200 protein-coding genes and 1 riboswitch (1 of these 201 cut by a window edge) are annotated in these 230,686 nt (G+C 65.1%); of the genes, 102 read left to right on the forward strand and 98 right to left on the reverse strand.

What is annotated here, in order from left to right:
• Positions 1–30: 30 nt before the first annotated feature.
• From HQ312_RS14400 to HQ312_RS14415, 4 genes are read left to right on the forward strand one after another with little or no spacing between them, the layout of a single operon-like run.
• A complete protein-coding gene (locus tag HQ312_RS14400; protein ID WP_222639184.1) occupies positions 31–2,841 on the forward strand; it encodes an FAD-binding and (Fe-S)-binding domain-containing protein in 2,811 nt (936 codons plus the stop codon).
• Between the two features lie 60 nt (positions 2,842–2,901).
• Positions 2,902–4,287, forward strand: a complete 1,386-nt coding sequence (locus HQ312_RS14405) for an acyl-CoA dehydrogenase family protein (RefSeq protein ID WP_222639001.1) — start codon at positions 2,902–2,904, stop codon at positions 4,285–4,287.
• Positions 4,288–4,329: 42 nt separating this feature from the next.
• Positions 4,330–4,848, forward strand: a complete 519-nt coding sequence (locus HQ312_RS14410) for a DUF2243 domain-containing protein (RefSeq protein ID WP_222639002.1) — start codon at positions 4,330–4,332, stop codon at positions 4,846–4,848.
• Positions 4,845–5,633, forward strand: a complete 789-nt coding sequence (locus tag HQ312_RS14415; protein ID WP_222639003.1) for a cytochrome c oxidase assembly protein — start codon at positions 4,845–4,847, stop codon at positions 5,631–5,633. Before HQ312_RS14410 ends, HQ312_RS14415 begins: the two co-directional genes overlap by 4 nt.
• On the opposite strand, the gene HQ312_RS14420 is transcribed toward HQ312_RS14415, so the two are convergent.
• Positions 5,581–6,495 carry an alpha/beta hydrolase gene (locus tag HQ312_RS14420; RefSeq protein WP_222639004.1) on the reverse strand — a complete coding sequence of 305 codons (915 nt, stop codon included), beginning with the start codon at positions 6,493–6,495 and terminating at the stop codon, positions 5,581–5,583. The two genes, HQ312_RS14415 and HQ312_RS14420, sit on opposite strands and share 53 nt — an antisense overlap.
• A gap of 72 nt (positions 6,496–6,567) precedes the next feature.
• Between HQ312_RS14420 and HQ312_RS14425 the strand changes: the two genes are divergently transcribed.
• Positions 6,568–7,098, forward strand: a complete 531-nt coding sequence (locus HQ312_RS14425) for a TetR/AcrR family transcriptional regulator (RefSeq protein ID WP_222639005.1) — start codon at positions 6,568–6,570, stop codon at positions 7,096–7,098.
• Positions 7,099–7,200: 102 nt separating this feature from the next.
• Complete coding sequence (locus HQ312_RS14430; RefSeq protein WP_222630602.1) at positions 7,201–7,602, forward strand: cupin domain-containing protein; 402 nt, start codon at positions 7,201–7,203, stop codon at positions 7,600–7,602.
• A 3-nt stretch (positions 7,603–7,605) separates the two neighbouring features.
• On the opposite strand, the gene HQ312_RS14435 is transcribed toward HQ312_RS14430, so the two are convergent.
• Entirely contained in the window at positions 7,606–8,613 is a 1,008-nt protein-coding gene (locus HQ312_RS14435; protein ID WP_222639006.1) for an alpha/beta hydrolase, read from the reverse strand.
• 48 nt (positions 8,614–8,661) lie between these two features.
• Between HQ312_RS14435 and HQ312_RS14440 the strand changes: the two genes are divergently transcribed.
• From HQ312_RS14440 to HQ312_RS14465, 6 genes are all read left to right on the forward strand, one after another.
• On the forward strand, positions 8,662–9,507 hold the full coding sequence (locus HQ312_RS14440) for a tryptophan 2,3-dioxygenase (protein ID WP_222639007.1): 846 nt from the start codon (positions 8,662–8,664) through the stop codon (positions 9,505–9,507).
• Entirely contained in the window at positions 9,504–10,709 is a 1,206-nt protein-coding gene (gene kynU, locus HQ312_RS14445; RefSeq protein WP_222639008.1) for a kynureninase, read from the forward strand. Before HQ312_RS14440 ends, kynU begins: the two co-directional genes overlap by 4 nt.
• Before the next feature lie 94 nt (positions 10,710–10,803).
• Entirely contained in the window at positions 10,804–11,436 is a 633-nt protein-coding gene (locus tag HQ312_RS14450; RefSeq protein ID WP_222639009.1) for a response regulator transcription factor, read from the forward strand.
• Positions 11,433–12,611, forward strand: a complete 1,179-nt coding sequence (locus HQ312_RS22225) for an ATP-binding protein (protein WP_222639010.1) — start codon at positions 11,433–11,435, stop codon at positions 12,609–12,611. The genes HQ312_RS14450 and HQ312_RS22225 overlap by 4 nt, the downstream gene beginning before the upstream one ends.
• On the forward strand, positions 12,608–13,624 hold the full coding sequence (locus tag HQ312_RS14460; RefSeq protein WP_222639011.1) for a hypothetical protein: 1,017 nt from the start codon (positions 12,608–12,610) through the stop codon (positions 13,622–13,624). Before HQ312_RS22225 ends, HQ312_RS14460 begins: the two co-directional genes overlap by 4 nt.
• Positions 13,625–13,665: 41 nt before the next feature.
• The gene (locus tag HQ312_RS14465) at positions 13,666–15,186 is read left to right on the forward strand and encodes an alkaline phosphatase (protein WP_222639012.1); all 1,521 of its coding nucleotides are present in this window, start codon (positions 13,666–13,668) and stop codon (positions 15,184–15,186) included.
• Between the two features lie 4 nt (positions 15,187–15,190).
• Here HQ312_RS14465 and HQ312_RS14470 read toward each other — a convergent pair whose 3' ends face one another.
• Positions 15,191–15,883, reverse strand: coding sequence for a Tellurium resistance (locus HQ312_RS14470; protein WP_056442948.1), 693 nt, complete (start codon positions 15,881–15,883; stop codon positions 15,191–15,193).
• A 241-nt stretch (positions 15,884–16,124) separates the two neighbouring features.
• On the opposite strand from HQ312_RS14470, the gene HQ312_RS14475 reads away from it, so the two are divergent.
• Positions 16,125–16,574 (forward strand): Hsp20/alpha crystallin family protein, encoded by a 450-nt coding sequence (locus HQ312_RS14475; protein WP_027504782.1) that lies wholly within the window; start codon positions 16,125–16,127, stop codon positions 16,572–16,574.
• 101 nt (positions 16,575–16,675) lie between these two features.
• Positions 16,676–17,551, forward strand: coding sequence for a hypothetical protein (locus tag HQ312_RS14480; protein ID WP_222639013.1), 876 nt, complete (start codon positions 16,676–16,678; stop codon positions 17,549–17,551).
• Position 17,552: 1 nt separating this feature from the next.
• On the opposite strand, the gene HQ312_RS14485 is transcribed toward HQ312_RS14480, so the two are convergent.
• The gene (locus tag HQ312_RS14485) at positions 17,553–18,545 is read right to left on the reverse strand and encodes a sugar-binding transcriptional regulator (RefSeq protein ID WP_051613126.1); all 993 of its coding nucleotides are present in this window, start codon (positions 18,543–18,545) and stop codon (positions 17,553–17,555) included.
• Between the two features lie 191 nt (positions 18,546–18,736).
• On the opposite strand from HQ312_RS14485, the gene HQ312_RS14490 reads away from it, so the two are divergent.
• From HQ312_RS14490 to HQ312_RS14510, 5 genes are all read left to right on the forward strand, one after another.
• Entirely contained in the window at positions 18,737–19,537 is an 801-nt protein-coding gene (locus HQ312_RS14490; RefSeq protein ID WP_051613174.1) for an MIP/aquaporin family protein, read from the forward strand.
• Between the two features lie 31 nt (positions 19,538–19,568).
• Positions 19,569–21,080, forward strand: a complete 1,512-nt coding sequence (glpK, locus tag HQ312_RS14495) for a glycerol kinase GlpK (RefSeq protein ID WP_222639014.1) — start codon at positions 19,569–19,571, stop codon at positions 21,078–21,080.
• A complete protein-coding gene (locus tag HQ312_RS14500; protein WP_027504787.1) occupies positions 21,077–22,786 on the forward strand; it encodes a glycerol-3-phosphate dehydrogenase/oxidase in 1,710 nt (569 codons plus the stop codon). The genes glpK and HQ312_RS14500 overlap by 4 nt, the downstream gene beginning before the upstream one ends.
• Before the next feature lie 72 nt (positions 22,787–22,858).
• On the forward strand, positions 22,859–24,217 hold the full coding sequence (locus HQ312_RS14505; protein WP_222639185.1) for a TrkH family potassium uptake protein: 1,359 nt from the start codon (positions 22,859–22,861) through the stop codon (positions 24,215–24,217).
• Positions 24,210–24,875 (forward strand): TrkA family potassium uptake protein, encoded by a 666-nt coding sequence (locus tag HQ312_RS14510; protein ID WP_222639015.1) that lies wholly within the window; start codon positions 24,210–24,212, stop codon positions 24,873–24,875. Before HQ312_RS14505 ends, HQ312_RS14510 begins: the two co-directional genes overlap by 8 nt.
• 4 nt (positions 24,876–24,879) lie before the next feature.
• Here the strand turns inward: HQ312_RS14510 and HQ312_RS14515 are convergent, their stop codons facing one another.
• Both HQ312_RS14515 and HQ312_RS14520 read right to left on the reverse strand, forming a co-directional pair.
• On the reverse strand, positions 24,880–25,683 hold the full coding sequence (locus HQ312_RS14515) for a formate/nitrite transporter family protein (protein WP_222639016.1): 804 nt from the start codon (positions 25,681–25,683) through the stop codon (positions 24,880–24,882).
• A 39-nt stretch (positions 25,684–25,722) separates the two neighbouring features.
• Complete coding sequence (locus tag HQ312_RS14520) at positions 25,723–25,866, reverse strand: hypothetical protein (protein ID WP_197027742.1); 144 nt, start codon at positions 25,864–25,866, stop codon at positions 25,723–25,725.
• Between the two features lie 142 nt (positions 25,867–26,008).
• Between HQ312_RS14520 and HQ312_RS14525 the strand changes: the two genes are divergently transcribed.
• From HQ312_RS14525 to HQ312_RS14540, 4 genes are all read left to right on the forward strand, one after another.
• Positions 26,009–26,293, forward strand: a complete 285-nt coding sequence (locus HQ312_RS14525; RefSeq protein ID WP_222639017.1) for a hypothetical protein — start codon at positions 26,009–26,011, stop codon at positions 26,291–26,293.
• Positions 26,280–27,233: a hypothetical protein gene (locus tag HQ312_RS14530; protein ID WP_222639018.1), complete on the forward strand. Its 954-nt coding sequence runs from the start codon at positions 26,280–26,282 to the stop codon at positions 27,231–27,233. Before HQ312_RS14525 ends, HQ312_RS14530 begins: the two co-directional genes overlap by 14 nt.
• Positions 27,230–27,634, forward strand: a complete 405-nt coding sequence (locus HQ312_RS14535; RefSeq protein ID WP_042573780.1) for a hypothetical protein — start codon at positions 27,230–27,232, stop codon at positions 27,632–27,634. Before HQ312_RS14530 ends, HQ312_RS14535 begins: the two co-directional genes overlap by 4 nt.
• A gap of 144 nt (positions 27,635–27,778) precedes the next feature.
• Positions 27,779–28,108, forward strand: coding sequence for a TfoX/Sxy family protein (locus HQ312_RS14540; protein ID WP_222639019.1), 330 nt, complete (start codon positions 27,779–27,781; stop codon positions 28,106–28,108).
• A gap of 108 nt (positions 28,109–28,216) precedes the next feature.
• Here the strand turns inward: HQ312_RS14540 and HQ312_RS14545 are convergent, their stop codons facing one another.
• From HQ312_RS14545 to HQ312_RS14585, 9 genes are read right to left on the reverse strand one after another with little or no spacing between them, the layout of a single operon-like run.
• Entirely contained in the window at positions 28,217–29,602 is a 1,386-nt protein-coding gene (locus HQ312_RS14545; protein ID WP_222639020.1) for a rhamnulokinase family protein, read from the reverse strand.
• Positions 29,602–31,632 carry a bifunctional aldolase/short-chain dehydrogenase gene (locus HQ312_RS14550; RefSeq protein WP_308123893.1) on the reverse strand — a complete coding sequence of 677 codons (2,031 nt, stop codon included), beginning with the start codon at positions 31,630–31,632 and terminating at the stop codon, positions 29,602–29,604. The genes HQ312_RS14545 and HQ312_RS14550 overlap by 1 nt, the downstream gene beginning before the upstream one ends.
• Positions 31,633–31,652: 20 nt before the next feature.
• Positions 31,653–33,068 (reverse strand): L-fucose/L-arabinose isomerase family protein, encoded by a 1,416-nt coding sequence (locus tag HQ312_RS14555; protein ID WP_222639022.1) that lies wholly within the window; start codon positions 33,066–33,068, stop codon positions 31,653–31,655.
• The gene (rhaI, locus tag HQ312_RS14560; RefSeq protein WP_042573776.1) at positions 33,068–34,237 is read right to left on the reverse strand and encodes an L-rhamnose isomerase; all 1,170 of its coding nucleotides are present in this window, start codon (positions 34,235–34,237) and stop codon (positions 33,068–33,070) included. Before rhaI ends, HQ312_RS14555 begins: the two co-directional genes overlap by 1 nt.
• Complete coding sequence (locus HQ312_RS14565; protein WP_222630632.1) at positions 34,234–34,581, reverse strand: L-rhamnose mutarotase; 348 nt, start codon at positions 34,579–34,581, stop codon at positions 34,234–34,236. The genes rhaI and HQ312_RS14565 overlap by 4 nt, the downstream gene beginning before the upstream one ends.
• Before the next feature lies 1 nt (position 34,582).
• Positions 34,583–35,668 carry a rhamnose ABC transporter substrate-binding protein gene (gene rhaS / locus HQ312_RS14570; protein WP_222639023.1) on the reverse strand — a complete coding sequence of 362 codons (1,086 nt, stop codon included), beginning with the start codon at positions 35,666–35,668 and terminating at the stop codon, positions 34,583–34,585.
• Positions 35,669–35,694: 26 nt separating this feature from the next.
• Positions 35,695–36,732, reverse strand: a complete 1,038-nt coding sequence (locus tag HQ312_RS14575) for an ABC transporter permease (protein ID WP_222639024.1) — start codon at positions 36,730–36,732, stop codon at positions 35,695–35,697.
• Positions 36,722–37,768 (reverse strand): ABC transporter permease, encoded by a 1,047-nt coding sequence (locus HQ312_RS14580; RefSeq protein WP_042573772.1) that lies wholly within the window; start codon positions 37,766–37,768, stop codon positions 36,722–36,724. Before HQ312_RS14580 ends, HQ312_RS14575 begins: the two co-directional genes overlap by 11 nt.
• Positions 37,765–39,291 (reverse strand): sugar ABC transporter ATP-binding protein, encoded by a 1,527-nt coding sequence (locus HQ312_RS14585; RefSeq protein ID WP_222639025.1) that lies wholly within the window; start codon positions 39,289–39,291, stop codon positions 37,765–37,767. Before HQ312_RS14585 ends, HQ312_RS14580 begins: the two co-directional genes overlap by 4 nt.
• Before the next feature lie 277 nt (positions 39,292–39,568).
• Between HQ312_RS14585 and HQ312_RS14590 the strand changes: the two genes are divergently transcribed.
• Both HQ312_RS14590 and HQ312_RS14595 read left to right on the forward strand, forming a co-directional pair.
• Entirely contained in the window at positions 39,569–40,585 is a 1,017-nt protein-coding gene (locus HQ312_RS14590; protein WP_222639026.1) for a LacI family DNA-binding transcriptional regulator, read from the forward strand.
• A 39-nt stretch (positions 40,586–40,624) separates the two neighbouring features.
• The gene (locus HQ312_RS14595; RefSeq protein WP_261782332.1) at positions 40,625–41,668 is read left to right on the forward strand and encodes a glycerophosphodiester phosphodiesterase family protein; all 1,044 of its coding nucleotides are present in this window, start codon (positions 40,625–40,627) and stop codon (positions 41,666–41,668) included.
• Between the two features lie 10 nt (positions 41,669–41,678).
• On the opposite strand, the gene HQ312_RS14600 is transcribed toward HQ312_RS14595, so the two are convergent.
• Positions 41,679–42,599, reverse strand: coding sequence for a hypothetical protein (locus HQ312_RS14600; RefSeq protein WP_222639027.1), 921 nt, complete (start codon positions 42,597–42,599; stop codon positions 41,679–41,681).
• Positions 42,600–42,686: 87 nt separating this feature from the next.
• Positions 42,687–43,370 carry a FadR/GntR family transcriptional regulator gene (locus HQ312_RS14605; RefSeq protein WP_222639028.1) on the reverse strand — a complete coding sequence of 228 codons (684 nt, stop codon included), beginning with the start codon at positions 43,368–43,370 and terminating at the stop codon, positions 42,687–42,689.
• Between the two features lie 70 nt (positions 43,371–43,440).
• Here HQ312_RS14605 and HQ312_RS14610 point away from each other — a divergent pair, with 70 nt between their 5' ends.
• From HQ312_RS14610 to HQ312_RS14620, 3 genes are read left to right on the forward strand one after another with little or no spacing between them, the layout of a single operon-like run.
• Positions 43,441–44,181, forward strand: a complete 741-nt coding sequence (locus HQ312_RS14610; protein ID WP_222639029.1) for a (Fe-S)-binding protein — start codon at positions 43,441–43,443, stop codon at positions 44,179–44,181.
• Entirely contained in the window at positions 44,178–45,644 is a 1,467-nt protein-coding gene (locus HQ312_RS14615; RefSeq protein WP_222639030.1) for a LutB/LldF family L-lactate oxidation iron-sulfur protein, read from the forward strand. The genes HQ312_RS14610 and HQ312_RS14615 overlap by 4 nt, the downstream gene beginning before the upstream one ends.
• The gene (locus tag HQ312_RS14620) at positions 45,641–46,240 is read left to right on the forward strand and encodes a lactate utilization protein C (protein WP_222639031.1); all 600 of its coding nucleotides are present in this window, start codon (positions 45,641–45,643) and stop codon (positions 46,238–46,240) included. The genes HQ312_RS14615 and HQ312_RS14620 overlap by 4 nt, the downstream gene beginning before the upstream one ends.
• 160 nt (positions 46,241–46,400) lie before the next feature.
• Here HQ312_RS14620 and HQ312_RS14625 read toward each other — a convergent pair whose 3' ends face one another.
• The 9 genes from HQ312_RS14625 to HQ312_RS14665 all read right to left on the reverse strand — a co-directional run bounded on the left by HQ312_RS14625 (position 46,401) and on the right by HQ312_RS14665 (position 54,224).
• Complete coding sequence (locus tag HQ312_RS14625) at positions 46,401–46,721, reverse strand: hypothetical protein (RefSeq protein ID WP_222639032.1); 321 nt, start codon at positions 46,719–46,721, stop codon at positions 46,401–46,403.
• Positions 46,722–47,102: 381 nt separating this feature from the next.
• Positions 47,103–47,519: a DUF1801 domain-containing protein gene (locus HQ312_RS14630; protein WP_222639033.1), complete on the reverse strand. Its 417-nt coding sequence runs from the start codon at positions 47,517–47,519 to the stop codon at positions 47,103–47,105.
• Positions 47,520–47,541: 22 nt separating this feature from the next.
• Complete coding sequence (locus HQ312_RS14635) at positions 47,542–48,765, reverse strand: type II toxin-antitoxin system HipA family toxin (protein WP_222639034.1); 1,224 nt, start codon at positions 48,763–48,765, stop codon at positions 47,542–47,544.
• On the reverse strand, positions 48,762–49,019 hold the full coding sequence (locus tag HQ312_RS14640) for a helix-turn-helix domain-containing protein (RefSeq protein WP_204868800.1): 258 nt from the start codon (positions 49,017–49,019) through the stop codon (positions 48,762–48,764). Before HQ312_RS14640 ends, HQ312_RS14635 begins: the two co-directional genes overlap by 4 nt.
• Before the next feature lie 159 nt (positions 49,020–49,178).
• Positions 49,179–50,441: a hypothetical protein gene (locus HQ312_RS14645; RefSeq protein ID WP_222639035.1), complete on the reverse strand. Its 1,263-nt coding sequence runs from the start codon at positions 50,439–50,441 to the stop codon at positions 49,179–49,181.
• Positions 50,442–50,465: 24 nt separating this feature from the next.
• Positions 50,466–50,861: a hypothetical protein gene (locus HQ312_RS14650; protein WP_222639036.1), complete on the reverse strand. Its 396-nt coding sequence runs from the start codon at positions 50,859–50,861 to the stop codon at positions 50,466–50,468.
• Positions 50,858–51,952, reverse strand: coding sequence for a MerR family transcriptional regulator (locus tag HQ312_RS14655; RefSeq protein WP_308123894.1), 1,095 nt, complete (start codon positions 51,950–51,952; stop codon positions 50,858–50,860). Before HQ312_RS14655 ends, HQ312_RS14650 begins: the two co-directional genes overlap by 4 nt.
• Before the next feature lie 92 nt (positions 51,953–52,044).
• Positions 52,045–53,394 (reverse strand): MFS transporter, encoded by a 1,350-nt coding sequence (locus HQ312_RS14660; RefSeq protein WP_222639037.1) that lies wholly within the window; start codon positions 53,392–53,394, stop codon positions 52,045–52,047.
• Positions 53,395–53,522: 128 nt separating this feature from the next.
• Positions 53,523–54,224: a FadR/GntR family transcriptional regulator gene (locus HQ312_RS14665; RefSeq protein ID WP_261782334.1), complete on the reverse strand. Its 702-nt coding sequence runs from the start codon at positions 54,222–54,224 to the stop codon at positions 53,523–53,525.
• Between the two features lie 202 nt (positions 54,225–54,426).
• Here HQ312_RS14665 and HQ312_RS14670 point away from each other — a divergent pair, with 202 nt between their 5' ends.
• Genes HQ312_RS14670 through HQ312_RS14685 form a run of 4 tightly spaced genes read left to right on the forward strand, consistent with a single transcriptional unit; the run spans position 54,427 to position 59,096 of the window.
• On the forward strand, positions 54,427–56,058 hold the full coding sequence (locus tag HQ312_RS14670; RefSeq protein WP_222639039.1) for an AMP-binding protein: 1,632 nt from the start codon (positions 54,427–54,429) through the stop codon (positions 56,056–56,058).
• On the forward strand, positions 56,055–56,819 hold the full coding sequence (locus HQ312_RS14675) for an enoyl-CoA hydratase-related protein (protein WP_222639040.1): 765 nt from the start codon (positions 56,055–56,057) through the stop codon (positions 56,817–56,819). Before HQ312_RS14670 ends, HQ312_RS14675 begins: the two co-directional genes overlap by 4 nt.
• Complete coding sequence (locus HQ312_RS22230) at positions 56,816–58,027, forward strand: acyl-CoA dehydrogenase family protein (protein ID WP_222639041.1); 1,212 nt, start codon at positions 56,816–56,818, stop codon at positions 58,025–58,027. Before HQ312_RS14675 ends, HQ312_RS22230 begins: the two co-directional genes overlap by 4 nt.
• A 7-nt stretch (positions 58,028–58,034) precedes the next feature.
• The gene (locus tag HQ312_RS14685) at positions 58,035–59,096 is read left to right on the forward strand and encodes an acyl-CoA dehydrogenase family protein (RefSeq protein ID WP_222639042.1); all 1,062 of its coding nucleotides are present in this window, start codon (positions 58,035–58,037) and stop codon (positions 59,094–59,096) included.
• A gap of 39 nt (positions 59,097–59,135) precedes the next feature.
• Here the strand turns inward: HQ312_RS14685 and HQ312_RS14690 are convergent, their stop codons facing one another.
• On the reverse strand, positions 59,136–59,783 hold the full coding sequence (locus HQ312_RS14690) for a response regulator transcription factor (RefSeq protein WP_222639043.1): 648 nt from the start codon (positions 59,781–59,783) through the stop codon (positions 59,136–59,138).
• A gap of 56 nt (positions 59,784–59,839) precedes the next feature.
• A riboswitch (TPP riboswitch) is annotated at positions 59,840–59,934 on the forward strand.
• On the opposite strand from HQ312_RS14690, the gene HQ312_RS14695 reads away from it, so the two are divergent.
• Positions 59,925–60,698, forward strand: a complete 774-nt coding sequence (locus HQ312_RS14695) for a 3-oxoacyl-ACP reductase (protein ID WP_222639044.1) — start codon at positions 59,925–59,927, stop codon at positions 60,696–60,698. (Overlaps the previous riboswitch by 10 nt.)
• Positions 60,699–60,702: 4 nt before the next feature.
• On the opposite strand, the gene HQ312_RS14700 is transcribed toward HQ312_RS14695, so the two are convergent.
• Positions 60,703–61,854 carry a histidine kinase gene (locus tag HQ312_RS14700; protein WP_308123895.1) on the reverse strand — a complete coding sequence of 384 codons (1,152 nt, stop codon included), beginning with the start codon at positions 61,852–61,854 and terminating at the stop codon, positions 60,703–60,705.
• Between the two features lie 220 nt (positions 61,855–62,074).
• Between HQ312_RS14700 and HQ312_RS14705 the strand changes: the two genes are divergently transcribed.
• From HQ312_RS14705 to HQ312_RS14720, 4 genes are all read left to right on the forward strand, one after another.
• Positions 62,075–62,686, forward strand: coding sequence for a DUF4352 domain-containing protein (locus HQ312_RS14705; RefSeq protein WP_222639046.1), 612 nt, complete (start codon positions 62,075–62,077; stop codon positions 62,684–62,686).
• 39 nt (positions 62,687–62,725) lie between these two features.
• Positions 62,726–63,361, forward strand: a complete 636-nt coding sequence (locus tag HQ312_RS14710) for a VWA domain-containing protein (protein ID WP_222639047.1) — start codon at positions 62,726–62,728, stop codon at positions 63,359–63,361.
• Between the two features lie 72 nt (positions 63,362–63,433).
• On the forward strand, positions 63,434–63,877 hold the full coding sequence (locus tag HQ312_RS14715) for a hypothetical protein (protein WP_222639048.1): 444 nt from the start codon (positions 63,434–63,436) through the stop codon (positions 63,875–63,877).
• A gap of 234 nt (positions 63,878–64,111) precedes the next feature.
• A complete protein-coding gene (locus HQ312_RS14720; RefSeq protein WP_222639049.1) occupies positions 64,112–64,903 on the forward strand; it encodes a hypothetical protein in 792 nt (263 codons plus the stop codon).
• A 59-nt stretch (positions 64,904–64,962) separates the two neighbouring features.
• Here the strand turns inward: HQ312_RS14720 and HQ312_RS14725 are convergent, their stop codons facing one another.
• Positions 64,963–65,655, reverse strand: a complete 693-nt coding sequence (locus HQ312_RS14725) for a hypothetical protein (protein ID WP_222639050.1) — start codon at positions 65,653–65,655, stop codon at positions 64,963–64,965.
• Positions 65,656–66,446: 791 nt separating this feature from the next.
• Here HQ312_RS14725 and HQ312_RS14730 point away from each other — a divergent pair.
• From HQ312_RS14730 to HQ312_RS14770, 9 genes are all read left to right on the forward strand, one after another.
• Positions 66,447–67,667, forward strand: a complete 1,221-nt coding sequence (locus HQ312_RS14730; protein WP_222639051.1) for an McrB family protein — start codon at positions 66,447–66,449, stop codon at positions 67,665–67,667.
• Between the two features lie 3 nt (positions 67,668–67,670).
• On the forward strand, positions 67,671–68,918 hold the full coding sequence (locus HQ312_RS14735; RefSeq protein WP_222639052.1) for an McrC family protein: 1,248 nt from the start codon (positions 67,671–67,673) through the stop codon (positions 68,916–68,918).
• 1,186 nt (positions 68,919–70,104) lie between these two features.
• Entirely contained in the window at positions 70,105–71,751 is a 1,647-nt protein-coding gene (locus HQ312_RS14740) for an ATP-binding domain-containing protein (protein WP_222639053.1), read from the forward strand.
• Positions 71,752–72,539: 788 nt separating this feature from the next.
• Positions 72,540–75,926, forward strand: a complete 3,387-nt coding sequence (locus tag HQ312_RS14745) for a hypothetical protein (RefSeq protein ID WP_222639054.1) — start codon at positions 72,540–72,542, stop codon at positions 75,924–75,926.
• Positions 75,923–80,554, forward strand: a complete 4,632-nt coding sequence (locus HQ312_RS14750) for a DEAD/DEAH box helicase (protein WP_222639055.1) — start codon at positions 75,923–75,925, stop codon at positions 80,552–80,554. The genes HQ312_RS14745 and HQ312_RS14750 overlap by 4 nt, the downstream gene beginning before the upstream one ends.
• Before the next feature lie 1,473 nt (positions 80,555–82,027).
• On the forward strand, positions 82,028–83,158 hold the full coding sequence (locus tag HQ312_RS14755) for a DNA cytosine methyltransferase (protein WP_261782355.1): 1,131 nt from the start codon (positions 82,028–82,030) through the stop codon (positions 83,156–83,158).
• Positions 83,155–85,029 (forward strand): ATP-binding protein, encoded by a 1,875-nt coding sequence (locus HQ312_RS14760; RefSeq protein WP_222639057.1) that lies wholly within the window; start codon positions 83,155–83,157, stop codon positions 85,027–85,029. The genes HQ312_RS14755 and HQ312_RS14760 overlap by 4 nt, the downstream gene beginning before the upstream one ends.
• Positions 85,029–86,585 carry a hypothetical protein gene (locus HQ312_RS14765; protein WP_222639058.1) on the forward strand — a complete coding sequence of 519 codons (1,557 nt, stop codon included), beginning with the start codon at positions 85,029–85,031 and terminating at the stop codon, positions 86,583–86,585. The genes HQ312_RS14760 and HQ312_RS14765 overlap by 1 nt, the downstream gene beginning before the upstream one ends.
• Positions 86,582–91,474 (forward strand): ATP-binding protein, encoded by a 4,893-nt coding sequence (locus HQ312_RS14770; RefSeq protein WP_261782336.1) that lies wholly within the window; start codon positions 86,582–86,584, stop codon positions 91,472–91,474. Before HQ312_RS14765 ends, HQ312_RS14770 begins: the two co-directional genes overlap by 4 nt.
• A 327-nt stretch (positions 91,475–91,801) precedes the next feature.
• Here the strand turns inward: HQ312_RS14770 and HQ312_RS14775 are convergent, their stop codons facing one another.
• Together HQ312_RS14775 and HQ312_RS14780 are read right to left on the reverse strand one after the other, a co-directional pair.
• On the reverse strand, positions 91,802–92,254 hold the full coding sequence (locus HQ312_RS14775) for an ABC transporter substrate-binding protein (RefSeq protein ID WP_261782337.1): 453 nt from the start codon (positions 92,252–92,254) through the stop codon (positions 91,802–91,804).
• 367 nt (positions 92,255–92,621) lie between these two features.
• Positions 92,622–93,701 (reverse strand): phosphatidylserine/phosphatidylglycerophosphate/cardiolipin synthase family protein, encoded by a 1,080-nt coding sequence (locus HQ312_RS14780; RefSeq protein ID WP_222639059.1) that lies wholly within the window; start codon positions 93,699–93,701, stop codon positions 92,622–92,624.
• Positions 93,702–93,897: 196 nt separating this feature from the next.
• Between HQ312_RS14780 and HQ312_RS22235 the strand changes: the two genes are divergently transcribed.
• From HQ312_RS22235 to HQ312_RS14795, 3 genes are all read left to right on the forward strand, one after another.
• Positions 93,898–96,183: an AAA family ATPase gene (locus tag HQ312_RS22235; RefSeq protein ID WP_222639060.1), complete on the forward strand. Its 2,286-nt coding sequence runs from the start codon at positions 93,898–93,900 to the stop codon at positions 96,181–96,183.
• Positions 96,183–98,447: a DUF2357 domain-containing protein gene (locus HQ312_RS14790; protein ID WP_222639061.1), complete on the forward strand. Its 2,265-nt coding sequence runs from the start codon at positions 96,183–96,185 to the stop codon at positions 98,445–98,447. The genes HQ312_RS22235 and HQ312_RS14790 overlap by 1 nt, the downstream gene beginning before the upstream one ends.
• Before the next feature lie 536 nt (positions 98,448–98,983).
• The gene (locus tag HQ312_RS14795) at positions 98,984–102,850 is read left to right on the forward strand and encodes an SIR2 family protein (protein ID WP_222639062.1); all 3,867 of its coding nucleotides are present in this window, start codon (positions 98,984–98,986) and stop codon (positions 102,848–102,850) included.
• A 113-nt stretch (positions 102,851–102,963) separates the two neighbouring features.
• On the opposite strand, the gene HQ312_RS14800 is transcribed toward HQ312_RS14795, so the two are convergent.
• The 5 genes from HQ312_RS14800 to HQ312_RS14820 all read right to left on the reverse strand — a co-directional run bounded on the left by HQ312_RS14800 (position 102,964) and on the right by HQ312_RS14820 (position 108,136).
• Positions 102,964–103,425, reverse strand: coding sequence for a transposase (locus HQ312_RS14800; protein WP_222639063.1), 462 nt, complete (start codon positions 103,423–103,425; stop codon positions 102,964–102,966).
• Between the two features lie 809 nt (positions 103,426–104,234).
• Positions 104,235–105,044 (reverse strand): ABC transporter ATP-binding protein, encoded by an 810-nt coding sequence (locus HQ312_RS14805; RefSeq protein ID WP_222639064.1) that lies wholly within the window; start codon positions 105,042–105,044, stop codon positions 104,235–104,237.
• An 8-nt stretch (positions 105,045–105,052) separates the two neighbouring features.
• The gene (locus tag HQ312_RS14810; RefSeq protein ID WP_027504834.1) at positions 105,053–106,078 is read right to left on the reverse strand and encodes an ABC transporter substrate-binding protein; all 1,026 of its coding nucleotides are present in this window, start codon (positions 106,076–106,078) and stop codon (positions 105,053–105,055) included.
• 40 nt (positions 106,079–106,118) lie between these two features.
• Entirely contained in the window at positions 106,119–106,988 is an 870-nt protein-coding gene (locus HQ312_RS14815) for an ABC transporter permease (RefSeq protein ID WP_222639065.1), read from the reverse strand.
• A 116-nt stretch (positions 106,989–107,104) separates the two neighbouring features.
• Positions 107,105–108,136, reverse strand: a complete 1,032-nt coding sequence (locus tag HQ312_RS14820) for a LacI family DNA-binding transcriptional regulator (protein ID WP_222639066.1) — start codon at positions 108,134–108,136, stop codon at positions 107,105–107,107.
• Between the two features lie 215 nt (positions 108,137–108,351).
• Here HQ312_RS14820 and HQ312_RS14825 point away from each other — a divergent pair, with 215 nt between their 5' ends.
• The 3 genes from HQ312_RS14825 to HQ312_RS14835 are packed head-to-tail and all read left to right on the forward strand — an operon-like array spanning position 108,352 to position 111,505.
• Positions 108,352–109,509, forward strand: a complete 1,158-nt coding sequence (locus HQ312_RS14825; protein ID WP_222639067.1) for a Gfo/Idh/MocA family protein — start codon at positions 108,352–108,354, stop codon at positions 109,507–109,509.
• Entirely contained in the window at positions 109,506–110,687 is a 1,182-nt protein-coding gene (locus HQ312_RS14830; RefSeq protein WP_222639068.1) for a dihydrodipicolinate synthase family protein, read from the forward strand. The genes HQ312_RS14825 and HQ312_RS14830 overlap by 4 nt, the downstream gene beginning before the upstream one ends.
• Positions 110,684–111,505, forward strand: a complete 822-nt coding sequence (locus tag HQ312_RS14835) for a sugar phosphate isomerase/epimerase (RefSeq protein ID WP_222639069.1) — start codon at positions 110,684–110,686, stop codon at positions 111,503–111,505. The genes HQ312_RS14830 and HQ312_RS14835 overlap by 4 nt, the downstream gene beginning before the upstream one ends.
• Positions 111,506–112,190: 685 nt before the next feature.
• On the opposite strand, the gene HQ312_RS22240 is transcribed toward HQ312_RS14835, so the two are convergent.
• The 7 genes from HQ312_RS22240 to HQ312_RS14870 form a co-directional block, all read right to left on the reverse strand.
• The gene (locus tag HQ312_RS22240; RefSeq protein ID WP_308123896.1) at positions 112,191–112,886 is read right to left on the reverse strand and encodes a hypothetical protein; all 696 of its coding nucleotides are present in this window, start codon (positions 112,884–112,886) and stop codon (positions 112,191–112,193) included.
• A gap of 9 nt (positions 112,887–112,895) precedes the next feature.
• Positions 112,896–114,176: a competence/damage-inducible protein A gene (locus HQ312_RS14845; RefSeq protein WP_222639070.1), complete on the reverse strand. Its 1,281-nt coding sequence runs from the start codon at positions 114,174–114,176 to the stop codon at positions 112,896–112,898.
• 24 nt (positions 114,177–114,200) lie between these two features.
• On the reverse strand, positions 114,201–115,436 hold the full coding sequence (locus HQ312_RS14850; RefSeq protein WP_222639193.1) for an MFS transporter: 1,236 nt from the start codon (positions 115,434–115,436) through the stop codon (positions 114,201–114,203).
• Between the two features lie 112 nt (positions 115,437–115,548).
• The gene (gene hydA / locus HQ312_RS14855) at positions 115,549–116,943 is read right to left on the reverse strand and encodes a dihydropyrimidinase (RefSeq protein WP_222639071.1); all 1,395 of its coding nucleotides are present in this window, start codon (positions 116,941–116,943) and stop codon (positions 115,549–115,551) included.
• Entirely contained in the window at positions 116,940–117,326 is a 387-nt protein-coding gene (locus tag HQ312_RS14860) for a gamma-glutamylcyclotransferase (RefSeq protein WP_222639072.1), read from the reverse strand. Before HQ312_RS14860 ends, hydA begins: the two co-directional genes overlap by 4 nt.
• A gap of 6 nt (positions 117,327–117,332) precedes the next feature.
• Positions 117,333–118,487: an FAD-binding oxidoreductase gene (locus HQ312_RS14865; RefSeq protein WP_308123897.1), complete on the reverse strand. Its 1,155-nt coding sequence runs from the start codon at positions 118,485–118,487 to the stop codon at positions 117,333–117,335.
• On the reverse strand, positions 118,477–119,439 hold the full coding sequence (locus tag HQ312_RS14870) for a dihydrodipicolinate synthase family protein (RefSeq protein WP_222639073.1): 963 nt from the start codon (positions 119,437–119,439) through the stop codon (positions 118,477–118,479). Before HQ312_RS14870 ends, HQ312_RS14865 begins: the two co-directional genes overlap by 11 nt.
• A 169-nt stretch (positions 119,440–119,608) precedes the next feature.
• Between HQ312_RS14870 and HQ312_RS14875 the strand changes: the two genes are divergently transcribed.
• The 9 genes from HQ312_RS14875 (at position 119,609) to HQ312_RS14915 (ending at position 130,563) form a co-directional block, all read left to right on the forward strand.
• Positions 119,609–120,622, forward strand: a complete 1,014-nt coding sequence (locus tag HQ312_RS14875; RefSeq protein WP_222639074.1) for a LacI family DNA-binding transcriptional regulator — start codon at positions 119,609–119,611, stop codon at positions 120,620–120,622.
• A gap of 169 nt (positions 120,623–120,791) precedes the next feature.
• Positions 120,792–121,652: an ABC transporter substrate-binding protein gene (locus HQ312_RS14880; protein WP_222639075.1), complete on the forward strand. Its 861-nt coding sequence runs from the start codon at positions 120,792–120,794 to the stop codon at positions 121,650–121,652.
• Between the two features lie 11 nt (positions 121,653–121,663).
• Entirely contained in the window at positions 121,664–122,404 is a 741-nt protein-coding gene (locus HQ312_RS14885) for an amino acid ABC transporter permease (RefSeq protein ID WP_027504852.1), read from the forward strand.
• 26 nt (positions 122,405–122,430) lie between these two features.
• A complete protein-coding gene (locus tag HQ312_RS14890; RefSeq protein ID WP_222639197.1) occupies positions 122,431–123,180 on the forward strand; it encodes an amino acid ABC transporter ATP-binding protein in 750 nt (249 codons plus the stop codon).
• 222 nt (positions 123,181–123,402) lie between these two features.
• Positions 123,403–125,637: an NADP-dependent isocitrate dehydrogenase gene (locus HQ312_RS14895; RefSeq protein ID WP_222632835.1), complete on the forward strand. Its 2,235-nt coding sequence runs from the start codon at positions 123,403–123,405 to the stop codon at positions 125,635–125,637.
• Between the two features lie 276 nt (positions 125,638–125,913).
• The gene (locus tag HQ312_RS14900; protein ID WP_222639076.1) at positions 125,914–127,302 is read left to right on the forward strand and encodes an AAA family ATPase; all 1,389 of its coding nucleotides are present in this window, start codon (positions 125,914–125,916) and stop codon (positions 127,300–127,302) included.
• A 1-nt stretch (position 127,303) separates the two neighbouring features.
• Positions 127,304–128,158 carry a DUF4435 domain-containing protein gene (locus HQ312_RS14905; protein ID WP_222639077.1) on the forward strand — a complete coding sequence of 285 codons (855 nt, stop codon included), beginning with the start codon at positions 127,304–127,306 and terminating at the stop codon, positions 128,156–128,158.
• A 407-nt stretch (positions 128,159–128,565) separates the two neighbouring features.
• The gene (locus HQ312_RS14910) at positions 128,566–129,081 is read left to right on the forward strand and encodes a hypothetical protein (protein ID WP_261782338.1); all 516 of its coding nucleotides are present in this window, start codon (positions 128,566–128,568) and stop codon (positions 129,079–129,081) included.
• Between the two features lie 294 nt (positions 129,082–129,375).
• On the forward strand, positions 129,376–130,563 hold the full coding sequence (locus HQ312_RS14915; protein ID WP_222639078.1) for a cytochrome P450: 1,188 nt from the start codon (positions 129,376–129,378) through the stop codon (positions 130,561–130,563).
• Between the two features lie 4 nt (positions 130,564–130,567).
• Here HQ312_RS14915 and HQ312_RS14920 read toward each other — a convergent pair whose 3' ends face one another.
• The 5 genes from HQ312_RS14920 to HQ312_RS14940 form a co-directional block, all read right to left on the reverse strand.
• On the reverse strand, positions 130,568–131,143 hold the full coding sequence (locus HQ312_RS14920) for a zeta toxin family protein (RefSeq protein WP_222639079.1): 576 nt from the start codon (positions 131,141–131,143) through the stop codon (positions 130,568–130,570).
• 4 nt (positions 131,144–131,147) lie between these two features.
• On the reverse strand, positions 131,148–131,498 hold the full coding sequence (locus tag HQ312_RS14925) for a ParD-like family protein (protein ID WP_222639080.1): 351 nt from the start codon (positions 131,496–131,498) through the stop codon (positions 131,148–131,150).
• Positions 131,499–131,567: 69 nt separating this feature from the next.
• Positions 131,568–133,454 carry a DEAD/DEAH box helicase gene (locus tag HQ312_RS14930; protein ID WP_261782339.1) on the reverse strand — a complete coding sequence of 629 codons (1,887 nt, stop codon included), beginning with the start codon at positions 133,452–133,454 and terminating at the stop codon, positions 131,568–131,570.
• 197 nt (positions 133,455–133,651) lie between these two features.
• Positions 133,652–135,025 (reverse strand): PQQ-binding-like beta-propeller repeat protein, encoded by a 1,374-nt coding sequence (locus HQ312_RS14935; RefSeq protein ID WP_222639081.1) that lies wholly within the window; start codon positions 135,023–135,025, stop codon positions 133,652–133,654.
• Complete coding sequence (locus HQ312_RS14940; RefSeq protein WP_222639082.1) at positions 135,022–136,230, reverse strand: hypothetical protein; 1,209 nt, start codon at positions 136,228–136,230, stop codon at positions 135,022–135,024. Before HQ312_RS14940 ends, HQ312_RS14935 begins: the two co-directional genes overlap by 4 nt.
• A 256-nt stretch (positions 136,231–136,486) precedes the next feature.
• On the opposite strand from HQ312_RS14940, the gene HQ312_RS14945 reads away from it, so the two are divergent.
• A complete protein-coding gene (locus HQ312_RS14945) occupies positions 136,487–136,957 on the forward strand; it encodes a hypothetical protein (protein ID WP_222639083.1) in 471 nt (156 codons plus the stop codon).
• A 35-nt stretch (positions 136,958–136,992) separates the two neighbouring features.
• Here HQ312_RS14945 and HQ312_RS14950 read toward each other — a convergent pair whose 3' ends face one another.
• Complete coding sequence (locus HQ312_RS14950; RefSeq protein WP_222639084.1) at positions 136,993–138,456, reverse strand: SIR2 family protein; 1,464 nt, start codon at positions 138,454–138,456, stop codon at positions 136,993–136,995.
• 259 nt (positions 138,457–138,715) lie between these two features.
• Between HQ312_RS14950 and HQ312_RS14955 the strand changes: the two genes are divergently transcribed.
• Complete coding sequence (locus tag HQ312_RS14955; protein WP_222639085.1) at positions 138,716–139,459, forward strand: hypothetical protein; 744 nt, start codon at positions 138,716–138,718, stop codon at positions 139,457–139,459.
• Positions 139,460–139,467: 8 nt separating this feature from the next.
• On the opposite strand, the gene HQ312_RS14960 is transcribed toward HQ312_RS14955, so the two are convergent.
• Both HQ312_RS14960 and HQ312_RS14965 read right to left on the reverse strand, forming a co-directional pair.
• Complete coding sequence (locus HQ312_RS14960; protein ID WP_222639086.1) at positions 139,468–141,093, reverse strand: long-chain fatty acid--CoA ligase; 1,626 nt, start codon at positions 141,091–141,093, stop codon at positions 139,468–139,470.
• Positions 141,094–141,180: 87 nt separating this feature from the next.
• Positions 141,181–141,987, reverse strand: coding sequence for an acyl-CoA thioesterase II (locus tag HQ312_RS14965; RefSeq protein WP_222639087.1), 807 nt, complete (start codon positions 141,985–141,987; stop codon positions 141,181–141,183).
• A gap of 258 nt (positions 141,988–142,245) precedes the next feature.
• On the opposite strand from HQ312_RS14965, the gene chvE reads away from it, so the two are divergent.
• From chvE to HQ312_RS14995, 6 genes are all read left to right on the forward strand, one after another.
• Positions 142,246–143,382 (forward strand): multiple monosaccharide ABC transporter substrate-binding protein, encoded by a 1,137-nt coding sequence (chvE, locus tag HQ312_RS14970; protein WP_027504865.1) that lies wholly within the window; start codon positions 142,246–142,248, stop codon positions 143,380–143,382.
• Positions 143,383–143,390: 8 nt separating this feature from the next.
• Positions 143,391–144,929, forward strand: coding sequence for a multiple monosaccharide ABC transporter ATP-binding protein (gene mmsA, locus HQ312_RS14975; protein ID WP_222639088.1), 1,539 nt, complete (start codon positions 143,391–143,393; stop codon positions 144,927–144,929).
• Entirely contained in the window at positions 144,926–146,260 is a 1,335-nt protein-coding gene (mmsB, locus tag HQ312_RS14980; RefSeq protein ID WP_222639089.1) for a multiple monosaccharide ABC transporter permease, read from the forward strand. Before mmsA ends, mmsB begins: the two co-directional genes overlap by 4 nt.
• An 84-nt stretch (positions 146,261–146,344) precedes the next feature.
• Entirely contained in the window at positions 146,345–147,331 is a 987-nt protein-coding gene (locus HQ312_RS14985; protein WP_261775752.1) for a LacI family DNA-binding transcriptional regulator, read from the forward strand.
• A 132-nt stretch (positions 147,332–147,463) separates the two neighbouring features.
• Entirely contained in the window at positions 147,464–149,893 is a 2,430-nt protein-coding gene (locus HQ312_RS14990; protein ID WP_162246785.1) for an ATP-binding protein, read from the forward strand.
• A complete protein-coding gene (locus HQ312_RS14995) occupies positions 149,890–150,237 on the forward strand; it encodes a hypothetical protein (RefSeq protein WP_308123898.1) in 348 nt (115 codons plus the stop codon). Before HQ312_RS14990 ends, HQ312_RS14995 begins: the two co-directional genes overlap by 4 nt.
• A 3-nt stretch (positions 150,238–150,240) precedes the next feature.
• On the opposite strand, the gene HQ312_RS15000 is transcribed toward HQ312_RS14995, so the two are convergent.
• The 8 genes from HQ312_RS15000 to HQ312_RS15035 form a co-directional block, all read right to left on the reverse strand.
• The gene (locus HQ312_RS15000; protein ID WP_222639091.1) at positions 150,241–150,948 is read right to left on the reverse strand and encodes an HD domain-containing protein; all 708 of its coding nucleotides are present in this window, start codon (positions 150,946–150,948) and stop codon (positions 150,241–150,243) included.
• A 20-nt stretch (positions 150,949–150,968) separates the two neighbouring features.
• Complete coding sequence (locus tag HQ312_RS21990) at positions 150,969–152,309, reverse strand: hypothetical protein (protein WP_261782340.1); 1,341 nt, start codon at positions 152,307–152,309, stop codon at positions 150,969–150,971.
• A 133-nt stretch (positions 152,310–152,442) separates the two neighbouring features.
• Complete coding sequence (locus HQ312_RS15010) at positions 152,443–153,258, reverse strand: CoA ester lyase (protein ID WP_222639092.1); 816 nt, start codon at positions 153,256–153,258, stop codon at positions 152,443–152,445.
• Positions 153,255–154,418 (reverse strand): acyl-CoA dehydrogenase family protein, encoded by a 1,164-nt coding sequence (locus HQ312_RS15015; protein ID WP_027504872.1) that lies wholly within the window; start codon positions 154,416–154,418, stop codon positions 153,255–153,257. The genes HQ312_RS15010 and HQ312_RS15015 overlap by 4 nt, the downstream gene beginning before the upstream one ends.
• Before the next feature lie 26 nt (positions 154,419–154,444).
• Complete coding sequence (locus tag HQ312_RS15020) at positions 154,445–155,815, reverse strand: MmgE/PrpD family protein (protein ID WP_222639093.1); 1,371 nt, start codon at positions 155,813–155,815, stop codon at positions 154,445–154,447.
• Positions 155,812–157,026 carry a CaiB/BaiF CoA-transferase family protein gene (locus tag HQ312_RS15025; RefSeq protein ID WP_204868763.1) on the reverse strand — a complete coding sequence of 405 codons (1,215 nt, stop codon included), beginning with the start codon at positions 157,024–157,026 and terminating at the stop codon, positions 155,812–155,814. The genes HQ312_RS15020 and HQ312_RS15025 overlap by 4 nt, the downstream gene beginning before the upstream one ends.
• Complete coding sequence (locus tag HQ312_RS15030; protein ID WP_027504875.1) at positions 157,023–157,574, reverse strand: MaoC family dehydratase; 552 nt, start codon at positions 157,572–157,574, stop codon at positions 157,023–157,025. Before HQ312_RS15030 ends, HQ312_RS15025 begins: the two co-directional genes overlap by 4 nt.
• Before the next feature lie 136 nt (positions 157,575–157,710).
• Entirely contained in the window at positions 157,711–158,445 is a 735-nt protein-coding gene (locus tag HQ312_RS15035) for a FadR/GntR family transcriptional regulator (protein ID WP_027504876.1), read from the reverse strand.
• A gap of 370 nt (positions 158,446–158,815) precedes the next feature.
• On the opposite strand from HQ312_RS15035, the gene HQ312_RS15040 reads away from it, so the two are divergent.
• The 7 genes from HQ312_RS15040 to HQ312_RS15070 all read left to right on the forward strand — a co-directional run bounded on the left by HQ312_RS15040 (position 158,816) and on the right by HQ312_RS15070 (position 167,624).
• On the forward strand, positions 158,816–160,897 hold the full coding sequence (locus tag HQ312_RS15040; RefSeq protein ID WP_222639094.1) for a hydantoinase/oxoprolinase family protein: 2,082 nt from the start codon (positions 158,816–158,818) through the stop codon (positions 160,895–160,897).
• Positions 160,894–162,711, forward strand: coding sequence for a hydantoinase B/oxoprolinase family protein (locus HQ312_RS15045; protein ID WP_222639095.1), 1,818 nt, complete (start codon positions 160,894–160,896; stop codon positions 162,709–162,711). Before HQ312_RS15040 ends, HQ312_RS15045 begins: the two co-directional genes overlap by 4 nt.
• The gene (locus HQ312_RS15050) at positions 162,657–163,970 is read left to right on the forward strand and encodes an amidase (protein ID WP_308123899.1); all 1,314 of its coding nucleotides are present in this window, start codon (positions 162,657–162,659) and stop codon (positions 163,968–163,970) included. Before HQ312_RS15045 ends, HQ312_RS15050 begins: the two co-directional genes overlap by 55 nt.
• A 173-nt stretch (positions 163,971–164,143) precedes the next feature.
• The gene (locus HQ312_RS15055) at positions 164,144–165,160 is read left to right on the forward strand and encodes an ABC transporter substrate-binding protein (protein ID WP_027504879.1); all 1,017 of its coding nucleotides are present in this window, start codon (positions 164,144–164,146) and stop codon (positions 165,158–165,160) included.
• Positions 165,161–165,187: 27 nt separating this feature from the next.
• Positions 165,188–165,997 (forward strand): ABC transporter ATP-binding protein, encoded by an 810-nt coding sequence (locus tag HQ312_RS15060; RefSeq protein WP_037184864.1) that lies wholly within the window; start codon positions 165,188–165,190, stop codon positions 165,995–165,997.
• Positions 165,994–166,806, forward strand: coding sequence for an ABC transporter permease (locus tag HQ312_RS15065; RefSeq protein ID WP_222639096.1), 813 nt, complete (start codon positions 165,994–165,996; stop codon positions 166,804–166,806). Before HQ312_RS15060 ends, HQ312_RS15065 begins: the two co-directional genes overlap by 4 nt.
• Positions 166,807–166,817: 11 nt before the next feature.
• Positions 166,818–167,624, forward strand: coding sequence for an ABC transporter permease subunit (locus tag HQ312_RS15070; RefSeq protein ID WP_308123900.1), 807 nt, complete (start codon positions 166,818–166,820; stop codon positions 167,622–167,624).
• A gap of 16 nt (positions 167,625–167,640) precedes the next feature.
• Here HQ312_RS15070 and HQ312_RS15075 read toward each other — a convergent pair whose 3' ends face one another.
• From HQ312_RS15075 to HQ312_RS15085, 3 genes are all read right to left on the reverse strand, one after another.
• Positions 167,641–168,024 (reverse strand): DUF1801 domain-containing protein, encoded by a 384-nt coding sequence (locus HQ312_RS15075; protein WP_222639098.1) that lies wholly within the window; start codon positions 168,022–168,024, stop codon positions 167,641–167,643.
• 73 nt (positions 168,025–168,097) lie between these two features.
• The gene (locus HQ312_RS15080; RefSeq protein ID WP_027504884.1) at positions 168,098–168,562 is read right to left on the reverse strand and encodes a hypothetical protein; all 465 of its coding nucleotides are present in this window, start codon (positions 168,560–168,562) and stop codon (positions 168,098–168,100) included.
• 195 nt (positions 168,563–168,757) lie between these two features.
• Positions 168,758–169,183: a DUF4262 domain-containing protein gene (locus HQ312_RS15085; protein WP_056695792.1), complete on the reverse strand. Its 426-nt coding sequence runs from the start codon at positions 169,181–169,183 to the stop codon at positions 168,758–168,760.
• 140 nt (positions 169,184–169,323) lie between these two features.
• On the opposite strand from HQ312_RS15085, the gene HQ312_RS15090 reads away from it, so the two are divergent.
• The gene (locus tag HQ312_RS15090) at positions 169,324–170,229 is read left to right on the forward strand and encodes a hypothetical protein (RefSeq protein ID WP_222639099.1); all 906 of its coding nucleotides are present in this window, start codon (positions 169,324–169,326) and stop codon (positions 170,227–170,229) included.
• A gap of 188 nt (positions 170,230–170,417) precedes the next feature.
• Here HQ312_RS15090 and HQ312_RS15095 read toward each other — a convergent pair whose 3' ends face one another.
• The 6 genes from HQ312_RS15095 to HQ312_RS15120 are packed head-to-tail and all read right to left on the reverse strand — an operon-like array spanning position 170,418 to position 175,757.
• Entirely contained in the window at positions 170,418–171,179 is a 762-nt protein-coding gene (locus tag HQ312_RS15095) for an HpcH/HpaI aldolase/citrate lyase family protein (RefSeq protein WP_222639100.1), read from the reverse strand.
• 10 nt (positions 171,180–171,189) lie between these two features.
• Positions 171,190–172,152: an aldo/keto reductase gene (locus HQ312_RS15100; protein ID WP_261782341.1), complete on the reverse strand. Its 963-nt coding sequence runs from the start codon at positions 172,150–172,152 to the stop codon at positions 171,190–171,192.
• Positions 172,149–172,982, reverse strand: coding sequence for an ATP-binding cassette domain-containing protein (locus HQ312_RS15105; protein WP_222639101.1), 834 nt, complete (start codon positions 172,980–172,982; stop codon positions 172,149–172,151). Before HQ312_RS15105 ends, HQ312_RS15100 begins: the two co-directional genes overlap by 4 nt.
• The gene (locus HQ312_RS15110) at positions 172,979–173,806 is read right to left on the reverse strand and encodes an ABC transporter ATP-binding protein (protein WP_222639102.1); all 828 of its coding nucleotides are present in this window, start codon (positions 173,804–173,806) and stop codon (positions 172,979–172,981) included. Before HQ312_RS15110 ends, HQ312_RS15105 begins: the two co-directional genes overlap by 4 nt.
• 1 nt (position 173,807) lies before the next feature.
• Positions 173,808–174,749: an ABC transporter permease gene (locus HQ312_RS15115; protein ID WP_042575606.1), complete on the reverse strand. Its 942-nt coding sequence runs from the start codon at positions 174,747–174,749 to the stop codon at positions 173,808–173,810.
• Positions 174,750–175,757, reverse strand: a complete 1,008-nt coding sequence (locus HQ312_RS15120) for an ABC transporter permease (RefSeq protein ID WP_308123901.1) — start codon at positions 175,755–175,757, stop codon at positions 174,750–174,752.
• 269 nt (positions 175,758–176,026) lie between these two features.
• On the opposite strand from HQ312_RS15120, the gene HQ312_RS15125 reads away from it, so the two are divergent.
• From HQ312_RS15125 to HQ312_RS15145, 5 genes are all read left to right on the forward strand, one after another.
• Positions 176,027–177,604 (forward strand): ABC transporter substrate-binding protein, encoded by a 1,578-nt coding sequence (locus tag HQ312_RS15125; RefSeq protein WP_222639103.1) that lies wholly within the window; start codon positions 176,027–176,029, stop codon positions 177,602–177,604.
• Positions 177,605–177,618: 14 nt separating this feature from the next.
• Positions 177,619–178,800 carry an exo-alpha-sialidase gene (locus HQ312_RS15130; protein WP_027504890.1) on the forward strand — a complete coding sequence of 394 codons (1,182 nt, stop codon included), beginning with the start codon at positions 177,619–177,621 and terminating at the stop codon, positions 178,798–178,800.
• The gene (locus HQ312_RS15135; RefSeq protein ID WP_222639104.1) at positions 178,788–179,471 is read left to right on the forward strand and encodes an SDR family NAD(P)-dependent oxidoreductase; all 684 of its coding nucleotides are present in this window, start codon (positions 178,788–178,790) and stop codon (positions 179,469–179,471) included. The genes HQ312_RS15130 and HQ312_RS15135 overlap by 13 nt, the downstream gene beginning before the upstream one ends.
• A gap of 76 nt (positions 179,472–179,547) precedes the next feature.
• Entirely contained in the window at positions 179,548–181,713 is a 2,166-nt protein-coding gene (pdxA, locus tag HQ312_RS15140) for a 4-hydroxythreonine-4-phosphate dehydrogenase PdxA (protein WP_222639105.1), read from the forward strand.
• A 9-nt stretch (positions 181,714–181,722) separates the two neighbouring features.
• Positions 181,723–182,490, forward strand: a complete 768-nt coding sequence (locus HQ312_RS15145; protein WP_056448224.1) for a DeoR/GlpR family DNA-binding transcription regulator — start codon at positions 181,723–181,725, stop codon at positions 182,488–182,490.
• An 86-nt stretch (positions 182,491–182,576) separates the two neighbouring features.
• Here HQ312_RS15145 and HQ312_RS21995 read toward each other — a convergent pair whose 3' ends face one another.
• The 7 genes from HQ312_RS21995 to HQ312_RS15180 all read right to left on the reverse strand — a co-directional run bounded on the left by HQ312_RS21995 (position 182,577) and on the right by HQ312_RS15180 (position 190,151).
• A complete protein-coding gene (locus HQ312_RS21995; RefSeq protein WP_027504894.1) occupies positions 182,577–182,825 on the reverse strand; it encodes a LuxR C-terminal-related transcriptional regulator in 249 nt (82 codons plus the stop codon).
• 214 nt (positions 182,826–183,039) lie between these two features.
• Positions 183,040–183,849 carry an alpha/beta fold hydrolase gene (locus tag HQ312_RS15155; RefSeq protein WP_222639106.1) on the reverse strand — a complete coding sequence of 270 codons (810 nt, stop codon included), beginning with the start codon at positions 183,847–183,849 and terminating at the stop codon, positions 183,040–183,042.
• Between the two features lie 31 nt (positions 183,850–183,880).
• Positions 183,881–184,978 carry an ABC transporter ATP-binding protein gene (locus tag HQ312_RS15160; protein ID WP_222639107.1) on the reverse strand — a complete coding sequence of 366 codons (1,098 nt, stop codon included), beginning with the start codon at positions 184,976–184,978 and terminating at the stop codon, positions 183,881–183,883.
• A gap of 1 nt (position 184,979) precedes the next feature.
• The gene (locus tag HQ312_RS15165) at positions 184,980–186,971 is read right to left on the reverse strand and encodes a beta-L-arabinofuranosidase domain-containing protein (protein WP_222639108.1); all 1,992 of its coding nucleotides are present in this window, start codon (positions 186,969–186,971) and stop codon (positions 184,980–184,982) included.
• A gap of 2 nt (positions 186,972–186,973) precedes the next feature.
• Positions 186,974–187,870 carry a carbohydrate ABC transporter permease gene (locus HQ312_RS15170; RefSeq protein WP_222639109.1) on the reverse strand — a complete coding sequence of 299 codons (897 nt, stop codon included), beginning with the start codon at positions 187,868–187,870 and terminating at the stop codon, positions 186,974–186,976.
• Position 187,871: 1 nt separating this feature from the next.
• Positions 187,872–188,816 (reverse strand): carbohydrate ABC transporter permease, encoded by a 945-nt coding sequence (locus tag HQ312_RS15175; RefSeq protein ID WP_222639110.1) that lies wholly within the window; start codon positions 188,814–188,816, stop codon positions 187,872–187,874.
• A gap of 33 nt (positions 188,817–188,849) precedes the next feature.
• Positions 188,850–190,151, reverse strand: coding sequence for an ABC transporter substrate-binding protein (locus HQ312_RS15180; RefSeq protein WP_222639111.1), 1,302 nt, complete (start codon positions 190,149–190,151; stop codon positions 188,850–188,852).
• Positions 190,152–190,396: 245 nt separating this feature from the next.
• Between HQ312_RS15180 and HQ312_RS15185 the strand changes: the two genes are divergently transcribed.
• Positions 190,397–191,434, forward strand: coding sequence for a LacI family DNA-binding transcriptional regulator (locus tag HQ312_RS15185; RefSeq protein ID WP_222639112.1), 1,038 nt, complete (start codon positions 190,397–190,399; stop codon positions 191,432–191,434).
• Positions 191,435–191,456: 22 nt separating this feature from the next.
• Here the strand turns inward: HQ312_RS15185 and HQ312_RS15190 are convergent, their stop codons facing one another.
• From HQ312_RS15190 to HQ312_RS15205, 4 genes are read right to left on the reverse strand one after another with little or no spacing between them, the layout of a single operon-like run.
• The gene (locus HQ312_RS15190) at positions 191,457–192,896 is read right to left on the reverse strand and encodes a GntP family permease (RefSeq protein WP_042575601.1); all 1,440 of its coding nucleotides are present in this window, start codon (positions 192,894–192,896) and stop codon (positions 191,457–191,459) included.
• A 28-nt stretch (positions 192,897–192,924) separates the two neighbouring features.
• Positions 192,925–193,557, reverse strand: coding sequence for a bifunctional 4-hydroxy-2-oxoglutarate aldolase/2-dehydro-3-deoxy-phosphogluconate aldolase (locus HQ312_RS15195; RefSeq protein ID WP_222639113.1), 633 nt, complete (start codon positions 193,555–193,557; stop codon positions 192,925–192,927).
• On the reverse strand, positions 193,554–195,164 hold the full coding sequence (locus tag HQ312_RS15200; RefSeq protein WP_222639114.1) for an amidohydrolase family protein: 1,611 nt from the start codon (positions 195,162–195,164) through the stop codon (positions 193,554–193,556). Before HQ312_RS15200 ends, HQ312_RS15195 begins: the two co-directional genes overlap by 4 nt.
• Before the next feature lie 2 nt (positions 195,165–195,166).
• Positions 195,167–196,438 carry an amino acid deaminase gene (locus HQ312_RS15205; protein WP_222639115.1) on the reverse strand — a complete coding sequence of 424 codons (1,272 nt, stop codon included), beginning with the start codon at positions 196,436–196,438 and terminating at the stop codon, positions 195,167–195,169.
• A 127-nt stretch (positions 196,439–196,565) separates the two neighbouring features.
• On the opposite strand from HQ312_RS15205, the gene HQ312_RS15210 reads away from it, so the two are divergent.
• The 5 genes from HQ312_RS15210 to HQ312_RS15230 are packed head-to-tail and all read left to right on the forward strand — an operon-like array spanning position 196,566 to position 200,820.
• On the forward strand, positions 196,566–197,582 hold the full coding sequence (locus HQ312_RS15210; RefSeq protein ID WP_308123902.1) for a sugar kinase: 1,017 nt from the start codon (positions 196,566–196,568) through the stop codon (positions 197,580–197,582).
• The gene (locus tag HQ312_RS15215) at positions 197,579–198,343 is read left to right on the forward strand and encodes an IclR family transcriptional regulator (protein WP_222632793.1); all 765 of its coding nucleotides are present in this window, start codon (positions 197,579–197,581) and stop codon (positions 198,341–198,343) included. Before HQ312_RS15210 ends, HQ312_RS15215 begins: the two co-directional genes overlap by 4 nt.
• Positions 198,340–198,741: a RidA family protein gene (locus HQ312_RS15220; RefSeq protein WP_027504901.1), complete on the forward strand. Its 402-nt coding sequence runs from the start codon at positions 198,340–198,342 to the stop codon at positions 198,739–198,741. Before HQ312_RS15215 ends, HQ312_RS15220 begins: the two co-directional genes overlap by 4 nt.
• Before the next feature lie 33 nt (positions 198,742–198,774).
• Positions 198,775–200,118, forward strand: coding sequence for a DUF2254 domain-containing protein (locus tag HQ312_RS15225; protein ID WP_222639116.1), 1,344 nt, complete (start codon positions 198,775–198,777; stop codon positions 200,116–200,118).
• A gap of 21 nt (positions 200,119–200,139) precedes the next feature.
• A complete protein-coding gene (locus tag HQ312_RS15230) occupies positions 200,140–200,820 on the forward strand; it encodes a DUF998 domain-containing protein (RefSeq protein WP_222639117.1) in 681 nt (226 codons plus the stop codon).
• Here the strand turns inward: HQ312_RS15230 and HQ312_RS15235 are convergent.
• The 3 genes from HQ312_RS15235 to HQ312_RS15245 all read right to left on the reverse strand — a co-directional run bounded on the left by HQ312_RS15235 (position 200,782) and on the right by HQ312_RS15245 (position 204,011).
• A complete protein-coding gene (locus HQ312_RS15235; protein ID WP_222639210.1) occupies positions 200,782–202,362 on the reverse strand; it encodes an alpha/beta hydrolase in 1,581 nt (526 codons plus the stop codon). The two genes, HQ312_RS15230 and HQ312_RS15235, sit on opposite strands and share 39 nt — an antisense overlap.
• A gap of 117 nt (positions 202,363–202,479) precedes the next feature.
• Positions 202,480–202,929, reverse strand: coding sequence for an SRPBCC family protein (locus tag HQ312_RS15240; RefSeq protein ID WP_222639118.1), 450 nt, complete (start codon positions 202,927–202,929; stop codon positions 202,480–202,482).
• Positions 202,930–202,970: 41 nt separating this feature from the next.
• The gene (locus tag HQ312_RS15245) at positions 202,971–204,011 is read right to left on the reverse strand and encodes a ferredoxin--NADP reductase (RefSeq protein WP_308123904.1); all 1,041 of its coding nucleotides are present in this window, start codon (positions 204,009–204,011) and stop codon (positions 202,971–202,973) included.
• Between the two features lie 113 nt (positions 204,012–204,124).
• Here HQ312_RS15245 and HQ312_RS15250 point away from each other — a divergent pair, with 113 nt between their 5' ends.
• Genes HQ312_RS15250 through HQ312_RS15275 form a run of 6 tightly spaced genes read left to right on the forward strand, consistent with a single transcriptional unit; the run spans position 204,125 to position 210,389 of the window.
• Positions 204,125–205,222 (forward strand): alpha/beta hydrolase fold domain-containing protein, encoded by a 1,098-nt coding sequence (locus tag HQ312_RS15250; RefSeq protein ID WP_261782343.1) that lies wholly within the window; start codon positions 204,125–204,127, stop codon positions 205,220–205,222.
• Positions 205,222–206,091, forward strand: coding sequence for an SDR family NAD(P)-dependent oxidoreductase (locus tag HQ312_RS15255; RefSeq protein ID WP_222639119.1), 870 nt, complete (start codon positions 205,222–205,224; stop codon positions 206,089–206,091). Before HQ312_RS15250 ends, HQ312_RS15255 begins: the two co-directional genes overlap by 1 nt.
• A 2-nt stretch (positions 206,092–206,093) precedes the next feature.
• Positions 206,094–207,014, forward strand: coding sequence for a hypothetical protein (locus HQ312_RS15260; RefSeq protein ID WP_027504905.1), 921 nt, complete (start codon positions 206,094–206,096; stop codon positions 207,012–207,014).
• Positions 207,011–208,504: an NAD(P)/FAD-dependent oxidoreductase gene (locus HQ312_RS15265; protein ID WP_222639120.1), complete on the forward strand. Its 1,494-nt coding sequence runs from the start codon at positions 207,011–207,013 to the stop codon at positions 208,502–208,504. Before HQ312_RS15260 ends, HQ312_RS15265 begins: the two co-directional genes overlap by 4 nt.
• 44 nt (positions 208,505–208,548) lie before the next feature.
• Complete coding sequence (locus HQ312_RS15270) at positions 208,549–209,307, forward strand: MerR family transcriptional regulator (protein ID WP_222639121.1); 759 nt, start codon at positions 208,549–208,551, stop codon at positions 209,305–209,307.
• A 35-nt stretch (positions 209,308–209,342) separates the two neighbouring features.
• Entirely contained in the window at positions 209,343–210,389 is a 1,047-nt protein-coding gene (locus HQ312_RS15275; RefSeq protein WP_222639122.1) for an SMP-30/gluconolactonase/LRE family protein, read from the forward strand.
• A 417-nt stretch (positions 210,390–210,806) separates the two neighbouring features.
• Here HQ312_RS15275 and HQ312_RS15280 read toward each other — a convergent pair whose 3' ends face one another.
• Together HQ312_RS15280 and HQ312_RS15285 are read right to left on the reverse strand one after the other, a co-directional pair.
• The gene (locus HQ312_RS15280) at positions 210,807–211,133 is read right to left on the reverse strand and encodes a hypothetical protein (RefSeq protein ID WP_222639123.1); all 327 of its coding nucleotides are present in this window, start codon (positions 211,131–211,133) and stop codon (positions 210,807–210,809) included.
• Between the two features lie 12 nt (positions 211,134–211,145).
• Complete coding sequence (locus tag HQ312_RS15285; protein WP_222639124.1) at positions 211,146–211,586, reverse strand: DUF3558 family protein; 441 nt, start codon at positions 211,584–211,586, stop codon at positions 211,146–211,148.
• Between the two features lie 251 nt (positions 211,587–211,837).
• Between HQ312_RS15285 and HQ312_RS15290 the strand changes: the two genes are divergently transcribed.
• Complete coding sequence (locus HQ312_RS15290; RefSeq protein ID WP_222639125.1) at positions 211,838–212,272, forward strand: hypothetical protein; 435 nt, start codon at positions 211,838–211,840, stop codon at positions 212,270–212,272.
• A 1-nt stretch (position 212,273) separates the two neighbouring features.
• Here the strand turns inward: HQ312_RS15290 and HQ312_RS15295 are convergent, their stop codons facing one another.
• A complete protein-coding gene (locus HQ312_RS15295) occupies positions 212,274–212,927 on the reverse strand; it encodes an NUDIX domain-containing protein (protein WP_222639126.1) in 654 nt (217 codons plus the stop codon).
• A gap of 61 nt (positions 212,928–212,988) precedes the next feature.
• Between HQ312_RS15295 and HQ312_RS15300 the strand changes: the two genes are divergently transcribed.
• Positions 212,989–213,912, forward strand: coding sequence for an ADP-ribosylglycohydrolase family protein (locus HQ312_RS15300; protein WP_222639127.1), 924 nt, complete (start codon positions 212,989–212,991; stop codon positions 213,910–213,912).
• Positions 213,909–214,418, forward strand: a complete 510-nt coding sequence (locus HQ312_RS15305; RefSeq protein WP_222639128.1) for an O-acetyl-ADP-ribose deacetylase — start codon at positions 213,909–213,911, stop codon at positions 214,416–214,418. Before HQ312_RS15300 ends, HQ312_RS15305 begins: the two co-directional genes overlap by 4 nt.
• Before the next feature lie 4 nt (positions 214,419–214,422).
• On the opposite strand, the gene HQ312_RS15310 is transcribed toward HQ312_RS15305, so the two are convergent.
• From HQ312_RS15310 to HQ312_RS15325, 4 genes are read right to left on the reverse strand one after another with little or no spacing between them, the layout of a single operon-like run.
• Entirely contained in the window at positions 214,423–214,848 is a 426-nt protein-coding gene (locus HQ312_RS15310; protein ID WP_222639129.1) for a DoxX family membrane protein, read from the reverse strand.
• A 10-nt stretch (positions 214,849–214,858) separates the two neighbouring features.
• Positions 214,859–215,104, reverse strand: coding sequence for a hypothetical protein (locus HQ312_RS15315; RefSeq protein ID WP_222639130.1), 246 nt, complete (start codon positions 215,102–215,104; stop codon positions 214,859–214,861).
• Between the two features lie 30 nt (positions 215,105–215,134).
• The gene (locus HQ312_RS15320; RefSeq protein WP_222639131.1) at positions 215,135–216,151 is read right to left on the reverse strand and encodes an agmatine/peptidylarginine deiminase; all 1,017 of its coding nucleotides are present in this window, start codon (positions 216,149–216,151) and stop codon (positions 215,135–215,137) included.
• Complete coding sequence (locus HQ312_RS15325) at positions 216,148–217,089, reverse strand: nitrilase-related carbon-nitrogen hydrolase (protein ID WP_222639132.1); 942 nt, start codon at positions 217,087–217,089, stop codon at positions 216,148–216,150. The genes HQ312_RS15320 and HQ312_RS15325 overlap by 4 nt, the downstream gene beginning before the upstream one ends.
• Positions 217,090–217,171: 82 nt before the next feature.
• On the opposite strand from HQ312_RS15325, the gene HQ312_RS15330 reads away from it, so the two are divergent.
• The gene (locus HQ312_RS15330) at positions 217,172–217,774 is read left to right on the forward strand and encodes a TetR/AcrR family transcriptional regulator C-terminal domain-containing protein (protein WP_222639133.1); all 603 of its coding nucleotides are present in this window, start codon (positions 217,172–217,174) and stop codon (positions 217,772–217,774) included.
• Between the two features lie 24 nt (positions 217,775–217,798).
• On the opposite strand, the gene HQ312_RS15335 is transcribed toward HQ312_RS15330, so the two are convergent.
• Genes HQ312_RS15335 through HQ312_RS15355 form a run of 5 tightly spaced genes read right to left on the reverse strand, consistent with a single transcriptional unit; the run spans position 217,799 to position 224,514 of the window.
• Positions 217,799–219,322: an APC family permease gene (locus tag HQ312_RS15335; protein ID WP_056448305.1), complete on the reverse strand. Its 1,524-nt coding sequence runs from the start codon at positions 219,320–219,322 to the stop codon at positions 217,799–217,801.
• Positions 219,319–220,224 carry a universal stress protein gene (locus tag HQ312_RS15340; RefSeq protein WP_222639134.1) on the reverse strand — a complete coding sequence of 302 codons (906 nt, stop codon included), beginning with the start codon at positions 220,222–220,224 and terminating at the stop codon, positions 219,319–219,321. Before HQ312_RS15340 ends, HQ312_RS15335 begins: the two co-directional genes overlap by 4 nt.
• 36 nt (positions 220,225–220,260) lie before the next feature.
• A complete protein-coding gene (locus HQ312_RS15345; protein WP_027504921.1) occupies positions 220,261–221,715 on the reverse strand; it encodes an NAD-dependent succinate-semialdehyde dehydrogenase in 1,455 nt (484 codons plus the stop codon).
• Positions 221,712–223,055 carry a 4-aminobutyrate--2-oxoglutarate transaminase gene (gene gabT / locus HQ312_RS15350; RefSeq protein WP_222639135.1) on the reverse strand — a complete coding sequence of 448 codons (1,344 nt, stop codon included), beginning with the start codon at positions 223,053–223,055 and terminating at the stop codon, positions 221,712–221,714. The genes HQ312_RS15345 and gabT overlap by 4 nt, the downstream gene beginning before the upstream one ends.
• Before the next feature lie 28 nt (positions 223,056–223,083).
• Entirely contained in the window at positions 223,084–224,514 is a 1,431-nt protein-coding gene (locus HQ312_RS15355; RefSeq protein ID WP_222639136.1) for a gamma-aminobutyraldehyde dehydrogenase, read from the reverse strand.
• 173 nt (positions 224,515–224,687) lie between these two features.
• Here HQ312_RS15355 and HQ312_RS15360 point away from each other — a divergent pair, with 173 nt between their 5' ends.
• Positions 224,688–226,208, forward strand: coding sequence for a PucR family transcriptional regulator (locus HQ312_RS15360; protein ID WP_222639137.1), 1,521 nt, complete (start codon positions 224,688–224,690; stop codon positions 226,206–226,208).
• 3 nt (positions 226,209–226,211) lie between these two features.
• On the opposite strand, the gene HQ312_RS15365 is transcribed toward HQ312_RS15360, so the two are convergent.
• Positions 226,212–227,573 carry an NAD(P)/FAD-dependent oxidoreductase gene (locus HQ312_RS15365; protein WP_222639138.1) on the reverse strand — a complete coding sequence of 454 codons (1,362 nt, stop codon included), beginning with the start codon at positions 227,571–227,573 and terminating at the stop codon, positions 226,212–226,214.
• A 195-nt stretch (positions 227,574–227,768) separates the two neighbouring features.
• Between HQ312_RS15365 and HQ312_RS15370 the strand changes: the two genes are divergently transcribed.
• Both HQ312_RS15370 and HQ312_RS15375 read left to right on the forward strand, forming a co-directional pair.
• On the forward strand, positions 227,769–228,242 hold the full coding sequence (locus HQ312_RS15370) for an OsmC family protein (protein ID WP_027504926.1): 474 nt from the start codon (positions 227,769–227,771) through the stop codon (positions 228,240–228,242).
• 136 nt (positions 228,243–228,378) lie between these two features.
• Positions 228,379–228,789, forward strand: coding sequence for an SRPBCC family protein (locus HQ312_RS15375; RefSeq protein WP_222639139.1), 411 nt, complete (start codon positions 228,379–228,381; stop codon positions 228,787–228,789).
• Here HQ312_RS15375 and HQ312_RS15380 read toward each other — a convergent pair.
• Positions 228,782–229,492, reverse strand: a complete 711-nt coding sequence (locus tag HQ312_RS15380) for an alpha/beta fold hydrolase (protein ID WP_222639140.1) — start codon at positions 229,490–229,492, stop codon at positions 228,782–228,784. The two genes, HQ312_RS15375 and HQ312_RS15380, sit on opposite strands and share 8 nt — an antisense overlap.
• 161 nt (positions 229,493–229,653) lie before the next feature.
• On the opposite strand from HQ312_RS15380, the gene HQ312_RS15385 reads away from it, so the two are divergent.
• A complete protein-coding gene (locus HQ312_RS15385; protein WP_027504928.1) occupies positions 229,654–229,860 on the forward strand; it encodes a hypothetical protein in 207 nt (68 codons plus the stop codon).
• Between the two features lie 122 nt (positions 229,861–229,982).
• Here the strand turns inward: HQ312_RS15385 and HQ312_RS15390 are convergent, their stop codons facing one another.
• Both HQ312_RS15390 and HQ312_RS15395 read right to left on the reverse strand, forming a co-directional pair.
• Positions 229,983–230,633: a DedA family protein gene (locus HQ312_RS15390; protein WP_222639141.1), complete on the reverse strand. Its 651-nt coding sequence runs from the start codon at positions 230,631–230,633 to the stop codon at positions 229,983–229,985.
• A 20-nt stretch (positions 230,634–230,653) separates the two neighbouring features.
• On the reverse strand, positions 230,654–230,686 hold the end of the coding sequence (locus tag HQ312_RS15395) for an excinuclease ABC subunit UvrA (protein WP_222639142.1). It continues 2,241 nt past the right edge of the window; the window shows 33 of its 2,274 coding nt (coding positions 2,242–2,274); the start codon falls outside the window, past its right edge; it ends in the stop codon at positions 230,654–230,656.

Genomic DNA, 230,686 nt, shown 5'->3' on the forward strand with positions numbered 1-230,686 from the left:
CCGCCCACCCGGCCCGGTAGCGTCGACACGGTGATCTCCGCCGAGGACTGCGCCCGCGCACTGCGCCGCGCGGGCCTCGACGACGTGCTCACCGACGGCACGACCCGCGCCGCCTATTCGTCCGACGCGTCGCTCTACCGCGTGCACCCGCTCGTCGTCGCGCGGCCCCGTCGCACCGAGGACATCGCGGCGGCCGTCGCGATGTGCCGCGAGACCGGGGTTCCGCTGACCATGCGCGGCGGCGGCACGTCCGTGGCCGGCAACGCGGTGGGTACCGGGGTGGTGCTCGACGTCAGTCGGCACCTGAACCGGGTGCTACACGTCGACCCCGAGGCGCGCACCGCGACTGTCGAACCCGGCGCTGTGCAGTCGGTGGTGCAGAAGGCGGCGGCGCAGCACGGGCTCCGGTTCGGTCCTGACCCGTCCACCTTCACGCGCTGCACCGTCGGCGGCATGATCGGGAACAACGCGTGCGGCTCGCGCACTCTCGGCTACGGCCGGACCTCCGACAACATCTCCGCGCTCGACGTGGTGACGGGCAGCGGGGAGCAGCTGCACCTGCCGAGGGACACCACGTCTCCGACTCTCGATGCGCTGCGGCAGATCGTCGCCGGCGGACTCGGAACCGTCCGAACGGAATTCGGCATGTTCGGCCGCCAGGTCTCCGGCTACGCGTTGGAGAACCTGTTGCCGGAGAACCGTTTCGACGTCTGCCGGATGCTGGTGGGCAGCGAGGGCACGCTCGCGGTCACCACGCGCGCCACCGTCGACCTGGTGACGGAGCCTGCGTTCCGCATCCTCGTCGTTCTCGGGTACCCGGACATCGCCACCGCCGGTGACGCCGCGCCCACCGTCCTGACGTTCACGCCCACCGCATGCGAGGGCATCGATTCGCGCATCGTCGACGTCGTCCGCGAACGCCGCGGACCCCATGCGGTTCCGCCGCTTCCCGGCGGCGCCGCGTGGTTGTTCGTCGAGGTCGTCGGCGATACCCGCGAGCAGGCCACGGACCGAGCCGACGCGGTCGCACGCGGCTGCGGAGCGGTCGACTCCCTGGTGGTCACCGACGCGGAACGCGCCGCTCGGCTGTGGCAGATCCGAGCAGACGGAGCCGGACTCGCGGGGCGCAGTCCCGCGGGGTTGCCGGCACACGCCGGGTGGGAGGACGCGGCGGTACCGCCGGCATCGCTCGGCCGATACCTGCGCGACTTCGACGACCTCATGACGCAGTACGGGGTGACCGGGCTGCCGTACGGGCACTTCGGTGACGGGTGCCTGCACGTGCGCATCGACCTGCCGCTCGACAAGCCCGGTGGGACAGGGGTGTTCCGCCGGTTCCTCGTCGACGCCGCCACGCTGGTGGCGCGGTACGGCGGGTCGTTGTCCGGTGAGCACGGCGACGGCCGTGCGCGCAGTGAGCTCTTGCCGCTGATGTACTCGGCGGACGCACTCGCGTTGTTCGGTGCCGTCAAGCATGCGTTCGATCCCGACGGCATCCTCAATCCCGGTGTGCTCGTGGATCCTCGACCGCTCGATGCGGATCTCCGCGTCCCGGCCGCGAAGCCTCGGACGCTGCTCGCGATGGCCTACGCCGAGGACGGCGGCGACTTCAGTCAGGCCGTGCACCGGTGCACGGGCGTCGGTAAGTGTCGCGCGGACACCACCGGCACCAGCGGGGTGATGTGCCCGTCGTACCTGGCGACTCGGGAGGAGAAGGACTCCACCCGCGGTCGCGCCCGGGTACTGCAGGAGATGATCAACGGCACCGACGTCACCGGCGGGTGGCGCTCGCCCGAGGTGCACGATGCCCTGGATCTGTGCCTGTCCTGCAAGGGATGTGCCTCGGACTGTCCGACCGGTGTCGACATGGCGTCGTACAAGGCGGAGGTGCTGCACCAGAGCTACCGACGTCGGCTACGCCCTGTGGCGCACTACTCGCTCGGGTGGCTCCCGCGCTGGGCTGCTGTCGCCGCTCGGGCGCCGCGCGCCGTCAACGCCGCGGCACGGCTTCCGGGTGTGGGTCCGCTGGCACTGCGGGCGGCGGGCATCGATCCGCGTCGCTCGATACCCGAATTCGCCCCGACGACGTTCCGGCAGTGGTTCCACGAATCGCACCGGCCCACGACCGGTGATCCCGTCGTGCTCTTCGTCGACTCCTTCACCAATCACTTCACGCCCGAGGTGGGCCGGGCGACGGTGCGTGTGCTCGAGGCGGCGGGCTACCGGCCCAGGCTGACCGAGAAGCAGCAGTGTTGCGGTCTCACGTGGATCTCGACCGGTCAACTGGACGCCGCGAAGCGCATCCTGGGACACACCGTGGACGCCTTGACCGAGGCGTCGGACGGCGGTGTTCCCATCGTGGGTATCGAACCGTCGTGCACCGGTGTACTACGAAGCGACGCAACCGAACTGCTCGGCAATGAGCGCGCCGCGCCGGTCGCCGAGGCCACCCGCACGCTGGCCGAACTGCTCACCGAGCGCGGGTGGGAACCGCCGTCCCTGAACGGCCGAGAGGTGGTGGCGCAGCCGCACTGTCACCACCACGCCGTGATGGGCTGGGGCGCAGACGCGGCTCTGCTCGAGAGAGCGGGCGCCGATGTGCAGCGCCTGGGTGGTTGCTGCGGGCTCGCCGGGAATTTCGGCGTCGAGAAGGGGCATTACGACGTCTCGGTCACCATCGCCGGTCAGCAACTTCTGCCGGCGGTGCAGTCGGCGGCGGACACCGCGTCGATTCTGGCCGACGGCTACTCCTGCCGTACCCAGCTGTCCGATCTCACGGATCGCCGCGGTGAGCACCTCGCGCAAGTGTTGGCGAGCGCGTTGCCTGATGAGACGGAGTGACGTGTAACACTCGTCGAGGTGGGGTATGCCCTGCCGAAACAACCGTCCTGGGGGGACATCATGGCTTTCGATCTGACGCTCACACCGGCCCAACACGAGTTGGTCGGTCGTGCTCACGACTTCGCCGCGAACGTGGTGCGACCCGTCGCGCAGCACTACGACAAGGAACAGGAGTTCCCGTGGCCGGTGCTGCAGGAGGCGACGCGGGCGGGCTTCTACTCGCCGTTGTTCTACCGCGACCTCATCGGTGACCCGACCGGGCTCTCGCTGCCGGTGTTCATGGAGGAACTGTTCTGGGGTTGTGCGGGAATCGGTCTCGCGGTGGTGATGCCGGCGCTCGCGCTGTCGGCCATCGGTCAGGCGGCGACGCCCGAGCAGATGCTCGAATGGGCACCGCAGTGCTTCGGCACCCCGGACGATCTGAAGTTGGCAGCGCTCGCCATCTCCGAGCCCGAGGGCGGCAGCGACGTTCGCAACCTGCGGACCACCGCGCGGCAGGACGGCGACGACTGGATCATCGACGGCCACAAGATGTGGATCGGCAACGGTGGCATCGCGGACGTGCATGTGGTCAACGCCAATGTGGACCCGGAACTCGGTCACAAGGGCCAGGCGCTCTTCATCGTCCCCGGCGGAACCCCCGGTCTGGAACTCGTGCGCAAGCTCGACAAGCTGGGGTGCCGCGCTTCTCACACCGCGGAGCTGAAGTTCGACAGTGTCCGCATTCCCGGTGCGAACCTCCTGGGCGGTCTCGACAAGCTCGAGCACAAGCTTGCCAAGGCCCGTGAAGCGGAGAAGACCGGGATCAGAGGTCGCTCCGCCACTCTCGGAGCGCTCGAGCAGACGCGACCGATGGTGGCCGCTCAGGCCCTCGGAATCGCCCGTGCCTCCTTGGAGTACGCGACGAAGTACGCCAACGAGCGTGAGGCGTTCGGGTCGCCGATCATCGACAACCAGGGCATCGCCTTCCCGCTGGCGGATCTCGCGATGCGTATCGACGCTGCACGACTGCTGACGTGGCGCGCGAGCTGGATGGCGGCCACGGGTGTCGCTTTCGAGCGTGGCGAGGGCTCGATGGCCAAGCTTGCCGCCACGGAAGTCGCGGTGGCGTCCACCGAGCGGGCGATCCAGACGATGGGCGGGTGGGGTTACATCACCGATCACCCCGTCGAGAAGTGGTATCGAGACGCGAAGCTCTACACCATCTTCGAGGGCACCAGCGAGATTCAACGCGTCGTCATCAGCAACGCGATCGCGCAGCAGGACGGTGCGCCGCCGCTGCACGTACAGATGGATGCCGAAGGGTCGGCGCTCAACAAGGCGTTCGGCCGCGGAACCGAGACGCGCACCAAGGTGATGGACAAGGCGATGGCGGCGAAGGACAAGGTTCCCGAGCCGGTCCTGCGCGGCGCCATGAAGTTCCTGCAGCCGCCCAGCCGCAAGTAGCCGCGTCGTTTCGAGGCCCTGCCGCCGGGTACCGCCCTGCGCATGGTCACCTCGAAACGTCCGCGACGCGTCGCACCCGATCGCGGCATCACCCTGCCCGGCATCGTCCTCGGTGTCGGGCTGGGCGGTTTCGTGGACGGCATCCTGCTGCACCAGATCCTTCAGTGGCACCACCTGCTGAGCAGTACGGGTCAGGACAACATCGGGCTGCAGCCCTACCCTGTCGACACCGTGCACGGCCTCCAGATCAACACGCTCTGGGACGGCATCTTCCACACCGTCACCTGGCTCGCCGTGCTGCTCGGACTCGGGTTGCTGTACTCGCGCGTCACCGGGTCGCGCGGGCGGGTATGGGCGTCCCGCGTGCTGTGGGGGTGGGTCCTGGTCGGGTGGGGCCTGTTCAACCTGGTCGAGGGCATCGTCGACCACCACGTCCTCGGCATCCACCACGTTCGCAGCGGTCCGAACCAACTGTGGTGGGACCTCGGCTTCCTCGCCCTCGGTGTCCTCCTGATCGCCGGCGGCTGGCTCATAGAGCGCGGCGCACGTCGATCGCGATGATGCTCGCGCACGACACCCATCACGGCAGCGGTGGTCTCGGACCGGTCGTGATCCTCGTCGTGGTGGCAGCTGCGTATGTCGTTGCGGCGGAGCGCTGCAGGCGTGAGCCGCGGGGATGGAACCCGTGGCGCACGGTGAGCTTCCTCGTCGGCATCGGGCTCCTCGTGCTCGCCGTGGTCCCCGCACTGTTGCCCTACCCGGACGGCGACTTCCGCGGCCACATGCACCAGCACCTGCTTCTCGGCATGTACGCGCCATTGGCGCTGGTACTCGGTGCCCCGATGACGTTGGTGCTGCGCTCGGTGTCGCCGCCGAACGGCCGTGCCATCGGCCATGTCCTGCGCTCGCGGCCGGTGCACGTGATAGCGAACCCGATCGTCGCGCTGGCCCTGAATCTCGGCGGTCTCGCGCTGCTGTACTTCACCCCGCTGTACGAGGCGACGACACACAGCGCGACGCTGCACCTCCTGGTGCACCTGCACTTCTTCCTCGCGGGGTGTCTGTTCGCGTGGGTCATCGCCGGCCTCGACCCAGCACCGCATCGGCCTTCGGTACCCACCCGACTCTGGATACTCGGGGCAGCGATTCTCGGCCATGCCGTCCTGTCGCAACTCATCTACGCGGGACTCCTCGTCCAGATCCCGGTTCCCGCCGATCAGCGCCAGGGCGCCGGTGAGCTGATGTACTACGGCGGCGACATCGCCGAACTGCTTCTGGCGCTGGCGCTTCTGCTCACCTGGCGACCGGCACGACGTCGCGAAGAAACGCCAGCTGGTCGGCGCTGATCCGGGGGAAGAGCGGCTCGACGTACGGGTCGAAGTGACCACCCTCGTAGGTCACCACGGTGGCGCGCGGGATCTTTCGTGCGGTGCGCAGCGCGACGTCCGTGGGAGTGATGGCGTCCTCGGTGGCGATCTGGACGAGGGCGGGGCACTGAATGTTCGCGGCGGTCTTCCCCGGTGAGTACAGGCCGATGTGGAGCAGGATGCGGGCGGCGACCGTCTCGGGGTAGTCACCGGTCTGCAGTCCCGACGCCTCGAGAAGGCGGTCACGTCCCACCGCGGCATCGGGCGACACCATGGCGGCGACGGCACCCGGTTCGCCGATCGAGTCGATGTAGCGGGGCTCGCGACCGAGCAGAGCCCGGATCTGGTCCGAGAGGGCTGCCGGTGCGAGACGCAGGGTCTGGCGCAGGCCGGCGGAGCGCACGGCGGCGATGCCGTCCACGTGCGGGACCTGCGCGATGATCGCGGCCAGTCGTTCGCCCGTGCCCGCCAGGGTGAGGACATGGCCCCCGCCGAACGAGGTGCCCCATGCGACGACGCGGTCGGGGTCGACGCCGTCGAGTCGCCGGGCGAAGGCCAGCGCGTTGCGCCAGTCTTCGAGCTGCCTGCGCACGTCCAGGAGCTGCCGTGGGGTTCCTTCGCTATCGCCGAAGTGCCGGTAGTCGAACAGCGCGACGACGTAGCCCGCCTGAACGAACTGGTCAGCGTATGCGGGGAGGCGCAACGCGCGCACCGATCCGAAGCCGTGGGCCATGACGATGATCGGCGCGGAACCGTCGAGCCCGGCAGGTCGAAGGACCGAGATCGCGCAGCGATCGGAACCGGAGTCGAACCACAGGTCGTCACGAACGGTGTCAGGCATGCGGGCTCCTCTTGATTGACGTTCAAGAGAACGTAGCAGCGTCTTGATCGAGCATCAAGATAGGGTGACCGCATGCCTCGGAACAGACGTCCGCAGGATCGGGAAGAGAAACGGGCCGAGATCATCGACGCCGCGACGACCCTGTTCGTCGAGGCCGGATTCGACGGCACCCCGCTGAGCCGGATAGCGCAGAGCGCCGGCGTCACGCCCAACACCATCTACTGGTACTTCTCCGACAAGGACGAACTGCTCGTCGCCGCCCTCACCGAGATCACGGCGACGGCGTTGACGCGCTTCGCGGAGCTGGAGGTGACGTCACCGCAGGAACGGCTGACATGGGTGGTGACCGAACTCGAGCGCTATCACCGGTTGGTGGACACCGTGCATGCCCGCGCTGCGGTGTCCGCACCGATCAGCGAGTGGCACAATGGGTTTCATGCCATGGCCGATACGCTGGTCGCGGAGGAACTGCGCCACGTCGGCGTCGCCGAGGAGCGGATCGCCGCGCGGACCAAGGTCGTGGTGTTCGCGGTCGAGGGCATGCTGACGCACCCGCAGAGCGCTGCCGACAAGGCTGCGATCGTGGACGCCCTGTTCACCTAGACGACCGAGGTGCCCTGTCGGGGCGCACCTCGGCAGGGACTTCCCCCGTGGACCGGCACCGCGAATGCTGGACACCAGCACCACCGACGAGAGGAACCGCGCATGCAGATCACCCGAAGCTCGATCGCGACCACCAAGGGTCCGGCCGACTGGTTCACCGGCGACGTCTACATCGACGCCGTTGCCGCAGCTCCGACCCCGTCGCGGGTCTCCGCCAACCTGGTCCACTTCATGCCGGGGGCGCGTACGCACTGGCACCGCCACTCGCTGAGCCAGACGGTGTTCGTCACCGAGGGCGTCGGTCTGTGCCAGCGGCAGGGTGGGCCGGTCGAGGTCATCCGTCCCGGCGACCGCGTGCTGTTCGAGGCCGACGAGGTGCACTGGCACGGCGCCGCACCGGATCGTCTGATGGTGCATCTCGCCATCAACGAGGGCGACGACGAGCACGACGTCGTCGTGTGGATGGACCCCGTCACCGACGCGGAGTACACCGCGCACGAGTGACGATCAGCGGGGGAGACGTCCCTCGATCCGCTCCACGATGGCAGGCCAGATCTCCGACCGTGGATCGACGACGTCGAAGTGCCCGCCCGGCCCCTCCACGAGATCGATGTCGTCACCCGCGCGGCGCGCAGCGTCCGCGTACTCGCGGCCGATGTCGTTCAGATTCGGATCGTCCGATGCCGCGACCACGACGATCTGCGGAACCCCGAGTGGCAGTCGCGCTCGGGGGGACGACTCCGCGTGAGCATCCGTGTACCGCGAGCCCAGGGCGGCACGCACCGCGCCGTCACCCAGGCCGCGGTCGTCGGCGATCTTCAGGTCGAGGACTCCGGCGAGACTCACGGCCAGTGCGGGACGGGCATCCGCGGCCCAGCGCATCGCGAGCTGTCCTCCTGCCGAATGGCCGAGGACGGCCTGCGCACCAGCGTGCTTCAGGGCCGCGGCGACATCCGCCGTCGTCGTCTCCCACCCGTGCTCGTCGGGGCTGCGGTACTCGACGTTCCACGTGACGTAGCCGCGGTCGGCCAGATCGATGGCCGCGGCGTCGAGCGAGTCGAGTCGCCACGGTGCCCGCCAATAGCCGCCGTGGATCAGGGCGACGACGGGTCCGCCGGTGCCTCGCACCTCGGCGAACTGTTCGGGGTGCGCCCCATACGACTCGACGGTCGCCGGGTGCAGTCGGTGATGGTGAATCCTGTCGACGGCGTAGCGCAGCCCGCCGAGTCCCCGTCCGCGAATGTGGGCGTGCAGGCCCGCCGAGAGGTCCGCGGCCACGTAGCCGTAGTCGACACGCACCACACACCGGTCGCTCGCCTGCGTGCCGACGCGTCCGCCCGCGGCCGGGACCACGATGACGTCGCCCGATGCGACCGACGGATCGTCGGACACGTGCACTTCCCCGGTGGCGCCGCGCGCAGCGAGCGCGGACTGCACCAGGTCGGTCACCGTGCCGAGGTCTCGAACCGTGTCCGGATGCAGGACGACGTCGATTCGTTCCGAGGACTCGCTCATCCCTCGAATCTACGTCCTAGGCTCGGGGGAATCGACGGAAGAGGAGCAATGGACGAGCGCGCCATCGAGAAGGACATCGTCACCGATTTCCGCGAGCGGATGAGTTACGGGGCGTACCTCGATCTCGACACTCTGCTCAGCGCGCAGAAGCCGGTGAGTGTCCCGGAGCATCACGACGAGTTGCTGTTCATCATCCAGCACCAGACCACCGAGCTGTGGTTCAAGCTCGTGCTGCACGAACTGCTCGCCGCACGCGACGCGTTCGACGCAGACGACCTCGGGTTCGCGCTGAAGTGTGTCGCTCGGGTCAAACACATCCAGAAGACGCTGACCGAGCAGTGGTCGGTGCTCGCGACACTCACGCCCACCGAGTACGCGCAGTTCCGCGGGTTCCTGGGGAATTCGTCGGGGTTCCAGTCCGCGCAGTACCGCGCGGTGGAGTTCGTGCTGGGCAACAAGAACGCGGCGATGCTGACGGTGTTCGAATCCGACTCGGTGGCAACCGAACTGCTGACGCGGGTGCACGGCGAGCCGAGTGTGTACGACGCCCTGTGGCGGTGCCTGGCCCGCGCAGGACTCGACGTTCCGGAGAGTGCGCTGCGGCGCGACGTCACCGCGCCGTACGCGCGCAACGACGATCTGATGCCACTGATCACGCACGTCTACGAGAACCCGACCGAGAACTGGGCCGCGTACGAGGCGTTCGAGGAATTCGTCGACCTGGAGGAGAACTTTCAGCTCTGGCGGTTCCGACACATGCGCACAGTGCTCCGTACGATCGGGCACAAGAGCGGCACCGGTGGCTCCAGTGGTGTCGGCTTCCTCCAGCGCGCCCTCGAGTTGACGTTCTTCCCCGAGTTGTTCGCCGCCCGCACCGAGATCGGACAGCCATGACCGCAGCAGACCTCGACGCACGGGACCCGCTGCGCGAGTACCGCTCTCGCTTCCACACCGACGACGCCGATCCCGTCGTGTCCTATCTCGACGGCAATTCGCTCGGTCGGCCCACGACGGCGAGCATCGAGCGTGTCTCGACGTTCATGACGCAGGCCTGGGGTGGCCGGCTGATCCGCGGGTGGGACGAGGAATGGTTCGAGCTGCCCATCACGTTGGGCGACACGCTCGGTCGAGTGGCCCTGGGTGCAGCACCCGGGCAGACCGTCATCGGTGACTCCACCACCGTCCTGCTCTACAAGATCGCGCGCGGGGCGGCGGCGCTGAGGCCGTGCCGGACCGAGATCGTGCTCGATCGCGACAACTTTCCGACCGATCGCTACGTCCTCGAGTCCATCGCGTCCGAGCTCGGCCTGACGCTGGTGTGGATCGACTCGGACCGCCGGTCGGGCGTACGGACTGCGGACATCGCCGATGTCGTCACCGAGCGAACAGCTTTCGTGCTTCTCAGTCATGTCGCCTACCGCTCGGGCTTTCTCGCGGACGCGTCCGCGGCGGCCCGTGTCGCGCACGACGTCGGCGCCCTGGTGGTGCTCGACCTGTCGCACTCGGTGGGATCCGTGCCGCTCCGTCTCGACGAGTGGGGTGTCGATCTCGCCGTCGGCTGCACCTACAAGTACCTGAACGGTGGTCCCGGCTCGCCCGCGTTCGCATACGTCCGCGCGGAGCATCTGCCCGAGTTTCGGCAGCCCGTATGGGGATGGATGGGGCGTGCCGACGCCTTCGCCATGGAGCAGGGATACGTCCCGGCCGAGGGCGTGCGACGCGTCATCAGCGGCACCCCGCCGGTGCTCGGCATGATCGCGATGCAGGACACGCTCGCCATGATCGGCGAGGTCGGCATGGACGCGATCCGCGCGAAGTCGGTCGCTCTCACCGAGTACGCGCTCGAGCTGGTGCGCTCGGACCTGGTGCCACTGGGCGTGGAGATCGCCTCGCCGGAGAACGCGGACGAGCGCGGGGGACACGTCACGCTCGATCACCCCGATTTCCGCGAGGTCACGGCGCGGCTGTGGAAGCGCGGTGTCATCCCCGACTTCCGTGCCCCGAGCGGCATCAGGCTCGGCCTGAGCCCGCTCAGCACCAGCTTCGAAGAGGTGCGCATCGGCGTTCTCGCGATCGCCGAGGAGCTCCGGCGCTGACACCTGGCACCACAACACGACCGGTCAGATGGTTATGCTCTGACGACTTTGTGGCTGAGGGGGTCCGGTGGGGGTCGAACGTGCGCGTATCGGAATGGTCGATGATCACGAGCTGACCATCCGGGGGTTGCGGGACTCCCTCGCCGATCATCCCGACCTCGACTTCGTCGCGAGCGCCCCCACGGTCGCCGAGCTGTTCGACGCGACCACCGACCTCGATCTGGTGATCCTCGATCTTCGACTGCGTGACGGATCGTCGCCGGTGTCCAACGTCGAGGCCATCCGCGCCCGCGGTCTCGAAGCGCTGGTCCTCACCTCGGGCGAGGATCCGTTCCTGGTCCGCTCGGCCGCCCGCGCCGGTGTGCTCGGCGTCGTGCGCAAGTCCCAGCCGATCGACGCGGTGGTGGACGCCGTGCGGAGTGCAGCCCGGGGCGAGATGGTGCCCACCATCGACTGGGCGGCAGCCATCGACGGGGATCCCGAGCTCGCCGCGGTGGATCTGAGCCCGCAGCATCGACGACTGCTCACGCTCTACGCGGCCGGGGAGACCGCCACGCGGGTCGCGTCGACCATGGGTATCTCACCCGAGACGGTGAACGACTATCTCGGCCGCATCCGGCTCAAGTACGCCGACGCCGGCAGGCCTGCCCCGACCAAGACCGATCTGTACAAACGGGCACTGGAGGACGGGTGGTTGCCGTTTCCTCGTCGACGCAGGAAGTCGTGACGACGGCGGAGCGCAGCGCGGCCGATCAGATCCTCACGATGTTCGGCCGCTTCATCGGCGTGGGCTACGTCTTCTACCTGCTCGTGTCGATTCCGCTCATCCGCGATCTGGAGGGGGTGTCGGCGTCCTGGTGGACTCCGGTCGGGCTCGTCCTGTTCTTCGGACCCGGACTGGCGTTGGGCGCCGCGTCGTTCGGCCGGCGGGGTCAGCGTGCGCTCCGGCCACTGGCGGCGGCGTGCGCCGTGGTCTTCCTGCTCGGGTTGCTCACCTGGCCGTTCGGATGGACGGGCGAGACCCTGCCCGACGGGAAGGCTGCCTGGTTCTCCCTCTTCCCTGCCCTGGCCTCTCTGGGGGCTGCGGTGTCGATGAGGCCGCGCTGGGCGTTCCTCCATCTCGCGGTGGCCGTCACGGGTGTCCAACTGGTCAACCACTATCTGCGTGACGCCGGTGACCGGAGTCCGTTGGTGGCAGACATCGTCTACAGCTTCGGCTTCAGCCTCATCTTCGTCGCCGCGTCGATCACGGCGTCGCGCACGGGCTTCCTTCTCGATCGCACCCGCGAGTCCACCTACGCGCAGGCCGCCAGTTCTGCCGCGGTGCAGGCGCGGACGGTCGAACGTCGACGGTTCGACGGGTTGATCCACGACAACGTCATGTCCACGCTCCTCGCCGCGTCGCGCGGTCCGATGGATCAGCGTCTCGTCGACCAGGCGAGCGTCGCGTTGGCGGAGCTAGACACGTTGCGACGGGACGCGCTGCCGGTCTCGGACTTCGAGGTGCAGGACGTGGTCGCGCACCTTCGTGCCGCGGCCGCGGCAGTGGACGCATCGGCGACACTGAGCTTCCGGTTCGAGGCCGATGCGGCGGAACGGACGGTGCCGGCCGAGACCGTCCGCACCGTGGGCGCCGCCATGGCCGAGGCGATGCGGAACAGCCTGCGGCACGCGGGCCCCGATGCCCACCGGTCGGTCGTGGCTGCGCTCTCCCCACTCGGACTCCGGGTGACGGTGACGGACGACGGCCCCGGCTTCGATCTGTCGTCGATACCGGCACATCGCCTGGGCGTCCGGGTCAGCATTCTCGACCGCATGCACCGGCTTCCGGGCGGCTCCGCCGCGCTCCACACCGCGGTGGGTCGGGGCACCGTCGTCGAACTGCGGTGGGAGGCACAGTGAGCAGAACGAACGATGTCACGACTCTGCTGGGCATGCACACGCGTGCAGCCTTCGTGGTGGTCGCCTTCAACGTCGCCGGTGTCGTTCTGGCCGCCGCCTCGACACTCGAGGGCGTCACCGAGCCGGCGCTCGTCGCGGTGGCGGTCGTCCTGCATGCCGTGTCCGTAGCGGCACTCCTCCGCGTCCCGGGCGATCCGATCCCCTTCGGCGCGACGGCAGCCGTCACGCTCACCGGCCCGCTGTCGTGTGCGATCGTCCTCGCCGCGCTTCCGGTGCCGATCGGGAACCCTCTGCAGATGTGGCCGATCGGGACGGCGGCCGGAATCTACACCTTCCTCTGTGTCCGTGGGCGCACGTGGTGGGCGTGGGCCGGGTTCCTCGGCATCTTCGTCGTCACGCTCGTCTGGTGCCTGCTGACCGAGCAGAGCGCGGTCGACGCCGTGCTGTACGTGCTGCCCAGCGGCGCGCTGGTGTTGATGGGCACGTTCTTCGCATTCGCGCTGCGCTCGCCCGTCACGGACATCTTCCGGCTACGGGAGGAGTCCACGAGACAGGCAGCGGAGGAAGCCGCGGCCGCTGCGGCACTGCACGAGCGGGACCTGCAGCTGACCCGGCTCGACGAGCTGGCCCGCCCTCTCCTCACCAGGATCGCCTCGGGTGAGCCGCTGTCCGACGACGAGCGACTGAGCTGCCGTCTTCTCGAGTTCCATCTGCGGGACACCCTGCGTGCCGCGGGACTGGCCGACTCCGAGGTGAGCAGTGCGGCGCGGGCCGCGCGGAGTCGGGGAGTCGACGTGGTCCTGCTCGACGACCGCGGCGCGGACGCGACCGGCGTGGTCGATCGCGACATCGTGACTTCGGTGATCACCGCCCTCGAGAGCGACTCCACCAGCGCGGTGACGGTGCGTCTTCTCCCGCAGGACCGGGACTCGGCGGCGTCCATCCTGGTCACGGGAGCGGACGGAACGCACCGGTCCGAGTTCGACCGATCGGGCACCCGGCTGTCCCCCTGAGAGTCACGCCCCGTTCAAGTCCGTGCGGCACGGTGCGGAGCATGCAGCTCTCGCGACGCTCCCTGTTCCGCTACGCCGCGCTCGGTGCCGCGGCCACGCCGTTGCTCGCCTGCAGCACCGGGCCCACCCTGGTGCGGGCGCGCCCGTCGCTGACCCACGGCGTCGCCAGCGGCGACGTCCGTGCCGATGGTGCGCTCGTCTGGGCACGGTCGGACACGCCCGCGACGATGATCGTCGACACGTCGGCCACCGACGCGTTCTCCTCCGTCACGACGACGCGAGGGCCTCTCCTCACACCGCAGTCCGACGGCACCGGCGTGCTGCGCCTCACGGGTCTGCCGGCGGGACAGCGAGTGCACTACCGCGTGACGCTGGAAGGCGAGGACGGCGCCACGTCGGAGCCCGTCACCGGGGTGTTCTCCACGGCTCCCGACAGGCCGTCGAACATTCGCCTCCTGTGGGGCGGCGACACGGCGGGCCAGGGTTACGGGATCAACCCCGACATCGGCGGCATGACCATCTTCGGAGCGATGGCCGATCGGGAACCGGACCTGTTCCTGCACAGCGGCGACGTCATCTATGCCGACGGGCCGCTCGAGGAGAGCGTCACGTTGCCCGACGGCCGGGTGTGGCGGAACACGATGTCCGAGGCCAAGTCCAAGGTCGCGGAGACCCTCGACGAGTATCGCGGGCAGTACGCGTACAACCTCACCGACGACAACTACCGGCGCTTCAATTCCTCGGTCGCGCAGGTGGTGCAGTGGGACGATCACGAGACCGTCAACAACTGGTATCCCGGTGAGATTCTCGACCTCGAGCAGTACACCGTGAAAGATGTGAACCTGTTGTCGCAGCGGGCTTTGCAGGCCTTTCACGAGTGGCTCCCGGTCGCTCCCGCCGAGGCCGTCGACGGGCGGGTGTACCGGAAGATCGCCTACGGTCCGCTGCTCGACGTCTTCGTCCTGGGCATGCGGAGCTACAAGGACGCGAACAGTGCCAACACCGCCCCGACCGGGGAGGTTCTCGGAGATGCACAGCGGCGGTGGCTGATCGACGAGCTGTCGCGCTCGACCGCCACGTGGAAGATCATCGCCAACGACCTCCCCCTGGGGCTCGTGGTGCCGGACGGCAAGACCGCGCAGGAGGGCGTCGGCAACGGTGACCCCGGTGCCCCGCTCGGTCGGGAGACCGACATCGCGCAGGTACTCACCGCGATCGATCGGAACGACGTCACCGGCACCGTGTGGCTCACCGCCGACGTGCATTACACGGCGGCGCATCGGTATTCACCCGAGCGCGCCGCCTACCAGGAGTTCCGCGAATTCTGGGAGTTCGTCAGCGGGCCTCTCAACGCGGGTGCGTTCGGGCCGAACGACCTCGATCCCACCTTCGGCCCGGAGGCTGTGTTCGTGCACGCACCGCCGGAGCCGAACGCCTCACCACTCGATACCTTCCAGCACTTCGGGGAGGTGCTGATCGACGAGGACTCGCGGTCGCTGACGGTGAACCTGTGCGACGGTACCGGGGCGGTTCTCTTCACACAGGTGCTGCCGGCGCCCTGACCGGCTACTTGCGCCCGGCCGCCCAGCGCATGCCCCAGCCGTACTTCTTGTCCAGGTCCGCCTGGCTGCCCTGGATGTACTCGACCTCGCGCGTGACCGTGATGCCCTGGCCGGTGTTCTGGATCAGCGCGATGGAGCAGATACGGGCGGAGTTGTTGTCGGAGTCCAGCCGTACCTCCACCTGCGGGCCGCTGGTGGGGAACAGCGTGACGACGCCGTCGACCGCGGCCCAGTTCGGGGCGCCGTCGTAGATCATCGCGAAGATGAGGATGCGCTTGAAGGCGTCGGGCCGCGCGAGGTTGATGTGCATGTTCTCGCCGCCCGTGACGGATCCGGAGCGGTCGTCGCCGTCGAGCTGGATGAACGGTGCGCTCTCCAGCGCGCCAAAGCTCTTGCCCAGTGCCTGGATGACTCCCTTCGACCCGTCGGCCAGCTCGTACAGGCAGCCGAGGTCGAGGTCGACGCCGCCGGTGCCGTACGACGCGGCGGCGAGCTTCGCGAGGAAGCCCTTCTTCTTCGGCTCGGGTGCGGCCGCGCCCTGCGACCAGTTGAGGTTGACGCGCATCGCGCCCTGGCTCTCGCCTTTCTTGGCCAGATTCACCGTCGGCGCGGCCTTCGACAGCGTCACCTTGCTCAGATTGACACCGCCCGCTGCCGGGGCGGGGGTGGACGGCCTTTTGGTGTAGTCGATCGCCATGGATGGGAGGCCTTTCTTCCGGAAACGGCGGTGTCCGTTTCGCGCACTTCCCTCAGCGTAGTCGCCGTGAGCGGGCCGCACCTACCCTCGACCAGTCCTGCACTGCGAGAGCAACTTCGGCCAGAAAATTTTCTGGAGGGTACTTGGCACTCTCGGGTGGAGAGTGCTAAATTCGGTGTCACGCACAGAGGAGCCGAGCATGACGGGCTCGGTGTCCACGAGATACAGGAGGTGTGTTGCTGTGCTTCGCTTCGATCCTTTCCGTGACCTCGACGCCGTGACCTCGAGCTTGCTGGGAGCCGGGTCGGGCACCGACCGTTCGCCGCGGTTCATGCCGATGGATCTGTACAAGGTCGACGACCATTACGTCCTCGACGCGGACCTCCCCGGTGTGGATCCGGGCTCGATCGACCTCGACGTCGACCGTGGAACCCTCACGGTGACGGCCCACCGTTCGGCACCGAGCGGCGACTCCCGGCAGTGGCTCACCTCGGAGCGCTTCACCGGTACCTACCGTCGCCAGCTCGCGCTGGGTGACGGCATCGACACCGAGCGCATCACCGCGTCGTACGACAACGGTGTTCTCTCCGTGCACATCCCGCTGTCCGAGCGCGCCGCGCCGCGCAAGATCAACATCGCGCAGGCCGAGAACACCGGTGAGCAGACCTCGCTCGAGGCTTCGGCGTCCTGACACCGCATTCCGGACAGCGCTGGGCCCTCTCACCAGGGAGTGTCCAGCGCTGTCGTCGATTCGGGGGTCCCGCGGTACACCGCGCCCAGTAGGTTCGACCCATGACCGACTCCACGGCAGCCGCCCATGCCCGCGCCGCGTACCGCACGTTCGAGCCCTTCCACATCTCGGCGTACTTCAATCCCGAACTCGGAGCGGCGGGCCGGGACACCGGTCTCGACGGACACGCCTGGTACGTGGGCTCGCGCGCCGAGCCGATGGGGCCGTGTGCCGCCGGGGTGGTCGCCGCCGCGTTCTACAGCTTCAACACCACGCTGATCGAGCGCTCCTGGCCCGCGGCGATCGCCGCCGGCCTCGACACCGTGGCTCGGCGCCGATGGGACGCGCTGGACACCGTCCTCGGAGGTGCGCTGGGTGAGTCGGTGTCCGACCCGGGCCTCACGTCGCTGGCCGACCGCCTGCACGGCATCGGCGACACGCTCACCTTCGCCGGCCGCCCACTGTCCGCAGCGTGGCATCAGTCGTCGGCGCCCGACGTCCCGCACCTGCAGTTGTGGCACGCCATCGCGGTTCTGCGGGAATGGCGCGGCGACGGCCACCTCGCGGCTCTCCTCGACGCAGACCTCGATCCGACGGAGGCCGGCGTCTTCCACGAGGCCCAGCACCCCGAGCCCGGTGCTCGTCGGGTGCTCGGGCGTCGCATCACCCAGCTGACGCGCGAGTGGTCGGACGAGCAGTGGGACTCGGCGGCCGAGCGTCTCGCCGCGCGCGGTCTCGTCACGACAGCCGACGGCGTCGAGACTCTGACGGACGACGGTGTCGCACTCGACCGCCACATCGAGGACCGCACCGATGCGATGGCAGCCGCCGCGTGGCGCGGTGTCGACGACGCGGAGGAGCTCATCTCCTCCGCGCGCCCCTACGTCAAGGCAGTCATCTCCGCGGGCATCCTGCCGGGAACGAAGAAGAAGGGCTGACCTACGCCTGCAGCAGGGTCGCCGCGCTGAGGTCGTCGATCACGAGATCGGTGACGATCTTTCCCGCGAGGGCCGCTCGCAGCGCGGTGAGCTTGTACTCGCCGGCGACGATGCACACGCGTCGCGGCACGGCTTTGAGTCGGTCCAGGCGTGGGCCGCTTGCACGTTCGTTCAGCGCGATGCGGTCGTAGCTGCCGTCGGAGCGGAGGAAGACGGTGGCGATGTCGCCGACGACGCCGTCCCGGTCGAGTTCCTCGAGATCCGACTTCTCCAGGTAACCCGCGCTGTAGACGTGGCTCGGTACAGCGCCGCCGTGCACGCCGATGCTGAACACGGCGAGGTCCATCCGGTCCTGCAGGTCGAGCACGCGTTTAATGCTGCGTTCGCGCCACAGCATCTGCCGAGTCTCCGGGTAGTCGAAGAACGCGGGAACCGGAAAGCCCTGGGGGAGAGCGCCGTACGCGTCGGCGACAGTGCGGACGATGTCCGTCGCGTAGGACACTCCGGTGGTGCGCGTGTTGGCTGCGCCGTTGAGTTGAACCACGTGCGAGTTGTGGGTGCGCTTCGGGGCGAGGTGTCGACTGACCGCGCTCACCGTCGTGCCCCACGCGACGCCCATGACCATGTCGGAGGCGAAGAACGTCGTCAGCAGGCGGCCCGCGAACATGGCGACCCGGTCCAGGCGATCGACGTCGCTGACGGTCTCCGGAACAGGCACGACGTGGGCACGGACGCCGTACCGATCGGCGAAGGCACGCTCGAGCCCGGGTGCCTGGCCGAGAGCGGTGCTGATCTTGATCTCCACGAGTCCCGACGTGCGGGCGAAGGTGATCAGCCGCGACACCGTGCTGCGGGAGACGCCCATCTCGCGGCCGATCGCGGCCATCGTCAAGTCCTGGAAGTAGTAGAGCCGCGCCGCCTGCACGGCGTCGATCGTGCGCGGATCCGTCGCGTCGGGGAGCAGGTGTTCCCCGTAGATCTGCAGCTCCGACATGAGCCCACGCTAAACCACATCGGGACCGCCGCGGTATCGCGATCCGGTCCGAGTTGCACATATGTGCACGCGGTTTGCGACAACGTGCATGTCACCTAGCATGGCTTCCAGTTGCTCTTTATGGCCTGGATCACAAACACGAGGGAGATGGCGTGACGGACAAACGCGCGAAGTGGGGGCTGCCCGCAGAGATGGCAGCCGAGTTCGCGGGAACGATGATTCTGATTCTGTTCGGTGCCGGCGTCGTGGCGCAGGTGGTCTCCGGCGGTGAGTCCGGGAGCCTCGGGGACCACGACTCGATCGCCTGGGCCTGGGGCCTGGGCGTCATGTTCGGCATCTACGTCGCCGGCCGCGCCACCGGTGCGCACCTCAATCCGGCTGTGACGCTGTCGTTCGCGTTGTTCCGGGGCTTCGCGTGGTCGAAGGTCGCGCCGTACGCGCTCGCGCAGACTCTCGGTGCCTTCGTCGCCGCGCTGCTGGTGCGGTGGAACTACAACGACATGCTGAACGCGATCGATCCCGAGCACACCACCGCGACGCAGACGATCTTCTCGACGCTGCCCGGCAACGGCACGCTGCCCGTCAGCCTCGGCTCCGCGCTGATCGACCAGATCATCGGTACCGCGATCCTGCTCTTCCTCATCGTCGCCGTGTCCGACTCGCGCAACAGCCCGCCGCTGTCCAACATGGCCCCGTTGATCGTCGGACTCATCGTCGTGGCCATCGGCTTCGCATGGGGCACCAACGCCGGCTACGCGATCAACCCGGCTCGTGACTTCGGACCCCGCCTGGCGTCGTTCATCACGGGATACGGTGGGGCATGGCGAGATCAGTACGGCAGCCTCTACTTCTGGGTGCCGATCCTCGGGCCCATCATCGGCGGCCCCATCGGCGTCCTGCTGTACGACAACCTGGTGGGTCGGTTCCTGCCGGCCGATCCCGACGGCGACGACGAGCAAGAGCCCAGCCGTCTGCCCGAGAAGTCCGCATGATCGTCCACTCCACTACCCAGGGGAACCACTCATGACCGAAACCCGTTACGTCGCAGCGATCGATCAGGGCACCACCTCGACTCGGTGCATGATCTTCGATCACAAGGGCACCGTCGTCGCCGCCGATCAGCGCGAGCACAAGCAGATCTTCCCTCAGGCCGGCTGGGTCGAACACGACGCCGTCGAGATCTGGAACAACGTCCGTAGCGTCTCTGCGGGCGCACTCGCCGCAGCCGACCTCACACCCAAGGACATCGCGGCCGTGGGCATCACCAACCAGCGCGAGACCGCGCTGGTGTGGGAACGCTCCACCGGCAAGCCCGTCTACAACGCCATCGTCTGGCAGGACACCCGCACCGACCGCATCGTCACCAAGCTCGGCGGCGGTGACGCGAGCAAGTACACCGCGAAGACCGGTCTGCCGCTCGCGACGTACTTCTCGGGGCCCAAGGTCAAGTGGATCCTCGACAACGTCGAGGGTGCGCAGGAGAAGGCCGACGCCGGCGAGCTGTGCTTCGGCAACATGGACACCTGGGTCCTGTGGAACATGACCGGCGGTACCGACGGGGGTCTGCACTACACCGACCCCACCAACGCCTCGCGCACGCTGCTGATGGATCTCGACACCCTGTCCTGGGACGAGGGCATCTGTGCGGACATGGGCATCCCGATGTCCATGCTCCCGGAGATCCGCAGCTCCTCCGAGGTGTACGGCAATGTCCGCGAGCGCGGTTCGCTCAGCGGTGTTCCCATCGCCGGCATCCTGGGCGACCAGCAGGCCGCCACGTTCGGTCAGGCGTGCCTGTCGCCCGGTGAGGCGAAGAACACCTATGGCACAGGCAACTTCGTGCTGTTGAACACAGGCACCGACAAGGTGATGAGCAAGAACGGACTGCTCACCACGGTTTGCTACAAGATCGGCGACCAGCCGACGGTGTACGCCCTCGAGGGTTCCATCGCCGTCACCGGATCGCTCGTGCAGTGGCTGCGTGACAACCTCGGAATGATCTCCACTGCAGCAGATATCGAGACCGACGCTCGCTCCGTCGACGACAACGGCGGCGCCTACTTCGTGCCCGCGTTCTCCGGTCTGTTCGCCCCGCACTGGCGCTCCGACGCCCGCGGCGCCATCGTCGGACTCACCCGTTTCGTCAACAAGGGCCACCTGGCGCGGGCCGTGCTCGAGGCCACCGCCTACCAGACCCGCGAGGTCATCGAGGCCATGAACGCCGATTCGGGCGTCGACCTCGAGGTGCTCAAGGTCGACGGCGGTATGGTGGTGAACGAGCTGCTGATGCAGTTCCAGTCCGACATTCTGAACGTGGATGTCGTCCGGCCGGTGGTCGCCGAGACCACCGCACTGGGCGCGGCGTACGCAGCGGGCCTGGCCGTCGGTTTCTGGGCGAGCGAGGACGAGATCCGCGAGAACTGGGCAGAGGACAAGACATGGACACCGTCCATGGATGACGCGGAGCGAGACAAGCTCTACGCCGGTTGGAAGAAAGCCGTCACACGAACACTCGATTGGGTCGATGCCGAATGAATTCCACCACAACAGCTCTCAGCCCCGAAGCACGCAAGGAAGCACTCCGACGTCTCGCCACGGAGGAGATGGACGTTCTGGTCATCGGCGGGGGTGTCGTCGGTACCGGAGCGGCCCTCGACGCGGTCACCCGCGGACTGAAGGTCGGTCTCGTCGAGGCGCGTGACTACGCCGCCGGGACGTCCAGCAGGTCCAGCAAGCTGTTCCACGGTGGCCTGCGCTACCTCGAGCAGTTCAACTTCGCGCTGGTCTTCGAGGCGCTCAAGGAGCGGTCGCTGGTCCTCAACGACCTGTGCCCGCACCTCGCCCGCCCCGTGCCGTTCATCTACCCGCTCGAGAAGCTGATCGACCGGCCGTACGTCGGCCTCGGTATCGGCGTCTACGACGTGATGGGTGCCGGCCGCGGTGTGCCCTCGCACCACAAGCACCTGGGCAAGAAGAAGACGCTGGAATCCTTCCCGTCGGGCAAGCGCTCCGCCATCCGCGGTGCCGTGCGCTTCTACGAGGGCCAGGTCGACGACGCCCGCCACACCATGATGATCGCCCGCACCGCCGCGGCCTACGGAGCGTTGTGCGCCAACAGCACTCGCGTCACCGGCTTCCTGCGTGAGGACGACCGCGTGATCGGCGTCGTCGCGACGGACCTCGAGTCGGGGGAGTCGTTCGAGATCCACGCCAAGCAGGTCATCAACGCTGCCGGTGTGTGGACCGACGAGATCCAGGAGATGGTCGGCGGTCGCGGGCAGTTCCAGGTTCGCGCGTCCAAGGGCGTGCACCTGGTGGTGCCCCGTAACCGCATCAACAGTTCGACGGGCATCATCACCCGCACCGAGAAGTCGCTGCTGTTCGTGATCCCCTGGGGGAGCCACTGGATCATCGGCACCACCGACACCGACTGGAAGCTCGACCTGGCTCATCCCGCGGCCAGCAAGAGCGACATCGACTACATCCTCGGGCACGTCAACAAGCTGCTCCAGGATCCGCTGGACCACAAGGACGTCGTCGGTGTCTACGCCGGTCTGCGTCCGTTGCTGTACGGCGAATCCGACTCCACCAGCACGCTGTCCCGCGAGCATGCCGTCTCCAGCCCCGTACGTGGCCTCACCGTCATCGCCGGCGGCAAGTACACGACGTACCGGGTCATGGCGAAGGACGCGGTCGACTCCGCGGTGCACAACATGGAGCGCAAGGTTCCGGAGTGCGTCACGGAGAAGATTCCGCTCGTGGGTGCCGACGGGTACTACGGCGCCTGGAACGCGCGCCAGCTCGCAGCCGACCGCGCAGGGATGCGCGTCGGACGCATGGAGCACCTGCTCGGTCGCTACGGCACCCTGGTCGGTGAGGTCCTCGACCTGATCGATCAGAACCCGGAGCTCGGCAAGCCGCTGGAGAACGCACCCGACTACCTCAAGGCCGAGGCCGTCTACGCCGCGAGCCACGAGGGGGCGCAGCACCTCGACGACATCCTGACGCGGCGCATCCGCGTGTCGATCGAGTTGGCCGACCGCGGCGAGGCTGCCGCAGCCGAGGTCGCCGGACTGGTCGCACCCATCCTCGGGTGGGACGAGCAGCACGTGTCCGACGAGATCGAGCACTACCGCAAGCGCGTTGCGGCAGAGCGCGAATCGCAGGCGCAGCCGGACGACGAGACCGCCGATGCCGCACGGCTCGGGGCTCCCGACGTCCGCGTGGGCGTCGGCGGCTGAGAGGCGAGGTGCGCACCCGCTGCAGTCTGCAGCGGGTGCGCGCAGCGCTGCAGTAACGTGCCTCCGGTGACGATGAGCTCGAGCCCGGCACCTCGTCGGGCCGCGAAGGCCGTGCTGACCCCGCTGCGACTGGTGGCGTTGGGTTTCGCCGCCGCCATCGCAGTGGGCACTGTTCTCTTGCTGCTGCCCGCGGCGACGCAGATCGGCAAGAGCACGGATCTGCTGGGCGCCCTGTTCACCGCTACGTCGGCGATGTGTCTGACCGGGTTGATCGTGGTGGACACTCCCACACACTGGTCCGGCGCCGGTCAAGGCGTCATTCTCGCGCTCATCCAGATCGGCGGCTTCGGCATCATGACGATGGCGTCGCTGGTGGGTCTCGTCCTTGCCGACCGCATCGGTCTTCGCGGACGTCTCAATGCGGCGGCCGAACTCCGCACGTCCGGACTCGGCGACGTGCGGAGCGTCGTGGTGGGTGTCGTGAGGACCAGCCTTCTCATCGAGACGGCGGTCGCGGCGTGTCTGGCGGGCCGTTTCGCCGTCGGCTACGACGAGCCGCTCGGACGGGCCGTGTGGCTCGGCATCTTCCACTCCGTGTCCGCGTTCAACAACGCCGGCTTCGCGTTGTTCAGCGACAACATGATCAGCTTCGCCACCGATCCATGGATCTGCGTGCCGCTCCTCGTCGCCGTGGTCCTGGGCGGCATCGGCTTCCCCGTCCTCTTCGAGGTGGCCCGACATGTTCGGGGACGCACTCGTCGACGATGGACGCTGCACACGCGGCTGACGGTCACGGTCACAGCGGTCCTGCTCGTGCTCGGCCCCGCATTGGTACTCGTACTGGAATGGTCGAACACTTTGTCCGAGCGCGGAGTCGGCGGCAAGCTGCTGGTGGCCGCGTTCCAGGGAATCATGCCGCGAACCGCCGGGTTCAACAGCATCGACTACGCCGACGCCGACAACGCGACGTTGCTCGTCACCGACGTGCTGATGTTCATCGGCGGCGGTAGTGGCGGTACCGCGGGCGGAATCAAGGTCACCACCTTCGCCATTCTGCTGTTCGTCATCATCGCCGAGGTACGCGGCGATCGCTCGGTCACGGTCTTCGACCGACGCATCGACTCGCGGGTGCAGCGTCAGTCCTTGACCGTCGCCCTGGTCGGCGTGGCGCTGGTGATGGTGCCGGTCGTGGTGCTTCTCGCCGCGACCCCGTTCGACCTGGACGTCCTGTTGTTCGAGGTGGTGTCCGCCTTCGCCACCGTGGGACTGTCGACAGGCATCACCGCGCAGCTGCCGGGGTGGGGGCAACTGATACTCGTCGTCCTCATGTACCTGGGCCGCATCGGCTCCATCACACTGGTGAGTGCGCTGGCGGCGCGCGAACGCGATCGGCGATACACCTTCCCCACAGAGAGGCCGTTCATTGGCTAAGAAGCCGTCCTCCGACGTCGTCGTGGTCCTCGGCCTCGGGCGCTTCGGCAAGTCCCTGGCTCTCGAACTGATGGCGCAGGGTGCCGAGGTGCTCGGCATCGATTCGGACGAGGCCGTCGTGCAGCGGGTCTCCGATCGTCTCACCCATGCCGCCGTCGCGGACACCACCGACGAGGAAGCGCTACGGCAATTGTCGGTACACGAATACGACCGCGCAGTCGTCGGTATCGGATCCGATCTCGAGGCAAGTCTTCTCACCGCCTCTGCCCTGATCAACCTGTCCGTGGGCAATGTCTGGGCGAAGGCGATCAGCAACGCGCATGCCAAGATCCTGACCCAGATCGGTGTCCACCACGTGGTGCGGCCCGAGCACGACATGGGCAAGCGCGTCGCCCATCTGGTGCGCGGACGGATGATGGACTACATCGAGTTCGACGACGGGTTCGCGATGGTCAAGACGACTCCCGCTCGGTTCCTCGTCGGCCATCGGCTCGGAGACACTGCCGTGCGTACCAAGTACAAGGTGACCGTCGTGGCTGTGAAGAGGCCGGGCGAAGGCTTCACCTATGCCACGGCCGACACCGTGATCGAGGCCGACGACATGGTGATCGTCTCCGGTCAGGTGCGCGACACCGAGCGCTTCAGTGAGCTCACCTGACGGTTCACGACCGCCGTTCCTCCTTCACCAGCTCCTTGGTACGGACCAGGCGAAGAACCGTCACGAGCATCACTCCACCGATGATGTTGAAACCGACCGTGTATCCGAACCACTCGATCCACTGCAGGTAGTCCACGTCCGCGCCGGCGTGAATCGCGCCGAAGATCAACAGCGAGTCGAGGATCGAGTGGAACAGCTGCAGCCCCGCCAACAGGAAGCCGGCCGCCATGGCCGCGATGATGCGGGCGACGTCCGAGGTGGTTCCCTGCTGCATCCTGGTCAGTAGCGTCATGGTGCTGCCGCCGAGTATCGCCAGACAGATCGACTGTGTGTTCAAGGGCGCGTCGACGAAGTGGTGTGCCGATTCGGACAGCACCATCAGCCACTGCGGGAACGCCTGCGCGACCAGCCACATCACCGCCCACCCGCCGACCAGGTTGGCCAGAAGAGTGCCGATCCAGAGCTTCGCGAGTTGTGCCGGGGTACCGTCCTTCGAGACCACCGCGGCGATGGGCATGAGGAAGTCCTCGGTGAAGAGCTCGCTGTGCGCGAGATAGATTGCGACGAGCCCGATCCCGAACGCGAGCCCGGCGAGAAGATGGCTGCCCGTCTCGTCCAGCACCGCGAGGTAGGCCATCACCCCCAGCGCCACCTCGAGTCCGCCGAACAGTCCGGTGACGATCACGGCTCGGACGGTGCGGTGCAGACGCTCGGCACCCTCGGTGACCACCGAGTCGAAGCTCTCTTCGAGCTCCTCCTCGACGGGACCGTCGTTGTCACCGTCGTTGCGGCGCGCTTCTTCGCTCATCCCACGGTGTACCCCGCGTGGTCAGTCGCTACCGGGTGGTCAGCGCTTCTTCTTGTTCACCGCGGCGGAGGCGTCGTCGGCGGCGATGTTCCCCGCGGCCTTCGTCTTCTTGTCGAGTCGCTTTTCCTTCAGCGACTTGCCCGATTTCTGTGTCATCGAGTTGCGCGGAGACTTGTCAGCCATGGTGTCAGCCCCTTGATCAAGGGAACCAGATGGCTCCGATACGGCGAACACTACGCCTGATGCGGCGTGAACAGCGCAAACGCTGACAGTGGAACGTGCTGAGCGACTGACGCGTCCTACCCCGCGAGGGGGGGTGGGAGCGATGTTCGTCGTCGCTGATGTGGGGGCTGTGCGGGCCGCGAGCCGAGCTGTGCTCGGCGAGGCGGAGCAGATCGGTGTGGTGCCGCGCGGTGTGGTCGCGCTGCCCGGAGCGTCGACCGCGGCCGCACTCGCTCGAGCGGAAGAGCGAGCCGTCTCGGCACTCAACGATCTCGTCGCGGGCTTCTCTGCGACAGCGCGATCGCTGGATGTCGCTGCCGTCGGGTACGCCGACGCGGACTCGGCGAACGCCGCTCGGCTCGAGGGGGTCGGGCATGGAGGTCGCTGAGCTCGCGCCGCGCCGAGAAGTGGTGGCGTCATGGAATCCCGACAGCGTGCGGATCGACGCGGCGTGGATCGGTGACGGAGCGTCAGTCCTCGACTTTCGGGCGGCGGCAATCGACCGCAGCCGTGTCGATCTGCGCGAGGCGTGGCAGGGTGCAGCCGGCGATGCTGCGGTAGGTCGTCTCGGACGGGATCTTGCTGCAGCGCAACGTCGGACGAGTCAGCTGCGGGTGCTGGAGCGCGCAGTTCGCGACGGTGCTTCTGCCATCGCCGTTGCTCGCGAGGCACTCCTCGACGCTGTCGTCATGGCCGAGGCGGACGGTTGCCTCGTCGCACCGGACTGGTCGGTGGTCAACAACGGTGGCTCCCATGCGGCGGTCATCGCGGCGCATGTGCAGGCGCTGATCGACGCGGACAAGTCCGCCGCCCGGTCTATCGACGACGCGTCCGCTGCACTCCTCGACGGCGAACCACGCCACTTCGTCCCCCTCGCGATCGGCCTGGCCTGGGCCGTGGAGGCGGCGGTGCACGCGATGATCGCGGCCGGTGTGCTGTCCGTAGGCGCGATGGCCTTCGCACTGGTCGACCGGTTCGGGACGGATGCGTGGGATGCGATCCACGACGCGCTGCCGGACAGCTTCTTCCAGGATGCGGGGCCGGTCGATGCGGCGGGTGTCGACGACGTGTTGAACGAGGCGACTGAACCTGGTCGGAACAGTCCCAATCGCCAGGTCGGCACCGACGACGACGTGCGTGCGCTCTACCGGCGACTTGTCGATGAGGGACGCGCGATGGACGCGGGAGTGAACCCCAAGATCCTCGAACGGTACGAATTACCCGACGGGACCAGTATTCAGTTGCGCGACGACAGCAAGTCGGGTGGGTTGACAATCGACGTGGTGGCGCGCGGAAGCAGAAGGGTGATCAAGGTGCATGTGCGATGAACGACGAACAACTCGAATTCAACCTCTTGGTCCAGTTGGACGACGACTGGATCACGTTCTGGGAATTCATGTATTACACGATCCAGTCCATGGGGCCGTCGACGACGTCGGAGCAGACGGCAGTCGTCATCAGGTCGCTCGTCGAGTCGGGGTTGATGACACTCGGCGCCCTAGCGGCCAACGAGGTCGGGTGGGAGGAATGGGACGTCGATCTGGATGAGGCCATGCGCCGCATCGCAGAGGGGCATGCAGGTGAGGTCGGCTACCTGACGGCGCCGGATCGAACGGCACTGACGATTTCCGAGGTCGTCCGGGCGTGCATCACCGAGAAGGGCGAGCGGCGCCTCGCCGAACTCGAAGCGCGCGGGTTCACGTTCGAAGGTCCCAGCGGACTGGTGTGAGATCCGGTGCAGGAATCGTCGCTGGGCGAGGGTTTCTGCACCGCATTCGTCGCGACGGTGCGCTCACCCGCGCATTCCGCGGCTCCGCGGCTCCGCGGCTCCGCGCACCTTCCTACGCGTGGGGACGCGACGTAGAGTTCCCGCATGGCTCGTGACGCCGACCTCGAGGACCGGGTTCGTGCTGCGCTGTCCGCCAGGTCCACCGTGACCGAGAAGGCGATGTTCGGCGGCCTCGCGTTCATGGTCGACGGGAAGATGGTCGTGTCCGTCGGCAACGGCGGCGGCGCCTTGTTGGTCCGGGTACCGCGCGAACGCGACGACGACTACGTCGGACTCCCGGGAGCTCGCCGCGCCCAGATGGGCGCGGGCAGGTCGATGGGACAGGGGTGGATCTCGGTGAACGCGGCAGCTCTGGAGTCCGACGACGACCTGCAGGTCTGGATCGACGCCGCAACCTCGGCCGATACTCCCTGACAGGGAGAGCCGACGTTCTACCGCGGCAAGTGCTCCACCAACTCGAACCAGTCCCGCACCACGGATCCTGTGCAGTAATCCGCGGACAGCGCGGATCACTGCACACGATCACCGCGTCGGCAGGTACTCCACCAACTCGAACGAATTCCGCACCACCCGTCGCAGGTCGGCGAGCCCGCCGCTCACCACGCCGGCCGCCCGGGCCTGCACCAGCACGTTGCCCAGGGCGGATCCCTCGACCGGTCCCGCGACTACCGGCGAACCGGTGGAATCGGCAGTGAGTTGGCACAGCAGCGCGTTCTGCGAACCGCCTCCGACGATGTGCACCACCTCGACGTCGATGCCTGCGAGCTCTCCGGCCAGCGCCACCGACCGGGCGTATGCCGCCGCGAGGCTGTCCACGATGCAGCGCACGAACGACGCAGGAGTCGTCGGAACCGGCACCCCGGCTGCGAGGCATTCGGCGGCAATGCGCGCCGGCATGTCGCCTGGCGGCAGGAACACAGGGAGGTCGGGATCGATGACCGACGACGCGGGTAGGCCGGCAGCCTCGTCGAGTAACGAGCCGAGCGACAGCTCGAGACCGTCACGCGCCCACTGCCGCAACGACTCCTGCACCAGCCACATACCCATGACGTTGCGGAGCAGTCGCACGGTGCCGTCGACACCGGCCTCGTTGGTGAACCCACCGTCTCGGGCCGCGGACGTCACCACGGGGTCCTGCGTCTCGACTCCCACCAGTGACCAGGTACCCGACGCGATGTACGCAAAGTTGGGTGTCGCAGCCGGAACCGCCACGATGGCCGACGCGGTGTCGTGCGTGCCGACGGCAACGACCGACGACTCGGTGCCCACCACGTCGGCGACGTCGGCGGTGAGCGGTCCGATGGGCATCCCTGGAGCGACGAGCTCGGGGAGCAGGTCGGCCTTCAGACCCAGCGAGGCGATCGAGGAGCGGTCCCATGCGCGGGTGTGCGGGTCGAGGAGCCCGGTTGTCGACGCATTGGTCACCTCGCCCCGAGCGACGCCGGTGAGCCAGTACGCCAACAGATCCGGGACCATGAGGAGCCGCTGCGCAATCCCCAGTATCTCCGGCGTCTCGGCCAGCAACTGGTTTACCGTGTTGAACGGCAACGAAGCAATGCCGTTGCGAGAGAACAGGTCCTCGTGCTCGCCGTCGGTGCGCGAGTCGCGGTAGTGGAACGGGACGCCGAGCATGCGCCCGTCGGCATCGAGAAGGGCGTAATCGACTGCCCACGTGTCGATGCCGACGGACGTCAACGGCTCGCCGTCCAGCCGGTCGACGAGCACGCGCAGCCCGTCGAGCACACCCTGATACAGGGCGAGGATGTTCCAGTGCAGCGATCCACCAAGTCGCACGGGGCGGTTCTCGAACCGCGCGATCTCCGTCAGATCCACCCGACCGTCGACCACGCGCCCCAGCATCACTCGACCGCTCGACGCCCCCAGATCCACCGCCGCGAATGCCCCCATCAGCGCAGGAACGCGGCTGCGACACCCGCATCGACCGGGATGTGCAACCCGGTCGTGTGGGTCAGTTCTCCACCGGTCAAGGCGAACACGGCGTTGGCAACGTGCTCGGGCAGGACCTCGCGCTTGAGCAGCGTGCGCTGTGCGTAGTACTCGCCCAACTTTTCTTCCTCCACGCCGTAGACCGCGGCACGCTTGGCGCCCCAGCCGCCGGCGAAGATGCCCGAACCGCGGACCACGCCGTCGGGGTTGATGCCGTTGACGCGAATGCCGTGGTCACCGAGCTCGGCGGCCAGCAGCCGAACCTGATGTGCCTGATCGGCTTTCGTCGCCGAGTACGCGATATTGTTGGGTCCCGCGAACACGGAGTTCTTCGACGAGATGTAGACGATGTCTCCGCCCATACCCTGCTCGATCATGATGCGGGCGGCCTCGCGGGAGACGAGGAAGGATCCGCGGGCCATGACGTCGTGCTGCAGATCCCAGTCCTTGACGGTGGTCTCGAGCAGCGGCTTGGAGATGGACAGTCCGGCGTTGTTGACGACGAGGTCCACTCCACCGAAGGCCAGCACGGCGTCCGCGAACCCGGCTGCGATCTGCCCTTCGTCGGTGACGTCGGCGGCGATGCCCACGGCCACGTCGGCGCCACCGATCTCGGCGGCGGCCGCGGCGGCCTTCTCCACATCCAGGTCGGCGATCACCACGCACGCGCCCTCGGCTGCCAGACGCTGCGCGATGGCCTTGCCGATGCCCGACGCGGCGCCGGTCACCAGTGCGATCCGGGTGGCCAGCGGCTTGGGTGCGGGCATCCGGGCGAGCTTCGCCTCTTCGAGTGCCCAGTACTCGATGCGGAACTTCTCGCGCTCGTCGATGGGGGCGTAGGTCGAGACGGATTCGGCACCGCGCATCACGTTGATGGCGTTGATGTAGAACTCGCCGGCGACGCGGGCGGTCTGCTTGTTGGCGCCGAAGGAGAACATGCCGACGCCGGGGACCAGGACGATGGCGGGGTCGGCGCCGCGCATCGCGGGGCTGTCGGCCTCGGCGTGCTCGGTGTAGTAGCGGGCGTAGTCCTCGCGGTACGCGACGTGAAGCTCCCGGAGTCGAGCCGACACGTCCTCCAACGATGCGGTCGTCGGGAGGTCGAGGACCATCGGGCGCACCTTGGTGCGGAGGAAGTGGTCGGGGCACGACGTTCCGAGTGCGGCGAGGCGCGGGTGCTCGGACGAGGCGAGGAAGTCGAGGACGGCGTCGCTGTCGTCGAAGTGGCCCACCTGCGGTCGGTCGGTCGACGCGAGCCCGCGGATCAGCGGGAACAGGGCCGCGGCGCGGGTGCGTCGATCGTCCTCCGGCAGGGCCTCGAAGCCTGCCAGCGAGGATCCGAAGGGCTCCGAGCGACCGTTGTCGGCAAGGAACTGCTCGGCGGTCCGAATGATCTCGAGCGACCGTTCCTCGCTCTCGGAGCTGGTCGCGCCCCAGGCGGTGATCCCGTGTCCACCGAGGATGCACCCGATGGCCTGCGGGTTCTTCTCGGCGATCTCGGCGATGTCCAGGCCGAGCTGGAAGCCCGGGCGACGCCACGGCACCCACACGACACGGTCGCCGAAGCACTTGCGCGTCAGCTCCTCCCCGTCGGCGGCGGTCGCGAGGGCGATGCCCGAGTCAGGGTGCAGATGGTCGACGTGAGCCGCTTCGACCAGTCCGTGCATCGCGGTGTCGATGGACGGTGCCGCGCCGCCTTTGCCGTGCAGGCAGTAGTCGAAGGCGGCGACCATCTCATCTTCGCGGTCGACGCCGGGGTAGACGTCCTTCAGGGCGCGGACGCGGTCGAGTCGCAACGCGGCGAGTCCGGCGGGCTTCAGCGTGCCCAGGTCACCGCCGGATCCCTTGACCCACAGCAGTTCCACGTCCTCACCGGTGACCGGGTCGGTCTCGGTTCCCTTCGCGGAGGTGTTGCCGCCCGCGTAGTTGGTGTTGCGCGCATCGGCGCCGAGTCTGTTGGACCGGGCGATCAGATCGTCGATCGTCGTCACAGTGGTTCTCCTGGGTAGGTCTAGACGCTGATATAGGAAATGCCGAGCAGCTCTGCTGCGGCCTTGATGTCCTTGGCGCGGTGCCCGATGCACAGTGCCCAGTGGTGGCCGGTGCCGGTGGCACTCCACTCGTCCGTCCACTCGCCGGGATCGCGCCCAAAGTCGACGCGGGACGTGGTGTTGCCGATCTGCAGCAGAGGGCCGGGGACAACGGTGCCCTCGGAGGTGATGAACGTGAACGAGCCGTCACGGTTCTGTCCGATGGCGAAGGTCGTCACGGGCCCGGGCTGTACGTCGAACTCGACGCTGACGCCGTATCCACGCTTCCCGTGATAGACACCGAGGCCGCGGAGTAGTGGCTCGCCGGCCGACACCTGGAGGTGGGCGGGCCCGTCGTGCCCCATCTCGACGACACCGTCTCGGAAGTTCAGTGCCTGAAGCTCGGTGAAAGACCCACCGGCGCCCAGGCGGTCCGCGATCAGCATGGCGACGGCGGTGCGGATGTCGTACTCGCCGGCCAACGGAATTCCACGGGCTGTGAGCAGCGAGGCTCCCAGAATCATGCCGGCGCCGAGACGTTCGTGCAGTTCGCCGTCGAGTCCGCGGTGGTAGTACGCCATGGCGTCGAGTCCGAAGTCGTCCACGAGGGCATCGAGGCCGACCGATACGCGAGCGCCCCACGCGAAGTCGTCGTTCACGACGGAGTCGTCGAGGTGGAAGACGCTGCGCGCGAGTTCGAGTCGCTCGTCCACCTGTGCGTCGGTGACGCTCTGGACACGCACCCGCAGGTCGTCGAATTCCAGTACCTCGACGTGGGCACCGAACTGCGACGACAGCAGTGTCATATCGGTCGAGATGTCCAGCATGCCCGGATACAGATGCCCCATCAGGCCGAGCCGGGAGTGTCGCAGCGCAGCGCGCGCCGACGCGGCTCCCACCCATGCCTCGATGCGGGACCACGCGTTCTCGTCGTGGAGATAGCCCGAGACGGAGCGGAAGTCGATACCGCTGCGACGGAACACGTTCGCCACCTCGGGGAGCGGGCACTGGCCGCAGTACGCGAGCCATTCGCCGGTGCCCGTGGTGGCGTGGTCCATGGCCTCGGTGGGTTGCAGATCGATCAACAACACCGGGGCATCGACTCGTTGCGCGATGGGCAGCACCATCGACGACGTGAGATACGTCGTCAGGAATACGACGACGAGGTCGCAATCGGCAACTCGCAACTTCTCGGCCGCAGAGGCAGATTCCGTTGCATCGGAGACGAAGCCGGCATCGACCACGACGCAGTCCTGCTTCTCGAACCGCTCGGTGACGTAGCGAGCGGACTGCTGCAACGTCTCCAGGAGACCGGGGAACTGTGGCCAGTAAGCACCCAGTCCGCCCGACACCAGACCCAGGCGGGTCTTCCTCGGAACCGTCCGCTCCAGGCCCATCAGGCTCCCCAGCTCGCTTGCTGTCCGCCGACGCGCTCGGCTTCGACGCGTTCCATGTACCCGGAGCGGGCGAAGGCGGCGACGGGGTCACGGTCGATGCCGCGGGACTCCCGCAGATCGCCCAGCAGCCCACGGACATCGGTGTTGTAGGCGTCCATGAGTACCGCGTGGGCACCGAGGATGTCGCCGTCGATCTGCGCCTTCTCGAGAGCCGACGCATCGATGAGCAACGCTTTTGCGGTGGCTTCCTGCACATTCATGATCGAGCGGATCTGACCGGGGATCTTCGGCTCGATGTTGTGGCACTGGTCGAGCATGAAGTTGATGCCCGACGAGGGGAGGTGGGCATCGGAGGCGACGATCTCGTGCATGATGCGGAACAGCTGGAACGGGTCCGCGGCACCGACGATGAGGTCGTCGTCGGCGTAGTTGCGGGAGTTGAAGTCGAAGGCACCCAGCTTGTTCTGCCGGATCAGCTGCGTGACGATGAATTCGATGTTGGTGCCCGGCGCGTGGTGCCCGGTGTCGAGGACCACCTTCGCCTTGTCTCCGAGGGCGAGGCAGTGCAGCAGCGACGTGCCCCAGTCGGGAATGTCGGTGGTGTAGAAGTACGGCTCGAAGAACTTGTATTCGATGAGCAGTGTGTGGTCGTCGTCGAGGCCGGCGTAGATCTCCTGCAGCGACTCGGCGAGACGATCCTGGCGCGCACGGATGGAGTCCTGCCCGGCGTAGTTGGTGCCGTCGGGGAGCCACAGCTTGAGAGTCTTCGAGCCGGTGGCCCGCATGACGTCGACGCACTCGAGGTGGTGGGCAACGGCCTTGGCGCGAATCCGTTTGTCGGCGTTGGTCAGTGACCCGAGCTTGTAGTCGTCGTCCTGGAAGACGTTCGAGTTCACGGCTCCCAATGCGACGCCGTTCTCGGCGGCGAACGACGCGAGCGCGGAGTAGTCGTCGACCTTGTCCCACGGAATGTGCAGTGAGACGCGGGGAGCTGCGCCGGTGACGCGGTTGACCTCGGCGGCGTCGGCCACCTTCTCGAAAGGAGTGCGGGGCACGCCGGCGGTGGAGAAGACCTTGAAGCGGGTTCCGGAGTTTCCGTAGGCCCAGCTGGGCACCTCGATACCGAAGTCGGCGAGGGCCGAGATGTCCTGAACTGCTGTGGTGCTCATGATGGGTGACCTTCGCGGAGTTGAGTCTCGAGGTGGAAGAGTTCGCGCAGCAGCACGAATCCTTCGTCGGGGGTGGCAGACCCGAGGCCCGTGAAGAACGGAGCCATCTGGGCCTGCCACCGTGCGTTGACGTCGGTACTGCTCATCGCTGCCTGCGCCGCGCCCAGATCGGGGCTTTCGACGTAGCCGACGATCAGGCCGTCGTCACGGATGTGCAGGGAATAGTTGTTCCAGCCGTTCGCTTTCAGGGCCTCGAGCATCTCGGGCCACACCTCGGCGTGACGACGGGAGTACTCGGGAACCGATTCCGGCCTGAGCTGCAGCGTGAAGCAGTACCGGTTCATGTCAGAAGTTGTACTGGTCGATATTGGCGGAGTCGAAGACCGTGGGCGGTCCGAGGACCAGTTCGCCATCGACGCCGATGGTGTACTCGCCGAGCTCGCCTGCGGTGAACTTCTCACCTTCGGCGCCGGTGATCTGACCGGAAGACAGGGCTGCACCGGCGTAGGCGGCGAGGTAGCCGATGTCGGTGGGATCCCACAGCGCGAACTGCTTCACGGTGCCGTTCTTGACGTACTCACGCATCTGGTTCGGCGTGCCGAGTCCGGTGAGGACGATCTTGTCCTTGTACGACGAGCCCGAAATGTAGCGGGCGGCAGCGGAGATGCCGACGGTGGTGGGGGAGACGATGGCCTTGAGGTCCGGGTAGGTCTGCAGCAGTCCCTGGGTCTCCTGGAAGGACTTCTGGTCGTCGTCGTTGCCGTAGACGGTGGTGACGAGCTCGATGTTCTTGTACTCAGGGTTGGAGGCGAGCTGCTCCTTCAGCACCTCGATCCAGGCATTCTGGTTGGTGGCGTTGGGAGTTGCGGACAGGATGGCGATCTTGCCGGATCCGCCGATCTGGTCGCTGGTCATCTTCGCCAGCGATTCGCCGACGCCCTCGGTGGTGGCCTGGTTGATGAACAGGTCGCGGCAGCTCTTGTCGGCGTCGGAGTCGAAGGTGACGACCTTGACGCCGGCGTCACGCGCCTGGTTCAGCGAGGGGCACACCGCGTTGGGGTCGTTCGCGGCGATCGCGATGACGTTCTGGTTCTGCTGGATCAGGGTGTTGATGTAGGACACCTGCGACGATGCGCTGGCGTCGTTGGGGCCGACCAGCTTGTACTCGCCACCGAACTCGCCGACTGCCTTCTCGCCACCCGCGACCTCGATGTCGGAGTACGGGTTGTTGAGCTGCTTGGGCAGGAAGCCGATCTTGAGGCCGTCCTGGATCTCGGCGTCGGGGTTGGCGGTGCCGGTGACGCGGCTTCCGCTGTCGGAGGACTCGGAAGCCGACTCCTGCGTCGTGCCACCGCAGGCGGTGAGGACGAGAGACAGGGCGGCGATGCCGGCCAGCGGCGCCAGCGCGAGGCGCCGGGAGGTGCGGGACATGGTGGACCTTTCGGGAAGGGGGTGGATCAGAGTCGTGCGACGGCTTTGCGACGGTCCGAGGAGGTGCGGACTGCCGTGATGAGGTTGGGCAGGAGGACGGCGACGATGAGCAGGACGCCGGTGACGACGGTGAGTGCTTCGTTGGAGATGTCCTCGAGACGCAGTGCGTTCTGCAGTGCGGCGAGGAGGACGACGGCGGCGAGAACGCCGACGAGCCGGCCCTTGCCTCCGAAGATGGAGACGCCACCGAGAAGGACCGCGGCGACGACGGACAGTTCGAGACCGGCACCGTTGTCGGCACGAGCACTCGAGTAGCGCAGGCTCCACAGGACACCGGCCAGGGCGGCGACCGCTCCGGCGACGACGTAGAGCCAGAACTTGATGCGGTTGCCGTTGATGCCGGCGAACTTCGCGGCCGTGGCACTGGCGCCGGTGGCGTAGATGTTGCGGCCGAGCGAGGTGAACTGCAGGACCGCACCGAACACTACCGCGAGGATGACTAGTGGCACAGCGAGATTGGGAATCGACGAGTCACCCAGTGTGCCGGTGACCCACGAGGTGTAGGCCCGCGGGAAGTTGGACACGGCCGTATCGCCCAGCAGGACGAAGGCGAGTCCGCGGAAGAGCGCGAGCGTGCCGATCGTGACGGCGAGGGACGGTAGACCGAGCGTGGCGACGAGGAATCCGTTGAGCGCGCCGAGCAGTGCGCCGAGAAGGATGCACATCGGGACGATGGCCTCGATGGAGAAGCCGTTGTTCCACATCCAGCCCATAGCCGCGCCGCTCAGACCGAGCGTGCTGGCGACGGAGAGGTCGATCTCGCCGGTGACGATGATCAGCGTCATCGGCAGCGCGATGAGGAAGATCGGCGCGAGGTCGAGTACCAGGAACGTGAAATTGGTGGCGCTGCCGAAGTCGGGGTTCATCACCGACGCACCGAGCACGACGACGATGGTCAGGAAGATGACCGCGGTATCCCAGCTGGCGAGCAGCTCCCGGATGCGACTGCCCTGCTGCACCGTCGGTGCGAGGGCGTCGGGACGGGTGGCGAGATCACTCGACATGAGCGCTCCTCTTCCGAAGTTGCTGGGCGGCACGCACGGCCGCGATGCGATCCGCCGCGATGGCGATGAGGATGAGCGCGCCGACGATGGCCTGCTGCCAGAACTGATCGATCTGCAGGACTGGGAGCGAGCTGTTGATGGTGGTCAGCAGCAGGGCGCCGAGGGCGGCTCCCCACACGGTGCCGACACCGCCGACGACGGCTACGCCGCCGACGACGCAGGCCGCGATGACGTTGAGTTCGTAGCCGGTGCCGGCTGCCGCGTCGACGGTGCCGAAGCGGGCGGCGAACATGACTCCGGCGATACCGGCCATGGCGCCGGAGAAGGCGAAGGCCCCCAGCGTTCGCTTGCCGACGGAGATGCCGGCGAGTTCGGCGGCGTGACCGTTGGACCCGATGGCGTAGAGGTCGCGGCCGCTGCGGTATCGGCCGAGGTAGATGCCCGCTCCCACGAGTGCGATGACGGCGACGATCACCAGGACGGGGAGTCCGAGAACGCTGGCCGTGCCGAGATCGAGGAAGGAGCCGGGCATTTCGTCGGCGGTGATCTGCTCGCCGCCCGCCCAGAAGAAGGCGATGCCGCGGAAGATGTACATGGTGCCGAGCGTGACCACCAGGGCGGGAACGCCGCCGTAGCGGACGAGCAGCGCGTTGAAGACTCCGCACAGCGTGCCGACGACGATGCCCGCGAGGATGCCGAGCACGATCGGCGAGCCGGCCTTCATGACCGACCCTGCAGCGAAGGCGGAGAGGCCCAGCACCGAACCGACGGAGAGGTCGATGTTCTTGGTGATCATGACGACGGTCTGACCGACGGCCAGCACGGCGATGATCGATGCGGCGAGCAGCAGGTCACGGATGCTTTGACCGGACAGGAACGAGCTGTTGGTCGCCGCGGTCACCGCGATGAGGACGACGAGCGCGCCGAGGATGCCCAGCGAGCGCATCCGCAGGATCTTCTCGACCAGCGAGCTGCCATCCTTGGTGACAGGCTTGAGCGGGTCGGCCGCTGGGGCGGTCTGGGTGGTGACGGTCATGCTGCGGACTCCGATCCCATGGCGGCGAACATGACCGATTCCTCGGTGGCATGATCGCGATCGATCTCCGCGGCGATGCGGCCTTCGCGCATGACGAGCACGCGGTCGGCCATACCGAGGACCTCCGGCAGTTCCGAGGAGATCATGACGACGGCGACTCCTTCACTGGCGAGACGCGAGATGATCTTGTGGACTTCGGCTTTGGTACCGACGTCGATGCCGCGGGTGGGCTCGTCGACGATGAGAACGATCGGGTCGGTGGCGAGCCACTTGGCCAGCACCACCTTTTGCTGGTTGCCACCGGACAGGGTGCCGACAGGGTCGGTGATGCGCGAGAACTTGGTCTGGAGCTTCTTCGTCCATTCCTGAGCCGAGCGGCGCTCGCCACCACCGACGAGGAACCCGAAGCGCGACAACGCCTGTGAGCGCGTGAGCGTCGCATTGCGCTCGATCGACATCTCCGGGATCAGGCCCTGCTGGCGACGGTCCTCGGGGACGAGGGCAATGCCCGCTCGCATGGCGGCCTTGGGATTACCGGCCTTCAGCACCTTGCCCCGGACCTTGACAGAACCGGAGTCACGAGGGTCGACTCCGAACACGGCCTGCATGACCTCGGAGCGTCCGGCGCCGACCAGGCCGGCGAGCGCCACGATCTCACCGGCACGCACCTGGAAGCTGACGTCGGTGAACACCCCGGCGCGCGTCAGGTTCTCGACCTCGAGGATGACGGCACCGGGCACGACGTCGAGCTTGGGAAACAGGGCGCCGAGTTCGCGGCCGACCATCTGCTTGATCAGGTCGTCGACGGTGAGTCCGGCCAGCGGTGCGGTGGAGATGTGCTTGCCGTCGCGCATGACGGTGACGCGCTGGCAGAGGTCGAAGATCTCTTCGAAGCGGTGCGAGATGAACAGCACGGCAGCTCCGTCGGCGCACAGGGAGCGAGCGACCTTGAACAGGCGGGCGACCTCGTTACCCGACAGCGCAGCGGTGGGCTCGTCCATGACGATGACGGACGCCTTGGTGGACAGCGCTTTGGCGATCTCGACGAGCTGCTGGTCGGCGATGGACAGTCCGCTCGCGAGCCGGTTCGGATCCATCGGAACACCCAGGCGAGTGAACAGTGCCTCGGCGGCGGAGTTCATGGCGCCGCGGTCGATCATCCGGCCGCGCGAGGTGGGCTGGGCACCGATGTAGATGTTCTCGGCGATAGTCAGGTCCGGGAACAGCGTCGGCTCCTGGTAGATGACGGCGATGCCCTCGGCCTTCGCGGCGGCGGGGGAGTCGAGCGTGATCGGGGTGCTGCCGGCGAGCAGCGTGCCGGTGTCCGGCTTGTGCACACCGGCCAGCATCTTGACGATGGTGGACTTGCCGGCACCGTTCTCGCCCACGAGTGCGTGCGCTTCACCGCCGTAGAGCGGAAAGGACACCCCGGAGACGGCGGCGACGCTTCCGAACGACTTGGTGACGTCACGGACTTCGAGCAGGGGAACTGCGGTGGGCGTCGTCGCACTGGGGACGCTCATGGATGGGACCTCCGTCGGGCCGAACCGCTCGAATTGAAACGGTTCATTCAGCCCCGTGAACATAGAAGTGACGGGGGCCACTGGTCAACCCCGTGACTCGGATCACGACAGAGCGTTACCGAACCGTGACGTATCCAGCGTTGAGCAGCAACAATGAGGATCGGTCACGAGTTTGTCTGCTGTGGGGCGCCTCGGTGGGTTCGAGAACGCCGTTCGGTTGCGCCGACGCCGGTAAACCGATTCAATAATGACCGTAACGGCATCGAGGGGGGCGATCATGGCAGCGAGTATGCGCGAGGTCGCCGCTCTGGCCGGTGTCTCCATGGGCACCATCAGCAATGTTCTGAACAAGCCCGACATGGTCTCCGCCGCCACCCGTGAGCGCGTCGAGGCGGCCATCGCGCAGCTCGGATTCGTGCGTAACGACGCGGCCCGCCAGCTTCGAGCCGGCCAGTCCCGCATGCTCGCCGTCGTGGTCCTCGACGCCCGGAACCCGTTCTTCCTCGACGTGGCAGCCGGCGCAGAATCCGTGGCGGACGTGAACGATCTGTTGACCGTGATCGTCGGTAGCGGCGAATCCGAAGAGCGCGAGAACCGTCAGCTTCGCCTGCTCATGGAGCAGCGCGTGCAGGGCATCCTGCTCAGTCCCGTGGGTGAGAACGTGCCGATGCTCGACAACCTCGACCGCCAGGGCACTCCCGTGGTGCTTCTCGACCGCGGATCGCGTGCGCCGGGCCGGTCGTCCGTCGCGGTGGACGACGTTCTCGGCGGGCGGCTGGCTGCACGGCATCTCATGGATCTGGGGCACCGCACCCTGGTCTACGTCGGCGGCCCGGACAGCATCCGTCAGGTCCGCGATCGGCGATCGGGTGCGCTCACCGCCGTCGCCGAGTCTGCCAACACCCGCATGTCGACGGTGTGGACCACCTCTTTGTCCATCGAGGCCGGCGCACGAGCTGCCGCGCAGATCTTCGACATGACCGATGCCCCGCCGACCGGGGTCGTGTGCGCGAACGACCTGCTCGCGCTGGGGGTGCTGCAGGAATGTGTGCACCGCGGCGTGCGGGTGCCGGAGGACCTGGCGATCGTCGGATACGACGACATCGACTACGCCGCCGGTGCCGCGGTTCCCCTCACGTCCATCTCACAGCCACGAGCCGAGTTGGGCCGGGCTGCAGCCGAACTGCTGCTGGAGCAAGTCTCGGCGTCGGGAGCTCACGAGTTCCGACAGCTGACCTTCGAGCCGTCGCTGGTGGTGCGAGGGTCGACCGATCAGGCGTGGCGCGCGCGCTGATCCATCGAGCGTTCACCTTCCCGGCTTAGCGTGGGCGTCATGGCGATGCGACGAGTGCTGCTGACCGTCTCGATGTGTATGGCGCTGGCGGCCTGCTCCACGCAGGAGACCGAGACCGCGCAGCCGCTCGACGGCTTCGACCTCCAAGCGCACCGCGGCGGCCTTGGACTGGTCACCGAGAGCACGCTCGCCTCGTTCACCAACGCCCTCGAGCTCGGCGTCACCACACTCGAGATGGACGCGCAGATCACCGAGGACGGCATCGCCGTCGTCGCGCACGACCGGAAGGTGTCGGACGCGAAGTGCCGTGACACCCGGCCCGCGACCGACGGCGATCCCGAGTTTCCCTACGTCGGGAAGTACGTGAACACCCTGACGCTGGCGCAGGTGCGAACCCTCAATTGCGGTGTGGCGCAGCTCGACGGCTACCCGGAACAGCGAGTGGCGACAGATGCCGGAATTCCGACCCTCGACGAGGTGCTCGCGCTGGTGAACTCGTACGACTCCACGGTGCAGCTGAACATCGAGACCAAGGTGGAGGCGGCAGCGCCCACCGAGACGGCGCCCCGTGGGCAGTTCGCCGACGTGGTGCTCGCCTCGGTCGGAGCGGCGGGACTGCTCGATCGCACCACCATCCAGAGTTTCGACTGGGGCGCTCTCCTCGCGGTGAAAGCAGTCGACCCGTCGGTGCGCCTGGTCGCGCTTACGGAGCCAGACTTCCTCGAAGTCGGGGAACCCGGAGCGTCCCCATGGCTGGGTGGTCTCGACATCGATGACTTCGACGGTGATCCTGTGGCGGCGGTGCAGTCGTTCGGCGCCCACGCCCTCTCGCCCGTCCAGGGCACCCCGCAGAAGGGAGCCGTGGAGGATGCGGACTTCGAGCTCTACGTGACACCCGAGATGGTGGCGTCCGCGCATGCCGCCGGGATCCGTGTCGTGCCGTGGACGGTGGACGACCCCGCGACGATGGCGGCCCTGATGGACATGGGTGTCGACGGCATCATCACCGACTACCCCGACCGTCTGCGAGAGGTGATGGGGGAGCGAGGGCTGGCGCTGCCGGAGCCGGCCACGGTGCGCTGACGCGCGCCTCTCAGCCGATAACGAGCACCGGTACCGGTTTCTCGAAGCTCTCGTTCTCCGGAAGGATCGGCTCGTCCGCGCCGGCATCGACGTCGGCGATCGTCTGCACTCCGCCCAGTGTCGATGCTCCTTCGCGAGCCACCACCAGCTCGTCGTACCAGGCGAACCACGGCATCCCGAACCGCGTGTAATCCGCGGCGCTCAGAGGAACCGAGGCGGGTTCCGATCCTGTGAGCTGCTGCCACACAGCACTGTTGACGATGTCAAGGGTGAATCGCCGGCCGTGGTCGAGGTCCCATGAGTCGTGCGGGACCACTGGCGTCGCAACTGCTTGTCTGATGGATCCACCGGCACCGAGGCCCATCGCGTCGTTTGGGGGCACGGAGAAGCAGATGATGGTCGGGAGGTGGTCCAGCTCTGAGTACTTGCTCGCCAACAGCGGGTAGACGGCCACCTGGATCCCACCGCGCGCCGGCTCCGAAGACAGCTGCTCCTCCACCGTGTAGTCGGCGCCCAGCGGGGCAGCGACGAACTGGCGCACCGTTCCCTTCTCGACAGTGAACCCATCGAGCCACGGCTGGTCCGGAACTTCCAGGTAGTCCTCGGCCTCGAAGTCGGGAACGGGCGACCACGGCTCACCCGTCAGGACGTTGACGGTGCCGCTGCTCATCGTCACGAGGAACGGATAGCCGGCATCGAAGTTGATCCAGCATGCCTCGGACTGCCACATCGGCATGGCGAAGCGAGTCACCCCGTCGTCGTCCTGGCCGGACTCCGTCACCTGCAGTCTTCCGAGGCCCGGAGGGAGGTCGTACGTGGTTCCGTCGTCGGGAACGCGGAGAGTCCGCTGGAACGAGAACGACATCCGGGCGTCGGGATGGACCTCGGGGCACTGGACCTCGACACGGTCGTCGACGACGTGCATTGCCATGGTGAACCCCTTGCCCGGGCCCGCGGCCCTCGTTGTGTGTGGAGGGATGCTGGCACGGGGGTCCGACACAATTCGGCGGGCTCCGACTCAGTCGAGCCGCATCAACCCGTAGAACCCTTCAATGTGCTCGCGCGCCAGGGTGGCAGCCTTGGCACCGTGGCCTCGGCGCAAAGCATCGACGATGCCGCGATGCTCGCACCGGAGGTTCACGGCGACGGCCGACCAGTCGTCGAGCATCGGCACCGCGTCCATGACGTAGCCGTGGATGGAGTCGCGGAGCGAGGTCATCATCGCCTCGATCAGCACGTTGCCGGCCAGCCCGGCGAATCGAACATGGAGCTCGGCGTCGAGGCGATGGAACTGATCGGGTGCCAGACTCTTGTCGTCCATTCGGTCGAGTAACTCGTCGATGGCGGTGAGGTCGGGGGTGCGCGCCGCGGCTTCGCGCAACGCCCACGACTCGAGGAGTACGCGCGTCTGCACCACGTCCGCGATGGGCAGGAACTGGGTGGCCATGTGCAGTCGCAGTGCTGAGCCGATCGACGTGGCGGGGTCCGCCACCACGATTGCGCCCGCGTCGGGGCCCGACCCGACCGACGTCTTCACGACGCCCATCGCCTCCAGGACGCGGATGGCCTCGCGAACCGAGCTGCGGCTGACGCCGAGCTCCTCCGCAAGTGCGCGCTCAGCCGGCAGTCGATCGCCGACACGGAGTCGCGCCGCCGCCAGGTCCTGTTCGATGCGGTGGAGAACCACCTCGTGTGCGCGCATTGTCGGAGAATAGCTGGTGTGGTCTGACCACAGGGGTTACTGTGGTCAGACCACACGCTCTGGAGGCTCCATGCGGATCGCCCTGTTCGCCACCTGTCTGGCGGACGCACTCTTCCCCGAGTCAGCGAAAGCGACTGTCTCACTGCTCGAACGGCTCGGTCACACCGTCGTCTTCCCGTCGGATCAGACGTGCTGCGGCCAGATGCACGTCAACACCGGCTACCTCAAGGAGGCCGCACCCCTGGTGCGTCACCACGTCGAGGTCTTCGAGAAGTCGTCGTGGGACGTCGCCGTTGCACCATCCGGTTCCTGTGTCGGATCGGTCCGGCACCAGCATGCGATGGTCGCGCGCCGCGCCGGCGACGAGGACCTGGCCACCCGCGCCGAGGACATCGCCGGCCGCACCTACGAGCTGTCCGAACTCCTCGTCGACGTCCTAGGCGTCACCAACGTCGGCGCCTACTACCCGCACCGCGTCACCTACCACCCCACGTGCCATTCGCTGAGGATGTTGCGCGTCGGCGACAAGCCCCTCGAACTGCTGCGCAACGTACGCGGCATGACGTTGGTCGAGCTGCCCCAGGCCGAGTCGTGCTGCGGCTTCGGCGGAACGTTCGCGTTGAAGAACTCGGAGACCTCGACGGCGATGCTGTCGGACAAGATGGCCAACGTGCTGTCCACCGGGGCCGAGGTGTGCAGCGCCGGGGATTCGTCGTGCCTGATGCACATCGGCGGCGGACTGTCCCGCCTGCGCACCGGCGTCAAGACCGTGCACCTCGCCGAGATCCTTGCGTCGACGGAGGCAGCATGACCACCTTCTTGGGTTCGCCCGGCATCGGTAACATTCGCGGGGAGGAGAGCTTTCCGAAGGCCGCGAAGCGGGCGCTGCAGGACACTCAGATGCGGCGCAACGTCGGGGCTGCGACCAAGACCATCCGTGAGAAGCGACTGGGAGCTGTTGCGGAGTGCGATGACTGGGAGGAGTTGCGCCTCGCCGGGAGTGCCCTCAAGACCGACGTGATGTCGAGGCTGCCCGAGCTGCTGCAGCAACTCGAAGCCAACGTCACCGCCCGCGGGGGAGTAGTGCACTGGGCACGCGACGCCGACGAGGCCAATCGCATCATCACGGACTTGGTCAAGGCCACGGGCAGTGACGAGGTGGTCAAGGTGAAGTCCATGGCCACTCAGGAGACCGGCCTGAACGAGTACCTCGAAGCCGAGGGCATCGCCGCGATCGAGACCGACCTGGCCGAGCTCATCGTCCAACTGGGTGACGACAAGCCCAGTCACATCCTGGTTCCCGCAATTCACCGGAACCGCGCGGAGATTCGAGAGATCTTCCTCCGTCGTATGCCCGGTGTCGATGCTGCCATCACTGATGAGCCGCGCGAACTGGCCATGGCGGCACGGGAGCACCTGCGACGGAAGTTCCTGTCGGCGAAGGTGGCCATCAGTGGCGCCAACTTCGGTGTCGCCGAAACGGGGACGCTTGCCGTCGTCGAATCCGAAGGCAACGGGCGCATGTGTCTGACGCTGCCCGACACCCTCATCACGTTGATGGGCATCGAGAAGCTGGTCCCCACCTTCGCGGATCTCGAGGTGTTCATGCAGTTGCTGCCGCGGTCGTCGACCGCCGAACGCATGAATCCGTACACGTCGATGTGGACCGGAGTGCACGAGGGCGACGGTCCGCAAGACTTCCACCTGGTGCTCATCGACAACGGCAGAACCAACGTGCTTGCCGACGAGGTGGGCCGCGCCGCCCTCAACTGCATCCGATGCAGCGCGTGCCTGAACGTGTGTCCTGTGTACGAGCGGACCGGCGGTCATGCCTACGGTTCCGTGTACCCGGGGCCGATCGGTGCGATCCTGTCGCCCCAGCTCACCGGCACTACCGGTCATGACGACCCCAATGCGTCACTGCCGTACGCGTCGTCACTGTGCGGGGCGTGTTTCGATGCGTGCCCGGTGCGTATCAACATCCCGGAGATTCTGGTGCACTTACGGGCCGAGCAGGTCGACTCCGAACGCGGCGGCATCCCCGGCGCGCAGGAGATCGCGATGCGGGCGGCAGGGTGGGCGATGAACTCGCCGAAGCGATTCGGGATGGCCGAGAAAGCTGCGGGCGTCGGTCGCCTGCTGGCAGGGAAGAAGGGGCACATCGAGTCGCTTCCATTCCCCGGATCGTTGTGGACCACCAGCCGTGACATTCCGGCCCCTCCGAAGGAAACGTTCCGCCAGTGGTGGGCACGAACGCACGAGGACGAATCATGAACGCTAAGTCGGAAATCCTTGAGCGCATCCGATCAGCGACTGCGGGTGGTGTTGCCGGCGTTGATGTGCCGCGCGATTACGACCGCGCTGCGTTGGTCGGCCGGGGGAACGTCGACCGCTTCGCCGAAACGGTCGACGACTATCGGGCTCAGGTCTACCGAATCTCCGAGGCGGAGATCGCCGGCACGGTGTCTTCGTTGCTCGGTGATGGTCGAGCGGTCGTCCCCGTCGACTTGCCTTCTGCCTGGGTTGACGGAGTCGCGGTGGTTCCGGACGAGGGCCTGTCGATCGACCAACTCGATGCTCTCGACGCGGTGATCACCGGCTGCGCGGTGGGGATCGCTGCCACGGGGACGATCGTGCTCGATGCGTCTGTCGCGCAGGGTCGTAGGGCGTTGACGCTGGTGCCGGACCATCACATCTGCATCGTCCGCGCCGACCAGGTTGTGGACACGGTGCCGCAGGCGTTCGCGGTGCTGGACGCCACTCGACCGCTGACCTTCATCAGCGGTCCGAGTGCGACCAGTGACATCGAGCTGAACAGGGTGGAAGGGGTCCATGGGCCTCGGCGGTTGGATGTGCTGATCGTGGGCTGACCGCATCGCCGTGCTATTACGTAAATAATGGCCTCCGTTGTTATCGAAAACTTCCGCAGCACTCATTTTCAGAACGCTCGCCGACATGATCTCGACCGTTCGATCTCACGCGAACCGCCGCGCATGACTGTAGGTCGTTTGAAGGACTGCACGATTGCTGTCACGTTGAGAGAGTGGTGCAACCTCCGATGAACGGAGCCAAGACTCTCAGCAGGGAGAACACGATGAGTAAGTTTCGTTGTATCGCAGCGGTTCTGGCGATGAGCATCGCTCCGTCGATCGCGCTAGCAGTGCCCGCCGATGCTGCCGCGGGAACGATCACGGGTTCGGTGACCTGCATCAACTGGTTGCAGCAGAACTCGAAGCCGGTGGGAATATGGGTAGATTCGAACAAGGCCGACGGCTGGGCGACGCTCAGTTCAGGGATAGGAGCCACCGGGGCGTGGACGACTAACTTCAGGTATTCGGCCACTGATGCCACTTCGTTCACCCTGCGAATCGGGTGCGGTGGCTCGCCGCAGAAGTGGGCCACGTCTAATCAGCGCGGACCGTATTCTTCAGGTGAGCAGAAGTTGACCGTGCGCTACTGATCCGATATTTCGGCGAGCCCTGTCGGATCCGACTCCTCGAGGCGACTCTGCCGGTCGCGGGATGCGGCCGGCAGTTACCACTTTGCGATTGCGTGGTGCGCATTGTGCCACTGCCCCGGCCTGTTTCGATGAGAACACGAACTCGGCGCAATAGGTGGTGCAACGGACGTCTCGCTAGAGGACGGGGTCACCTGCATGCTTGCAGGGAGCACCGCAGTTCGCATGCCTCGTGGTGCGAACCTGACGTACTGACACAGCGCGGGGTGACAGATCTACTGGTCATCCCCACGTGCCCAGGCGATCGCGACGAGGCGCCGCAGAACCTCGAGGTCGATCTGGTCCAACCTGCGCACATAGACGCACCCTGCGCCCTCGGTGTAAGTGCCGAGCGAGGGCAGCAGGGCGGCGCCCTCGGGTAGATCCTTCAGCCCGTACAGCGACAGCTGCGCTTTTCTCGGCGAGAACGCGACCTTGGGCCACTCGCCGCGAGTGCGTGGGTTTCTTGGTGAGACATAGCAATAACTGCCGTAACCCACAATCGACGGGCCCCACATCACGGGTTCGGCCCCGGTCACCTCGGCGAAGATCTCCGCGAGACGGACACCGTCTTCCCGGCGGCGTGCGGGTGTCGCGGCGGCGAGGAAGTCTGCGACGTCGGCGTCGGTCGGCTTCGTGCTGGGCTCGGCCATGGTTCGCATCGTGCCACACTGTTCACCGTGTCAGTTCGGCACAACGGTCCCTCAGAAAAGCTTGCAGTCGCGCCGTCGTCTTGTAGTCGAAACCGATATAACCCACGTCCTCGGCGGCAGCTCGAACGCCGGCGCAGACGTCGTCCAGCACGCGGATCACTGCTTTTCGGGGAAGCGTATGACGTGCCGAACTGTCGAGGATGTGGTCACGCGTCCACCTGTTGTTGCGGCCGTAGAACGTCAGGGCCATGGGGTCGTTCCACGACATGTAGGGCTGGGTGCACAGAAGATCGTATGCGGGAGTGACACCCCATAAACCGTGCTTGCCTTGATGAATCGAATAGTTCTTGCCGTGCAGGTCACCGTTGCCGATGGCATAGGAGTAGACGGTGAGTCGTATCAGTTCGAGCGCCGCCTGGCGTGCGGAACCCCCTCCCTGTTCAACGGTCGCTGCCAGCGAGGCGAGCACTGTCTCGGTTTTCATACGGTACTTGGACGATGGGTAGAGCGCGTTGACCTGACAGGCATCCTCCTGGGCCAATCTGCGGCCACCATCTCGGTCGAAACGTTCGACGAGAAGTCCCGAGACTCCGTTCGCGTCTGTGATCACGTGACGCCGAGGTACGACGAGTCCGCAGGTTTGTGCCACCGACATGAAGAAGTTCTCGTTCTCCACCAGGCGCGGGAAACGGTTGGGCGGAGCCAGTTTGAGAATCGCTGCGCCTCGCGTCGTCGTCACCGGCGACGAGTACATCTCAGCCGATACCTTGCCCTGGACCCCGGGTAGACCTGCCACGTCGACATCGATCGACTGCGGACCGGCCACGCTGTCGAACAACGCACGCAAACTCGGCATCGGCGCGTCCGGGTCGAACGCGGGCGCGGATGCCTCGGGTTCGAGTCCCGCTGGGATGACCCGCACATCGCCGATCGTGTCCGCCCCGACTGCCAAGAGGATGGTCAGGTGGTCGTCCTCCGACGTCTTCGTTCCGGCGACCACACCGGACAGGCGCACCCCTTCGGGAAGCAGTCCGGCGAAGAACGGCGGCACGCTTCCCGCCGTGGCTGTCGTACCGCCTACTCCCATCGGTAGAGACCAGGCGACGGGCTGGGCGCTGGGGCTGATGTAGTCATCGGCGTACTCGAAGCGGACGGTGTCGCCTGACCTGGTCAAACTGCCTGCACGGATATTTCCCTTGTAGACGTCGGCGTCATCGACCTGGCGCAGATCGAGCCGGGCGCTCACTCGCGATCCGGTTCGACGACGATGCCGGCGCGGGTGATGAGCGACAGATCGCACCCCAACGCATCTGCAACAGCGCGGACGCCATCGAGTTGCGACGTTTCTTTACCGCCCTCGATGGATTGCACAGTGGAACGGCCGACGCCAGCCAGTAATGCCAGCTCGGCTTGCGTCATCCCCAGCTCGTGACGGCGCGCGGTGAAGGACCGCGCCAGGCGGCTGGCCTGGGTGCGGCGTGACTTCCGAGGGAGGGCCATACCGTTCCAATGCTTGCGTCAAGAGTCTTAACGCGAAGTGTAGACCCGTAGTCTACGCATCCGCACCTCAATGCTTGCTACAGCAAGCCTAAGAACTGACAAGATTGTGTTAGCGACCGGGGAGCTGCTTAAGCCTGCCGGCGCGAGCGTGAGGACCGCTCACGCGCCCCGTGTCGCGCCCGCCCTCGCCCGGCCGCTGATGATGAGGATCGCTACCGACGTTGCCACGAGCATCACCGCTCCGGCCACTGCCAACGCGAACTGGTCGGGGGACGTGTTGATCTTGATGTCGTCGGAATCGTAGCCCGCTGAATAGAACGTGTAGGGGAGTGAGAACAGCGGAAGGGCAGGAATCCCGATTGCCACCGTCGCCGCGGTAGATGATGCTGCGGCGCTGGTGATCAGGTATGCAGCGGCGGCTGACGTGACGACGGTCGAGAGGTTGGAGGGAAGTAGTCCGTCGCCGATGAAATACAGGGCTGCCAGAACGCCCACCAGAATAAGCGGAAGCAACACCGACCGACGACGGACGGTCAAGAGCAGGCCGATCCCGAATCCTGCAAGAGCAAGGATCCAACTCCATTCTTGAAAGTCGCTGTCGACTCCAACGAGCGAGCTTGCGCTCACGACGAGACCAGAAGCGAGCACCAGGCCTGTCCTACCGGGAGCGACCAGCGCGCAGGCGAGTACAACGATCGTCATCGCCCCGGCGCACGCGAACCAGATCCAGTCGCGACTCCTGTCGACCGACGAAGTCGTGACGATCAGCGCCGCTGCAACGGGCAGGACGATTCCAACGGCGACCATGCGGCCCGGCGGTGCCGGTTGTGGTGCGTGGACCGGCGTTCGGTGGAGCATCGCCGTAGCCAAAGCGGCACCGGTGAGAATTGCGAGCACGATGCACACAACCACGCGGAGTGTGGTGGGTCCGACGTCGGCCGTATCGGCAGCTGTCCAACCGAAGTCCGACGCCGGCGGCGGCACGAGATTGTCGAGTGGCGGCCCTGCGGTCGCGGCGACGATCCACCCGAATGTGGCGGCGATCAACCCGCGCGACGACGAGGACAAGGACACGGTGCAGGCGAAGAAGATCCCGGTGGGGATCGAACTCGCCCATGCTGTCAGCGCGCCACTCACTGGTGCGACGTTCGCACCGACGGACACGGCAAGAGCCGTGACCATCATCCCGGCGACCGCGCTGCGGGAGAGGCGAGGAAGAACGGCGGTCGCAGCAATACCGGCAGAAAGAGCCGTCACGAGTATGGCGTTGATGACCGTGGCAAATGCTGTGGGCGAGGCCGAGGGATCGATCAGAGAATCGAAGGGGGAGTGAGCAGTGACTGTGTATCCAGCCGTGACGCCGCCGAGTAGGGCGAGGGCGATGTGCGGCGTGGACTGATCACTCGTATTGTCAGGGCCCATTCCCGAATTCCATCACGGCCCAGATCATTGTTTCGCGCCTTCCCTCGTCGAGATGGCCGCGTCGACCTTTCCGATCGCGTCGCGGATGAGATCCCCGTAGGGATCGTCCGTGAGCGTCGAGGAGCACTCCTTCGCAGCGTCGATGTGCTCGCGAGCTGCGTCGAGTGACCCGAGCTTGCAGTAGTTGTCCGCGAGATTGAGATGCAGTGATTCCCACGTGAGTGCCTGTGCAGGATCCTCGTGGAGGTCGGCGAGGTAGTGCGCGAGGCTGCACCGATGCAGGGGATCGCCGTCGACACCGATGTCCTGCCACAGTGCGAGAAGTTGTCGACGTGCCTCGTCGACGTCTCCACCTCGCCCCTCGGTGACGGCCGCGGCGATCGCGTCCATCGTCGGGTCGCTTGCGGGAGTTTCTGTCATGGCGTGTGTCCTTCCGTCGGGGTGTCACGCGGCGCTGCGACGGGCATGACGAGGGTGGTCAGGTCTCCTCGGTCTGCCGAGCGAACAGTGGCGGGCTGTTCGCGCCCACGGAAATCGAGTAGTACGTCAGTGCCGACGGCGGTGCTGATGGCCGGGTAGAGAGTGGTCATCTCGAACCAGACGTCGATCGTCGGCCCGTCCACACGGGCCGGCAGCTCGATGTCCGAGGAACGATCGCCGTGGACATCACGAACGACGAGATACTTGTCGTTACTGCACAACCAGATCCGAGCAGCAGATCGTTGTTCGAGGGCATGCAGAAGCGTCGCTGTGGGGACCTCGACCCGACTCGTCACCGCCGGCAGTGTGGCGAGCATCGATCGGTAGTCGGGGAAGGGCTCGGACACGAACCTGCAGTGATGATCACCACGGCCTGTCAGGCGCAGGTTCATACCGTGATCGGTGACGTCGACGCTGACGGACGACGTACGGCGCAGATCGCCGAGGCTCTGTCGGAGGTCGTCGCCGTTCACTGTTGCGGCCCAAGCCGCTGCACTGTCGACATTGCTGACCAGTGTTCTTGTCGACAGGCGGTAGCGGTCGCTGGCGGTCAGCGTCAAGACCCCGGGCCCAGCTTCGACATGGACGCCACCGAGGACTGCGATGTCCGGATCGTCGGTGGTGGCGGTGAGGATCTGTTCGATCGCGGAGGCCAAGACCGGCCCGCTCAGTCGGGCGATCTGCAGCCTGGTTCGCTCAGCCAGGGTGGTCGTGATGGCGGCTGCCTGCTGCCGCACCGATTCGGCCTCGCGCATCACCGTGGTGACGTGATCATCGACCGTGCGAATCGCGTCGATGACGTCCGCGCCGAGCGCAGAGTTCACAGACGGAAGGGACATGCCGATCTCGCGCAGTCGCCTCAGCAGGACCGCCTTCGCGAGCTGGTCCTCGCGATAGAAGCGATACCCGGTGACGGGGTCCACCTCTGCCGGCAGCAGCGATCCTGAATCGGCGTAGAAGCGTAGGGCGCTCGCCGTCAAGCCGCACCGCTGCGCGAACGACCCGATGGACATCAACTCGGCATCTGACACCCCGACAGCATGCGGCTTCGACCTACATGAAGGTCAACCGCGTGTGCCGACTACCGCTGGTTGGTGGCCGGAAGAGGTGCCGTGATGTCCGATCACCTCTGGCGCGCCTTCACCGTGTCGAGGTTGTCGGCCTCGACATCAATCGACTCGGCGGCAGCGTATTTCGCACCCCGGTACGTTTCTTGTCGGATGGTTGCCAAGGTCACCAAGCCGACGAGCGCAGCCCCGATCACGAAGAACGCGGGAGATACCGCGTTTCCGGTCCGGTCGATCAGCCACGTGGCAATGTATGCCGCTGTTCCACCGGTGGCGATGGTAGCGATGTTGAAACCCAGTGCGACGCCGGTGAGTCGGACACGCGAGGTGAACAAGGACGGGAAGAGTGGCGCCGTCGAGGTCTGGATGAGCGGTGTGCCCACGGCGAAGAACCCGAATGCGATGGCTGCCACCACCAGCCCGTGTCCGCTCATTATGGACATGGCGGGGTACGCCAGTACCGCTGACGCAACCAGGCCTGCCAGGAGAATCTTCTTGCTGCCGAACCGGTCGACGAGCAGGCCGGATACCGGCATCGACAGGGCGACCAGAACGATCACGAGCGCGGCAGTCCAGGTCACTGCCGTCTGACTGAATCCCCCTTCTCGAACGAGGTGGATTCCGACGTACGTCAGGACCATGTAGCCGGTGGCGTTCTGTGCGACACCGAGCCCGAAGACCTGTAGGACCTGACGGGGGTGGCTTCGCATCAGTTCGCTGAGTGGAGCTTTGGAGATGTCGTCGCGCGCGGCCGAGCGTTCGAATTCAGGTGTGTCCTCGATTCGGCTACGCAGCCAGAGGCAGATGAGTAACAGCGGTAGGCCGAGGAGGAATGGGATGCGCCAACCCCAACTGGTCATCTGTTCGGTCGACGTCAACGCGGACGTCGTGGCCACTGCGACCGCAGCGAGAGCGAATCCGCTGTTGCTGCCGAGGGCGACGAACGACGCTCCCAGACCCTTTCGCTTCGGGCCGACGGTCTCGTAGACGTAGGTGAGGGCGCCTCCCAGTTCACCTCCGGCCGAGAAGCCCTGCACGAGACGTGCAACGACCAGGAGTGCCGGGGCGAGGACACCCGCCGTCTCGTAGGTCGGGAGTAGAGCCATCAAGGCAGTGCCGATACCCATCAGGACGACCGAGACGACGAGCGCTCGTTTGCGTCCGTGTCGGTCGCCGAGACGGCCGAAGAACAGTCCGCCGATCGGCCTCATCAAGTAGGCGGATGCGAACACCGCCAGGCTGGCCAGTAGCGACGCGGTGGGGTCGTCGCCGGGAAAGAAGAGAGGGCTGACCACCACGGCGAGATAGGCATACACGGTGAGGTCGTAGTACTCGACGATCGTGCCTGCTGCTGCAGCGATGACGCCTCGACGTCGAGTCCGATCGATGGTGCGGGGACTGGCCACATCCGGCTCCGGTTCTGTGCGGGCGCGCTGTCACTGGGCGATCGGCGCGGGGAGGCCGGTATGTGCGCGCCCTCGAACCATACGACTGCACATCGAAACATGTACAGCTTTTGAGGTGAGATCGTGAGTCAGAGCTGCCAGTGAACGGGCTGCGCGATCACACGGCTCAACCAGCGCCTGTAGTACCGGGCCGAATCGGTCACGAACGTACTCATCGCCCGCCCGGCCGCGTCGGCATCGCCCAGGGCCAGGGCATCGAGGATGATCTGCTGGGCGTCGATGGCCGCGCGTCGTGTTGCGAGCGGGTGCTCGGTGGGCTCGGCATCCCGTACGAGCAGCCACAGCGTTTCCATCACGATGCGAAATGCCGCGTTGCCGGCCGCTTTGTACAGCGTGGTCTGGAACAGCGCGTTCTGTTCCTGGAAGTTCTCGTAGTTGCGGGGATCGGCTCGCATGCTGTCGAGGGCTTGCTGCATCTCGTCGAGCTGGGAGGGCGAGGCGTTCGCCGCAGCTTGCCGGGCCACGAGAGGTTCCAAAGTGAGGCGAACGTCGATGACGTCGGAGATCGTCGCTCCTTCGAGCTGAAGGAACAGCTTGAATGTGTTGCCCAGCGAGTCGTACCGGGGTCGCGCCGCCGTGGGCCCACCCCCGACACCAGGCTTGATGGTGATGAGGTCTCGGCTCTCGAGCAGTCGCAGTGCCTCACGGACAGTTGTCCGCGCCACGCCGTACTCCGCCATCATCTCTTTCTCTGTCGGCAGGCGTTGCCCCTCGTCGATACCGCCGCCGAGAATCTGGTCGGCGATCACGTTCGCGACCCGCTCGGACATCTTCCTGGGTCTGGCCGCAGGAGTTCTTCTCGGTACGCGGTCACCCTGATCGTCGGTCACTGCGCGATGCCATGTGGGCGACAGAGGTCGCATGAACTCATGCGATCACGATACGTGAGCGCAAAGTATCAAATGCTGTACATGTTTAGTGGGATGGGGATAGCGTCTGGAGTGACTGCACTGCCGACTACGGAGGTCCACCATGCAACCGACACGGCTCCCGGCCGACGAGCTGGTGCGCGAGTATCGAGCTCGCGGGCACTGGAGCGACGACACGGTCGGCAGTCTCCTGACCCGGTGCGCGGCCGCCCGCCCCGACGCTCTCGCGGTAGTGGACGGTGACCGGCGGTCGACCTTCGGCGACATCGAGCGGGACGCGTCCCGTCTCGCCCTGTCGTTGCAGCGGCTCGGGGTCAGCCGTGACTCCGTGGTGTCCTTCCAGCTGCCGAACTGTGTCGAGGCGGTGATCGTCTTCCATGCCGTGATGAAACTCGGTGCAGTGGCGAATCCGATCGTTCCGATTTATCGCGAACAAGAGGTGAGCTTCATCCTCGACCAGTCGGGGGCAGCAGTCGTCTTCGTGATGGACTCTCGTGGCAACCGCGACGTCGAGTCCATGTACTCGTCGCCGATCTTCGCCGCCGTCGATGTGGTCGTCGTGGGTTCGGCGCGCTGGAACGACATGATCACGGTGACCGACGTCGAGGTGGAGGTGGAGGGCGTGGGCGTCGACCCCGACGACGTGTGCCTGCTGTTGTACACATCGGGAACCACCGCCGAGCCCAAGGGTGTCTTGCACAGCCACAACACTCTGGTCTTCGAGAACCGGTCGATGGTCGACTGGTTCGGACTCGGCCCCGACGACGTCGTCTTCAATCCCTCGCCGGTGACGCATGTGACCGGTATCAATTGCGCCCTTACCCTGCCGTTCCTGCTCGGAATCCCTGTCGTACTGCAGGATCGGTGGGATTCCGATGTCGCGCTCGCCCGAATTCTCGCGGAGCGCGCCTCGTTCATGATCTTCTCTACCCCGTTTCTGAGGGGTCTGGTGAATGCCGCGACACGGGCGAACACCTCGACTCCGTCAGTTCGATATGTCGTGTGCGGTGGCGCCGACATTCCCGACTCGCTCGCTACAGCTGCGACGGACACGCTCGGTACTACTGTCCGGATGTTCGGCGCAACGGAGGGCCCGTCTGCCACTTGTTCTACAACGTCCGATTCCCTGCATACCCGCACGCGGAGCGACGGTCGTCCCATTGCTCCGACCGACGTTCTGGTGGACGGGACCGATCGGTCGTCCTCGGTCGGTGAGATCCTCTGGCGTGGACCCGACACGTTCCTGGGGTACTTGGACGCGTCTCTGAACGAGGCCGCGTTCACTCAGGACGGGTTCTTCCGTACGGGTGACTTGGGGCGCTTCGACGACGACGGGTACCTCCACGTCGTCGGACGCATCAAGGACATCATCAATCGGTCTGGGGAGAAGATCAGCGCGTACTCCGTGGAATCCCTGCTCTCGCAGCATCCGCACGTGTCGGAGGTGGCGATCGTTGCCGGTCCCGACCCCGTGACGGGAGAGCGCGGCTGTGCCTTCGTGGTTCCCGAGGCCGGCACGAGCATCGATCTCGCCGAGGTCCAGGCATTTCTCGAGTCCCACAAGATCGCTCGTCAGCGATTTCCAGAGAGCGTCTTCGTCGTGGATTCACTGCCCAAGACGCCTAGTGGGAAGATTCAGAAGTTCGCTCTGCGGGAATGGACTCGCGACAGAGCCGAGGTTCCCCGTCACATGGCAGGCATCACCATCGCTGCGTCGTACGAGGTCGACCGGTGACCGCGAGCATCGCTGTCAGCCACCCCGAGTCCGGCGTCGCCCTCGTCGAACTGTCTCGCGGCAAGGTGAACGCACTCGACAGCGCGATGTACAGAGAACTGGCAGTCGTGTTCGAAGAATTGTCCGACCGTGAGGACACCACGGTCGCGGTTCTGACCGGTAAGGGCAAGAACTTCTGTGGTGGAAACGATCTCCACGAATTCCAGAGCATGTCCGCGGAGAACGGTGACCGGCGGATGCGAGAGATACGCCGTGGGCTCTTCTCCGTGATGGATTGCGCTGTGCCCGTGGTCGCTGCCGTCAATGGGGCAGCCCTCGGAAGTGGCTTGGGACTGGCAGCCATATGCGACGTCGTCGTCGCCTCCGACCGTGCGGTGTTCGGCCTACCGGAAATGAATGTCGGCGTTCTCGGAGGTGGGCGATTCGCCGCGCGCATGTTGCCGCAACAGGCTGTGCGGCGACTGTTCTTCACGGCGGAGCCGGTCGGCGCAGCGACCATGCGTGACTGGGGTGCTCCCATCGAAGTGGTCCCGGAATCGGAATTGCTGAACGTGGCAATGATGCGAGCACGGTCTATCGCAGCCAAGAACCGATACGCCGTGACGCTCGCCAAGCAGTCCCTGAACGGGTGCGAATCTCTCGATCTGAAGAGGGGCTACGAGCTCGAGCAGAGCTTCACCGTCCGGCTGGCGGACAACCCGCATGCCAAGGCCGCGGTCGATGCCCGCATCGAGCAACTTGCACGAAAGGATCGGTCGTGACGACAGATGTGCAGTACGAACAGGCGACTCTCGATCAATTCGGTCGGGACTGTGTCGCGTTTCTCGAGACTCGGGTTCCACGCCGATCGAGCGCGGCCGATGTCGAGCGGCGCTACGCGATCTTCCACAATCACGACGCCGCAGAGGAGCGTGCGCTCATCGATGCTGCCCGTCGATGGCAGGCAGAGCGGGTTGATGCGGGGTTCGGTGCGATCACGTGGGATCCGGTGTGGGGCGGACCCGGCCTGTCGGCGAGTCACGAGCGGAACTACGTCGAGCACGAACTCGAGTTCGCAGTCCCCGATCGTCATGAGATCGTGCTGGTCACTGTCGATCTCGTCGCGCCGACGGTCCACCTTCTCGGGACCGAGAATCAGCGACGACAGTTCGTCCGCTCCTTTCTGCGCGCCGATCTGCTCTGCTGTCAGCTGTTTTCGGAACCGGGGGCTGGGTCTGATCTGGCTGGGTTGACCACCCGAGCGACGCGTGACGGGGACTCCTGGATCGTCAACGGTCAGAAAGTGTGGAGCTCGGGTGCGCAGTTCGCAGAGTGGGGACTGCTGATCGCACGAACCGATTCCACTGCCCCCAAGCATCGCGGAATGACGGCTTTCATGGTCCCCATGGATTCGGACGGTATCGACATCCGACCTATCCGACAGATGTCCGGTGGCTCCACGTTCAACGAGGTGTTCCTGGACGGCGTCGTACTTCCGGACACGCTGCGGCTCGGCGATGTCGGCGACGGTTGGAAGGTTGCACTGACGACATTGGGTTTCGAACGCAACTCGAGCGCCGGCATCGTCGATGCCGGAGGAAACGTCCGCGACCTGGCTCGACTCGTGCGGCAGGTCGGTGCTCCAGCAGACCCCCTGACACGGCAGCGCGTGGCCGAAGTAGCTGTCTACGAGCGCGCATCCGCGCTTCTCGTCGCCCGGTACGCCGAGCGACGCGAGGATGGCGCCGCTCCCGGTGTCGAGGGGTCGATCGGCAAAATTGTCTGGACCCAGAACCTGACCCGTATCGGAGAAGCAGCGGCACGAGTGCTCGGTCCGCGCCTTGCGGCGGACACAGGCGAAGCCGACACGTTCGCCTGGTCGGAGCACCTCCTCGGAGCCCCCGGCTACCGCATAGCTGGGGGATCCGACGAGATTCAACGAAACATCATCGGAGAACGAGGGCTCGGCCTACCGCGGGAACCGAGGTGAGCACGACATGACCATGGAATGGACCGTCGAGCAACGCGACATCATGGATGCGGTTCGGCGCGCGCTGTCCGATGCGGCCGACGGCGACTCCTGGAGTGCACTGACGACGATGGGTTGCACCGAGATCGGTGTTCCGGAACAGTACGGCGGCGCAGGAGGAACGCTCAAAGACCTGTGCGCGGTCGCTCTCGAACTGGGTAGGGCACTCGATCCCGGCCCGTTCTTCGCGTCTGCAGTCCTGGCCGGATTGCTCCTGTCCGAACTGGCCCCCGCACCCGACGACCAGATGGGCATTACGCTCGCCCGACTGGCGACGGGATCCACACGTGTAGCGGTGGCTGGAAACCAGAGTGCACGTGAAGGCGTCGTCTGGTCGGACGATGACGAAGGCGTGGTGCTCAGCGGGCACACTCATTTCGTCATGGGCGGGATGGACGCTGACACCGTGCTGGTCATTGCGACGTCCGACAAGGGTCGCCTCGTGGCGACAGTCGATGCGACCGACAACGGTGTCGAGCGGACGGCGATGACGACGTTGGATCTGACGAGACCTATGGCGTCCGTGACGTTCGACGGTGTTCGCCCGACCGAGTGGGTTCCCGTGGAGGGAACCGGGGCGGTCGACCGAGCCACGGCCGCGATGTGGACCGTACTGGCAGCTGAACAGGTGGGCAGCGCTCGCGCCTGTCTGGACATGTCCGTCGTCTATGCCAAGACCAGAAAGCAGTTCGGCCGGCCGATCGGTTCTTTTCAGGCAATCAAGCATCGGCTCGTCGATATTTCCATTGCCGTCGAGTTGGCTGAAGCGGCTGTTCTGGACGCAGCGAACGCGGCGGTGGACCGCGACGAGGCCTCGATGTTCACGGCCGTGTCCATCGCACGGGTGTTGGCATCGCGAGCGGCGTCGTTCGCCGCAGAGGAATCCATACAGGTTCACGGTGGTATCGGATTCACGTGGGAGCACGTCCTGCATCACTATTTCCGACGCGCGAAGAGCGTCGAGATGCTGTTCGGATCCATGGACTCCCATCTCGACTACATCGCCGAGGCAGTGCTCGAACAGGCGTGAACGGGAGGGTGCAGCAGCTGACTCGTCCGCGTGTGCTCGCTACTCGATCAACCCAGCGCGGAATGCCGCCAACGCCGCTTCGACTCGGTTGGACACCTGGAGCTTGTGGTTCACCGCAGAGAGGTGCGACTTGACCGTCGTCTCCGACATGAACAGGCGCCGTGCGATATCTGGATTCGACGCACCGGTGGCCATGACCGACAGCACTTCTCGCTCTCGTTCGGTAAGCGCATCCAGCATTGTTGTAGGCCGCGGTGCACGAGTAGACGCGACGATCCGCCGGAGTGACTCTTCGGAGAACAGAGTGTTGCCGGCAGCGACGGCGCGAATCGACTGGTGAAACGTCTCCGGTGCCTCCGACTTGCTGAGGAAGCTGTGGGCGCCGGCCTCGATGGCCTGGACCACCAGATCGTCCACGTCCATCGCCGTCATCGCGACGACCTTCGGTGGATGTGCCGATGCCATCAATGCTCGGGTGGCGTCGAGTCCGTCCACTCGGCGCATCTTCAGATCCATCAGGACGACGTCGGGCCGATGAGCGGTGACTGCGGCGGGTACCTCGTCACCGTCCGAGACCGACGCAACTACCACGATGTCCGTGGTGGCGGCGAAGATGTCCGCCACGCCGCGACGAACGAATGCGTCGTCGTCCACGACGAGAACGGTGATGACCGCATCGGAGTCCATGATGGGTCGACCGTATCGGGTCGCGCCGACACGCCACAGCGGATAGGTGTTCTATGGAGTCGGACACGGGGTGCCGAACCGAACCGGCTGAGAACACACCCGTCGAACCTGACCAGGTCATGCTGGCGAAGGGATGTCGAGATGCGCACAGTGCCGCTGGCCGAACAGATCGTGCTCGTGACGGGCGGTGCTCGCGGACTGGGTGCTGCGATCACGCGAGCGTTCCTGCAGCAGGATTCGCGTGTCGTGGTCAACTACCACCGCAGTGCAGCCGCAGCCGATGCTCTGGCATCCGAGTTCGGTCCTGACCGAGTTGTCGCGGTGCAGGCCGATGTCACGGACCGACACCAGGTCGACGCGCTGTTCGACAGGGGACGTGAACATTTCGGGTCGACCGTCACCACCGTCGTCAACAACGCTTTGATCGACTTCTCGTTCAACGGCGACGACCGTGCCAAGGCCGACGAGATCGAGTGGTCGGCGTTCGACTCGCAGTTCCGCGGCAGCATTGCAGGCGCTCTGCACACGACGCAGGCAGCTGTGCCGGGCATGCGTGAGGCGGGATTCGGGCGGATCATCACGATCGGCACCAACCTCGTGCAGAACCCCGTCGTTCCGTATCACGACTACACGGCGGCGAAGGCTGCCTTGTTGGCGCTGACGAGGACCTTCTCGGCTGACCTCGGACCTGACGGCATCACCGTCAACATGGTGTCCGGTGGTCTGCTGCGGACCACGGATGCCAGCTCCGCGACCCCACCTGCGGTGTTCGACATGATCGCCGAGAGCACCCCGCTGCGCCGGGTGACGACGCCGGCCGAGTTCGCGGATGCTGTGCTGTTCTTCGCATCGCCGTGGTCGAGAGCGGTGACGGGTCAGAACCTGGTCGTAGACGGCGGATTGGTGAAGGACTGACGCGTCAGGAGTACCAGGGGAGCCAGGCCGTCACGATGAACTCGCCTCCCGTGGCTGTCCACCGCACCCACCCGCCGGCATTGTGAGCTTGCTCGGCGAGGCCGGCCAACCCGGTTCGCGAACCCGGGCCAGGTTGCGCTGTCGTCGACATGTGGTTGCGCACAGTCAGGCTGATGCCGTCTGTGTCCGCCCCACTCACCGTGATGTGAAGGGGGGAACTCGGGGCATGCTTCTGACTGTTGGTCAGAGCTTCCTGCACGATGCGGTACGCGGTATGACTGGTCAGATCGCCGACCACACCGGGATGAATGTCCTGGACCAGCGTCACCCGACACCCGGCAGAACGCGCTGCGTCGACGAGGTCCCCGATTCCCGCGATGCTGCGCCGACCAGCATCCTCGCCGCCGGTGTCGGACCCGCGGAGAACGCCGATGATGCGTTTGAGCTCATCCAGGGACTCGTGAGCCGTGGAACGAATCAGGGCCGACGTGTTGGAGATCTTCTCCGGTCCGTGATTGCTCCCGACCTGTAAACCGCCTGCCAGTAGCGATATTCGACTGAGACCGGCTGCCAGGGTGTCGTGCATGTTGCGTGCGATGCGGGAGCGTTCCTGCTGTATCAGCATGTCCTCGTGCAGGCGCTGCGACTGCGCGGTCGCCTGATCGCGGGACTGCACGGCCACCACGAGATCGGACTTCGTACGGCGAAGCTGCGAGAGCCCCAGAACGACGGCGACGAGGACGGCCGCGACGAGCCAGGGCAGCCACCATGGGAGCGACCACGTCGGCGGGGGAGTGCCCTCGACATGTCTGATTCCGATGGTCAGGACCGAATAGTCGCGGCGGCGCCCTGCGTCGTACACGAGGGATATCGCGCAGGCCAGGTAGACCGCGACGGCAGCACCGGCGAGAGTGCTACCTCGAGCGAAGACGCCCACCGCATAGAGGGCTATCAGCGCGGCCGTTGCGTCGGTAGCGAAGAAGAGTGGACCGACGATAGCCATGGCGAGGACGATCCACGGTTTGTCGTGTCGCCAGATCAACGCAATCGCGGCGGCCATATTGAGGACGACGCCCAGCGCCACGTTCCACACCGGTGTTCCCGATGTGCCCGCGAGACCGGCAGCCATGAAGGTGCAGAACACGCTGATCGTCACTGCGCCGACGGTCCAGGCGCGACGCCGAACCGTAGCTGCAGTAGTGGTCACAGAGAAGACGGTACGGCCATGGTCCGACATGAGCCTCCGTTCTTCGGTCGCTAATGCCGACCGAAAGGAGGAGTGAGACCGGCCGAATCGACGAGGTGCCCGACGGGGTCACTGCGGTGTTCTTGGTGGGACGCACCGACCGGTGCCGGCACCACCGAAAGGACTCGCCATGACTCAGCCTCCCCAGAACCCGTACGCGCAGCCACAGCAGCCGCCGACCAAGAAGAACTGGTTTCTGCGGCACAAGATCCTCACGGCGATCGGTGCGGTCGTCGTCATTGCGGTCGGCGTCAATCTGGCGAGCGGGGGACAGGACTCGTCCACCAGTGGCACCCCGTCCTCGTCGCAGGCCGCATCGGAGGGCAGCAGTGCGCCGGCCGAAGAGTCGCCACCGGGAATCGGTGCTGCGGTGAGGGACGGCAAGTTCGAGTTCACCGTGCAGAACGTCGAGCGTGGCGTCGCCAGTGTGGGGGATCAGTACACGTCGCAGACGCCGCAGGGCGAGTACGTGCTGGTCACCCTGAATGTCGCCAACATCGGAAACGAGCAGCAGCTGTTCGACACGTCGTCGCAGAAATTGCTCGACGGGCAGGGGCGCGAGTACTCGACCGACACGCTCGCGACGGTGACCAATGACCCGAATCTGGGCTTCTCGCAAATCAATCCGGGCAACTCGCTCGTGGCGACACTCGTCTACGACGTGCCGGCGGGCACCGCACCGTCGGAGATCGAGCTACACGACTCCTTGTTCTCCGGCGGCGTCACCGTCACCGTCGCCTGATCTTCAGTTCACCTATCCGTCCCCACGTCAGGAGTTTCCATGCCAGATCCCTCTTTGTCCCTCGTTGCCGCTCTACTCGACCGTTCCGGTTCGATGTCGTCCATCGCCGGCGACACCCGCGGAGGATTCGACACCTTCATCGACGCCGAGCGTGGTCACGACGGCACAACCGTCGTGACGCTGGCGCAGTTCGATGATCAGTACGCGATGGTCTACGAGTCGATACCGATCGACCAGGTACCTCCGCTGTACTTGGTACCCCGAGGGATGACGGCGTTGTACGACGCGGTGGGGAAGTTCGTCACCGAGATCGGCTCGTCGCTTGCGGCCCTACCCGAGGAAGAACGGCCCGGATCGGTCACTGTGCTGGTGATGACCGACGGACAGGAGAATTCGAGTCGGGAGTGGTCGAACCAGGCAGTTCGCCAGCTGATCGAGCAGCAGGAATCGCAGTACGGGTGGGACTTCGTGTTCCTGGGCGCGAACATGGACGCGGTGGATACGGGTTCGCAGATGGGCTTCAAGGCGGACAAGTCTTTGACCTACGACGCCTCGTCGGTGGGTGTGAGCGCAGCGTTCTCGGCGGTGGTGGACTACCAGGATCGTAAGCGGGCGCACGGAATGCAGCAGGTGGACGGGTTTTCTGACGGTGATCGGCGGCGGGCGGGGCGGTGAGCCTTCCCCGGCCAAGCTGGCAAGACGCCCATTCGACGTCGTTGACATTCCGAGCTGTGGAAGGCTGGCGAGATGAATGAGTACGTTTACGGCGATGTCGCCGGCGAATTGATTTTCATCAAGTCTGACGCTGCCGAGCAGCTGGCACTGCTGCATTCGGAATTTGCAACATGGGGGGACGCGAGGAACAGCCTCAGCGCCAAAAGCTGGACCGATGTGGTCGAGCGCTTCGCCGATGGCGAAACTGATCTTCCTGCGGACGGCGAAGTGTACGACCTGGACACTGTTCCCGGACACGCCGACGGTGATTGGCCGGCCTGGCCCGCCCGAGAGATGCTCCGCGACGTACCGCAATCGGTTCGTGAGCAATACGGGAAGGTCGAGGACACCATTCATGACGGCGAGTTCTTGCACTTCGACGTGGGCGATGAGGTCGCCATCGTGAAGGCTCTGCAATCCTTCGGTTGGAGGTGCGTCCGCGATGATGCCTTGGTCCGCAAAGCGAGTGGGCACTAGTTGCATTGTGTGGACAGCTGGTGTCCCTGTACGACAGGTTGGTTGTCAACCTGCAGAGAGTGGATTCCAGGTGGGCTTGCCTTGACCTGACGCGATCATAAGCAGATTTGGTATTCGCAGGAGATCCAGCGGCCGTGGGCCAAGCAACTACGCTGGTCACAAGACGCCATCGAGAACCGATGGCCGTCAACGAATGGGGACGGGTTCGCGATGGTAAGGGTTCCGCAGATTACCGTGGACGACAATGAGATCCTCGACCAGCTACACAAGGCCGGCGAAGCTGTCGGTCATAAAACGTTACAGCAGCGCTGCAAGTTCAGTGACAATCGGTACGAGGTATCCCGGAAGAACCTCATAGCCAAAAAGTTGGCGGTCACTGTTGCAGGCGGACGCGGTTCGCTCAGCTTGACCGATGACGGTAAGGCGGTCCCGTCAGCGACGGTCAAGGAATCCCTCCTCTACGGACCCCTGTGTGATGTCCCGTTGAAGGATTGGAAACAGACGCTGGGCCATGTTCCTATTGTCGTCGACAACACTGCTATGCAGGGCGGCCGGGTGACCGGGGGTCGGTGGACTCGGCCGGACCTCGTGTCAGTTGGACTCGAGTCTTTCGACTACGTCCCACACCTGTCAATGGATGTGTCGAGTGTCGAGGTTAAATCGTTCGTATCGGTGGACATCGCCGCGGTCTACGAGGCGCTCGCACATCGACGAGCGTCAACGCGCGCGTGGGTGTTCTTCTACATCCCACCGCATCTGGAAGTTGCGACCGAGAATCAAGTGTTCGAAGTGTGTTCCGTTGTCGGCGAAAGCGGGATCGGCGTTGTCACCTTCGGTGATCCCCGCAACACGGCGACGTGGCGTGTCAAGCAGCGTCCCTCGCGAGTAGTAACGGATCCCGCACTGCTGAACGACTTCATCAAGGTTCAGATGAGTGAGACCGCCAAAGACCAGATCAGAGCGAAAGTCGCTCAGATCAAGCGTGGTGGAGAAGAGGGCGTCGCATCACTCGACCTGGAGGAGTGACGTGCTGGCGGCGGCGATCAGCGGGATAGGCATATCAGCACCGTTGTCGGGTTCAGGTCTCAGCTGTCGGCACGGCCGGATGCCGTCCGCCAAATAGTATGGTCTAGTACGGCGGCATCGACGCCGAGGTGGCCTGCCGCATCGCGGACTAGTACAGCGCAACTAGTGGGAGTGAGGTCACCGCGGCGGGTCGCGCTAGCGACGTAACGCATGACCATACGGTCAGACTTGACCCCGGGGAGCCCCGCAAGGATGAGCGCGTACTCGAACGTGATTCCCGACCGCTGGGCCTCCGCCGACGTCCACAGTTGCTTCAGCGTGCTTCGGTCATCCTCATTGTCGTCCCTCAACTCGCCGTGCTCCCTGAACTGTGAGGCCGTGCGAATGCCCGCGTGGTGGAGCTTCTCTGCAATGTCGTGCATGACCGCCGCCTTCAGTGACGCGCCCTGCTTAGTGGATGCCGGCTTGAGGTTGCCGACGGCTGCGGCCCATGCGCGCGTCCCCCCGAACTGATGGAAGGATGCGAGCAGATCAGCTGTGCCGTCGGTCGCGGCGGCCCCGCCGCGAAGCTCTCGGTACCGGTTCACGACGTTGCGCACACTCGTGTAGTGAGATCCGGTCGACTGGATTGAATCGATGATGCACAACGCAAGACTGTTCCGGTATCCATCGGGTCGGAACCATCCGGACTGCGGACCCAGCTGTTCCCGGCATGCAACCACCAGTGCTTCGACGTCAGATTGCTCAGACATACTCAACTCCTTTCGCTTCACGGCACCATCGCACGGGAGTCCGACAATAGGGCGAACTCCTTGAACAAATGGGCCGCTGCCACGATTGGTACCTGACATCCACGCTCGCCGGCGAGGTGCGGCGTGTGTGGCGAAGCATGTCGTAGGTCGTCGCGTTCTCTGTCGCGGCCCAGGCCGCTGCACCGTCGATATGGCTGACGAGGGTGCGTGTCGACAGGCGGTAGCGGTCGCTGGCGGTCAGTGTCGAGGCTCCGGGCCCCGCTTCGATACGTACGCCGCCGGGGATTGCGATGTTCGGATCGTCGGTGGTGGCGGTGACAATCTGTTCGATCGCGGACGCCAACACCGGCCCGCTCCGTCGGGCAATCCGCCGCTCGGATCGACCAGTTAGTGTGCCCGTAATGCTGGCGGTCTGATCGGGTCGACCTCTACGGCCGATAGCAAGTCCGAATCGGCGCAGCAGCGCAGCGCGCACACCTTCAGGCCGCACAGCTGCGCTATGACGATTAACATCAACTCGGCCTCAGACACCCCGGCAGCTATGTGGCTTTTGCCTCTCATGGAGTCGACCGACGAAGGGCGTGACCAACCCGGATACATCCGGTCATCAGACGGGGTGACCCTTGAGACTCGGTCTTCGACGGTCTGCGTGCTATTTCGGCGAGGCACCGGGTTCGCTCGTGGGGGCTGCTGTTGATACGCGAGTCGCGACCCGAAAGGGCGTGCATCGGGCGCTCAAAGGTGGAGGGACATGTTGTCACTCAACTTGCGCGTACGCATACGATTGACAGATGGCACGCATCCTGGAGCTCCAGCCCAGCAGTCAAGAACGAATCGCCCCACACAAGGTTGAGAACGGCGTGGTTTGCGAGTGGAAACTAATCGAGGATTCTGATGGAACGCCGCTCGTCCACCTGTCTACCTTCGGTTCCAAGAATCGGCAGGCGGACCCGAAGAGCAGCCAGTCGATTCAAGTTGACGAGGCCACCGCTCACCGTTTGATCGAGATCCTCAGCGGGGCATTCGCAGAAGCGCGCGGCGGTACGCCCTTGCCGACGCCGACTCATGTGGTGATAACCAAAGAAGACCCGCCCGGCAGATTTCCTGATGCCGACGAGGGTCTGGCAGATGCGACCAACTTGCCAATAAAATGGTTGCAGTCGGCAGTCGACTCTCTCCGGGACCGTCCGCAACTCATCTTGTATGGCCCCCCTGGTACAGGTAAGACGTTTGTCGCTTCGCATCTGGCTTCGCATCTGGCCAGGCGCGATAACATTCGCATGGTGCAATTCCATCCGTCGTATTCATACGAGGACTTTTTCGAAGGATTTCGTCCCACTGGTGCGGAGGGTGGACAACTGCAGTTCGAGCTGCGGGCAGGCCCGCTCCGGCGGATTTCCGACGCTGCGCGCAATGCCCCGAGCGAGAACTTCGTACTTCTGATCGACGAGGTCAATCGGGGAAATCTATCTAAGATTTTTGGTGAGCTCTACTTTCTGCTCGAGTATCGTGACAGGTCGATTGACCTGATGTACGGGACCAATGATTTAGCTCCGTTCTCGCTTCCACGGAACGTGATCATTATCGGGACGATGAACTCAGTGGACAGGTCTGTTGCCGCTGTTGATGCTGCTATGAGGCGCCGGTTCGCCTTCCTTGCTTTGAGGCCCGGTGAATATCCCGTCTCAGATTCTCTCCGCACCTGGTTGTCCAAACGGGGTTTGCCGGGCAAGATTGCCGACATACACGATGCGCTAAATAAGCGGATTGAGGAGGAGGACTATAAGCTTGGACCGTCTTATTTCATGCGCGATTCGCTCTACAGGCCGGGCGGTTTGGACCAGATGTGGGACACCTCGATCATCCCTCTCGTAGCGGACTACCGACATGGAGCTTCCACGATCGAGGTTCAGCTCGAGTTCTCGTTAGACAACATTCTCACTGACGCCGGCATTTCGCGAACGGAAATGTACGAATCCATCGCGTCGATAGCTGAACCGGATGGGACCTGACCGATGCGGACGATCAACCTCACAGAAGGGCAGAATTCGCATCACCGTCTCGAGCAAGCAGAATTGGCTGCTGTTCGGTCTATGGAGTACGTGGCGATCGGATTGACCCTCGAAGTCGGGACTTACGAGCTAAGACCTGCTAGCAATAAGGTAGGTGCCTTATCATGTTCAGGAATTCAGGTTCTGATCCATCCCAAGGTCGCAGTGTCACGATTATTCTGGTTGATGGACTTCGGACAGGCGAAGGTGGCCTGGAGGCGGGCTGGGTTGAATTTTGAAGAGGCGCCCGATCTGACAAGTGCGATAGGCCACTCATTCCTGATGGAAGCGACTCGCTCACTGCAGCAGATTGTGCGTGGCTATGTGCCGTCGGAGGACACATCTCAGGTACTAAGGGGGCGCTTGTCGATCTCGCGTCAAGTTCAGCGGCACATGGGCGTGCCAATTCCAATGGAGATTGAGTATGACGATTTCATTGCGAATGTAACGGAGAATCGGATTCTGCTTGCTGCTGCGGAGAAGTGTTTGCGAATACCAACCTTATCGGCCCCGGACCGATTGATGTGCCGCGCTCTCGTTGGACGATTGGAATCGAGTGGTGTGCGCTCTGCGCAGCCGGGCGAGATCTGGCGTGTTACTAAACTGAACCAGCACTACCGCAGGTCGCTGCATTTGGCCGAATTGATCCTGAAGTCAGAGTCATTTGCGCTTAGGTCAGGGGGTGCTGCGGCCTCTGGTTTTGTAATCGATATGTGGATGATATTCGAGGATTTCGTTGTAGAATGGTTACGCGGCTACTTCGATCCAAAGCAAGTATCGGTGAGTTGTCAGTACAGTTTCGTATTGGATGAGGAACGTCAGTTCAAGCCACGGGCTGATTTGTATCTATCAACGTCAGATATCGGTGTTTTTGTAGATGCGAAGTATAAAGGTCTTGGCCGTGGCCAACCGCCGATGTCTGACGTGTATCAAATGCAAAGCTATTGCATCGCCGCCAAATCAACGGTTGCTCATCTCATATACGTGGGAAGCGAATCCTCCTCTAGCTACACTTTGAATAATTCGGGCGTAACAGTGCACAGGCACTCGATCGACCTATCGGCCGAGAGTGAAGTGCTGGACGCCCAACTGAAACAGATTGCTGCGCTGATTGCAGCTGACCTCGGCGTGCAGTCCGGCAGCGCCACCCCCACCGCGAACCCCCTTGGTGATCACCGCTTGGCTGCTCAATCATTAACAGCGCACCGGTAGGTCCGATGTTGTGACCATGGACATGAATCCTGACTTTTTTTGTTTCGTTTTACTTCCGTTGCGCCGGCCGTCCACTCGAGGACGTCGACGATCCGCCGGTCGTCTTCAAGAAGAATCCATGTATTTCGCGGACGTCCCAGGGGAGCACGCGCCGTCACCGTGAAAGTCTCAACCGTCGAAACAGAGCAGCATTTGTATGGCTAGTGGTCGCAGGAGCTCCTCGACGGAGGGAGCCGGCATACTGGACCTGAAGGCTAGCCGCGAAGACAAATGAGTCGATCATAGATTTCGCAGTTCATTCCGGCGATTATCTGGTGGCTTCCCTCCGGTACGACGTGCCTGCCGGCACCGCAGCTCGGACCGCAAAGTACATGACTTGCTGTAACCCGTCGGCATATACGGTTTGCATCGTGTGATCGGTCATCCGTGTCCTTAGGGGAAGCACGTTTCCGAGTCCGCATGCACACAGCCCACTTTCGCATGAGTCGTCGTAATCGTTCCATCCCCTAGCCAGTCGCCGCGTCACACGACCGCTCGGGCTCGGCCCGGCCCGGCCCGGCCCTGGCCGGGCCCTGGGACGAAACCGGAACGCTCCACGCGGAAGGTCGACTGCACTCGCGGCGACTTCGATATCTCCACTGATGCAGAGCGGGGGTGACGGTAAGACTGTGGCGAGACCCGCTCAGATCAAGGTGACCACGATCGGTCTGCGGCCGAAGGAAGATGGGGTACTTCGAGTCCCAGGAAGATTTTCACCAAGGTCGGAGAGTCGCTCGGGGCGCTTTCGGATGGCCGCGGCCGGGAACAGTCACAGTGCTGGAGATGAGTAAAGGCCAGGCGAGCTCGTTGTAAGTGGACGAATCAGGCGGTGCGTCAGTCCATCGAGCAGCAGTAGCCGCTGTACAGGTGGAAGTTCGTGTTGCTTGACGCCAGCAGGACGCTTTGAAGATAGGTGCGCAGATGTGCTCGACCAGAACACATCGATGAGATGCAAAGGCTTTTGCGGGGGTATGAGCGTGGTGTTGTTGACTGTAGTGAACCAACAGAATCCCAAGCTGCTGTTGCGCGACGATAGCTGTACCAAATCCCGCAGTGGGCCTGGGTTGCGAGCAACATCAGCAGATCGTGAGCAACACACGATCAGTATTGCGCCCTCTCCACCGCGCGGAGATGGCACCCTCAGTTGATGCCACAAATCCCAGCCGCCATATCTTCCCTTGTCAACGGCGCCGAGAGGACGGTCTACGATGCACTGTGCGCCCAGCTCGGTGACGACGACATCATTGTGGCAAACCAACGAGTGACCGATCATCGGAAGGACTACGAGATCGACTTCGTTGTACATCTCGACGGTCTCGGCGTCGTTTGCCTGGAAGTCAAGGGTGGGCAGGTCTCGCACGATGGATCGACGTGGATTCAGACGCGGCAGGGGAGCGATCACCCGATAGATCCAGTGACGCAGGTGCGAGAGGCCAAGTACGCACTGCGCACCTACGTGGAAAACGATCCGAGGTGGACACTCGGCAAGGGATTCCCATGGGCGCATGTCGTGGTGCTTCCGAACACCGAACTGGACGCGGACTTTGCACTCCCCGATTGCCCTCGGTGGAGTGTGATCGACCGAACGGGCCTTCACAAGCTCGGGCAGTATTTATCCGCGATTCTGCGGCACAAGTCGAATGGCGAACTCGATCCCCGATCCGGTGCGCAATTGAAGATGGTGCTTGGCGGTCGCGGGCTTCCCCAGAAGGACGTGCTAGCCAGGGCGCTGGCCAACGAGGACGTAGCCGAGACGCTGACTGCTCAGCAATCGATCATCCTGCAGGCGACGCGGTTGCTCAAACGAGTCGAAATTCGGGGCGGCGCGGGTAGCGGCAAGACGTTCCTCGCGCTCGAGCAGACACGACGTCTGCAGAAGGATGGCCAGCGAGTCGCCCTCCTCTGCTACTCGCACGGCCTGGCCTCCTATCTGAAGCGGTTGACAGAGAGCTGGCCGCGGAAAGAGCGACCAGCGTACGTCGGCGAGTTCCATGCATTAGGCGTGCAGTGGGGTGCCGCGACGGGGCCGGACGAATCCGTGCGGACCGCAGAGAGCGTTCGGTTCTGGGAGGAGGATCTGCCGGCCCAGATGGCCGAATTGGCCATAGGGCTCGAGCCGGGCCACAGGTTCGATGCCATAGTGGTGGACGAGGCACAGGATTTCGCCGACGCGTGGTGGAGCCCGGTCGTCGAGTCCCTCCGGAGTGCGGAGGGCGGTTCGATCTATCTTTTCAGCGATGAGGCGCAGCGGGTGTTCGACCGGCACGGAACACCGCCATTGGATCTCGTCCCGATCGTTCTGGACCAGAACATCAGGAACACCAAGCAGATCGCAACCGTTTTCGGACCGCTCGTAGGACAGCGCATGCGGTTGATGGGCGGAGACGGTCCAGCGGTCACTATGGTGGCGTGTTCGGCTGACGCCGCCCTCGATCAGGCAGACGATCGAGTCGACCTGTTGCTAGAGGCCGGGTGGCGCGAGGAGGACGTCGCCCTTCTGACTACCGGCACCCGTCATCCTGAGCAGGTCTCACGCCAGTCAGAAGGCCAAACTGCATACTGGAGCAGCTTCTGGGACGGTGATCAGGTGTTCTACGGGCACGTCTTGGGATTCAAGGGCTTGGAACGGAGAGCCGTAGTGCTCGCTGTCAACGAGTCCGGCGGGCGGGATCGTTCGCGGGAGCGTCTCTACGTCGGGCTATCTCGCGCACGGGACCAGCTCGTGGTGTGCGGGGATCCTGCTTACATTCGGGAAGTTGGAGGGGCCGAGTTGGCCACTCGGCTAGGCCTGTAGGACCTGCGTGATGTCGGTCGAAGAGGTCGATTCCCGAACGGACAGAACTAATACGTTGAAATATGTCAAGCTGGCAGGGTGAGACGCCGCCCGGGGAGCTACCCGAGCAGCGCTTGCCCCTGTCTACGGCGAGTTTCTGCCGCTTCGACGGCGCGCGACCTTGCCCGCACACCAGCCTCGGTCAGCGCCCGATACAACCCCAATTCGGTTAGGCCCGCTTCATACACCACCGCCACCGGCCCCGGTATCCGCGGTCCACGACCGGATGTCCTGGTAGGCCGGAGTCAACCGGGCCTGCACAAACCCCCGTGGCGCCGTCGATCGCCGCGACCGCGACCGAAGGTGCGTGCAGATCGAGACCGATACTCGTACTCTCTGCGAGCACCGGGGCCTTCCACCATTGTCGGAAAGACCGGTCGGGGGCACGCCCACTCGGTAACCCACGAACATGGGTCAGAGAGACCCCGGCCCGCAGCCTTTAGCTCAGCGTCGAAGGCCACCCATCCCGTATAAACTGCTGGCGAATCCTGATCACGGAAGAGCCGATACGAGTCGAGGAGCGCGGCCTGCAACTGGCAGGCGGTGGTGAGGGTCAGTGTGACAATGCCGTTGTGCAGGAACAGGTCCTAGCGGTCACCGTCGGTAAGCGTGGTTCCGCGTGGTACACCATCCCGCGGGGCGAAGTCAATGGCGCAGTGCGAATACCTTTATTTCGTCGTGACGTCACTTTTGCGGGACTCGTGTGAGATTGTGCAATTAGTCGATTCGATCGAGTCTGGTGACGGGACGTGATGGTGGTTCGGAAGGTCGATGCGCGGGAGTGGCTTCGCGAAAGGGAGGAGGTGTACCGCGAGCGGTTGGAACGGGCCTCTTTGGTAGTGGAAGCGGACTACTCCTTGCAGGACGTCGAGACCATCTGTCGTTCGTTCGGCCACGTCCACGATTGGCATGTACGTGCAGGACGCGCCAGTGACACTGGTTTCGGCCGTTTCCCGAACTGCCTGCTGGTTGCGATGGTCGGAACGGCAGCGACATCACCCGAGCCGAATGTCTTCTGGCCTGCGTTCTGGAACGCCACTGCTATCTCTCCCACGTCTGACATGCAGACGCGTGTCGGCGATCTGTTCTTGGAAGCTCTGACTCGGCGGCGGCTCCAGACTTTCAGTCAGGTCGTGAAGAAGCGCTTCGTCGGTCCAGCCGCAATGCATGCGGCAATACCGGCATCAGGTATGCCTCGTGTGGTTGATTTGGTGCTGGCTCGCCGACGTCGAGACGCTGGCCTGACCGGACCGCGGCTGCTGGCATGGATGCTGGGGCAGAGTTCTCGGATGGGATTGGTCGATACGACGTCGGCGAGATTTCTCGTTCACGGTGGCGAGCTGGCTGTCGACGTGCTTGACCGCATCATCGAGGTGATTGTCCATGTCCGGGAAGTGCCGGCGTCTGTCGAGGACGGCTCGCTGACGACCGAGACGACCGGGCTCCCGGCCGTGATGTTGGTATCACTTGTTCGAACAATGCGGGACCGTCTCGACGAGGTCGTGGTGCAGCCGCGCGCGGTGAGTCGTGCTGAGATGCAGGATGACTGCGCTATCGCGCTGGACATATCAGCCGGGGCGATTGTGGTCCGGCTGCCGTCCGTTGCAGCCGAGCGCGGGTCGGTCGTGTGGACAGTGTCAAGCGACGGTACCTCCGAGGATGTCCGGAGCCGTTCGGACTGGTTCGGCGCCGCGGCTCGCACGGCACAGACCAGCGCGCCGCTGCAGCGACCGGTCCGGTCGGTCGGGGTCCGTCTGGACGGCGCCAGCTACCTCGACCTGACTCTCGTCGACCCTTCCGATCCACTCTTGATCTTCGATCTGGATGGTCGACTGCAGCCTGCGGCGCTGCCTGTACCCCGCGGAGAGGTCTGGACTGTCCGACCGGACACCCATCAGCTGGGGTCTGCCGGTGGTGTTCCGATACGTGTGATCGGCGACCTCGGCGCGCCGACGGGGTGGCCCGGCTGGCGAATCGAGCAGGTCGACCTCACCGACCAGTCTGCGATCCACTTGATCCAAGGTGACCGAACTGGCCGGCTGCACCCAGTTCGAAGCGGCGGAATTCCTTTCATTTCGTCTGGTCAATCAAGCACGGCCGTGCGAACCGTACGCGGCACAGCCGTAACGGCGTCGAGGCCCGTGATTACGCTTCCGCCGGCAGTGGACGCTGAACAGTGGCGCATTGAAGTTACGCACACCCTGGCTGGTCGTCGATCGACCGTAGGGTATCCGCTGCGAGAGTGCGGCATTCTGGGCGATGGGTACGACGCCCTGAGCGGGTTCCCCAGCCCGCTCCTCGGCGACTACTTCATCTCCATTCGCGGTGCCTTCGGTAAGAAATCCCAAAAACTGGTTTCAATAGTGGAGGGCCTGAGCAGCTCTGTTCAACCCGAACTACGGCTTCCGGTCGCCGGTGGAGTGCAGCCGTCGCAGGTACACCTCAACGCCCATTCGGAGCTTCTGCTGTCGGCGGGCTCATTGTCATTCGGATCCACGGAGCTTCAGAAGGAGTTGTCCTGTGCCCGTGCAGGAGATACCGCGCAACTCGTAGTCTCACCACCCCATGTGCGCATTCGGTTCGACTCTGGACCAGAGGCGAGCAGCTGGACATCGTCGGCTGCGGTCATCCATCCCGAGGCGCTCGAGGGGAGGGCGCAGTTGCATGTCCAACTGCCTGGGACTGCCGGGAGCTATCGGCTGGAGTTCACGTCGGCCTCGGGTGGTGAGAAGCAGTCATTGGAGAGGATGGCGAAGCAAGGGGAAAGCAGCCAGATCTTCGACCTCAGCAAATTCGCCGACACAGCTCGACAGGCGCGGACGGGGCACTTCGCTCTTGTGGCACCCGACCACGCGTTTGTGGTGGCCGTGCTTAGGCCGCAGCGCTTTGCAACCGGCGCGATAGCCACACAGGAGGGCATTCAGCTGCAGGATTTTCGTCTGGTGGACAACGTCACGGCTGCGGTCTATTCGTCCACGGCGCCGTGGCTACCGCCGGCCGAGTTGCCGGTTTCCAGTACAGGCGTGATTGCTCTGCAACAGGAGTTGCGAAATGCTGGGCCGGTCACCATCGAGCTCGGGGTGGTCGACCCGTGGGTTCCAGTCGCCTGGCCGGCTTGGCCGGGGCAGCACGCAGTGGTGTGTGAGTTTCCTGGTCACCACCGTGGGTCACCAGACGGAACCGAGCCATTGTCAAGGCTGCTCGCAGGGCTGGACCTGGAACCGGGAGCCAGAATCGATCATCTGGCTTCGGCATGGGCGACTTATGCCCTTCTCGACGACCTCCGGCTTACGGGGGCGCTGGACGCCACGGTGCGGGGCTTACTCGACGACGCCCTGCACCGTGATCCGAGCCCGGCGCTCGTGGCACTCGCTCATACTGCGAAAGATCGAGCGGGACTTGTGGACAGCCTCATTGGGTCGCGCCTAGTGGAGCGGCGGTATGACACCGTGAGTGACGAGGATCTTGAGCAGCTGTGGCCGAGCTCGCCGGTAGCCGGAGCCATGGCGGCTGCGTATGAGTGGTCATCGGCCGCGGACGGACCCGTGGACGAATCGCTGCGTTTGGCGACGAATCTGCACGGCGGGGCCGATCTTGTCGAAATCTTGTGTTCGGGCCGGGATCCGAACCGGGAGGTAGGGACGTTCGCGGGTTGCGAGCTGCTCGACGCCATGCCACTACACCGGCTGAACGAGATGTGGCTTGCTGTGCAGGTGGTTCCGGAGGGACTTTTACATAGTGACAGTAGAACTGCTGCTGCCAAGCAATTATTCGACGGGCGCAAGGCAGGCGAACTCACGCCATTCTTGCCCTTGATCGAGCAGGACCTGCCCCGTTCACGGAAACTCCTGCGTGAGCAGGCGCCTCCCGCTGTGCTGGCCCAGCTGGACGCACGTCTGGACCGCACTCCACGCGCAACCTGGGGGCTTCTGCCGGCGGCATCCTTCGCCTGGGCTGCACTCGCCCGGCTCCGCGCGCAGAACTCCGCAGTTGTACCGAGGATGTCACCGCCCCGGCGGGATGCGTGGCGAGCGTTGGCTCGTCTGGCCCCCGATTACGTTGGAATGGATCTCGTGTTGGCCGACGCCCTGATCCAGTCAAACAGCCGACAGATCCAGACAAAGGACGCGCCGTGAACCACCAGCACCTCGACCCGCTCGCTACCAGCCAGCACGTCACCGAAACCTACCAGCGTTACGTCAAAACTTTGGTTGATGTCCGTGACCATGAGTTAGCCTCGGCCTTCGCGCACACGGTTGACCAAGGTGCTGCGCTCTCCGTAGGCCCATTCTTGGAGGCCACTCCGGCTTATCGGCCCGGCGCATCGCTCGCAGACCTTGTCGAGGAGGGCGTGCTGCACCGCGATTTTGCTTCGATGAGCAGTGAAGCGTTGCCGCTGGATCGGCAGCTCTACTTTCATCAGGAGCAAGCGATCCGCAAGGCCGTCGCTGGGCGGAACGTTGTGGTCACCACGGGGACCGGATCCGGCAAGACCGAGTCATTCCTCGTCCCTATCATCAATCACCTCGTGGCCGAACGGGCCCGCGGCGAACTCGGACCCGGCGTGCGTGCGTTGCTGCTTTATCCGATGAACGCGCTCGCCAACGACCAGGTCAAGCGGCTGCGCACCTTGCTAGCGGGTAGCGGCGATTTCACTTTCGGCCGGTACACCGGCGAGACGAAGGAATCGGTTCAGGACGCCGAGCGACTTTTCTCGACTATGCACCCCGAAGAGCGCAGATTGCCCAACGAGCTGTTGAGCCGGTCGGAGATGCGGGCGACGCCGCCCAATATCCTCTTGACGAATTACGCCATGCTGGAATACCTATTGCTTCGCCCGGCAGATATCGCGTTGTTCGAGGGAGACAACTGGTCATTCATTGCTTTGGACGAAGCGCACGTTTACGACGGAGCCAAGGGTGCTGAAATCGCTATGTTGCTTCGGCGTTTGAACGACCGAGTGGCCGGTGGGCGTCCGGTACAGTGCATCGCTACCAGTGCCTCCGTCCAAGGCACGCCGCCACAAGTTATGGAATTCGCTCGCAAACTATTCGACAGCCCGTTCGATTGGGTCGAGGGTGATCCAGACCGCCAGGATCTCGTCACGGCCAGCCGGGTCAGCACACCGGCGGCGGCGACGTGGGGTCCGCTGGCACCCCCACTGTGGCGAGAGCTCGCGCAGTCACCGGACCCTACCCGTGCGGTGGTGGAGCACGCGCGAAGACTTGGCCATTCTGACGGCGATGGCCACACCCTGCTCGAGCACGAGGCTACGGTCGTATCACTGAAAACCATGCTCGCGTCGGGGCCTCGGACGGTGGAGAACCTCGCCCCGGCGTTGTTCCCGGATGAGGAGAACCCCCGCTCCGCGTTGAATGACCTGGTCGCTACCGCGAGCGCTGTCCACGACAGCTATGACAACCCCGTTCTGTCAGCTCGGTATCACCAGTTCGTCCGCGCAACCGAGGGCGCATTCACGTGTCTGTCCCCCGATGGTCCTCACGTCCAGCTGGCGCGGCACACCCAGTGCCCTGATTGCGATGCTGCGTGCTTCGAGTTCGGTTCTTGCCAGCGCTGTGGCGCGGTCTACCTGGCCGGTGCGATCGACCGCGTCGGTTCCACCGCGTACTTCGTGCCGTCGACCAAGGCCGATCGCACTCAGATGTGGCTCATGTTGGGCGAGGAGGACGAGCTGGTCGACGATGACGAATCGATCTTGGAATCGGAGGCCACGCAGGCGACCGGAGGCGCGGCCGCGGCTCTCTGCACTCGCTGCGGGGCGCTACATCCGGCGGGCGCACTGACCTGCGGTGCCGCGGGATGCACCTCAATCACGCTGCGTCCGGTGCGGAGGTTCGAGCGCTCCCAGAAAGTTCTGAGCTCCTGCTCCCGGTGCGGTGCGCGGTCACGGGAAGTGATCCGCCGACTGCTTACCGGATCCGACGCTCCGCCATCGGTGCTCGCCACGGCGCTCTACCAGCAACTACCGCCCGGATCGGGCCACGCTGCCGAGCTCCTGGGGGAGGGACGCAAACTTCTGATGTTCAGCGACAGCCGGCAGGCGGCAGCATTCGCGGCACCCTATCTGCAAAACACCTACGGGCAGCTGCAGCGCCGTGCACTTCTCGTTGCCGGCCTCGAGCGGGCGTGCGAGATCGACTCGGACGTGAGTGTTCGAGACTTGACCGACTCCACCGTGGCGGTGGCCGAGGAGGCTAAATTCTTCATCGCCTCGGATACCAAGCAGACGAAGGCTCGCGAAGTTGGGCTGTGGATCGCCGTCGAGCTGACTGCTCTGGACCGCCGCCAGTCTTTGGAGGGACTGGGGTTGCTCGCAGTTGGGCACCACCGAGCCGAGCACTTGAAAGTCCCCGACCCGCTTTTGGCACTGGGTCTCTCAACACACGACTGTTGGTCGTTGCTCGAGGAGCTCGTCTCGATCATGCGGCAGCAGGGTGCACTGACAATGCCGACCGGAGTCAGCCACAAGGACGAGGCATTTCTGCCGAGGACAGGCCCCATTTATCTCCGTCAGACGGGTTCGGAGGCTCGACGAAAGGTCCTGTCCTGGAGTCCGACGCGGGGGACCAACCGGCGTATCGATTACTTGATTCGGGTTCTTGGGAAGGCCGGAGGTGGGGACCCCAAGGCCATACTTGATGGAATCTGGCGCTTCGCAACCGAGCAAGCGCGGTGGCTGAGCCTAGTCTCCGACCCTAAGCTCGGCACCCTTTACCAGGACGATATCAACCAGCTTCGCTTCTCGCTGGGCTCGACCGTTGCGGTGGCCCGGTGTTCCCGGTGTCGGACTGTATCGGCTCGGTCGGTGATGGGAGTCTGTCCCACGCTCCGCTGCGACGGGGAGATGATCGGGGAAGAGCTGCCTGATATCGAGGCAGACGATCAGCACTATCGTCGTCTCTATCGGACGCTCCGGCCCATCCCCATGGCAGCCCAAGAGCATACGGCGCAGTGGACTTCCACCAAGGCTGCCGAGATCCAGACCGATTTCGTCAACGGCAAGACGAACGTCCTGTCTTGCTCGACGACCTTCGAGCTCGGGGTGGACGTGGGCGACTTGCAGTCGGTGATGTTGCGCAACATGCCGCCGAGCACCGCCAACTATGTGCAGCGCGCAGGACGGGCCGGGCGCCGGGCGTCGTCGGCCGCGCTGGTCTTGACCTATGCGCAGCGCCGCTCCCACGACATGTCTCGGTATCAGGTCCCGGAGCGCATGATCGCAGGGCACATGAGGGTCCCGATCATTCCTCTGGAAAACGAGCGTATCGACCGTCGCCACGCCCATTCGATCGCCCTGGCGGCCTTCTTCCGCGCCAGCTTCGAGGCGGACGGTACGGAATGGTCGTCTGCGGGCGAATTCTTCCTTCGAAGGGACGGGGTTGCGTCTTGCGACCGCGTAATGGCGTTCCTGACCCCCGTCCCGTCGGGCGTGCTCGAGTCCCTCCGGGCGGTACTGCCGCCCACTATTGCGGTCGAAATCGAGGTTGATAGCGGCGCCTGGGTAAAGGTGCTTACCGATCTTCTCAAGGCTGTGAGCGACGAGCTGACCGACGAGGTGGACGAGTTCGACGATCGACGGGAGGAGGCGTCGACAGCGAAAAGGTATCGACTGGCCGAGCAATTGAACAAGACCATCGACACCATTCGGGGCAGAAGTCTTCTCAACTTCCTGGCCAGCAAGAACGTCCTTCCGAAGTACGGCTTTCCTGTCGACACGGTCGAACTCCGCACCGCCCACTCCGGGGAGCCCGCTGGACGGCAGCTGGAACTCAGCCGGGACCTGTCCCAGGCAATCTACGACTACGCTCCGGGCAACCAGGTCATCGCCGGAGGTAAGCGGTGGACATCGGTCGGCATCCACCGGCTGCCGGGCAAAGAACTTGTGGCCGTCAGTTATCGTGCGTGCGCTACGTGCGGAAACTACGTGGAGGGCGACGCGGCGGAGAAGGATGCCTGCCAGGCGTGTTCTGCTCCGTGGGCGATCAATCTGCGCCAGTACGTGGTCCCGGAGTTCGGCTTCAACTGCGATCCAACACCAAGCGATGCCGGTACTGCACCACCGGAGCGACGCTGGGGTGGGGCCACCTTCATTCAAAGCCTCGGTGCTGAGATCATCGACGAGAGTTGGACGGCACCCTCGGGGGCGGTCTGCGTTGCGCGGGCGGGTTCCAGGGGGCGTATCACCGTCATCTCCGATGCGTTCAACCTGCAGTTCTGCATCTGCGATTGGTGCGGATGGACCACGATCCTCGAACCAGGTAAACGGTGGGGTGCGCACCAACGACCCTTGAACGGAAAGGACTGCGGTGGTGGATACTCCCGGCGCAGCCTCGGGCACCGCTACGAGACGGACATCGTGGAAATTACATCAGAGGCGTGGGATGCGTCGTTCTTTGCCGAAGACTATTGGACCTCTCTGTTGTATGCGGTCTTGCAGGGGGCAGCGGAGCGCCTCGAGATCAGCGAGGACGACCTCGGTGGTGCGCTTTACCGCAAGGTAGACGGACGCCGAGCTGTTGTCCTGTTCGACACCGTTCCCGGAGGCGCGGGTGGGGCCCGGTTCATCGCCCAGTCTCTCGAACAGGTCCTCAGCGGTGCCCACGAACGGGTCGCGGAGTGCGAGTGCGGACCCGAGACAGCGTGCTACGCGTGTCTGCGGTCCTACCGCAACGCGAGGAGCCACGACCAGCTGAGCCGTGTGGGGGCCCTGCGAATGCTGGACGTCCTCGGTTTCTCGCGCTGATCTATCGGCAACAACTGGCACGCAATGCCCAGCCGCACGTCCTTGACGTGTCGGTTAGAGCTTTTTCTGGTAGCAGGTACGGAGCAAGAGGTCTGACTCTTCCGAGACCCGGCGTTGCCCTCGTCAGTTCATAAAATGCGTCGCTGGGGTGATTGAAAGGTTCGTCCGACGCGGTCTGATGGTGATGGGTAGTTTATCGTGCGAATCCGCGACATGGACGTCGTAGAAATGCCTTGATCGGAGTCGACCGGAATCGGCCCCACAAAATGCAGCAGATGGACGTATTTCGTGAAGGTGATCGAAAGCAGGCGCGGCCGTAACCAACATCTACGAATGCGAGCACAGGAATGCGGTTCGGCCCCCCGGCCGCGGAAAGAGCGGCCCCGGCTCACGCCCACGGAACCAACCTGTTCACCCTTATTTGTGAACGGCCTGGAGAAGAAGGATCGCCTTACGGTATGCGAACCAGGTGGGGGTAGCTTTTTGCAGGCAGCGCTTCGGGGAGCCGGTGCTCATCGTGGATGTCTTCTAACGCCTGATACGCCTCGACGTTTGACACGATACGGCTGTTGACACTGTTAATGAGGACGGCGTCTTGGCGGCATTGAGTGGAAGGAAATCGCTAGCGAGCTGTCACATCGTGCGTATGCAACCGGCCAACAAACGTCGGGGACGCTCACGACCGATTGACACTCAACGACACCGTCGCGTCGATCGGCTCTGGAAGTGAAGGGCTTACGTGAGCGCCCACATCGAGTCAGCAATCGGGCTACAACGCCCAGGACTGCGGACGACAACCTTCCATGCCGGGCCTTGTCGGACTATTTCCGACGTTGAATCGCCCACCGCGGGGGCCGGTCGACTAGAACTACCCTGAGGCCTGCTCTCAAGTATCAGCTATAGGCCCCGATCCCCCATTATGCTGGCCACACCACCGATGGCAGGCATGAAACTGAACGCGACACGGAACTTGGGTTGATTCGCTTTGGTGGTCGGGCTGTCTGGTAGGTGCACCGTTACCGGATGGCCTTCCTCATCGACCCACTCGAGCCGTCCACAGCCTCCCCCGATGAAGCCACAACGGTTACCCTCGCCACTTGCATCGAGGGGCTCCGAACATGTCGCGCGAACACCTCGTCGACGAGATGCCGCTGGTCAGGGCGGGTTGGTCGAGAAACCCGTTCAGGATCGGGACGTCTGACCGCACCTGTCGGAGGCTGTCGTTACACTGATCGGCGAGGCAACTGAGGAGGCGTCATCCGCAACGGTCAAGGTCCCCGTGATTCAGTTTCGTTGGGGCAACTGAGGCCCACGTTCGTTGTCGAGTAGGGTCGTCGCTCCAGTTGCCCTCATGTCCAGTTTAAGTGCGTATGATGGAGCCGACTCATTCGTCGAAAGATCAATCAGCATTTGTGTAATCCATCGATTGGAATGAATGTGGTTCGTAGCGCGAAGCGACTCGCTGTCGTCTCGATGTTCTCGGGGTGTGGCGGTATGGATTTGGGTGCGGAAATGACAGGTCGAGGTCGGGTCGTGTGGGCCGCCGACAATGACCACTGGGCCGTTGAAACCTACCGGAAAAACATCGGCCACCATATCCACGAAGCGGACATCACCAGCACGGAGGTTCCGTCCGTACCTTGCGACATCCTAGTGGCCGGTCCACCATGCCAGGATTATTCCACCCTCTGGAACCATGACGGACTGATAACGGCGCGCGGGAATCTATTTAGGCAGGTTGCACGTTTTCTCGACGAGCTTCGGCCGGCCGGCTTCATATTGGAGAATGTTCCTGGGTTGCTTTCGGCGAATCAAGGCGTGGCCTGGACCTTAGTGAGACATGCACTGAAGTCTCCTAGCGCCTTCGTGGAAAATAGCTCTAGCACTGTAGCTGGTCGTCGTGGTGTGCACTATGACATAAGCGCACAGATAGTCGATATGGCTGATTTAGGTGTTCCTCAACATCGTGAACGCTTAATTGTTGTTGGTGTTCGACGCGACTTGGGCGTGCGGCCACCAATCATTCCCGCGCCTTTCGCGGGGCGCCACGTAACAGTCCGAGAAGCTTTAGACTTGAATCCTTTAACGGACGACGCTCCGAACCACGAACGTGGTGGCGATAGTGTTGACGTAATTGAGCGCCTAAAACTCATTCCCGCTGGTCGAAACTTCGAGGCTGTGCCAGCTGGCCATCGTCTGGCTGTTAAAGGCCTGATCAGCCATGTATACAGGCGACTTGACCCAAACGCGCCTTCTTACACGATTATCGCGGGAGGCGGGGGCGGCACGCACGGCTACCATCACTCTGAACCAAGACGGTTGTCTAATCGCGAGAAGGCTCGATTGCAAGGGTTTCCGGACGATTTCGTATTCGAATATGGATCCGCGCCATCGGACAAAAGGTCTGCCTATTCGCGTGTACGACGTCAGATAGGAAACGCAGTCCCCCCGCTCGGCGCAAAAGTTATTTTCGAAGCACTAGCGCAGTCTTTGGACGAAGCGGGTATACAACCGAGAAATACTCGCGAGCTCATGCAGGGCCGGCAGGGTCTGACACGTCGGGAACGTTCGACGTTACAAACACAGAAAGTTGTTAACGGATGAACGGCAAGCATACTGCACAGCCCGAAACCGAACTGCCTGTGGTTGTCGCTCTCAGATCTCTCTCTGTGTTCAGCGCTAGTCAAGCTGGAGCCTACCGCGAGCATTTCGCCGCCACCGGTTCCGTCATGGGACCCGACGTGGAGACAAAATTGGGCAGGTATCTGCGTAAGTGGGCGACCGAAGGTCTTTCCGGGACAGTCATCCTGACTGGGAATGCTGGTACAGGCAAGACCGCTGCTGCCGAAGTGTATTGTTCGTCCGTTGGCGCACCACTGCCACGCGACGATGGCAACCATGAAATCTCTCCAGCAAAATGGGTCACGAAAGACTTGTCTGGAATTGCGCTGGAGAGTGAGCGGGTCGAGGTGCTGTCAACGGCGATAACAGCCGAAAACCGCCAGACACTGATCTGTGCGAATGAGGGAATTCTTCGCGACACTTTTGAAAGGCTGACCATTGAGGGTGCAGTTGAGACGTTGGAAACCGCGCTCCGCGAGGGTGCCGCGGAGTCCCCTCAACTCACAATAATCAACGTGAATCGACAGCGACCTACGTCCACTGACCTCTGGAACCAGATTCTCGACTACGTGACTCAAGAACGACTTTGGCGCGGTTGTTCGGGGTGTCCTTACGATGACGGTGGATGTTCAATGCGCGCGAACGTCGACAAATTGCGTCTGGACGAAGTTCGGAATCAGATGCGCACCCTTTTTCGCCTAGGGACGGGCGAAGCGGTACCGACCTTACGAGAAGTTCTAGCGATTCTAGCTTGGTCAATTGTGGGCGATCGCACATGTCTCGAAGTACGCAGAAACCATCGTGACCGTGGTGCCAGCGGAGCTACCGCCACTGACGGGTACTTCACTAGGGTTGTAGGGGGTGGTCTAGATGCGAGTGTCATCGAGCGTTCCCCGTTGCTCACCGGTATCCGCAGATCGGGCCTCGGACACGTTAGTGACTTGGAGGTCGATGGCTGGCTACGCGACACAAGCGGATCTAGCCTGCGAGTGAGATCAATTGCGGGTGACCCCGCAGTGACGGACGCGTCGGGGGCCGATGGCCTCGTCTCCGGTCTAACCGGCTCGAAATCACCCCTTGACAGAGTTCGAACCGCGCAAGGTGATATGACTTTCCATGCTCTTGGCGAGATGGTCAGCACAAGCGAGGATACAGTCAAGGTCGAAGATGGCCTAGATGCGCTAGTACGAGGCAACATCACGAACGCACCAGCAGAGACTCTGTGGCGTCAACGCGTATATTTTGAAGCCTCCCAGGAGCTTGGTGGACAAGAGGCGACAGCGCGTCGGCTCCTCGATTATAAGTACACCGCGGAGTTGGCTGTGCTCGCGCATTCGGTTTCCGTGGGAGTAGATCACGCGCTTGAACTGAACAAGATAGTGAGTGGTTTAAACTTTTTGGTCACTGGATTTTCAAGCCCCAACGAGGGTTTGATTATCCCGGACCCGGCTTGCCTGTTCGGACGTGATCCGGGGTCATTCCGGCTAGCTAGTCCGTCGTTAGTACACGGTCAAATTCGTATCGACGCGCTGAGACTGCGCGTGCCTGACAGGGGACTGGTCGAGGAAGTCTTAGATGTTGACCATGTGGATATTGAGCTAATGGCGAGTGGCGGTACTGACCTCAGTCTCCGTATCGGTCCCAAAATGTACGAAGCCATTAGAGAAGCAGCTGAGTTTCAGGGACCTGTTGGTCAGGGGGTTGCTGAGATGAACGACCTCCGGGGATTCTACGGACGACTGGCCGGAAGTATGCCAGAATTAGCCGCTATTCGTATTGCTGATCCGAAGTCAAATCCGCCCTCGTTGGTAACCGTGACGCTACCCCACTTTGTCGAGATCCGAGGATCGTGATGGCCGCCGATAAAAAGATGTACAGACTGAGCCCGGGGCCGATAGCTGACGCGCTTTTCTGCTTGGCGCCGGATCGAGACGAGCGGGCATCGCAGATTTGTTCAGAGATGCTATTGACCCTGGTCCAAAACGACTACAATTTCTCAACTGGTGCCGATGACCTGTCCTCGCCTAAACGTCAACTTTTCGCTATACGAAGTCTAGCGTTAGGTGAAAATTTTCTCGGTGGAAGGACTGATAGTCACGCCGGAGATGCCGAAACAACAGCCGCACAGTTTGGTTTCATGTTATCAACAGGCTCGGAGGTGCGTGGATCTGCTAATCTGAAGCTGGTACAAATGGCAATGCAGGGACTTATAGATCCAGAGACGCAGCGCGGACAACCTGGTTCGTGGTTGCTACGACCGTTTCATGAGTCCCTGCTGTGGTACGACGCACGAAAATCAAAACCAGGAACGAAAGAATATAGCGTTCGTAAAGTCTATATGCGAGGAAGCGGCATCACGGTCGCACGGATGCTCGCGGAGCCGAATGTAGCGGGTGCAACGAGCTACGGTTTGAGCGCAGTTGATGCTATCCGATCGGCATTGACGGCTCCAAGCCCCTTAGCCGACGTAAGTGCAGCTCTCGAAGCAGCTCTTCCGCCCAACCATGCATGGTCCGATAAACCGTTACCTCTAGAAAATGATGAGCGTGATGCCTGGGATCGAGGCGGCGACCCAAGACTCGACGAATTGGCCAGCCGATTGTGCAAGCACGCCGAGGGCATCATGCAACAGAGCAACGCAAGTTCGCCATCGAAGCTGTGGCAGTTGCGTTGCATCATAGCGCTCGATATCGCGATACATACTCTGCGGACTGCATGGAATTATACGAAGGCGCCTAATTCGGAGCGGTTTCTGCTTTTAGCGTTCGGATCAGCTCCGCGCGCACAAGATTCAGTTCGCCAGAAGTCGGAAGACTCATACCGGCGGTCCAGAATACGCTTAAGCGAGGCAACGACTCAGATGTTGGCCGAGAGGATGCGGGAATTGAAGGCCGCTGGTGTGAAAAACTTTGGAGCGGAATTCCGGGATCCGCGCTTGGCGAAAGATGAGGAAGGTAGCGTAGCCTCGTTATTGCGAGATCTGCCGATCGAGTCCAGCATGTCTAGCTATAACAAGATTGCTCGACTAGCGGTCGAATCGTCGAATTACAGTCGTGCTTCGGAGGACGGGTTTCGGGTCCTTATAGAATCGTGCGGAATGCTAGTGGGAACGGGTGCCTATCGTTACTTAACTGCGAGTCCTGACATGATGGCGGCAATGGTGGGTGCGCTTTCTCTCGTTATGCCGGTTTCGAGTAAAAGCTTCATGAATTTGGTTCGAGCTGAATGGGGCATTGTTATCGACCAGGAAGCGGCGGCGCAAACTGACTTGCTATGGCAACTCGATGGGGCTGATATGGCACGAAACGCGAGAAGCGCAGATAGATTGATGAATGACGCGGGACTAGCGGTAGGGCTATCGGACCGGACGACGGTCGTCGGTGAACGAGCAGCGAGGAAGAGGCTATGAGCAAGCGTCTCGGCTCTGCACTGACCGAATATTTAACTAGAACTTTGGATCCGCGTGTTAAGAATTTTGTGCTGCTGGAGGGACTGCCCATTGACGTAGCCGATGGGATGTCGTCAACGTGGGACAATACTTTGCCGCGATTGGCCATCGTATCCAATCACCCCGCATTATTTGGAGCCTATGCCTTAGTTTCTGCATCAGGAACTCAGCTTCGGAATCGTCACACAGAAAAGGGTGTCGTTCTTGTACTTTGTGACGGTGCGCAGGTGCCCGACCGACAATCATTGACCCTGTTCGAATCTGTGACCCCGAGCATGTTATTGCGATCAGCCGAGGGCATCGCCATCATTGCTCAGCAAAGCCCGCCAATCAGTCTCGACGGCTCGGCACGTTCCGTACGCGAGGCTATCATTACTGCGGATCTGTCCGTCCGACCGAGTGGCCTAGCCGTGTCACAGTACTTCGATGCGCTCGCGACGGGTACCGAACCCGTGGCGGCGCTTCCAGCTCTTGGAGCATTCAAGGACAAGATCGACACGGGTTCGCGTGTGGATTCGGAACGAATTCTCGATAACCTTACTTTAGCCGCTCGGCGCATGAGCGACGATGTCTTGCGACCTAATGCATTTGCGGAAATTCGGCGTCGTGCTGAGTCGACGATCGCAAGGCGACCAGGGTGTGACGCAGAGGAAGCAAAACGAGTCGCTGATTTGGTGATGAATCAGCTGCAAAGCGGAAGTGCCGACATCCTTGAGACACTCTACTTCGACGAAGCTCAAGAGATCCTTGAGAAACGAGCTCGCGGGTTAAGCGAAGTCGTGAAGGAAGAGATCCGATCCTTCAAATCTAACGTTGATTCTATGACTCAGATCGGTTCGCTCCCGTGGAAAGACTATGAGAAACTAGCTGGTGAAATAGGGCGAGGATCGGGGCAACGTGTAGCGGCGTCCAATCTATGTAGCTTGGACGATTCTCTGTCCAAAAAGCTGTTCACAAAGCCGACGCGTACGAAGCTGGAGCGACTACTTCGCGACAAATCTGTGAATGGCAGCAATCCGTCGTGTCCCGAGGCCGCCATCGTTCGTGCTGCACAGCAACTAGGTGGTCTGATCGATAGGGTGCAGGTTCTTGCGCCGAGCTTGCCAACAGTTTCGTCCAGCAATACACAGACTGGAGCCGGGAGTACGTTAACGTTGGCGTGTGCGCGATTCAGGCTGGGTGGACTCATGCAACGGTGGGCCAACGCTGGCGGAACCATCGACGGCCTCCTACTGCGCGCTGCCACTGATGATGACCTACTCGGAGTAGATGCGGCCTTCGAGGATGCTGGACTTGCGAATGGTGCATTATCGCTCGCCGTTTTGCAACTTCGCCTTCACGCAGTTGATGGGAGCTCGGTTCAAGTCGATTGGCGTCCGGATCTCGACGATGTTGCAATGCTTCGTGCCGCGATGTTGTTCGCTGAAGTACCAGCCTTGACCCTCTCGATGACGGAGTCACCTAGCTTAAGCGCGTTCTGTGGGCGAGGTGATATCAAGTCGGAGCCTGTTGAATCTGGCGATCTACTCGTCTTGGCCCGACAACTGCAGGAGCTGGCGTCAGCATCTTTGCGCAAAGGCTTGAATCCACCTGACTTGCAGGCATGGAGTGAATCTTGGTCGCGACTCTGTGCCTCGCGTGAGTTGGCAGGGAACGCTTCCGACGCTGGGAAGCTCGCGCTGGCTGGGGCAGTCCGATCGACTTCCAGAAGCACAGCCTTGTCGGCCTTTGCACCGATGAAGGCCGAATGGCTTAGTCAGTATATGCAGGTGCTTTGGGATTTGATTACGCAAGCTGAAGAGCCGTTAGCTAACAAAGTAGAAGCAAGCGACGCGGTTGCGACCGCAAATGCGATTGCTCGTACAACAGCCGCTCACCATCCTGCGCATGTCAGGCTAACTTCATACGATCGTGTGCTTTTACCCACTAGCGAGGGTCGCGTGTGGAGCGTGTTTGGTGGCCTTCCTAGCTCTGGGGAAGACGAGTACGCTGGCTTGGCATTGAACAATGTCGTGCGCCAATTGCTCGTTTTGCAGCCTGAGGTAGCTGGGCACCTTCGATGTCTGGCCTGGGGCCCAGGTGCAGCTGATTTGCTCGTGAAGGAGTCTATTCGTCTGATTGGCTCAACGGTAGGTCGAGTTACTGTCGAGCGTATCGAAGTCTTTTGCATCGGAGCTTCAGACTCTGAGAAACCATCAGCGCAGACCTTGGCTCTCGCGGATGATCTGTGGAAAAACGATCGGAGTATGCTTCAGCTTCGGTACGTCGAGGACCTGGACAAGGCGCAGGTGCTTCTTAGGCCGAACGGCGATCATCAGGCGGTTCATCTCGCGCTCGTTACCGGGTTGACGCAAGGTGGGGACACCTTAATTATAGAGTCCCCGGAGGTCGCAGCTCCCGTCGAAGACGTTGAAGTCTTGTTCGCGCCACGAGTATGGCAGCGCGCTCAGAAAGACCGTAGGACCTTGCTTATGCCACCGGCGACGAGTGTGACCGGCACCTGGTGGCTGCGTTTGCAAAATGCTGTTGAGGAGGAATGGCCCGAGGCGAATATCATTCAAGTTCCGGAGGTCCGAACCGGTGCTAGCGACGTTTCGTCAATGCTACGTCAAGTTCATAAGCTAGCTTTGTGGGTCGCCACGTTAGATAGGTATGCGACGAGGGACAGCCTTGAGCAAGCTCTAGGAAAAGACGCCGTCGCGATCCTGCACCAGGAACGGAGACTGAGTGGGGATAGCCCGCTCTCGCTGGTGCTCAGTCAGCAGTCAGGAGGGCCTGCTGATCGCGCCATCGGAAGGAGTTTGAGGGCGGCTGGAATAATCAAAGAGCGGGACGTAGCTTTTGGTGTTGGGCGTCAATTGCGGGAGGTCGCTAGTCAGGGCTACGGCATCCTGGCGTTGCAGGCTGCTACGAGTGGTGCTGGAATCAACGAGCTGGTAGGTCATTCTGTGGCCTTCAGTATGCTTGCGACCGCTGCCACTCCTTGGCCTCTGCCGCCTGGTTGCAGAGTTCTTTTAGTCAGTCTCGACGAGTATAAGCAGTGGTTTCCTGGCAAGAGGGCTGACTTATTGGCAATAGCGCTGGATACCGCCGACAATGGTGTGCATATTGCGACGATTGAGGTTAAAGCAAGGCGCAGTGATGAGTCCGACGCGGCGGCTGGCGCACTAGACCAACTCCATCAGACGTTGGCGGCCACCAGGTGGGCTGCGTACCCTGAGTCGGGTTCGGTTCACAGCCGATTGTGGCTCAATAGGATCGCGGAGGCGGCTTATGCGGTGGCGCGGGAGTCGCGTTTCAAGCTGACGGCCGCAGAAATCGATGCGCTCGAAGAATTTCGGCTCGGACGTGGGAGCCTTGAGTGGGCTGGTTTGGGTCTAATCTTTGGTCCTAAAGTTGAGACTAAGGCTATAACCTACCGGTACGACGTCGCAAACGACATCGTACCGATCGTCATCCATTCCGTACCCTTAACCCAGGAACTTCTGGAAGTCGCGACGTCGACAAGTCTGACTGACCTGCGAACAATCGCCGCGGATAAGCCGCCACTGCAGAGCTCTCGCAAACGTCGTCGTCCGGAGTCTTCGCCTAAACCAGAAGCAGACGGCGTCGCTTCGGAGGTGCCGGCAGACACGACTGCGGATTGTGTCGAAACTTCTGGTGATTCGATGACCGAAGTGGACGATGTCGACGTGTCTGTAGTTGATGGTGATCACGGCCCAATAACCGCGGATGACGCGGGCTCATGCGAAGAGACCGTGCGAGCGGAATTAGGGTTTATCGCTCCCTTGCTTGGTTGGGACGCCGTCACCGGCGAAGAGGTCAGATGGCATCCCGCCGGTCCGGGTCAATCGGAGTTGCAAAACGGGCACACGGAGGTGTGGGGATCTTCCGGCATGGGCAAGACGCAATTTGTTATGAGTTTGTTAGGGCAATTGTCAATCAAGGGCAGCAGCCGGTTCGGTATAGCCGATTTTAAGAATGATTATAGTGCCGACACTGGGTTTCCGGCCTATGCAAACTCAGAATTCATTGACTTATGGAATGACGGTGCGAAGTACAATCCGTTAGCTTTAGATGATGTGAGTCCTCGACTTGTTAGAAGTGCAATAATCGAAATCCGCGACACGGTTGATGAGGCTGTTAAATCTGTGAACGCCCGACTGGGTGTGAGGCAGAAAGCTAAGTTGGAAAAGGCTCTAACCGCATCGTACGCGGCTGCACGGTTGGAGGGCCGTTGGCCTACACTCCAGACCCTGGATGATCACCTCGACGAAGATTTGCGTGGAGTTATCGGTGACCTGACGAGTAATGACTTGTTTCGTTCGGGGGAACCGCTTGGTGACGTAGTCGGCAGTAATGTGGTCTTTGGCTTGTCCAGGATTCCTGGTAATGGACAAACAACAATTCTTGCGGCGGGATTCATCTTGTCGGCTCTTTTGCTGAAAGTGCAAAGTTTGCCGCCGGTGCCAAATACGATTCGTTATGTATGTGTCGTGGACGAGGCCCACCGTGTGGCCCCATTCAGGGCAATACACACCATGATCAGGGAAGGTCGATCAAAAGGATTGGCTGTGATTCTTGCCACACAAGGTCCAATGGACTTGCCCGATGTAGTGTCGCAGAATGCTCAGACCAAAATATGTTTCGGTTTGCCTGATGCTACAGTGGCGACCATGGCTGCGCGAAAGCTGCAACCTGATAATCGCCGGCTTCCGGAGCAAATTAGAACGCTGGGCAGAGCGGAGGCTTTTATAAGCTTCGCAGGCTCTGAACCACGTTTAATTCGGGTTGCGCAAGCGTACAGAGATAGCGTCAGACTCGGACTTCCTCCCCTAACGAGTACTTAGCGAGTGTAGGGAAGGAATGTCGTACTAACTGGTTTTATCTGAGGGATTCCAAAACGTTCTGGGTGCGGGCTTGTCGCAGTGTCAACAACGGAGGCGGCCCGGAGTTGTAATAGGTCGGGGGGTGTGGTTGAACTCGCCGGTCACTGTCGCCTTCCATCGTTATAAGCTGTGCTCAACTCAGGCGCGCCTTGCGTTGTCGCCGTCGTAATGCATGATTGCGACCAATGCATGAGTGAGTGATGTGTGATGCTTGGGGCCCGCTTGGAGGAGAACCCGGACCTGGGTTGTCGACCGAGACGGCGGTGCCAGCGGGGTCGTGGCTCTGCTTCACCTGGTCCTCGAGGACTCCGGCGCGGTCGAGGAAGATCGGGAACGTCGTGGTGGGGGCGTCACCGGCGGAGACGGCGATGGTCTCGCCGGCGAGGTGTGCGGTGGTCCGGAGGGACCGTCGGCATAGATCTGGACGGCGGACGGTGTCGTCTGCAGGAAGACGCCCAGGCTCTTCACCCTCACGCCTTTGTCGGTGTTCGACATGACGGCGGCGGAGTCAGCCCAGCCGAACTCGGTCTTATTCGAACCGGCGGCCTGCGCGGTCTTGGTCGAGCCCTGGCCGGCGGTGATGGTCAGGTTGATGCCGTGCTCGGCGAAAATCCCGTCCTGCATGCTGTAGTAGAGCGGTGCGTGCTCGCCGTAGGGATACCAGCTGCGCATTAGCGACGTCGCGGTGGTCTCGCCGTCGGTGTCGGGGGCCTTCTCCGCACCGCCACGCCACCGCCACATCCGCCGAGAGCGAGCGACGCGACTACCGCAGCCACGAGAGCAGTGTTGAGCTTCACGAATGTCTTTCCTTCCATGAGGTGATGGTCACACCCAACTCGACAGTTCGCACTATCGTCTCTGCCAGTGCAGAAGCGGCTTGTTAGCGTTCTCGTCTGCAGAGTTCAACGGGGGGTGACCAGTCCGGGGTGAGAACCCCCGTTACCGGCCTCCGGGAAACCGCCACACTGCATCGATACCACCCCCGGTTCGCGCTACAGCCACTCATCTGCGCTCCATATCCGGAAGTGCCCCATCCATTCAAAGACGTCCCTCGGAAGGATGGGCAGGCTACAGCTAGGTGCGAGTCACTCGACCAGACCGGTTGCCGTCAGGTCGACCTGTGCGTGGTCAGGTGCGTGAGATCTGGCCAGAGGCTGAGTATGGCTCGCAATACCTGCGGACGCGTGTACCCGGCCTGGTGGTCCAGCGTTACGCCGAGATCATCCATGACGTCGCGTAGGTCTTTTAGAAGAGGCTCATGGATCGATTTGCGGCCGAGCACAAAGTAGTACACACGTTGGGGAGACACGTCTCTATCGATGATTCTATGGATTACCCGCGCGGGCGGGTGAACTTCACTGTCCGTACGACGTCGACCCTTGCGAGTCACCATCACCGGTGCAACGTGCATGCCTTCCGCAAGGTGCGCACTTTGGCCGTCGAAAAGTTCGTTGTGGAAGGTGTAGAGGAAACGTTCGCCGGGTTGCTCCGAATTGTCGGTGGCGGCTCCGTGCTCGGCTGCGAGTTCCTCGGCGACGTGGTCGGCTTCAGCCGACACGTCGTCCCCCTCGAACATCAAAGCCGGAAAAAGCTGAAAGACCCTCTCCGCCTGGACTTCGGTGCTCTCGTTCAGCTCGGGGTCCTCGTCCTCGTTAGCGTCGTCTACACCTGAGTCATTACGCTCGGTGCCGTAAATCTTGGCCAGTTCCTCGAGATCTGTTCTGGACAGCCTCGTTGCGTCGGATTTGACCGAGACGAGATAGCCGCGAACCTCCTCGACAGAGTCCGCACTGTCGGTCATCAGAGCGGCTTCCGACCACAAGGTAGCTGATGCGCCTGATGCGTTCCCCGATCCGACAACCGCGAAAGGTTCCTGTTTCTCCGGCTCGAAAAGCACGACTTTTGCGTGAAGCTTCGGGTGTGAGTAGACCATCACCCCGTCCTTGAACCACGCGAGTAGGGTGTTCGGATCAGTGGATCCGGCGGCCACAGCGCGTCGCGAAGCATTGACCACTATGCTCGACCCTCGGCCCAGCGGCAGGGTCTTGTTGCCCTGCGTTCCGACGTATGCGATGGCCGCCGAGACGTGATTGCGATGAGATTCGACCAACTGGCTGAGTTCGTTCCAGATCGAACCGGAGAGTAGCCGCGTCGTCCGCTCAATACCGAGACCGTTTCCTACTCGCACGACACCAACGTACGTGCTCGATCGGTCTGCTGCGGCGCATCCGGCAACTCAAGGATGATGTAGGGGACCTTGTCGGATGACGACGTATCGTCGTCCCGACGTGACAGCGAGGAGTTGATCAGTGACGGCTACGGGTAAGCGCACAGGTGATCCAGCCTTATATGAGGTAGCAGACCGGTTCAGGAACAACGGTTACGTGGACGGGACGTCGTTCTTCGACCCGACGCGGACAGCCTGGACGAAGATGAATTTCTCCGCGTTGGAGGAGCTGTTCGTGAACCGCCCGGACATCAGCGCCCAGAACTACCTGTCGAAACTTGAACTCCAGATGGACGGCGCAACCGACGACCAGATTCTGTTGATGGCAGAGCTTCACCTGCTCTACCTTCTGCCGTCGCACTCGGTGGGTCCGCATCGTCGTCGCGAGATCGTCGAATCAGTACTAAAGTTAGGCAAGGATCCTTTCGTTCTCGATTCCGAGTTCGACCAGGCATTCGAAGTCGCCCACATTCGACCCGGCACGTTCTGGTCTACCCGACGGGACCTCCACATCGGGTACCTCGTCCGCGTCGGCGTCACGTTGTTTGAGGCGTACTCGTCGGTGGACGACCGTCGGGATCTGTTCGACGATCCGTGGATGTTGAAAGACTTCCTGGAGTCGGTACCGGTGAAAAGCGCTACCGCGCAACGCGAGCTGCTCCTGCACTTGATGCATCCATCGGTGTTCGAACCGATCTCCAAGATGGCGGACAAGGAACTCATCGTCACTCGTTGGCCCGAGCTCGCCGGCAATTCGGACGACATCGACCGTCAGCTCATCGAGATCCGCACCCAGCTGACCCCTGACTTGGGTGACGACTTCGACTACTACTCACCTGAGATTCGACCCCTGTGGCACCCGGCTCCCAAAACTTTGCCGCCGGCGGCTGGGACCGACGCCAAATCACAGCCTGCTCGTACACTGGTCGTGTACATGACCGACGCGTCCAGCGCGAACTACCCGTTCGGAGGGGAACGTGGGACGTGGGCGTTCAAGAAGGAGCCGACCGACGACAACGACCCGCGGGTCGGAGACCACCTCCTTTTCGTTTTCAAGGCAAAGTTTGGCCCGCGGCAGTCACCGGAACAGTTCATCACTCAGCCGGTCGAGAGGGTCGTGCGGGCTCGCGTAACCCGCCCGATGGTCGTCACCACGAATTCCTTCTGGCCCGACGAGAAGCAGGGCGAAGTCGTCTATCCCTACCAGTTCGGATTCATCGAGCTGGAAAGCGTCGACAACGTCGCGGCCAAGTCGGGGTTGATTGCCGATCCACGTGTGATGATTGCGGCCAAGGCATCGGCATCGGCTGGCGGACAGCCAGTTCTGATCGACGGGCAGATGACTTTCGCGTCGCCGGTTGATGAGGAGGAGGACACGTTGCCCATCGCGGAGCTCCTCTCCGAATTCGCAGACGCGACCGAGGTGAGTGGTCTGAACTGGGGCTCGGAGCACGATCACATCACCGGAACCCTGATCGCGTCCTTGCTCACGAAGCGCTTCGCCATCCTTAGCGGACTGTCGGGCTCAGGTAAGACCAGGCTGGCGATTGCGTTGGGGCAGTGGCTCGGTGGCGATCGGTACCGCGTCGTCCCGGTCCGGCCGGACTGGACATCACCCGATGCAACCCTGGGCTATCGCGACGGTTTGATGGGTGCGGCGCACGGGAAGGAGCGATGGCATGTCCCCGAGGTTCTCGAGTTCCTCATGCGTGCACGATCCGAACCCACCATGCCCTTCATCCTGCTTCTCGACGAGATGAATTTGGCTCATGTGGAGAGATACTTCGCAGAGATGCTGTCGGGGATCGAGTCGGGGGAGCGGGTAGTTCCGAACCTGTTGCGTACTGAGACGGGTTGGGAACCGATCTCGGAGCCTTCACACGTGGCGTGGCCTCAGAATGTCTTCGTGATCGGCACCGTGAACGCCGACGAGACCACCTACGCGTTCTCACCCAAAGTCCTCGATCGCGCGAACACCATCGAGTTTCGAGTGGCATCCGACGCCTTGCAAGCAGGGTTGGGGGCCATCGCACCGGTGCAGCCCGCCAGCGCTGCCACAGCCAGATCGTTCCAGGTTCTATCGGAGTCGGACTCCCTGCTGGAGGGATCCGAGAAGCTGCAGGCCCGTCTCCGGGAGTTGCACAAGCTACTCGCCGAATACAACTTCGAGTTCGGGCACAGGGTGTTCCAGGAAGCGGTCCGATTCCGGTGGTTCGCACTTGAGGGCCGATTGTGTGACACCGATGCTGAAGTCCTGGATATCCAGATGATGCAGAAGATCCTGCCGCGCATACACGGAGCCCAGCGTCGTGTGCAGAAACTGTTGGACGGGTTGTATGACTTCTCGTCGGATCAGACTCACACACTCCCGCGAACGATGAGGCGTATCGATCGCATGCGAGACCTGCTTCACGCCAACCACTTCGTCTCTTTCACCGACTGATGTCGTTCAGCCTCGACCTGGAGCTCGATGTCGGCACGACCGTGCCGGCGATTCTTCGAGTCACTGCAAAATCAGAGAGCGACCTGGTGCTCCTCTCGGCGAGAGACGGCGTCGACTCGGTGGGCGGATACCTCACTGCGGATGTCCGTGACGATGCAGATGTCGAGACCGGACACGCGGGCGAGGCCGTACTTCAGCTGATGGAGGACGTCGAGTACGAATACGTTCTCTCGGCCCCCGGCGCGGAGGTGTTGGGATTGCACCCTCAGTCGTTCTGGAGCGGGATGGCGGATGTACCGCTGCACGGGCGCCTCAAGCCACGCCGATGGATCGGCACGGCGGAGCTTCGAATCGAGTGCTCGACGCGCACAGCTGTGCTCCCTGTGGAAGTACGATCACGGAAGCTGTTGTATCGCAGTGAGTATCGCTGGATGCTCGCAGGGATCTTCGACAAGCTGGTCGACCTCGTTCTTCACGCATTCTCACCGTCGGAAGTCGCGGCATTCACCACGTCGTCCGACGGGCAGGACGCTCGCACCGTCTACCAACGTTTCGCTTCCTTGACAGCGAGGCTCCGGTCCACCGATGTTCAAGCCGCGCTCGCGCGCATCAATAGAGACCCGCACAGGCTCCACGAGGCCTACGAGGAGGAGCGACCGCTCCAGCGAGCGCGAGCCAATCAGCGAACGCTCACCCGTTCAGCAGGTAAAGGGGACCTATTCGTCGCGCTCGGAGGGGCGCCGATTGGCTTTCCGCGCAGGCTTGCTTCGACCGCGTTCAAGGAGACGGTGGACACACCGGCAAACCGGTTCGTGCGCTTCATGCTGGAGGAGTGGCGCGACCACGCCCGCACGGTGCGCGCGATCTTGGACTCGGCCCCCGTCGATCTGGACAGCCGCATCAAGGGCCTGATGCTGGCTGACGATGTCATGAGCGAGCTCGACGAGCACCTCGCGTCGCCTGTGCTGCGCCACGTCGGACGGTTCGATCCTGCCAGGACGGCCACCAATGTGGTCCAGCGACGGGCGGGATACCGCGAGTTGTACGCGCAGTGGCTGCAGTCCCTTCTGGCGTTCGAGGTGTCCTGGTCGAGCGACGACCGCATCCCGGCGGGCACTCGTGACATCGCCCAGAGCTACGAGACTTGGTGTTTCCTCCAGGTACTCGCCATCGTGGAGCAGATCTCCGGTGAGCAGGCCAGCCTCTCTGGGGCCTACACCGTGTCGAAAGGTGGTCTACAGATCGATCTCAGCCGTGGGCGAGTCTTCTCGCTACAGACCACGTCGTTCGGGGTACCGATGACCCTGGCTCTGCATTACAACAAGAGCTACTCGACCTCCGCCAACGGTAGTTGGTCTGTGGGCATGCGGCCCGACATCACGCTCGTCATCACGCCGCACGACGACAAGGCTGCTGAGGTCATCGTTCACTTCGATGCGAAGTATCGGATCGATACCGTGGGTGTCGCGTGGGCAGATGCGGCAGAGGACGAAGATGTTGTCGAGGAGCCAGGCACCGCCAAGCGTGCGGACATCGAGAAGATGCATGCATACCGAGATGCGATCCGACGCTCGGTGGGGTCGTATGTACTTTTTCCTGGCCGTGATGAGGGCGGTCGCACCTATGAGCCGTTCACAGAGCTCGTTCCCGGTGTCGGTGCGTTCGGGTTGAGACCCACCACTGACGGGTCTGCCGACTCCGGCCAGGCCGCGACGATCCGCCTGTTCTTACGTGAGCTCGTCACACACGTTGCCAGTCGCAGCACGAAGCGATTCCGTGCGGACTACTGGGCACGCGAAGCCTATGGCGAGAGTGTGGGCACGGGCTTGCGCCACAGCCTTCGGACTGTGCCGCCGGCCGATGTGTCGGTACTGCTCGGCTATGTGAAATCTCCTGCTCACCTCGAATGGACGATGCGTCACGGCCGGTATCTGCTCCGTGCTGACCAATCCCGAGCAGGCGCAGTGAGCCACGACAGCGCAGCGCTGCGAACCGACTTGATCGTCCTGTGGAGTGCGCAAAGAATCGAGAAGGTGCTTCGGTCGGGATCGACCGTGGAAGTCGTCACCTCCCACGACGAGTTGCTTGCCGACTATCCCGACCGCCACTCAGCCAGCCCCACCCGGACATACTTCGCACTGGTCCACGGCGGCTCGATCGGCGTGGACGTCGAGGACTTGCAGGTGGCCAGCGTGATAGGCGCTCAATCAGACTTCGGCGCACCGGTGGTGACCACGTTCGACGAAATCTGTAAGACTGCCTGATGCCGCCATCTCACCCGCGCGCTGGTTAGCCGTACAAACCATACATAGTCTCTGAAGTAACACAACCGAGCCGACGCATGTCAAGGAGTGATCAACATACTGCGACACCTTGACTGTTAAGCAGTCGGACGCGCATCTCGACGGGCGATGACTCATAACAGTGGAAGTCTGCCAAATCGCGAGTACTGTTCGTCTCATGACACGGCAAGACGCTTATCTGGAGCAACTTTCTCGGGATGTTCAGGCAAATCGGATCGCGATCTTGCTCGGAACCGGAGTTACACGTGCATTCACGGGCGATGCGCCCGCGGCAGACTGGAAAGGTCTACTGCGAGACGGCCTGCAACATTTCGCTGAAGGACCTACTGGTCGGCGAGCTCAAACGCATCTTGACACGCTAGAGGACAATCCTGATACGGACGATCTCATCACAATCGCCCAGTGGGTGTTCGCAAAGTTTTGGAGGAGGCAATTCGGGTGAATACCGCAATTGGATCCGGCGAACCGTGGGTTCTCTACCTCGCGGGAAAGATCCAGTGCTCGCAGCAGCCCTGCCGGATGTAGATTACGTTTTAACCACTAATTATGATGACACCTGGCAGGACGCATATCCAAACCGGAAACCAATCCATTGGCGTAGAGAACTAGCCGCAACTGTGTACGACAGATCACCTCGAGAGGCCGTGTTTCACTTGCACGGTCATCACGATGACAGCGAGTCGATTATTTTATCGGGGCAAGACTACGGACGTCTTGGGAATAAGGGTGTCTCGCTATCCGTCCTTCAAACAATTCTCATGGGGAATTCTTTGTGTTTAATCGGATGCGGAGCTGGGACCAATGACCCGACTCTTGGCCAACTTCTTGATTGGCTGAGCAGCACTCAAGGCTCTTCACCGGAACGTCATTACTTATTCTTGCCAGACAATGAGGCTGAACTTTTCGACGACAAACGCGACTTTGACAGCAGGTTGACGCCGATCGCTTACGGTCCCGATCACTCAGCATTGGGTCCATTCTTGGACGGGATTTTCAAAGCACAACCGCTTGGACCGCAACCGGAACAAGCCGTGGAACTTCAAGCGAAGAGTGCCACCCGTTCAGTAGGAATACATTCCGAGAGAAAAAGCGGATCAAACTCAGACGCAAATCAAGCGCTCGCGAGTCTACTTGGAATTGATTCTTTACCGGAAGGCTTTGCGACTGAGGTAGAGCGTGAACTCGGCTCCCTTAGAGTCCTGAATGATTTTCAATCCAATGCCCTGTACGCAGGGGGGAAAGCGGCATCTGACCGCACATCAGCCCTATTTTGTGCAGTTACTGGCACCGGTAAAACTACCTTGGCGCGGATCGCAATGAACATAGCCGTAGCAAACAAGCGCACTGCCGTTGCGTTGTACCCGACGAAAGCAATTGTGCGCCAGGAGTATGAGAATTGGACGCCTTGGAGCGATTACTGGAATCAGAATCGAGATCAGCAGTTCAAGATTTATGCCGCTAGCCGCGATTTCCCGGACAGTGATCGGCCTGTCGCTCGAGGCCAGTTCGACGTGGCGGTTGCGATCTACGAAAAGCTAGGCGTGTATCTCGTTAACGGAAGAGAGCCGTTGAGCAGGACTTCTCTTCTTGTGGTCGACGAATTTCAAACATTAGCAGATGGTAGCGAACGGGCATCTAAGCTTGAAGCGATTTTAACAGTTGTAAAGATGCTACCGGCCGAGGTGAGACCTGCTCTGCTTGGCCTGTCGCCGAGCCTTGGACTATCAGCGACATCATTGTTAAGAAAATGGTGGGGTATCGATTCATCCGCGTTATTGTCATCGAACGAGCGCCCGATACCTTTGGACACGTTCGTAGTGGACTCGGTTGGTTGGGTAAAGCAACGGGATTCGCACCTATTGAACATAGAAGGTGCCTCTCCGCCAGCCGCGGAACCGTACACCGAGCATGGTCTGACCGAGAGAGCGAAACTCACCGATCAAACAACTTCAAATATTGAAAAATTGGGAATAACGCAGAGTTTAGCTGCCACTTTGGTCGATCTTCTATTGGAACAAGATGACAATCAGCGGATAATTTGCTTTGTGGCCACGAGGAGGGCAGCAAGCGACCTGGCCATAGCGATACAAAAGCTTATCTTGGGACGCACATTTACGCCCACTAAGGGTTCACCCTGGGCAAACGGCAGATACGCGTCGCCGCAACCGCCGAAGGATTCTCACGAGCGTTACTCAACGTTGCGAAACTCTGATATTCCAGGAAAGGATTACATCCTGCGCGGCCTTCTGCATGGTGTCGCGCCACATAGCGCTGAGTACGCCCCTAGTTTTCGTCGGATACTTGAAGATGAGTTCCGCAGCGACACTGGCTTACTCCGCGTGTTAGTAGCGACAGATACTTTGGCAATGGGGATTAATCTACCAGCAGACGTAGTGATCGCAACATCAATCTCGGGGTATGGAGGTCCGGACGGATCCAAGGTAATCCTCTCGCCTGAAAATCTCGACAATAAAGCCGGTAGGGCGGGAAGGCTGGGCAAATCAAAATCCTCTAGAGGGTCCTTCTACCTCTTGGTCCCAACTCTCAATGATTTGCGCGACGTCGACACGACACAAACGGAGAAAAATGCTCTGATCAAAGCCGAGTATATTACAAGCAGATTTGTCCGGGGCCTTCGAAAATCGATAACAATAAGGTCAAACTATAGAACGCCAGAACAAATAGCAGCACTTGCGCTGCAGGTGCTTAGTGTTGACGGCTATGGGCGAAGGCCAGAAAGTTTTCATAGCAGGATTGACGAGATTCGCTCGGCACTTCTGCTTGCTGCAGAGGATGGTGTTGAAGTCCCGCCAGCATCGTCGCTCATCGAAGAACTTCAAGCAAGGCAACTTCTGCACGAGCGCGCGGATGGCAAGATAGCGGTGACAGGTTTGGGTCATGCTCTAGCACATTCGAGTCTAGAGCTTGGAATGGCCAGCACTTTAGAACGCGTGGCGCGATTCGCATGCGCAAATGCTGGAGATATAGACTTGCTGTGGAATACATGTCGCAGTAGGGCAATTCAGGGCGCAACGAGATGGATTTCGTTACCTCCAGTATCGGCACGGCACCTACCGTCTTTGAAAGATTCCGTTATTGAAATAGCAAACGCCTACTGCGCAGATACAAAAGATAAAAGAATGATAAGCGCACAACGCATATCGGACGGCAAGGCTGAGTTTCCTTCGTCTTTAGTGGAATCGGGTTCTGTGGTGTTGTCGGAAGAATTGCGAAATCTACTGGACTCGGACGGCGAACATGCGAGTGATGCTGATGTCAGGGCGCTGCTACGAGCGGTAGTAGCTTTCGAATGGTCTCGGGGAATAAAGTTCTCCGACATACAAAGGCGTCTGCAGCAGTGCATCAAAAGCGAAGAAGCGCTCCGACCTCGTGAGAAAGAACCGCGAATAAAACTGCATTATTCGGATGTTGAGCAGCTGTGCGAGCAAATTGCAGGTGTTCTTCGTGGCGCAGCCGAAGTGGCGATTGGTGTCGACGGCGCGAGCTACACCACAAGAGTTCTGGGTCTGGCGGCCGAGGTCGAGTCAGGTTTGCCATATTGGTTGGACTCGGTTCGTAGACTTAGGTACGACTGGTTGCACCGCGAAACGCTGTCGTTCCTCTGGAACTCACCACCGCTGGAGGATTCTTTATCGACTTTATTCGACGATGTGGCGTTAGTTTCTCATCCCGGTATCCCCAAGGGCGCCCTCGAAGAGGCGAAGCGTGCTTTAGCTGTACGCGAACAGGAGGAAGTCCTGAGTAGGAGTCGGGTCGGCCGGAATTGGTCCCACTTTTCCGTGCCGAACGGTGGAGGTGAAAGTTTCGGGGACGTAAGCGAGGGATTGTATCAGTCGAAGCATCCGGCGGAGTATCTCCAAATATTGGACTCGTTAGCTGAGGATATGGGAGTAATCGTCTCCGATCGAGAAGGTAACGAGCATTTCGTAGAGTCGCATTGGTCGGTGAATTCCAAGGCTGTGGACGTGTGCGTACCGCGACTAAAGAATCTGACTTCGGCTGCGGTTGAATCGGTCATAAATAATGGCAAGAAGCTCGTTCTGCTCGCGGCGTACATCACGCCTGCGGCACTCGTTTCTGTTCGAAACGCGACCGGTGCAAGGTTTGTGACAGCTGAGCAACTCCTGACTTCAATCGCAAAAGCTTCTGAACGCATCGGGGAGGGCTACAATGCGGACGATCTAATGGAGCTGGTTTCGAGCCTGCGCGGTAGCGGCGTGGAGTCCGATTCGTGGTACGTCACCGACCGGCCACTCGGAGGGAGCCCGCCATTTACTGGTTCTTTGCCGAATCTTGACCCGGCGCTGTCACTGAAGGGGGTTGATGACGACACCTCTGCTTAGTTCTATCCCGCGAGCAGTCTGTTATTTTGGAGTGGTCTGTCCGTTGTCGGCATTGCCCAGGAGTTGGTGCTTGAAAGAATTGAAGTCTTAGTGGGAAACAGGCGCTTCCGCTCTTATAGCGCGTCGAATGCTCGGGTGAGGTTGCCGCAGCGTAGCAGTGATCGGATGCGGTATTGGGTGAGGCTGCGGAACCTGGGGGCGTTGCGGCGCAGTGCTTCGGGCCGTCCGTTGATTGCTTCGATCGGGCCGTTCGAGGCCCGGTGAGTGAAGCAGGCGAGGATGTCCGCCCGCCGCTGGTGCAACGTCCGACCCAACTGCGCAAGCTCCTCAAGCCCGTCGGGGACCTCGGCGCGAATCGTGTCGATCAACCGGGTGAGCATCCGGTGCCCCTGCCTCGGGTCGGGGTGCGCATACGCGGTAATCAACCGCGGATACAGAGACCAAGTCACCTGCACCCGAGGGTGTTTCGGGTCAGCGAATGTCCCTGCCAGCATGGCTTTCCGTTGATCCGACAGCAACGCTTCGCGGGTCCGAAGGGTGCTGCATCGACCGCGATCGAATTCACGGTCTGCCACGAGAGATCCAGTTCGCGGGCGATCGCGGCGGCGGTGGCCCGGTCCAGGATCAACCGGCGCACGATGTACCGGGCGCAGCGGCGTTTGGTGGTGCAGCCCGCGCTCGCAAGTCGATCCGTGCTGTGACAGAACACCTTCCGCGTGCATGAAGTATTCGTGCATCGGTAGCGCGTGACCCGCAGCTGCAGCGGGTGCCCCGCCACCGGAACATCGGTGACTCGGCGTCCGGTGCGGTCCCGATACGTCCCGACCGTCCCGCAGGCCGGGACACGTCTCGGGTGCGGTGGTGGTCAGATCGCAGAACACGACCGTGGAATCACCGACGACCGCTGCGTCGCGGATCGTCACCCCGAGTCCGACCGTTCGAATGAACGCGAATTGCCACGGCAGGAGCAAGGACGGCAGTAGTGTTGGACCCGGGGCAGGGGTCTTTGGACTGCTCGCGGAGGCGTAGCTGGCGCGGGTCTTGTTCGGTCGCGAATTCGTGGGGGTGGATGCGGTCACCCGGGATCTGCGGATCGGAGCTTGAGCAGACTCGGCTCAAGAGATGATGATCGAGCGGGCTGGCAGGGTCTACATGTTGGCGCACAGATCGAAGCTGGGGCAGCGGTCTTTCCACTCCGAGGCGCCGTTACCATAGGGCGTGACGCTGGTTACGGACTCTTCGCCCCGTCGGACCAGCTCTGTGACTTCCGGGACGCGGGGTGAAGGTCGTCGCCGTGTGATGCTTACGGGCTGTGAGGCGTTTCGCTGGCACCGTGGCGACCGAGGACGATGACCCTGGATGGCAGCGCCATTGATCAGCAGTACTAGTCCGCCCCCGTCGTGGCCCCCAACAGATCCCTCACCGTATTCGCAACGGAGATGAACTCGGCCTTCTCCATCGTCGCGCTGTACTCCCGGTGCGCCGGGAGGTCCACGTCGAGGATGGCCACTATCCGGCCCGGCCTGGGGCTCATGACCACCACCCGGTTGGCGAGGTAGACGGCCTCGGCGACGGAGTGGGTGACCAGCATGACCGTCGTCCCGGTCTCCCGCCAGATGCGGTGGAGTTCGACGTTCATCTTCTCGCGGGTGAGGGCGTCGAGGGCGCCGAAGGGCTCGTCCATCAGCAGCACTTCGGGCTCGTGCAGCAGCGCCCGGCACAGAGAGACGCGTTGCTGCATGCCGCCGGACAGTTCGTGGGGGAGTGCTCCCTCGAAGCCCGTTAGGCCCGTCATCTCGATGAGCTGATCGGCCTTCGCCGCGGCGGCCTTTTTGTTCATGCCGCGCATCTCGCCCTGGAGCAGGATGTTGTTGCGGACAGTGCGCCATTCCAGCAATGCGGCGCGCTGGAAGACGTAACCGATGTTGCGCTGCGGTCCCTTGACCTCGCGGCCGGCCAGTTCAACCGAGCCGCGGGAGGCGCCGGTAAGGCCGGCCACTACTTTGAGCAGTGTGGACTTGCCGCAGCCCGACGGGCCGGCGATGGAGACGAACTCACCCTTGCCGACCTTGAGGTCGACGTCGGACAGCGCGGTGACGTCGCCACGCTTGGACGAGAACTGGACGGTGAGGTTGTCGACCGAGACGGCGGTGTCGGTGACGGTGGTGGGCCGTTCGTGGGTGATGGCGCTCATGTCGTCGCTCATTCCTTGCTGGAGGTGAAGGAGGAGTCCCAGTACTTCGACGGCTCGGCTCCGACCTCCGTCAGCCCGGCGTCACCGAGGATGGAGATGGTGTTGGTCCAGTCTTCCTCGGCGTTGACGCCCGGTGCCTGGCCCTCGGTGTTGGCGGTGGTGAGCAGCGGGATGGTCTCCTGCCACTGCTGCAGCAGCACCGACTCCGGCGGGGTCTGCGGGTCCTTGCCCACCATGGCCTTGACGGCCTCTTCGGGATTGGCGATGGCCGCTTCGAACGACTCGGTGGTGGCGTCGACCATGGCCTGCACCAGTTCCGGCGAGCTCTCGATGGTGGAGGTGTTGGCGATGAGGCCGTTGCTGAAGAAGTTCAGGCCCTCGTCGGAGTAGCGGAGGTAGCGCATTTCGCGGCCCGACTTGTTCGCGATGTTCGGTCCCTGGTCGTGCGCGAAGCCGATGAGGCCGTCGACCTGACCGGACAGCATCGCGGCGATCTTGCCCGCGGAGTCGAGGCTCTGCTGCTGCACCTGGTCCTCGGGGACGCCGGCGCGGTCGAGGAAGATCGGGAACGTGGTGGTGGGCGCGTCGCCGGCGGAGACGGCGATGGTCTTGCCCGCGAGGTCGGCGGTGGTCTGGATGGGGCCGTCGGCGTAGACCTGGACGGCCGAGGGCGTCGTCTGCAGGAAAACGCCCAGGCTCTTCACCTTCACGCCCTTGTCGATGTTCGACATGACGGCGGCGGAGTCGGCCCAGCCGAAGTCGGTCTGGTTCGAGCCGGCGGCCTGCGCGGTCTTGGTCGAGCCCTGACCGGCGGTGATGGTGAGGTCGATGCCGTGCTTGGCGAAGATCCCCTCCTGCACGCCGTAGTAGAACGGTGCGTGCTCGCCGTAGGGGTACCAGTTGAGCATCAGCGACGTCGCGGTTGTCTCACCGTCGGCGCCGGGAGCCTTCTCCGCACCGCCACCGCCGCCGCCACATCCGGCGAGAGCGAGCGACGCGGCTACCGCAGCCACGAGGGCAGTCTTGAGCTTCATGGAAGTCTTCTTTCGAGGAGGTGTGGGTGAGGCAGCCGGGTCACACTGCGCCGACGGACGCGGTGGAGCGGCGCGATGCATGCCAGGGGATGAGGAACTTCTCGGCGATCTCGATGACGAGGAACAGCAGAATGCCGAGCAGAGACATGATGATGAGAGCGGCGAACAGCATTGCGGTGTCGATGTTCCCGTTCGCCTGGAGGATCACGTAGCCGAGTCCTTCGTTGGCGCCGACGAACTCACCGACTACCGCACCGGTCACCGCGAGCGTCGCCGCGATCTTGAGGCCGGACATCAGCTGTGGCAGCGAGGCGGGAAAGCGCACCTTGCAGAACGTCTTCCACTTGCTCGCACCCATCGTGGATGTTAGTTCGAGGATCTCCGGGTCGACCGACCGCAGGCCCGCCATGCCGGCGATGACGATGGGGAAGAAGGCCATGAGGACAGCGACCAGGATCTTGGGGCTGGCGCCGAAGCCGAGCCACACCACGAACAGCGGTGCGATGGCGATCTTCGGGATGACCTGAGCGAAGAGGATCAGCGGGTACATCGTCTTCTCGATCGACGACGAGTAGATCATCACCACCGCGACGGCGATGCCGACCAGGCCGGCGATGACGAAGCCCGCGATGGTCTCGTAGGTGGTCACCCAGGTGTGGCCAGCGAGGTAGGACGCGTTGTCCACCATGGTCGACCAGGTGTCGCCAGGAGACGGAAGGATGTAGGGCGCAACCAGTTCGGTGGTCGTGACCGCCCACCACGCGACGACGAGCGCAGCCACGAGAGCGAGGGGCCGCCACAAGCCGGACCAGGTGTTGCGGAACGAGGGAATCCGTCGACGACGCGTCGGCGCGGGATGCGGTGCCGACGGTGCAGCGAGTGGGGCCTCGACCGACGTTGTTACCGCCATGAGGAGTCCTAAAGCTAGTAGTGGTGCGGGTCCGACTACCCCCGCTGGAATGCGCTTTCCGAAGCTGTGGCCGAATCTAATGTGATGGCGCCCACAGTGTCAAGGAAACCGGACAACTACGTGCTCAGGGCGCTGCTCGCGCGCAGGACGACCGTTCCCGGTGCGTACTCGTGCGCGTCGAGGGCGCGGTCGGACGGGTCGAGTGCGAGCCGTACGGCGCGCTCGCCGATGTCGACGAGAGACAGCGCGACCGTCGACAAGCTCGGGACATGGTCTCGTAGGGTGGGGATGTCGTCGAAACCCGCGACGCAGACGTCGGCAGGAACGCTCAGGCCCAGCTCACGCCACGCGGCGATGGCTCCGATGGCCATGACGTCGGTGACGGCGAAGACGCACGGGGGAGTGCCGTGTCCGGGCGTCAGTTCCAAGGCTGCCGCGAGGCGTCGGGCCGCGCTGTAACCGCCGTCGCGGGAGAAGTCGCCGGCCACCTCGATCTCCGGGGTGATGCCGTGGCGGCACAGTGCTTCGACGAATCCATTACGACGGTCCGCGGACGTGCGAATGTTGCCCGGGCCGCCGATGATCGCGAAGCGTCGATGGCCGTGCTCGTACAGTGCTTCGGCCAATACCGCTGAAGCCGAATGATTCTCGGGCTCCACAGCCGCTCCGAACGGCATCGGCTGGCCGATGACGACGACGCGGCCACCGTTGTCTCGATACGCCTCGAACTCGCGTTCCAGGGCGCGGTCGAGGTCGCCGCTCTGCCGCGACCCGGCCAGGATGATGGCGTCGGCACGGTGGGAGATGAACGTACTCACCGACTGCCGCTCGATGGCGAAGTCGCGCTCGGTGCTCGCGAGCAGGACGAGTTTGCCGGCGTCGCGTGCCTCGTTCTGCACGCCGCGGACGATGGAGGAGAAGTACGGGTCGGCGACGTCGTGCACGACGAGACCGATCAGCCCTGTCGACGAGCGTGCCAAGGCCTGAGCCTGGGCGTTTGCGATGTAGCCGAGATCAGCTGCGGCGGCACGTACTCGGTCGGCGACACCCTCGCCGGGCACCCTCGACGAGCCGTTCAGCACCCGTGAAGCCGTGGCCTGGGAGACGCCGGCCGCTGCTGCCACGTCACGCAATCGCACTGCCGCCATGCTCGCCACCCCCACGAAATCGTTGCGGTCTGCCGGTACCTGTTGACCGATCGACCTCGACAGCATAGCTTGGAAAGCGCATTCCGAATCTGACTTGCTCCCTCGACGCGTGCAGGACTTTCCGCCGCACCGTCTCCCGAGGCCCTCGCGCGCCTCGATCCCCTCGGTCGTGCACTCTTCAGACCTGGCTGCCGAGCAGCCAGAAAGGCCATTCGATGTCTCACCCCACCCGAACCCTGCGCATCGCCATGAACGGCGTCACCGGTCGCATGGGCTACCGTCAGCACCTTCTGCGCTCCATCCTCCCGATCCGCGACGCCGGCGGATTGCTGCTCGCGGACGGTTCGCGCGTCCAGGTCGAGCCGGTGCTCGTCGGTCGCAACGAGGCCAAGCTGCAGGAACTCTGCGCCCTGCACGGCATCGCCGAGTACACCACCGACGCCCAGTCGGTCATCGACGATGCGTCGATCGACATCTACTTCGACGCGCAGGTGACCTCACGTCGCGCGGAGGCACTGTCGTCGGCGATGAAGGCAGGCAAGCACATCTTCACCGAAAAGCCGACGGCAGAGACACTGACCCAGGCCATCGAACTAGCCCGCATCGGACAGAACGCGGGCGTCACGGCCGGCGTCGTCCACGACAAGCTCTATCTACCCGGGCTGGTGAAGCTGAAGCGACTGGTCGACGAGGGCTTCTTCGGACGCATCCTCTCCCTGCGAGGCGAGTTCGGCTACTGGGTCTTCGAGGGCGATGGCCAGCCCGCCCAGCGACCCAGCTGGAACTACCGCGCGGAGGACGGCGGCGGCATCGTCGTCGACATGTTCTGCCACTGGAACTATGTGCTCGAGGGCATTCTCGGCAAGGTCGAGACCGTCAGCGCCAAGGCCACCACGCACATCCCGACGCGGTGGGACGAGCAGGGCAACGAGTACGCCGCCACCGCCGACGACGCCGCGTATGGAATCTTCGAGATGCAGAACGGGGTTGTCGCGCAGATCAACTCGTCGTGGGCCGTGCGCGTGTTCCGCGACGAGTTGGTCGAGTTCCAGGTGGACGGCACTCATGGCTCCGCGGTGGCGGGACTGCGTAACTGCGTCGCCCAGCACCGCTCACACACTCCCAAGCCGGTGTGGAATCCCGACCTGCCCGTCACCGAACCCTTCCGCGACCAGTGGCTCGACGTCCCGGCCAACGCCGATCTGGACAACGGATTCAAGCTGCAGTGGGAGGAGTTCCTGCGCGACGTCATCGCCGAGCGTCCGCACCGCTACGGCCTGTTGTCCGCCGCGCGCGGTGTCCAGCTGGCCGAACTCGGCCTGCGTAGTTCCGCGGAGGGCCGTCGCCTCGACGTGCCGGAGATCTCGCTGTGACCGCCGTCGACTTGCGCCTGACCATCGCACTGCCGGGCCACGGCTCGTATCAGCTGGGGGAGCCCGGTGAATGGACCAAGCCGACCTCCCCGATCACCTCGCGCATCGCGTACGCAGCGGCACATGTCATTCCGCGTACGACGGGCGACAACACCCCGGGCGCACCGGCCGACATCGACTGGGATGCCACCCTCGCCTACCGACACGAGCTGTGGTCGTACGGGCTCGGTGTCGCCGATGCGATGGACACCGCCCAGCGCGGCATGGGGCTCGACTGGGCCGCGACCTCGGAGCTGATCCGACGATCCGGTGCCGAGGCTGCTCGGGTCGGTGGGTTACTCGCCTGCGGCGCCGGAACTGACCAACTCGATCTCACGACGCTGCCGTCGGGTCGGGAGGGTCTCGCCCGCGTCCTCGACGCCTACCGCGAGCAGATTGCGGTGGTGCGGGAGTCGGGCGCCAAGGTCATCATCATGGCGTCCCGTGCGCTGGCGCGGGTGGCGTCGTCACCCGACGACTACCTGTCCGTCTACTCGACGCTGCTCGACGAAGTCGACGAGCCCGTCGTGTTGCACTGGCTCGGAACGATGTTCGACCCCGCGCTCGAGGGCTATTGGGGGAGCGCGTCAGTTGACGAGGCGACCGCAACGTTCCGTGGTCTGATCGACGCGCACGCCGCCAAGGTCGACGGTGTGAAGGTGTCGCTCCTGGACGCTCAGCACGAGATCGCCCTGCGCGCAGCCCTGCCCGACGGAGTACGTCTCTACACCGGGGACGACTTCAACTATCCGGAGCTCATCATGGGCGACGGTGAGCACCACTCCGATGCGCTGCTCGGCATCTTCGCCGGCATCTACCCCGCGGCGTCCACGGCCTTGCAGGAGCTCGATCGCGGCAACACGGCCCGGGCCGAGGAGATCCTTCGCTCGACGCAGGAACTGGGCCGGCGCATCTTCGCGGCGCCCACCTACTACTACAAGACGGGCATCGCGTTCCTGTCGTGGTTGAACGGGAGGCAGCCGGGCTTCTCGATGGTCGGCGGATTGGCGTCGGGCCGCAGTGTGGAGCATCTGACGCAGCTGTTCGTCCTGGCGGATCGTGCTGGGCTGCTGGCAGATCCAGCCTTAGCCGTGCACCGGATGGGCGTGTATCTGGAGCTGAACGGGGTGTCGGCATGAGTCTCGAACGTCTGTCTCTCAACACCAAGACGGTGAACAACTGGACTTTGAAGGAGGCCGTCGAGGGTGCGGCGCAAGCGGGACTCGGTGCTATCGGGCCGTGGCGTGACCGCGTGCAGGAAGCCGGGGTCACGGAGTCGGCGAAGATGATCTCCGATGCCGGGCTGCGCGTGTCGACCCTGTGCCGCGGCGGCTTCCTCACGGCCATCGACGACGACGGGCTCGACGACAACCGTCGCGCACTCGACGAGGCAGCCGAGCTCGGGGCTCCTGAGCTGGTGATGGTGATGGGCGGTATCCCGGATCGCGACCTGATCGGTGCGCGGGTACGAGTGTCCGACAGGCTCGCCGATTTGGTGCCCTACGCGCTGGAGCGCGGAGTGCGGATCGCGTTGGAGCCGTTGCACCCGATGTTCGTGGCCGATAGAGCGGTGATCTCGACGCTGGGTCAGGCACTGGCCATGGCGGAGCCGCATCCGGTGGAGGCGGTGGGCGTCGTCGTCGACACGTTTCACGTGTGGTGGGACCCCGACCTCGAGGCGCAGATCAAGACGGCGGGGGAGCGTGGCCGCATCAGCTCGTACCAGGTGTGCGACTGGTTGGTGCCGATGGAAGCAGACCCCCTCCTGTCCCGCGGGATGATGGGTGACGGGGTGATCGACTTCGCCACCATCGGGCGGTGGGTCGAAGAGGCCGGCTACCGCGGTGATGTGGAGGTGGAGATCTTCAACGCGGCTGTCTGGGCGGCGGATGGGGATCAGGTGATCGGGACGATGGTGGAGAGGTATCGCGAACTGATCGACGCACCCGGCAACTAGGAAGAGGCGATCCGCTAGGTCCGTTGCCAAGACGTTCTTGGGTACTCACTGAGGCAGCCGCGTGAAAGCTAGGATGCTCTCGACGTCTACTTGTTGAAGAAATGGAGCGTTGGGTGGAACCACGTGCACTCGCCGACATCATCTCGAAACTGTCAGCGCAACAACCGGTCACGGACGCACTCGAAGCATCGATGCCATTCCCGGCTGATCCCAATAGGAAGTACGCCAGTCAGCGCGAACACCTTGTCGGTTGGTTGAGTGAGTATGATGGGCCGGGTTTCTACGGACGTAAGAACCCGGGGAAAGACGCGAAATACGCCTACAACCACTTCAGGTGTGCTCCAGGATTGGTGTGGCTTGCAGAAGCGCTTGGTGAAGACTCGAGTCGGCTCGAAGCCTCTTCCGATGCCATCAAGAAGGCCGGGCGTAACCCTTCGTCTCAGTGCGCGGCGCACAGGAAAATAGTTCCGTGGTCACGCATCGAAGAGCTTCTCGAGCAGCATAAAGGTGACGCCGGCTCACAAAGCAGGGTGCGACGCCTAGCGTCCAGACTCAGACCGCGCACTCACTGACACATCCACGGTTGTCCGGAGGTCTCATCTGGCTTTCGGCGGCTCTGTCAGTGGACGTTCATGGACCGTGCCTTCGGACATCGCGCTCTCGTCGTGTACTGGGACTGGGCCCTTTATGTGCCTTCGGACTGCCGTGGCAACTCGTCCGCGAAGTCGAACGAACACCCGAGCCGATCGGCGGCCTCCACACCACCGGCATCACGCACCCAGGCAACGCACGCGCCGGCGGCGAGAGCGAGGTCGCGGCTGAACAGATAGCCATCGGTGCAGTCGTCGAAATGCCCGTCGTGGTGCCATCTGTCGAGAACCAGTTTCTGCACCGAATGGTCGGCGAAGCGAAGTGTGTGCAGAATGCGGCGTGAGCGGCGCACCATCACGACCCCGTCGTCGAGACGGTGAAGCTGAGCGGTGATGAGCTCGATGTCGTCGATCTCGTCGTCGGGGATGTCGGTATTGGGACCGAGATCGATGACGAGCCCGGCTGGTTCGTCCTGCATCGACTCGACGAGCCACGCGGTCATCGCGTCCCACTGGTCGACCTCGAGCAGGACGCCCGTCGGCGTTTCGAGACTGACCAGCAGGGCTGCGGCGTCGATCTCTGCGGCCCACACCTGCGTCGGCCCGTCCTCGTGAAAGAACACCCGACCGGTGTCGTCGACAAGCCCCGGCTGCTCGTTGAACAGAGACGTGTCAGTGGTGCCGTCGACATGGTGGGTGTGGATGGACCAGCCGCTCACGTCCTCGTGGGTGACCACGACGTAGCGCGTGAGGAGATCATCCGAGGCGAACTGCCAGCGTGGGAGCGTCATATCCGGCCCTCAGGCGTCGCTCAGTGCATCCGCAAGCATGTGCATCGCGACGGTGACCGAGAGTGCGCGGACACTCGCACGATCACCGGGTAGCCGCAGTGTCCGCGTGACGGTCGGTCGGCCCGCGACAGCGATGCCGAAGCACACGGTTCCGACGGGCTTGCTCTCCGTACCGCCGCCAGGCCCCGCGACGCCGCTGGTCGAGACGGCGACGTCGGCACCGACGCGGTGCAGCGCTCCCTCGGCCATGCGGGCGGCCACGGGTTCACTGACGGCGCCGTGCTCCTCGATCATGGTGGCGGGGACGTCGAGTGAGCCGATCTTCACCTCGTTGGCGTACGACACCAGGCCGCCGACCACGTAGGCCGACGAGCCGGCCCGATCGGTGAGCCGTGCGGCAATCATGCCGCCGGTGCACGATTCCGCCGTCGCGATGCGGCGGCCACCGGATCGTGTTGCCACGATGTCGTCGATGGTGGAACCGTCGGTCGAGAAGATTTGCGCGCCATGGTGTTTCTCGATGAGCGTCAGCACGTCGGCGTACGCGGCGGCCGCGGACTCCTCGTAGCGGGTGACCATCTCGAGTTCGCCGCGCGACAGGCAAGTCGTGATCGCCAGATCGCCGAACCCGGCAATCGAGCTCTCTGCGGTGCGCAAGGTCGCGGCAAGGTCGGCCTCCGACAATCCATAGGCCCGGATGGTGTCCTCGGTGACGGCTGTTCTCCGTGCGAGCACTGCGGCGACGGGTGCGCTCTCTATCGCTTCCGGCCACATCGACTGCAGTTCTGAGGGCGGGCCCGGAAGGATGAGAACCGTGGGGAGGGTGCCCGAGTCGTCGGCCATCGCCACGCCCGGTGCCGTGCCTGTCGGCGAGATCGACTGCGCTCCGGCGGGAACCATTGCCTGCTTTCGTACGCCGGCTCGCAGTGGTTCGGAGTCGGCGACGCTGCCGAGCCGACTGCGCCAGCGCTCGACGATGGCCGTGATGCGGCCTTCGAGTTCGACGTCGAGGTGCATCTCGCGGCCGTACAGCGCGGCCACTGTATCGACGGTGAGGTCGTCCGCGGTCGGGCCGAGGCCGCCGGTCGTGATGATGAGGTCGACGTGCTGGTCGGCGAGGAACTGGACCTGTGCCGTCAGGTCGGCCGGCCGGTCACCGCACACCGTTAGGTGGGCGACGTCGACCCCCATCTGCAGGAGTTGCCGAGCAACCCAGGGTCCGTTGCGGTCGCTGACCCGCCCGGCCAAAACTTCGCTACCCGTGACCACCACACCCGCGCGCACTGCCATGGTTCGACCTTACGGCGGCCGAGGTCAGCCCCTATCGGGGGCCATGACGCCCGACTCGCCCAACTGCACGGGCCCGATGCCTCTCTTCAGCGCCCAGAGCAGGAGCGCGCACCCCAGCCCGGACAGGAGAAGGCCCGTCCCGAACAGCGCGGCGTAACCGAAGGCCTGGCCGACCACGCCTGCAGCGAGTCCGGCGATGCCCTGGGAGAAGACGACGGCACACGCGAGAAGGGTGTAATCGGTTCCCGCGTAGACGCGTTCGGAGGCGTCCATCATGAGGGCGAACAGCACGACGGTCGCCGCGCCGCCGAATACGTGCTCGCTGACGCTGGCGGTCACCACGAGGGCAATCCCGCCGATGTCGAGTGCCGCGGCGACGTAGAAGCCGAGCGCCAGGGTTTGCGTGATGCCGGCGACGAGCAGGGCACGTCGTCGGCCGAAGCGCGTCGCGTACCAAGCGCCCAGTGCAGCACCGGCGAGCGCGGAGCCCGAGGCGACGCCGCCTTCGAGAAGCGCGATCTGCCCCAGGGAGAGCCCGAGGTCGGAGAGGAACGGGCCGACGAGGGCCGACCCCATCGAGTTGCCGAACTTGTAGGCGGCGATCAGGCCGATGAAGGCCAGGACTCCCGGTCGGCGCAGGCGAACCCACCACGTTCCGGCGAGGCGGACTGCGGTCGTCGACTCCGCCGGTCGTACATCCGCCCTGTCGAGTTGAGTCCGGAGCAGGAGGACCGGGATCGTAGACGCGACGATCAACATGGCCATCGCGACGAACAAGGCACGCCATCCCGCGAACGAGAACAGCCACAGCAGAACGCCGCCGCCGACGATCATGCCGATGCGGTACGCCCCGAGTTGGATCCCGTTGCCCACACCTCGGTCGCGTGCGTCGAGCAGTCGAACGGCGAGCCCATCGGTGACGACGTCCTGCGTCGCGGACAGAACGTTCACGACGGCGATGCCGACGAACAGCCACTGCAGGCCGGACGTGAGGTCGAGGCAGGCCAGCACCAGCGCGACTGCCGCTGCGCCGAGTTGTAGCGAGAGCAGCCACCGTCGTCGACTCCCGTACCTGTCGACATAGGGCGCCCAGAGGAACTTCAATGCCCACGGCGCGAACAGCACTCCGCTCGCGCTGATCGCGACCAGGGAGTAGCCGGACCGCCGCAACACGACGGGCAGTGCCTGGGTGAAGAAGCCGAACGGCAACTGCTGCGCGAAGTAGAGCGCGCCGAGCAAGGCGAACGTGCCGCCGACCATGCCGGAACGGGGGACGCGTGCTCTGTCGGTCGTCGACACGGTGGAAGTCTGGCGCATTCACCGGCGTCCTGCTTCCTCACCCCACTGCGCCGGGTACATCGAGACCGGGAAGTCAGACCTGCGTCCGCCGCCCGCCCTCGAAGTCGAGCGGGGCAGCCTGCAGATGCCGACCCCTCGGCGTCCCGTCGACCAGCTCCCCGTCCTGGACGACGACGGTTCCTCCGACGAGCACGGTGACGGGCTTCCCTCGAAGCGTCATCCCCTGATACGGCGTGTAGTCCGTAGCCATGTGTAGCGCGTCGACGTCGACGGTCCATTCGACGTCCGGGTCCCACAGGGCGATGTCCGCGTCGGCGCCGGGCATCAGCGTTCCCTTGCGAGGGAAGAGCCCGTTGGTCTTGGCCGGATTCGTCGACGTGAGCTCGACGAACCTGCTGGCGGTCAGGTTCGAGTCGCGCACGTAGCGCGAGAAGATGACCGGCAGCCTGGTCTCCACTCCCGGTAGCCCGTTGGGCATGTGGCGGACATCGTGGCTGTGGACCTCCTTCTGCGCTGTGTCGTAGCAGCAGTGGTCGGATCCGATGGTCGTGATGTGACCGGTGAACAGGTGCTGCCCCAGTTCCTCGACTGCGTCGGCCGACCTGAGCGGTGGACAGCACACGAATCGTTCGGGGTTCTCGCCGCTGTAGGCGCTGTCGTCCAGGATCAGGTGGTGCGCCACCGACTCCGTGAAGGCGACCAGTCCGCGGGTGCGCGCATCCGCCACCAACTCGACTGCCGCCGCCGTGGACTGGTGCACGAAGTGGACGGGCGCGTCCTGAGACTCCGCGATCGCCAGAATGGCGGCAACGGCTGCCGTCTCGGCGATCTCGGGTCGCGTCATCGACATGTGGGCCGCGTCGATGCCCTCGGTGGCGGCCGCCGTCGTCTGCGAATCCGTGACGATGGCGTCCGACTCGCAGTGGATGATGACCATTCCACCCAGATCGCGAGTGGTCTGCATGGTCTTGAGAATGGTGTGCTCGTTCGCCATGGTCTCGCCGGCGTAGGTCGTGAACATCTTCACGGTGCGAATGCCGTCCTGCGCCATCGTGGCGAGCTGGTCCGCGGTCGTGTCGTCCCAGTCGACGACGCACGCGTGCAGGGCTGAGTCGCACAGGCCGTCGGTCGCCTTCTGCCGCTGTTGCGCTGCAGCATCGAGCGGGGACTGACCGGGCCGCGGGATCGCGAAATCGACGATCGTCGTGGTGCCGCCGAACACGGCAGCCGTCGTGCACTCGCGGTACGAGTCGAGCGACGTGAACTCGCCCGACGTGAAGCCGACGTGGCAGTGCGGGTCGACACCTCCGGGCATCACCAGCTTCCCGGTGGCGTCGACGACCTCCGCTGCTGGGTCCACGTCGGCACCGGGAGAGAGAACGGCGACGACAGTGCCGTCGTCGATCAGGAGATCGGCTGGCCCGTGCCAATTCGACTCGACGAGGGTTCCTCCTCTTATCACCTTCATCGCAGCGTCGCCCGGTATGCGAGCCACCCGCCGAGCTCACTGATGTCGGTGACATCCGAGCGGTCGAGTGCCTCACGGCGCATGCGCATCGAGAGGGAGCCACCCCCGTCGGCGAGCTCGATGACCCCGAGCTCCAACTCCTCGGGCTCGCGAGGAAGAAGCTCTTCCCGGAGGACGTCGTAATCCAGCTCGTACAGCTCACCGGGTACGGCGTGGCCATTAGAGGACACGGGGTGCAGTCCGGGGAATTCGTCTCGCACGGAGAAGAACTGGTACTTCGGGGCGGTGACCGCCGGGCCGAGCAGTCGGGCCCGGTGAAGGGCGTCGTTGAGCGTTCCTCCGGACATCGCCTGTCCGTTGACGAACATCGTGACCAGTGCCATGGGTGCCTACCTTCCGTGTTCTGCGAACGAGGTGAGTCGAGCCGGTGAGAATTCGCTGACGTCGATGTCCGGCACTCGTCCGTGCACCATCGAGGTGAGTAGTTGCGCCCAGAGTGGCGCGAAGGTGAACGAGTAGGTGCCGCCGGCGACGTAGAACCCCGGTGCCCCGTCGACGGCACCGATGACCGGCATCTCGTCGGGCGTCGTCAGGACCGGGCCGGTCCACGTGTCGACGAGAGGGAGCGCCGCGAGGGAGGGGAGCAGTCGCTCGACCTGTGCGAGATTTCCGGTGGTGCTCTCGGGCAGGGACGACGCAGCGTCCGTGTCGTGAAACGCGCCCGCCGGCCACCCACCGCCGAGCACGAGGCGACCCCGGCGGTCCTGCTTGATCGACATGCCTTCCCCGACGTGTTGCACGAGGACGTCGAGGGTGTGCGAGGGTGCGGCGAGTGCGTGCACCTGCAGTGACGTCGGCCGAAGGTCCAACGAGATGCCGGCCATCGACGCGATGCCGGCCATCCACGGACCGGCGACGTCGATCACGGTGGGTGCGACCCACGTGGAGTCGGGAGTGGTCACCGTCCACAGGTCGCCGACTCGTTCCATACCCGTGACGGGAGAGTGTGACCGCAGGACGGCACCCTCGGCCTCGGCCTGACGCAGAGTTGCGGGCCCCGCGAGGTCAGGCTCCGCGAATCCGTCGAGGGGACACCAGGTCGCGGCTTCGACGCTGGGTCCCAGCGCCGGCAGCGCCCGGCGTGCCTCAGATCCGGTCAGCACCTCCGTGGGAATTCCCGCAGTGCGTTCCCAGTCGTGTTTGGTCTCGAGTGCCTGTACCTGGTCGTCCGTCTCGGCGACCATGTATCCACCGCAGCGGTTGAGGCCGAGACCGGGAACGCTGTCGGCAAGGTCGTCCCACAGCGAGCTGGTGCGGTGCTGCAGCGGGAGGAGACGTCGGACATCCACGGCCGCACCCTGGCCGGGACGTCGAGTGTGGATTGTCTGGATGTGGAGGTTGCCCGCCGTGGTCCCGGAACCACCGGTGTTGGGCGCGGATCGGTCGAGCACGACGACGCGAGCGCCGGATCTCGTCAGTGCCAGGGCCGTCGCAGCGCCGACGATGCCGGCTCCGACGACGACCACGTCGAAGTCAGACTGCACTGCCCACTCCTGCTGTCCGGGATGCCTCGGCGATTCCCGAGTCCTCCACGATTTGCGCCAGGTGGTCCAGCGTCGTCGGGTCCGTCACGGGCAACAGCGGTTCGCGCACGCTGCCGCCGGGCTGTCCGAGCAAGTTCATGACGGCCTTGAGTTGAGGAATCGGAGAGGCGTACACGCCGCTGTAGTCGGGATTGATCAGACGTCCCGACAGCGCGCGGTACTTGTCGGCCCAGGACCGCGCGGCGGCCGCGTCGCGCGCAGCGACGGCACGGTAGAACGGCACGGCGAAGGGTGCGCCCACCCCGCCGCCGTCGATGTTCCCGTCGCCACCCAGATCCAGCAGTGCGGCGAGTCCGCGGTGGTGAAGGAAACTGCCGAAGACTCGGACCGTGCCCGCCACCGCCTCGACGGTGTCGAGCATGGAGAGCCAGTTGCCGGTGCTGTCCTTGACCGCCACCACGTTGTCGAGCGCTGCGAGCTCGGTGAACAGCCCGGGCAGAGTGCCCATGTCGACAGCGACGCCACGCGGCCAGTTGTAGACCATGAACGGCAATGCCGTTGCGGTGCTGACGGATCGGTAGAAGGCGAGCAGTTCGTCCTTCGACGGATGAACGTAGGGCGGAGGTGTGGCCAGCACGCCGTCGGCACCTGACGTCTCGGCATGCCGCGCGAGTGCTGCGGAGTCGCGTGCGGTGTAGGCGCTGACGCCGATGACGACGGGGAAGCGTCCGCGCACTGCGTCGATGGCGACCTCGGCGACGGTGCGCCGCTCCGCGTCACTCTGGCTGAACCACTCGCCGGTGCTGCCGTTGACGAGAACGCCGTCCACCTCGTGGTCGGCGTACAGGTTCATGAGCGAGGCCAGGGCGTCTGTGTCGACTGCGCCGGCGGCGGTGAACGGGGTGGGTGCAGCGGGCCAGTAGCCGGACCAGGCGACGTCATCGCGGTTCATGAATACCTTTCGTGCGGCGTGGAAGCCGAACTGGGTCGATTCGATGGGATCGATTGCATAGACTGCCGTCGGTGAAGACACATCGTCAAGCCGGAAACGCACTTGTAACGAGCGAGGCTCGGCGTGGGAGAGTCTGTGCACGATCGGCGACGAGGGGAGGTGAGGGTCGATGACGGTCACTCTGGCTGACGTGGCTGTTGCCGCGGGAGTCTCGCGCAGTACGGCTTCCCGGGCGTTGAGCGGGTCGACGCTGATCTCGGCCGATACCCGACGGTCCGTCGAGGAGGCGGCCCGAACACTGGGGTACCGGCCCAACAGGGCCGCGAGTGCGCTGCGCTCCAACAAGTCGCATCTGGTCGGTCTCGTGATGAACAACCTCCTCAACGCGACGTTTCACACCGTGGCCGAAGTCGTCCACAAGAGATGCTCCGACAACGGCTTTCAAGTTCTGCTGTGCATCACCGATGCGGACCCGGCCCGCGAGCGGGACGTGCTCGCGATGTTGGGGGATCACGGAGTCGACGGGACCATCGTCATCGGGAGTGGTCGCAGCGCAGTCGAATCCAATGCTCTGCTGGCCCAAGGCCGGGCTGTGGTCAACGTGATCAGGTCGGTTCGAGGGAGCGCCGCACCCACCGTCCTCGCCGACGACCTGGACGGTGCGCGCGATGCGACGGCGCATCTCCTCGACCTCGGTCACCGGCGCATCGGTTACATCGGCGGCCTGGAGGACGCCACCTCCGGCCGGGAGCGGTTCGAGGGCTACCGCTCGGCACTGGCGGACCATGGCATCGAGGTCGACCCGTCGTTGGTCCGGAAGGGGCCGTTCACCACCGAATTCGGTGTTGCAGCGGTCGATTCGTTGCTCGACGAACCGTCCGGCATGACCGCGCTCTACGCGGCGAACCACGAGGCCGTGTTCGGGATTCTGCCTACTCTCGTCGGACGAGGGGTGTCGGTGCCCAGCGACCTGTCGCTGATCTGCCACGAGGACATGCCGTGGCTCTCGTTGTGGCACCCGGCCGTGACCGTCGTCGACAACGGTGCCTCACAGCTGGCCAACGTCGCGATGGATCTCCTGTTCCAGCAGATGAGCGAGCCGTCGAAGCCGGACGGCCGCACGTACCGGATCGGTGCCCGATTGGTCGAGCGCGCGTCGTGTGCGCCCGTCGTCGACCCGTAATTCACGAGGGCCGACGTTAACTTTCGTTGAAACACGTGTCGTCCGTGTTAACCACGTTGACGTGTTCGCGGGAACTCTGCGATGGTTCATGCAATCGATCCCATCGAGGTCGACCATCCCGATCCAGACAGTCGCTGCGGACAGCAGTCGACACCGAAAGGTCTCTCCTATGCGCACGCTCATCGGAATTGCCGCCGCCGGCGTCCTGACCCTCGGCCTCGTCGGGTGCGGGTCCTCGTCGGAGCGGGATGCCGCGCCGACGGACTGCACGCCGACTCTCGGCGCAGCCGATCTCGCCGAGGACGGGTCGCTGACCATGGCCACGAATGCCACCCTCCCGCCCATGCAGTACGTCGACGCCGACGGAGAGGTGATCGGCATGCGGGTCGACCTGGGCAAGGAGATCGCCAAGCGGCTCTGCCTGACGCCGAAGTTCGTCAACATCGAGTTCGAGGCCCAGATCCCCGGTGTGCAGAGTGGTCGGTGGGACATGATCGACACCGGCATGTTCTACACACCGGAGCGCGCTGAGACCATCGATCTGGTGCCGTACGAGGTTCAGGCCGTGTCCATCTCGGTTCCGTCGGGCAATCCCGAGGGCATCAGCACGGTGGAAGACCTCGCCGGCAAGACGGTCGGTGTGGAAGCGCCCGGATACGAATTCGACACTCTGACGGCGCTGTCCGAACAGTTCGCGACGGAGGGCAAGGCGCCGCTGACCGTGCAGACGTTCAAGACGAATGCCGATGCCTATCAGGCACTCTCGGCAGGACAGCTCGACGGAACGTCGATCGTCGAGTCGGTCACCTCGTTCTACCAGGAGGACGGCCGCTTCGAGACCGCCATCGGTGGCATCAACGAGGCGCCCCTCGCCATGGGCTTCGCGAAGGGCAGCAAGTCCGCTGGTGAGGTCGCGCGCGTCCTCTCCGAGATGCGCGACGACGGCTACCTGCCGGACCTGTTCGAGCAGTACGACGTCAGCGGGTACGAGGGTGACATCGCCGTCAGCACCGGCCCGCTCGAGAGCTGAGAGGCTCCGACATGTGGTCGTGGGACGCGTTCTTCTCCATCCTCACCAGTACCCAGCTGCTGGAGGGCGCCTGGGTGACCATCTGGCTCACCGTGGTCAGCATGATCTTGGGGCTCGTGTTGGCGGTGGTCGTCGCGGTCGCCCGGTCGTCGAAGTTCCTGCCGTTTCGCGCGGTGTCGGGGTTCTATGTCTGGCTGATGCGAGGAACCCCGCTGCTCGTGCAGCTCGTCATCATCTACACCGGGCTGCCCCAGGTCGGCATCAAGCTCGGCGTCATCGAGGCGGCGCTGCTCGGACTGGTGCTGAACGAGGCCGCTTACCTGTCCGAGATCGTGCGATCCGGACTGCTGTCCGTCCCCACGGGGCAGACGGAAGCGGCACGTGCGCTGGGGATGTCGCCGACCAAGGTGTTCCGCGTCGTCGTGCTGCCCCAGGCGCTGCGCGTCATGATCCCTCCGCTCGGCAACAGCTTCAACGGCCTGCTGAAGACGACGACGCTGGTCTCGGTGATCTCCGTCCAGGAGTTGTTGCGCCGCACGCAGTTCCTGGTCCAGGTGAACTTCAGGGTGCTCGAGGGACTGTGCGCAGCAGCGCTCTACTTCCTCCTGCTCACCACGCTCTGGGGTCTGATCCAGAAGCGCCTGGAAGTACGAGCTGGACGTGGATACGACAGGAACTACCGTCGCAAAGGGAGAACCGACATGGCAGCGCTCGACGACAGTGTCATCGACGCGGAGGCGGTGAACCGATGACCGACCAGGCGATCGCGAACCTGACGATGATCGACGTTCAGGACATGACCAAGGCGTTCAACGATCTCGTGGTGCTCGACGGCATCGACTTCCGCGTCGCCAAGGGCGAGGTGGTGCTCCTCCTCGGGCCGTCGGGAAGCGGGAAGAGCACGTTGCTCCGCACACTCAACTGCCTCGAGACCATCGAGTCGGGGACGGTTCGGGTGTGTGGGGAACTGATGGGGTTCTCCGACGACGGCAAGCGGACACCACTGTCCGAGTCGAACATCGCGCGGCAGCGCCATTACACGGGGATGGTGTTCCAGAACTTCAACCTGTTCCCGATGATGACGGCACTGGACAACGTCGCCGCCGGCCCACGTCACGTGCTCGGAACGCCCAAAGACAAGGCGCGAGCGCAGGCTCAGGAGCTGCTCACGCTCGTCGGACTCGGTGACAAGAGTGAGAACTACCCGTCGCAGCTCTCCGGCGGTCAACAGCAGCGGGTGGCGATCGCGCGAGCGCTCGCAATGAAGCCCGAGGTCATGCTGTTCGACGAGCCGACCTCGGCACTGGATCCGGAGATGGTCAAGGAGGTTCTCGACGTCATGCTGCGACTGCGCGACGAGGGGATGACCATGGTCGTGGTGAGTCATGAGATGGGGTTCGCACGAGCGGCTGCCGATCGCGTGGTGTTCATGAGCGACGGGCGCATCGTCGAGGATGCGGCGCCGAGTGAGTTCTTCGACAATCCGCGCAACGAACGCACGAAGCAGTTCCTCAGTCGAATGCTGTGAGTCACCGGCGCCCGACCTCCGCCGCCGGTCACGGCAGGTTACTCACCGGTAGCCTCCCGGACCTCCGGTGGAAGATCGTCGGCGCAGGTCAGGTTATGTCTCGAGACACATCGAGCCCGCTGGACCGGGGTCGCCACAACACAGCCCCGCACGACTAAAGTTGTCTCCGAGCCCACAAGGACAGACGACGTCGAGCAGACGGAAAACGAGGCAAGACCTGCAATGACTGAGAAAAAGCCGACCATCATCTACACCCTGACCGACGAGGCGCCCATGCTGGCGACTCACGCGTTCCTGCCGGTCATCCGCACTTTCGCCAGCGCAGCCGGGATCGAGGTGGAGTCGAGCGACATCTCCGTTGCCAGTCGCATCCTCGCCGAGTTCCCCGACTACCTGGACGAGGACCAGCGGGTTCCCGACAACTTGGCCGAGCTCGGCAAGCTGACCCAGCTGCCCGACACGAACATCATCAAGCTCCCCAACATCAGTGCCTCGGTACCGCAGCTGCACGCCGCGATCAAGGAACTGCAGGACAAGGGCTACAAGATCCCCGACTTCCCCGGCAACCCGAAGACGGACGAGGAGCGGGAGATCCGCGACCGCTACACCAAGTGCCTCGGTAGCGCCGTCAACCCCGTCCTCCGTGAGGGCAACTCCGACCGCCGCGCGCCGAAGGCCGTCAAGGAGTACGCGCGCAAGCACCCGCACAGCATGACCGAGTGGTCGCCGGCGTCGCGCACGCATGTCGCGCACATGCGCGAGGGCGATTTCTACCACGGTGAGAAGTCGATGACCGTCCAGGGCGACCGCGAGGTCAAGATGGAGCTCGAGACGAAGAGCGGCAAGACCGTCGTCCTCAAGCCGAAGGTCTCGCTGACCGACGGCGACGTCATCGACAGCATGTTCATGAGTGCCAAGGCGCTGGACAAGTTCTACGAAGAGCAGATGCAGGACGCCTACGAGACCGGCGTCATGTTCTCCCTGCACGTCAAGGCCACGATGATGCGGGTCTCGCACCCCATCGTCTTCGGTCACGCGGTGCGCGTCTTCTACAAGGACGCCTTCGCCAAGCACAACGAGCTCTTCGAAGAGCTCGGCGTCAACGTCAACAACGGCCTCTCCGATCTGTACAGCAAGATCGACACCCTTCCGGCGTCGAAGCGCGACGAGATCGTCGAGGATCTGCACAAGTGCCACGAACACCGGCCCGAGCTGGCCATGGTGGACTCGGCACGCGGCATTTCCAACTTCCACTCGCCCAGCGACGTCATCGTCGACGCGTCCATGCCCGCGATGATTCGCGCCGGCGGCAAGATGTGGGGAGCCGACGGTCGTCCCAAGGACACCAAGGCCGTCAACCCGGAGTCGACCTTCTCCCGCATCTACCAGGAGATGGTGAACTTCTGTAAGACGAACGGCCAGTTCGACCCGACGACCATGGGCACGGTCCCCAACGTCGGCCTGATGGCGCAGAAGGCCGAGGAGTACGGCTCGCACGACAAGACCTTCGAGATCGAAGAGGACGCCGTCGCGAACATCGTCGACCTGGCGACCGGCGAGGTCATGCTCACGCAGAACGTGGAGAAGGGCGACATCTGGCGCCTTTGCATCGTCAAGGACGCGCCGATCCAGGACTGGGTCAAGCTCGCGGTGAACCGTGCGCGTGACTCCGGGATGCCGGTGCTCTTCTGGCTCGACCCGTACCGCCCCCACGAGAACGAGCTGATCAAGAAGGTGCGCACGTACCTGAAGGATCACGACACCGAGGGTCTCGACATCCAGATCATGTCGCAGGTCCGCGCGATGCGGTACACGCTCGAGCGCGTCGTCCGCGGTCTGGACACCATCTCCGCGACCGGCAACATCCTTCGCGACTACCTCACGGACCTGTTCCCGATCCTCGAGCTCGGCACCAGCGCCAAGATGCTGTCCATCGTTCCGCTGATGGCCGGCGGCGGACTGTACGAGACGGGCGCCGGCGGTTCCGCGCCGAAGCACGTCAAGCAGCTCATCGAAGAGAACCACCTCCGTTGGGACTCGCTCGGCGAGTTCCTCGCGCTGGCCGTGAGCCTCGAAGACCTGGGCAAGAAGACCGGCGGCAAGGCGAACGTCCTGGGCAAGGCCCTCGACGCCGCGACCGGCAAGCTGCTCGAGGAGAACAAGGGCCCGTCGCGCACCACCGGCGAGCTGGACAACCGCGGCAGCCAGTTCTACCTCGCCAAGTTCTGGGCGCAGGAGCTGGCGAACCAGACCGAGGACGAGGAGCTGGCGAAGCACTTCGCGCCGCTCGCCAAGACGCTGGCCGATCAGGAAGAGGCCATCGTCAAGGAGCTCGGCGACGCGCAGGGTGAGCCCGTCGACATCGGCGGGTACTACTACCCGGATCCCGAGAAGGCGACCTCGATCATGCGCCCGAGCAAGACGTTCAATCAGGCTCTGGAGTCTGCGACCAAGTAGTTCGCTTAGTCGTTGAGCGGCCCACTCACACCTCGGTGTGGGTGGGCCGCTCGGCATTGAGGGCGCCCGTTCGCTGTTTCTCACTGGTGGCGAACCAGGGGGCCGAAGTGTCTCTGTCTTGCTGAGTTTTTATTGTGGCTGAAGCCGGGTCGAACGTGCTCTCGGACCGATGTAACGGTAATCTTTCTGGGAAGCACCTGATGCGCGTCGTCACGGGGTGGCGATACTATCAGGTTCAGGCAAAGTCGTGCAGATCAAATTAAAGGGAAATTCGCTATGAGTAGCAGAACTCTTCATGTGGAAGTCTCGGGACTACTCGGGCACTTCAATCACCAGTTCTCATTGCGAGCCGACCAGCCGTTTATGATATTGCATGGGCCCAATGGTGTTGGAAAAACACACACACTGCAGATCCTGGAAAGGGTCGCTCAAAAAAATATTGCCGGTCTTATGCTGAGCCCCTTCGCCGAATTCAATCTGCGAGTCGAGGATGTCGGACATCTTGCTATTAGACGAATAGAAAGCCCGCAGAATAACGATGAGACGTCTCAATCAACAAAACTGATTCTTCTTTTAAAACGTCCCGGACATCAGCAAGCCAATCACTCCATTTCGAACCCAGTTGGTGATTTGGCACGCGAAATCGTTATGCGCCATCCAGCGCTGCGCAGCGTGGAGCCTGGCGGCCTAGTTCTGGACCGGCGCACAGGTGAATATCTCGACCGCGAAGATCTTATCCGCAAGTACGGTCCGGGGACCTCGCGCAACGCGACGATGAGCGCGAATGCGGTTCGTTCCAGCACGAGACGATTCACTGACTGGACCCTACCGCAAGAATTCGACGACTTCTTAGCCGAAATTTCAATTCATTTGATTGAGACGCAGCGTCTACTCTTTCAGCGCGGACAGTCTGATGATGATCTGGGTTACGAGCCCTCAAAAGTCGGTAGTCGACGAACAATCGATATTTTTGCGATGCAACTAGCCGAAAAAATTTCCCAAGCGCTTGCCGAAAATTCAAGGATATCGCAAAAACTAGACAGATCTTTCCCTGCTCGGCTGTTGCGTATTTCTGATCGTAGAGCTGGGCTTGCAACCGGTGACTTGGAAGTGCGAACCGAGTTTGCCAATCAAGCTGAGCTCCGGAAACGGCTCACTGCGGTTTCTGTAGGTGACTCGATCGACGACGTGCCTTTACCTGATAGGGAGCTCAAAGACTGGGAGCGTTCGGTCATGGCGCTGTATCTCCAGGACTCCAGAGAGAAGCTAGCCAGCTTCACTTCTCTCCTTAACAAGCTGGAACTTCTTAAAAATATCATCGACTCTAAATTCTTGTTCAAGGAGCTTTGCTTCGACGCGTCGAAAGGATTCTTCTTCATTGCTCGAGCTGGTGGAGAGTTAGCGCCTGCAGCGCTTTCGTCGGGAGAGCAGCATGAACTAGTTCTTACCTACGACCTGATCTTCAACGTAAAATCAGGTGACGTGGTACTGATCGACGAGCCCGAAATATCGCTCCATGTGAATTGGCAGAAACAATTCATGGACGATCTCAAGCGTATCGCCGAGCTAGTGGGGGTAAGATTTGTCATCGCTACGCACTCCCCTCAAATAGTTGGCAAGTATCGAGACTTGATGGTTGCACTTGGTCCAGAAGTGGACAGTTGATATGTTTGACGATATTACTGGCGACGAACTTATTGCTCAAATACTTATGGAGCACGTGGGTCGTTTTGCAGATGACGCATCGATTCGCTATTGCTATCTAGTAGTGGAGGGTGCGGATGACATGCGTTTACTACAGTCTTACGTTAATAAGAATGTAGTGAGTATTGTTCCGGGGGGTGGTAAGAGTTCTGTCTTAAACTGTTTGGCAGCTAAAGACAATGAGGGTATGTCTGTGCACGTAGTGGGCTTGGTTGACCGTGACGGCGACCAGACCCCTGGCCATTCCGGCAATCTCGTGCGGACCGACTACTACGACCTGGACGCGGAAATACTCGCTCATTCGAACGTATTAGACCGCGTGTATATCAACCACTGCGCGAAGAGTAAAATAGAAACATTCATTGTGGGTGCACTGCGCATGCGCGTTCATTCGATGTTACGGGATTTTTCACTGCTCAGAATCGCGTCCAAGCGCGAAGGGTGGGATTTAGCCTTCAGAAAGCTATCTCTTCAGAACCTATATGATTCGGTTGTTGGGGATATAGATCGTCGCAAGCTCATCGGAAAACTTGCTGAGAATAGTGCCGAAATACATGCATCTCAAATTGAGGATCTATTGAATCGTGAACTAGCGGAAACCGGGGATTGGTCGCGCATGGTGTCCGGCCACGACATTGCGAAAGCTTACGCGTTACTACTTCGTGAGGAGGGCGGTGTGTCATTCAAACCAGAACTCGTGGAAAAGATGTTTCGGAGCGCGCTCTGGCCTCACGAGTTCATTAACACACCGGTATTCACTCTGCTGTCCGCGTGGGCGACCGATAACGACATCGATTTTTGGGCAGCAGTTGCCTAGGTAGTCATCTAGTTGCAGACTTGACTGAATTCGGTTGAACCCGAATGCTGCACCTCGCTCGTGAAGAGTCGCGACGCGCCGAATTTCAATCGTAGATGCCCATCTGAGCGGACGTATTGCGCGAGATTGGGAAGTTCCTCGTACTGGTTTCGTATGGCGAGCTCGACGACGGTAGCTTCTGCACGCTATGCGCAGGTGGGCCAAGGGCAAGGCCGAGAAGGGTAGCCCGGTCGGGCGAGCCCACCTCGAATACCGGCTCGTTGTAAGAAAATGAGTGTGGCCTTCCACACCCGCTGAGACATGACAGATATCCACAAAGCGCGTGGCTTCGCACGCTGTCGAGAACATCAAGACTCGGTAACAGTCACAAAACGATCGGTCTTTTTCTGCCTGGGAGTGTCAGAGTGATGACCATGCGATACATAACGCGTCGAGCGGCAGTTGCCTTGGCACTCGCGATCCCGGTGTTCCTGGGGGTGGGCGCGGGAACGGCATCCGCTGCGCCCCAGACGTCGATCTTGCAGGTGCCCGTCGTGACGGGCCTGGAGATCGGCCCGGTCAGCGTGCCCGGCGGGCTTATCCAAACCACGCCGATCGAGGCGACGGTGGGAGACAGGCCGGGCTCGGTCCGGTTCTTTGCCGCCGACATCAAGCCGTATTACTACCAGTACAACTACCGGTGGATGACGGTGCAATGGCGCAATCTTTCGACGGGAGCGGCCGGCGCAGTCGACTTCCGCCACTGGGCCTCCGAGGACCTCTCGGCCGTCGATCCGACCGCCGGCGCCCGAGGGCTCCCGCTCGACGTCGTTGCAGATACCGGACCCGGTCAGGTCGCCGTTGTGGTGACTCAGAGTCGACAGTTCCCCGCGCCGTTCTCCGAAACACTGTTTCCGGGGCTGGGCCTGCTGACGGTTCCGTGAGGCCGGCCGTCGCCGGTTGTGAATCATCCCAAGCGCGGTGACCTACTGGGCACTACTGTCACGCTGAGTCCGGTTCGTGGCAGAGCCGGCCCTGTCGAGGAGCGTGGTGGCGTGGCGTCGGTATTCGCTCAGCGCGCCAGCTACCAACGGCAGGGGATCCGTTTCGTCGGCGGACCGTTGCCGTTGTCATCGGAACGGAGGGTGTCCGACGCGTTCGGCAAGAAGTTGTCGCGCGACTACCTGTTCGTCGACGATCGAGAGTCCGATTTCATCGGTACCTGGCGTGGCAGTCGAGTGCAGCTGTATGCGGTGTCGCGCCGGGCCATCGAAGCAATCGTCAACCCGAAGATCGCCGGTGTGCATATCGATCGTGACACCGCCGCGCAGTATTCGTTCGGTCAACTGAGTCCCGAAGCGCTGACCTTCTCCTCCGCGCAACAGCCCCGTTTCCGCGACCGCAAACGCAACATGATCGTGGCGACGAGCGCCGGATCCGCCCGTGCAGCGATGACGCGCGCATTGCCGGCGCATGTTCGTGCGGACGACGACAGCATCGACCTGCGGCCGATCGTCACCGAGTGCGTACGCACTGCTGTGGCGGAGGCAGTGTGGGGTGACGCGGCGACGACAGTGATCGACTACGTCGACGAGAGCGGCGCCCATGAGGCGCTGCCGTTTGCAGATGCGATGTACGACAACTTCTTACGCCTTCGACGTTGTGCGAACACCTATGCCATGAGAGTCGAGCCACGGCTGCAACGGTGGACGTTTTCGCGGGAGCAGCGGTGGATGCGAATCAACACTCGGACGCTGGTGCGGCACGCTTTGGTTCTGGCGGATATGCCGCTCGACGACACCATTGCCGGCCACATCAGGCGGTTGCACGGCATCTCGGGGTTCTCGTCGAACATGGTCCGTGACGACACCACGACGTCCTTCATCGCCGGCGTCGACACGACGCGCACGGCCATTCTCGCCACGCTGAAGCATCTGCTCGATCCCGCCAACACGCAGTGGAAGGACGCCTTCTCAGCTGTGCCCGTGGAGTCGCTAGGCGACTCTGCGCTAGTCCGTTCATGCGTGATGGAAGCGCTGCGTATCGACACCCCCGGGTCCGTGTTCAACGGGCGGGTGATCGACGACTGCCGCATCGCGCTCGGTGACGGCAGTGTCGATCTGCACCGTAATACGTTGGTGATGGCGAACATTCATGCCGTGCACGCGGCGTACGGCCCGACATTCGATCCGAACCGGATACTGAACGCCCACGCGACGGATCACGTCGCGCCGCTGGTGATCCCCTTCGGGAAGGGTCCGAGATCGTGCCCTGGCAAGTCGTTCGCGTCGTCGATGATCGCGGTGTTCGTGCACGACTTCCTTCAGGCGTACCCGGATGCCGCGGTGGACACGACACACCCGGACAACGCCTATCCGATCCACACGTCATCCGAGCATGGTCTGCACGTGTCGCCGCGTGGCTGAGGATTCAGGTCGTCAGTGCGGCGGGAGCCCACGACGGCCATGACGGGTCCCCAACCAGTCGACCATGGTCGTAACGAGCGATAACGCGAAAGGGGTTGCTTGCGTTGGTATTGTCGTAGACGCGGGCATTTTCGACGACATCGATCGCGGATCGAACCAAGGGCCACAGGCGCACGTATCGCTCACGGACCTTTGCCTCGGGCACGGAATGACCGCCGATCTCGACGCGGTTGACGACGCGGGCTACGGCCAGGTCGACCGGAATGGCGACGATATGAAGTGTGACGAGGTACCCGGCCTCGTTCGCCGTCTCGATCAGATCGAGCTTCGACGGATGCGAGAAGACTGTCTCGGTGACGAACGACTCGGCCTGTGCGAGTAAGGCCACCCGCTGTTCGGCGGCCAACCTCGATGCGTCGTACGCGTGCGCTTGTTCGTCACCGGGCCAGTTCTCGGTAGCGATCTCGTCGGCGTTGACGAAGGGAAGATGAGTGACGGGCGCCAGCACCCGAGCAAAGAAGGTGCTCTTGCCGGCGCCGTTCGGGCCGGCAAGCAGGTGCAGGACCGGGTCGCGGGTCATTCCGTCAGGGACGTTGCTCGATCACAGCGCCGTCTTCGTCGCATTCGACGAAGGCCCGTCCTTCTGCCTCGAATTCGCTGCGCAGATCCAGGCCTTCTGACATCACGTCGATTCGCTCGGACCATTCCGCGCGTACGACTGCCTGCTCTCGAGGGGTTAGCGCGTCGTAGTTCTGCCGACCTGCCAATACCCCGGCGATGTCGCGTGAGGCTATGTGATGTGAGGCCTCGATCTCACGCCCGACCAGTGCCCAGTGTGCAATTTGTTGGGCTGCGCTCCGGCTCGACGCACTGCCGACCAGCTTCGCCGATGCATACAGTTCATCGTCGACCCGTAGCGATGACGTCGTACCCATGAGCTGCTCCGTTCGTTGTCGTGCACCTAGTGTAGCAATCTGCCACAGCTATGTACTGCCGGATGATGACTAGCTGTCAGCAGTAACCCGAGCAGCCAGGAACGCTTCCGGATCGATCAGATCAGCCTGCCCGACGATCGATCCCAGGTCGGCGATTCGCTCCACTCCGGTCAGCACCATCTCCTCCTCGACGGTCCCCTCTGCGTAGCCGTAATAGCAGGTGGAGGTCGTGTGGTTGTGGTCCTTGTCGATGCGGTTGGCGCGGCCCTCGATCTGGCGGATATCGATGGGTGTCCACCGAGGGTCGTGGATCAGCGTCACCCGCGGCGCGAGCGTGGACGTCGTGCCTTCGGGCAGCAGCATCTCGTTGGTGTGCAGGTTGATGGCGCTCGTTGTGGTCGACACGATGACGGTCGCGTCCCCGGTTTGGAAGCGCCGGATCTCGGCCTCCTGCTCCGGACTGCTCATGCTTCCGTCGACCACCGCAACGGCAAGCCCGCTCTCGCGCAAGTCGTCGGCGAGAGCGGCGACGGACTCGCGGTAGAACATCGACACGAACACCTGGTTGCCGGCCTTCACCCACGTGCGCACTTGGTCGGCGGACGCGGGTATGCGGAGATACGAACACTTCTGGCGGAACCGCAGCGTTGCAGCGCGAACACTCGGATTCTTCTGCAGCACCCGTTTGCCGCCGGACACCTTCCACATCGGCAGACCGACCTCCTTGCGGTAGTCGACCCATGCAGAGTTGTACAGGCGCTTCTGCGCGGCGGTCAGCTCTTGCCCGAGCGGTTCACGTGGTGTGGGCGGGGAGGGTCGCGAGATCGACCACGGCACAGCACCTCCCGATAGCCACCCGTGCACTGCAGCGATATCGCGCTCGCGGCGGGCAGCATCTTCTGGCTCCCAGCGCCATGTGGCCAGCCCGGTCGATGCCTTGCCGGCCTTGATCGCGAAGCCGGACTCTTCGAGGAAATTGGCCCACTTCACGGTGAGGGCGTAGCCGAGCTGGTCGTCGTCGCCCACGATCTCGACGCCGCGCGACTGCTCGATGGCTCGCGCCATATAGGCGAAGTGCAGCGGCTGGTAACCGGGGGTCGCGGACATCCACACCACCGACCGCGCGGCTTCTTGATAGCGCCACATGATCTGCGACTGCTGCGATTCGATGTTCATCAACGCATGGCACTCGTCGGCGATAACGACGTCGATCTCGAATCGCAGTTCGCCGAGCGTGATGGTTCGCTTGTTCTGTGTCCGTTTGCGTTTGCCGAGATCGGTGTCGGGTGGGACGGACAGCAGCTTCTTCGTCGACTGGTAGGTGACCAGAAGCCAGCGCTTACGGTCGGAGGGCTCGATGTCGGCTTCACTGTCCGCGATCGTGCGACGCCATCCGGGCAGCGCACCCTTCGGTGCGACGACCAGCACGGTGCCGATCTCGGCAGCTGACATCTGCCGCACCGCTTCGCAGACGGACAGTGTCTTGCCCAGACCCGTCGAGTCCATCTGCGCGAAGTAGGGGAAGCCCTCATCGAGGGCGGTGAGCTGGCGGCGCACCGACTCGAGCTGCGTCTCCCGTGGCTGCATCGACCGGGGCCGGACAGTCTCCGGTCGCCACGTCTCGTTCGCGTCGTCCTCGAGCCACCGCTGCAGGCTGTACGGCATCGACTCGTACGGCTGCAGGTACTCGGGCAACTCGGTGCCGTAGTACGCGAACACTCGTGGGCCGGGGTACCAGCGCGCCCCCGCAGCGCTCGCCGCGGAGCGGTCCTCGAACGGGACGTCGAGTACCCAGACGCGCTCGCCGGCGTCGGGCACGCGGAGGTCGGGTGCCGCGGACTTCTTAGCAGGTGCGCGGCGCCTGGTGGGCTTCCTGGTGGCGGCGAACTTGCGGGCTGCGCTGCTCTGACCGGCCTTCACGGTGCGGGATGTGGTGGAGCGTCTACGGGGTGGCATCGGGAACAGTCTCTCCGATCGGAACTGATCGACACGACAAGGGTCGTTGCCGGGGTGGGAACCTGTGCCGCGGGAACCGGCACTGCCGAGAGTGGCACCGACGTCCGACACCGTCGACAAGGTTGGATACGACCGCGCCTTATCCAACCTTGTGGCCACAAGGTTGGATACGGCCGCATCGCAACCGGCGAGCCGAGTCAGCTCGGAAGACGGACCAGACTGACGATCTCCGATCCTGACTGCAGGATCTGAGCGCCGCCCTCTCCACCGACCATAGTTTCGGGGCTCAGACGCTCGCCCTCCCTGACGTTCTCCAGGGGCGCGGTCCAGACCTCGTCGCCCGAGTGCAGATCGACGGCCACGAGATCGCTCTCGCGCACTGCGATCATCACGTCACCGTCTGTTCCGACCGGCGAGAAGGACTTTGCCTCCCACAGCTGGTCACCGGTGAGCATGTCGAGTCCGATCGTGGACCGCTCGCCGGACAGCACTCCGACATCTCCGATCACCGATTGCAAGGCGCCGTACGTGCTTGCTTCGTTGTATTCGTCTGCGGGACGGTCGATGATGAGCTGGTCGCTGCTCCAACGCTTCTCGCCGGTCGTCCGGTCGTAGGCGGTGTCGCTGAGAACAAACGGCACGGATGCGTCCGTCGGCTCGTCGATAATCAAGTAGGTCGACACGTCGCTCGCCGACTGAGCAAGAATCTCTCCTGTGCGCGAGTAGGCGATACCGCCCAGTGGCTCGTAGGAATCGCAGTCCAGCCGAGACCCGACCGAGACATCGCCGAGCGTCCGATAGCTGCCGGAGAGGCAATCGTCGAGGACATCGGAGGCCCAGATCTGCTCGCCCGTCTCAGGATCGAATGTCGAGAAGCCTCCGCCGACATCGAAGTGCCCGGTCCCGTCGGCGACCGTGAGCTGATCCGCATACTGGTCCTCCCAACCGGCCCACGCTTGCAGAGGAGCTGTCCAGTCGGCGGACAGATCGTCCACCGTTCCGCGATGCACGGTGACGTCGGCGTCTTCCAAGTTGCCACTGGTCGTATAGACGTGTCCGTCCGAGACTGTCATGGCGAACGTGTCCGACGTGTCCCCGTGGTCCGTGGACTCACCGGTCGCGAGATCGAAGGTGCGGAGGGTGGGATCCTCTGCGTAACTCGGTGTGATGCAGACCAATCGATCGTCGATGGGCTGTTCCGCACACGACTGCAGATCCGTCGCCGGCACCGACCACTCGAGTGCGCCCGACACGATGTCGATCGACATCAGTCGCGCCTCCGTCGAGGGTCCTTCCGGGTCCACGACAGCGGCGATGGTCAGGAGGTGGTCATCGATTCGAATCGACCCCGCGGCGTAGGGATACATCGACCCCGCTCGCGGGTCGGCGAAACGGGCGCCGTCGAGTCCGCTGTCCGCCGCGTCCAGGGTCCACGCAACCCCCGGTGCCGACGCAGACGCGTCGGTGATGCGCTTGATGGTCGTCGTTCGGTCCTGAGTGACCACCACGACGGCGGCTGCGACAGAGACGGCGGCGACGGTTCCCGCGATGATCAGACGTGTGTGCATCATTGGGAGATCAACTCCGGGGTGCGGGCGATGCGCTCGAGCTCCGCGGTGTCCCAGGGGTTCTCGGTGGCGAGTGTGATGCCCAGGCCCGACGCGGTGGTGATCGACACCACCGTGCCGGTCTCGATCGGGATGGGACTGAGCACCTGCGGTTCTTCCTGCAGTAGCTCCGGCCGCACCGGGCTCCCGACGGTGACGGTTAATCGGCCGGCAGCGCTGTTCACGACCTGACAGACTCCGTCACCGTACGGGCTGGAATGTAAGGCTCCCAGGGGTGGAACCGGGGCGAGAGCGCCGGCGTCCGCTCGGGCCAGTGCCGCGTTCAGGGAATCCACGACGTGCGCGGTGAAGTCGGTTGCGACTCCGTCGGTGCCCGGGTACGACGTGCATTCGGAGATGTTGCCCGGCGTCCCCGGAGGCGCGGGTGTGGACGTCACGAACGCTGGGTCGGTCGCGATGCGGACCAACGAGTCGATCGAGATCGGCAAGGCGTCCTCAGTACCTGGCGCCGACGCGTAGGCATGGATCCACGATCCGTCCGTGCGGTAGACGCTGGCGCTCCGCATGGAGGTCCGAGCACCGTCGACTTCCTGCCACGTGTCCCGGGTGTCCACCACGGTGCCATCGCTGAGCGACTCACGTTTGTCCAACGCGCCCGCGACGCATGGAGGGATGCCCTCGGTTCGGCGAGAAACGCCGACGCCGATGTATCCGGACCGGTCTCCCTGCACGACATCGAGCAGTGCCGAGGTGGTATCGAACTGCTCTTCTTCGGGCACGTTCTCGTACACCGGGATCGGTTCGAAGTAGGGAAGCCTGCTCTGGCCCATACTGAGATCCGCCGGCAGAGCACTGAGAAGCGCCTTCGACATGAGGTGCGCTTTCGGACCGGAGAACCATGGAGCTGCCGGATTGTCGTAGGACGACTCTCCTCCGCTCACCACGCTGAAATAGCGCGCGTCCACAGGGGGATCCACCGTGTTGCAGCCCGGAATGGTCGTCGGGTACTCGACGTCGGGCGTCACTAGATCGACGTCGGGCATCACTGGGGTAGCAGTCGTCTCGACCGGAGTCACCGGCTGCACCGTCAGCTCCGGTTCCTCCGGCGGGGAGGTCACACCGGCGACGACGATCCCGACCGCGACGATGGACACGACGACGAACGTAGACATCAGCGTGTCGTGGCGCGGCGGTGTCTTCTCGTCCATGGCTCGCTTCTCGCTCGGCTGTGTGAGGACGCCCATTCATACCACTCGTACTGTTTATGACGCTCGGCGACGAGTCCATGCATGCCTCCAGAGCGCGGACCTCACTTTTTCGGCGCATGAAACTCGGTGCAATTACGCACTTAGTCACAGGTGAATCCACCTGCTCTCGTGGAACGTGGGTTGTCGGTGCCCACTGCTATGTTGATGTTGCCTCCGCTCGGACGGCAACCCCCTCATTTTTCTCACCGGGAGACGCATGCCTGAAAAGAAGAAGATTCTCTACGTCGACCTCGACAACACGCTGGTCGATTTCCAATCCGGGATCGACCGGTTGCATCCGTCGGAGATCGTGGGTTTCGAGAACGACCTGGACGAGGTTCCGCGCATCTTCTCGCTGATGGATCCGATCAAGGGTGCGTTGGACGCATACGCCCTGCTCGCCGAACATTTCGACACCTACATCCTGTCCACTGCACCATGGAAGAACGCCCAGGCGTGGCACGACAAGGTCAAGTGGGTGCAGTGGCACTTGGGGTACGAGTCCGGGTCGGTGGCCTACAAGCGCCTCATCCTCTCCCATCACAAGAATCTCAACCGAGGAGATTTTCTGGTGGATGATCGACGTGCCAACGGTGCAGATCAATTCGAGGGTGAGCTGATCCCGTTCGGCTCGGACGACTTCAAGACCTGGGCCGACGTCACGAATTATCTGCTACCGAAAGCGTGATCGGTTCGATTCACCGTCGGGCACTCGAAGCTGACTCAGGTCATCGGCCCAGCGTCACCCATCGACTTCAGTGTTTTCCCCAAAGGCGCCCAGCGATCTCGCTTCGTTGAATCGAGTGCTCGGACTCTGTCGGCGATGTCCCGTAGATCCTGAGCCAGCTGCTTTTCCTCGATATCCAGAAGCTCGCCGTATCGGCTGTCGACAAGGAAGGGCGTGTGGTCGCTCGCATACATCGCGACGCGGTCCAGCATGATTTCCAAGTCACGGGCAGCGACCGCATCGTCCGGTGAGTCCGACGCAGATACGAAACGGAAGTCGCCCTCCCACAAAGCGGCCCGAACTGGATCCGGCCGCAACGTCACGACCGTCCCCAGAGGACGTTCGTGCTTGTTCACGGCGTTCATTGCCAAAACTTCGTGTGCGAGTCGGAGGACGTTGTCATCTGTCATCGACGCGCCGATCACGACGACGTGGTTCGTGGCCATCAACGACTGCACGATGGAGGCGAGCGGTCGACGCTCGGAGTCGTACCGGACGAAGTCGCGGCGGCTCAGGACGATGCTGTCGGGGGCCGCCACGTCGCCGTGCAACTTCAGGAGCCAGGAACGGTCGCCGTGCACCTCCTGCCGTGGCAGGACAGAGATCGAATCGGATCCGTGAGCAGACTCGTATGCATCTTCGTACAATGTGTCGTAGTTGGTGGTCACAGCCCTTTCCACGCCCAACGATGCCAGTAGACAGTGGGCTAGAGTCGGCGACTTCTGTGTCACTGCGCTAATGGCCCGGGCAGTCCGGGCCCCCAAAGTCGTTGCACCGCTGGCTTTTGACAGTAGTTGCGCCCGATCCAGGACGTTAAGTTCTGCGAACTTGGTGTCGTCCAAGTCGGGTAGCGTGTCGCTCTTGAGTTGAGACAGCAGTTGGTCCCAGGTGGGTAGTCCGGCCGGAACGCTCACTCCGGCGCCTAGCAACAACGCGACGTCATTTCGACGTACGGCGGATGCCAAGTCTTCGGCCGCCTGACTCCAGTGCTGGGGCGGCGGTCCCTCGCGCCTCATGGATTGGAAGGCTGCATAGTCGGCAGCGTTCTCAGCGACGATCACGATGTCGAATGCCGACGAGCGGACGAACTCGGCCGTCCGCTCGAGCAGGGCCTTGATGACCGCGCCGCGGACGCCGTCGTACCCACCGAGACCGACACCGAGAGTGGGCATCGCAATCAAGGGCCTTACGCGGCCGTCCCCTGTCGGAGGTGGGTCAGCACTGATCTTCCGCAGGGCATCGGCCAACCCGTCGATCAGCCACGGAACCGATGGTCGTCCGTCATGAGCGACATTGAGAATCCACGCCGGTCGATCGAAGCCCACCTCGTCGGGGAACCTACGGGCACGGCCCGTTCCCGCTGCGACCGGCGGTTCTGTGTCGATACCGAGGGCGCGCCACCAAGTATGCCTCGGGACGAACCGGCTGCTCGCCGGGACGATCAGGACATCGGAGGCCACCGATTCCAGGGTCCCTTTGACCACGAACACGTGTCCGTCGGACCCGCCGTCGCGTCGGCCTTCTGTCGGCGCTGCGTGTGAACCATCAGTCGGTGGTCGGTGCATACAGCGGATCGTAGTGTCGTTCTGTCGAGGGCCCGCTACGTACCCACGGGTGATGTGGAGTGTCACGGCGACTCTCCGCCGGCGTCGCCGCGTGTCGCCGCCGTACGCTCGCCGGTGTGTGCCGGGTCAGCTGCATGAGTGGAGAGTGAGCGACGTGGACGACTTATCGACGGGCCTGTCGGCGACTGCTGAACTTCTGACCTCGACGGGCGACCTCGACGAGCCGAGCGCACCGGCCCCCTGGCTGGTGAGGCAGGTCCTGGCATCGCAGCACGATGACGAGCAGTTGGCCCAGTGGACATCGTCGACGGTGATCGACGACAACGTGCAGGCACCGGTGTTCGACGAGGCCACCTTCGCCTGGCTCCACAGAGGGCTGACCGATGTCTACGACTTCCCCATCGGCCATGCGGGACTGATGCACACGTACGGCTATCTGCTGTCGACAGTGGTGACCCCCTACGGACTGAAACGTCAGAGGTGGCTCACGAGCGACCTGGCCGTCGCCTTCGGCAAGGAGCCCACTCACCTTCAGCCGACGGCATCTGAGACCCCTCTGATGGAGCGCGTCGCATCCACGGTCCTGCCGGCGCTCAGCGATCCGGTCGGAACCACACGCGTCGTCCTCGCCTTCGACGAGGTGGTCGACACCGTCAACGCGATGCGCACCGTCTTCGTGGCCGATCCCGGAAGCGGTTCCACCGCAGTCGTGTACGGACTGGTGACGAGCTCGAAGACCCAGATCGTCTCGACCTTCCCGGTCCAGCCTTTGGCGCAGGAATGGGCGCGGACTCGACTGAGTGAGCCGACCCGGTACCGCTTCAACTACGCCCCACCCACAGCTTCACCGGGAAGCGCCTTCGACGGGTCGACGGAAGTACTCGTGTCCCGCGTCTGACGTTCGTGTCAGCCGACCTCGACGACCTCCAACGCACCATCCGCATGCGACCCGCGCAGCCGCTTCTTGTCGAACTTGCCGACACTCGTCTTCGGCACCTCGTCGATGAAGGTCCAGCGTTCCGGCAACTGCCAGTGCGCAACTCGGCCGTCGAGGAAGTCGCGGAGCTCCTCCGCGGTCACGGTCTGACCCTCGCGCACGACGACGGCGACGAGTGGTCGCTCGTCCCACTTCTCATCGGGCACACCGATGACCGCGGCCTCGCGCACAGCGGAATGCTCCATGACGTGGTTCTCGAGCTCGACGGACGAGATCCATTCCCCACCGGACTTGATGATGTCCTTCGACCGGTCCGTCAGCGTCAGGTATCCGCCCTCGGAGATGGTGCCGACATCGCCGGTCCGCAGCCACCCGTCGTCGAACTTGTCGGACGCGTCGCTGCGGTAGTAGCTGCCCGTGATCCACGGCCCGCGCACCTCGAGTTCGCCGACGTGCGTGCCGTCCCACGGCAAGACGGTGCCCGAATCGTCGACCAGGCGAGCGCGGACAGCGGACACGAAACGTCCCTGAGTGCAACGCAAGTCGAACTCGTCCTCCGGAGACAGTCCGACGTCGGGGCGCCCGGACGTGCCGAGCGGCGACGTCTCCGTCATGCCCCACGCCTGGGAGATGGGAACGCCGTACTTCTCGTGGAACGCCCGCATCAAGCTCGGCGGGCACGCGCTGCCGCCCACGGTGACGTCGCGCAGGCTCGACAGGTCCGCCGGGTGGTCCTCGAGGTGGGCGAGCAGTGCCTGCCAGATGGTGGGGACAGCGGCGGCTGCGGTGGGTCGCAGCGTCGTCATCATCTCTGCCAGAGGCGCCGGCTGCAGGAAGCGGTCCGGCATGATGAGCGACGCCCCCACCATCAGCGCGGCGTACGGCAGTCCCCAGGACATGGCGTGGAACATCGGCACGACGGCGAGCACGGTGTCCGACTGCGCGAGCGCCATGGCATCGGTCATGCAGACCTGCATCGAGTGCAGCCAAATCGATCGGTGCGAATAGACGACTCCCTTCGGGTCACCGGTCGTGCCCGAGGTGTAACACATTGCTGCAGCGGATCGTTCGTCGAGCTCGGGCCAGTCGTACTCGTCGGGGTGACCTGCGAGCACGTCCTCGTAGCCCAGCACCTCGATGTGGTCCGGTGCCTGCACCTGTGCGGGGTCGGCGCCCACGACGACGAGGTGCCGCACGGTCGTCATGGTCGGCAGGAGCGGCGTCAGCAGGGGGAGCAGGCTGGCGTCGGCGATGATGACGCTGTCCTCGGCGTGCTCGACGATGTACGTGAGCTGCTCGGGGAACAGGCGGATGTTCAGCGTGTGCAGCACGGCACCCATGGCCGGCACGGCCATGTAGGCCTCCATGTGCTGCGAGTTGTTCCACATGAAGGTGGCGACGCGCTGGTCCCCGTCGATCCCGAGCGCTCGAAGACCGTGGGCGAGTCTGGCGGCGCGTCGACCGAGCTCGGCGAAGGTGATGTTCGACGGCCCCGCCTCGCTCCACGTGGTGATCGTCGCCGATGCGTGCATCGACGTGCCGTATCGAACGAGCTGGCCGATGGACAACGGGGTGTCCTGCATGGTGCTCTTCATGACTCTCCTGCCGGTCGATCCGCGAGGCGCACGACCTACGTGCCCTGTGTCACATTGTGCACACTGCGGCTCGGCAGGGACCCGATATCAGTCCTTGTAGTAGACGACCTGGTGTCCGGTGGCGAGGAGAGTGCCGCTGGTGCTCCACAGCTCGGCGGTCTGGTCGAAGTAGCCCTGATGGAATCGTCGTGCGTGCGCGGTCCCGAGGACGTACCCGTCGTATTGAGCCGCGAGATCCTCCGCCGTCGCGAAGTAGTGCACGGTGAGCGAGATGGTTCCGGCGGCGACGTACTTCCCGCGCCGCTGGAAGACCCGCGGGTAGAAGATGTCGCTCATCGACGTCAGGGACGCGAAGTCCATCGGGCGCGGGGGAGAGTCCCGGACCCACAGCGTCGCAACGGAATCGGCGGACTCCGTCTCGGTCAATGCACCGGCGGTGAACCGCATCTCGTAGTTGTTCGCCCAGGCGATGAACTCGGGGAAGTCGATCGTGTCGACGTCCGCGGGGTCGGGCATCGCGGGCGGCGACGACTCGAGGGCGTCCCAGGTGGTGCGGCGCGTACCGAAGACCGCGGTCGCGGTGGTGGCGACCGTGCCGTCCTGGCTCAGCTCCAGGTACCAGTGCTGGTTGCTGCGATTCGTCCGCACGGCGCGAGTGAAAATCTCGAACTCGCCCTCGGCAATGGGCCCCGCGAAGTTCACGGTCAGCGTCACCGGGTCGCCCAGCCGATCGGGATGAAGCTCGACGGCCCGGACCAGCGTCGCGGCGGTGAGCCCGCCGAAGGGGCCGACCATGTTGTTGTACGGCGCGGAGGTCCGGCCGCGGTAGCGACCGTCGCCCAGAGGCTCGAGGGTGAGGCCGTCGTCGAAGGCGTGCGATCCGGGGTGAGTCATGAGTCGTCCTGATTCGGTAGTTGTATGCACCGAAGCATAACGGTGGTCTGAGCTGGGTGGTGCCAACGCGGATCGACTGGCGGAGCCTGTTAGCGCTAACACGTCGCAAAGTCCAGTTAGAAGGACGCGTTGACATCGTCGATGTTATCGCTCACACTCGCTGAGCGGTGTGATTCACACCACTCGACAGCAGCATGATCCGCAGCACGGCGAATCGAATGCCGTCCCTGCCGACCAGCCACCACCCGAGGAGACACGATGAAGTTCCGACACCTACCGGTGGCTGCGGCCGCGGTGGCGATAGCGATCACGGTGACCGCGTGCGGGTCCAGCACGAAGACCGCCGACGTCGCCCCCTCGGCGGGCGGTGACACGGCCGGCGCTCTGATCGGTGTCACCATGCCGACCAAGTCGTCCGCTCGATGGATCGCCGACGGCGACAACCTCAAGAGCGCGCTCGAGTCGAAGGGCTACAAGGTCGACCTGCAGTACGCCGAGAACGACATCCCCACCCAGGTCAACCAGATCGAGAACCAAATCACCCAGGGCGCGAAGCTGCTGATCGTGGCGTCCGTCGACGGCACCGCCATCACCACGCAGCTGCAGGAAGCCAAGGACAACGGCATCGGCGTCATCGCGTACGACCGCCTCATCCGCAACTCGCCGAACGTCGACTACTACGCCACCTTCGACAACTACAAGGTCGGCGTCGATCAGGCCACGTCCCTGCTGGTCGGTCTGGGCCTGAAGAACGAGGACGGCACCGACAAGGCCGATGCCCCCGCCGGCCCGTTCAACATCGAGGTCTTCGCTGGGTCGCCCGACGACAACAACGCCACGTTCTTCTTCGACGGTGCCATGGAGACCCTGAAGCCGTACCTGGACAAGGGAACCCTGAAGATCGGCAGCGGTGAGTCCGACTTCGAGACGGCCGCAACCCTTCGGTGGGACCCGGCGACCGCCCAGAAGCGCATGGAAGACCTGCTGACCAAGACGTACTCGTCGGGCCAGAAGGTTCAGGGTGTGCTCTCGCCCTACGACGGCCTGTCCATCGGAATCCTGTCCGCGCTCAAGAGCAACGGATACGGAACCGCCGGTCAGCCTTACCCGATCGTCACCGGTCAGGACGCCGAGGTCCCGTCGGTCAAGTCGATCATCGCCGGTGAGCAGTACTCCACCATCTACAAGGACACGCGCGAGTTGGCAGCGGTCACGATCCAGATGGCGCAGGCGGTGCTCGACGGCCAGACGCCCGAGACCAATAACACCACAGACTACGACAACGGCGAGAAGGTCGTTCCCGCCTACCTGCTGCAGCCCGAGATCGTCTACAAGGACAACTACGAGAAGCTTCTCGTCGAGGGCGGCTACTACACCCAGGATCAATTGAAGTGAGTTCGGTGATGACGAGCCAGATCTTGGAGATGCGCGGGATCACCAAGACGTTCCCGGGTGTGAAAGCGCTGCAGGATGTCACGCTGACGGTGGAGCGTGGCGAGATCCACGCGATCTGCGGCGAGAACGGCGCAGGAAAGTCCACGCTCATGAAGGTCCTGTCGGGCGTGTATCCCCATGACACGTTCGACGGCGACATCGTGTTCGACGGCGAGTCCTGCGAGTTCTCCGACATCCGGAGCAGCGAGTCCAAGGGCATCGTCATCATCCACCAGGAACTCGCGCTCAGTCCGTATCTGTCCATCGCCGAGAACATCTTCCTCGGCAACGAGCGGTCCAAGCGTGGGTTCATCGACTGGAACCGCACCAACTCCGAGGCCGCAGCCCTACTGAACCGTGTAGGGCTGCGGGAGAACCCGGTCACCGTCGTCAACGACCTCGGTGTCGGAAAGCAGCAACTCGTGGAGATCGCCAAGGCGCTGTCCAAGGACGTAACGCTCCTGATTCTCGACGAACCGACTGCAGCACTGAACGACTCGGATTCCACCCATCTCCTCGACCTGCTGCGCGGTCTGCGGGACGAGGGCATCACGTGCGTGATCATCTCGCACAAGCTCAACGAGATCGCGGCCATCGCCGACCGGACCACGATCATCCGGGACGGTCGGACCATCGAGACGCTGGACATGCGCAACCCGGATGTCACCGAGGATCGCATCATCTCGCTCATGGTCGGCCGCGATCTCGAGCACCGCTTCCCGCCGCACGAATCCACGGTGGGAGAGGAGGTGCTGCGGATCGAGGACTGGACCGTGCACAGCCCCACCCAGCACGGTCGGACCGTCGTGGACAAGGCGAATCTGACGCTCCGTCGCGGGGAGATCGTCGGTCTTGCCGGTCTGATGGGTGCCGGCCGCACGGAACTGGCCATGAGCGTCTTCGGGCGCAGCTACGGCACGGACATTTCCGGACGGTTGTATAAGTACGGCAGAGAGATTCACGTCAAGTCCGTCAACGACGCGATCGAGCACGGTCTCGCGTACGCGACCGAGGATCGCAAGCGTTACGGCCTCAATCTGATCGACGACATCAAGCGCAACATCTCCACCGCGGCCCTGGACAAGTTGGTCGCACACGGATTCGTCGACGACAACCACGAGTACGAGGTTGCCGAGGGCTTCCGCAAGAGCATGAACATCAAGGCTCCCAACGTGGAGGCCGTCGTCGGCAAGCTGTCCGGCGGCAACCAGCAGAAGGTCGTATTGAGCAAGTGGATCTTCAGTGATCCGGACGTGCTCATTCTCGACGAGCCGACGCGAGGAATCGACGTCGGCGCCAAGTTCGAAATCTATTCGATCATCAACAGCCTCGCCGATGCAGGCAAGGCCGTTCTCGTGATCTCGTCCGAGCTGCCCGAACTGTTGGGGCTGTGCGATCGGATCTACGCGCTGTCCGCAGGCCGCATCACCGGTGAGGTGACTCGGGAGGACGCGACGCAGGAATCTCTCATGCATCTCATGACCCGTGGAACAGGAGTACTTCGATGAATCAGCTGTCGACCGTCCGGGGGCTGCTCACGCGAAACCTCCGCCAGAGCGGAATTTTCATCGCCTTCGCGTTGATCATCCTGCTCTTCACCGCGCTCACCGGTGGACAACTTCTGGTGCCGCAGAACATCAGCAACATGGTGGTGCAGAACTCCTACATCCTGATCCTGGCCATCGGCATGGTCGTGATCATCATCGCCGGCCACATCGACCTGTCGGTGGGATCGGTGGTCGCGGCCACCGGCGCCATCGCGGGTGTCCTCATGGTTCAACAGAACGTGCCATGGCCGCTGGCAGTGCTGATCACGCTGGTCGTGGGCGGACTGATCGGAGCGTGGCAGGGCTACTGGGTCGCGTACTTCGGCATCCCCGCGTTCATCGTCACGCTGGCCGGCATGCTCGTCTTCCGCGCCGTCACCCTCATCGTGCTGGGCAACCAGGGCATCGGGCCGTTCCCCGGACCGGTGCGGACACTGTCCAACGGCTTCCTCCCCGGATTCCTCGGCAACGTCGGCCTCGGCCCCCTGGGCGGAGCCGACATCTTCACGCTGCTGGTCGCCATCGCTGCCATCGTCGGAATCGTGTTCAGCCAGTGGCGGACCCGCATGGGCCGGCAGAAGTACGGCCAGGTCGTCGATGCGTTGCCGCTGTTCGTCGCCAAGCTCACCTTCGCCGGACTTCTCGTGCTGGCGATCGCCGTGCAGCTGGCGCGCTTCAAGAACCTGCCGTACGTGTTGATCCTCCTCGCGGTACTGGTGATGGGGTACTCGACACTGGCGGGCAAGACCGTGTTCGGCCGGCACGTCTACGCCATCGGCGGCAACATCCACGCCGCATCGCTCTCCGGCATCAAGGTCAAGCCGGTCACGTTCTGGCTGTTCGTGAACATGGGTGTCCTGTCGGCCCTGGCGGGAATCATCTTCGCCGGCCGACTGAACCAGGCAGGCCCCACCGCAGGCAACGGATTCGAGCTCGACGCCATCGCGGCCGCGTTCATCGGTGGCGCAGCCGTGCAGGGTGGCGTCGGGCGTATCGTCGGTGCACTCACCGGCGGACTGATCATCGCCGTCATCAACAGCGGGATGTCCCTCATCGGATCGCCCAGTGAGCGAGTCCAGTTGGTCAAGGGCCTCGTCCTTCTCGCGGCCGTCGCCTTCGACATCTGGACGAAGCGTCGAGCCGCCAGCGGACGCGGGGGTGGACCGGACAAGGCCGAGAAACCGGCACCGTCCACTTACATGGGTCTCCCGGTTCCGGCCGAGATGTTGGGCGGTTCCACCGACACGAAAGCTGCCCCCACAGCCACCGCGTCGCCGCCCGTGTCGAGGTAGATCGGCGCGGCGGGGCCGAACCTGCGATCCTGGACGACGGACGAGTGAACTGGGGGGACTGTGACGCCGATTCGAGGGCCCGCCATGACGGACGTGGCCAAGCTTGCCGGGGTGTCCCACCAGACCGTCTCGCGGGTGATCAACGGTCACCCCCATGTCACCGACGCGACCAGGGCGCGGGTCACGCAGGCCATCACCCAGCTGGGCTATCGGCCCAACATCGCGGCTCGGGCTCTGGTCACGGGAAGCAACCGCACCATCGGCATCGTCGCGACGGGAGTTGCTCTGCACGGACCGGTCTCGACGCTGTACAGCGTCGAGCGGGCCGCCCGGCACGCCGGCTACTCGGTGCTGGTGGGGGTTCCGACCTCGCTGGAGGAGGACGCCATCAACGCGTGCGTTCGGAGTCTGCACAAGCAGGGTGTCGACGGGGTGGTCGTGGTCGCGCCACTGCGTACCGACAACGGCGACATCGCGGGGCTGGCCGGCGAACTGCCGCTCGTCGCGGTCGAGGGATCGCCCGCCGGAGATCTCGCGGTGGTGTCCGTCGACCAGGTCCTCGGAGCGAGGGACGCCACGTCGCATCTCCTGGAACTCGGGCACCGAGAGGTGTGGCACGTGGCCGGGCCTCTGGGGTGGTACGAGGCCGCGGACCGGGTGAGCGGGTGGCGGTCGGTGCACGAGGAGCGGGGGATCGATCCGCCGCCGATGATGAACGGGGACTGGACCGCCCGGTCGGGCTACGCGGCCGGCACCGTCCTCGCGCAGATAAAAGGTGTCACCGCCGTGTTCGCAGGCAACGACTCCATGGCGCTCGGAGTGCTGCGCGCGCTCGACGCCCACGGGCGGCGGGTTCCCGAGGACATCAGCCTGGTCGGTTTCGACGATGTTCCCGACGCCGAGTTCTACTCACCGCCGCTCACCACGATCCGCCAGGAATTCAGCGAGGTGGGCGTCCGGAGCGTCGAGATCCTGCTCGAGCAGATCGAGTCCGGGAAGTCGAGCACCCGACGCTTCAGCATCGCCCCCAGCCTGGTCACCCGAGCGAGCACGGCTGCGCCGGCCGACTGAGGAGCGGCCTCGGCACGTCCCGGCCCGTCCGATCGGAAACGACTCGCGCTGTCGGAACCGGCAGGTACGTTCTGATTCGTCGCGCTCGACCGGCGGCGTCGAACGTACGAGGGAGTGCCACAGATCGTGACCGTGACGGACACAGAACTGATCAACACAGTGACTCAGGCCCTGACGGACGACGCGTCTGTCACCGACGAGATCGCGTATGTCGTTCTCGCGGCGCTGGAGGGCGACGCCGAGCTCGCCAGCGAACTTCACGGAACCGTGGAACACGAGGCGCTGCAGCCGGACTCACCCGCGTCCCAGGACGGTCCCGTCGGGGCATTCGTGTCCTCCATCGAGGTGACCGGGTTCAGGGGCATCGGTCCGACGTCGAGATTGTCCCTGGTACCCGGGCCTGGCATCACGGTGGTGTCGGGACGGAACGGATCCGGCAAGTCGAGTTTCGCGGAAGCACTGGAGTTCGCTCTCACCAGCAAGTCCTACCGCTGGAGTGCGAACAAGAAGAGCGTCGTGTGGGCGTCGTCCTGGCGCAACATGCACTACGACGGCGAGGCGTCGATCCGTGTGGGGCTGACCATCGACGGGCGACCCGAGACCACGGTCGGTGTCGACTGGTCCGCTGGGGCGGAGCTCGACGATGCCGCATTCTGGGTTCAGGAGAAGAAGGCGGCGAGGTCGACCGGAACGGACACCCTGGGGTGGCGCGACGCACTCGATTCCCATCGACCGATTCTGTCGTACGACGAGGTCGGCCGGATGTTCGAACAAGAACCGTCGGCCCTCTACGACGCCATTGCGAAACTACTGGGTCTCGACGCGGTGGCGGCTGCAGAGAAGCGCTTGGCCGAGAGGCACGGCGAGCTGAAGAAGCCGCGCACCGCAGCGACCCAGTCGAAGAAGTCGGTCAAGGCGGCAGTCGAAGCGTCGAGCGATCAACGTGCCGCTGCGGCATTCCAACAGCTCCGCAAGCACAAGCCCGACCTCGACGTCGTCGCGGGCATCGCGACAGGTTCCGAGGCGGCGTCGTCGACGGTCGTGGCGGCCCTGCGGCGTCTGGCCACACTGCGGACGGCTGAGATCAGCGACATCGACCGGACGGTGTCGCGGTTCGAACGCGCCCGAGACGCTCTGTCAGCTGTGACCGGCGTGGTGGCAGACGAACAGGAACGGTTGCTCGACCTGTTGGCCAGCGCTCTGGAACTGCATTCCGGCGGTGACGGTCGACCGTGCCCCGTGTGTGGTGAGGGGATCTTGGACGACGTCTGGGCCGAACGTTCGCGACTCGCGCTCGAGGCGGGTCGAACGGACACCCAGCGCTACCGCGACGCGAAGTCGGAGTTCGATGCGGCAGCGCGCTCCCTGCGAGACCTCGCTCTCTCAGCACCGCTTGCCGTCGATGACACCGGTGGACTGGACCTCGAGGTCTACCGGGCCGCTCGTGACACAGCGCGGGCCGTGCCCTCGGACACGATGTCTCTGGGCGACCACGTCACAGCATCGCTGCCGGTGCTCATCGACGCCGCAGCCGGAGTGCGAGAGCAGGCAGCGCAGGCACTCGCCCAGTTGGAGACCGAGTGGACGCCACTCGCGGAACAGCTCGCCCGATGGGTCGACCTCGAACGCGAGGCGCGAGCGGTCGAGGAACAGCTCACCCGCGTCGACGCCGCGCGGACGTGGCTTTCCGGGCACATCGATGTCCTGCGCGACGAGCGGTTGGCGCCTATCGGTGACCAGGCCCGTCGCATCTGGTCGATGCTGAGGCAGGAGTCCAACGTCGACATCGGTCGAATCACTCTGGAGGGCCGCGCGACTCGCCGTAAAGCCAGCATCGAGGCGTCGGTCGACGGTCAGCCGACGGGGGCCCTGTCCGTGATGAGTCAGGGCGAGCTGCACGCACTGACATTGGCGCTGTTCATTCCGCGTGCGACCACCGAGGGAAGCCCGTTCCGATTCCTCGTTCTCGACGATCCCATCCAGGCGATGGACCCGGCCAAGATCGACGGATTCGTCGACGTTCTCGTCGATCTCGCAGCCACCCGACAGGTCGTGGTCTTCTCGCACGACGATCGACTGCCGGCCGCACTGCGCCGACGGTCCATCGGAGCCCGACTCGTCGAGGTGACGCGCGAGGCTGGATCCTCGGTTCGGCTGGCCGAGGCCGACACGCCTGCTCAGCGTTACGTCACCGACGTTCATGCCACGGTGCGAGACGAGCTCCTACCCGACGAGGTCAAGCGTCGGGCAGTGCAAGCGATCTTCCGCTTGGCGATCGAAGCAGCAGCCTGGGATCGCTACGTCCGGACCCAGACTGCAGACGGCACGGCATGGGTCGACCTGGAGCGCACGTGGTCCGAGACTCAGAGGACCAGGGCCCGGATCGCGCTGGCAATGGGAAAGTCCGACCAGGAGATCGGCGCGTGGTTGTCCTATCGAGAATGGAGAGGCGGCTCGCTGAACTACGCCAACAAGGGTGTGCACGGTGCCGGCTCCATCCCGACCAAGTCTCACGCGAGCGATCTGAACAAACTTGTCGACGAACTCTTGGCGGCGCCGTGACGACGCCCGCGGAGTTGCTCGGATACGCCCGGCGACTTCTCGAGGAGGAACCGGTGACCGGCCAGAATGCCCGTCTCGCAGCCGTACTCGCCCGGCAGGCACTCGAGTCGGTGGTCGAGGCGCGCTGCGCAGCGGTCGGCGAGGGTGTCGTTCAAGCCAGCATGAAAGTAAGGCTGATCGTGTTGTATGCGCTCGCGCCGAACGACGAGTCGGTACGCACACTCGACTATGCCTGGGGCCGTCTGTCTCAGGCGTGCCACCACCACGCCTACGAGTTGTCGCCCACCGTTACAGAGGTGCGTACTCTGTGCGAATCTGTCGCCGGGTTTCTCGTCGACGCGTGATCATCAGCCCCTGGTCTGCCCCCTGATCGACGCCAGGTGTCCGCGCAGATTCGCCATCCCGTCCGCCGTCAGTCCGAGCGCCTCGCCGTGCTCGGTGGCGGCCGCCTCGAAGATGGTCACGAGGGGTGCGTACTTGCTCAGCAGCTTCGTGCGCTTGGCGTCGTCCGCGAGATACTCGAGACTGCCGGCGTTGTCGACGAAGTCGGACACCTTGACCAGAAAGACCTTCGGGTCGCGGATCACGGTCGTCACGTGTTCGACGTACTGCGCGGCACGGTCCTCGCCGGTGCGCGGCGGGGTGGTGACGGCCTCGACGAGGCGTGCGACCTCCGCACCGAAGTGTGCCTCCAGTGCGCCGAGAGCCTGGGTCCCGCCGAGTAGATCGACGATGCGGTCGGACTGATCCTCGACGGTGTCGTGCAGGGCCGTGGCCACGAGTACGTCGAGATCAGCACATCCGTACCTCATGAGACGCAGCACGTTTCGAGACGGGTGCGTGATGTACGGATCGTTGATCTGATCGCCGCGAGTGGTGCGGCGCTGCATCAGATGGGCGTAGGACGCCACGGCGAGAGCATCCTCGAGCGGTGAGGTCTCCAGTCCTCGACCGCGCTCCTCGTACCGGATGGCGTGGGCGAGCAGTGACGGGTCCATCTCCTTCAACGGCACGTCATTCATTGCGCGAGTGAGGGCGTCGGACGTCGATGTCATGGGGTCCTCTCGTGGGACTGTCAGGAGGTGCGGGGGAGTTCGTCGACGAACTCGTAGGAGCAGCCCAGCGCACTGCGCTCGTCGGTCACGCCGTTCTGCCGGAACCACGCGACGCACGCGTTGGCGATGAGCTGGGTGTCGCGGCTGAACAGGTAACCGTCCGTGCAGTCGTCGAAGTGGTCGTCGTGATGCCAGTGGTCCAGCTCCAACCCCTCGACACCATGGTCGACCAGTCGGAGTCGCTGGAGAACGGCTCGCGATCGGCGCACCATGTACACGCCGTCGTCGAGGACGTGGATCTGCGCGTTGAACACGTCCCCCTCGTCGTCGGGGTCGTAGTCGCTGGGACCGAGTTCGATGATCAGGCCGGCGGGCTTGTCGAACATCGATTCCATCAACCATGCTGCGGTGCCCTCGGAGTCGTCGACGGGCAGAACTCGGCCGTATCCGTCGGTGATGTTGTCGAGGAGTCCACCGCGGGGCAGGGGAGCGATCCATGCGTCGATGGCGTCGCCGTTCCTCCGAAGGTTCGCAACGCCGTCGTCGGTCAACCAGGCGGGGCCGTGGAAGAACTGCTCGACGCCCGACATGCCGTCGGAGTTGGTGTACTTCGCGTACCAGTTGTCCAGGTCGACATCCTTGTCGGTGACGACGACGCATCTGGTGCCGTCGATGCGGAGTGCGTACTGCCACTGCGGGATTGCCGTCGGCCGATTGTCGACGCGCGGACGAGAGTGCTCTCGTTTCCATACCGCGGTCTCGACCGTCCTGATGCGTGTAATGGACCACGCGTTGCTGATGACATGGAGGGATTTGGCGGTGAGTTGGCAGGCCCAGGAGACGTCCCAGTCGCGCCTCGACACGATGATGTGCCGACGCCCGTTGTCGGCGACGACGACGTCCGCGCGTTCCCTGGACCGGAAGTAGTCGGACAGCTCTACGTCATCGACGAGCTCGTCGTACGGCTCGATTTCGATGATGACGGTGTACCGCGTGCCCTCACTCGCCGGCAGTCGGCGAGTGAGGGGGAGGCGACTGTCGGCCATGTGAGGGCTGCTGGACCAGAGGTCCGACCGGCTCGTCTCGACACCGAGGACGCTCCACTCCTCTGCGAGCCTGTCGACAGCATGGAGAGCAGCCTGTCCGGAGACCCACCATCCGCTGCCGGGTACGTCGAGGACGACGCGTGCATGACCGAGTAGGGATCGGTCGATCCTGGCCGCGTCGTCACCGACCTGGTGCAGCAGCTGGAGGTACTCGTCCGGTTCGATCTGGTCGAAGGGCCGGTCGATCTCGACGGCGACGGTGAATCCGGGGTTGCCGGCGGGGATACCGCCCAAGCCGCGACTGTCGTGGTCCATGGGGTTCTCGATTCTGTGCGAACAGCTAGCTCGACGTCGGAGAACCGAGCGTCGGTGGCAGGAATCATCCGTCTGCCTACTCACTGTTTACAGCAGGGCACCGACATGTTTCGGGCCCGAACCCACTTGCCCTCTACGCGCGCTCCATCACCCGTCGTGCCCGCTTCGCGACTGCCTCGTCGATGAGGTGACCGTCCTGGTCGACCCCGGCCCCACCGGACTCGAGGGCGGAGAGCACGGCGCGTGCTCGGGTGACGTCCTCGGGCGTGGGCTCGAACACCGCGCGCGCCGGCGGGACCTGGGCCGGGTGGATGCACGCGCGGCCCACGAAGCCGAGACGCGACAGCGACTGCGTGTCCGCGGTGAACGCGTCGAGGTCGCGGAAGTTGCGGGACACGGCCCCCAGCGGGGGGAGGAGGCCTGCGGCGGCGCTGGCCGCGACCACCTGTGACCGCGCGAACAGCAGCGCGCTGGGGTCCGATTCGCCGTCGATACCGAGGTCGACGGCGAGATCGGCCTCACCGATCTGCAGGAAGCGCACGCGGGGTCCTTGCGCGATGGCGAGCGCGTCGAACAGCGCCGCACCCGTCTCGAGCAACGGCGACACCGCGGCGTGTGGACACACGTCGGCGAGCACCCGATCGGCGATCGCGATCTCCTCGGGTGACCCCACCTTGGGGAGCCACACCCCGGTCAGCCGGGCATGCGCCACCGCGCGAATGTCGGCCTCCTGCAGCGGGCCCGGGTTGACGCGCACCCACACCTCGACGTCACCGGGCTCGCACGCAGCGACCCAGGCGGCGACCTCCGCGCGTGCGGAGTCCTTGTCCCGCAGAGCGACTGCATCCTCGAGATCGAGCACGACGGCGTCCGCACCCGAGGCGAGCGCCTTGTCGAAGCGGGCCGGCATGTCGCCGGGGACGTAGAGGTAGGTGAGCGCCCCACTCACCCGATCACGCTCGATCCCGCGACCAACGACTTCGCGATGACGGTGCGCATGATGTCGTTGGTTCCCTCGCCGATGGCCATGAGCGGCGCGTCGCGGTAGAGACGCTCGACGACGAACTCGGTCGAGTAGCCGTAGCCGCCGTGAATGCGCATGGCCTCGAGGCTGGCGGTGATGGCGGCCTCCGACGCGAAGTACTTGGCCATGCCCGCCTCCATGTCGACGCGCTTGCCCGAATCTGCCTGCGATGCAGCCCAGTAGGTCATGAGTCGGGCCGCCTGCAGCTGCGTGGCGATGTCGGCGATCTTCAACTGGATCGCCTGGAACTCGGCGATGGGCTGCCCGAAGGCGGTGCGCTCCTTCGCGTACTGCAGCGCGGCGTCGTAGGCCGCCTGCGCGATTCCCACACTGCGACCCGCGATGTTGAGTCGACCGATCTCGAGTCCAGACAACGCCTGCTGCAGTCCACGGCCCTCGACGCCGCCGAGGAGTGCGTCGACCGGCACCCGAACGTTGTCGAAGCTGATCTCACACGACTCGGTGCCCTTGTAACCGAGCTTGCCCATGTCACGCTGGACCTCGAAACCCTCACTGGTGGTGTCGATGAGCAGCAGGCTCATGCCCTTGTGGGGAGGTGTGGCGGAGGTGTCGGTCTTCACCAGCACGGGCAGGACGTTCGCATGCCGCGCGTTGGTGATCCACGTCTTCGCGCCGTTCACGACGTAGTGGTCGCCGTCGCGCTTGGCGGTGGTCTTGATGCCCTGCAGGTCCGTGCCCGCACCTGGCTCGGTGAGGCCGACGCCGGTACGCCACTCACCCGTGGCCAGCTTCGGGAGGAGAGACTGCTTCTGCTCGTCCGTGCCGTGCTTGGCGATCATCCAGCACGAGAGGTTGTGGCTGCCGACGATGCCGGCAATGCCCATCCATCCACGCGCCAACTCCTCGTAGACGAGAGTGAAGGAGACCTTGTCGAGTTCGAGGCCGCCGTACTCCTCCGGCGTCGTGATCCCGAACAGGCCCATTGCCTTCATGTGGTCGACGATCTCCGTGGGGTAGCGGCCGGTCTTCTCCCATTCGTTCGCGACCGGGACGATCTCCTTGTCCACGAAGGTGCGCAATGCCTTACGGAACGCCGTCTGCTGTTCGTCGTACGTGAAATCCATGGTGGTGTCCTTCTTCCAGGCGAGGGTCAGGGGGCGGGCGCGATGGCCGCGGCGAGATCGAGCACGGCGGAGAGGTCGTGTTCGTCGGCGAGTCCGAGAACGCGATCGGCGAGTTCGTCCGCACGAGCGTCGTGGCCGCAGTTGCCGAGAAACTTCTCCCGCAGTGCCGCGTCGTCGAGTGGGAATGCGGCACTGCCGCGACTTCCGCCGACGTCTCCCACGAGCACACGGCCGTCGGCGAGGGTGATGGTGGCGTGTCCGGGAGCGGCGGCCGCGGGCCCGTCGGTGGGACGTTCGACGACGCGGACCGTGCGCGCCGTCGTCAGCACGTCGGCTCGGGCGATCGACGCGTCGGTGTAGGTGGAGACGTCGACTGCCCCGTCGCGCAGCAACGCGGCCACGCTCCACGGCAGATCGAACTTGCCGTCGTACGTGCTGCGCGGGGAGGCGACGCCCGTGTTGGGTCCGCACACGAACGGGGTGGAGTCCGGGTGGACCAGCACTTCGATGTCACGGATGTCGTCGACGTGGACGTCGTGGCCCGCGACAGCGGCGGACACCGCGTCGAGGGTGACGTGCATCAGCTGGCAACTGGGGTAAGGCTTGATGCCGATCCCCATTGCTTCCCAGCGGGTTCCGAATCCGTCGGTCAGAACGGTCAGGTCGACGGGTCGATCGGTGAGTGCCGCATAGACGCCCCGTCGCCCTTCCAACACGGAGCCCGGTCCGGTGGCGCCGGCGGCTGCGAGGCGGGTGGCCAGGATGCCGTTGAAGCTGGCCGTGCCGGGGTGCAGCGCTTTCGTGTCGGCATCGGTGTCGAGGAACTCGAGGAGACCGGAGCTCGACGATCCAGCGATGCCGAGCGCATGGACCAGAGTCTCACTGTCGAACTTCCCGAGCCGCCCGGCGACGACGGCCGCGGCGAACGGGCCCACCGCCGCGGTCGCGTGGATCCCCCGAGCGTGGAACCCGTGGGGACTGACAGCGCCCAGTCGGCAGGCCGTCTCGAGGCCGAGTGTCGCGGCTGTGAGTACCTCGGCACCGGTGGCGTGGGTCTGCTGGCCGACGGCGAAGGCTGCCGGCAGGGTGACGGCGGTGGCGTGGACGAGCGCCCCGGCGTGCGTGTCGTCGAAGTCGAGCGCGTGCACCAGAACGCCGGTGGCCAGGGCGGCGGCCGGCGCGGACAGGGCGCGGGTTCCCGTCAACGGGCGGGCCTCGGGAGGGCCGCCCAGACCGTCGGCGACGGTCCATGCGGCGCGTCCGTGGCCCAGACGCTGCGCGGCCACCGCGGTACCCACCGAATCGAGCAGGTGACGAGCGGTCGCGTGCCGCACGGCCGGCGGCACATCGTCGAGGGTCACTCCCGTCGCCCACTCGGACAGCACTGTGGAGGTCACGCGTGTGCCTCGGCCGTCACCTCGCCGAAGGCGCCGCTACGGCGCAGGCTGGCGATGGTCTCCTCGTCGTAGCCGAGGTCGGCCACGATCTCCTCGAGGTTCTCCCCGCGCTGCGGTGCACGTCGGTATTCGGGACGCTGCGGCCCGAAGTTGACGGGGGAGGCGAGTTGGCGCACCGTGTCGTACACCGGGTGCTCGGTCTCGACGATGAGATTGCGTGCGAGCGTGTGGGGTTCGGTGAGCGCGTGCGCCACGTCGTTGATCGGTCCGGACGGAACGCCTGCCGGGCCCAGCAGCGACAACCAATGTGCGACGGTGTCGGTGGCGAACACGTCCTCCAACATCGGCAGCAGAACGTCCTTGTTCTGCCCCCGCAGGGAAAAGCTCGCGAAGCGAGGATCGGCACCGAGATCGGGTCGGCCGATGGCGACGACGAGCCGTTCCCAGAACTTCTCCTTGGCGCAGCCGACGATGAGCCAGCCGTCCGTGGCCTCGAAGGCCTGGAACGGGACCAGCGACGGGTGGGCCGAATTCTTGGTTCGCACCGGCTCGAAACCCGCGTTGAGATGCCACGTCGCGGGATACGTCAACAGCGACATCGCGGTGTCGTACAGCGACACGTCGCAGTCCCCGCCGACACCGTCGCGCCGCGCGGCGTGCAGACCGGAGAGCAGGCTGATCGCGGCGACGAACCCGCCCGAGTAGTCCACCAGCGAGAGACCGGATTTGGTGGGTGGGCCGTCGGGATCACCGGTGACGCTCATCCAGCCCGCGAGTCCCTGCAGGATGTAGTCGTAGCCGGGTTCCTTCGCGCGCGGACCGGTCATACCGAACCCGGTCAGGCTGCAGCAGACGATGGCGGGGTTGAGGTGCTTGAGGTCGTCGTACGTGATGCCGATCTTGGCGGGAACGTCACCGCGCAGGTTCGAATAGACTGCGTCGCTGGACTTCACGAGGTCCTCGAAGACGGAGCGCCCGGCGGGTGTGGAGAGATCGAGCGACAGACTGCGTTTGTTGCGGTTGAACGTCTCGAAGAAGAGCGAGTCCTCGCCCTCGTTGAACGGCGGCACGTACCGGCCGACGTCACCGCCGACGTTGGGGTCCTCGATCTTGATGACGTCGGCACCGAGGTCGGCGAGGTGAAGACTGCCGAACGGGCCTGCGCCGTACTGTTCCAGCGAGATGATGCGGACATCCTCGAGTGGTTTCATCGTGCGTCGCCTTTCGTGTCGGACGGCAGCTGCAGCGGACCGCTCTGCGCCTCCGGGAAGTAGTTCTGGCCGATGCCGCTCTCTCGCGTCGCCACCATGACGGAGCGTTTCCACGAGATGACCTCCACGCCATCCTGATTGAGGCCACGGGTGATCATCGAGACGATGCCGGCATAGGGGCGGGACTCGGAGAGTCGCAGGCCCGTGCAGATGCTCTCTGCGTACAGCGTGTCGCCCTCGTACACGGGGTGAGACATCTTGATGTCGGTGAACGCGAGATTGGAGATCGCGTTCTGGCTCATGTCGAGTACGGAGATGCCGAGAATCACCGCAACCGTGAAGCCCGAGTTCACGATGACGCGCCCCTCGGTGATCGGGTTCTGCGCCGCGAGATGTGCGTTGAAGTGATTCTGGTTCGTGTTCATCGACAGTAGCGTGATCCACGTGTTGTCGGCCTGCGAGACGGTGCGTCCCAGAGGGTGCTGGTAGACGTCACCCACCACGTAATCCTCGAAGAAGCGCCCTAGAACGGCCGGATGGACTGCCACGGTGTCTCCCTGTGTCGGTCGGCGAAGCCTGCACCTGAACCATAAACATCAGATGATTAGACCGTCAAGGGGGAGTTCTGACCGGATCTGCGAGATCTGATGCGGTCAATTCTCACGAAAGAGCAGATGTTTGGTGCTACTGAGTGCGCAGCTTGTCCATCTGTCGGTAGGAGCCGCCCAGATGGTCGAGGTGGCGACGCATCATGTCCATCGCGGACATCGAGTCGCCCGCGGCGACGACGTCGAGAATCGCCCGATGGTCGTGGTCGACGCACTGCCAGAAGCCCTCCGGCGCGTGATCACGACCGAAACGCTTCGACAGCACCCGGAACACCGGTGCCGTGATGAGTTCGAGCAGGGGATTCTGCGCAGCGCGCAGCAGGACGAGGTGGAACTCCTGGTTCTTGACGAAGGTCTCCGGCCCCTGGGCGTCGGTGGGATCGAAGATCGAGGCGCGCAGTTGATCGAGGTGGTCCTCGGTGCGGCGGAAGGCGGCCATGCCCGCCGCAGGCACCTCCATGAGGTTGCGTACCTCCATCAGCTGGTCGACAGTGACCGCATCGGCCGTGGTCATGAGCGCGACACCGGTTTCGAGGTGCTCGCTGATGTGGCCGACGCTGGGCACCGCCACGAAGCTGCCGCCCGTGACGCCGCGAGTGGTGAGGATCAAATTCTGGCTAGCCAACGACCGTAGGGCTTCGCGGATGGTGCTCCGGCCGACGCCGAACTCCGCCGTCAGTTCCGTGTCGCTGGGGAGGCGCTCACCCGGCTGCAGTTCGCCCGACAGGATGCGGTCGCGCAGTCGTGTCGCGAGTGCGGCGTAGGCCGGCGTGCTCTTGGCGCTCGGATCGGCGGTCGAGGATTCGGGCACTGAGGCGGGCCTCTCGGTCGGTCGTCCGGCTCGTGACGACGGGCGATCACGTGGGGCGACGGTGGCGGAACAGCACGAGCGTAGCGCGAGCGACTGCGGCGAGCAGCGGCATCCGAAGATCGGGCACCATGGCAATACATCGGCTGTTTAGGGTGTCGAATGCCGTCGAGTGGGACTGAAGGGCACCTGACGAGGCGTCACCTGCCCAAAACATCAGAGGTATTGCATTCGGGCACAGGGTGGCGCACTATGACTCGGGTCACCTTCGCAGGGTGCACAGAGACCCCGCACGGACTCCCGGACTGCAGCGACGCGTCCCGGTCGTCCCACTCCTGCTCCCCACGTGAGAGCCGACAGAATTGGATGGCACATGAAACGAATCGGAGTCGACGTCGGTGGAACCTTCACCGACCTCGTGTTGTGGGACGACGACGGCACCGTGGTGGTGCACAAGACGCCGTCGACCAACCACGATCCCTCGATCGGCACGATGGACGGCATCGCTGTCCTGGCCGAGCGGGCGGGAATCGACCCGGCCGAGATCGACATGTTCTTCCACGGCACGACGGTGGCCACCAACATCGTCCTCGAGCACAACGGGTGCGACGTCGGAATGATCACGACGGAGGGGTTCCGCGACCTCCTGCACATCGCGCGCAAGAAGCGACCCCTGAACTACTCCAACTACCAGGATCTGCCGTGGCAGAAGTGGCAACTGGTACCGCGGCGGAACCGGCGCGTCGTTCCGGAGCGTATCGACGCCTCCGGCGCCGTCCTGACACCCCTGGACGAAGATGCTGTGCGGGAACAGGTTCGGCTCCTGCGCGAGCGAGGTGTCGACGCCATCGCCGTCGCTTTTCTGCACTCCTACCGCAACCCGACCCACGAGCAGCGGGTCAAGGCGATCATCGCCGAGGAGTTCCCCGGCGTCTTCGTGTCGCTGTCCAGTGAGGTCGCTCCGCAGTACCGCGAGTACGAGCGCTTCTCCACCGCCGCGCTCAATGCGTTCATCGGGCCGAAGACGTCGCAGTACATCGAGAACCTCGCACAGAAGGCGAGCGCGGCACAGGTCGGCGAGGACGTGCACCTCATGACCTCCGCCGGCGGACTGGTCACCTCCCGAAGCGCCAGTGAGATTCCCGTGTCACTGCTGACCAGCGGTGTGGTCGCCGGTCTTCTCGGCGGCTGCGCCATCGGCAAGGCGTCGGGCTTCCCCAGCGTCATCACCCTCGACGTCGGCGGCACCTCGGCGGACGTGGGAGTGGCGCCCGACGGCGCACTGCGGATGAAGCACCTCCTGGACACCCGCATCGGCGACTACCACGCGATGGTGCCGATGGCGGAGGTCGACACCATCGGCGCCGGCGGTGGCTCCATCGCGGTGGTCGACGACGGCGGCATGTTCAACGTCGGACCGCGCAGCGCCGGTGCCGTTCCCGGACCTGCGTGCTACGGCCACGGCGGTACCGAGCCGACCTCGACCGACGCGATGGTCATGATGGGGTGGCTGCGCGAGAACAGTTTCCTGTCCGGCACCATGCGGGTTCAGCCGGAACTCGCCCGCACCGCCATCCAGACCCACATCGCCGACAAGCTGGACGCGCCTCTCGACGAGGCGGCGATGGGCATCTTCAAGATCCTCGCGCACTCCATGACGGAAGCCATCAGCCTGCACTCGGTGCGCAAGGGGTACGACCCCCGCGACTTCTCCCTCATCGCGGAAGGTGGAGCAGGGCCGCTGTTCGCGTGGCAGATCGCCGATCAGCTCGGTATCCCGCGCGTCATCGTGCCCGGCCACCCCGGCATCACGTCCGCGGTCGGTCTGCTCACCACCGACATCCGCTACGAGGAGCCCACCACGGTGTGGACCTCGTCGGCCGACCCGGACATCGAGCTGCTGCGTCAGCAGGTCGAGCGGCTGTCCGAGCAGGCAGTGGCCCAGTTGCGGGCGGACGGGGTTGCACCGGAGAACATCTCGCTCGAGCGCAGCGTCGACTGCCGATACGTGGGGCAAGGGTACGAGCTCCGCGTGCAGGCACCCGACGGCGAGATCGACGACGTCTGGGTGAAGACGACGGCCGAGGCCTTCCACGAGGCGCACGGGCGCACGTACTCCCAGCGCTTCGACGACAAACCCGTGCAGCTGATCAACGTCCGTGTCACGGGCGTCGGTGCGGTGCCTCACGTGCGCATCGCCGACATCGAGAAGGGCACCGCCGACGCTTCCGCCGCGATCAAGACCACGGCCCGCGCGCTCTTCTGGAAGGACGACACCGCGAAGCCCGAATGGGTCGAGGCCCCGGTGTACGAGCGATCGCTCCTGCTGGCGGGCAACAGGTTCGACGGACCCGCGATCGTCGAGCAGTTCGACTCGACCACCATCGTCGGAATGAATCAGCATGCCACCGTCGACGCCGTCGGCCACATCATCATCGAGAGGAACCTCGCATGAGCAAGACGCTGATGCCCATCACCGGAGTCTCGTTGGCGGGTGACTCCACGCGCACGTGGAACGACGTGGAGGTCGATCCGATCACGCTCCGGGTGATCGGCGGTGCTCTGCAGTCGATGGCCAAGGAGATGGCTCAGGTGCTCTACCGGATGGCGTACTCGAGCCTCATCCGCGAGTCGGAGGACCTCGGCGCCGGCATCTTCGACATCAACGGTCGTGAGCTGTGCGAGTCGGATTCCACACCGATGCACTGCGGTTCGATCCCCGCCTACATCCGGGGTGTCAACCGTAGGCTCGCGGGAACGTACGAGCCGGGTGACGTGATCCTGCACAACCATCCGTACCACGGCGCCGCACACTCGCCGGACTACGGCGTCATCATTCCGATCTTCTGGCAGGGCGAACACATCGGCTTCGCGGGCTGCACCGGCCACGTCTCCGACGTGGGCGGCAACTTCCCCGGACTGTGCATGGACGTCGTCGACGTGTGGGCCGAGGGCAAGCTCATGGACTCGATGAAGATCTACCAGGCGGGCGTCCGCAACGACTACCTCATCCAGCACATTCTCGACAACGTCCGCACCCCCGAGCAGAACCGTGGCGACCTCGAGGCCCTCATCGCGTGCTCGCGGATCGGCGAGAAGCGCTTCACGGAGCTGCTCGAGAAGTACGGTCTCGACACCGTCATGAGTGCGGGCGAACGGTGGATGGACTACTCGGAGTCCATGCTGCGTGCCAAGATCCGCGAGATCCCCGACGGCAGCTACGAGGCACCGATCGGCTACCTCGACGACGACGGCAAAAACCGCGACGAGCCGCTGAAGGTGGCCGTACGCGTGCAGGTCGAGGGAGAGGACATCCTGATCGACCTCACCGGCTCGAACAGTCAGGTCCCCACCGCGTTCAACGTCCCCTTCGAGGGGTCGGTCCTCCCGGTCGCGGTCTCGGCCATCCGTACCATCCTCTTGGACGAGGACCTCACCGAGGACTTCGTTCCGCAGAACGACGGCTGCTTCCGACCCGTCAAGGCCTATGCACCCGAGGGCACCATCTTCAACCCGGACTTCCCGGCGTCGTGCTTCGCGCGGTTCTCTCAGGTGAACCGGGTGTTCGACTCGATCAATCTCGCTCTCGCACCGGTCCTTCCGGACCATGCGATCGCAGGATCGTCCGCGGCGCTGTGTGCCATCGCGTACTCCGGAATCGCGCCCGACGGCGAGTCGTACTGGGTGTACATCGAGATCAACGAGGGGTCGTACGGCGGCCGCAACGGCAAGGACGGAATGGACGCCGTCGACGCGCTGATGGCCAACACCCGCAACAACCCCATCGAGGAGCTCGAGCTCAACCATGCCATGCGGGCGCTGCGATACGAGCTGCGCGACGAGGCACCGGCTCCCGGCAAGTGGCGTGGCGGTATCGGCAGTGTGCGCAAGTGGTTGATGGAGACCGACACGTTCCTGGGCTCCGAGGCGGACAACCGCTCGGATCCGCCGGCGGGAGCTCTCGGTGGGCACCAGGGCGTCTCGGGTGCGTTCACTCGTAACGCCGGGACCGACCGCGAGGAGGTGCTCTACTCCAAGGTGACCCAGGAAACGATCCGTGCCGGTGAGACCCTGGAGATCAAGCTCCCGTCCGGTGGCGGCTTCGGCGATCCCTTCGAGCGGGACCCGTTCCAGGTGTTGAGCGACGTCTGGGACGAGTACCTCACCGAGGAGGACGCGCGACGCGATTACGGTGTGGTCGTGAACACCGCATCGTGGACCGTCGACGAGCACGCGACGGCGGAGCTGCGAGCGCGGAGCGCAGCCTGACCGAGAGTGGGGGACAGGCCGGTGAGACACCGGACCTGTCCCCGCTCGCTCTCGACCGTCGGTTGGGGAGCGTCATCCGGTGGATCGATGCACCCCCGGCCGGCGAGGGGCCTCTCGCGGGGAAGACCGTCGGGGTCAAGGACAACATCGACGTCGCCGGCATCGAGACCACCTGTGCCTCGGCCTACTTCACCGACCACCGGGCGGACCACGACGCTGACGTGGTGACACGCCTGCGTGCGGCCGGCGCTCGGGTGACCGCCAAACTGAACATGGCCGAGTTCGCCGTCGGCGTGACGTCGCAGAACTCGGCCGCGGGGCCGTCCCGCAACCCGTGGGACCTCGGCCGGATTCCGGGTGGCTCCAGCGGAGGCTCCGGTATCGCCGTCGCGGCGGGAATCGTGGACGCTGCGCTGGGTACCGACACCGGCGGTTCGGTCCGACTGCCCGCCGCTGCGTGCGGTGTCACCGGCCTGCGTCCGAGTAGAGGGTCGATCAGCACGGCCGGTGTTCACCCCGTCAGCGAGGAGTTCGACACGGTGGGCCCGATGGCGCGCACGGTCGGGGAGGTGGCCGCCCTGTTCGACGCACTGTCCTCCCGCTCGACCGAGAACGTCACGGGCACAGTCCGTGTCGGAGTGCCGGACGTGTTCATCTCCGCCGACGTGGACGAGGGTGTGGCCCGTACCGTCCGAAACGCCGTGAGCTTGTTCGCCGAGCTGGACGTGACGATCGTTCCCGTGTCGCTGCCCTTCGCGGCCGACGCCCAGGACATCGTCTACACGATCGTCTACAGCGATCTCGCGCGACACCATCGAGCGAGGCTGCGTACGCAACCGTCCCTGTTCCAGGCGGCAACCAGAGAACGAATCATGCTGGGACTCGGCATCACCGACGAGGATCGCGCCGCGGCGCACGAGGCGGGCGAACGGTTCCGAGCCCTGCTGCGTCCGGTCCTCGAGGACGTCGACCTGGTGCTGACCCCGACGATGCCCGTGGACGTGCCGCCCCTCGCCGGCGGTGACGACGTGGTCGCCCTGTCTCGACGGATGGGTCAGTTCACCTATCCGTGGTCGTTGCACGACGGACCGACTCTCGCGCTGCCGGTGGGGTTCCACCCACTGTCGGGGATGCCGGTCGGTGCTCAGCTCACCGCTGCGCGAGGTCGAGAGAGTGTGCTCTTCGAGGCCGGGGTGCGGTATCAGGGCGCGACCGATTGGCACGAGCGACGCCCTGGCCGTCATACATCAGATGATTGAGCGGTAATTGTCGGAATCGCGGGTGACAAATCACCACGAACGCTGTCAATCATCGTATGTATCCCGTAAAGTCTGTGTTGCGTGGATCACCAACCGCACTGCAGCCGAACGGATCAGGCGTCGGAGACGCCTCTCGTGGTCCGTCACCACATCGACCAGCCAGCGAGGAACAGATGTACAGACGCAGAGTCGCGCCGCTTTTGGCGGTACTCGGACTGACCGTCGGACTGACCGCCTGCAGTTCGGGACCGGGCCGCGACGCAGACCCCGCGAACCCCGTCACCATCGACGTGACGGTGTCGGCTGCCGCCGAGATCTACAGCATCCCGTGGCTCGTCGCACAGAAGCAGGGACTGTTCGAGAAGTACGGCGTCATCGTCGAGAACATCGTTCCGGGCAAGGGCGGCAGCGCGACCATGCGCACCCTCCTCGACGGCAACATCCCCATCGGTGAGGTCAGCTACCCCTCCATCGTGCAGGCCGACGCCGGTGGGTCCGAGCTGCGTATCGTGGGTGGCGGTACCCAGGGTCCGTATCCGATGAATTTCTATGCGCTGGCGTCGAACTCGGCGGTCGACTCGATCGACGACGTCCGCCGGTGGGCGTACACGCGACCGAACTCCGCGTCGGACGCGCTCACCCGATTATTGCCCTCCCTCGCCGGCGCAGATCCTGCGCGGATCGAGCGCGTGTCGTCGGGTGGAATCGGGGAGGGGTTGGCCCTGCTCGAAGCGGGTTCCGTCGACATCGCCCTGATTCCGTCCATCGTCGCCGAACAGCGGCCGGAGGACTTCAAGCTCATCGTCAGCAGCCCCGACTACATGAAGAGATTCCTGCAGTCGACCATCACCACGACCAAGGACTATGCCGCGAGCAACCCCGGCGTCGTCCGCGCCATCAACCACGGGTACACCGACGCGGTCGCCTCGATCAAGGCAGACCCCGTCGCAGCCGCCCGAATCTATGCGGACTACACAGGATTCGACGTCGAGTCGGCCACCGCCGTCGTCGAACGTGCCTCGTCCGTGGACACCTGGGGCGGCGGATTCGACGCGGCATCCGTCGAGGCCGCCCAGTCGGGTGTGGACGCGTCGGGCAGCGACCGTGTGCCCGATTTCTGCACCCTGTTCGATCCCGAGTTCCTCGCCCCCGACGTCGACGCCGACGTTCCCGGCAACTGCCCCGCCTGACCTGCTCCTCGAGAAGAAGGTATCGACGTGACCCACGCTGCGACCAGACCCCGACCCGAGACGTCGTCGGCCATAGCCATCGCCTCCTCGGTCTCCCGACACTTCGGTGACGTGACCGCCCTGCACGAGATCGACCTGACCATCGGGCGCGGTGAGTTCGTGTCGATCGTCGGTCCGAGTGGATGCGGGAAGTCGACACTTCTCGAGATCTTCGCAGGCCTGCAGGATCATGACAGCGGTACGGTGACCATCGACGACCAGCCGATGAGTGGACCGCGCACCAAGACGGCAGTGATCTTCCAGGAGTCCGCGACGTTGCCGTGGCGCACCATTCGCGACAACGTCGCCTTCGCACTCGAAGTGCGGGGAGTCGGCAAGAAGGAGCGCCGCGAGCGCGCGGACGAGTTGCTCGCGACCGTCGGGCTCGCGCGATTCGGCGACCACTACCCGACGCAGCTGTCGGGCGGTATGCGACAGCGCGTCGCCATCGCACGGTGCCTGTCGATGGAGCCCGATCTCGTTCTCGCCGACGAGCCCTTCGGCGCTCTCGACGAGCAGACCCGGCTTGTAATGTCCTACGAGTTGTTGAAGATCGTCGAGAAGCTCACCTGCGGAGTCCTGTTCATCACGCACAGCATCCAGGAGGCCGTGCTGCTCTCCGACCGCGTGCTCGTGATGAGCGCCCGCCCGGGCCGATTCATCGACGAGGTACCGATCGATCTGCCGCGGCCCCGGTCCGAGGACGTGCTGGCCAGTCCCGATGCCGTCGCGTTGCACGAGCGCATCTGGTCGACGCTGCGGGACGAGGCCAAGAAGACGATGAGCATCGAGCCGTGAGCACCACCGAACGCAGCTCCGTCGTTCCCGGTTATCTGCGGCCGGCACCCGCCACGTCACTGGGGTTACCGGCGTGGGGGTGGACGGTGGTCATCCTGGTCGCTGCATTGGTGGCCGTCGACATCGCGGCACGATTCTTCGCGTCCCCCCTCGACATCGTTCCGGTGTCCGACATGTTCTTCACCGCCCTCCGACTGTTGACCGACACGGACTTCCTCGTCGACGCTCTCGGGCGGACGCTCGGCATCATCGTGGTCGCGTTCGTGCTCAGTTCCGTGTCCGGGGTGGCCGCGGCCTACGTCCTGTGGCGATTCGAGCTGTGGGACAGAGCGTTCCAGCCGTACCTGAACGTGTACTACGCGGTGCCCACCTTCGCGCTCTACCCGATCATGGTGGTGCTGTTCGGTGCCGGCGTCGCACCCATCGCCATCCTGTCGACCATCTTCGCGTTCGGTGTCGTGGCCCTCAACGCGCGCACTGGCTTCAACGCCGTGTCGCCCATCGTCACCAAACTGGGCACCACGCTGATGCTCAGCCGCTGGCAGTACTTTCGCTCGATTCTCTTGCCGTACGCGTTGCCCAACATCGTGACAGGTCTCAAGCTGGGGCTCTCCTACGCGATCATCTCGGTGCTCGCCAGCGAGTTCATCCTGTCCACACAGGGTCTCGGGCATTTCATCTCCATCGCGTACGACAGCTTCGACATCGCCGACATGTACGCAGGCATCCTCGTGGTCGCGGCCATCGCCCTGGTTGCGACGTTCGGCATCTCCGCCGCCCTCAACCGATTCGATTGGAGGCGTCGCTGATGAGTCGCTCCGTGGCCACTCTGCCCCCGACCATCGCCGCGCCGGCCGTAGCGCCCCGGCGTCGAGGTGTGCACACCGCACGTCGTGTGGTGCCGCCGCTCGTGGTGGCAGTGCTCGCCGTGGTGATCTGGTGGGTGTCGGCTGTCGTCGCCGACAGTCTGATTTTCCCGACGCCGCTCGAGGCGATGCGATCCTTGGTCGCCGATCTCGGGAATCCGGACTTCCGTGCCAACGTGCTCGATTCGCTCCGCATCTTGGTGCTCGCCTTCCTGGGCAGCACGATCGTCGGGTCGCTCCTGGGCCTCGCGCTCGGGCTCACCCCGTTCTGGGCCCGCACGGTGGTCCCGATCTTCTATGCGATCAACAGCATCCCGAAGATCGTGCTCTACCCGATCTTCCTGTCGTTCCTGGGTATCGGGGAGCTGAGCCGCGCGGGCTTCGCGTTCTACGCGGCCTTCATTCCCATGTTCCTGGTCGCCGTGGAGAGCGCGGCGTCCGTGCAGCGGATCCACCTGAAGATGGCCGCGTCCCTGCAGGTGAGTTGGCCACGGCTGGTGCGGCAGATCGTCGTTCCGTCGGTGCTGCCCTCGCTCGCGACGGGTATGCGCATGACGTTCGGTCTGGCGTTCCTGGGTCTACTTCTCGCTGAGATGTTCTCGGCATCGAGCGGCATCGGGTACGAACTGTTGCGCAACGTCAGCCTGATCCGCATGGAGAACATCATGGGAACTGTGGTGCTGATCCTGGTGATGGCGCTGCCGCCCACCATGGCGTTGCAGTGGTTAGAGAACCGGGTGACGTCCAAGTACGGGGGCTGAGTGTAGGGCTGCGGGGCTATCTCTTGCGCGACTCGGCCTTCTTGTTCCGATTCCGCTCGATCGCCGCACGGACCAGTCCGGCTAATGCCTCCGCGTCGACGACGTCACCTTCGAAGAGTTCGTACGAGCGCCGCTGCTTCCCGCCGAGCTCACCGTTGAAGATGCCCTTCGGGTCGTCCAGCGCCGCCCCGTACTGGAAGCCGGGTTTCACTTTCGCTTTGAAGATGTCGCCGACGATGAGCGGCCCGTCGAGATCCCGGGCGGGGGAGCCCATGTACTTCCAGCCCTCGACGATGCCGTCGTCCACCGACAGAATTACCCGTCGTGCTTCCGCCAGGGCGTCACCGCGCCAGTCGGGGTGTCGGGCGATCAGGCCGTCGATCTCGGCACTCGGTTCCATGGCTGCTCCTCCGTCCACTGCGCGATCACAGCAGTACGGCGGCTCCGATCCGAAGTGACTCGCTGCGTTCAGGTCAGCTCAACGTCATGTACGGCGTCCACACCGTGAACGAGTGACCCATCGAGGAACAGTTCAGCGATCCCTTGAAGCCGATGTAGCAGGTGGCCCCGCCGTAGCTGAGCGAGCCACCGAGGGGAGTGCTCCCAGCACGCCCACGCGGGCCGCCGATCCCGAAGGTCGGGTGAGCCGGGAACCACGGCACGTCGATCGCCACGTCGTAGACCACGGGGGCGAAGGGGATCTGGGTGAGGTACTCGCCGCCCGGAAGATCGCAACCCACGACCCCCGCCGGGGTGATGGAACAGTTGGCGGCGCCGGTGGAGAAGTACGCGACATCGCCCTGCAGGAAGGCCGCCGGATCGACGGGCACCGGTGCGGGGTAGTCGACCGCGGACGCGGTGCCGGCACCGACGACGGACATCGTCGCGGCGGTGATGCCGACGAACGCAGCACCGGCGAGCTTCGTGAGCGAGCGCATGAGAATCCTTTCGGGTGGTCTGGTGTCCTCAGTGTGTCTGCATCTCCGGGCGACTCGTTACTCGGCCGAATGGTTTGTGACCATTTCGTTGTTCTTCCGCGCTGGGCGTGGTGTCCCTTTCCTCCGATGTCGGACGCGGGAACCCGCTCGACAGGGCGGACAGAGGAACACCACGCCCGGGTCAGGCCCGAACCGTCATACCCACCCCACGCCCATCAGTGGCTGGTGGTGGGCACAGATGGAGTACTCGGGCTCCCACGGGAAGTGGCCGTCGACGTCCGGCCACACCAGTTGCAGCGCAGTGAAGTCCGAGTACAGCGCACCGGTGACCACCATGTCCGCGGTATTGACGGCCTGAATGACCACGATGTCCGGTTCGTCGCCGGTCGCACTGCGGATCGTGATCCCGGACGACAGTGCGAGACCGGCGACCATCTGCGACGCCATGTCGTGGAGCAGGCTCCCCGACAGATGGAACGGCAGTCCGTAGACGATCAGTTCGGGCAACGACCTGCTGGTGAGGCCCGTCGTGTACGCGACGTCGGGTACCTCGTGATCCGACCCCGCCACGGCAGTCACCGCCCACCCGTGGCGCGCGATCTTCCTCTTGATGTCCGGCACTGAGACGCACCCTCTGCACATAGTTTCCCCCCGGAAGTCGATGCGGAGGAAGAAGGTAACGCGGCGGTACGACAGGTGCCGATCCCCGGGCTGTGGAGCGATGTCGGCGCCGGTGATCGCGCACGGGTCATCGTGTCGCGATGTACATCCCCTCGGCTGTGTTCTACACGCGCGCAGACCTCGCTTCGATCGGCGTCACCGACGTCGAGATCAAGTCCGCGATCCGTCGCGGCTGCATCATTCGTGTCGCGCGAGGAGCGTACGCCGATGCGGCCATGTATTCGGCGATGATTCCGGCGGAGCGCCACATTCTCGCGATCCGAGCCACGGCACGCGGCAGGACAGTGAGTCACCAGTCCGCCGCGGTTCTGCACGGTCTTCAGATGTGGGCCCCCGACCTGGGCCGCGTGCACGTGAGCGTCAATGCTGGACAGGGTGGCCGTCGAACCGATCGCTCCCACGTACACACGAACCGTGTCGCTGCAGACTCGGTCACTACAGTCGACGGCCTGACGGTCACCACGGTGACGCGCACCGCCGTCGATCTGGCCCGATCGTTGTCGTTCGAGGCGGCTGTCTGCGTGGTCGATTCCGCGCTGGCATCCGGCGGCACGACTGTCGAGCTGCTGCGCTCGGCTGTCGATACCTGCGCGGGACTCGCCGGGTGCAGCGCTGCTCGCCGAGTGGTCGAATTCGCTGACGGGCGCAGCGAGAGTGTCGGAGAATCGCGAAGCCGGGTGTACCTGCAGCGCTACGGTTTCCCCGCTCCGGAACTTCAGGTGACGCTGCGGCACGGTGGCTTGACCGCGCGCCCGGACTTTCTCATCGGCGGAGTCATCATCGAGTTCGACGGGAAGCTGAAGTACACCTCGGAGCGGGCGCTGTTCGAGGAGAAGAAGCGACAGGATCAGCTCATGTCATTGGGCTGGGTCATGGCGCGCCTGACGTGGGAGGACCTCGCATCGGACGCAGGAGCACGGATTGTGAGGCGCGCGCTCGAGAGAGCGGAAGGATTGCCAGAGCCGTTGACGGTGCGAGGGCGGTGATCCGCGCGAGTTGTGGTCAGGCGAGCCGGTTGTGCCGCGCGCGGGTGACCGGGACCGGCGCGGATCTGACCGGGCACCGCCCCACCCGCGATCCGCGTGAGTTGTGGTCAGGCGAGCCGGTTGTGCCGCGCGCGGGTGACCGGAACCGGCGCGGATCGACCGGGCACCGCCCCGCTCGACCGGAACCCCTACCCCCGCGCAGCCTTCAGGTGCCCCTCGGACACAGCTTTGAGGTGGGTGAGGTCCGAGGCCACGGTCGCGAAGGTGTAGCCCTGCGCCAGACGCCGCGCCGCGACCTCGCCCGAGGGAGTGTGGATGCCGGCTGCGATACCTGCAGCGGCGGCAGCTTCCTGCACTCGCACCACAGCAGCGTCGAACACGTCGTCCACGGAGCTGTCCGAGGGGGAGGCGCCACCGACGGCGATGCGCAGGTCCGACGGCCCGACGTACACGCCGTCGAGTCCCGGCACGGCGCAGATGGCCTCGACGTTCTCGAGACCGTCGGGGGTCTCGATCATCGCGAGCACGACGACGCTGTCGTTCGCCTCGGCGGGCAGCGGGCCGACGCGTAGCTGTGAGCGCATCGGACCGTACGAGCGCACGCCGGCAGGGGGATAGCGCACGTAGGAGACGGCGCGGGCGGCGTCCTCGGCGGTGTCGATCAGCGGCACGATGACGCCGCGCGCACCGGCGTCGAGTGCTTTGCCGATGTAGGTCTGGTCGTTGGACTCGACCCGCACGAGTCCGGCCGGGCCCTGCGCCGCGTCGATGGCGGTGAGTCCGCGCAGCATCCCGTCGTAACCGATGAGGCCGTGCTGCAGATCGAGGCAGATGTAGTCCCACCCGACGTGAGCGAGCCACTCGGTGGAGACGGGGGAGTCGATGACGGACCAGTAGCCCAGTGTCCGTTCACGGGAACGGATGCGGCGGGCGAAATCGGCGGCAGACATGAAAAGTTTCCTATCGGTTGTAGGCAGGCATCGGACCGCGCAGTGCCGCACCGACCTCGTCGCACGCGGCGACGACGTCGTCGGAGAGCGGACCGCGGCCCAGGGCGTCGATGTTGGCCTGCAGGTGGCTGGTCTTGGAGCCGCCCAACAGAATCGGTCCGGTGAGGGGCTTCGATCGCAACCAGCGCAGGGCGAGCTCGGTGAGCGGCATGCCGGCGTCCGACGCCACCGCGGACAAGCGCGTGATCGCGTCGAAGATCTGGGTGTTCCAGTACCGCTCGCGGTACATCGCGGCCAGCAGCGAATCGCCGAACCGCCCCTCGCCGGGAGCTTCGTCGAACGAGTGCTTGCCGGTGAGGAGGCCGCCGCCCAACGGGTTGTAGACCATCGTGGTGATGCCGCTGACGGCGGCGAACTCGGCGTACTCCTCCTCGACGCGGCGGGCCAGCAGGTTGTAGAGCTGCTGCGCGACGACGGGCCGCGGCGCACCCACCTCGTCGCACACGCGGTTCACCTCGGCGATCTGCCAGGCGGCGAAATTCGAGACGCCGAGCGCTCCCACCTTGCCTTCGGCCACCAACTTGGCGACGGTCCCGAGGGTGTCCTCGAGCGACGACGCGCGGTCGGGCTGGTGCAGGTAGAAGAGGTCGACGTGGTCGGTGCCGAGCCGGTGCAGGCTTGCCTCGAGTCCGAGCCGCAGCCCCTCGGGTGACAGGGGCGAGTGGCCGTCTGCGTCGCCGAGGAACATGCCGCCCTTGGTGGCGAGGGTGACTTCGTCGCGTCGACCGGCGAGCAACTGCGCGAGGATGCGTTCGGACTCGCCGCCTGCGTACCCGTTGGCGGTGTCGATGTGGGTGATGCCGGCGTCGAGTGCCGTGTCGAGCAGAGCGCGCGACCCCTCGAGGTCGACGGTGTCGCCGAAAGTCATGGTGCCCAGCACCATCGGGCCGAAAGGCACGGGGTCGAACATCATGCGGGAACTCCAGAGGTAGGTGCCGGTCGACCCGACAGAACGTAGCGTGGCTTGACGCCCTCCATCGTGGAGGGGTCGAGCGCCGCGGCGCGCAGGGCTGCCGTGTACGGGTGCTGCGGGTTGGTCAGAACGTCTGTGGTGGGGCCGCTCTCGACCACGCCGCCCTTGCGCATCACGACCACGTTGTCGCTGATCTCCCGCACCACGCCGAGGTTGTGCGAGATGAAGACGTACGTGATGCCGGTGTCGTGCTGGATGGTGCGCAGCAGGTCGAGCACCTGCGCCTGCACCGACACGTCGAGCGCACTGGTGGCCTCGTCGCACACGAGGATCTCGGGTTCGGACGCCAGCGCACGCGCGATGCCGATGCGCTGACGCTGGCCCCCCGAGAACTCGCCCGGTCGGCGGTGCAAAGACGACGCCGGCAGCTGGACCTGGTCGATCAGCTCGGCGGCACGTCGGGCCCGGTCCGCCTTGGAGCGAACACCTTTGAGGCGCAGCGGCTCACCGACGATGTCGACGGCCGTGAGATGCGGATCCAGCGAGCCGTACGGGTCCTGGAAGACCATCTGCACGCGCGAGCGGAAGGGCTTGAGGGCCCGCTCCTTCATCCCGGCGATGTCGACCCCGTCGACGAGGATCCGTCCCGACGTCGGTGTCAGCAGCCGGACGATGGCCTTGGCGATGGTCGACTTCCCGCAGCCGGACTCGCCGACGATCGCGAGGGTCTCGCCCTTGTCGACGCTGAAGCTGACACCGTCGACGGCGCGGAAGGTGCCGGTGGCGACGGGATACTCGACGACCAGGTCGTCGACGGTCAACAGGCTCATGCCGGGACTCCTTGATCGGCGGGTGCGCCCGACCAGGTGCCCAGCTGGGGGACCGCGTCGAGAAGCTTCTTGGTGTAGGCGTTCTGGGGATTGCGGACCATCGACTGGGCGTCGCCGCTCTCGACGAAGCGGCCCGACTTCATGACGTGGATCCGGTCGGACATCAGCCGGGCCACACCCAGGTCGTGGGTGATGAGCAGCATGCCGATGCCGGTGCGCTCCTGCAGTTCGAGCATGAGGTCGAGGATGCTGGCCTGGACGGTGACGTCGAGTGCGCTGGTGGGCTCGTCGGCGACGATGAGGTCGGGATCCGCAGCCAGGGCGCATGCGATGAGGACACGCTGCAACATGCCGCCCGACAGCTGGTGTGGGTATCTGTTCAGCTGGTCCGCCGGGTTGACGATGTGGACCTGATCGAGCAGCTCGACGGCGCGGGTGGTCTGCGCGGACTTGCCGCGGACACCGCTGTGGTGGATGGCCTCTCGCAGCTGCGACCCCACCGTGTGGACAGGGGAGAGGGCCGTCATCGGGTCCTGGGGAATGAGGGCGATGTCCGTGCCCCGGATCTTCCGCAATGCCTTGTCGTCGCCGAGGATGTCGGTCCCCTTCCAGCGTGCGCGGCCGGAGAGGACCGCGAGATCGTCGGGCAGCAGCCCGAGGATCCCCATCGCGGTGGTCGACTTGCCGGAGCCGGATTCGCCGATGATGCAGACAGTCTCACCCGGTGCGATGTCGAAGGAGACCCCGTCGACGGCGCGGACGATGCCGTTGTCGGTGACCAGCTCGATCTGCAGTTCGTCGACGGTGAGCAGTGACTCGGTCATGTCAGGCCTTCTTTCCCGAGATGGCGAAGCGCCCCAGCAGAGCCTTGAGGCCCGAGCCGGCGGGACGGTCGCGCAGACCGTCGCCGAGGAGGTTGACGCCGATGACGAGGAGCACGATGACGAGGCCCGGCAGGGTGACCAGCCACCACGACGTCGTGATGTAGTCCTGTCCGTCGGAGATGATGCGGCCCCACGTGGCGAACGGTCGCTGCGGTCCGGCGCCCAGGTAGCTCAGCGCGGACTCGAGCAGCACCGCCTGGGCGAGGAGGAGCAGCACCACCAGCGAGGTCTGCTTGATGACGTTCGGGATGATGTGGCGCGTGAGGATGGCGACCTTGCCGAGTCCGAGTACCCGCGATGCGGCGACGTAGGGCTTCTCGCGCTCCACGAGCACCAGGGAGCGTGTCAGGCGGGCGATCTCGGGCCACTGCGCGATGGCGATGACGAACGTGATGACCGGGATGGACGGCCCGAAAAGGGCGACGACGAGGAGCAGCATCATGAGCAGCGGGAGGGACAGCTGCGCTTCGAGCAACCGGCTGATGACGGTGTCGACCCAGCCGCCGAAGTAGCCGGCCATGGAGCCCAGGGTCAGGCCGATGAGGCCGGAGACCAGCACGGCGAGGATGCCGACGAGCAGTGATACCTGGCCGCCGTACAGAACGCGGGCGAGAAGGTCGCGTCCGAGCTGGTCGGTTCCGAACAGGTGGCCGTCGGTGAGCGGTGCGAGACGGCGGGCACCGAGATCGGTGGCGTCCGGATCCTGCAGCGGCAGAACACGAGCGAACGCGACGGGGAGGATCACGACGAGTGCGCAGACGCTGCCCACCCAGATCTTCAGTCGGCTGTCGCGGGCGCGCCGGGTGGAGCCTGCCTTGGCGATGTCCTTCGCGGTGACCGCCGACGGGCGCTCCGCCTGCGGGGGCTCGAGTGTTGTGGTCATCTAGGACGTTCCCTTCCCCAGGCGGACGCGGGGGTCCAGAAGCGGGTAGCAGAGGTCGACGAGGAGCTGGACGAGGACGGCGAGCACCGCGGTGACGAGCACGGTGGCCTGGATGAGGGGGTAGTCGCGGGTCTCGAGCGCGCGGACGACGAGTGATCCGACACCGGGCCAGGCGAACACGACCTCGACCACCACGACACCGTTGAGCATCGACGCGAAGCGTGTGCCGAGGGCAGTGAGAACGGGGATGGACGAGTTGCGCAGGGCGTAGCGCCAGATGAGTTTCCGCTCCGACACCCCGCGTGCGCGCGCCACCGTCGCGTACTGAGACCCGAAGGCGCCGACCATCTCCCGACGCACCATGCGGGAGATCAGGGCGATCTGCAGGATGGCGACGGTGACCATGGGCAGGACGAGCGACGACCACGTGGCGAAGCCGGCGGCCGGGAAGATCGGGATCACCACGGCGAAGATGGTGATGAGCATCAGGCCCGTCCAGAAGTCGGGCATGGACTGTCCTGCGATCGTGACGACGTTGGCGCCCAGTTCGCGGCGGGTGTCCGCGCGGCGTGCCATCCAGACACCGAGCGGGATGGCGAGCAGTGTCGTCAGTCCGATCGAGGCAACTGTAAGCGTCAGTGTGTAGGGGAGGCGATCGAGCACCACGTCGAAGGCGGGCGCCTGGAACGAGTACGACGTTCCGAGATCGAGCTGCAGCAGTCCCTGCAGGTACTTCAGGTACTGCGTGATGATCGACTGGTCCAGACCCATGCTCTGGCGGATCCGCTCGATGTCCTCGCTGGAGGCCAGCGGGCCCGCCATCGCGTAGGCGGGATCGCCGGGTGCGAGACGGATCAGCACGAACACCGTGGTGAGCGTCAGGAAGATCGCGAGCGCGCTCTGACCGAGCCGCTTGACGATGTAGCGCGCAGTGCCCGCGGACTTCGACTTCGTCTTCGCGGGTTCGGCGGCCGGCGCGTCGGCGGGCGTGATCATGCCGGCGGTCACCGGGTCACCGTCCGTCGGACCGCGCATGTGTTCGTGGTGTGCATCGAACGACCTTTCGGGAGATGCCTCTGCGCTGGCTGGTCACGAGCGCGGGCTTCGATGTAACTCAGCTCACAATGGCACTTGTGCGCGAATCACGCAAGTAGCAATTCATAGTTGCGTGTTGTGTGCAGACCTGCGTACAGTCCAGGTGTGCTTGCGGTCACAGTGCAGCTCCGCTCCTGACCCGCAGCCCCTCATGACGCTCGAAGTTCGAAGAGAGGTCGACGATGACCAGATCGCCGTTCAACCAGCAGTTCTCCCGCCGCAATCTCCTGCGCGGCGGGATGCTGCTCGGTGGTGGCGTGGTGTTGGGCGCGGGTGCCAGTGCGTGCGCCACGCCTACCGGCACACCGGGCCCGACCACGGTGAGCCTGGCGCTCAACCGGTCGCTGGTGAGCCTGGACAACAAGCTCAACCAATTCGACGCCGCCCTCACGGTGCAGCGCGGCGTGCGCCAGGCCCTCACCGAGATCGACGCGAACCTGAAGCCCCAGCTCGTCCTCGCCGACCGCTTCGATCTGGTCGAGCCCACCCGCTGGTTCGTCCACCTGCGGCAGGGCGCCGTGTACTCCGACGGCTCGCCCGTGCAGGTGCAGGACGTCGCGACGGCCATCCGGATGTACAGCGAGGTCGACGGATCGTTCGTCGGCGGTTTCTTCCCGGAGTGGCCGACGGTCGAGCAGATGGACGACACCAGCTTCTCGTTGCTGACCACCAAGCCCGTCCCCGTGCTCGATTACCTGATGTCCAACATCCTCATCACGCCGGCCGCGGACAACAAGCCCGAGGAACTGCAGACCGGTCTCGGCTCCGGCCCGTACATCGTCACGTCGGCCGATCGCGGTACCGGCAACTACACGCTCGAACGCAACACGAAGTACTGGGGCACTGCGCCGAACATCGAGACGGTGCGCGTGCGCTTCGTCCCCGAGGAGTCCTCGCGCGTCGTCACGCTGCGCAGCGGCGAGGTGGACGTCATCGACTCCATCACGCCCGACGCGGCGGACCAGCTCGAGGGCCTGTCGAACGTCGTGGTCGATCGTGTCGACGGTGTGCGGCTCAATCAGCTCTTCTACAACTTCCGCAAGCCTGCCGACCATCCGCTCGCCGATGCTCGGGTGCGCCGAGCGCTGACGTACGCCATCAACGGGCCGGCGCTGATCGACCAGGTGATGCAGGGATCGGCGACAGCGTCCAAGGGCGTCATCCCCGCGATCCTCGACGGCGCCATCGAGACCGGCGAGTACACGTACGACCCGGCGCGGGCGCGTGGCGAGCTCGACGCTCTCGGCATCTCCGATCTGGAACTCAAGATCATCTGGGAGTCGGGCGAGTTCGCTGCCGACACCGACATCATGGAGTCGGTCGTCCAGATGTTCTCGGCGATCGGCGTCCGCACCACATTGCAGCAGTTCGAGCCGGGCGGCGACATCATGCAGTGGCGTCAGGGCAAGGCGGGCGACTGGGACATCCTGGGTAACGGATTCCCGAGTCCGACCGGACTGGCGATCACCATCATGCAGGGCATGTACACCGGCACCCCGGAGAAGGAACAGACCCGAGACACGTACCACGGGTACATGTTCCCCGACATCGCCGCGGCCATCGCGCGTGCGTCCGAGGAGGTCGACGAGACCCGCCGCACTCAGCTTCTCGCCGACGCGCAGCGCCAGATCTGGGACACCGTGCCCTGCCTGTGGTCCTTCGTTCCCAAGTCGGTGATGGCGCGTCGCGAACGCATCCAGGACGTGACCCTGCGCCCCACCAACTCCTACAACCTGTCCGCCGCGACACTCGTCAGTTGATCGAGGAGATCCCCGTGACCACCACCCTGGATGCCGACGGCATCGTCCGCCCCACCGCCGAGCCCGGGCGCCGTGATGCGCTGTTGACCCCGCCCGAGGTGCAGAACCACGCGGCCAATCTGGCTGTGCTGCCGGACGGTTCGCTTGCATGCGTCTGGTTCGCCGGCACACAGGAAGGCGTACCGGACATCAGCGTGTGGTTCTCCCGACGGGACGGCGACGAGTGGTCGCAGCCGATCCGACTGTCGGACGACGGGACGCGGTCGGAGCAGAATCCCGTGCTGAACGTGCGTGAGTCCGGCGAGATCTGGCTGCTGTGGACCTCGCAACACGCCGGCAACCAGGACACCGCACGGGTGCTGCGGCGGATCTCGCCCGACGGCGGGCGCACCTGGGGTGACACCGACGTCCTGATCCCGGAGACCGAGGCCGGTGGCGTGTTCGTGCGCCAGCCCATGGTCACGCTGCCCTCCGGCCGGATCCTGCTGCCAGTCTTCCACTGCGTCCGCATCGAAGGCCGCAAGTGGGTGGGCGACCGCGACTACTCCGGCGTCATGGTGTCCGACGACGACGGCGTCACCTGGCGCGAGGTGGTCGTTCCCGACAGCATCGGCTGCGTCCACATGAACATCGGCCGGGTGTCCGACGATCAGCTCGTCGCCCTCTACCGCAGCCGGTGGGCGGACCACGTCTACCGTTCCGTCTCCGACGACGACGGTGACACGTGGAGCGCTCCCGTCCCCACCGAGCTGCCCAACAACAATTCGTCGGTGCAGTTCGTCGTGCTGGCCGACGATCGACTCGCCCTGGTCTACAACGAGTCCAGTCGCGAGGACGCCACGGCGCGCCGACTGTCGCTGTACGACGAGATCGACGATCACGGCATCGCAGACAAGCAGGAGACGGTCGAGGAAGACTCGCCCCTGGACGACGGTGACCCGCGGCACGCCTTCTGGGGCGCACCCCGAGCGCCGATGGCCCTGGCGATCTCATCCGATCGCGGTGTCACCTGGCCGGTGCGCCGAAACCTGGAGGAGGGCGACGGGTACTGCCTGTCTAACAACTCCCGCGACGGACTGAACCGCGAGTTCTCGTACCCGTCCATCGTGGCCGACGGCCCGACGCTGCATGTGGCCTTCACGCGCTTCCGTCAGGCCATCGAGTACTGCGAGGTGCAGCCGGAGTGGCTGTCGTGAAACACGCCGTCGTCACGGGCGTCAGCTCGGGAATCGGCGCGGCCACGGCATTGTCGCTTCTCGACGACGGGTGGCGTGTCACCGGGCTGAGTCGTCGGAAACCGGAGATCGAGCACGAGAACCTGACGTGGGTCGAGTCCGACCTGGGTGATCTGGACTCGGTGGCGGAGATCGCGTCGGGTCTGTCCGCAATCGACGCCGTCGTTCATGCTGCCGGACTGCAGCGTTCGGCTCCGCTCGGGTCGCTGAACGTCGACGACCTCCGAGACATGTGGCAGGTTCATGTCGCCGCGGCCGAGGTCCTGGTGAACGGCGTGGTCGACGCTCTGGAACCCGGTGCCCGCGTCGTCCTCGTCGGAAGTCGCACCATGACCGGCAATGCCGGCAAGAGCCAGTACGTCGCCACGAAGTCCGCGCTGACGGGCATGGCACGGTCGTGGGCCATGGAACTGGTGTCCCGCGGCATCACCGTCAACGTCGTCGCGCCCGGGCCCACGGACACCGCCATGCTGGGGGATCCGTCGCGCTCGCACACTCCGCCCAAGCTCCCGCCTCTCGGAGCCTTCATCGACCCGTCGGAGGTCGCGGGGCTCATCGGCTTCCTGCTCGGCCCTCTCGGTCGCAACATCACCGGCCAGGCGATCGTGCAGTGCGCGGGAGCGTCGTTGTGAACCACCTGCGCGAAACACGCAACTGGGCTACAGTTGTATGCGTGGTTCGCGCAACAAGGGGAAGGGTGGTACGAGGATGACCTCACTCGTCGTACTGGCCGACGACCTCTCGGGCGCCGCGGAGGTCGCCGGGGTGTTCCTCGACCGCACGTCCGATGTGTCTCTGACCCTCGATGCCGTGATCGGTTCCGCGGCAGTCTCCGTCGTGGATCTCGACACCCGAGCGATGGCCGCCGAGCAGACGGAACTGCTGGTGTCGTCCGCGCTGCGCTCCGTCCCGTCGGGCGGCCGGGTTCTCGCGAAAATTGACTCGTTGCTGCGCGGCAACGTCGCAGCCACGGTGCGCGCCCTGTCCGAGCGCGGGCCGGTGATAGTCGCCGGCGGCCTCCCGCTGCTGAACCGGGTCGTCCGCGACGGCGTACTCCACGTCGACGGTGTGCCGCTCGCCGACACCGACCTGTGGCACGCCGAGTTCGACGAGCCCCCGGAGTCGTTGCCGCACATGCTCGATGCTCCGCTCGTCACCATCGACACGCTCTCCGCCGCGGCCGGGGTCGTCGTGTGCGACATCGAGTCCGACGCCGATCTCGACGCGGTGGTGGCGGCAGTGGCGGAGCGACCCGACGTGATCCTGGTGGGTACCTCTGCCCTCGCTGCCGCCGTCGCCCGCGGTCTCGACGGGTCGGCCGAGCCTCGGACCGTTGCTTGCACAGGCGATCCCGTCCTCGTCGTCGTGGGCACCGCCTCCTCGGTCGCCGTCGAGCAGGTTCGTCGTCTCGTCGAGGACGGGGTGCGGCTGCTCACCGTGGACGCGGGTGACGTGCTTGCCGGCCTCGCCGACGCACGGGAGCTCTCCTCCGCCCTGCGTGACGGCTCGGTCGCGCTCACCGTGACCGGGTCCGTGGACGTCGCGCGTACCCGTGACCTGTCCGTCGCCCTGGCCGAGTACGTCCGAGCGGGGGCCGACGGACTGTCGGTCGACCTCGCCCTCACCGGCGGTGAGACGGCACGGGCCGTCATCACCGCGCTCGGTATCGACACCCTGCGCCCGCTAGGACACGTGCACTACGGCGCTGTCGTGTCCGTCGACCCGCGGGGCCGACGCGTCGTCACGCGGCCGGGCAGTTTCGGAGACCGAGAGAGCCTGTCCGCCATCCACTCCTACCTCACCGGCGGCTCGCCGGACACCACGCTCCGACCGAAGGACACAGCCATGACATCGACCGATCTCCAGACCCTCGACCTGCCCGTCGTGGCCCTGACGATGGGCGACGGCGCGGGCATCGGCCCCGAGGTCATCGTCCCCGCCGTGCTCGACGCGAAGGTGGCGGGGTGGTGCAAGCCCGTCGTCATCGGTGACGCCGCGCGTCTGCGACTCGCGGCCGACGTGCTGGGTGTGCAGTGCGACATCGTCTCGATCGAGCGCATCGCCGATGCCGAGTTCACCAGCGGGCGCATCAACGTCATCGACCTCGGGTTGCTGCCCGCGGATCTGGCCTGGGGCGAGCTGTCCGCAGTGGCGGGACATGCTGCCTACGAATACATCCGTGTCGCAGCCGAACTGGCCGTCGCCGGTGACGTCCAGGCGATCTGCACCGCGCCGCTCAACAAGGAGGCGCTGCACGCCGCCGGACACATCTTCCCCGGTCACACCGAGCTGCTCGCGCACCTCACCGGTACCGAGGAGGTGTCGATGATGCTCTCGACGCCCAAGCTCAAGGTCATCCACGTGACCACCCACATCGGACTGCTCGACGCCGTCGCGAAGATCGAGCCGGGTCTCGTCGAGCGGACCGTCCGCCGCGGGTACGAGGCGCTGGTGCGATCGGGCAACAGCAACCCGAAGATCGGCCTGTGCGGTATCAACCCGCATGCCGGCGAGAACGGCCTGTTCGGGTACGGCGAGGAGGATCAGAAGATCGTGCCGGCCGTCGAGAAGCTGCAGGCCGACGGAATCGACGCCGTCGGACCGCTGCCCGCCGACACCGCCTTCTTCCTCGCGGGTCGCGGTGACTACGACCTCATCGTCGCTATGTACCACGACCAGGGCCACGGACCGGTCAAGGTTCTCGGCATCGAGGCCGGCGTGAACATCACCGTGGGACTCCCCGTCATCCGTACCTCCGTGGATCACGGCACCGCGTTCGACATCGCGGGCAAGGGCATCGCCGAGGCCGGCAGCATGGTGGAAGCCCTGCGACAGGCCGCCGAACTGGCGACCAGCACCGCCGACGTCGGCTAGGTTTCGGGTATGGCGCTCAGGGAGTCACAGGCGCGGCGCGCGGAGATCGTCCGCCTGGCCAAGACGAGTGGTCTGGCGAGTGTGGAGGACCTGTCCGTGCAGTTCGGCGTGACGGCCTCGACCATTCGTCGGGATCTGTCGCAGCTGACCGCCGAGGGACTTCTCGCGCGCACGTACGGCGGCGCGATCGCGCTCGACCCACACCCCGAGTCGTCGCTGCGCCAGCGTGCGGTCGAGGGCTTCGACGCCAAGCGTTCGATCGCGAAGTGGGCTGCGGGAGAGGTGCGCCCGGGGGAGACGGTGCTTCTCGACGCCGGCACCACCGTCGGTGCCATGGGGGAGTACCTCCGTGACTCGACGGGCCTCACGGTCATCGCCGCGGGTCTCACCGCGCTCGAGGCGCTGGCGGATGCCGACGACGTGCGCGTCGAGTGCCTGGGCGGTACGTTGCGTCACCTGTCGCAGGGCTTCGTAGGACCGCTTGCGGAGGCGTCGTTGGCTCGCGTGTCCTTCGACCGCGCCTTCCTCGGTGCCGACGCGGTGACCGCCGACCGCGGCATCTGCGAGGCCGAGCTGGAGCAGACGCGGCTCAAGGAGTTGATGATCGAACGCGCCGGCACGGTCTACGTGCTCGCGCACGCGGCGAAGCTGGGTCAGCGTCCGTTCCACGCCTGGGCGCCCCTCCCCGAGGGCGTCACCCTGGTCACGGATGCCGGCGCGACCGAGGAGCAGGTGCAGCCCTTCCGCGACGCCGGGGTCACGGTCGTCGTGGTCTGAGCGGTGGAGTTTCTGCTCCTCTCGGCGCCCTGTCGCGCGGGATCCCGCCGGTAGGTGGCGTGAGCGGAGCGAAAACGCCAGGCGACCTACAGCTCGTCCAACCCCACGTGACCGTCCTGCAGTGCTCGGGCGACCAGCGAGGCCTTGGACCCGGCCGAGCGGCCTACCGCCTCGTACTTCTCGCGAATGCGCGCGATGTGGGTGTTGACCGTGGCGGGGGAGATGAAGAGCGACCGTGCGACGGTGCCCTTCGAGTCGCTGATGATCCACGCCCGCAGGACCTCCACCTCCCGCACGCTGAGGGCCGGTCTCACGATGTCGTCGTCGGTCATCATTGCCTGCATCTGTATCGGTCCCCCTGCTCGACGCAGCAGCGCTGCGCTGCTGTTCTGGGAGGACCGTACGTTTTGTTCCGGGCAGCTCGGTAGCCACGACTTCGGGGGACCCCGACGTCGGGGGCATGCTTCGCAGAGCTCACCATCTGCGGACTGTGACCGGTCCATGCAATCAGACGACGGGCATCTCCACTGTCCGTCGCGCAGACGACAGTCAGTACCCGATGCCGCGCAGGAAGGTCAGCACGACCTCGTTCACCTCACGTGGACGGTCCATGTTCGCGGCGTGGCCGCTGTCGATCAGCGCGACCTGACCCTGCGCGGTGTCGCGCGCGGTGACCACTGCGTGATCCGAGGGCCAGAACTGACTGTTCCGTCCCGCGATCATGAGGATCGGTACGTCCGCGGCCCGGATGTCCGCGCGCCAGTCCTGGCGGGCGTGGTCGTCGAGAAGTGCTCTCATGGGCGGTGTCTCGGACGACACCATTCTGGGCATCGACCGCAGGCGCAGAATCAGTTTCGCGACGGGGAGGAGCGAGGCGAATGTCGAGGGTCCGTGTCCCGTGGCGGGAATGCCCTTCGCGAAGAACCCGTCGACGGTGGCGTCGGTCAGACCGTAGAAGCCGTGCGGCCACGACGCGTCGTTGATCATCTTCGGCGTCTGATCGACCGAGACGACACCGCGGACCCTCGACGTCCCGGTCGTACGGATGTAGGACCAGACGGTGCTCGCGCCCATGGAGCCACCCATCAGCACGGCAGTCTCGACGCCCACCGCGGTGAGGAAGTTGTCGAGGTCCCGGCCGTGCCGCGCCATGGTGGCGCCGTGATCGGGTGCCTCGGAGTCGCCGTGGCCGCGCCGGTCGAGCGCGAGCACGCGATACCCGGCCCGCACGAGCGCATCCTGTTGGAACACCCACGTGGTCGCCGGAGCGCCGAACCCGGCGACCAGGACGACGACGGGACCGCTGCCCTCGTCGAGGTAGCTCAGGGTCACGTCGTCGTCCGTCACGAAGGTGGGCATGATCGTCAGCTTACGATCGCGGCCGGCGGGATCACCCCAGACGCAGACCCGAGGCGGCGTCGAACACGTGCACCTGGTCCGGATCGGCTGCCAGGTGGAGTGTGGAACCGGCTCTCGGCGCAGCGCGACCGTCGACGCGCACGACAAGGGGAGCGGCCTGGTCCTCGAGAGGCGGGGCGACGCCGTCCCGGAGGGCCCGGCCGTAGACGTACGCGTCGGCGCCGATCTCCTCGACGACGTCGACCTCGATGGACAACCCGCTCGCCGCACTCGTGACGCGAAGCGCCTCGGGTCTGATGCCGAACAGGATGTCCCCGGTCACCTTCCGTGTCACCTGACGCGTGAGAGGCACACGGAGATCACCGACCACGGCATGATCGTCGACCAGGTCGGCCGACAGGAGATTCATCGCGGGTGAACCGATGAAGCCCGCCACGAACGAGTTGGCAGGACGGTCGTACAGCTCGCGCGCCGTCCCCACCTGTTGCAGGACGCCGGACTTCATCACCGCGACACGGTCTCCCATCGTCATGGCTTCGACCTGGTCGTGCGTGACGTAGAGGGTGGTGACTCCCAGGCGACGCTGCAAGGCGGCGATCTGCGTGCGCGTCTGCACGCGAAGTTTGGCGTCCAGATTGGACAGCGGTTCGTCCATCAGAAAGACGCGAGGTCGGCGAACGATGGCGCGGCCCATGGCCACTCGCTGTCGCTGCCCTCCCGAGAGGGCCTTGGGCTTGCGATCGAGGTAGTCGGTGAGATCGAGCACGCGTGCAGCGGCCTCCACTCGACTGCGGGTCTCACTCTTCGACATTCCGGATATCTTCAACGCGAAGCCCATGTTGTCCGCGACCGACATGTGTGGGTACAGCGCGTAGTTCTGGAACACCATCGCGATGTCGCGGTCTTTGGGTGGCATGTCGGTGACGTCGCGGTCGCCGATCGAGATGGCGCCTTCGGTGACGTCCTCCAGTCCGGCGAGCATGCGTAGCGACGTGGATTTGCCACAACCGGACGGCCCCACGAGCACGAGGAATTCACCGTCGGCGATCTCGAGATCGAGTCGGTCGACGGCGGGGCGGTCGGACCCCGGGTAGTGCTGCGTCGTCTGGTCGAATGTCACGGTTGCCATGTCAGGACTCCTCGGTCGGGGCGGAGACGGGCAGGAACACCCGCATGGTGGAGGGGCCGCGCTCGGCCCAGTCGGAGTAGGGGCGGAGAACGACAGACGTCGGAACACTCTGCGGCGCAGAGGTGTCGGGAGCACGGTAGGGCCACGAGGCGCTCTCGTGGTCCTGCACCCACCCGTGCACGCGGATCCCGTCTCCCCCGTCGTCGACGGGATCCCGCGCCGGATCGACGACGAAGTCGTCGACGTGTCGCCGGTCGGGCATGTCGACCGATTCGAGGCAGAGCACCTGCGGCCCACGCTCGACGGCGACCGTGCCCCGGACCGCGTCGATGCGGGGGTCGGCGACGGTGAGTCGCGGCGCAATCGGGAGATCGAGGACGAGGACATCGCCGGACACCAGCAGACGGGTGATCGTGACCGTCCCCGGCTCAGCCGATCGAGTCTCGCCCCGATCGGTCAGCGTGGCGCCGACGGCCCAACCCGGCACTCGGAAGGTGAGGCTGACCGGAGTGGGCGGTGCGGAGTCGACGTGGAGTTCCACGCGTCCGGTCGTGGGGTAGTCGGTGCGCAGGGACAGTGCGAGTCTGCGTCCTCCCGGAAGTGTCGTCGTGATGGTCGCCGGCGCGTACTGGTGCAGCTGGATGCCGTCGTCGTCGGCGGTCGCGAGCAGGGTCTGCAGGCTGGCGAAAGTGCGGGCGACATTGGTGGGGCAGCACGAGACCGCGAACCACGGTGCTCGCAACGAGGACGCCGCGCGGGGAACGGCTCTGGTGGGATCGGGCACCGTTCCCAGCACCCGCTGGTGCAGTGTGTTGGTGTAGAAGAACGCGGTGCCCGAGTCGGACGGCCCCGCCGCGACGACGTTGTAGAGCGTGCGTTCGATGAGATCTGCGTAGCGCGGCGAGTTCTCGGCCAGCAGCAGTCTCCAGGCCAGTTGCACGGACCCGATTCCAGCGCACGTCTCGGAATACGCACGATCGGGCGGCAGCACGTAGTCCTCGCCGTACGCCTCGTCCTGGTGGCGCGAACCCATCCCACCGGTCAGGTAGGTGCGCCGTGCGACAGTGTTCTCCCACTGGCGCACGATCGCTCCGAGCAGCTCTGCGTCGCCGGTCTCGACCGCCACGTCGACTGCTCCGGAGGAGAGGTAGGTCGCGCGAACGGCGTGTCCGCGCAGCACGTCCGCCTCGAGGATCGGTACGTCGTCCTGGAAGTACGAGCTGCCGTACTCGATCTCACCGAGGAGGTGCCGTCCGCGTCGGTGCACGAACAGTGCCGCCTGCTCGAGGTACCGGCGGTGACCGGTGACGCGATAGAGCTCCACGAGGGCCGGTTCGATCTCGGGGTGGCCACACAGTGCGTCGCGCCCGTCGGGTCCGAAGACCTCGCACACCAGATCCGCCGCCCTGACACAGACGTCGAGCAGTTCGTCGGGACCTACCGTCCGTGCGCGAGCGACTCCCGCCTGGAACAGGTGGCCGAGGCAGTACAACTCGTGGCCCCATTCGAGATCGCTCCACCGCGCAGGGCCGCCGGGGCGGCCGAACACCGTGTTGAGATAGCCGTCGCCGTCCTGGGCAGCGGCGATCCGCTCGGTGATGGCACGGACGCGTCGGTCGATCGACGGATCCCCGCCGCGGCCGTACTCCCACGCGAGCGCTTCGAGCAGCTTGTAGACCTCGCTGTCGGAGAACTCGCGTCCTGTCCGCCCGGCGGCGGAGGCGCCGGCGGCGGTGGAGTCGAAGTTGCCCAACCACCCCTCGTGCTCGAGCCAGTGCTCGATGTGGGCGAGCGTCGCCGAGGCGTTGACGTCCTGGCGACGGCCCCACGGGCCACCGGTGATGGTGACCTCTCCGACGCCGAGGGGGCGCAGTCGTGAGCGGCTGGGAGCCACCGGTGCCGCCGGAACGCTCACGTCGGCGCCGGTGGAGTTCATCGGGTCCTCGTCGGTGGTTGCCCGAAGTGTCATGGGAATGGAGAAAGAGTGGGTCACGGTCATCCTTTGAGTGCGCCGGACATGAAGCCACGCACGTAGTGACGTTGCAGGAGAAGGAAGATGAGAATGCAGGGAGCGGCGAGAACGACCACGCCCGCTTCGGTGGCGCCGTAGTCCACGATGCCCATCGTCTGTCCGCGCAGGTTCGCGATCGCGAGGGGCAGCGGAATCTTGTCGGAGTCCGAGACGAGGATCAGCGGGGTGATGAAGTCGTTCCACGCCGCCAGGAAAGCGAAGAGTCCCACGGTGATCAGGCCTGCGCGAACTGCCGGCAGCAGCACTCGGACGAGAGCGGTGAAGGTGCCGCAGCCGTCGACGAGAGCGGCTTCCTCGAGTTCCTTCGGCACGGCCTCGAACGAGATGCGCATCATGAAGGTCGCGAACGGGAGCTGGAACATGGTGAGCACCAGTGCCAGTCCGACGAGGGAGTTCTGAAGTCCGATGCCGTTGAGCAGGACGTAAAGAGGGATGAGAAGGGTTGCGTAGGGCACCATCAGGATGGCCAGTGTGCCGAGGAAGAGCAGATTCTTGCCGGGAAACTCGAACCGAGCGAAGGCGTACCCGCCCAGGAGCGAGACGACGACGGTGAGCAGCACGGTCAATCCCGACACGAACATCGAGTTGAGCAGGTATTGCCCCACGCCGGCCTGGTAGTCGATCAGGGTCCGGTAGTTGCCCAGACCGATCCCGTCGGTCTGGGCGGTACCGCCCTGCGGTGACACCGAGGAGACCGCGGCCCAGACCATGGGAAACAAGAAGAGAAGGGCGAGCGCACCCGTGAAAGTGTTGCGGCCCATGGTCGCCAGGGAGCGCGCGCGACGAGGGCGGCGCCGTGCAGGTGTGGGCCGGGTGGCGGCGGCGTCGATCGCTGTTCTGGTGGTGGGAGTCGTGGTCATGTCAGTCCTTGTCTCTACGAAGACCGAGGAACTGGACGGCGTTGAGCAGGATCAGCCCGGCCAGCACGATGATCGACAGGGCAGCAGCTCTGCCCAGGTCGCTGGAGCCCTGGAAAGCCATGGAGTAGACCAACTGCACGATGGTGATGGTGCTGTTGTCGGGCCCGCCTTTGGTGAGGATGTAGAACTGGTCGAAGGCGAGCAACGACCCGGTGACGCAGAGGATCGTCGACAGCGCCAGCGACGGTCTGAGCAACGGCAGCGTGATGTGGCGGAACGTCTGCCAGGCGCTCGCACCGTCGATTCGCGCGGCTTCGAACACGTCGCCGGGAATGGACTGCAGTCCCACGAGCAGTAGCAGCATGTAGAAGCCGGCGAAGCGCCACACGACCAGTGCGACGGTCGACCACAGCGCCCTGTCCGGGCTACCGAGGAAGGACACCGGGTCCTCGCTCAGACCTGTCCAGCGGAGAAGGGCCGTGAACGGCCCCGCTTGAGGGGAGTACAGGGCGTAGAACAGCAGGGAGGCAGAGGCCAGGCCGAGCGCACTCGGGATGAGGAACGACGTGCGCACGAAGGACGACCAGCGGCCGGATTCCTGCACCAGCAGTGCCATGCCCAGCGCGAGGCCGAGCAGGATGACGGTGGTCGCCACGGTGTACTTGACGGTGAACCACACTGCGGGCCAGAACAATCGGTCGGTCGCCGCATCGGAGAAGTTACTCGGGAAGTTCAGGCCGCGATCACCGGTGAAGAGCCCCCAGTCCGACACCGACATTCGGAAGACGAGAACGACGGGGACCACGAAGAACACGACGAGGAACACCGCGGTCGGAGCCGCGTAGAGAATACCTTGCCGTTTCCGGGCCCGTGAGCTTCCCCGCTTACGCACCGTAGGCGGTCGGGTGGCGCGGGCCGGCGGGGCCGCGGTGGGGGTGCTGGTCATACTCGTACTCCTCGTCGAGTCCGCTGGATGTCTCTACTTCTGGAGAAGATCGGTGATCGCGTCGTTGTCCTGCTGGAGCGTCGACGGATCACCGAAGACCTGGTTCCGGAACAGCGTCGACCACGGGCTGCCGACCGCGTTGAAGGCCTGCTGGAAATTGAGAGCCTTGGGGGTGCGGCTGTCCGGGGCGGTGGACACCGAGTTGATCAACTGGACGCGGGGATCGGTGGTGAACTCGTTGTCGAGGAGGTCGGCTCGAGCGGGCGTGACGTTGTTCGCGGCCAGCACGTCCACCTGCGCCTTCTCGCTCATGAGCCACTGCATGAAATTCCAGGCCTGGTCCGGGGTGTCCGAGTCCTTGCTGATGCCCAGACCGTCGCCGCCCACGAACGTCGAGGTGCCGCCGTCGACACCCGGGATGGCGCTGACGCCCACGTCGACCGTCTCGCTCGCCTTTTGGAGGAGGGTTGCGGGATAGGGCATCACGCCGATCTGCCCTTCCTGGAATGCCGCGGTCCACGTGGTACCGGTCTCGTCGGCCGCTCCGGGCGCGATGGCGCCGGCGTCCTCGAGGTCGCGCCACACGCCGTAGATCTCCTGTGCTGTGTCCCCGGCCAGATTCGCCGTGGTTCCGTCGTCCTGGAGAACGTCCTCACCGCTCGCCCACATCATCGGGAACCACGTGAAGACACCGCAGCCGCCACAGTTGCCGCCGAAGTAGGTGCCGTGTGTGTCGGGCTTGTTCAAGGACTCGACGGCGAGTGCCTGATCGCGGAACTCGGTCATCGTGGTGGGGCCCTTCTCCGGGTCGAGCCCGGCCTCTCGATAAAGGGCCTTGTTGTAGAACATGACCGACAGGTCGAGGACGAACGGCAGCACGTACTCCTGGTCCTCGAAGGTTCCCGCCTCGACGATCGACGGATTGATCTCGTCGCGATAGTCGAGGTTGCCGATACGTTCGGTCAGATCCCCGAAGAGGCCCGCCGATGTCCAGTTCGGCAGATACACGGCGTCCGCTGCGAAGAGGTCGGGCAGGTCACCGGAACCGGCCGCCGCGCCCACCTTGGCGACGTAGTCGTCGTTGGGCACCACGGTGAGCTCGACCTGGTTCTGGTGCGACGAGTTGTAGGCGTCGACCAGCAGATTGGCCTGGGCTTCGAGAGGTGCGCGCGTCCAGAGCGTCAGCGTGGTTCCGTCGTCGACGCCCTCCACATTGGACGGATCGCCCTGCACGACGGTCGAGGACGAGCCGCAGGCGGAGAGTGCCACCGTCATCGTGACGACTGCGAGCGCGGCGGCGGCGCGGGTGGTGCGGCGGCGTGGAGTCCACGTCATCGTGTTGCCTTTCTGGTGCGCGGCATCGACGCCGCATCGGAGCGAAACGTTTCGGAGTGACAGGTGGTGCGGGAACTGGTGATTCTGCTGAGTGCCTGCACTCGGCGGTACGATGTCGTCGCCAAGTGTGATCCACGTCGCTAAAACGTTTTCGGACCATAGCGCCGTTTCAGCACGCGGGTCAACCCCTGCCGTCTAAAGTCGTGTCGGAGAACAGCCCGCGTCGGGGGCTGCGAAGGAGGGCGATGAGCGTCGAAGAGGTGCCACCGAAGCGTCGGGGGCGGTCGGCCACACTGCGTGACGTGGCGACACTGGCGGGCGTCTCGATAGCCACGGCATCGAAAGCCCTCAACAATCGTCGACACGTCGGCGCCGAGACCCGCGTCCGGGTGCAGTCGGCCGCTGATCAACTGGACTTCTCGCCGAACGCGTTGGCTCAGGGCATGGTGGCGCAGCGCAGCGGCACCGTCGGTCTGATCACGTCGGATCTCGTCGGACGGTTCAGCATTCCCGTGCTGCGGGGGGCCGAGGACGCCTTCGGGTCGGAACGCATGTCGGTGCTGCTGTGCGATGCGCGCGAGGACCGCATCCGCGAGCAACATCACCTGCGCGCACTCATGTCCCGGCGCGTCGACGGTCTCATCGTGGTGGGTGCGCGCCCGGACCCGAGGCCGTCACTGGGAAAGGAACTGGAAGTACCCGTCGTCTATGCGTACGCGCCGTCCGACGACCCCACCGACATGTCGGTGGTCGCGGACGACCTCGCCGGCGGACGACTCGCGATGGATCATCTGCTGGTCTGCGGTCGACGCAGAATCGCCCACATCACCGGCGATCCCGGCTACGGAGCGACGCAGGAGCGCGCCCGCGGCGCGAGCGAACGTCTCCAGGAGGAGGGGCTGCAGCTCGCCGGCGGGGCCGTGATGTTCGGCGAGTGGTCGGAGGCCTGGGGCAGGGGAGCGACTCGGCTGCTGTTGGAGCGTCAGCCGGATCTGGACGCTGTCTTCGCGGGGTCCGACCAGATCGCGCGCGGGGTGCTCGATGCGCTGATCGAAGCGGGGCGCCAGGTTCCCGAGGAGGTCGCCGTGATCGGTTTCGACAACTGGGAGGTGCTCGCGACCGGGTCGCGCCCACCCCTGACGACGGTCGATCCGTCGCTGGAGAACATCGGACGCGCGGCCGCGATGCGACTCGCGGCCGCGATCGAGGGGCATGTCGGGAGTGGGATCGAGGTTGAGCCGTGCCGCCTCGTCACCCGCTCCTCGACTGCCCCTCTGCACTGAGCCGTCCTGCACCGAGGATCGATCAGCTCACGATCGCGAACAACACCCCTGCCACGGCGAAGCTGACGACCGACAGCACGGTCTCCAACACGGTCCACGTCTGCAGCGTCTGCTTGACGGTGAGGTTGAAGAACTTGGCGATGATCCAGAACCCGCCGTCGTTGACGTGGCTCAGGATGATGGAGCCGGCAGCGATGGCCATGGCGATGAGCGCGACCGACATCTGCGAGTAGTCCTGCGCCGCGACGAGCGGTCCGACGATGCCACCCGTCGTGACGATGGCGACGGTGGCCGACCCCTGCGCGATGCGCAAAGCGCAACTGATGATGTAGGCGAGCACGATGATCGGCAGTCCCGCCGCGGACATGGTGTCCGCGAGTGCGGTGCCGATGCCGGTGGCCGAGATGACCTTGCCGAAGAACGCGCCGGCCCCGACGACGAGGAGCAGCATGCCGACCGGGCGGAGCGATTCGCCGGTGAGAGTGGACAACTCCTGCACCGTCGAACCGCGGCGGATGCCCAGGACGTAGAACGCGATGAGCACCGCGATGAGCAGAGCGACCGCGGGGGTGCCGAAGAACGTGAGGACCTGGAGCAGGTTGCCCTCGTCGAGCAGAATGGTGCCGAACGTGGCGCCGAGGATGAGCACCAGGGGCACGGCGATGATGGCGCCGATGGTCGCGACGGACGGGGGAGTGGTGACCACGGGTCGCTTCGTCTCGACGGCGGTGCCGCCCGACGTGTGCGGTCCGTTGTCGTCGGCATCGTTGACGAAGTCCTCGGGCACCTCGACGATGATGCGCTTGCCGATGTAGCTGCCCCACACGAGGCCGGCCGCAATGAAGCCGGGGATCCCGCAGATGAAGCCCATGAGGATGAGCCAGCCCAGGTTGACCTCGAGCAGGCCGCCCAGCGCGACGGGGCCGGGGTGCGGCGGGAGGAACGCGTGCGTCATCGACAGGCCCGCGAGCATCGGAAGCGCGTACAGCACCAACGACTTTCCGCCCTGCCGCGCCGCGACGTAGACGAGCGGGGCGAGAACGAAGATGCCGATGTCGAAGAAGACGGGGATGCCGAAGATGAGGCCGAGCAGACCCATAGCGATGGGTGCGCCGCGATCACCGAAGACGCCGAGAAGCTTGGCGGTGAGTGCCTGCGCACCACCGGACCTCTCGAGGATGGCACCGAGGACGGTGCCCAGTCCGATGATGACGGCGATGTGGCCGAGGATGCCGCCGAAGCCCGTCTCGAGAATCGAGTCGCCGCTCTTGATGGCGGTACCCACGATCTGCGACACCGGGAGTCCGGCTGCGACAGCGAGTCCCAGGCCGACGATGAGGAGGGCGATGAACGGTTCGAGCTTGACCTTGATGATGACGACGAGCAGGACCGCGATCGCGATACCGCACAGAACGAGGAGTCCGGGAGTGGACGTCCTCAACCAGTCGACGACGGAACCCATGAGGTTGCCTTTCGAAGTGTGTGGAGAGTCAGCGGGAGAGTGAGTGGACGAACGAGGTGGCGCGAGCGGTGATGTTGTCCCAGAGCCCGGCCGCGACCGCGGCCGGTGGAACGACGTCGGTGCCCGCGGTGACGGCGACGGCGCCGCGGGCGAGGTAGTCGGCGGCATTGTCGGCATTGACGCCGCCGGACGGAACGAGGGGGACGTCGGGGAACGGTCCGCGGAGATCACCGAAGTAGCTGGGGCCGAACAGCTTCGCGGGGAAAACCTTCACCGCGGCGGCGCCCAGATCGAGCGCCGCCATGATCTCGGTGGGCGTGAGCGCGCCCATCATGACGGGCACGTCCCGTTCGTGCGCCACCGCGGCGACGTCGGGACGCAGTCCGGGAGTGACGAGGAAGCGTGCACCCGCGTCGATGGCGGCGCGAGCCTGATCACCCGTCATCACGGTGCCCGCACCCATCACGGCACCGGACGACGACGCGGCGCGCAGGCAGTCCAGCACGTTCGGTGTGGTGAAGGTCAGTTCGACTGCGCGCAGTCCGCCGGCGACGAGGGCGTCGGCCAATGCGGCGGGGTCGGGAATGGACGGGGCGCGGACCACCACCAGCGCGCGGTCCTCGAGAATCGTCGCAAGTGCGTCATCGAAACGGGTTGTCATGAGGTTCTTCCGTGAGAGGTGCGGCGGAGGGAACGGCCGGCGAGTGTCCCGGTGGGGACGCCGTCGCGCACGGCGAAGGAGCCGTTGACGAGAACGTGCGCGATGCCGACGGCCTGCTGCTTGGGGTGGTCGAAAGTGGCGGTGTCCCGGACGGTGGCCGGATCGAAGACCACGAGATCTGCTGCGTGGCCCTCGCGGACGAGACCACGATCGGTGAGACCGAGTCGTGCGCCGGGCCGTCCCGTGAGGTGATGGACGCAGTCCTCCAGTGACATCAGGCCCTCGTCGCGGACGTAGTGACCGAGGTAGCGCGGGAACGTGCCCCAGGCCCGCGGATGCGGACGCTCGCCCACCAGGATGGCGTCGCTGCCGCCCATGTGGTGGGGATGCACCATGATGGCGCGCACGTTCTCCTCGTGCCCGACGTGCTGCAGGATGGTGGTGCTCAACGCATCTCGCTGGAGCACGTCGAAGAACACGTCGACGGGTGCGCGGCCCTCCTCGGTCGCGATGTCGAGGACGGTCTTCCCGACGTAGCGGTCGAGATCCGCGTTCGCGACGCCGCTGAGCTGGATCGTCTCCCACTCCACCGTGACGCCGTGGCAGCCGTCCGAGCCGTAGCGATTCACGTCGTCGGTGATGCGGCGCCGCACGTCGGGATCGTCGAGACGGCCCAGCGCCGCGTCGGGTCCGCCGGACATCGCCCAGCTGGGCAGCAGCGCGGACAGGGTGGTGGCGCCGGGCAGGTAGGGATAGGTGTCGAGCGTGATGTCGCACCCGTCGGCGATCGCGGCGTCGACCATGTCGAGGAATTCGCCGGCGCGGCCCTTGTTCTCGCCGAAGTTCATGGTGGCGTGGGTCAGGTGCAGGGCGCAGCCGGTCTCACGGGAGAGGTCGATCATCTCCCGGTACGCGCCGAGAGCGTTCTTGCCGTAGGAGCGAGTGTGCGGAGCGTAGAAGCCGCCGAACTCGGCGACGACCTCGCACAGCGCACGCAGTTCGCCCGTGTCGGCGTACATCCCGGGCGTGTAGGTCAGTCCGCTCGACATGCCGACTGCGCCCTCGGACATGCCTTGTGCCACCAGCTCTCGCATGTGCTCGATCTCGGCAGCGGTGGCGGGACGCTGATCCGCTCCGACGGCCAGATAGCGCAACGTTCCCTGCGGCACCAGGTACGCGGCGTTGGGGGTGATGCCCCGGTCGAGCCGGTCCAGATACTCGGCGACCGAGCGCCACGTGATGTCGAGATCGGTGGGATTGCCGTTCCATCCGGAGATCTGACGGCGGATGACCGCGAGCGTCTCGTCGGTGACGGGTGCGTAGGAGAGCCCGTCCTGACCCAGCACCTCGGTGGTGACGCCCTGGGTGATCTTCGGAACGTGTCCGGGCGCGCTCAGCAGTCCGAGGTCGGAGTGGGCGTGCATGTCGATGAAACCCGGTGCGACGACGTGGCCCCGAGGCACGTCGACGACGATCTGCGCGTCGGCGACAGTGCCCGGTGCCGCGACCCGCGTGATGCGTCCGTCGTCGACGAGAACGTCGGCGCGGACTCGGTCGGACCCGGTGCCGTCGACGACGTCACCGCCGCGAAAGAGGATGTCCGCCATGATCAGAAGAAGGTGTGGATCAGGTCGACGATGCGCGGGTTCGCCGCGTCGGCGTCGTCGACGACCGGAAGCAGACGCCACTTGTCGAACGCCGTGCAGGGATGCGACAGGCCGAGCCGTGCGACCGTCCCGACGGGAACGTCGTCGCGGGCCGTGCCCGGCGTCCGGAGGAAGGCATGCTGATCGTTGAGCGCCGAGATGTGGTGCCCCGCCTCCGCGTCCCGGCCGCCGATGCGCTGCGGTGTCGGCAGCCCCTCGTCGAACGGGAAGTCGCGCTTGCCCGCATCGAGCAGTGCGAGTTCGGGTTCCGGACGCGACACCACCCGCGCCCAGCCGTGCATCGCGGAGGACAGGTGCTGCTCGCCGACGCGGGAGGCGATGAGCGGGGAGATGTCGGCGTAGAAGCCGTCGTCGTGCACCACGTAGGCGCCCGAGCGCAGCACGACGGCCGTGTCCTCGTCGACGACCGACGAGAGCCGCTCGACCACCAGGTCCTGGTACGCGCTCCCACCCGCGGTGACGATCGCCCGTCCCTCGTACAGGCCGTCGGCGGCGAGACCGGCGTGCAGGGCGGCGACCTCGTCGAGGTAGGCGCGCACGGCGTCCAGTCCTGCGGGTGTGCGGTCGTGGGCCAGCGCGCCTTCGTATCCGCCCACGCCGGCGAGGGTCACCGACGGCGACGAGGAGATCGCGGCCGCGACGCGTCGTGCCTCGTCCACGCTGCGTGCCCCGGTGCGGCCGTGCGGCCCACCGAGTTCGACGATCACCGGGATCGGTCGTGTCACGGCGCCCAGGATCTCCGTCATGCGTGCCACGGTGTCGACACTGTCTGCCCAGCAGACGAACTCGACGTCGTCGTGGGCGTCGAGGTCCGCCGAGATCCAGCGGAGTGTCACCGGGTCGATCAGTGCATTGGCGAGAAGGATGCGCTGCACTCCGAACGCGCGCGCCAGCTGCACCTGCCACCCGGTGGCGAGGGTGATTCCCCAGCTGCCCGCCTCGAGCTGCTCGGCCCAAAGCTGCGGCGCCATCGTGGTCTTGCCGTGCGGTGCCAGACGCATGCCGGCCGCATCGGCCCACCGCGCCATCACATCGATGTTCGACGTGAGGTGTCGGCGGTCCAGCGTGACGACCGGGGTCGCGAACTCGGCGAGAGTGGGCGCCGTCGCCAGATAGTCGCGCACGGTGAGGCCCCACGCGGCGGGTGGGACGGACTTGTACTCGGGGCCGAGAGCGCGGTCGTGCAGCGCCTCGACGGCAGGCTTGTCGATCATCGAATCCTCCTGCGCCGGATATGGCGCTGTAGCGTTGCGTATTTTGCAACGCTGATTGCAAACTGTGTTCGGTGTCGTTAGTCTGCAACGAACAGGGACAACTCGCAAGACATCGAAGGGAATTGATGTGAGATCACCCGGCGCGGCGACTTCACGGGTGGTGTGTGTCGGCGAGGGGCTCGTGGTCATGGTCGCTCAGCCCGGCCCCCTCGAACACTCGGACACGTTCGAGCGGTCGGCCGGGGGAGCCGAGGCCAACGTCGCGCGTGTCCTCGCCCAGTTGGACGTCGAGGCGTCCTGGCTCTCGCGCGTCGGTGACGACGGCTTCGGCCGCTACCTGACGGAAACGCTGCGCGCGAGTGGGGTGGACACGTCGGCGGTGATCGTCGACCAGACCCGCACCACCGGGATGTACGTCAAGGAGCGTGGTTCGGGCAGCGGTCACGCGTCCGACCTACCCGCCGGGGAGAGCCGGATGACATATTTCCGCAGCGGTTCCGCCGCCAGTGCGCTGTGTGTCGACGACATCGTCACGGCGACGCAGATGCTCGCGGCGGCCGACCTCGTGCACGTCAGCGGCATCACGCTCGCCCTGTCGGACACCGCGCGCGACGCTGCGGCCGCGCTGGCGTCGTCGCCCGGTCTGCTGAGTTTCGACCTCAACCACCGTCCCCGACTCTGGACCGCCGAGAGCGCCGATGTGGTTCTTGCAGACCAGGTCCGACGCAGTGACATCGTGCTGATGGGCGCCGACGAAGCACACGCGGTGTTCGGCACCGGAGACCCCGACGCGCTGCGTAGCCTGTTCCCCGAGCCGCGCCGCCTGGTGATCAAGAACGACGCCCACGTGGTCGTGGGATTCGACGGCGCCGAGCGTGTCGACGTCCCGGCCCTGCGGTTGTCGGTGGTCGAGAAGATCGGTGCGGGAGACGCATTCGCCGGTGGCTACCTGGCCGGTGTCCTCCGCGGCGACGACCAGCAGCGTGCGATCAGGCTGGGGCACCTGTGCGCCGCCGGCGCCCTCACCGCGCACGGCGACGCCGCCCGTCTGCTTCCGCTGCACCGTCTCGATGCACTGGTGACATCCTCGGACGAGGAGTGGTCGACCATCGACTACGACGCCGAGAGGGGAATCGCCGTATGAGTCAGAGTGTGTCCCGCGCGCTCAGCCTGCTCCGGGTGCTGGCCGACGGTCCGCGATCGTTGGACGAGTTGGCCGCCCACCTCGACGTGCACAAGACCACGGTCCTGCGTCTGCTGCGGGCGATGGAGGCGGAGCGGTTCGTCCAGCACGACCACGAACACCGGTATCGCCTGGGGTCGACGCTCTTCGAACTGTCCAACCGGTCGCTGGAGCAGCGCGACATCCGGACGTTGGCGCGGCCGTACCTCGCGACGCTGAACGCGGAGACCAAGCAGACGATCCACCTCGCGACCTACGAGTCGGGGGAGGCCGTCTACATCGACAAGTTCGACGCCACCCAGAGCGTGCGGATGTACTCCCGTGTCGGACGCCCGGCACCGTTGCACTGCACCGCCGTCGGCAAGATCCTGATCTCGGGACTGCCCGCGGACGAGCAGGTCCGCGTCGCCCATCGCATCGAGTACACCCGCTTCACCGACCGCACCATCGACACGCCCGAGCGCTACCTCGAGGAACTGGCCCTCGTGACCCGTCAGGGATACGCCGAGGACCACGAGGAACACGAGTCGTTCGTCAACTGCATCGGCGTGCCGGTGCGCGACGGAACCGGCTCCATCGTCGCCGCCGTGTCGATGTCCGTGCCCGACATGCTGCTCGACCACGCCCGCGTCCTCGGCACCCTGCCGCAGGTGCGCGCGGTGGCCGAGACCATCTCCGCCGAACTCGGCTGGAGTCCGACCCCGACGAAGGAACCCGCATGACCGACAAGATCGCCGTCCTCACGACCGATGCGCCTGCACCGGCCCACACGTTCTCGCAGGGCGTGCGCAAGGGCCCGTTCGTCCAGGTGTCCGGGCAGGGTCCCGTCGACCCGGCGACCAACGAGTACCTGTACCCCGGCGATGTCGCGGCGCAGACCACGAGGACGCTGACCAACGTCAAGGCCATCGTCGAGGCGAGCGGTGCAACCTTCGACGACGTCGTGATGCTGCGGGTGTACCTGACGAAGCGTGAGGACTTCGCCGTCATGAACGAGGCGTACGGCGCATTCGTCCTCGAACACACGAAGGGTGACGTCCTGCCCTCTCGCACAACGGTGTTCACCGGACTGCCGCGCGAGGAGATGCTCGTCGAGATCGACGCGATCGCGGTGGTCTGACACGTCGACCCACCGTCAGGGCACCATGAACCCATGAGACGACGGTGGGTACGGCTGCAGGGCACGTTCTGGTTCGTTCCTGCGGTCCTGGGCGTCGCTGCCGTCGTTCTGGCTCAACTCCTGGTCGCTCTGGACCGGTGGCTCCTCGATCGGGGCATCGGGATCGGCGGGTCGCTGCTGTATCACGTGGGCGCGAGTGGCAGCCGGGACATCCTCGGCGCCATCGGCGGGTCGATGCTCGGCGTGGCGGCGACGTCCTTCTCCATCACCATCTCCGTTCTCGCGACGGCCAGTTCGACCTACGGCCCGCGACTGGTGCGGAACTTCATGGCGGACCGCGGGAACCAGGTGGTGCTCGGCATCTTCGGAGCGACCTTCCTCTACGCACTGATGGTGCTGCGCTCGATCCGGTCGCTCGACTCGGACGGCGACGTCTTCGTACCCGACATCGCGGTGAACGTCGCCGTGCTCCTCGCGGTGCTCGACGTGGGCGTCCTGGTGTACTTCATCCACCACATAGCCCAGTCGATCCAGGTGGCGACGCTGTCCTCGCGAGTGCGCGACGAACTCTCCGCAGCCGTCGACGAGCTCTACCCGACGGAGCCGCCGCCCGACGCGGCGTCGGATTCCGAGGTGACGCTGCCCGAGCACGTCGACACGGTGCGTGCTCCGCGTTCCGGAGTCGTCGTCGACGTGGACGAGGACGCGGCGTTGTCCTCGGCCGTCGACGCCGATGCCGTCGTGGTGCTGCTCTGCAGACCGGGTGAGCACGTGATCGAGGGAGACGCCATCGCGGAGTTCCGACGGTGGAGCGGATCCGCCTCCGCGTCGCACCTGCGCGAGATCGAGTCCGCGGTCGAGATCGGCGACGAGCGGACTCCGCAGCACGACATCGAGTTCGCCGTCGAGCAGCTGGCCGAGATGGCGGTGCGGGCTCTGTCCTCGGGTACCAACGACCCGTACACGGCTCGCAATGCCCTGGACGATCTGTCCGTCGGGATGGCGACTCTCGTCGGCCGTCCGCCGCCGTGCGGTGCCCGGACCGACGATGCCGGAACGGTACGGATCGTTCTGCGTCGGGTGCCCGTGGTCGACCTGATCGACCACGCACTCGGCGCGGTTCGCATCTACGCGATGGCGAGCCCCATGGTGGTCGCTGCCGGTATCCGGATGGCGGAGCGGCTCGGTGCGGCAGCGACCGCGACCGCGTCGATCGACCGCGTCCGGCACCACCTCGACCTCCTCGACGAGGCGTGCCGACGGGAGATGACGGATCCGGCAGGGCGGGCCTCGTGCCTCGACCAGATCGACCGTGCGCGTGGGCGTCTCCTGACGGTCGCCGTGTCCGGCTCACCGTCAGGCACAGTGGAGTCGTAGATCCGCTGCCGAAAGGACCCTGTGCAGACCCGCCTCGCCTCCCTAGGGCTTCTCTCCATCCTGTTCGGCGCCGCGACGGTCGTCGTCCTCGACGTCGTCACCGCACTCGGGTCGCCCGCCCATCTGCGCCGCACCATCAGCGAGTACGGGCTGGGCGCGCAGCAATGGGTGTTCACGGCCGGGGTGCTGCTCCTCGCCATCGGATCCGGAGCCGTTCTCGTCGCTGCCGTCCGGCAGTCGTTGCTGCGCGCGTCGTCGGTCGCCGCGGTGGCGATGACACTGTGGACGGTGGGACTCGTCGCCGTGGTCGCGGTTCCCAAGCAGGACTGGAGCAACGACGCGACGCTCGGACTCGGCGGCGCGGTGCACCGCGCGGGCGCCGCGGTCGCGTTCGTCAGCATCCCGGTGGCGGTGATCGCCCTCGCCGCGCCGTGGATCCGGTCGAGCGAGTGGGCCCGTCACGCCCGACGGACGTTCGTGCTGGGTGTGCTGTCCGTCGTGGCCATCACGCCCATCGGGTACGCGTTGCTCGTCGGCATGACCACCTCGACACCGTGGTACCGCGTCGTCACCCTCGGCCACGTCGAACGGATCCTCGTCGTCGTGGAGGTGATCGCGCTGATCTCGCTCGCGTGGTGGGTCCGCGCGAGCGCGCTCAGGGAGTCACCGCATCGCGTCGGTGACGCGGTCCACCAGCTCTGAGTCGTCGACGTTCAGAATGGGCGCCCACATGGAGGCCGCATCGGCGCCGTAGGCGTGACCGTGGCCTTCCGGCACCTCGGCGGCGAGCGCCATGTCGAGCGTCACCTGCCAGAAGGTGACCAGAGGGATCCACGTCATCCCCTTGTCGACGTCGACACCGCGCGGCTCCCGAAGCCAGTCCGGCTTGCCGAACAGCAGGTCGAACGACCACCAGACGATCGGATCGCTGGGGTGCTGCCAGTACACGATGCGCGGGCTCTCCCAGTCCACCAGACCGGGTGCGTCGAGATCGGACGGCTCCGCGGCGAAGCGGACGTTCTGCCCGCCGTAGATCACGGGCAGGATCTCGGGGCTGCCCGGGTCCCGTGAGTCGGTGACACGCGACCACTGCTCGGAGAAGTTGGGCGTCCCCACCCACAGCGCGCCGTCGGTGCGAGCCAGCATGTCCTGCACTCCGGAGAAGGCGTCCTGGCCGCCGTACGACCCGAGCGATTCACCGAAGGTGAGGAGCTTCGGGCGATCGCTCTCGGGACGGTCCTGCACGCGCTGGTAGACGGCCTCGAAAACGGCGCGGCCCGCGATGAGCGGGGTGTCGCGATCGGCGAGGAACGCCAACGGACTGGGCAGGTACGAGTACTGGACCGCCGCGATCGCCGTGTCGCCGCCGGCGAGGTACTCGAGTGAGGACGCGACGGACGCGTTGACCCACCCTCGACCGGTGGTCGTCGCGATCGCCAGGTACTCGCGATCGAAGGCGCCGGTTCGGTCCAGTTCGGCGACGAGTCGGTCGGCGAGCGAGTCGACGGTGTCCCGGCCGAGTCCGAGCCCGTCGGCGTCGACGGACTTGCGTCCCGCATAGACCCGGATCGGGGTGAGGGCGGGCCGTCCCGTCACGGATGCGATCTCGTCCGACGTCGGGCCGCCCGCGACGAAGGTGCGCCCCTCGCGGCCCAGGGTGTCCCACTCCTCGTTCGACTCGGGCGAGCCCGACCGTTCGGGCGCCGACGGCGGTTCCACGCCCTCGGCGCTCCCGGTGTCGGCCGCAGCGGCGGACCCGTTGGAGATGCGTGAGATCCCGGTGGCAAGGAGCCCCTCGACGGCGAACACCAGCACCACACCGACGGCGACGACGGCGAGACCGCGCGAGACGGGCGGCGGGAGAACACGACCGATCAGTGCGATGAGAAGGTCTGTGACGCGGCGGATTCCGCGTGCCAGCGTGATCACCAGGACGACGACGATCGCGGCGACGACGAAGACTCCGGCGTAGTCCCACGACTGGCTCGGTTCGATGCCCACGAGTTCGCGAGAGATGTTCTGCCACCACGCCCCGAGGACGAGGAACAGCGGGAGCACGACGACTGCGGCGGCGCCGATCGCGTACCAGCCCCACCGCCTCAGTCGTTCGGGCCACTCGCGAGTGAGCTCCATCCGCCGGACGCCCCACACGACGAGAACGCCGACGCCGTAACCGCATGCGACCGAGAGGCCCGTGGCGACGGCCTGCAGGTACCACGGTCGGGGGAGAAGCGACGGGGACATCGACCAGCAGTAGAAGACCAGTCCGACGACGAGGCCGATCGGCTCGAAGCGGGAACACCACCGCCACAGTGCGGTGGCGATGCGTCCTCGCTGGTCCTTCGTGGTCACCGGGTGAGTCTAGGTGCTGCGCGGCGACTCCAACCGGGAGCGCAGGGTCCGATCGGTGACGGAGATCCCCTGGTTGATGAAGGGTTCGACCACCTTCGCGAGTGCCTTGCCCGTGAACCCGCCGGGGAACTCGTAGCGGAACTCGACGTCGGCGACGCAGTGTCCGTCGTCCACGGGGGTGACCACCCAGCGAGAACTGGTCTCGAAACCCTTCACCGACGACAACGCGATGACGGAACCGTCGACCCACTCGACGATGTCCACCGTGGAGTGCAGAGCTTTGGGTCCCAGCTTCATCTCGGCGTCGAAGCGGTCACCGGTGCTGCGCGACACCGGTCCGACGGGGACGAACGAGGTGACGCCGAACATCCAGTCCGGCACGTTCTCGTACGAGGACAGATAGTCGAAGGTCGCCGACGCCGGTGCGGCGATCTCGACGTGCTTGGTGATGACGGGCATGAGGTCTCCTGGTGCGGCTGTGGTGTCAGGGATTCGGTCGGTCAGTCGATGCGGATGGTGAGAGCGTCGGACACGGGCACCGACTGGCACGCCAGGCGCACTCCCCGGTCGAGCTCGTACTGATCCAGCGTGTCGTTGACGCGCATGTGCACGTCACCGCTGACGAGAGTGAACGCGCAGGCGCCGCAGTTGCCCTCGCGGCACACGAACGGGGCGTCGATTCCCTCGGCGAGCATGGCGTCGAGCAGCACGGTGTCGGGTGCGCAGTGGAACGAGTGATCGTCGCCCTCGACCTCCGCGGACACGGGAACGCCCGTGGCCGAGGACGTCTCGACGAGGGTGGTGTGGAACGGGTCGGTGGTGATCGACGTGAACACCTCACGGTGGATGTTCTCGGGCGACATCCCCGCCGCAAGGAGCCCCTGCTGCGCCACCTCCATGAACGGCCCCGGCCCGCAGAGGTACGCGTCGGCGTCGGCGATGCCGGAGACGGCGTCGGTGAGACCGGTGGCAGTGGGCAGGCCCGACGCCGACTCGTGCCAGTGCCGCACCGTGAGGCGGTCCGGATGCCGCTGCTGCAGATCGTCGAGGGTGGCGGCGAACATGACCGAGTCCGGGTCTGCGTTCGCGTAGAACAACACGACCCGTCCGTCGTGCGACGCCAACGCGGTCTTGAGGATGGACAGCACGGGCGTGATGCCGCTGCCGGCGGCGACCAGGACGAGCGGGCGGTCCCATCGCGCGGGAACGAAGGTGCCCGCGGGAGCCAGTGTCGTCAGTGCGGATCCTGCCGTCGCGGTGTCGCACAACCAGGTGGACCCGAGGCCGCCCGCGGTGCGCTTGACGGAGATCGCGGGGCGCTCGCCGGTGTCGGGACTGCTCGACAACGAGTAGCACCGTGCGGCGGAACCGCCGTCGCTCAGAGGAATTTCGACCGTGAGGAACTGGCCCGGGCGGTAGCGCAGGGCCTCGCCGTCGGCGGTGGACAGGACCAACGTCACCGCGTCCGCCGTCTCGCGGATCACCTCGTCGACCTGCAGTCGGAGTGTGCGGACGGCGGTGTCCGCGGAGTCGATCGCCACGATGTCTTCCCCTCGTCGGCCGGGTGTGTCCGGCACTCCGGACTACACCGAAGATTGTTTCATTGAACTATAGGCCATTGACAAATGGCACAGTCATCCGTGACGCTTCCGGCATGACATCGACGCGTCCGATCCCCGAGCGGGGGTCCCTGCGGTCCCGCGCCGCGGCCCGAGCCACGCAGTCGACGTTGCGACCCATCGCGTCCCGACTGCCGTTCGGACGCGGCGGCGAACGCGTCGCCCGCGTCCTCGTCGAGGTGGCCATGCGTGCCTGCGGCGGAATCGCACCCGGCACGGTCGTCCGCACCGTGCGCGAGGACGGTGTGGTCGGGGAGTGGGTCGACGCGCGGGCAGGCCGGAGGCCGGTCGAAGATGGGGCAGGCCGGAGGCCGGTCGAAGATGGGGCAGGCCGGAGGCCGGTCGAAGATGGGGCAGGCCGGAGGCCGGTCGAAGATGGGGCAGGCCGGAGGCCGGTCGAGGGTGGGGACGGTTCCGTGGACACCGCCGACCCGATCCTCTATCTGCACGGCAGCGCGTACGCGATCTGTTCCGCACGGACGCACCGCGGCTTGGCGTCGCGTCTCTCCCGCGCGACGCAGCGTCCGGTCTTCGTGGTCGACTACCGACTCGCCCCCGAGTTCCCTTTCCCCGCCGCAGCCGACGACGTCGAGCGGGCGTACCGCTGGCTGCTGTCGAACGGCCACGCACCCGAGTCGGTCGTCGTGGCTGGTGACTCGGCGGGCGGTCACCTCGCGCTGGACCTGGTGCTGGACAACGCCCGACGATCGGTTCCGCAGCCTGGTGCGGTCCTCCTGTTCTCGCCGTTGATCGATCTGACCTTCACCCTCGCGCAGAACCGGGAGCGCATCCGTCGCGACCCGATGATCTCCGCAGCGGCGGCGCGGGCACTCACCGCGCTCTACACACGCGGCGAGGATCCCGACGGGCGGCGCCTACGACTCGCGGTCGAGGCGGGAACGGCATTGCCGCACTTCGTGGTTCAGGCCGGCGGTGCGGAGATGCTCGTCGCCGACGCCGAGCACCTGCGCGATCTGGTCGTCGATGCCGGTGGCACCTGCACGCTCGAGATCTGGCCCGACCAGATGCACGTGTTCCAGGCTCTGCCGCGCATCAGCCCGGAAGCGGACCGGGCACTCGCCCGCGCCGCGCATGCCCTGACAGCTCTCCATCGAACAGAGACGAGACACTGATGTTCTCTCGATCCAGACCACGCCTGACCCACGGGGCGGACGCCGTGGTCACCGGCGCCGGCAGTGGCATCGGCCGTGCCTTCGCGCTCGAGATCGCCCGCCGCGGTGGCCGAGTCGTCTGCGCGGACATCTCACTCGAACGCGCCGAGGAGACGGTGCGGATGCTCGACGGCCCCGGCTTTGCCGTCCAGTGCGACGTAGCCGTGCAGTCGCAGGTCGAGGATCTCGCGCTGTTCGCCGAACTCGAGTTCGGTGGCGCGCCGACGCTCGTGATCAACAACGCCGGCGTCGGTATCGGTGGCAAGCCGGTGGGCGACATCGGGTTCGAGGACTGGAACTGGGCGCTCGGCATCAACCTGTGGGGAGTGGTCCACGGCTGCGAGACGTTCGTTCCGCTGCTCCTTACCGCGGGTCGCGGCGGCATCATCAACGTGGCTTCCGCCGCGGGATTCGCGGCGGCACCGACGATGGGGCCGTACAACGTCGGCAAGGCGGGCGTCATGTCGCTGTCCGAGACTCTGGCGGCGGAACTGTCCGGGTCGGGTGTCCACGTGACCGTGCTGTGCCCGACCTTCGTCAAGACCAACGTCGCGGTCGACGGTCGCATCACCGAACGCTCCACGGAACTCGCGCAGAAGTTGATGCGGTGGACCGGCTTCTCACCCGAGCGGATCGCCGTCACCACGCTGAACGCACACGACAGGAACCGCCTCTACGTCGTGCCCCAGCTCGACGCGAAAGCCATCTGGCTGACGAAACGGCTCCTCCCCACCCTCTACACCCGCGGAGCAGGGCTGCTCGACCGCCTGCTCCCCGGCGAGCCCGCCCCACAGTCCCTTCCCACTGTTTCCGCCTCGACAGGAGTATGACGATGGCCTTCGACTTCGACGCCATGCTGGACAAGATCAAGGACCGCCAGTGGTCCCTCGCGGACATCGACTGGGACGCCCCCGGCGCCGAGATGATCCCGCCCGAGCAGCACGCCAAGCTCAAGCCGTTCTTGTCCGATCTCATGTGGATCGAGAACGTCGGCGCGCGCGGATTCGCCGCGATGGCACGCAAGGCGCCCACCGAGACGCTGCGCGAGATCTACCGTTACTTCCACGCGGAGGAGCAGAAGCACGCGAATGCCGAACTGGCACTGATGCGTCGGTGGGGCATGCTCGAGAACGACGAGATCCCGCAGCCGAACGTCAACGTCAAGCTGATCATCGACTGGCTCGACAAGTACTCGGATCAGACGCCGCTCGCCGTGCTGGGCACCGTCATCCCGATGCTCGAGGTCGCGCTCGACGGTGCGCTGGTCAAGTTCATCGTCGACGAGATCGATGACCCGGTCTGCCAGGAAGTGTTCAAGCGCATCAACGCGGACGAGTCGCGGCACCTCGCCGTCGACTTCGAGGTCATCGATCTGCTGGGCCACGCGAAGATGCGCCGCATTCTCGTCGAGACGATCGGCGCCTGGATGCATCCGTCGCTCATCATCGGCACCCTGCGGTACATCCCACTGCTGAACAAGATGCGGGACAACATCGTCGAGATGGGTGTCGACGAGGAGCGCCTCTACACCGCGATGAAGCGCTTCAAGAAGGTGGGCGAACGCAGCGAGTTTCCGAAGCGTCTGCCGATGTACCGCTTCATCAGCTGGCACGGGAGCGTCGTCATCAACCGCGACCACCCGTACCACAAGTTCGCCGACTCGATGGTGACGCTGACGGCCAAGTACCCGAAGCGGCTGCTGCGCCCGCAGCCCACGTGGTCCAAGGAACTCACGTACGAGCCCGTCGCATGACCGAAATTCTCTCCACCGCCGTCATCGGAGGCGGATTCGCCGGCATCGGTGCCGCGATCCGGCTTCAGCAACGGGGGATTCGCGACATCGCCATCCTCGAACGCGGCACACGTGCCGGTGGGACCTGGCGTGACAACACGTATCCCGGCGCAGCCTGCGACATTCCGTCCCGCCTGTACTCGTACAGCTTCGCCCCCAATCCGGACTGGTCGCACACCTACTCCGGGAGTGCGGAGATCCTGGGCTACATCGACTCGATGGTCGAGAAGTTCGAGCTGAGCCGCTACCTCCGGTTCGGTCACACCGTCGTGGACGTCACCTGGCACGAGTCCCGGTCGCTCTGGGAGATCTCGGTCCAGGACCGGGAACCCGTCCTCGCCCGCACCGTCGTGGTGGCGTCGGGACCGCTGGCGAACGTCAGCCTGCCCAAGATCCGCGGCGTAGAGACCTTCGCGGGAGCGAAGATCCACAGCGCCCGGTGGGACCACGACTACGACTTCGCCGGCAAGAAGGTCGCCGTCGTGGGCACCGGAGCCAGCGGCGTGCAGATCGTTCCCGAGCTGGTGAAGGTCGCCGAGTCGGTCAAGGTCTTCCAGCGCACGCCGGGATGGGTGCTGCCCCGCACCAACTTCCGCACCCGCGGACTGACTCGCGAGATCTACCGCCGCGTGCCCTTCAGCCAGAGCGTCGCGCGCAAGGCCTGGTTCTGGGGCCACGAGTCGGTCGCACTCGGGGTCGTCTGGAACTCGCCGCTCACCCGCGTGGTGGAGGGAGTGTCGAAGCTGCACCTACGCAGTCAGGTTCCGGATCCGTGGCTGCGGCGCCAGCTCACGCCGGAGTTCCGTGCCGGGTGCAAGCGCCTGCTGATGACCAGCAAGTACTACCCGGCGCTGCAGAAGGACAACTGCACGCTCGTCACCTGGCCCATCGCACAGATCTCCGAGAAGGGAATCCGCACGGTCGAGGGAGTCGAGCATCAGTTCGACGCGATCGTCTTCGCCACCGGGTTCGACGTCTCCAAGACCGGGTCGCCGATCCCCATCACCGGGCGCGACGGGCGCGTCCTCGCCGACGAGTGGAGCCGCGGAGCGCACGCCTACAAGTCGATCGCGGTGTCCGGGTACCCGAACATGTACTTCACGTTCGGGCCCAACTCCGGACCCGGCCACAGCTCCGCCCTGGTCTACATGGAGGCGCAGATCGACTACCTGGTCGATGCCATCGCCACCGCCGTGAACCAGAACTTCGTGCTCGACGTCCGCGCCTCGGTGCAGGCCGAGTACAACGCGGACCTGCAGCAGCGGCTGACCAAGACGACGTGGAACTCGGGGTGCTCGAGCTGGTACCTCACCGAGGACGGTTTCAACGCCACGATGTTCCCGGGCTTCGCCACGCAGTACGTCAAGCAGCTCGAGACGGTGCTGTTGCCGGACTACTCGGTGACGGCGGCAGCGACGGCGCCGGTCGACGAGGTCGTCGCCGCGGTGTGACCGAGCGATAGTCTGGAGGTCCGGCCGAGTGGAGGAGTGAGTCGATGACCGAGTACCGCATCGACGAACTGGCTCATGCCGCGGGCACGACCTCGCGCAACGTCCGGGCCTACCGTGAACGTGGACTGCTCCCGCCCCCGCGCAAGCGGGGGCGGGTCGGCATCTACGACGACTCGCACCTCGCCCGGCTGCGACTGATCGACATCCTGCTCCAGCGCGGCTACACGACCACACACATCAGCGACTTCATCGACGGCTGGGAGAGCGGCAAGGACCTCACCGAGGTTCTCGGTCTGCAGCGCGCCCTCACCGAGCCGTGGTCGACGACCGGCGAGGTGCAGTCGGTCTCCGTCGACGAGGCGCGGCAGATGCTCGGCGACGCCGACGGCGTCCAGCTGTCCAGGCTCGTGGAGTACGGACTCGCCCGCATCGACGGCGACCGATGCACGTTCACCGATCCGAAGCTGTTGCAGGGCTTCACGTCCCTCGCGACCTACGGCTTCGGAATCCGCGAGGTCATGGACATCCACGAACGGCTCCATGCGGCCGTCGACGGAATGTCCAAGGACATGATCTCGACTGTGAAGAGTCACATCGTCGACCGCTACGGCGAGGGCTGGATTCCCGAGGGTGACGACGTCCTCCGGGCCACCGAGATGTTGCAGATCATGCGCACTCTCGCAGTCGATTCCGTGCATTCGTTGCTCGGCCGCACACTCGACCGCAACCTGCAGGAGCAGCTCGGCGAGTACCTCGAGGTCGCCATCGACAACACCTCTCGTTCGGACCGTCACACAGCCTGACCTCGCTTTTCGGACCAATGGGGCATGGTGGAGTCATGAACCGCACCAGACTGTCCGCCGCTGTCGCCCTCGCCGGCGCCACCGCCCTCGTTCTGACCAGTTGCTCGTCGTCGAGCGAGGAGGGGCAGGCGACGCCGGCGTCCTCCAGCGCTGCTCCGGCGTCCTCCAGCACTGCTCCGTCGTCGTCGGCGGCGAGTACGTCCTCGGGCGCCGCCTCGAACGCCACCGTCTACACGTTGCCGGGAACCGGCGTGTTCCCCGAGGGCATCACCGCCGACGACGACACCTTCTACGTCTCGTCGACCTCCGACGGCGCCATCTTCCGCGGCACGGTCGGCAACACCACCGTCGAACCGTTCCTGCCCGGTGGACAGGACGGTCGCACCGGCGCGGCGGGACTGGACGTCGACGGGGACGACGACGAGAACACCCTCGTCGTGGCGGGCGGCGCGACCGGCACCGTCTGGATCTACGACGCCGAGTCCGGCGCACTGCGCGGTAAGTTCACCAACGGGCTCGGGCAGGACGCCACCTTCCTCAACGACGTCGTCATCGCCGACAACGGCGACGCCTTCATCACCGACTCGCGCAACCCCACGCTGTGGCGCATCCCGGCGAACGCCACCGGTGAGGGCCAGTTGGAGCCGTTCGTCGACTTCACCGGATCCCCGTTCGCGTACGGCGAGGGCTTCAACGCCAACGGCATCGTCGAGGCGGACGACGACAACGCATTGGTGATCGTGCAGTCCAGCACCGGCAACCTGTACCGCGTGGCCCGCGACTCCAAGGCCGTCACGCAGGTGGACCTCGGCGGCGCGACACTTCAGAACGGCGATGGCATGGAGATGGAGGACGACACGCTCTACGTGGTTCGCAACCGCGACAGCCTCATCGCCACAGTCGATCTCGACGACGACGGCAACCGTGGGCGGGTGACCGGTGAGATCACCGACCCCAGCTTCGCCTACCCCACCACCGTCGCCGACGTCGACGATCAGCTGCTGGTGGTCAACAGCCAGTTCGACAAGCGTGGGGGCACTCCGGTGGAGCCCTTCACCGTGGTCGGTGTGCCTGAGCGGTAGGGGTTGGGCTTGGGGTGTGCGCTGGTTGCGTGTGGTGCGGTCGGTCGGTCGGTGCGTGCGCGTCGGTGGTTGGCGGCTCGTGGCGGTGGTGTGCACGGGTTGCGTGGTGCGCACACCCCTTTCCGCCGGCTGAGTTGGGTGTGGGCGGCTGGAAGTAGTGCGGGTCGGTCGGTTGGGTGGTGCTTGCCGGTGGTTGTCGGCTCGTGGCGGTGGTGTGCGCGGGTTGCGTGGCGCGCACACCCCTTTCCGCCGGTGGAGCGGGGTGTGGGTGGCTGGAAGTAGTGCGGGTCGGTCGGCTGGGTGGTGCTTTGCCGGTGGTTGTCGGCTCGTAGCGGTGGTGTGCACGGGTTGCGTGGCGCGCACACCCCTTTCCGCCGGCGGAGCGGGGTGTGGGCGGCTGGAAGTAGTGCGGGTCGGTCAGCGAGGGCCGGTGTTGCCGATGCGGGACGTCGAGTCGTCCTCCGTTTCCTGGTACCCGCGACCCGCTTCGAGGAAGGCCTCGCGGAGTTTGGTGACGGCATTAATGTGGGCCGCGAGCACGGAGCTCAGTGAGCCCTCCGGGCCGTGGGTGAGGTCGGAGTACTTGCGCTCCAACGCGAGTCCGGAGGGCAGAGTTCCGAAGCCGCCCGAGAGAGTGCTCTGTGTGACGGAGTACGACAGTGCGTCGAGGCCCTCGACGAATCGCGAGCAGGCTTGCGCGCATCGTTCCGCCTGATGCGCATCGGTGATCAGATCGCGAGTCACAGCGCTCTCCTTTCAGTTCGGTAGGTACGGAGCTAAGGCGGTCGCCGATGCAATGGCAGCCGCACACGGATCGTTCTCCGAGACCACGGACAGCTTGACGTCGATCAGCACGGTGATGACCCCGCGTGCCCATGGGAACGCCACAACGCAGTTGCGGTCAGAGGCAATGTCGAGTTGGTAGGTCATAGCGTCAGTTCGCTGATCGATCAGCACAGCGTCCGCGTTCACGGTGGTGTCGTTACGGCGTATCTCTTCCATGGTCCGAGTTGTCGACTGCACGCCGAGGAAGTGACTCGCGCTGGTCCAGGTGCAGTATCGCCACTGATCGGAATTCAGTGGACCACTGTCGTCCTTCGTCGCCGGATCTGCCCCCGCCGCCCGGATGGCCTCGTCGGGTACCACGGTGCAGGGGTCGAAGAGTTCCATCGCGACCGGCTCGGCGATGCCGCTCACCCCACCGCACCCGGTGAGTGACGCGACGACTGCCGCGACAGCGAGTACCCCACAGTTCCTGCGCACACGTCGTTGGACGCACGCTCCGCTCCTGCGGTTCCGTGCTCCCACTGCACACAACGGTGTCCCCACGGGCACATCCGACCATCCGGAACCGTTCTGTGTGCAGAAATGCGCGCCGGGAACCGAGCGGGTGGTTGCGGCGTCGAAGGCTGTACCGCGCCACGGCGGGCGATCGGAAGGCCTTGACCATGCACTCGACCACTCTGCCCGTTCCTTCCAGCGGTATCGGAAGTCTGACCAACGCAACATCATTGGCCGTGCTCGTCGCGTTCGCGACCCAGTGTGCGGTGGCGTGTGTCGCCGCGATCGCGGGATTCGGCGCCGTCGTCGTCAGTGCCCTCGCTGCCTTCGCGAGTGCGGACGAGTCGCCCGGCGCGATGTTCGTGGGCTCACCCGCCGATGCGTGGGCGTTCGTTCTCGTCGTCGCTGCGGTGGGGCACGGGGTGCTCGCGACGATGATCGTGCAACGCCGACGTTCGGCACGCGTCGTCGTGACGGCAGTGGCCCTCGTGTGGGCGGTGGCGCTGGTGCACTCCCCGATGGTGTGGCCGTTGGTGGTGGTGCAGGCGGGTTCTGCGCTGGCGTGGTGGATCCCGACGCCACGGCGCCCGACCCCCAACTGACTCACACGAGCAGCGCGGCGATGGACCCGGGGAACGTCTCGTCGGGCCTGCGTTCGTAGAGCTCGGCGGGGCGTCCGCCCGCAGCCGATGTGGTGGCGCCCGTACCGACCAGCGCCCCGATCACATGACGGCGAAAGGTGTCCTTGCGCAGCGGGCGGTCGAACACGGTCTCGTACAGGGTGCGCAGGTCGAGCAGCGTGAAGGTGGTTCCCAGCAGGTGCGACGGATCAGGACGGGTGAGGTAGCGAGACCGCAGGTCGCCCACGGCGGCCGACACCATGTCGGCATGGTCGAAGGCCATCGGTTCCACAGGCCGATCCGCCTCGACGGCCAGGAGATCGGTGTCGGAAGGTAGGGAGTCGGTGGGCGCCTCCGCGCAGTGCGCCATCGACAGGACCCATCCTCGATCGTCGCGGTCGGGAGCGTCGAACATCCGGATCTGATGGAACTCGACGCCGTCGATGCCGGCCTTGGTGCTCAACGCGCGCCTCGCCGCATCTGCGAGCGTCTCGCCCGGATGCAGGAATGTGCCGGGAAGTGCAGCTCCCCAGGGTGATTCCACCGTCACCACGTTCAGCGTTCCGCCGTGGACGGTGAGAACGGCGACGTCGACAGCGACGGACGGTCGTGGGTACGACGTCAGATCGGAGGGCATGGGTTGCAGCTTAGCGCAGTGGTGCGTTATGGTTAGCGCACAAACGAGCAAAGGGGACGACATGAAGCTGACCGACGAACAGAAGAACCGCGCCGAGGGCGTCGTGCTCGGCACCGCAGCCGGTGACGCGCTGGGTGCCGGATACGAGTTCGGCTACCCGACGCCCGAGACGGTGATCGACATGATCGGCGGCGGCACCTTCGACTGGGCGCCCGGCGAGTGGACGGACGACACGTCGATGGCCCTCTGCATCGCCGAGGCGCTGGTGGAGGGCCGGGGACTCGACGGCGTCGCGGTGAACTTCGTGGCCTGGATCGACACGAACCCGGCGGACGTCGGCATCCAGACGCGCACGGTGTTGTCCCGGCGCAGCAGGTCGGCTGCCGAGATGACCGCCGTCGCCGCAGGACTGTCCGGCAGGACAGGCGGCAACGGTTCGCTGATGAGAACTGCCCCGGTGGCGCTGGCGTATCTCGACGACCCGGTTCAGCTCTCGGTGGCCGCTGCGCAGATCAGCGCCCTGACGCACAGTGATCCGCAGGCGGGGGAGGCATGCCAGATCTGGAGTGCCGGCATCCGGCACGCCGTCCTGCACGGCAACTACGACGGCATCTCGCTGTACCTCGACGCGGCGGAGCCGTCGGTGCGCGACACCTGGGCGCCGTTGCTCGACGCCGCGGAGAAGGGGCGCCCGTCGGACTTCGACAGGAACGGGTGGGTGGTGCACGCGCTCCAGACGGCCTGGTCGGCCATCACGGCCACCGAGGAGAACGAGGACCAGCTGACAGCGGCGCTGGAGGTGTGTGTCCGCGCGGGCGGCGACACCGACACCACCGCGGCCATAGCCGGTGGGCTTCTCGGCGCACGCTGGGGCGCCTCGGTGATCCCCGAGGCGTGGACCACGATCCTGCACGGGTACCCCGGACGACGAGCCGCGGACCTCGCGGATCTGGGACGTCGCCTCGCAGAAGGAGCAGCAGCATGAGTGTCATCGATGTGGTCACCGGAGACATCACCACCGTGCGCGCGGACGTGATCGTCAATGCCGCCAACTCGACCCTCCTCGGTGGAGGCGGGGTGGACGGCGCCATCCACCGCGCAGGCGGACGAGAGATCCTCGACGCCTGCAAGATTCTGCGGGCGACGACCCTCCCGAACGGACTCGACACGGGTGCCGCCGTCGCGACGCCCGCAGGCCGTCTGCCGGCGAGGTGGGTCGTCCACACAGTGGGGCCGCGGTACTTGGCCCGCGAGGACCGCTCGCCGATCCTGCGCGCAGCGTACGAGCGCTCCCTTCTCCTGGCTCACTCGCTCGGAGCATCCTCGATCGCGTTCCCGCTCATCTCGGGCGGTGCGTACGGATGGCCGGTGGAGCTTGCGGTCGCCGAACAGGTGCGCGCGGTGACGTCGGCGCCCGTGTCCGTGGATCTCGTGACCCTGGTGGCCTACTCGGCCGAGGTGCACCGCATGACGACGCGGGCCGTCGGCTGACCGGTCATCGCCGACGTGCTCGCCACGCCGACCAGGCGCCGGTGGCCCACAGAGCCCAGATCACCAGCAATGGCTGGAACAGCAGCCGGATACCTCGTGCCCGATCGGTGTCCAGCCCGAAAGCGTCTGTGTGCGTGACGAACTGAGAGATGTTGCCCGGGAACACGGCGACGAAGAACAGCGCCGTGACCCACCCCACCGCCACCCGGTATCGCGTCAGGGCGACGAGAGCCAGGCCCAGCACCACCTCGACGGCACCCGATGCGACCACCACGAGATCGGTGTCGAGCGGCATCCACGTCGGTACCTGCGCGGCGAACTCCTGCCGGGCCCAGAACAGGTGGCTCAGTCCGGCGAACACCAGGAACGCGCCGAGGACGAGACGCCCGACGATACGAGGCACGGTCGCAGGGGCGGGGCGCGTGGTCATGCCTGCCACCCTACGAGGCGCCGCGCTGCCGGTCCGGTCGGCCGAGAACGCGGCCCAGCTCCTCGTGCGCGTAGACCCTGTTCTCGCAGTAGACGGCGCCGCCGACGCACTCCTCGTCGTCGCAGTCGCAGAACCTGTACGGCTCCGCGTTCCAGCGGCTGCTGTACTGCGACCCCGGCTCCGCGACGAGTGCGGCGACCTCGCGCACCGTCCTCTGCTCGCTGCGTCTGCGCTGCCCCCGGCGATGTCCGCCCATGTCCGTCCCCCCGTTGTCGGTGGCGTCACGCTAGGGGAGGGGTACGACAGGCGCCGGCTGATGTTGAGTGATGCAGTGGATGCCGCCGCCCCGGGCGAACAGCGGCCGGGCGTCGACGCTCACGACGCGTCGGCCGGGATAGGCCTCGGACAGGATGCGCACCGCCTCGTCGTCTTTCGGATCGTCGAAGCTGCAGGCGATGACCCCGCCGTTGACCACGTAGTGGTTGATGTAGCTGTAGTCGACGACGCCCTCGTCGTCCCGCAGCACGGTCGGTGCGGGAACCGGAACGACACGGAGTCCCTCCCGGGTGAGGAGATCCATGACGTCGCGGCTGATCTCGTGGTCCGGATGCGCGGGGTCGCGCTGATCGTGCACGAGGGCGACGCCCGGCGTCGGCATCGCGGCGACGATGTCCACGTGGCCGCGGGTGCCGTAGGTTTCCGAGTCCCGAGTCAGGCCGCGCGGCAACCAGATCGTGCGGTCGACACCGAGAGTGCGGGACAGCTCCGCCTCGACGTCCTGCTTCGACCAGGTGGGGTTGCGTCCGCTGTCGAGCTGCACCGTGTCGGTGAGGAGGACGGTTCCGGCGCCGTCGGCCTGGATGCCGCCGCCCTCGTTGACCATGTCGGACGCGACGACCGGAACGCCGGCCGCCCGCGCCACCAGTGCACCGATCCGGGCGTCGTTCTCCCACGTCGCCCACTCCTGCGCGCCCCACCCGTTGAAGACCCAGTCCACCGCGCCGACGGTTCCGTCGTCCGAGACCACGAAGGTCGGCCCGATGTCGCGCATCCACGCGTCGTCGAGAGGTGCCTCGAGGATCGTGATGCCCGATCCCAGGTACTCCGCGGCGATGCGTGCCTCACGGGGATCCACCACGACGGTCACCGGCTCGAACTCGGCCACGGCGCGGGCGACGGCGGCCCACGTCGTGCGAGCCTCGTGGCGCTCCTCCTCGGTGTCGCCGAGCGAGTAACCGGGGCTGGGGAACGCCATCCAGGTGCGCTCGTGCGGTTCGCCCTCGGCGGGCATGCGCCATGTCACCGGGTACCCGCCACGGGCCGGGTGAGGGTGCCGTACGTGTCCGGACGTCGAGTGTCGAGGAACGGGAACAGCGTCAGCCAGTCGCCACGCTGGTCGAGGTCGAGATCGGCGACCAGGACGGCCGAGCGGTCGCGGGGAGCCGACACGAGAACGCGGCCGTACGGGTCGGAGATGAACGAGGAACCGTAGAACGTGATGGCGCCCTCGTCACCGTGGCGATTGGGTACCACCATGAACGTGCCGTTCGCGATGCCGTTGCCGACGATGACCTGCTGCCAGAGAGGTTGGGTGTCGAAGTCGGGATGATCCGGCTCCGAGCCGATGGCCGTCGGATAGACCAGGACCTCCGCGCCGGCCACCGAGTAGGCCCGCGCGACCTCGGGGAACCACTCGTCCCAGCACGTCGGCATTCCCAGTGCGAGGTCCGCCGCACGGTGCACGGGGTACGGGTCGTCGGCAGGTCCGGGGCGGAAGTACGTGTCCTCGTGGTAGCCGGCGGTGACGGGAATGTGCAGTTTCCGAGTCCGGGCCGTCACCTCGCCGTCGGGCGAGACCAGGACGGCGGTGTTGTACCCGAGGCCGTCGCCGACGGTGTCGTCGCGTTCGTACAACGACGCGTGCACGACGATGCCGTGACGCGCGGCGGCCTCGGCGGCGAAGGTGACCGTCGGCCCGGTGGCCAGGTCCTCCGCGCTGCGGCCCGGGTTCTCGCCGCCCGGCACGAACGCCGGGTAGCGGCTGAGGGTCAGCTCCGGGAGGAAGACGATGCGAGCGCCTTCCCCTGCCGCAGTGGCGATCCCGTCCTCCAGTTCGGCGCGCAACACGCTCGGATCCTTGTGCCACCGATGCTGCACCAGCGCCACTCGTACCGGTGGGCGGCCGGGCTCGCGCGTGCGGGCGGGCGACGGCGGCGGGGTGGTGGCGGTGATGGTCAGCATCGGGTGTCCTCGTCCGTAAAACGAATGTGATTCGTTAAGTATGGTGTGACGACGGCCCGAACGCAAGAGGAAGGAGCCGGCGATGCCGCGTCCGTCGACACGGTTGCTGTCCACCGACCTGATCACCGATGCCGCACTCGCGCTGGTCGATCGGCACGGCGACTTCACGATGCCGGGACTCGCCGAGCGGCTGGCGGTGCGGCCGTCGTCGTTGTACAACCACGTGGCGGGGCGGGCCGAGATCGTGGAGTTGATGCGTACGCGCATGATGGCGGGCATCGAGATCCCGGCCGACTCCCGCGACTGGAGTGAGGCGGTCTCCCGCATCGCGCAGGAGTACCGCCGCCACTACGCCCGACATCCGCGCGCCATCCCGCTGTTCACGGCGCACACGGTGCGCTCCGCCGTGGCGTTCGACATGTACAACGCGTTGGCGACGGCCCTGTCCGACGGCGGCTTCGCGCCCGCCGAGGTGCTGCACGCGATCACCGCCGTCGACAGTTTCGTCCTGGGGTCAGCGCTCGATCTCGCAGCGCCCGAACAGGTCTGGGCCTCGGCCGACGAAGCGAACGACGCCATGCGCGCGGCGCTGGAGACCTCGGGCGCCGGCCGCGCGGACGCGGCGTTCGAGTTCGGGCTCGCAGTGCTCATCGCGGGGCTGCAGGCACGCTCGCCCCGCAGCTGACGAGCCTCTCAGCTGACGAGCCTCTCACCCCACCAGGTCGGCTTCGTCCTTCAGAGCCTCGGTGTCGACGGTGAGCGTCTCGCCGCGGAAGAACGCCGGCGTCACGAAGCGCATGACCATCATGAGAACCGCACCCACGATGAGGATGCCGAAGCCCAGGAAGAACACCAGTCCGATGCCGCCGATCTCGGCGCCGCTGCCGTTCTCCGGGTCCATGCTCTCCTCGACCGAGACGACGAACACCGCCAACAGGACCAGGCCACCGAGCAACGGGAAGATCAACCGGAACACCGTGTTCCGAACGCTGGCGAAAAGAGTTCGGCGGAAGTGCCACACGCAGGCGAATGCGGTGATGCCGTAGTACCAGCAGATCATGATGCCCAGTGCCGCGATGGTGTCGATCAGGGTGTTCTCCGACAGGAAGGTCACCGCCGTGTAGAAGACCGCGGTGATCACACCGGCCGCGACGGTGGCGGCGGAGGGGACGAGGAACCGCGGGCTCACCTCGGCGAGCTTCTTGGGGAAGGCGCCATAGGCCGCCATCGCGAGCGACGTCCGCGCCGCCGGCAGGAACGTGGTCTGCAGGCTGGCGATCGAGGAGACGAAGACCGCGAGGTAGAGCAGCATGCCGCCCCAGCTGCCGAGTACCGGATCGGCCAGGGCACCGAAGACGTTCTCCGCGTTGTCGGGATTGCCGAGCCCCAGGCCCTCCTCGCCGACACCGGCGTACATCATCGCCGCGACCGCGACGAGCAGGTAGGTCAGCAGGATGGTCGCGACGCACAGCAGCCCCGCGCGCCCCGGTGTCTTCGTGGGGTTCTTGGACTCCTCGCCCAGCGTCAGGCACGTGTCCCATCCCCAGAACGCGAAGATCGAGCCGGTGACGCCGATGACGAAGGCGCCCATGGTGAGTCCGCTGAACGGATCGAACCAGCCGATGTCGAACGACAACCCGGCCGGTGCGTCCCCCGCGCCGACGTGGACCAGCGCGACGACGGCGAACGCGATCAACAGCACCATCTGGAAGCCGACGAGCGCGAACTGGAGCTTCTCGCTCGTCGTGATCCCCCGGCTGGCCACCCACGTGGCGAGAGCGATGAACACGACCGTCGTACCGACGTTGACCAGTTTGTTGCCCGGCAGGTCGGCGATGGAGGGAGTGTCGAACAGCTTCGCGATGAACAGATAGAAGAACTGCACGGCGATGGCCGCGAGGTTGGAGAGCACGATGATGGTCGCGATGACCATGCCCCAGCCGCACATCCAGCCCACGTAGGGCCCGAAGGCCTTGGTGGACCAGGTGAACGAGGCGCCGCAGTCGGGGGAGTCGGAGTTCAACTCCCGGTACGCGTAGGCGGTGAGGAACATGGGGATGAACCCGGCGATGAAGATGGCCGGCATCTTCAGGCCCACCGCGGCGACGATCAACCCGATGCTGGCGGTGAGCGTGTATCCGGGTGCGACGGAGGAGATGCCGAGAACGGCGCCGGACAACGTGCCGATCCGTCCGACGGCCAGTCCCTTGGACGACGTGAGTTCACTGCTCATCGGGAAGCCTCCGTCGGATCGGTGCTGCTGGGCATGTCGGAACGGAACTCGGTGCTGGGCACCACCACCATGGGAACGGGCAGTGCCCGCAACATCTTCGACGCGGTCGAGCCGAGGAACAGGCGGCGCGGTTGTGCGAGTCGGCTGGACCCGACGACGACCACGTCGCCGTCCTCCCACGTCAGACCGGACACCGCGGCCTCGACCGTCGAGCCGTCGGCAACCGAGGACGTCACCGTCAGACTCTCGGGCAGACCGGACCGGGCGGCGTCGAGCATCTGCTGTGCGTGGTCGATGGCGCGCGCCTCTCGGTCCGGGTCGCGCAGGGACTCGACGTCGGAGGTGTCGTCGAGCGGAACGAGCGAGAGCAGTCGCAGCGACGTGTGCATCCGCTCGCACGACCGGACCGCGGTGCGCAGCACGAGGTCGGCGCCCGTGCGGGTGCCCATGGCACACGTCACCTCGCGGATTCGGTCGGCTGTCGACGTGCGATACCCGAACGGCGCCAGGGCCAACGGGATCGGGGCGGAGTGCAGCAGCTCGGTCGACACGGTGCCCAGAGTGTGGCGTCCGAGCAGGCCGTCCTTGGCGCCACCGACGACGATGGCGTCCGACCCGAGCCGCGCCGCCTCGTCCATGAGGCCGGACGAGAACGACTCCGAGAAGCTCAGATGCACCGCGGTCTCGATGTCGTCGGGCACCGACGCGGCTGCCTGGTCGAGCCACGCCCGGCCGCGCTGGGCGAGCAGTTCGGCGAACCTGGCCTCGGCCGGGACGGCGCGGTCGGGCGGCACCACCATGCAGATGTCCAACGCCGCACCCAGACTGCGGGCCAGCTGCACACCCAGGACGAGCCCGTCCTCTCCTGTGGGAGTGGCGAGATAACCGACGATCAACCGCATGGTGCGTCCCTTCGGGAAGCTTCGGTGGAACCGGACCTACTGGAAAGCCACGTACTTCGTGTCGAGGTACTCGTCGATGCCCTCGGTGCCACCCTCACTGCCGAGACCGGACTGCTTGACTCCGCCGAACGGGGCTGCGACATCGGACACGACGCCCCGGTTCACACCGACCATGCCGCTCGCGATCCTGTCCGAGACACGCAGTGCTCGATCGAGATCGCGGGTGTAGATGTATGCGGCGAGTCCGAACTCTGTGTCGTTGGCGGCATCGACGGCGTCCTGCTCGTCCACGAAACTCGTGATGGCCGCGACGGGTCCGAAGATCTCCTCGCGCACGATACGTGCGGACGGCGGAACCTCGTCGAGCACGGTGGGTTCGAAGAACCAGCCCGGGCCGTCGATGACGTGACCACCCGTGCGCACGCGGGCGCCGGCGGCGACCGCATCGTCGACGAGGGATCGGACGTTGGTGCGCTGCTTCTCGTTCACCAGCGGCCCCACGTTCGTCCCGTCGCTCGAGCCGGGCCCGACGGTGAGCGCCGCGATCCGTGCGGTGAGCTTCTCCGTGAACTCCTCGCGGACGCTCTCGGCGACGATGAGGCGGTTGGCAGCCGTGCAGGCCTCTCCGCCGTTGCGCATCTTCGCCGCCATGGCGCCGTCGACGGCGGCATCGATGTCGGCATCGTCGAAGACTACGAACGGTGCGTTACCACCGAGTTCCATCGACGTTCGCAGAACGTTGCGAGCCGACTGCTCGATGAGGATCTTGCCCACCCGCGTGGAACCGGTGAAGGTGACCTTGCGGAGTCGCTCGTCGGCGAGCAGGGGCTCGGTGACCGCGGGAGCGTTCGACGCGGGAAGTACCGACAGGACCCCGGCCGGCAACCCGGCGCCCGCCATGATCTCGGCGAGCAGCAGCATCGTCAGCGGCGTGTCCTCGGCCGGCTTCACCAGTACCGTGCACCCGGCCGCCAGGGCGGGGCCGATCTTGCGGGTTCCCATGGCCAGCGGGAAGTTCCACGGAGTCACCGCGAGAACGGGACCCACCGGAACCTTCGTGACGAGGATGCGGCCCGCGCCGGACGGAGATTGCGTGTAGCGGCCCTGGATGCGCACCGCCTCCTCGCTGAACCAGCGGAGGAACTCGGCGCCGTACGTCACCTCGCCGCGGCTCTCCGGGAGGGCCTTGCCCATCTCGAGAGTCATGAGGAGCGCGAGATCCTCCGTGCGCTCGATCACCGCCTCCCACGCTGCGCGCAGGATCGTCGACCGTGTCCGAGGTGCGGTCGCCGCCCACTCGTCCTGCACGGCGACGGCGCTGTCGAGCGCCCGCAGTGCGTCCTTCTCACCGGCATCGGCGACGCGGGCCAGCACGTCACCGGTGGCGGGATCGTGCACCGCGAACGTGCCGCCGTCCGCGGCGTCGACGAACGCGCCGTCGATCCACAGACCGGTGGGGACGGAGGCGAGCAGGGCAGCAGAGTCGGTCACTGTGCTGCCAGCGTTCGAACCGTGTTCTCCAGCACCGTCATCGCGTCGTCGAGAAGCTCGTCGCTGATCACGAGGGGAGGCAGCAACCGGATGACGTTGCCGTACGTCCCGCAGGTGAGCAGTACGACGCCCTCCGCGAGAGCATGCGCCGCGATGGCCTTGGTGATGACGGGATCCGGGGTGTCGGTGCCCGGCTGGACGAGCTCGATGGCGAGCATCGCACCGCGTCCGCGGACGTCGCCGATCACGGAGGTCTCCTCGGCGAGGGCGCGTAGGCGCGGCATGGCGAGGGACTCGATGTGACGGGCGCGTCCGGACAGGTCGAGAGCGGTCATGGTCTCGATGGCAGCGAGGGCAGCCGCGCAGGCCACCGGGTTGCCTCCGTACGTTCCGCCGAGCCCGCCCGCGTGGACGAGGTCGAGGAGATCCGCGCGACCGGTGATGGCCGACAACGGCATTCCGCCTGCCATTCCCTTCGCCATCGTGATGATGTCGGGGACGATTCCCTCGTCGTCGCTCGCGAACCACGACCCGGTTCGACAGAACCCGGTCTGTACCTCGTCGGCGATGAACACGACGCCGTTCTCCCGCGCCCAGGCTTGCAGAGTCGGGAGGAATCCGGGTGCGGGAACGATGAACCCGCCCTCGCCCTGGATGGGCTCGATGATGACGGCGGCCACCGCGTCGGCGCCGATCTGCTTCTCGATGCGGTCGATCGAGGCCAGCGCGGCCTGCTCACCGGTCAGCCGCGGCTGATCGCGGTAGGGGTACGACATCGGCATCCGGTAGATCTCCGGTGCGAAGGGCCCGAAGTTCGTCTTGTACGGCATGGTCTTCGCCGTCAGCGCCATCGTCAGGTTGGTACGGCCGTGATAGGCGTGGTCGAACGCGACGACGGCGTCGCGGCCGGTCGCCAGTCGCGCGACCTTGATCGCGTTCTCGACAGCTTCTGCGCCCGAGTTGAACAGGACGCTGCGCTTCTCGTGGTCACCCGGGGTCAGCTCGGCGAGCTTCTCCGCGACGGCGATGTAGCCCTCGTACGGCGTCACCATGAAACAGGTGTGCGTGAAGTGGCCGACCTGCTCCCGGACGGCGTCCGCGACAGCGGGATCGGAGGCGCCGACACTCGTGACGGCGATGCCGGCGCCGAGGTCGATCATCGAGTTGCCGTCGACGTCGACGATCACGCCGCCATCGGCATCGGCCGCGTAGACGGGAACGCTGGAACCGACGCCGGCGGCGACGGTGGCGCGTCGTCGGGCCGTCAGTTCCTGTGAACGCGGTCCGGGAAGTTCGGTGAGGAGAGCGCGCTTCTGAGGAAGGCGGTAGCTGATGTCCATGGTGAAGTCCTTCGCAGAGCAGGGAATGTCAGTCGTGGGAGCTCATGACGTGCTTGAGGCGGGTGTAGTCCTCGACGCCGTAGGCCGAGAGGTCCTTGCCGTAGCCGGAGTACTTGAAGCCGCCGTGCGGCATCTCGGCGACGAGTGGGATGTGGCAGTTGATCCAGACGGCGCCGAAGTCCAGCGCCGCACTGACGCGTTGGGTGACGCCGTGGTCCTTGGTCCAGATGCTCGAGGCCAGCCCGAACCGAACGTCGTTGGCCTTCTCGATCGCCTCGGCCTCGTCGGCGAACGGTTGCACCGTCAGCACCGGTCCGAACGTCTCCTCCTGGACGATGTCGTCCCGCTGGTCGACTCCGGTGATCACGGTGGGCTCGAGGTAGAAGCCCTTGTCTCCCACTCGGTTGCCACCGGTGACGATCGTCGCGGAGGCCGGGAGGTTCGCGAGCTTGTCGGTGACGGTCGCGTAGTGACGACTGTTGTTCAGCGGTCCGTAGAACGCGTCCGCGTCGTCCGGGCTGCCCGGTGTCAGCTCGCGGGCCTTGGCCGCGAGCGCGTCGACGAGTTGATCGTGAATCGACTCGTGTACCAGCACGCGGGTCGCCGCGGTGCAGTCCTGACCAGCGTTGAAGAAGGCCGCCTCGGCGATACCGCTCGCGGCCGAGGCGATGTCGACGTCGCCGAAGACGATGGCCGGAGCCTTGCCGCCGAGCTCGAGATGGGCGCGCTTGAGCTGGCGGGCGGCGGCGACGGCGACCTCGATGCCTGCACGAACGGACCCGGTGATGGACACCAGGCCCAGCGACCGATGCCCGACGAGTGTCGCGCCGGTCCCGCCGTCACCGAGCACCACGTTGAGCACTCCGTCGGGAAGGATTCCCTTGGACAGCTTTGCGAGCACCAGAGTGCTCTCGGGCGTGGTGTCGCTCGGCTTGAGGACGATCGTGTTGCCGGCCGCGAGCGCCGGCCCGATCTTCCAGATGGCCATCATGAGTGGGTAGTTCCAGGGCGTCACCTGGCCGACGACACCGATGGGCTCGCGGCGGACGTAGGAGGTGAAACCCTCCATGTACTCGCCGGCGGACTTCCCCTCGAGCATGCGGGCTGCACCCGCGAAGAACCGCAGCTGGTCGGCCCCGACGGTCACCTCCTCGTCGGCGATGACCTGCTTCTGCTGGCCGGTGTTGCGGCTCTGCGCCTCGACGAGCTCGTCCGAGTGGGCCTCGAGGGCGTCGGCGAGCTTCAGCAGGGCGGTCTGCCGGGTCTTCGGAGTCGTCTTGCCCCAACTGGCGAAGGCGCGCTCCGCGGCGGCCACGGCGTCGTTCACGTCGGCCTCGGTGGAGATGGGGGAGACGCCCACGATCTCCTCGGTGACCGGACTGATCAGGTCGAGAGTCAGGGTGGACGAACTGGCGACGAACTCGCCGTCGATGTAGTTGCGGAGCACGTCGTGCGACACGAGGTACCTCTCCGTCGGGGCGGCTGGGTGGTTCGATCAGTGTGCGCCTGACGCTGCGAAACGGCAGCGGACAAAACGATGATCGTCCGGGGGTGGGGCACTCCGACTTGTCCAGTGCGGTAGCGGGGGTGTTCTCTTGCGGCGGGAGCTTCCCGACCGGAGAGGGGTACGTCGTGACGGTGTCGGTGCGCTGGGTTCTGGCGCAGAAGGCGCTCGCCCTCGAACTGCGAGCCGGCGCGGGCGGGTTGGACCGCGAGGTGTCGTTCGTGCACACCACGGAACTGTCGGAACCGTTCCGGTGGCTCTCCGGCGGAGAACTGCTGCTCACCACGGGGTTGAGGCTGCCGGTGACGACACCGGAACGGGTGGCGTACCTCGAGGGACTGCACGACGCCGGTGTCGCGGCGGTGGGATTCGGCACGGGCCTGTCGTTCGCCGAGGTGCCGTCCGACCTCGTCGAGGCCGCTGATCGGCTGGGACTGCCCGTCCTCGAGGTCCCCCTGCCCACGCCGTTCGCGGCGGTGGTGACTCTCGTGATGAATCGGTTGGCGGAGCAGCAGTACGACGCCGTCGTGCGTGCATCCCGTGCGCAGCCGCGGATGACCCGCGCCGTGGTCGCCGGGGGCGCCGCCGCGATCGTCCGGGAGCTGGCGACGGCCACGTCGTCCGCGGTGGTGCTCCTCGACGACACCGGACGGGTGCTCGAACAGCATCCGCGCGGTGGCGGTTCCGGTGTGCTGGACGAGATCCGTACCCTCGCAGCCGAACGCGGAACCGTGTCCAGCCGGGTCTCGGTGACTCCGGCGGGCATCTCGATCAGTGTGCAGCGCATCGCCATCGGCTCGGCGACGCACGGCCACGTGGCGGTGGTGGGGCCGGTGCTGGGGAACGTCGACCACATCCTCGTGGGCCACGCGGCGTCACTCCTGGCGCTCGACTTCGAGAAGCCGGCGCGGGTGCAGTCGGCGCAGGACAAGCTCAACTCCGTGGCACTGAGCCTCGTGCTGTCCGATCTCGACGGCCTGGCACCCGTGTGGGCGCAGATCGATCTGGCCGCGGGGGCCGACGGCACCGTGCGCGCCGTGACCGTCGATGCCGACACGCCCCCGCGAGCCCAGCGTGTCGAGGCCGCGATGGCGACGCACAGCGCAGCGGCGGGCCGTCAGCTTTTCGCTCGACGATGGTCGTCGCGGGTGACCCTGGTGGTGCGCGGAACGGACGATTCGACGTTCGCGGCATCGACGATCGCCGGTCTGGAGATCTCGGAACGTCGGCGGCTCCGGGTGGGAATCAGTGCGCCGCATTCTGTTCCGCAGCTCGCGCAGGCGGTGGAGGAGAGTCGGCTGGCGGCGTCGTCCGCCGCGGCGGGCGCCGATCCCGTGGAGTTCGGCTCGTTGGTGGGCGGTGTCCTGTTGGCGCACGCCTCGACGCGTCAGGCCCTCGCGACCGTCGGTGACGCGACCATCGCGCCCCTCGAGAAGTACGACACCGCCAACGGGACCGATCTGGTGGCGTCCCTGCGTGCGTTCCTCGAGGCGAACGGCCACTGGGAGTCGGCGGCCTCGGCCCTCGGGGTGCATCGACACACGTTGCGCAGCAGGGTCTCGCGCATCGAGGCGACGGTGCCGTGCTCCCTCGACGATGCCCGCGTGCGCGCCGAGCTGCTGCTCGCCCTCATCGCACGCGGGACCTGACGGTCAGCCTCGAAGCGCGCTCACGATCACCTCGGCGGTGCGGTGGCCCATGCGCACGGCTCCGTCGACGTGCTGATACCCCTCGGCCGCGATGTCGGAGCAGGAGAAGTGGATCGGGCCGACCGGGGTGCGGACGTCGCGTCCGTAGCGGTGCAGACCGCCGAGATCGAAGCTGGCCGCGTACGCGCCGCGCGTCCATTCCTCGGTGCCCCAGTCGGACTCGTAGTAGACGACCGGATCGAGCGCCTTCGGTCCGAGATACGTGGCGATCGACTCGAGGATCGTGCGCTTGCGCTCCGCGCCGCCGAGTTCGAACATCGCGTCCGCCTTCTCGTCCGACACGAAGGCGACGAGGGTGCCACGGGAGTCCTCGTGGTTGGTGTTGTCGTACACCTCCTGGGCGATCTGGGTGGCGCCGAAACCGGTGCCCGACAACCCTTCCTCCCGCCAGAACGGACTGTCGTACACCGCATGCACCTTGATGACGAGACCGAGGGACTGGTGCTGATGCATCTGGTGCTGACGGCGAGGGAGGGGCGGGTCGTACGAGATCCGCGTGTACAGATTCGGCGGCACGGCGACGATCACCCGGCGCGCCGTCACCTCGAGCTCCCCGTCCGCGAGAACGGTGACGCCGTCGTCGGTCCAGCGGATCGTCCGCACCGGCGCGTTCAGGTGCACGTCGTCACCGAGGCGCTCGGCCATGGCGACCGACACCTGCTGCATGCCCTGCACGACGCGCTTGTCGAGAATGAAGCTGTCGTCGACGAGGTTCGAGAACGAGCCTGCCGACGCGGCCATGAGCACGGCCTGCAGCGCAGAGAATGCATGGGCGGGCTTGGTGAGCATCCCGCCCGCGATGAACATGCCGATGTTCGCGGTGGCTTCGGCGTCGTCGGACTGTTGCGCGAGCCATCCCTCGAAGGACACCGTGTCGAGCTCGCGTGCCTGCGGATGGGCCCATGGTTCCTCGGGCCCGATCTCCGCGGCCAGAGTGTCGAGCATCGCGATGAGACGGTCGATCTCCTTCACGGTCGACTCCGCGACGGGGAAGTCCTCGCCGGTGTAGCGAGTGGCGACACCCGCGGTGTCGACGTAGACGGACTCGCCCTCGCGGTACCGGTCGAACGTCTCGAGCCCCAACTCGCCGAGCAGGTCGATCAAGGCCGTCTGGTCGGGCGAGACCCACTGGCCGCCCAGCTCGAGCACGGCGCCGTCGATCTCCTTGGTCCAGGTCCGGCCACCCACCCGGTCGCGTGCCTCCAGGACGGCCACGGTGAGGCCGGCCTTCCGCAGCGCGGTGGCGGCGGCGAGACCCGAGGGCCCGGCTCCGACGATGGCGACGTCCCGGTCGACTGAGGGCACGGTGTGGCTCCTGTTCAGGTGGGGTTGTGGTCATCCCAGTCTGCCCGGTCCGGCGCAGGCACGCGCAACGCCGAAATGTCGCACACCTGTCGCGTCACCTGGACGCCTCGGCGTGGGGGTCGCGGCCGGACGGCCCGAGAATCTGCGTGATCGCAACACTGGTGAGAGCGCGGGCGGTGCTCGACCGTGGAAGGTATGACTTCCACCATTCGCACCTCCGTCGTTCCCTTCGTCGTGGAGGCGTCCGGTACCGGCGTCGCCCAGCACCTCGTCGTCGAGGGCACGGCCGGGCACGAGTTCGACGCCGACGCCTACCCCGCCTTCGGCGGCAGGGACGAGGCACCGAGCCCGCTGTTCTACGCACTCGGTGCGCTGACCTCGTGCAACCAGGTCACGGCCTCACTCGTCGCCAAGGACCTCGGCATCACGCTGGGAAAGTTCAGCTTTCGCGTGCAGGGTGACCTGGACACCGCCGTCCTGGTGACCGGCGCCGACGGCAACTCGAACTTCGACACCGTCACCGTCGAGGCGACGGTGGAGACCGACGCGACCGGTGATGCGTTCGATCACTTCGTCGCGGAGGTCGAGCGTCGCTGCCCCGTGACGCAGCTGTTCGTGCGCAGCGGAGTGGGCTTCGTGAACACCTGGACGCGCGCCGAGCCGGCCTGACGAGCCATCCCGGGCCTCCAGGGCTTCGCGGGCTTTCCTGGCCTCGCGAGTACGTCCGAAGTGGCGTCGCATCGCCGCTGATCACGACACTGTGGACGTACTCGCGGAGAGCCTGCTGGGTGGCTACGCTCCTACGATGATCAGTCGACATGTGAGTGTGGTGATCGCGGCACCGCCCGAGGCGGTGTACGGCTACCTGGCCGATGTGGACAACCTCACTGCCTGGGCCGCAGGACTCGCATCGGGCTTCACCCGCGACGGTGACGACTTGCTGGCCGAGTCACCGATGGGCACGGTCCGGGTGCGGTTCGTCCCGCGCAACGCTTTCGGGGTGCTGGATCACGACGTGACGCTGCCCGACGGCACCGTCGTGAACAACCCGCTGCGGGTGCTCGCCCATCCGGACGGCGCCGAGGTGGTGTTCACGGTTCGGCAACTGGACATGACCGACGACGAGTTCGACCGGGACTGCGCCGCCGTCGCTGCTGATCTGGAGTCCGTGCGGGCGGTCTTCGGCCGACCTCGCTCCGGCACATCGATCACCTGAGCAACTGGATGACGGCAGCGGGATCGTCCGCCATCATCACGTGCCCGGCGTTCGGTATCTCGACGACCTCGACACCAGCCTGACGAAGCCGGCCGGTGTGCGTGGGTTCTCCCGTCCTCGATCCGTACAGCAGTGTTCTCGGCACGTGGGACGCGAGCAGGATGTCGAGAACGGTGGTGTCCGGCGGGCCCACACAGAGGCCGACAGCACTGCGGTGGAGCGCGACCGGATCGGCCAGCCGAAGCGTCTCCGCCCACGCGGCGTCGGCCCGGGCGATGAGTGACGTCACTCCCTGTGTTGCGAAGTCCTCTTCCGACTGTCCCGCGATCTCGACACTCGCCTCGCCGTCGAAGGGGAGAAGATTCGGCTCGAGGACGGTCAGTCGTCGTACGAGGTCGGGTCGTGCCCGCGACAGGACGATGGCGATGGATCCACCCATACTGTGTCCGACGACGTCGAGTCCGACGAGTTCGTGCTGATCCAGCATCCGGGCGACGGCGAGCGCGTGATCGTCCAGGGTGTAGCCGTCGGTCGCCACGTCGGCGCTGTCGCCGAATCCGAGCAGATCCGGGAGCAACCGCAGGCGGTCGTCCAGTCCCGCGGCCACGGTCCCGAAGGCAGCGACACCCGCCGACCCGAGACCATGAAGGAACACGGTGGCTCGACGACGTTCGCCCGGCAACACCGCGGTGTGGAGGGTCATGGCGCCGACGCTACCGGGTCTCCTTGACGTGGCAGTACGTCCGGTTCGTCGTAAATGATCGTGCAGCCGGTGTTTTCAGCGCACTCTCAGGTCACGAGTAGTCCCGAGTCGTAGTGTCGACCGGGGTGCGCAGCGGGCGCATCGGTCGTCAGGAGGAAATCATGGCAGGCATCGCCGACAAGTTCGACAAGGCATACGCGGACAAGACGATCGAGGAACTGGCCGACGCGCCGGTCGCGGCCCTCAAGGGCGTCAGCGACGGCGATGCGGAGAAGTTGAAGGCTGCCTTCAACATCACCACGGTGCGCGATCTCGGCACCAACAAGTATTTTCTGTGGGCCCAGGCTGCGGCGACGCTCGCGCAGTAGGGCAGTCACACCCTCGCGAGTACGTCCGAACTGTCGTGATTGCGGGCCGCACAACGACAATATCGGCGTACTCGCGGGGGGGTCGGGGGAGGCGGCGGTGCGGGGGCCGGTGACGGGTGCGGTCAGGCGTCCGACCGTCGGCGCCGCCGGACACGCTTGGTCACCAGCACCACCACCGCCACCGCGATGAGCCCGATGACGACGTACTGGAACACCGAGGCGTAATCCTCGACGTAGTGCCAGTTCTCCCCGAGGAAGTAGCCCGCGAGCACGAAGATCGTGTTCCACAGGAGGCTGCCGAGCGTCGTGTAGAGCAGGAACTGCAGGACCGGCATCGCGGACACGCCTGCGGGCACCGAGATGCCGGATCGCACGAGCGGAATCATCCGACCGAAGAACACGGCGGAGCGGCCGTGGCGCACGAACCATTCGTCGGCCTTGGTCAGATCGTCCGTGCTGACGAACGGCATCCTGTCCACGGCGGCGTACATCCGGTCGCGGCCCAGCTTCTTGCCCAGCCAGTAGAGGCCGAGAGCGCCGAGCACCGATCCGAGCGTGGTCCAGAACAGTGCGCTGGCGAGGGAGAAGCCACCCTGCGACGCGGTGAACCCGGCCAGCGGGAGGATGATCTCGCTGGGCAGCGGTGGGAAGAAGTTCTCGGCGGCCACGGCGATGCCGGCGCCCGGCCCGCCGATGCTCTCCATCAGGCTGACGGCCCAGCCTGCGATTCCACCCAGTTCCGTACTTGCGGCAGCGGTGACGATGTCGCTCATGCCCGCACTTTACCGGGGGTTTACTCCGCGAGAGCCCGCGCGAGGTGCGTGCC

It is taken from the genome of Rhodococcus sp. BP-316 (genome assembly GCF_019836105.1).
Classification (GTDB): Bacteria; Actinomycetota; Actinomycetes; order Mycobacteriales; family Mycobacteriaceae; genus Rhodococcoides.

What these genes read in the sequence shown, in the direction of transcription:
- HQ312_RS15330 (WP_222639133.1), top strand. Translation starts at nt 217,172, where the DNA reads ATGCCGCGTCCGTCGACACGGTTGCTGTCCACCGACCTGATCACCGAT.
- rhaI (WP_042573776.1), bottom strand. Translation starts at nt 34,237, where the DNA reads ATGAGCACCACAGCAGTTCAGGACATCTCGGCCCTCGCCGACTTCGGT.
- HQ312_RS15125 (WP_222639103.1), top strand. Translation starts at nt 176,027, where the DNA reads ATGACCAGATCGCCGTTCAACCAGCAGTTCTCCCGCCGCAATCTCCTG.
- chvE (WP_027504865.1), top strand. Translation starts at nt 142,246, where the DNA reads ATGAAGTTCCGACACCTACCGGTGGCTGCGGCCGCGGTGGCGATAGCG.
- kynU (WP_222639008.1), top strand. Translation starts at nt 9,504, where the DNA reads ATGACCGCAGCAGACCTCGACGCACGGGACCCGCTGCGCGAGTACCGC.
- HQ312_RS14425 (WP_222639005.1), top strand. Translation starts at nt 6,568, where the DNA reads ATGCCTCGGAACAGACGTCCGCAGGATCGGGAAGAGAAACGGGCCGAG.
- HQ312_RS14540 (WP_222639019.1), top strand. Translation starts at nt 27,779, where the DNA reads ATGGCTCGTGACGCCGACCTCGAGGACCGGGTTCGTGCTGCGCTGTCC.
- HQ312_RS15185 (WP_222639112.1), top strand. Translation starts at nt 190,397, where the DNA reads ATGAGCGTCGAAGAGGTGCCACCGAAGCGTCGGGGGCGGTCGGCCACA.
- HQ312_RS14755 (WP_261782355.1), top strand. Translation starts at nt 82,028, where the DNA reads ATGTTCTCGGGGTGTGGCGGTATGGATTTGGGTGCGGAAATGACAGGT.
- HQ312_RS14440 (WP_222639007.1), top strand. Translation starts at nt 8,662, where the DNA reads ATGGACGAGCGCGCCATCGAGAAGGACATCGTCACCGATTTCCGCGAG.
- HQ312_RS15105 (WP_222639101.1), bottom strand. Translation starts at nt 172,982, where the DNA reads ATGAGCCTGTTGACCGTCGACGACCTGGTCGTCGAGTATCCCGTCGCC.
- pdxA (WP_222639105.1), top strand. Translation starts at nt 179,548, where the DNA reads ATGACCTCACTCGTCGTACTGGCCGACGACCTCTCGGGCGCCGCGGAG.
- mmsB (WP_222639089.1), top strand. Translation starts at nt 144,926, where the DNA reads ATGAATCAGCTGTCGACCGTCCGGGGGCTGCTCACGCGAAACCTCCGC.
- HQ312_RS14965 (WP_222639087.1), bottom strand. Translation starts at nt 141,987, where the DNA reads ATGACTCACCCCGGATCGCACGCCTTCGACGACGGCCTCACCCTCGAG.
- HQ312_RS15265 (WP_222639120.1), top strand. Translation starts at nt 207,011, where the DNA reads ATGACCGAAATTCTCTCCACCGCCGTCATCGGAGGCGGATTCGCCGGC.
- HQ312_RS14525 (WP_222639017.1), top strand. Translation starts at nt 26,009, where the DNA reads ATGTTCGTCGTCGCTGATGTGGGGGCTGTGCGGGCCGCGAGCCGAGCT.
- HQ312_RS15095 (WP_222639100.1), bottom strand. Translation starts at nt 171,179, where the DNA reads ATGTCTGCCGCCGATTTCGCCCGCCGCATCCGTTCCCGTGAACGGACA.
- HQ312_RS15225 (WP_222639116.1), top strand. Translation starts at nt 198,775, where the DNA reads ATGAGACGACGGTGGGTACGGCTGCAGGGCACGTTCTGGTTCGTTCCT.
- HQ312_RS14600 (WP_222639027.1), bottom strand. Translation starts at nt 42,599, where the DNA reads ATGGCAATGCACGTCGTCGACGACCGTGTCGAGGTCCAGTGCCCCGAG.
- HQ312_RS14925 (WP_222639080.1), bottom strand. Translation starts at nt 131,498, where the DNA reads ATGGGTACGACGTCATCGCTACGGGTCGACGATGAACTGTATGCATCG.
- HQ312_RS14650 (WP_222639036.1), bottom strand. Translation starts at nt 50,861, where the DNA reads ATGACAGAAACTCCCGCAAGCGACCCGACGATGGACGCGATCGCCGCG.
- HQ312_RS21995 (WP_027504894.1), bottom strand. Translation starts at nt 182,825, where the DNA reads ATGATGACCGACGACGACATCGTGAGACCGGCCCTCAGCGTGCGGGAG.
- HQ312_RS14410 (WP_222639002.1), top strand. Translation starts at nt 4,330, where the DNA reads ATGGTCACCTCGAAACGTCCGCGACGCGTCGCACCCGATCGCGGCATC.
- HQ312_RS14985 (WP_261775752.1), top strand. Translation starts at nt 146,345, where the DNA reads ATGACGGACGTGGCCAAGCTTGCCGGGGTGTCCCACCAGACCGTCTCG.
- HQ312_RS14685 (WP_222639042.1), top strand. Translation starts at nt 58,035, where the DNA reads ATGACCATGGAATGGACCGTCGAGCAACGCGACATCATGGATGCGGTT.
- HQ312_RS15300 (WP_222639127.1), top strand. Translation starts at nt 212,989, where the DNA reads ATGAAGCTGACCGACGAACAGAAGAACCGCGCCGAGGGCGTCGTGCTC.
- HQ312_RS14940 (WP_222639082.1), bottom strand. Translation starts at nt 136,230, where the DNA reads ATGGACGAGAAGACACCGCCGCGCCACGACACGCTGATGTCTACGTTC.
- HQ312_RS14470 (WP_056442948.1), bottom strand. Translation starts at nt 15,883, where the DNA reads ATGGCGATCGACTACACCAAAAGGCCGTCCACCCCCGCCCCGGCAGCG.
- HQ312_RS14620 (WP_222639031.1), top strand. Translation starts at nt 45,641, where the DNA reads ATGAACGCTAAGTCGGAAATCCTTGAGCGCATCCGATCAGCGACTGCG.
- HQ312_RS14640 (WP_204868800.1), bottom strand. Translation starts at nt 49,019, where the DNA reads ATGGCCCTCCCTCGGAAGTCACGCCGCACCCAGGCCAGCCGCCTGGCG.
- HQ312_RS14805 (WP_222639064.1), bottom strand. Translation starts at nt 105,044, where the DNA reads ATGAGCGCCATCACCCACGAACGGCCCACCACCGTCACCGACACCGCC.
- HQ312_RS15160 (WP_222639107.1), bottom strand. Translation starts at nt 184,978, where the DNA reads ATGGCAACCGTGACATTCGACCAGACGACGCAGCACTACCCGGGGTCC.
- HQ312_RS14585 (WP_222639025.1), bottom strand. Translation starts at nt 39,291, where the DNA reads ATGAGCGTCCCCAGTGCGACGACGCCCACCGCAGTTCCCCTGCTCGAA.
- HQ312_RS15370 (WP_027504926.1), top strand. Translation starts at nt 227,769, where the DNA reads ATGACTTCCACCATTCGCACCTCCGTCGTTCCCTTCGTCGTGGAGGCG.
- HQ312_RS15235 (WP_222639210.1), bottom strand. Translation starts at nt 202,362, where the DNA reads ATGTCCCCGTCGCTTCTCCCCCGACCGTGGTACCTGCAGGCCGTCGCC.
- HQ312_RS15255 (WP_222639119.1), top strand. Translation starts at nt 205,222, where the DNA reads ATGTTCTCTCGATCCAGACCACGCCTGACCCACGGGGCGGACGCCGTG.
- HQ312_RS14905 (WP_222639077.1), top strand. Translation starts at nt 127,304, where the DNA reads ATGTTTGACGATATTACTGGCGACGAACTTATTGCTCAAATACTTATG.
- HQ312_RS15270 (WP_222639121.1), top strand. Translation starts at nt 208,549, where the DNA reads ATGACCGAGTACCGCATCGACGAACTGGCTCATGCCGCGGGCACGACC.
- HQ312_RS15385 (WP_027504928.1), top strand. Translation starts at nt 229,654, where the DNA reads ATGGCAGGCATCGCCGACAAGTTCGACAAGGCATACGCGGACAAGACG.
- HQ312_RS15290 (WP_222639125.1), top strand. Translation starts at nt 211,838, where the DNA reads ATGCACTCGACCACTCTGCCCGTTCCTTCCAGCGGTATCGGAAGTCTG.
- HQ312_RS14730 (WP_222639051.1), top strand. Translation starts at nt 66,447, where the DNA reads ATGGCACGCATCCTGGAGCTCCAGCCCAGCAGTCAAGAACGAATCGCC.
- HQ312_RS14645 (WP_222639035.1), bottom strand. Translation starts at nt 50,441, where the DNA reads ATGGGCCCTGACAATACGAGTGATCAGTCCACGCCGCACATCGCCCTC.
- mmsA (WP_222639088.1), top strand. Translation starts at nt 143,391, where the DNA reads ATGACGAGCCAGATCTTGGAGATGCGCGGGATCACCAAGACGTTCCCG.
- HQ312_RS15180 (WP_222639111.1), bottom strand. Translation starts at nt 190,151, where the DNA reads ATGACGTGGACTCCACGCCGCCGCACCACCCGCGCCGCCGCCGCGCTC.
- HQ312_RS14860 (WP_222639072.1), bottom strand. Translation starts at nt 117,326, where the DNA reads ATGGCACTGGTCACGATGTTCGTCAACGGACAGGCGATGTCCGGAGGA.
- HQ312_RS14875 (WP_222639074.1), top strand. Translation starts at nt 119,609, where the DNA reads ATGACGGTCACTCTGGCTGACGTGGCTGTTGCCGCGGGAGTCTCGCGC.
- HQ312_RS14710 (WP_222639047.1), top strand. Translation starts at nt 62,726, where the DNA reads ATGCCAGATCCCTCTTTGTCCCTCGTTGCCGCTCTACTCGACCGTTCC.
- HQ312_RS14835 (WP_222639069.1), top strand. Translation starts at nt 110,684, where the DNA reads ATGAGTCTCGAACGTCTGTCTCTCAACACCAAGACGGTGAACAACTGG.
- HQ312_RS15220 (WP_027504901.1), top strand. Translation starts at nt 198,340, where the DNA reads ATGACCGACAAGATCGCCGTCCTCACGACCGATGCGCCTGCACCGGCC.
- HQ312_RS14575 (WP_222639024.1), bottom strand. Translation starts at nt 36,732, where the DNA reads ATGTCGAGTGATCTCGCCACCCGTCCCGACGCCCTCGCACCGACGGTG.
- HQ312_RS22240 (WP_308123896.1), bottom strand. Translation starts at nt 112,886, where the DNA reads ATGACGCTCCCACGCTGGCAGTTCGCCTCGGATGATCTCCTCACGCGC.
- HQ312_RS14695 (WP_222639044.1), top strand. Translation starts at nt 59,925, where the DNA reads ATGCGCACAGTGCCGCTGGCCGAACAGATCGTGCTCGTGACGGGCGGT.
- HQ312_RS14935 (WP_222639081.1), bottom strand. Translation starts at nt 135,025, where the DNA reads ATGATGCACACACGTCTGATCATCGCGGGAACCGTCGCCGCCGTCTCT.
- HQ312_RS14555 (WP_222639022.1), bottom strand. Translation starts at nt 33,068, where the DNA reads ATGGGCCTGGAGCGGACGGTTCCGAGGAAGACCCGCCTGGGTCTGGTG.
- HQ312_RS14615 (WP_222639030.1), top strand. Translation starts at nt 44,178, where the DNA reads ATGACCACCTTCTTGGGTTCGCCCGGCATCGGTAACATTCGCGGGGAG.
- HQ312_RS15000 (WP_222639091.1), bottom strand. Translation starts at nt 150,948, where the DNA reads ATGACATCGACGTCCGACGCCCTCACTCGCGCAATGAATGACGTGCCG.
- HQ312_RS14760 (WP_222639057.1), top strand. Translation starts at nt 83,155, where the DNA reads ATGAACGGCAAGCATACTGCACAGCCCGAAACCGAACTGCCTGTGGTT.
- HQ312_RS15260 (WP_027504905.1), top strand. Translation starts at nt 206,094, where the DNA reads ATGGCCTTCGACTTCGACGCCATGCTGGACAAGATCAAGGACCGCCAG.
- HQ312_RS14790 (WP_222639061.1), top strand. Translation starts at nt 96,183, where the DNA reads ATGTCGTTCAGCCTCGACCTGGAGCTCGATGTCGGCACGACCGTGCCG.
- HQ312_RS14770 (WP_261782336.1), top strand. Translation starts at nt 86,582, where the DNA reads ATGAGCAAGCGTCTCGGCTCTGCACTGACCGAATATTTAACTAGAACT.
- HQ312_RS14565 (WP_222630632.1), bottom strand. Translation starts at nt 34,581, where the DNA reads ATGAACCGGTACTGCTTCACGCTGCAGCTCAGGCCGGAATCGGTTCCC.
- HQ312_RS14740 (WP_222639053.1), top strand. Translation starts at nt 70,105, where the DNA reads ATGCCACAAATCCCAGCCGCCATATCTTCCCTTGTCAACGGCGCCGAG.
- HQ312_RS14910 (WP_261782338.1), top strand. Translation starts at nt 128,566, where the DNA reads ATGACCATGCGATACATAACGCGTCGAGCGGCAGTTGCCTTGGCACTC.
- HQ312_RS14630 (WP_222639033.1), bottom strand. Translation starts at nt 47,519, where the DNA reads ATGGCCGAGCCCAGCACGAAGCCGACCGACGCCGACGTCGCAGACTTC.
- HQ312_RS15375 (WP_222639139.1), top strand. Translation starts at nt 228,379, where the DNA reads ATGATCAGTCGACATGTGAGTGTGGTGATCGCGGCACCGCCCGAGGCG.
- HQ312_RS14715 (WP_222639048.1), top strand. Translation starts at nt 63,434, where the DNA reads ATGAATGAGTACGTTTACGGCGATGTCGCCGGCGAATTGATTTTCATC.
- HQ312_RS15200 (WP_222639114.1), bottom strand. Translation starts at nt 195,164, where the DNA reads ATGGCGGACATCCTCTTTCGCGGCGGTGACGTCGTCGACGGCACCGGG.
- HQ312_RS15295 (WP_222639126.1), bottom strand. Translation starts at nt 212,927, where the DNA reads ATGCCCTCCGATCTGACGTCGTACCCACGACCGTCCGTCGCTGTCGAC.
- HQ312_RS15090 (WP_222639099.1), top strand. Translation starts at nt 169,324, where the DNA reads ATGTACATCCCCTCGGCTGTGTTCTACACGCGCGCAGACCTCGCTTCG.
- HQ312_RS14485 (WP_051613126.1), bottom strand. Translation starts at nt 18,545, where the DNA reads ATGTCGGAGCTGCAGATCTACGGGGAACACCTGCTCCCCGACGCGACG.
- HQ312_RS21990 (WP_261782340.1), bottom strand. Translation starts at nt 152,309, where the DNA reads ATGGACCACGACAGTCGCGGCTTGGGCGGTATCCCCGCCGGCAACCCC.
- HQ312_RS15250 (WP_261782343.1), top strand. Translation starts at nt 204,125, where the DNA reads ATGACATCGACGCGTCCGATCCCCGAGCGGGGGTCCCTGCGGTCCCGC.
- HQ312_RS14920 (WP_222639079.1), bottom strand. Translation starts at nt 131,143, where the DNA reads ATGACCCGCGACCCGGTCCTGCACCTGCTTGCCGGCCCGAACGGCGCC.
- HQ312_RS15080 (WP_027504884.1), bottom strand. Translation starts at nt 168,562, where the DNA reads ATGCGCTCGCTCACGAAGCTCGCCGGTGCTGCGTTCGTCGGCATCACC.
- HQ312_RS14530 (WP_222639018.1), top strand. Translation starts at nt 26,280, where the DNA reads ATGGAGGTCGCTGAGCTCGCGCCGCGCCGAGAAGTGGTGGCGTCATGG.
- HQ312_RS15025 (WP_204868763.1), bottom strand. Translation starts at nt 157,026, where the DNA reads ATGAAACCACTCGAGGATGTCCGCATCATCTCGCTGGAACAGTACGGC.
- HQ312_RS15170 (WP_222639109.1), bottom strand. Translation starts at nt 187,870, where the DNA reads ATGACCACGACTCCCACCACCAGAACAGCGATCGACGCCGCCGCCACC.
- HQ312_RS14420 (WP_222639004.1), bottom strand. Translation starts at nt 6,495, where the DNA reads ATGCCTGACACCGTTCGTGACGACCTGTGGTTCGACTCCGGTTCCGAT.
- HQ312_RS14810 (WP_027504834.1), bottom strand. Translation starts at nt 106,078, where the DNA reads ATGAAGCTCAAGACTGCCCTCGTGGCTGCGGTAGCCGCGTCGCTCGCT.
- HQ312_RS14900 (WP_222639076.1), top strand. Translation starts at nt 125,914, where the DNA reads ATGAGTAGCAGAACTCTTCATGTGGAAGTCTCGGGACTACTCGGGCAC.
- HQ312_RS15100 (WP_261782341.1), bottom strand. Translation starts at nt 172,152, where the DNA reads ATGATGTTCGACCCCGTGCCTTTCGGCCCGATGGTGCTGGGCACCATG.
- HQ312_RS14505 (WP_222639185.1), top strand. Translation starts at nt 22,859, where the DNA reads ATGAGCTCGAGCCCGGCACCTCGTCGGGCCGCGAAGGCCGTGCTGACC.
- HQ312_RS15115 (WP_042575606.1), bottom strand. Translation starts at nt 174,749, where the DNA reads ATGACCACAACACTCGAGCCCCCGCAGGCGGAGCGCCCGTCGGCGGTC.
- HQ312_RS14705 (WP_222639046.1), top strand. Translation starts at nt 62,075, where the DNA reads ATGACTCAGCCTCCCCAGAACCCGTACGCGCAGCCACAGCAGCCGCCG.
- HQ312_RS14415 (WP_222639003.1), top strand. Translation starts at nt 4,845, where the DNA reads ATGATGCTCGCGCACGACACCCATCACGGCAGCGGTGGTCTCGGACCG.
- HQ312_RS15015 (WP_027504872.1), bottom strand. Translation starts at nt 154,418, where the DNA reads ATGGATTTCACGTACGACGAACAGCAGACGGCGTTCCGTAAGGCATTG.
- HQ312_RS15315 (WP_222639130.1), bottom strand. Translation starts at nt 215,104, where the DNA reads ATGGGCGGACATCGCCGGGGGCAGCGCAGACGCAGCGAGCAGAGGACG.
- HQ312_RS14515 (WP_222639016.1), bottom strand. Translation starts at nt 25,683, where the DNA reads ATGAGCGAAGAAGCGCGCCGCAACGACGGTGACAACGACGGTCCCGTC.
- HQ312_RS15205 (WP_222639115.1), bottom strand. Translation starts at nt 196,438, where the DNA reads ATGATCGACAAGCCTGCCGTCGAGGCGCTGCACGACCGCGCTCTCGGC.
- gabT (WP_222639135.1), bottom strand. Translation starts at nt 223,055, where the DNA reads ATGGACATCAGCTACCGCCTTCCTCAGAAGCGCGCTCTCCTCACCGAA.
- HQ312_RS15190 (WP_042575601.1), bottom strand. Translation starts at nt 192,896, where the DNA reads ATGGGTTCCGTCGTCGACTGGTTGAGGACGTCCACTCCCGGACTCCTC.
- HQ312_RS14820 (WP_222639066.1), bottom strand. Translation starts at nt 108,136, where the DNA reads ATGGCGGCAGTGCGATTGCGTGACGTGGCAGCAGCGGCCGGCGTCTCC.
- HQ312_RS14435 (WP_222639006.1), bottom strand. Translation starts at nt 8,613, where the DNA reads ATGAGCGAGTCCTCGGAACGAATCGACGTCGTCCTGCATCCGGACACG.
- HQ312_RS14885 (WP_027504852.1), top strand. Translation starts at nt 121,664, where the DNA reads ATGTGGTCGTGGGACGCGTTCTTCTCCATCCTCACCAGTACCCAGCTG.
- HQ312_RS14895 (WP_222632835.1), top strand. Translation starts at nt 123,403, where the DNA reads ATGACTGAGAAAAAGCCGACCATCATCTACACCCTGACCGACGAGGCG.
- HQ312_RS15340 (WP_222639134.1), bottom strand. Translation starts at nt 220,224, where the DNA reads ATGCGGTTGATCGTCGGTTATCTCGCCACTCCCACAGGAGAGGACGGG.
- HQ312_RS15240 (WP_222639118.1), bottom strand. Translation starts at nt 202,929, where the DNA reads ATGCCCGTCATCACCAAGCACGTCGAGATCGCCGCACCGGCGTCGGCG.
- HQ312_RS14465 (WP_222639012.1), top strand. Translation starts at nt 13,666, where the DNA reads ATGCAGCTCTCGCGACGCTCCCTGTTCCGCTACGCCGCGCTCGGTGCC.
- HQ312_RS14580 (WP_042573772.1), bottom strand. Translation starts at nt 37,768, where the DNA reads ATGACCGTCACCACCCAGACCGCCCCAGCGGCCGACCCGCTCAAGCCT.
- HQ312_RS14590 (WP_222639026.1), top strand. Translation starts at nt 39,569, where the DNA reads ATGGCAGCGAGTATGCGCGAGGTCGCCGCTCTGGCCGGTGTCTCCATG.
- HQ312_RS15310 (WP_222639129.1), bottom strand. Translation starts at nt 214,848, where the DNA reads ATGACCACGCGCCCCGCCCCTGCGACCGTGCCTCGTATCGTCGGGCGT.
- HQ312_RS14520 (WP_197027742.1), bottom strand. Translation starts at nt 25,866, where the DNA reads ATGGCTGACAAGTCTCCGCGCAACTCGATGACACAGAAATCGGGCAAG.
- HQ312_RS14815 (WP_222639065.1), bottom strand. Translation starts at nt 106,988, where the DNA reads ATGGCGGTAACAACGTCGGTCGAGGCCCCACTCGCTGCACCGTCGGCA.
- HQ312_RS14880 (WP_222639075.1), top strand. Translation starts at nt 120,792, where the DNA reads ATGCGCACGCTCATCGGAATTGCCGCCGCCGGCGTCCTGACCCTCGGC.
- HQ312_RS14535 (WP_042573780.1), top strand. Translation starts at nt 27,230, where the DNA reads ATGAACGACGAACAACTCGAATTCAACCTCTTGGTCCAGTTGGACGAC.
- HQ312_RS14845 (WP_222639070.1), bottom strand. Translation starts at nt 114,176, where the DNA reads ATGGCAGTGCGCGCGGGTGTGGTGGTCACGGGTAGCGAAGTTTTGGCC.
- HQ312_RS15155 (WP_222639106.1), bottom strand. Translation starts at nt 183,849, where the DNA reads ATGCCCACCTTCGTGACGGACGACGACGTGACCCTGAGCTACCTCGAC.
- HQ312_RS15215 (WP_222632793.1), top strand. Translation starts at nt 197,579, where the DNA reads ATGAGTCAGAGTGTGTCCCGCGCGCTCAGCCTGCTCCGGGTGCTGGCC.
- HQ312_RS15305 (WP_222639128.1), top strand. Translation starts at nt 213,909, where the DNA reads ATGAGTGTCATCGATGTGGTCACCGGAGACATCACCACCGTGCGCGCG.
- HQ312_RS14500 (WP_027504787.1), top strand. Translation starts at nt 21,077, where the DNA reads ATGAATTCCACCACAACAGCTCTCAGCCCCGAAGCACGCAAGGAAGCA.
- HQ312_RS14430 (WP_222630602.1), top strand. Translation starts at nt 7,201, where the DNA reads ATGCAGATCACCCGAAGCTCGATCGCGACCACCAAGGGTCCGGCCGAC.
- HQ312_RS15335 (WP_056448305.1), bottom strand. Translation starts at nt 219,322, where the DNA reads ATGAGCAGTGAACTCACGTCGTCCAAGGGACTGGCCGTCGGACGGATC.
- HQ312_RS14665 (WP_261782334.1), bottom strand. Translation starts at nt 54,224, where the DNA reads ATGTCCGAGCGGGTCGCGAACGTGATCGCCGACCAGATTCTCGGCGGC.
- hydA (WP_222639071.1), bottom strand. Translation starts at nt 116,943, where the DNA reads ATGAAGGTGATAAGAGGAGGAACCCTCGTCGAGTCGAATTGGCACGGG.
- HQ312_RS15145 (WP_056448224.1), top strand. Translation starts at nt 181,723, where the DNA reads ATGGCGCTCAGGGAGTCACAGGCGCGGCGCGCGGAGATCGTCCGCCTG.
- glpK (WP_222639014.1), top strand. Translation starts at nt 19,569, where the DNA reads ATGACCGAAACCCGTTACGTCGCAGCGATCGATCAGGGCACCACCTCG.
- HQ312_RS15275 (WP_222639122.1), top strand. Translation starts at nt 209,343, where the DNA reads ATGAACCGCACCAGACTGTCCGCCGCTGTCGCCCTCGCCGGCGCCACC.
- HQ312_RS14735 (WP_222639052.1), top strand. Translation starts at nt 67,671, where the DNA reads ATGCGGACGATCAACCTCACAGAAGGGCAGAATTCGCATCACCGTCTC.
- HQ312_RS15055 (WP_027504879.1), top strand. Translation starts at nt 164,144, where the DNA reads ATGTACAGACGCAGAGTCGCGCCGCTTTTGGCGGTACTCGGACTGACC.
- HQ312_RS14765 (WP_222639058.1), top strand. Translation starts at nt 85,029, where the DNA reads ATGGCCGCCGATAAAAAGATGTACAGACTGAGCCCGGGGCCGATAGCT.
- HQ312_RS15325 (WP_222639132.1), bottom strand. Translation starts at nt 217,089, where the DNA reads ATGCTGACCATCACCGCCACCACCCCGCCGCCGTCGCCCGCCCGCACG.
- HQ312_RS14870 (WP_222639073.1), bottom strand. Translation starts at nt 119,439, where the DNA reads ATGAACCGCGATGACGTCGCCTGGTCCGGCTACTGGCCCGCTGCACCC.
- HQ312_RS14405 (WP_222639001.1), top strand. Translation starts at nt 2,902, where the DNA reads ATGGCTTTCGATCTGACGCTCACACCGGCCCAACACGAGTTGGTCGGT.
- HQ312_RS14930 (WP_261782339.1), bottom strand. Translation starts at nt 133,454, where the DNA reads ATGCCACCCCGTAGACGCTCCACCACATCCCGCACCGTGAAGGCCGGT.
- rhaS (WP_222639023.1), bottom strand. Translation starts at nt 35,668, where the DNA reads ATGTCCCGCACCTCCCGGCGCCTCGCGCTGGCGCCGCTGGCCGGCATC.
- HQ312_RS14690 (WP_222639043.1), bottom strand. Translation starts at nt 59,783, where the DNA reads ATGGACTCCGATGCGGTCATCACCGTTCTCGTCGTGGACGACGACGCA.
- HQ312_RS14490 (WP_051613174.1), top strand. Translation starts at nt 18,737, where the DNA reads ATGGCAGCCGAGTTCGCGGGAACGATGATTCTGATTCTGTTCGGTGCC.
- HQ312_RS14960 (WP_222639086.1), bottom strand. Translation starts at nt 141,093, where the DNA reads ATGAAGAGCACCATGCAGGACACCCCGTTGTCCATCGGCCAGCTCGTT.
- HQ312_RS15175 (WP_222639110.1), bottom strand. Translation starts at nt 188,816, where the DNA reads ATGACCAGCACCCCCACCGCGGCCCCGCCGGCCCGCGCCACCCGACCG.
- HQ312_RS15380 (WP_222639140.1), bottom strand. Translation starts at nt 229,492, where the DNA reads ATGACCCTCCACACCGCGGTGTTGCCGGGCGAACGTCGTCGAGCCACC.
- HQ312_RS14890 (WP_222639197.1), top strand. Translation starts at nt 122,431, where the DNA reads ATGATCGACGTTCAGGACATGACCAAGGCGTTCAACGATCTCGTGGTG.
- HQ312_RS15045 (WP_222639095.1), top strand. Translation starts at nt 160,894, where the DNA reads ATGAGCAAGACGCTGATGCCCATCACCGGAGTCTCGTTGGCGGGTGAC.
- HQ312_RS14775 (WP_261782337.1), bottom strand. Translation starts at nt 92,254, where the DNA reads ATGTGGCGGTGGCGTGGCGGTGCGGAGAAGGCCCCCGACACCGACGGC.
- HQ312_RS15195 (WP_222639113.1), bottom strand. Translation starts at nt 193,557, where the DNA reads ATGACAACCCGTTTCGATGACGCACTTGCGACGATTCTCGAGGACCGC.
- HQ312_RS14605 (WP_222639028.1), bottom strand. Translation starts at nt 43,370, where the DNA reads ATGCGCGCACACGAGGTGGTTCTCCACCGCATCGAACAGGACCTGGCG.
- HQ312_RS14945 (WP_222639083.1), top strand. Translation starts at nt 136,487, where the DNA reads ATGCCTGAAAAGAAGAAGATTCTCTACGTCGACCTCGACAACACGCTG.
- HQ312_RS15110 (WP_222639102.1), bottom strand. Translation starts at nt 173,806, where the DNA reads ATGACCGAGTCACTGCTCACCGTCGACGAACTGCAGATCGAGCTGGTC.
- HQ312_RS14450 (WP_222639009.1), top strand. Translation starts at nt 10,804, where the DNA reads ATGGTCGATGATCACGAGCTGACCATCCGGGGGTTGCGGGACTCCCTC.
- HQ312_RS15040 (WP_222639094.1), top strand. Translation starts at nt 158,816, where the DNA reads ATGAAACGAATCGGAGTCGACGTCGGTGGAACCTTCACCGACCTCGTG.
- HQ312_RS14610 (WP_222639029.1), top strand. Translation starts at nt 43,441, where the DNA reads ATGCGGATCGCCCTGTTCGCCACCTGTCTGGCGGACGCACTCTTCCCC.
- HQ312_RS15075 (WP_222639098.1), bottom strand. Translation starts at nt 168,024, where the DNA reads ATGGAACCGAGTGCCGAGATCGACGGCCTGATCGCCCGACACCCCGAC.
- HQ312_RS14545 (WP_222639020.1), bottom strand. Translation starts at nt 29,602, where the DNA reads ATGGGGGCATTCGCGGCGGTGGATCTGGGGGCGTCGAGCGGTCGAGTG.
- HQ312_RS15390 (WP_222639141.1), bottom strand. Translation starts at nt 230,633, where the DNA reads ATGAGCGACATCGTCACCGCTGCCGCAAGTACGGAACTGGGTGGAATC.
- HQ312_RS14825 (WP_222639067.1), top strand. Translation starts at nt 108,352, where the DNA reads ATGTCTCACCCCACCCGAACCCTGCGCATCGCCATGAACGGCGTCACC.
- HQ312_RS14725 (WP_222639050.1), bottom strand. Translation starts at nt 65,655, where the DNA reads ATGTCTGAGCAATCTGACGTCGAAGCACTGGTGGTTGCATGCCGGGAA.
- HQ312_RS14850 (WP_222639193.1), bottom strand. Translation starts at nt 115,436, where the DNA reads ATGGTCGGCGGCACGTTCGCCTTGCTCGGCGCGCTCTACTTCGCGCAG.
- HQ312_RS14480 (WP_222639013.1), top strand. Translation starts at nt 16,676, where the DNA reads ATGACCGACTCCACGGCAGCCGCCCATGCCCGCGCCGCGTACCGCACG.
- HQ312_RS14595 (WP_261782332.1), top strand. Translation starts at nt 40,625, where the DNA reads ATGGCGATGCGACGAGTGCTGCTGACCGTCTCGATGTGTATGGCGCTG.
- HQ312_RS14670 (WP_222639039.1), top strand. Translation starts at nt 54,427, where the DNA reads ATGCAACCGACACGGCTCCCGGCCGACGAGCTGGTGCGCGAGTATCGA.